This is a genomic window from Pyramidobacter sp. YE332 (genome assembly GCF_033060595.1).
Classification (GTDB): domain Bacteria; phylum Synergistota; class Synergistia; order Synergistales; family Dethiosulfovibrionaceae; genus Pyramidobacter.
This window is the reverse complement of sequence record NZ_CP133038.1, coordinates 57,672-288,357: the sequence shown is the minus strand read 5'-3', so window position 1 is coordinate 288,357 and position 230,686 is coordinate 57,672. Positions and strand designations below refer to the sequence as shown.

Annotated in this window: 204 protein-coding genes, 1 tRNA gene, 4 rRNA genes, 4 pseudogenes and 2 riboswitches (2 of these 215 only partly in view); of the genes and pseudogenes, 120 read left to right on the top strand and 93 right to left on the bottom strand. The window is 60.8% G+C overall.

Translation table 11 applies throughout. The annotated features are described in order from the left end of the window. Both RAH42_RS01360 and RAH42_RS01355 read left to right on the top strand, forming a co-directional pair. Positions 1–594 carry the 3' portion of an iron ABC transporter permease gene (locus RAH42_RS01360; RefSeq protein ID WP_078015455.1) on the top strand. It extends 414 nt beyond the left edge of the window, so 594 of the gene's 1,008 nt are visible here — the last part of the coding sequence; the start codon falls outside the window, past its left edge; it ends in the stop codon at positions 592–594. Continuing rightward, complete coding sequence (locus RAH42_RS01355) at positions 591–1,385, top strand: ABC transporter ATP-binding protein (protein ID WP_078015454.1); 795 nt, start codon at positions 591–593, stop codon at positions 1,383–1,385. Before RAH42_RS01360 ends, RAH42_RS01355 begins: the two co-directional genes overlap by 4 nt. A 307-nt stretch (positions 1,386–1,692) precedes the next feature. Here the strand turns inward: RAH42_RS01355 and RAH42_RS01350 are convergent, their stop codons facing one another. From RAH42_RS01350 to RAH42_RS01340, 3 genes are all read right to left on the bottom strand, one after another. Then, positions 1,693–2,223: an OmpH family outer membrane protein gene (locus tag RAH42_RS01350; protein ID WP_317539784.1), complete on the bottom strand. Its 531-nt coding sequence runs from the start codon at positions 2,221–2,223 to the stop codon at positions 1,693–1,695. 200 nt (positions 2,224–2,423) lie between these two features. Then, positions 2,424–3,260 carry a YadA-like family protein gene (locus RAH42_RS01345; RefSeq protein WP_317539783.1) on the bottom strand — a complete coding sequence of 279 codons (837 nt, stop codon included), beginning with the start codon at positions 3,258–3,260 and terminating at the stop codon, positions 2,424–2,426. Then, complete coding sequence (locus RAH42_RS01340; protein WP_317539782.1) at positions 3,257–5,476, bottom strand: hypothetical protein; 2,220 nt, start codon at positions 5,474–5,476, stop codon at positions 3,257–3,259. The genes RAH42_RS01345 and RAH42_RS01340 overlap by 4 nt, the downstream gene beginning before the upstream one ends. 183 nt (positions 5,477–5,659) lie before the next feature. Here RAH42_RS01340 and RAH42_RS01335 point away from each other — a divergent pair. Further along, positions 5,660–6,450, top strand: a protein-coding gene (locus RAH42_RS01335) for an IS5 family transposase (RefSeq protein ID WP_317539161.1) whose coding sequence is annotated in 2 segments (ribosomal slippage) — positions 5,660–6,028 and positions 6,031–6,450 — 789 coding nt in all. Because the reading frame shifts where the segments join, the coding sequence is not laid out codon by codon here. Here the strand turns inward: RAH42_RS01335 and RAH42_RS01330 are convergent. Beyond that, on the bottom strand, positions 6,434–9,847 hold the full coding sequence (locus tag RAH42_RS01330) for a hypothetical protein (protein WP_317539781.1): 3,414 nt from the start codon (positions 9,845–9,847) through the stop codon (positions 6,434–6,436). The genes RAH42_RS01335 and RAH42_RS01330 overlap by 17 nt on opposite strands. Before the next feature lie 885 nt (positions 9,848–10,732). Here RAH42_RS01330 and RAH42_RS01325 point away from each other — a divergent pair. Continuing rightward, on the top strand, positions 10,733–11,236 hold the full coding sequence (locus RAH42_RS01325) for a QueT transporter family protein (protein WP_078015309.1): 504 nt from the start codon (positions 10,733–10,735) through the stop codon (positions 11,234–11,236). Beyond that, positions 11,233–11,724: a preQ(1) synthase gene (queF, locus tag RAH42_RS01320; protein ID WP_078015308.1), complete on the top strand. Its 492-nt coding sequence runs from the start codon at positions 11,233–11,235 to the stop codon at positions 11,722–11,724. The genes RAH42_RS01325 and queF overlap by 4 nt, the downstream gene beginning before the upstream one ends. 230 nt (positions 11,725–11,954) lie before the next feature. Here the strand turns inward: queF and RAH42_RS01315 are convergent, their stop codons facing one another. After that, positions 11,955–12,317, bottom strand: coding sequence for a cupin domain-containing protein (locus RAH42_RS01315; protein WP_078015307.1), 363 nt, complete (start codon positions 12,315–12,317; stop codon positions 11,955–11,957). Positions 12,318–12,341: 24 nt separating this feature from the next. Beyond that, a complete protein-coding gene (locus tag RAH42_RS01310; RefSeq protein ID WP_078015306.1) occupies positions 12,342–12,848 on the bottom strand; it encodes a C-GCAxxG-C-C family protein in 507 nt (168 codons plus the stop codon). 95 nt (positions 12,849–12,943) lie between these two features. Here RAH42_RS01310 and RAH42_RS01305 point away from each other — a divergent pair, with 95 nt between their 5' ends. The 5 genes from RAH42_RS01305 (at position 12,944) to RAH42_RS01285 (ending at position 17,821) form a co-directional block, all read left to right on the top strand. Then, on the top strand, positions 12,944–13,858 hold the full coding sequence (locus tag RAH42_RS01305) for a deoxyribonuclease IV (RefSeq protein WP_240496088.1): 915 nt from the start codon (positions 12,944–12,946) through the stop codon (positions 13,856–13,858). Positions 13,859–13,961: 103 nt separating this feature from the next. Beyond that, a complete protein-coding gene (locus tag RAH42_RS01300; protein WP_078015305.1) occupies positions 13,962–15,167 on the top strand; it encodes an NRAMP family divalent metal transporter in 1,206 nt (401 codons plus the stop codon). 70 nt (positions 15,168–15,237) lie between these two features. Continuing rightward, positions 15,238–15,969, top strand: coding sequence for a 5-oxoprolinase subunit PxpB (gene pxpB / locus RAH42_RS01295; protein WP_078015304.1), 732 nt, complete (start codon positions 15,238–15,240; stop codon positions 15,967–15,969). Then, positions 15,966–17,027: a biotin-dependent carboxyltransferase family protein gene (locus tag RAH42_RS01290; protein WP_317539780.1), complete on the top strand. Its 1,062-nt coding sequence runs from the start codon at positions 15,966–15,968 to the stop codon at positions 17,025–17,027. Before pxpB ends, RAH42_RS01290 begins: the two co-directional genes overlap by 4 nt. Positions 17,028–17,053: 26 nt before the next feature. After that, positions 17,054–17,821 carry a 5-oxoprolinase subunit PxpA gene (locus RAH42_RS01285; RefSeq protein ID WP_078015302.1) on the top strand — a complete coding sequence of 256 codons (768 nt, stop codon included), beginning with the start codon at positions 17,054–17,056 and terminating at the stop codon, positions 17,819–17,821. A gap of 430 nt (positions 17,822–18,251) precedes the next feature. Here RAH42_RS01285 and RAH42_RS01280 read toward each other — a convergent pair whose 3' ends face one another. The 3 genes from RAH42_RS01280 to RAH42_RS01270 form a co-directional block, all read right to left on the bottom strand. Continuing rightward, the gene (locus RAH42_RS01280) at positions 18,252–20,384 is read right to left on the bottom strand and encodes a YadA-like family protein (RefSeq protein ID WP_317540235.1); all 2,133 of its coding nucleotides are present in this window, start codon (positions 20,382–20,384) and stop codon (positions 18,252–18,254) included. A 503-nt stretch (positions 20,385–20,887) separates the two neighbouring features. Beyond that, positions 20,888–22,315 (bottom strand): dipeptidase PepV, encoded by a 1,428-nt coding sequence (gene pepV / locus RAH42_RS01275; RefSeq protein ID WP_317539779.1) that lies wholly within the window; start codon positions 22,313–22,315, stop codon positions 20,888–20,890. Between the two features lie 131 nt (positions 22,316–22,446). Continuing rightward, entirely contained in the window at positions 22,447–23,724 is a 1,278-nt protein-coding gene (locus RAH42_RS01270) for a CapA family protein (RefSeq protein ID WP_168169959.1), read from the bottom strand. Between the two features lie 225 nt (positions 23,725–23,949). Here RAH42_RS01270 and RAH42_RS01265 point away from each other — a divergent pair, with 225 nt between their 5' ends. The 5 genes from RAH42_RS01265 to RAH42_RS01245 all read left to right on the top strand — a co-directional run bounded on the left by RAH42_RS01265 (position 23,950) and on the right by RAH42_RS01245 (position 29,221). Then, a complete protein-coding gene (locus tag RAH42_RS01265) occupies positions 23,950–24,600 on the top strand; it encodes a PHP domain-containing protein (RefSeq protein WP_168169958.1) in 651 nt (216 codons plus the stop codon). 55 nt (positions 24,601–24,655) lie between these two features. Further along, complete coding sequence (locus RAH42_RS01260) at positions 24,656–25,648, top strand: ABC transporter substrate-binding protein (protein ID WP_317539778.1); 993 nt, start codon at positions 24,656–24,658, stop codon at positions 25,646–25,648. Positions 25,649–25,750: 102 nt separating this feature from the next. After that, positions 25,751–27,256 carry an iron ABC transporter permease gene (locus RAH42_RS01255; protein WP_317539777.1) on the top strand — a complete coding sequence of 502 codons (1,506 nt, stop codon included), beginning with the start codon at positions 25,751–25,753 and terminating at the stop codon, positions 27,254–27,256. Next, positions 27,257–28,204, top strand: coding sequence for an ABC transporter ATP-binding protein (locus tag RAH42_RS01250; RefSeq protein ID WP_078015296.1), 948 nt, complete (start codon positions 27,257–27,259; stop codon positions 28,202–28,204). Between the two features lie 276 nt (positions 28,205–28,480). After that, complete coding sequence (locus RAH42_RS01245; RefSeq protein ID WP_078015295.1) at positions 28,481–29,221, top strand: IclR family transcriptional regulator; 741 nt, start codon at positions 28,481–28,483, stop codon at positions 29,219–29,221. Positions 29,222–29,295: 74 nt separating this feature from the next. On the opposite strand, the gene RAH42_RS01240 is transcribed toward RAH42_RS01245, so the two are convergent. The 6 genes from RAH42_RS01240 to RAH42_RS01215 form a co-directional block, all read right to left on the bottom strand. Then, positions 29,296–30,216: an alpha/beta hydrolase gene (locus tag RAH42_RS01240; protein WP_078015294.1), complete on the bottom strand. Its 921-nt coding sequence runs from the start codon at positions 30,214–30,216 to the stop codon at positions 29,296–29,298. A 748-nt stretch (positions 30,217–30,964) separates the two neighbouring features. Beyond that, a complete protein-coding gene (locus RAH42_RS01235; RefSeq protein WP_078015293.1) occupies positions 30,965–31,759 on the bottom strand; it encodes a MetQ/NlpA family ABC transporter substrate-binding protein in 795 nt (264 codons plus the stop codon). A 26-nt stretch (positions 31,760–31,785) separates the two neighbouring features. Further along, positions 31,786–32,439 carry a methionine ABC transporter permease gene (locus RAH42_RS01230; protein WP_078015292.1) on the bottom strand — a complete coding sequence of 218 codons (654 nt, stop codon included), beginning with the start codon at positions 32,437–32,439 and terminating at the stop codon, positions 31,786–31,788. After that, positions 32,432–33,451 (bottom strand): ATP-binding cassette domain-containing protein, encoded by a 1,020-nt coding sequence (locus tag RAH42_RS01225; RefSeq protein WP_317539776.1) that lies wholly within the window; start codon positions 33,449–33,451, stop codon positions 32,432–32,434. The genes RAH42_RS01230 and RAH42_RS01225 overlap by 8 nt, the downstream gene beginning before the upstream one ends. A 94-nt stretch (positions 33,452–33,545) precedes the next feature. Further along, positions 33,546–33,638, bottom strand: a riboswitch (SAM riboswitch). A gap of 96 nt (positions 33,639–33,734) precedes the next feature. Further along, positions 33,735–34,391 carry a metal-dependent hydrolase gene (locus tag RAH42_RS01220; RefSeq protein WP_078015291.1) on the bottom strand — a complete coding sequence of 219 codons (657 nt, stop codon included), beginning with the start codon at positions 34,389–34,391 and terminating at the stop codon, positions 33,735–33,737. A 218-nt stretch (positions 34,392–34,609) separates the two neighbouring features. Next, entirely contained in the window at positions 34,610–35,284 is a 675-nt protein-coding gene (locus RAH42_RS01215) for a GntR family transcriptional regulator (protein WP_078015290.1), read from the bottom strand. 374 nt (positions 35,285–35,658) lie between these two features. Between RAH42_RS01215 and RAH42_RS01210 the strand changes: the two genes are divergently transcribed. Continuing rightward, a complete protein-coding gene (locus tag RAH42_RS01210) occupies positions 35,659–37,230 on the top strand; it encodes an amidohydrolase (RefSeq protein ID WP_317539775.1) in 1,572 nt (523 codons plus the stop codon). A gap of 151 nt (positions 37,231–37,381) precedes the next feature. After that, positions 37,382–38,935 carry a Na+/H+ antiporter NhaC gene (gene nhaC / locus RAH42_RS01205; protein WP_078015288.1) on the top strand — a complete coding sequence of 518 codons (1,554 nt, stop codon included), beginning with the start codon at positions 37,382–37,384 and terminating at the stop codon, positions 38,933–38,935. Between the two features lie 200 nt (positions 38,936–39,135). On the opposite strand, the gene RAH42_RS01200 is transcribed toward nhaC, so the two are convergent. The 5 genes from RAH42_RS01200 to dapF all read right to left on the bottom strand — a co-directional run bounded on the left by RAH42_RS01200 (position 39,136) and on the right by dapF (position 43,458). After that, positions 39,136–40,779, bottom strand: coding sequence for a Na/Pi cotransporter family protein (locus RAH42_RS01200; protein ID WP_078015287.1), 1,644 nt, complete (start codon positions 40,777–40,779; stop codon positions 39,136–39,138). A 93-nt stretch (positions 40,780–40,872) separates the two neighbouring features. Then, positions 40,873–41,925, bottom strand: a complete 1,053-nt coding sequence (locus tag RAH42_RS01195) for a BMP family ABC transporter substrate-binding protein (RefSeq protein WP_317539774.1) — start codon at positions 41,923–41,925, stop codon at positions 40,873–40,875. Positions 41,926–42,013: 88 nt separating this feature from the next. Beyond that, positions 42,014–42,346: a diacylglycerol kinase gene (locus RAH42_RS01190; protein ID WP_078015285.1), complete on the bottom strand. Its 333-nt coding sequence runs from the start codon at positions 42,344–42,346 to the stop codon at positions 42,014–42,016. Between the two features lie 61 nt (positions 42,347–42,407). Then, positions 42,408–42,614: a flagellar assembly protein FliH gene (locus tag RAH42_RS01185; RefSeq protein WP_078015284.1), complete on the bottom strand. Its 207-nt coding sequence runs from the start codon at positions 42,612–42,614 to the stop codon at positions 42,408–42,410. Between the two features lie 28 nt (positions 42,615–42,642). Continuing rightward, on the bottom strand, positions 42,643–43,458 hold the full coding sequence (gene dapF, locus RAH42_RS01180) for a diaminopimelate epimerase (protein ID WP_078015283.1): 816 nt from the start codon (positions 43,456–43,458) through the stop codon (positions 42,643–42,645). A gap of 195 nt (positions 43,459–43,653) precedes the next feature. Here dapF and RAH42_RS01175 point away from each other — a divergent pair, with 195 nt between their 5' ends. After that, a complete protein-coding gene (locus tag RAH42_RS01175; protein WP_078015282.1) occupies positions 43,654–44,592 on the top strand; it encodes a DnaJ C-terminal domain-containing protein in 939 nt (312 codons plus the stop codon). 168 nt (positions 44,593–44,760) lie between these two features. Then, the gene (locus tag RAH42_RS01170) at positions 44,761–45,126 is read left to right on the top strand and encodes a class II SORL domain-containing protein (protein WP_078015281.1); all 366 of its coding nucleotides are present in this window, start codon (positions 44,761–44,763) and stop codon (positions 45,124–45,126) included. A gap of 93 nt (positions 45,127–45,219) precedes the next feature. Here the strand turns inward: RAH42_RS01170 and RAH42_RS01165 are convergent, their stop codons facing one another. Further along, a complete protein-coding gene (locus RAH42_RS01165) occupies positions 45,220–45,417 on the bottom strand; it encodes a hypothetical protein (RefSeq protein ID WP_078015280.1) in 198 nt (65 codons plus the stop codon). Between the two features lie 226 nt (positions 45,418–45,643). On the opposite strand from RAH42_RS01165, the pseudogene RAH42_RS01160 reads away from it, so the two are divergent. From RAH42_RS01160 to recA, 12 genes and pseudogenes are all read left to right on the top strand, one after another. After that, positions 45,644–46,776 (top strand): annotated as a pseudogene (locus tag RAH42_RS01160) (DegT/DnrJ/EryC1/StrS family aminotransferase). Positions 46,777–46,869: 93 nt separating this feature from the next. After that, positions 46,870–47,565 (top strand): zinc metallopeptidase, encoded by a 696-nt coding sequence (locus RAH42_RS01155; RefSeq protein ID WP_078015278.1) that lies wholly within the window; start codon positions 46,870–46,872, stop codon positions 47,563–47,565. A gap of 78 nt (positions 47,566–47,643) precedes the next feature. Beyond that, complete coding sequence (locus RAH42_RS01150) at positions 47,644–48,345, top strand: DUF6391 domain-containing protein (protein ID WP_143521673.1); 702 nt, start codon at positions 47,644–47,646, stop codon at positions 48,343–48,345. Positions 48,346–48,376: 31 nt separating this feature from the next. Beyond that, positions 48,377–49,672 (top strand): RsmB/NOP family class I SAM-dependent RNA methyltransferase, encoded by a 1,296-nt coding sequence (locus tag RAH42_RS01145; protein ID WP_078015276.1) that lies wholly within the window; start codon positions 48,377–48,379, stop codon positions 49,670–49,672. Positions 49,673–49,697: 25 nt separating this feature from the next. Further along, complete coding sequence (locus RAH42_RS01140; protein WP_078015275.1) at positions 49,698–50,783, top strand: PASTA domain-containing protein; 1,086 nt, start codon at positions 49,698–49,700, stop codon at positions 50,781–50,783. Next, entirely contained in the window at positions 50,762–51,445 is a 684-nt protein-coding gene (gene rpe / locus RAH42_RS01135; protein WP_143521671.1) for a ribulose-phosphate 3-epimerase, read from the top strand. The genes RAH42_RS01140 and rpe overlap by 22 nt, the downstream gene beginning before the upstream one ends. Positions 51,446–51,500: 55 nt before the next feature. Continuing rightward, positions 51,501–52,499 carry a RodZ domain-containing protein gene (locus tag RAH42_RS01130; protein WP_078015273.1) on the top strand — a complete coding sequence of 333 codons (999 nt, stop codon included), beginning with the start codon at positions 51,501–51,503 and terminating at the stop codon, positions 52,497–52,499. A gap of 4 nt (positions 52,500–52,503) precedes the next feature. Beyond that, positions 52,504–53,808, top strand: coding sequence for a 30S ribosomal protein S12 methylthiotransferase RimO (gene rimO / locus RAH42_RS01125; RefSeq protein WP_078015272.1), 1,305 nt, complete (start codon positions 52,504–52,506; stop codon positions 53,806–53,808). Next, a complete protein-coding gene (locus RAH42_RS01120; RefSeq protein WP_078015271.1) occupies positions 53,801–54,298 on the top strand; it encodes a phosphatidylglycerophosphatase A in 498 nt (165 codons plus the stop codon). Before rimO ends, RAH42_RS01120 begins: the two co-directional genes overlap by 8 nt. A gap of 31 nt (positions 54,299–54,329) precedes the next feature. Continuing rightward, positions 54,330–54,827: a nicotinamide-nucleotide amidohydrolase family protein gene (locus tag RAH42_RS01115; RefSeq protein ID WP_078015270.1), complete on the top strand. Its 498-nt coding sequence runs from the start codon at positions 54,330–54,332 to the stop codon at positions 54,825–54,827. Next, positions 54,827–55,411, top strand: coding sequence for an RNA 2',3'-cyclic phosphodiesterase (gene thpR, locus RAH42_RS01110; RefSeq protein WP_078015269.1), 585 nt, complete (start codon positions 54,827–54,829; stop codon positions 55,409–55,411). The genes RAH42_RS01115 and thpR overlap by 1 nt, the downstream gene beginning before the upstream one ends. Positions 55,412–55,447: 36 nt before the next feature. Then, entirely contained in the window at positions 55,448–56,608 is a 1,161-nt protein-coding gene (gene recA, locus RAH42_RS01105; protein ID WP_078015268.1) for a recombinase RecA, read from the top strand. Positions 56,609–56,724: 116 nt separating this feature from the next. Here the strand turns inward: recA and RAH42_RS01100 are convergent, their stop codons facing one another. Beyond that, on the bottom strand, positions 56,725–59,757 hold the full coding sequence (locus RAH42_RS01100) for a YadA-like family protein (RefSeq protein ID WP_317539773.1): 3,033 nt from the start codon (positions 59,755–59,757) through the stop codon (positions 56,725–56,727). 953 nt (positions 59,758–60,710) lie between these two features. Here RAH42_RS01100 and RAH42_RS01095 point away from each other — a divergent pair. Both RAH42_RS01095 and RAH42_RS01090 read left to right on the top strand, forming a co-directional pair. Next, positions 60,711–62,090: a radical SAM protein gene (locus RAH42_RS01095; protein ID WP_317539772.1), complete on the top strand. Its 1,380-nt coding sequence runs from the start codon at positions 60,711–60,713 to the stop codon at positions 62,088–62,090. 413 nt (positions 62,091–62,503) lie between these two features. After that, positions 62,504–63,757, top strand: a complete 1,254-nt coding sequence (locus RAH42_RS01090) for an ATP-binding protein (protein WP_078015265.1) — start codon at positions 62,504–62,506, stop codon at positions 63,755–63,757. A gap of 99 nt (positions 63,758–63,856) precedes the next feature. Here the strand turns inward: RAH42_RS01090 and RAH42_RS01085 are convergent, their stop codons facing one another. Then, positions 63,857–65,272: an amidophosphoribosyltransferase gene (locus tag RAH42_RS01085; RefSeq protein ID WP_296427606.1), complete on the bottom strand. Its 1,416-nt coding sequence runs from the start codon at positions 65,270–65,272 to the stop codon at positions 63,857–63,859. Between the two features lie 457 nt (positions 65,273–65,729). Between RAH42_RS01085 and RAH42_RS01080 the strand changes: the two genes are divergently transcribed. Beyond that, positions 65,730–65,972 carry a hypothetical protein gene (locus tag RAH42_RS01080; RefSeq protein ID WP_317539771.1) on the top strand — a complete coding sequence of 81 codons (243 nt, stop codon included), beginning with the start codon at positions 65,730–65,732 and terminating at the stop codon, positions 65,970–65,972. A gap of 31 nt (positions 65,973–66,003) precedes the next feature. Continuing rightward, positions 66,004–66,273, top strand: coding sequence for a hypothetical protein (locus tag RAH42_RS01075; RefSeq protein WP_317539770.1), 270 nt, complete (start codon positions 66,004–66,006; stop codon positions 66,271–66,273). A gap of 118 nt (positions 66,274–66,391) precedes the next feature. Here the strand turns inward: RAH42_RS01075 and RAH42_RS01070 are convergent, their stop codons facing one another. Continuing rightward, the gene (locus RAH42_RS01070) at positions 66,392–66,967 is read right to left on the bottom strand and encodes a nitroreductase family protein (RefSeq protein WP_317539769.1); all 576 of its coding nucleotides are present in this window, start codon (positions 66,965–66,967) and stop codon (positions 66,392–66,394) included. A gap of 211 nt (positions 66,968–67,178) precedes the next feature. On the opposite strand from RAH42_RS01070, the gene RAH42_RS01065 reads away from it, so the two are divergent. After that, the gene (locus RAH42_RS01065) at positions 67,179–67,964 is read left to right on the top strand and encodes a transporter substrate-binding domain-containing protein (RefSeq protein ID WP_296427613.1); all 786 of its coding nucleotides are present in this window, start codon (positions 67,179–67,181) and stop codon (positions 67,962–67,964) included. A 421-nt stretch (positions 67,965–68,385) separates the two neighbouring features. Continuing rightward, on the top strand, positions 68,386–69,045 hold the full coding sequence (locus RAH42_RS01060) for an aquaporin (RefSeq protein WP_317539768.1): 660 nt from the start codon (positions 68,386–68,388) through the stop codon (positions 69,043–69,045). Between the two features lie 280 nt (positions 69,046–69,325). On the opposite strand, the gene RAH42_RS01055 is transcribed toward RAH42_RS01060, so the two are convergent. The 3 genes from RAH42_RS01055 to RAH42_RS01045 form a co-directional block, all read right to left on the bottom strand. After that, positions 69,326–70,720 (bottom strand): MATE family efflux transporter, encoded by a 1,395-nt coding sequence (locus RAH42_RS01055; protein WP_317539767.1) that lies wholly within the window; start codon positions 70,718–70,720, stop codon positions 69,326–69,328. A gap of 373 nt (positions 70,721–71,093) precedes the next feature. Next, the gene (locus RAH42_RS01050) at positions 71,094–71,516 is read right to left on the bottom strand and encodes a helix-turn-helix domain-containing protein (protein ID WP_317539766.1); all 423 of its coding nucleotides are present in this window, start codon (positions 71,514–71,516) and stop codon (positions 71,094–71,096) included. 22 nt (positions 71,517–71,538) lie between these two features. Continuing rightward, on the bottom strand, positions 71,539–73,329 hold the full coding sequence (locus RAH42_RS01045) for a ParA family protein (RefSeq protein WP_317539765.1): 1,791 nt from the start codon (positions 73,327–73,329) through the stop codon (positions 71,539–71,541). A gap of 262 nt (positions 73,330–73,591) precedes the next feature. Here RAH42_RS01045 and RAH42_RS01040 point away from each other — a divergent pair. The 5 genes and pseudogenes from RAH42_RS01040 (at position 73,592) to RAH42_RS01020 (ending at position 78,115) form a co-directional block, all read left to right on the top strand. Next, positions 73,592–74,383, top strand: a pseudogene (locus tag RAH42_RS01040) (IS5 family transposase). Positions 74,384–74,462: 79 nt separating this feature from the next. After that, positions 74,463–74,849, top strand: a complete 387-nt coding sequence (locus tag RAH42_RS01035; RefSeq protein WP_158606306.1) for an ASCH domain-containing protein — start codon at positions 74,463–74,465, stop codon at positions 74,847–74,849. 53 nt (positions 74,850–74,902) lie between these two features. Further along, entirely contained in the window at positions 74,903–76,393 is a 1,491-nt protein-coding gene (locus tag RAH42_RS01030) for a cobyric acid synthase (RefSeq protein WP_317539764.1), read from the top strand. A gap of 172 nt (positions 76,394–76,565) precedes the next feature. Further along, positions 76,566–77,054 carry a flavin reductase gene (locus tag RAH42_RS01025; protein ID WP_317539763.1) on the top strand — a complete coding sequence of 163 codons (489 nt, stop codon included), beginning with the start codon at positions 76,566–76,568 and terminating at the stop codon, positions 77,052–77,054. A 242-nt stretch (positions 77,055–77,296) separates the two neighbouring features. Next, complete coding sequence (locus tag RAH42_RS01020) at positions 77,297–78,115, top strand: formate/nitrite transporter family protein (RefSeq protein WP_078015243.1); 819 nt, start codon at positions 77,297–77,299, stop codon at positions 78,113–78,115. A gap of 73 nt (positions 78,116–78,188) precedes the next feature. Here the strand turns inward: RAH42_RS01020 and gyrB are convergent, their stop codons facing one another. Together gyrB and RAH42_RS01010 are read right to left on the bottom strand one after the other, a co-directional pair. Continuing rightward, positions 78,189–80,087: a DNA topoisomerase (ATP-hydrolyzing) subunit B gene (gene gyrB, locus RAH42_RS01015; RefSeq protein ID WP_317539762.1), complete on the bottom strand. Its 1,899-nt coding sequence runs from the start codon at positions 80,085–80,087 to the stop codon at positions 78,189–78,191. Further along, a complete protein-coding gene (locus tag RAH42_RS01010; RefSeq protein ID WP_078015241.1) occupies positions 80,084–80,296 on the bottom strand; it encodes a hypothetical protein in 213 nt (70 codons plus the stop codon). Before RAH42_RS01010 ends, gyrB begins: the two co-directional genes overlap by 4 nt. Before the next feature lie 253 nt (positions 80,297–80,549). Between RAH42_RS01010 and RAH42_RS01005 the strand changes: the two genes are divergently transcribed. Together RAH42_RS01005 and RAH42_RS01000 are read left to right on the top strand one after the other, a co-directional pair. Further along, a complete protein-coding gene (locus RAH42_RS01005; RefSeq protein ID WP_317539761.1) occupies positions 80,550–81,593 on the top strand; it encodes an aldo/keto reductase in 1,044 nt (347 codons plus the stop codon). A 203-nt stretch (positions 81,594–81,796) separates the two neighbouring features. Next, on the top strand, positions 81,797–83,176 hold the full coding sequence (locus RAH42_RS01000; protein ID WP_317539760.1) for an MATE family efflux transporter: 1,380 nt from the start codon (positions 81,797–81,799) through the stop codon (positions 83,174–83,176). Between the two features lie 86 nt (positions 83,177–83,262). Here the strand turns inward: RAH42_RS01000 and RAH42_RS00995 are convergent, their stop codons facing one another. Next, positions 83,263–83,901: a flavodoxin family protein gene (locus RAH42_RS00995; RefSeq protein WP_078015238.1), complete on the bottom strand. Its 639-nt coding sequence runs from the start codon at positions 83,899–83,901 to the stop codon at positions 83,263–83,265. Positions 83,902–84,123: 222 nt separating this feature from the next. On the opposite strand from RAH42_RS00995, the gene RAH42_RS00990 reads away from it, so the two are divergent. Continuing rightward, positions 84,124–84,405, top strand: a complete 282-nt coding sequence (locus RAH42_RS00990; protein ID WP_317539759.1) for a helix-turn-helix domain-containing protein — start codon at positions 84,124–84,126, stop codon at positions 84,403–84,405. 176 nt (positions 84,406–84,581) lie between these two features. On the opposite strand, the gene RAH42_RS00985 is transcribed toward RAH42_RS00990, so the two are convergent. From RAH42_RS00985 to RAH42_RS00970, 4 genes are all read right to left on the bottom strand, one after another. After that, positions 84,582–84,980 (bottom strand): transcriptional repressor, encoded by a 399-nt coding sequence (locus RAH42_RS00985; protein ID WP_078015237.1) that lies wholly within the window; start codon positions 84,978–84,980, stop codon positions 84,582–84,584. A gap of 19 nt (positions 84,981–84,999) precedes the next feature. Continuing rightward, positions 85,000–85,440 (bottom strand): DNA starvation/stationary phase protection protein, encoded by a 441-nt coding sequence (locus RAH42_RS00980; protein WP_078015236.1) that lies wholly within the window; start codon positions 85,438–85,440, stop codon positions 85,000–85,002. Between the two features lie 310 nt (positions 85,441–85,750). Further along, on the bottom strand, positions 85,751–86,425 hold the full coding sequence (locus tag RAH42_RS00975) for an HAD family phosphatase (RefSeq protein ID WP_078015235.1): 675 nt from the start codon (positions 86,423–86,425) through the stop codon (positions 85,751–85,753). Next, positions 86,418–86,903, bottom strand: a complete 486-nt coding sequence (locus RAH42_RS00970) for an 8-oxo-dGTP diphosphatase (RefSeq protein WP_078015234.1) — start codon at positions 86,901–86,903, stop codon at positions 86,418–86,420. Before RAH42_RS00970 ends, RAH42_RS00975 begins: the two co-directional genes overlap by 8 nt. A 96-nt stretch (positions 86,904–86,999) precedes the next feature. On the opposite strand from RAH42_RS00970, the gene RAH42_RS00965 reads away from it, so the two are divergent. Continuing rightward, on the top strand, positions 87,000–87,377 hold the full coding sequence (locus RAH42_RS00965; RefSeq protein WP_078015233.1) for a DUF488 family protein: 378 nt from the start codon (positions 87,000–87,002) through the stop codon (positions 87,375–87,377). A gap of 478 nt (positions 87,378–87,855) precedes the next feature. On the opposite strand, the gene RAH42_RS00960 is transcribed toward RAH42_RS00965, so the two are convergent. Beyond that, positions 87,856–88,998, bottom strand: coding sequence for a double-cubane-cluster-containing anaerobic reductase (locus tag RAH42_RS00960; protein WP_078015231.1), 1,143 nt, complete (start codon positions 88,996–88,998; stop codon positions 87,856–87,858). Further along, on the bottom strand, positions 88,995–89,765 hold the full coding sequence (locus tag RAH42_RS00955; RefSeq protein ID WP_078015230.1) for an acyl-CoA dehydratase activase: 771 nt from the start codon (positions 89,763–89,765) through the stop codon (positions 88,995–88,997). Before RAH42_RS00955 ends, RAH42_RS00960 begins: the two co-directional genes overlap by 4 nt. A gap of 385 nt (positions 89,766–90,150) precedes the next feature. Between RAH42_RS00955 and RAH42_RS00950 the strand changes: the two genes are divergently transcribed. The 4 genes from RAH42_RS00950 to RAH42_RS00935 all read left to right on the top strand — a co-directional run bounded on the left by RAH42_RS00950 (position 90,151) and on the right by RAH42_RS00935 (position 95,136). Beyond that, positions 90,151–91,128, top strand: a complete 978-nt coding sequence (locus RAH42_RS00950) for an ABC transporter substrate-binding protein (protein ID WP_078015229.1) — start codon at positions 90,151–90,153, stop codon at positions 91,126–91,128. A 90-nt stretch (positions 91,129–91,218) separates the two neighbouring features. Continuing rightward, complete coding sequence (locus RAH42_RS00945) at positions 91,219–92,307, top strand: ABC transporter ATP-binding protein (RefSeq protein ID WP_078015228.1); 1,089 nt, start codon at positions 91,219–91,221, stop codon at positions 92,305–92,307. Then, positions 92,304–94,025 (top strand): iron ABC transporter permease, encoded by a 1,722-nt coding sequence (locus RAH42_RS00940; protein WP_078015227.1) that lies wholly within the window; start codon positions 92,304–92,306, stop codon positions 94,023–94,025. Before RAH42_RS00945 ends, RAH42_RS00940 begins: the two co-directional genes overlap by 4 nt. A 4-nt stretch (positions 94,026–94,029) precedes the next feature. Then, positions 94,030–95,136 carry an ABC transporter ATP-binding protein gene (locus RAH42_RS00935; protein ID WP_078015226.1) on the top strand — a complete coding sequence of 369 codons (1,107 nt, stop codon included), beginning with the start codon at positions 94,030–94,032 and terminating at the stop codon, positions 95,134–95,136. 324 nt (positions 95,137–95,460) lie between these two features. Here the strand turns inward: RAH42_RS00935 and RAH42_RS00930 are convergent, their stop codons facing one another. Together RAH42_RS00930 and RAH42_RS00925 are read right to left on the bottom strand one after the other, a co-directional pair. Further along, positions 95,461–96,021, bottom strand: a complete 561-nt coding sequence (locus RAH42_RS00930; RefSeq protein WP_205948241.1) for a DUF4368 domain-containing protein — start codon at positions 96,019–96,021, stop codon at positions 95,461–95,463. Continuing rightward, on the bottom strand, positions 95,969–97,051 hold the full coding sequence (locus RAH42_RS00925) for a recombinase family protein (RefSeq protein ID WP_317540234.1): 1,083 nt from the start codon (positions 97,049–97,051) through the stop codon (positions 95,969–95,971). The genes RAH42_RS00930 and RAH42_RS00925 overlap by 53 nt, the downstream gene beginning before the upstream one ends. A gap of 45 nt (positions 97,052–97,096) precedes the next feature. Here RAH42_RS00925 and RAH42_RS00920 point away from each other — a divergent pair, with 45 nt between their 5' ends. The 5 genes from RAH42_RS00920 to RAH42_RS00900 all read left to right on the top strand — a co-directional run bounded on the left by RAH42_RS00920 (position 97,097) and on the right by RAH42_RS00900 (position 99,331). After that, positions 97,097–97,600 carry a PadR family transcriptional regulator gene (locus RAH42_RS00920; protein WP_317540233.1) on the top strand — a complete coding sequence of 168 codons (504 nt, stop codon included), beginning with the start codon at positions 97,097–97,099 and terminating at the stop codon, positions 97,598–97,600. Beyond that, positions 97,597–98,019, top strand: a complete 423-nt coding sequence (locus RAH42_RS00915; protein WP_078015225.1) for a YjdF family protein — start codon at positions 97,597–97,599, stop codon at positions 98,017–98,019. The genes RAH42_RS00920 and RAH42_RS00915 overlap by 4 nt, the downstream gene beginning before the upstream one ends. A gap of 1 nt (position 98,020) precedes the next feature. Beyond that, positions 98,021–98,206 carry a cysteine-rich KTR domain-containing protein gene (locus RAH42_RS00910; protein WP_078015224.1) on the top strand — a complete coding sequence of 62 codons (186 nt, stop codon included), beginning with the start codon at positions 98,021–98,023 and terminating at the stop codon, positions 98,204–98,206. A gap of 458 nt (positions 98,207–98,664) precedes the next feature. Then, a complete protein-coding gene (locus tag RAH42_RS00905; protein WP_078015223.1) occupies positions 98,665–99,093 on the top strand; it encodes a sigma-70 family RNA polymerase sigma factor in 429 nt (142 codons plus the stop codon). 1 nt (position 99,094) lies between these two features. After that, positions 99,095–99,331 (top strand): helix-turn-helix domain-containing protein, encoded by a 237-nt coding sequence (locus RAH42_RS00900; protein WP_078015222.1) that lies wholly within the window; start codon positions 99,095–99,097, stop codon positions 99,329–99,331. A gap of 280 nt (positions 99,332–99,611) precedes the next feature. On the opposite strand, the gene RAH42_RS00895 is transcribed toward RAH42_RS00900, so the two are convergent. After that, the gene (locus RAH42_RS00895; protein ID WP_078015311.1) at positions 99,612–102,332 is read right to left on the bottom strand and encodes an ATP-dependent RecD-like DNA helicase; all 2,721 of its coding nucleotides are present in this window, start codon (positions 102,330–102,332) and stop codon (positions 99,612–99,614) included. Between the two features lie 407 nt (positions 102,333–102,739). Here RAH42_RS00895 and RAH42_RS00890 point away from each other — a divergent pair, with 407 nt between their 5' ends. Further along, entirely contained in the window at positions 102,740–103,957 is a 1,218-nt protein-coding gene (locus RAH42_RS00890) for an iron-containing alcohol dehydrogenase (protein ID WP_078015221.1), read from the top strand. Positions 103,958–104,158: 201 nt separating this feature from the next. On the opposite strand, the gene RAH42_RS00885 is transcribed toward RAH42_RS00890, so the two are convergent. The 10 genes from RAH42_RS00885 to dnaA form a co-directional block, all read right to left on the bottom strand. Further along, positions 104,159–106,057, bottom strand: a complete 1,899-nt coding sequence (locus RAH42_RS00885) for a phosphoethanolamine transferase (protein WP_078015220.1) — start codon at positions 106,055–106,057, stop codon at positions 104,159–104,161. 180 nt (positions 106,058–106,237) lie between these two features. Continuing rightward, on the bottom strand, positions 106,238–107,752 hold the full coding sequence (locus RAH42_RS00880) for a sodium:solute symporter family protein (protein WP_317539757.1): 1,515 nt from the start codon (positions 107,750–107,752) through the stop codon (positions 106,238–106,240). A 144-nt stretch (positions 107,753–107,896) separates the two neighbouring features. Further along, positions 107,897–108,439, bottom strand: coding sequence for a rubrerythrin (gene rbr, locus RAH42_RS00875; protein WP_078015218.1), 543 nt, complete (start codon positions 108,437–108,439; stop codon positions 107,897–107,899). A gap of 125 nt (positions 108,440–108,564) precedes the next feature. Then, entirely contained in the window at positions 108,565–109,305 is a 741-nt protein-coding gene (locus tag RAH42_RS00870; protein WP_240496085.1) for a pseudouridine synthase, read from the bottom strand. Between the two features lie 127 nt (positions 109,306–109,432). Further along, positions 109,433–109,918, bottom strand: a complete 486-nt coding sequence (locus RAH42_RS00865) for a DUF721 domain-containing protein (RefSeq protein ID WP_078015216.1) — start codon at positions 109,916–109,918, stop codon at positions 109,433–109,435. Between the two features lie 130 nt (positions 109,919–110,048). Continuing rightward, positions 110,049–111,926: a tRNA uridine-5-carboxymethylaminomethyl(34) synthesis enzyme MnmG gene (gene mnmG / locus RAH42_RS00860; protein ID WP_078015215.1), complete on the bottom strand. Its 1,878-nt coding sequence runs from the start codon at positions 111,924–111,926 to the stop codon at positions 110,049–110,051. A 16-nt stretch (positions 111,927–111,942) separates the two neighbouring features. Next, positions 111,943–112,515 (bottom strand): hypothetical protein, encoded by a 573-nt coding sequence (locus RAH42_RS00855; RefSeq protein WP_078015214.1) that lies wholly within the window; start codon positions 112,513–112,515, stop codon positions 111,943–111,945. Between the two features lie 88 nt (positions 112,516–112,603). Next, positions 112,604–113,662: a DNA replication and repair protein RecF gene (recF, locus tag RAH42_RS00850; RefSeq protein WP_317539756.1), complete on the bottom strand. Its 1,059-nt coding sequence runs from the start codon at positions 113,660–113,662 to the stop codon at positions 112,604–112,606. 6 nt (positions 113,663–113,668) lie between these two features. After that, positions 113,669–114,826, bottom strand: coding sequence for a DNA polymerase III subunit beta (gene dnaN, locus RAH42_RS00845; protein WP_078015212.1), 1,158 nt, complete (start codon positions 114,824–114,826; stop codon positions 113,669–113,671). A gap of 248 nt (positions 114,827–115,074) precedes the next feature. Next, on the bottom strand, positions 115,075–116,358 hold the full coding sequence (dnaA, locus tag RAH42_RS00840; protein ID WP_317539755.1) for a chromosomal replication initiator protein DnaA: 1,284 nt from the start codon (positions 116,356–116,358) through the stop codon (positions 115,075–115,077). 348 nt (positions 116,359–116,706) lie between these two features. Here dnaA and RAH42_RS00835 point away from each other — a divergent pair, with 348 nt between their 5' ends. Together RAH42_RS00835 and RAH42_RS00830 are read left to right on the top strand one after the other, a co-directional pair. Then, positions 116,707–118,113 carry an aminotransferase class V-fold PLP-dependent enzyme gene (locus RAH42_RS00835; protein ID WP_317539754.1) on the top strand — a complete coding sequence of 469 codons (1,407 nt, stop codon included), beginning with the start codon at positions 116,707–116,709 and terminating at the stop codon, positions 118,111–118,113. Positions 118,114–118,280: 167 nt separating this feature from the next. Next, positions 118,281–118,661: a nitroreductase family protein gene (locus tag RAH42_RS00830; protein WP_317539753.1), complete on the top strand. Its 381-nt coding sequence runs from the start codon at positions 118,281–118,283 to the stop codon at positions 118,659–118,661. Positions 118,662–118,783: 122 nt separating this feature from the next. On the opposite strand, the gene RAH42_RS00825 is transcribed toward RAH42_RS00830, so the two are convergent. Next, complete coding sequence (locus RAH42_RS00825) at positions 118,784–120,010, bottom strand: PocR ligand-binding domain-containing protein (protein WP_120372518.1); 1,227 nt, start codon at positions 120,008–120,010, stop codon at positions 118,784–118,786. Then, a complete protein-coding gene (locus RAH42_RS00820; RefSeq protein WP_158606293.1) occupies positions 120,003–121,067 on the bottom strand; it encodes a response regulator in 1,065 nt (354 codons plus the stop codon). The genes RAH42_RS00825 and RAH42_RS00820 overlap by 8 nt, the downstream gene beginning before the upstream one ends. Positions 121,068–121,228: 161 nt before the next feature. Between RAH42_RS00820 and RAH42_RS00815 the strand changes: the two genes are divergently transcribed. The 3 genes from RAH42_RS00815 to RAH42_RS00805 are packed head-to-tail and all read left to right on the top strand — an operon-like array spanning position 121,229 to position 123,306. Then, a complete protein-coding gene (locus tag RAH42_RS00815; protein ID WP_078015206.1) occupies positions 121,229–121,918 on the top strand; it encodes a cysteine hydrolase in 690 nt (229 codons plus the stop codon). Between the two features lie 27 nt (positions 121,919–121,945). Further along, the gene (locus RAH42_RS00810) at positions 121,946–122,548 is read left to right on the top strand and encodes an amino acid permease (protein WP_317539752.1); all 603 of its coding nucleotides are present in this window, start codon (positions 121,946–121,948) and stop codon (positions 122,546–122,548) included. After that, complete coding sequence (locus RAH42_RS00805; protein ID WP_317539751.1) at positions 122,530–123,306, top strand: APC family permease; 777 nt, start codon at positions 122,530–122,532, stop codon at positions 123,304–123,306. The genes RAH42_RS00810 and RAH42_RS00805 overlap by 19 nt, the downstream gene beginning before the upstream one ends. Before the next feature lie 163 nt (positions 123,307–123,469). Here the strand turns inward: RAH42_RS00805 and RAH42_RS00800 are convergent, their stop codons facing one another. Next, entirely contained in the window at positions 123,470–124,141 is a 672-nt protein-coding gene (locus tag RAH42_RS00800; protein WP_317539750.1) for a YigZ family protein, read from the bottom strand. Continuing rightward, entirely contained in the window at positions 124,129–124,614 is a 486-nt protein-coding gene (locus RAH42_RS00795) for an HIT domain-containing protein (RefSeq protein WP_317539749.1), read from the bottom strand. Before RAH42_RS00795 ends, RAH42_RS00800 begins: the two co-directional genes overlap by 13 nt. Before the next feature lie 212 nt (positions 124,615–124,826). On the opposite strand from RAH42_RS00795, the gene RAH42_RS00790 reads away from it, so the two are divergent. Next, positions 124,827–125,060 (top strand): hypothetical protein, encoded by a 234-nt coding sequence (locus tag RAH42_RS00790; protein ID WP_317539748.1) that lies wholly within the window; start codon positions 124,827–124,829, stop codon positions 125,058–125,060. Between the two features lie 31 nt (positions 125,061–125,091). On the opposite strand, the gene RAH42_RS00785 is transcribed toward RAH42_RS00790, so the two are convergent. The 4 genes from RAH42_RS00785 to rsmG are packed head-to-tail and all read right to left on the bottom strand — an operon-like array spanning position 125,092 to position 127,734. Beyond that, a complete protein-coding gene (locus RAH42_RS00785; protein ID WP_078015202.1) occupies positions 125,092–125,331 on the bottom strand; it encodes a hypothetical protein in 240 nt (79 codons plus the stop codon). Next, positions 125,332–126,291, bottom strand: coding sequence for a ParB/RepB/Spo0J family partition protein (locus RAH42_RS00780; RefSeq protein ID WP_317539747.1), 960 nt, complete (start codon positions 126,289–126,291; stop codon positions 125,332–125,334). It abuts the gene before it with no gap. Further along, positions 126,282–127,043, bottom strand: a complete 762-nt coding sequence (locus tag RAH42_RS00775; RefSeq protein WP_078015200.1) for an AAA family ATPase — start codon at positions 127,041–127,043, stop codon at positions 126,282–126,284. The genes RAH42_RS00780 and RAH42_RS00775 overlap by 10 nt, the downstream gene beginning before the upstream one ends. A 4-nt stretch (positions 127,044–127,047) precedes the next feature. Continuing rightward, positions 127,048–127,734 carry a 16S rRNA (guanine(527)-N(7))-methyltransferase RsmG gene (rsmG, locus tag RAH42_RS00770; RefSeq protein WP_078015199.1) on the bottom strand — a complete coding sequence of 229 codons (687 nt, stop codon included), beginning with the start codon at positions 127,732–127,734 and terminating at the stop codon, positions 127,048–127,050. 342 nt (positions 127,735–128,076) lie between these two features. Between rsmG and RAH42_RS00765 the strand changes: the two genes are divergently transcribed. Next, positions 128,077–128,394, top strand: coding sequence for a gamma-glutamyltransferase (locus RAH42_RS00765; protein ID WP_078015198.1), 318 nt, complete (start codon positions 128,077–128,079; stop codon positions 128,392–128,394). Between the two features lie 229 nt (positions 128,395–128,623). Here the strand turns inward: RAH42_RS00765 and RAH42_RS00760 are convergent, their stop codons facing one another. Beyond that, the gene (locus tag RAH42_RS00760) at positions 128,624–129,958 is read right to left on the bottom strand and encodes a TRAP transporter large permease subunit (protein WP_078015197.1); all 1,335 of its coding nucleotides are present in this window, start codon (positions 129,956–129,958) and stop codon (positions 128,624–128,626) included. 23 nt (positions 129,959–129,981) lie between these two features. Beyond that, positions 129,982–131,559 carry a D-aminoacylase gene (locus RAH42_RS00755; protein ID WP_317540232.1) on the bottom strand — a complete coding sequence of 526 codons (1,578 nt, stop codon included), beginning with the start codon at positions 131,557–131,559 and terminating at the stop codon, positions 129,982–129,984. A gap of 385 nt (positions 131,560–131,944) precedes the next feature. Between RAH42_RS00755 and RAH42_RS00750 the strand changes: the two genes are divergently transcribed. The 5 genes from RAH42_RS00750 to RAH42_RS00730 all read left to right on the top strand — a co-directional run bounded on the left by RAH42_RS00750 (position 131,945) and on the right by RAH42_RS00730 (position 136,534). Beyond that, the gene (locus tag RAH42_RS00750; protein WP_009164408.1) at positions 131,945–132,385 is read left to right on the top strand and encodes a hypothetical protein; all 441 of its coding nucleotides are present in this window, start codon (positions 131,945–131,947) and stop codon (positions 132,383–132,385) included. Positions 132,386–132,660: 275 nt separating this feature from the next. Next, entirely contained in the window at positions 132,661–133,212 is a 552-nt protein-coding gene (locus RAH42_RS00745) for a zinc ribbon domain-containing protein (RefSeq protein ID WP_078015195.1), read from the top strand. 431 nt (positions 133,213–133,643) lie between these two features. Beyond that, positions 133,644–134,153: a peptide-methionine (S)-S-oxide reductase MsrA gene (msrA, locus tag RAH42_RS00740; protein ID WP_078015194.1), complete on the top strand. Its 510-nt coding sequence runs from the start codon at positions 133,644–133,646 to the stop codon at positions 134,151–134,153. Between the two features lie 47 nt (positions 134,154–134,200). Next, positions 134,201–135,328, top strand: a complete 1,128-nt coding sequence (locus tag RAH42_RS00735) for a sodium ion-translocating decarboxylase subunit beta (protein WP_078015193.1) — start codon at positions 134,201–134,203, stop codon at positions 135,326–135,328. Positions 135,329–135,466: 138 nt separating this feature from the next. Next, a complete protein-coding gene (locus tag RAH42_RS00730; RefSeq protein ID WP_317539746.1) occupies positions 135,467–136,534 on the top strand; it encodes a P1 family peptidase in 1,068 nt (355 codons plus the stop codon). A gap of 375 nt (positions 136,535–136,909) precedes the next feature. On the opposite strand, the gene RAH42_RS00725 is transcribed toward RAH42_RS00730, so the two are convergent. Continuing rightward, a complete protein-coding gene (locus tag RAH42_RS00725; protein ID WP_317539426.1) occupies positions 136,910–138,097 on the bottom strand; it encodes an IS110 family transposase in 1,188 nt (395 codons plus the stop codon). A 289-nt stretch (positions 138,098–138,386) separates the two neighbouring features. Between RAH42_RS00725 and RAH42_RS00720 the strand changes: the two genes are divergently transcribed. Together RAH42_RS00720 and RAH42_RS00715 are read left to right on the top strand one after the other, a co-directional pair. Next, positions 138,387–139,769 (top strand): amidohydrolase, encoded by a 1,383-nt coding sequence (locus tag RAH42_RS00720; RefSeq protein WP_078017112.1) that lies wholly within the window; start codon positions 138,387–138,389, stop codon positions 139,767–139,769. Positions 139,770–140,048: 279 nt separating this feature from the next. Continuing rightward, positions 140,049–140,990 (top strand): AEC family transporter, encoded by a 942-nt coding sequence (locus tag RAH42_RS00715; protein WP_078017111.1) that lies wholly within the window; start codon positions 140,049–140,051, stop codon positions 140,988–140,990. Between the two features lies 1 nt (position 140,991). Here RAH42_RS00715 and RAH42_RS00710 read toward each other — a convergent pair. Both RAH42_RS00710 and RAH42_RS00705 read right to left on the bottom strand, forming a co-directional pair. Beyond that, positions 140,992–141,630 (bottom strand): annotated as a pseudogene (locus RAH42_RS00710) (SprT family zinc-dependent metalloprotease). 365 nt (positions 141,631–141,995) lie between these two features. Further along, positions 141,996–143,135: a M20/M25/M40 family metallo-hydrolase gene (locus RAH42_RS00705; protein WP_078017108.1), complete on the bottom strand. Its 1,140-nt coding sequence runs from the start codon at positions 143,133–143,135 to the stop codon at positions 141,996–141,998. A 403-nt stretch (positions 143,136–143,538) separates the two neighbouring features. Here RAH42_RS00705 and RAH42_RS00700 point away from each other — a divergent pair, with 403 nt between their 5' ends. The 19 genes from RAH42_RS00700 (at position 143,539) to RAH42_RS00610 (ending at position 166,526) form a co-directional block, all read left to right on the top strand. After that, positions 143,539–144,540, top strand: coding sequence for an ABC transporter substrate-binding protein (locus RAH42_RS00700; protein WP_078017107.1), 1,002 nt, complete (start codon positions 143,539–143,541; stop codon positions 144,538–144,540). 52 nt (positions 144,541–144,592) lie between these two features. Further along, the gene (locus tag RAH42_RS00695) at positions 144,593–145,012 is read left to right on the top strand and encodes a carboxymuconolactone decarboxylase family protein (RefSeq protein ID WP_233543568.1); all 420 of its coding nucleotides are present in this window, start codon (positions 144,593–144,595) and stop codon (positions 145,010–145,012) included. A gap of 77 nt (positions 145,013–145,089) precedes the next feature. Beyond that, positions 145,090–146,094, top strand: a complete 1,005-nt coding sequence (locus RAH42_RS00690) for an ABC transporter substrate-binding protein (RefSeq protein WP_078017106.1) — start codon at positions 145,090–145,092, stop codon at positions 146,092–146,094. Positions 146,095–146,191: 97 nt separating this feature from the next. Next, entirely contained in the window at positions 146,192–146,728 is a 537-nt protein-coding gene (locus RAH42_RS00685) for a C-GCAxxG-C-C family protein (RefSeq protein WP_078017105.1), read from the top strand. Positions 146,729–146,747: 19 nt separating this feature from the next. Beyond that, positions 146,748–147,659 (top strand): TDT family transporter, encoded by a 912-nt coding sequence (locus RAH42_RS00680; RefSeq protein ID WP_317539745.1) that lies wholly within the window; start codon positions 146,748–146,750, stop codon positions 147,657–147,659. A 188-nt stretch (positions 147,660–147,847) separates the two neighbouring features. Continuing rightward, positions 147,848–148,885 carry an ABC transporter permease subunit gene (locus tag RAH42_RS00675; RefSeq protein ID WP_078017103.1) on the top strand — a complete coding sequence of 346 codons (1,038 nt, stop codon included), beginning with the start codon at positions 147,848–147,850 and terminating at the stop codon, positions 148,883–148,885. A gap of 9 nt (positions 148,886–148,894) precedes the next feature. After that, positions 148,895–149,659, top strand: a complete 765-nt coding sequence (locus RAH42_RS00670; RefSeq protein ID WP_317539744.1) for an ABC transporter ATP-binding protein — start codon at positions 148,895–148,897, stop codon at positions 149,657–149,659. A 431-nt stretch (positions 149,660–150,090) separates the two neighbouring features. After that, positions 150,091–151,615 (top strand): 16S ribosomal RNA (locus tag RAH42_RS00665). Between the two features lie 304 nt (positions 151,616–151,919). Then, positions 151,920–154,893: ribosomal RNA gene (locus RAH42_RS00660) — 23S ribosomal RNA — on the top strand. 131 nt (positions 154,894–155,024) lie between these two features. After that, positions 155,025–155,139 (top strand): 5S ribosomal RNA (gene rrf, locus RAH42_RS00655). A 162-nt stretch (positions 155,140–155,301) separates the two neighbouring features. Then, positions 155,302–155,416: ribosomal RNA gene (gene rrf, locus RAH42_RS00650) — 5S ribosomal RNA — on the top strand. Together the 16S, 23S and 5S rRNA genes form the textbook arrangement of a ribosomal RNA operon. A 281-nt stretch (positions 155,417–155,697) precedes the next feature. Then, complete coding sequence (gene argF, locus RAH42_RS00645) at positions 155,698–156,690, top strand: ornithine carbamoyltransferase (RefSeq protein WP_078016622.1); 993 nt, start codon at positions 155,698–155,700, stop codon at positions 156,688–156,690. An 84-nt stretch (positions 156,691–156,774) separates the two neighbouring features. Next, positions 156,775–158,154 (top strand): amino acid carrier protein, encoded by a 1,380-nt coding sequence (locus tag RAH42_RS00640; protein WP_317539743.1) that lies wholly within the window; start codon positions 156,775–156,777, stop codon positions 158,152–158,154. A gap of 97 nt (positions 158,155–158,251) precedes the next feature. Further along, positions 158,252–159,409 (top strand): hypothetical protein, encoded by a 1,158-nt coding sequence (locus RAH42_RS00635; protein WP_078016623.1) that lies wholly within the window; start codon positions 158,252–158,254, stop codon positions 159,407–159,409. Between the two features lie 17 nt (positions 159,410–159,426). Next, on the top strand, positions 159,427–161,916 hold the full coding sequence (locus tag RAH42_RS00630; protein ID WP_078016624.1) for an AAA family ATPase: 2,490 nt from the start codon (positions 159,427–159,429) through the stop codon (positions 161,914–161,916). Positions 161,917–161,951: 35 nt separating this feature from the next. Beyond that, the gene (arcC, locus tag RAH42_RS00625; protein WP_317539742.1) at positions 161,952–162,881 is read left to right on the top strand and encodes a carbamate kinase; all 930 of its coding nucleotides are present in this window, start codon (positions 161,952–161,954) and stop codon (positions 162,879–162,881) included. 50 nt (positions 162,882–162,931) lie between these two features. Then, positions 162,932–164,263 (top strand): AraC family transcriptional regulator, encoded by a 1,332-nt coding sequence (locus RAH42_RS00620; RefSeq protein ID WP_078016626.1) that lies wholly within the window; start codon positions 162,932–162,934, stop codon positions 164,261–164,263. Continuing rightward, a complete protein-coding gene (locus tag RAH42_RS00615) occupies positions 164,260–165,426 on the top strand; it encodes a hypothetical protein (protein WP_078016627.1) in 1,167 nt (388 codons plus the stop codon). The genes RAH42_RS00620 and RAH42_RS00615 overlap by 4 nt, the downstream gene beginning before the upstream one ends. Further along, positions 165,423–166,526 carry a hypothetical protein gene (locus RAH42_RS00610; RefSeq protein ID WP_078016628.1) on the top strand — a complete coding sequence of 368 codons (1,104 nt, stop codon included), beginning with the start codon at positions 165,423–165,425 and terminating at the stop codon, positions 166,524–166,526. Before RAH42_RS00615 ends, RAH42_RS00610 begins: the two co-directional genes overlap by 4 nt. A 113-nt stretch (positions 166,527–166,639) precedes the next feature. Here the strand turns inward: RAH42_RS00610 and RAH42_RS00605 are convergent, their stop codons facing one another. Continuing rightward, complete coding sequence (locus RAH42_RS00605; RefSeq protein ID WP_168170076.1) at positions 166,640–167,302, bottom strand: L,D-transpeptidase family protein; 663 nt, start codon at positions 167,300–167,302, stop codon at positions 166,640–166,642. 104 nt (positions 167,303–167,406) lie between these two features. Beyond that, a riboswitch (cobalamin riboswitch) is annotated at positions 167,407–167,613 on the top strand. A 150-nt stretch (positions 167,614–167,763) separates the two neighbouring features. On the opposite strand from RAH42_RS00605, the gene RAH42_RS00600 reads away from it, so the two are divergent. The 4 genes from RAH42_RS00600 to RAH42_RS00585 all read left to right on the top strand — a co-directional run bounded on the left by RAH42_RS00600 (position 167,764) and on the right by RAH42_RS00585 (position 171,811). Beyond that, complete coding sequence (locus RAH42_RS00600; protein ID WP_078016630.1) at positions 167,764–168,771, top strand: ABC transporter substrate-binding protein; 1,008 nt, start codon at positions 167,764–167,766, stop codon at positions 168,769–168,771. Positions 168,772–168,962: 191 nt separating this feature from the next. Beyond that, positions 168,963–169,967, top strand: a complete 1,005-nt coding sequence (locus tag RAH42_RS00595; RefSeq protein WP_078016631.1) for an ABC transporter substrate-binding protein — start codon at positions 168,963–168,965, stop codon at positions 169,965–169,967. Next, a complete protein-coding gene (locus RAH42_RS00590) occupies positions 169,968–171,029 on the top strand; it encodes an iron ABC transporter permease (protein ID WP_078016632.1) in 1,062 nt (353 codons plus the stop codon). Continuing rightward, a complete protein-coding gene (locus RAH42_RS00585) occupies positions 171,026–171,811 on the top strand; it encodes an ABC transporter ATP-binding protein (protein WP_078016633.1) in 786 nt (261 codons plus the stop codon). Before RAH42_RS00590 ends, RAH42_RS00585 begins: the two co-directional genes overlap by 4 nt. Positions 171,812–171,882: 71 nt before the next feature. Here the strand turns inward: RAH42_RS00585 and RAH42_RS00580 are convergent, their stop codons facing one another. Beyond that, the gene (locus RAH42_RS00580; RefSeq protein ID WP_078016634.1) at positions 171,883–172,767 is read right to left on the bottom strand and encodes a MurR/RpiR family transcriptional regulator; all 885 of its coding nucleotides are present in this window, start codon (positions 172,765–172,767) and stop codon (positions 171,883–171,885) included. After that, a complete protein-coding gene (locus tag RAH42_RS00575) occupies positions 172,767–173,081 on the bottom strand; it encodes a helix-turn-helix domain-containing protein (RefSeq protein WP_078016635.1) in 315 nt (104 codons plus the stop codon). The genes RAH42_RS00580 and RAH42_RS00575 overlap by 1 nt, the downstream gene beginning before the upstream one ends. A gap of 328 nt (positions 173,082–173,409) precedes the next feature. Between RAH42_RS00575 and RAH42_RS00570 the strand changes: the two genes are divergently transcribed. The 5 genes from RAH42_RS00570 to RAH42_RS00550 all read left to right on the top strand — a co-directional run bounded on the left by RAH42_RS00570 (position 173,410) and on the right by RAH42_RS00550 (position 178,402). Beyond that, positions 173,410–174,861: an amidase gene (locus RAH42_RS00570; protein ID WP_317539741.1), complete on the top strand. Its 1,452-nt coding sequence runs from the start codon at positions 173,410–173,412 to the stop codon at positions 174,859–174,861. An 86-nt stretch (positions 174,862–174,947) separates the two neighbouring features. Beyond that, positions 174,948–175,643 (top strand): DUF5058 family protein, encoded by a 696-nt coding sequence (locus RAH42_RS00565; RefSeq protein ID WP_078016637.1) that lies wholly within the window; start codon positions 174,948–174,950, stop codon positions 175,641–175,643. Between the two features lie 13 nt (positions 175,644–175,656). Continuing rightward, positions 175,657–176,322 (top strand): hypothetical protein, encoded by a 666-nt coding sequence (locus RAH42_RS00560; RefSeq protein ID WP_317539740.1) that lies wholly within the window; start codon positions 175,657–175,659, stop codon positions 176,320–176,322. Between the two features lie 90 nt (positions 176,323–176,412). Next, positions 176,413–176,928: a pyridoxamine 5'-phosphate oxidase family protein gene (locus RAH42_RS00555; protein WP_078016639.1), complete on the top strand. Its 516-nt coding sequence runs from the start codon at positions 176,413–176,415 to the stop codon at positions 176,926–176,928. Positions 176,929–177,052: 124 nt separating this feature from the next. Beyond that, positions 177,053–178,402 carry a branched-chain amino acid transport system II carrier protein gene (locus RAH42_RS00550; RefSeq protein ID WP_317539739.1) on the top strand — a complete coding sequence of 450 codons (1,350 nt, stop codon included), beginning with the start codon at positions 177,053–177,055 and terminating at the stop codon, positions 178,400–178,402. A gap of 71 nt (positions 178,403–178,473) precedes the next feature. Here the strand turns inward: RAH42_RS00550 and RAH42_RS00545 are convergent, their stop codons facing one another. After that, positions 178,474–179,442, bottom strand: a complete 969-nt coding sequence (locus tag RAH42_RS00545; RefSeq protein ID WP_317539738.1) for a LysR family transcriptional regulator — start codon at positions 179,440–179,442, stop codon at positions 178,474–178,476. A gap of 161 nt (positions 179,443–179,603) precedes the next feature. Here RAH42_RS00545 and RAH42_RS00540 point away from each other — a divergent pair, with 161 nt between their 5' ends. From RAH42_RS00540 to RAH42_RS00520, 5 genes are all read left to right on the top strand, one after another. Then, the gene (locus RAH42_RS00540; RefSeq protein WP_078016642.1) at positions 179,604–180,329 is read left to right on the top strand and encodes a methyltransferase; all 726 of its coding nucleotides are present in this window, start codon (positions 179,604–179,606) and stop codon (positions 180,327–180,329) included. Between the two features lie 30 nt (positions 180,330–180,359). Beyond that, on the top strand, positions 180,360–181,355 hold the full coding sequence (locus tag RAH42_RS00535) for a 2-hydroxyacid dehydrogenase (protein WP_078016643.1): 996 nt from the start codon (positions 180,360–180,362) through the stop codon (positions 181,353–181,355). A 50-nt stretch (positions 181,356–181,405) separates the two neighbouring features. Beyond that, on the top strand, positions 181,406–182,368 hold the full coding sequence (locus RAH42_RS00530; protein ID WP_168170077.1) for a tripartite tricarboxylate transporter substrate binding protein: 963 nt from the start codon (positions 181,406–181,408) through the stop codon (positions 182,366–182,368). 79 nt (positions 182,369–182,447) lie between these two features. Continuing rightward, complete coding sequence (locus tag RAH42_RS00525; RefSeq protein WP_078016645.1) at positions 182,448–182,927, top strand: tripartite tricarboxylate transporter TctB family protein; 480 nt, start codon at positions 182,448–182,450, stop codon at positions 182,925–182,927. Between the two features lie 49 nt (positions 182,928–182,976). After that, positions 182,977–184,449, top strand: a complete 1,473-nt coding sequence (locus tag RAH42_RS00520) for a tripartite tricarboxylate transporter permease (protein ID WP_317539737.1) — start codon at positions 182,977–182,979, stop codon at positions 184,447–184,449. Positions 184,450–184,549: 100 nt separating this feature from the next. On the opposite strand, the gene RAH42_RS00515 is transcribed toward RAH42_RS00520, so the two are convergent. From RAH42_RS00515 to RAH42_RS00485, 7 genes are all read right to left on the bottom strand, one after another. Then, a complete protein-coding gene (locus RAH42_RS00515) occupies positions 184,550–185,383 on the bottom strand; it encodes a M55 family metallopeptidase (protein WP_078016647.1) in 834 nt (277 codons plus the stop codon). 142 nt (positions 185,384–185,525) lie between these two features. Next, entirely contained in the window at positions 185,526–187,103 is a 1,578-nt protein-coding gene (locus tag RAH42_RS00510) for an ABC transporter substrate-binding protein (RefSeq protein WP_317539736.1), read from the bottom strand. Between the two features lie 75 nt (positions 187,104–187,178). Further along, positions 187,179–188,147 (bottom strand): oligopeptide/dipeptide ABC transporter ATP-binding protein, encoded by a 969-nt coding sequence (locus tag RAH42_RS00505; RefSeq protein WP_078016649.1) that lies wholly within the window; start codon positions 188,145–188,147, stop codon positions 187,179–187,181. Then, positions 188,134–189,111 carry an ABC transporter ATP-binding protein gene (locus tag RAH42_RS00500; RefSeq protein WP_317539735.1) on the bottom strand — a complete coding sequence of 326 codons (978 nt, stop codon included), beginning with the start codon at positions 189,109–189,111 and terminating at the stop codon, positions 188,134–188,136. The genes RAH42_RS00505 and RAH42_RS00500 overlap by 14 nt, the downstream gene beginning before the upstream one ends. 6 nt (positions 189,112–189,117) lie before the next feature. Then, complete coding sequence (gene opp1C, locus RAH42_RS00495) at positions 189,118–189,978, bottom strand: nickel/cobalt ABC transporter permease (protein ID WP_078016651.1); 861 nt, start codon at positions 189,976–189,978, stop codon at positions 189,118–189,120. Then, a complete protein-coding gene (locus RAH42_RS00490; RefSeq protein WP_078016652.1) occupies positions 189,971–190,888 on the bottom strand; it encodes an ABC transporter permease in 918 nt (305 codons plus the stop codon). The genes opp1C and RAH42_RS00490 overlap by 8 nt, the downstream gene beginning before the upstream one ends. 239 nt (positions 190,889–191,127) lie before the next feature. Continuing rightward, on the bottom strand, positions 191,128–192,078 hold the full coding sequence (locus tag RAH42_RS00485; RefSeq protein WP_317539734.1) for a LysR family transcriptional regulator: 951 nt from the start codon (positions 192,076–192,078) through the stop codon (positions 191,128–191,130). Between the two features lie 152 nt (positions 192,079–192,230). Here RAH42_RS00485 and RAH42_RS00480 point away from each other — a divergent pair, with 152 nt between their 5' ends. Continuing rightward, a complete protein-coding gene (locus RAH42_RS00480) occupies positions 192,231–193,268 on the top strand; it encodes a threonine aldolase family protein (protein ID WP_078016654.1) in 1,038 nt (345 codons plus the stop codon). Positions 193,269–193,293: 25 nt separating this feature from the next. Beyond that, a complete protein-coding gene (locus RAH42_RS00475; protein ID WP_078016655.1) occupies positions 193,294–194,529 on the top strand; it encodes a dicarboxylate/amino acid:cation symporter in 1,236 nt (411 codons plus the stop codon). Between the two features lie 111 nt (positions 194,530–194,640). On the opposite strand, the gene RAH42_RS00470 is transcribed toward RAH42_RS00475, so the two are convergent. The 4 genes and pseudogenes from RAH42_RS00470 to RAH42_RS00455 all read right to left on the bottom strand — a co-directional run bounded on the left by RAH42_RS00470 (position 194,641) and on the right by RAH42_RS00455 (position 196,867). Next, positions 194,641–194,726 (bottom strand) — tRNA-Ser (locus tag RAH42_RS00470). 64 nt (positions 194,727–194,790) lie between these two features. Further along, positions 194,791–195,369, bottom strand: a complete 579-nt coding sequence (locus tag RAH42_RS00465) for a LysE family transporter (RefSeq protein ID WP_317539733.1) — start codon at positions 195,367–195,369, stop codon at positions 194,791–194,793. Positions 195,370–195,458: 89 nt separating this feature from the next. Further along, positions 195,459–196,696: pseudogene (locus tag RAH42_RS00460) on the bottom strand (outer membrane protein transport protein). Between the two features lie 30 nt (positions 196,697–196,726). After that, positions 196,727–196,867 carry a hypothetical protein gene (locus RAH42_RS00455; protein WP_158606347.1) on the bottom strand — a complete coding sequence of 47 codons (141 nt, stop codon included), beginning with the start codon at positions 196,865–196,867 and terminating at the stop codon, positions 196,727–196,729. A gap of 178 nt (positions 196,868–197,045) precedes the next feature. Between RAH42_RS00455 and RAH42_RS00450 the strand changes: the two genes are divergently transcribed. After that, complete coding sequence (locus RAH42_RS00450) at positions 197,046–197,174, top strand: hypothetical protein (protein ID WP_255415987.1); 129 nt, start codon at positions 197,046–197,048, stop codon at positions 197,172–197,174. 86 nt (positions 197,175–197,260) lie between these two features. Here the strand turns inward: RAH42_RS00450 and RAH42_RS00445 are convergent, their stop codons facing one another. Continuing rightward, positions 197,261–199,189 (bottom strand): ankyrin repeat domain-containing protein, encoded by a 1,929-nt coding sequence (locus RAH42_RS00445; RefSeq protein ID WP_317539732.1) that lies wholly within the window; start codon positions 199,187–199,189, stop codon positions 197,261–197,263. A gap of 200 nt (positions 199,190–199,389) precedes the next feature. Here RAH42_RS00445 and RAH42_RS00440 point away from each other — a divergent pair, with 200 nt between their 5' ends. Next, positions 199,390–200,595, top strand: a complete 1,206-nt coding sequence (locus RAH42_RS00440) for a glycerate kinase (RefSeq protein ID WP_078016857.1) — start codon at positions 199,390–199,392, stop codon at positions 200,593–200,595. A gap of 101 nt (positions 200,596–200,696) precedes the next feature. Further along, positions 200,697–201,890 carry a pyridoxal phosphate-dependent aminotransferase gene (locus RAH42_RS00435; protein ID WP_078016856.1) on the top strand — a complete coding sequence of 398 codons (1,194 nt, stop codon included), beginning with the start codon at positions 200,697–200,699 and terminating at the stop codon, positions 201,888–201,890. Between the two features lie 231 nt (positions 201,891–202,121). Here RAH42_RS00435 and RAH42_RS00430 read toward each other — a convergent pair whose 3' ends face one another. The 3 genes from RAH42_RS00430 to RAH42_RS00420 form a co-directional block, all read right to left on the bottom strand. Beyond that, positions 202,122–203,291: an amidohydrolase gene (locus RAH42_RS00430; RefSeq protein WP_078016855.1), complete on the bottom strand. Its 1,170-nt coding sequence runs from the start codon at positions 203,289–203,291 to the stop codon at positions 202,122–202,124. Between the two features lie 108 nt (positions 203,292–203,399). Then, positions 203,400–204,809: a YfcC family protein gene (locus tag RAH42_RS00425; protein WP_078016854.1), complete on the bottom strand. Its 1,410-nt coding sequence runs from the start codon at positions 204,807–204,809 to the stop codon at positions 203,400–203,402. A 63-nt stretch (positions 204,810–204,872) separates the two neighbouring features. Next, entirely contained in the window at positions 204,873–206,063 is a 1,191-nt protein-coding gene (locus RAH42_RS00420; protein WP_317539731.1) for a M20 family metallopeptidase, read from the bottom strand. A 198-nt stretch (positions 206,064–206,261) separates the two neighbouring features. Between RAH42_RS00420 and RAH42_RS00415 the strand changes: the two genes are divergently transcribed. Next, positions 206,262–207,080, top strand: a complete 819-nt coding sequence (locus RAH42_RS00415; RefSeq protein ID WP_120372587.1) for an IclR family transcriptional regulator — start codon at positions 206,262–206,264, stop codon at positions 207,078–207,080. A 318-nt stretch (positions 207,081–207,398) separates the two neighbouring features. On the opposite strand, the gene RAH42_RS00410 is transcribed toward RAH42_RS00415, so the two are convergent. From RAH42_RS00410 to RAH42_RS00385, 6 genes are all read right to left on the bottom strand, one after another. Next, entirely contained in the window at positions 207,399–207,761 is a 363-nt protein-coding gene (locus RAH42_RS00410) for a VOC family protein (protein ID WP_078016852.1), read from the bottom strand. A 99-nt stretch (positions 207,762–207,860) separates the two neighbouring features. Further along, complete coding sequence (locus RAH42_RS00405; RefSeq protein WP_317539730.1) at positions 207,861–209,363, bottom strand: LTA synthase family protein; 1,503 nt, start codon at positions 209,361–209,363, stop codon at positions 207,861–207,863. Positions 209,364–209,538: 175 nt separating this feature from the next. Continuing rightward, entirely contained in the window at positions 209,539–210,924 is a 1,386-nt protein-coding gene (locus RAH42_RS00400) for a sodium-dependent transporter (RefSeq protein ID WP_078016850.1), read from the bottom strand. Between the two features lie 85 nt (positions 210,925–211,009). Next, positions 211,010–211,366 (bottom strand): GrdX family protein, encoded by a 357-nt coding sequence (locus tag RAH42_RS00395; RefSeq protein WP_078016849.1) that lies wholly within the window; start codon positions 211,364–211,366, stop codon positions 211,010–211,012. Between the two features lie 195 nt (positions 211,367–211,561). Continuing rightward, positions 211,562–212,875 carry a glycine/betaine/sarcosine/D-proline family reductase selenoprotein B gene (locus RAH42_RS00390; RefSeq protein ID WP_078016848.1) on the bottom strand — a complete coding sequence of 438 codons (1,314 nt, stop codon included), beginning with the start codon at positions 212,873–212,875 and terminating at the stop codon, positions 211,562–211,564. A 14-nt stretch (positions 212,876–212,889) separates the two neighbouring features. Further along, positions 212,890–214,176 (bottom strand): glycine/sarcosine/betaine reductase component B subunit, encoded by a 1,287-nt coding sequence (locus tag RAH42_RS00385; RefSeq protein WP_078016847.1) that lies wholly within the window; start codon positions 214,174–214,176, stop codon positions 212,890–212,892. 184 nt (positions 214,177–214,360) lie between these two features. Here RAH42_RS00385 and RAH42_RS00380 point away from each other — a divergent pair, with 184 nt between their 5' ends. Then, positions 214,361–215,623, top strand: a complete 1,263-nt coding sequence (locus tag RAH42_RS00380; RefSeq protein WP_317539729.1) for a sugar diacid recognition domain-containing protein — start codon at positions 214,361–214,363, stop codon at positions 215,621–215,623. A 93-nt stretch (positions 215,624–215,716) separates the two neighbouring features. Here RAH42_RS00380 and RAH42_RS00375 read toward each other — a convergent pair whose 3' ends face one another. Both RAH42_RS00375 and RAH42_RS00370 read right to left on the bottom strand, forming a co-directional pair. Then, the gene (locus RAH42_RS00375; protein ID WP_078016845.1) at positions 215,717–216,199 is read right to left on the bottom strand and encodes a prolyl-tRNA synthetase associated domain-containing protein; all 483 of its coding nucleotides are present in this window, start codon (positions 216,197–216,199) and stop codon (positions 215,717–215,719) included. Between the two features lie 213 nt (positions 216,200–216,412). Then, positions 216,413–217,033: a response regulator gene (locus RAH42_RS00370; RefSeq protein ID WP_078016844.1), complete on the bottom strand. Its 621-nt coding sequence runs from the start codon at positions 217,031–217,033 to the stop codon at positions 216,413–216,415. Between the two features lie 220 nt (positions 217,034–217,253). Here RAH42_RS00370 and RAH42_RS00365 point away from each other — a divergent pair, with 220 nt between their 5' ends. From RAH42_RS00365 to RAH42_RS00345, 5 genes are all read left to right on the top strand, one after another. After that, positions 217,254–217,697 carry a hypothetical protein gene (locus RAH42_RS00365; RefSeq protein ID WP_078016843.1) on the top strand — a complete coding sequence of 148 codons (444 nt, stop codon included), beginning with the start codon at positions 217,254–217,256 and terminating at the stop codon, positions 217,695–217,697. Between the two features lie 294 nt (positions 217,698–217,991). Beyond that, on the top strand, positions 217,992–218,240 hold the full coding sequence (locus RAH42_RS00360; protein WP_168170098.1) for a hypothetical protein: 249 nt from the start codon (positions 217,992–217,994) through the stop codon (positions 218,238–218,240). A 540-nt stretch (positions 218,241–218,780) separates the two neighbouring features. Next, positions 218,781–219,602 carry an ABC transporter ATP-binding protein gene (locus RAH42_RS00355; RefSeq protein ID WP_317539728.1) on the top strand — a complete coding sequence of 274 codons (822 nt, stop codon included), beginning with the start codon at positions 218,781–218,783 and terminating at the stop codon, positions 219,600–219,602. A 42-nt stretch (positions 219,603–219,644) separates the two neighbouring features. Then, positions 219,645–220,694 (top strand): ABC transporter substrate-binding protein, encoded by a 1,050-nt coding sequence (locus RAH42_RS00350; protein WP_296426121.1) that lies wholly within the window; start codon positions 219,645–219,647, stop codon positions 220,692–220,694. A 21-nt stretch (positions 220,695–220,715) separates the two neighbouring features. Further along, on the top strand, positions 220,716–221,489 hold the full coding sequence (locus RAH42_RS00345; protein ID WP_078016840.1) for an ABC transporter permease subunit: 774 nt from the start codon (positions 220,716–220,718) through the stop codon (positions 221,487–221,489). Positions 221,490–221,711: 222 nt separating this feature from the next. Here the strand turns inward: RAH42_RS00345 and RAH42_RS00340 are convergent, their stop codons facing one another. Together RAH42_RS00340 and coaBC are read right to left on the bottom strand one after the other, a co-directional pair. Beyond that, positions 221,712–223,046, bottom strand: a complete 1,335-nt coding sequence (locus tag RAH42_RS00340; RefSeq protein ID WP_078016839.1) for a C1 family peptidase — start codon at positions 223,044–223,046, stop codon at positions 221,712–221,714. A gap of 107 nt (positions 223,047–223,153) precedes the next feature. Continuing rightward, positions 223,154–224,347, bottom strand: coding sequence for a bifunctional phosphopantothenoylcysteine decarboxylase/phosphopantothenate--cysteine ligase CoaBC (coaBC, locus tag RAH42_RS00335; protein ID WP_317539727.1), 1,194 nt, complete (start codon positions 224,345–224,347; stop codon positions 223,154–223,156). A gap of 186 nt (positions 224,348–224,533) precedes the next feature. Here coaBC and RAH42_RS00330 point away from each other — a divergent pair, with 186 nt between their 5' ends. Beyond that, the gene (locus RAH42_RS00330) at positions 224,534–225,313 is read left to right on the top strand and encodes a type III pantothenate kinase (protein ID WP_168170097.1); all 780 of its coding nucleotides are present in this window, start codon (positions 224,534–224,536) and stop codon (positions 225,311–225,313) included. Between the two features lie 6 nt (positions 225,314–225,319). Further along, on the top strand, positions 225,320–225,790 hold the full coding sequence (locus RAH42_RS00325) for an ATPase P (protein WP_317539726.1): 471 nt from the start codon (positions 225,320–225,322) through the stop codon (positions 225,788–225,790). 89 nt (positions 225,791–225,879) lie between these two features. Here the strand turns inward: RAH42_RS00325 and RAH42_RS00320 are convergent, their stop codons facing one another. Both RAH42_RS00320 and RAH42_RS00315 read right to left on the bottom strand, forming a co-directional pair. Further along, the gene (locus RAH42_RS00320) at positions 225,880–226,779 is read right to left on the bottom strand and encodes a permease (protein ID WP_317539725.1); all 900 of its coding nucleotides are present in this window, start codon (positions 226,777–226,779) and stop codon (positions 225,880–225,882) included. Continuing rightward, positions 226,772–227,713, bottom strand: coding sequence for a DUF362 domain-containing protein (locus tag RAH42_RS00315; RefSeq protein ID WP_317539724.1), 942 nt, complete (start codon positions 227,711–227,713; stop codon positions 226,772–226,774). The genes RAH42_RS00320 and RAH42_RS00315 overlap by 8 nt, the downstream gene beginning before the upstream one ends. Before the next feature lie 217 nt (positions 227,714–227,930). Here RAH42_RS00315 and RAH42_RS00310 point away from each other — a divergent pair, with 217 nt between their 5' ends. From RAH42_RS00310 to RAH42_RS00300, 3 genes are all read left to right on the top strand, one after another. Beyond that, positions 227,931–228,602: an ankyrin repeat domain-containing protein gene (locus RAH42_RS00310; protein ID WP_296426144.1), complete on the top strand. Its 672-nt coding sequence runs from the start codon at positions 227,931–227,933 to the stop codon at positions 228,600–228,602. A gap of 196 nt (positions 228,603–228,798) precedes the next feature. Beyond that, on the top strand, positions 228,799–229,413 hold the full coding sequence (locus RAH42_RS00305; protein WP_168170095.1) for a TetR/AcrR family transcriptional regulator: 615 nt from the start codon (positions 228,799–228,801) through the stop codon (positions 229,411–229,413). Positions 229,414–229,483: 70 nt separating this feature from the next. Beyond that, positions 229,484–230,686, top strand: the 5' portion of a protein-coding gene (locus RAH42_RS00300; RefSeq protein ID WP_317539723.1) for an ABC transporter ATP-binding protein. It continues 564 nt past the right edge of the window; 1,203 of the gene's 1,767 nt are visible here — the first part of the coding sequence; its start codon is at positions 229,484–229,486; its stop codon lies beyond the right edge, outside the window.

Here is a 230,686-nt window from a genome sequence, read left to right as displayed (position 1 = left end):
TCCAAGGTGCGCGGCAAGAACTCGATCATCATGATCGTGCTGTCGGGCCTGGTCATCGGCGCGCTGTTCGAGGCGGCCGTGTCGCTGCTCAAGTACGTGGCCGACCCGGAAGAAGTGCTGCCGACGATCACCTACTGGCTGATGGGCAGCCTTTCGGCCGCCAATTACTCGACGCTGCTGGTCGGCCTGCCGATGATCGCCGCGGGCGCGCTCACGATCTACCTGCTGCGCTGGCGGCTCAACATCCTCGCCCTCAGCGAGGACGAGGCCCGCTCCATGGGCGTCAACCTGCGCGCCATGCGCCTGGCGGTGATTCTGGCGGCCACGGCGATGACGGCGTCCTGCGTATCGATGTGCGGCAAGATCGGCTGGATCGGCCTGCTGATCCCCCACATCGCGCGCATGCTCCGCGGCGGCAACAACCAGCGCATCGTCCCCGCCTGCGTCTCGCTCGGCGCGGTCTTCACGCTCGTCATCGACACCTGCTCGCGCAGCCTCACCGCCGCCGAGATCCCCGTGTCGATCCTCACAGCGCTCGTGGGCGCGCCGGTGTTCATCTCGCTGCTGCGCAGGACGAGGGGGACGGCGCAATGATCTTTTCCGTCGAAAAAGGCTGCTTCGATTACGGCGGGCGCGCGATCCTGCGCGACCTGTCCTTCTCCGTGCGCCCCGGCGAGATCCTGGCGATCCTCGGCCCCAACGGCGTCGGCAAGACCACGCTGCTGCGCTGCATGATGGGATTTCTGCCGTGGAAGAGCGGGCGCACCGTCATCGACGGCCGACCGCTGGCGGACTATGCGGCGCGCGAGCTGTGGAGCCGCGTTTCCTACGTGCCGCAGGCCAAGGGAAGCCTGTTCCCCTACACCGCCCGCGAGATGGTGCTGCTGGGGCGCAGCGCCCATCTCGGCGTGACGCGCCAGCCGGGACCGAAGGACGAGGCGATCGCCACGGCAGCCATGGAAGAAGCGGGCATCGTCAAACTGGCGGACAAGCGCTGCGACCGCATGAGCGGCGGCGAGCTGCAGCTCGTGCTCACCGCCCGCGCCCTGGCGGCGCAGCCGCGGCTGCTGGTCATGGACGAGCCGGAATCCAACCTCGACTTCCGCAACCAGCTGGTGATCCTCGACATCATCCGCCATCTGGCGCACGAACACGGCATGTCGGTGATCGTCAACACGCATTTTCCCGCGCACGCCCTCAAGCTGTCGGACAAGGCGCTGCTGCTCGGGCGCGGCGAGACGGATCTGTACGGCGCGGCGCCGGACGTCATCACCGAAGACAACATGCGCCGCGCCTTCGGCGTGAACGTCTCGATCCACGATTTCCAGCGCGGCGGCGTCACCTACAACACCGTCGTGCCGCTGTCCATCGCCGCGCAGGCGTGAGGGCAAAGAGCGGCGGAAAATCGAAATCAACCAAGCGCCCGGATTTTCGAGCCCGGTGTGCCGTTCGGGAACGGCACACTGGGCTTGAAAATCCGGGGCGCTTTTTTGTCCTTATTCTTCCCAATCAAAGACATGATGCTGGTCGGCGAAAGCTCGGCCGAAGTGCTCACGTACCGGACGCCGCATTATCTCGATTCCGAGCGGCGCTGACGGGACACCCGAGACGAAACGATGCCCGCGCGGGGGACGCGTTTTTTGCGCCTCCCCCGCTCGGGGATCCTTCGTTCCGTTTTTCCCGTTTCGGCCGTTACTTCGCTTCCGCAGGCGCCTGTTCCGCCTTGGCGGGGACTTCCGGCTTCTTCACCGTCACCGTGGGAAGGGCGGCGAACTTCGGCCTGCGCCTGTTCATCTCCTTCAGCACGGCGTCGGTGACGTCCAGTTTGGGCGCCGCGTCGAGCAGCAGCTGACGCGCCATCACCGCGTGGAACTTCGGATTCTTCTTCCGCCACGCTTCCACGGACGCCATCAGCTCCGACTGCAGCACCGACGTCACCGCCGCGCGTTCCACTTCCATCTGCCGTTCCAGCGCCGCCTGCCCCTGCGCGACCGCGTTCTGCGCCTCGGCCGTGTTCTCCTGCCCGCGGTACAGCGCGAGCAGGTCGTTATACCCTTTCTGGAGCACTTTCTGCACTGCCTCCAGATGGGCCCGTCCCAGCTTGCCGGGTTCGGACTGGACCAGGAGCTTTTCCGTGTCCACCACGGCGATCTCCGTGGCGGACGCCGCCGCGGACATAGCGAATGTCAGAAATAAAACTGCCGCCTGCATCAAACGTTTCACTGATAAAACCTCCTCGAATAAATGGCAAATTGATAGAAAATAAATAGAAACAGATAAAAAACGAACAAAGAAGAAGGGCGGAGCGAATAAGACTCCGCCCTTTTTCTCTGCATTGCCGGTCCTTTCCTTTGCAGTCCTTTCTCTTTACATTACATTGCCGATACGTGCCGATCCAAGGATCGGAACGTTAGGCTGAAACGTTATCTCCGTTTCGAAGCCCGCAGCAGACGCTTCATCTCTTCCATGTCGGCTTTCAGTTCCGCCATCTCGCGGACCTGAGAAGCCTTCAGTTCGGCAATCTCGTGCGCCTGGGAAGCCTTCAGCTCCGCGATCTCGTGTGCATGCGACGCCACCTGCGCCTGCAGCTGGGCGTTCTCCTTCTGCATCACGTAGACGCTGCTCATCGGGCCTTTGCGGTAACGTTCGGGGATCTGTTCCTTGTCTGCTTTCCTGCCGATCTTCCACGTCAGGCCGGCGTTGGCCATCGACTCGCCGTGGTGGGTGACGGACACTCCGGCGTGGACCATGAAGTCTTCTTTCACGTAGTGCGCCCAGCCGAGGGCCAGGGCGTATTCGCCTTTGTACGTTCCGAAGCCGGCCATGAGCTGGCTGGGTTCGAGCGGGTCGTACTGCATCGGTTTCAAGGCACTCAGGGCGGAGCCGAGCGCGCCGACGTTCTTGAGGTCGCGCCGCAGTTCGCCCATCTGGTTGTAGACGTTGCCGAAGTTGTTGTAGACTTTGCCGAACTGTTTGTCTACGGCGCTCAAGGCGTCGCCGACGGTGTTGTAGCTGCCGCCGTCCACGTACTTGAACTTGTAGGTGGGGGCGGAGACGGTGCCGTCGGGGTTGACGGAGGAGCCGCCGCCGAGGTGGGTGGCGAGGCTGCTCGAAGCCTTCCACAGCTGCGCTCCGTTGATGGCGTCGGTACTGGCCGCGCTCACGTCTCCGGCTTTGACGTTCTCGATTTTGTGGTGGGTTGCGTCGAAGCCTTGGGCGCTCACTTTGCCGGCAAAAACGGGCGCGTCGACGACGCTCACGGTGACGTCTTTGCCGTTATGGGGCGGGTGACGGTGACGTTCCTGCCGTTTTTGAACTGGACGGTGTCGCCGTTGCCGATGGGGGTGGCGGTGTCTCCGTTGGTCTGGAGGTTCCAGGCGCCGCTGCCGCCGCTGCCATTGGCGATGGCGTCGAGGATGTCCTGGTGCAGGCCGATGGTGACGACGCCGCCGGCGGGGGTGGTGGTGACGTTGGTGACGATCTGGTTGGAGGCGCCGACGAACTGGATGTTGGGGGTCTGGTTCTGGGCAAGGGTGACGGTGTGGCTGTGGGGGGTGCTCGCTCCGTCGCTGACGCTGAACTTTGCGGAGATGTTGGTGATGGGCGCGGTGGTGGTGTTGATCAGGGTCTGGAGTTTGGCGGGGTCGAGGCCGACTCTGAGGGTGCGTCCGCTGACGGCGGTGGTGATGACGTCGCCTGTGGGGATGATGTCGAGGCGTTTGTGCGCGCTGTCGAGGAGGATGCCGGGGGCGCTTCCGTGGGGGTCGGCGCCGATGGTGTAGGTGGCGTTCTGTCCCGCGGCGAGGGCGGCGGCTTTCAGCTGGCCTTCGGTGGCGGCCTGTCCGGCGCGGGCGTTTTCGCCCCAGCCGGCGTCGAGGGTGGTGTTGCTCAAACCGGCGATGGTGCCTGTCGCGCCGTTGAGTTTGATTTCGTTCGCGCCACTTTTGACTGTGACGCTGGCGAACTCGGGGGTCTCGCTCATGACGAGGTCGAAGCCGTCGCCGGCGGCGTTCTTTTTCACGCCGAGGTTCTTGCCGGATGCGCCACTCGTCACGCTTGCCAGGCCGCCTTTGAGGTTCAGGGTCTGGCCGAGGGTGCGGTTGACGGCGCCGTCGTTGCCGGCGAAGTTCAATCCGCCGGACAGGGTGCCGGTGATGGTGGTGATGGCGGAGTTGTTGCTGATGTCGATGTTTTGACCGAGGTTGGGGTTGGCCGACACAGTCACTTTCGCGCCGTCGCTTCCGTCGGCCGCTACGGTCACGTCGATCTTGCCGGTTTCGCCTGCGAACTTGATGTTCTTCTTGGTTGCGCCGCCGAGGGTGATGTCCTGTTTCGTTCCGGCTTCGTTGCTGACGGTGAAGCCGGCTTTCAGTTTCGAGATGTCGGCGGTGTGGCCGGTCACGGTGGTGTTGTTGGCGATCTGGTTGTTGATGGCGGTGTTCAGGTTGGCGGCGTTGACTTTGTACTTCACGCCGCTCGTGCCGACTTCGGATTCGATAATGTTGCCGTCGCCGGCGAACGTGATGATTTCCGTTCCGGTCTTGTCCGCGGTGATGGTTTTCGTTCCGGTCCCGGCGTCGGCGATCTTGAATTTCGCTTCGACGTTATTAATCACGGTGGAGCTGTTGTTGATGGTATTGCTCAGGTTCGCGCCGTTCAGGCCGATGGTGAGGCCGCCCGCGTCGACTTTCGTGGTGACGCCGTTTTCGCCTTTGACGACGAGCGGAGTGGTGCTGTTGATTTCTTTCTCGCCCGCCGGCGTCTCTCCGTCTTTGATGGTCCATTTGGACGCGTTGTTGATGGTGGTGCTGAGGTTGTCGATCTTGTTCTTGGTGGCGTCGTCGAGGCCGATGGTCATTTTCTTGGCCGTGCTGTCATACTCGGCTTCCACGTAGTTTTTGCCGGCGAATTCGAGGGTGTTACCGGCCTGGATCGCTCCGGTGTTCGCTCCCGCTTTCACGTTGAAGCCGCCGGCGAGGTTCTGCACGGTGGTGTTGTTGGCGATCTGGTTGTTGATGGCGGTGTTCAGGTTGGCGGTGTTGACTTTGTGCTTCACGCCAGCCGTGCCGACTTCGGATTCGATCAGGTTGCCGTCGCCGGCGAACGTGATGATTTCCGTTCCCGTTTTGTCGGCGGTGATGGTTTTCGTTCCGGTCCCGGCGTCGGCGATCTTGAACTTGGCTTCGACGTTATTAATCACGGTGGAGCTGTTGTTGATGGTGCTGCTCAGCGTCGAACCGTCCAGGCCGATAGACAGGCCGCCGGCGGTAACTGTGGTGGTCACTCCATCAGTGCCGGTGACGATGAGCGGAGTGGTGCTGTTGATTTCTTTCTCGCCCGCCGGCGTCTCTCCGTCTTTGATGGTCCACTTGGCTGCGGCGCCGATCGTTGTGCCAATGGTGTCGATCTTGTTCTTGGTGGCGTCGTCGAGGCCGATGGTCATTTTCTTGGCGGCGCTGTCGTACTCGGCTTCCACGTAGTTCTTACCGGCGAATTCGAGGGTGTTACCGGCCTGGATCGCTCCGGTGTTCGCCCCCGCTTTTACGTTGAAGCCGGCCGACAGGGTGGTGATGGCGTTGTTGTTGCTGATGTCGATATTAGGGCTTGTTTAAAAAACGTCAAAGTTGCCTAAATCGATCCAATCGCTTAAACTTTTCTCATGGAAGAGAGAAGATATGAACTGACCTCCAGCGAGTGGAATCGAATCAAGAGAATGCTGCCGCCCGAACACCCGAAATCAGGTCAACGTGGACGCCCGGCAAAATACGATAACCGCAGGATCATCAATGGGATTCTGTGGCTTGCCAGAAGTGGAGCGCCATGGAGAGATCTTCCGGAGCGTTACGGCAAATGGCAGGCAGTTTACGCACGTTTCAGGCTGTGGAAACAGCGGGGAATATTCGAGGCGATCTTTGCCGCCCTAAGCGCTGATGCCGACATGGAAAATCTCTCTATCGACTCCACGTCCTGCAAAGTACATCAAAGTGCCAACGGGAGAGGGAAAACCCCGGAAGGGGGAAAAAAGGGGCTCAAGCGATTGGCATGTCCAGAGGCGGCAAGAATACGAAAATTCATGCGATAGTAGATGGTTTAGGCAATCCGCTGGCGCTCCTGCTCAGTCCCGGCAATGACCACGATTCCCGCCATGCCGTGTCCTTGCTCGGGCAAGCGGAAATCAGAGGGAGCAACGTCATCGGCGATAAGGCTTACGGTTCGCAAGCCATCAGAGAGTACATTACTTCTCGGGAGGGAAGTTACACTATCCCGCCGAAGAGCGATAATCCCGAACCGTGGTTTATAGATGAGCATGTTTACAAGGAACGACACTTGGTTGAATGTTTCTTTCAGAAAATCAAATGGTTCCGTAGAATTTTCACCCGCTATGACAAACTTGACGCTTCGTTTTTCGCTTTTGTTCTTGTCGCTGCCAGTGTTATTTTATTGAAATAATACAAGCTGAAATGTTTTTTAAACAAGCCCTAGTTCCGAGATTCGGGTCGGCTTTGACGGTGACGGTGGCGCCATCGGAGGCGTTGGCAACTTCGACGAGGATCTTGTTTGTCTCGCCCTTGAACTGGATGTTCTTCTTGGTCGCACCACCGAGGGTGATGTCCTGTTTCGTTCCGGCTTCGTTGCTGACGGTGAAGCCGCCGGCGAGGTTCTGCACGGTGGTATTGCTGGCGATCTGGTTGTTGATGGCGGTGTTCAGGTTGGCGGTGTTGACTTTGTACTTCACGCCAGCCGTGCCGACTTCGGATTCGATCAGGTTGCCGTCGCCTTCGAACTTGATGGTTTCCGTTCCGGTCTTGTCCGCGGTGATCGTCTTCGTTCCCGTCCCGGTGTCGGCGATCTTGAACTTGGCTTCGACGTTATTAATCACGGTGGAGCTGTTGTTGATGGTGCTGCCCAGCGTCGAACCGTCCAGGCCAATGGTGAGGCCGCCCGCGTCGACTTTGGTAGTGACGCCGTTTTCGCCTTTGACGACGAGCGGAGTGGCGCTGTTGATCAACTTGCTGCCCGGTACGGCTTCCGCGTCCTTGATCGTCCAGTTCGCCGTTCCGCCGATGGCGCCGGTCAGGGCCGCGGTGTCGAGGCTGTATTTGACGCCGTCGGCGGTCATCGCGGATTTGATGTAGGCGCCGTCGCCTTCGAATTTCACCGTCGGTTCGGTATCTTTGGCCAGGGTCACGGTCTTCTTCGCGCCGGTTTCCGCGGTCACGCCGAACTTGGCGCTGATGTTGGTGATCGGGGTCGCGGTCGCGTTGTTGATGTTGGTGATGACGTCGCCGGCGATGTTCTGGGCGAGTTTGCTCGCGTCGATGCCGTAGGTGACTTTGGTGCCGGTCAGGCCGACGGTCATGGTGTCGTCGGTCGTCGCGAATTCCACGGTCGGAACCGAAGTTCCGCCCAGCTGCACGTTGTTCGTCGTGCTGCCGGCTTTGAGGTCGAAGCCGCCTTTGAGCGCGGTGATGTCGCTGGTGTGGCTGTTCACGGCGCTGTTCAGGCTGGTGATGGCCGAATTGCTGGCGATGTTGAGGCTGGTCCCGAGGTTTGGGTCGGCCGACACAGTCACTTTCGCGCCGTCGCTCCCGTCGGCGGTCACGGTCACGGCGATCTTGCCCGCTTCGCCGGCGAACTTGACGTTCTTCTTCGTCGCGCCGCCGAGGGTGATGGCCTGTTTCGTTCCCGCTTCGTTGCTGACGGTGAAGCCGCCTTGCAGTTTCGAGATGTCGGCGGTGTACCCGTTCACCGTGCCGGTCAGGCCGGCGATGGCGACGGCGTTCTGTTCGGCTTTGCCGTCCACGATCTTCAATTGCGCTTCGGTCGCCGCCTGTCCGGCGCGGGCGCTTTCGCCCCAGCCGGCATCGAGCGCGGTGTTGCTCAGACCCTTGACGGTGTTGCTTGCGGCGGCGTCGTTGACGGAGATGCCGCCGAAGGCCGCCCAGCCGTCGTAGAGGCGGGTCCTGGCCGTGCCCGCGGCCGCGCCCACGGTCGCTCCGGCGAAGTGGGGCGTGAGGCTGGTGGAGATCTTGATGGCGCCCGAGTCATCCGTGAGGACGATGTTGTCGCCGGTCTTGAAGTTGAGGACGGGGTCGGTCTTGTCGACGACCTTCACGTCGGCGCCGTCGACCTGGGCCGTCCAGCTCCGCAGCGCTTCGGCGGAGAGCACGTCGAGCTCCCCTTTCACGACTTTGAGCTGGGCCACGTTGACGGCGTCGGTGTCCTCCGTGCCGCCGGCCACGCCGGTGATCTGGCGGGTGACGACGGGAAGGTCGATCGTAACCTCATCGCCGTTCAGATCTGTGTAGGTATAGGTATACGGCGCGCCGTTGCCCACGGCGACGGCGTTGCGCGTGGATTTCCACTCCGGGGTCTCTCTGCCGTCCGCCAGATAGGCGGCTTTTTGGGCGGCGGTGTTGGCCGTGGCGCCGTCGCCGAGGGCGGCGCTGCCCGACAACGCCGCCACGGCGTCCTTTCCCGCGGCAAAGGCGTTGGCCGCGCCGGCGGCGGTCCTTCCGCCCGACGCCGCTAGGGAGTTCTTCCCCTGCGCCCACGAAAGATTCCCCAGCGCGGTGGACTCGTCGCCGGTAGCGATCGAAGAATGTCCCATCGCCACGGAATCGTGGCCGCGGGTTTTTGCGGAGCGCCCCAGCGCCATGGAACTGTGCCCTGCGGCCTCCGCACCGACTCCGAAGGAAAAGGCCCCCTCGCCGCTGGCTTCCGACCGGAATCCCAGCGCGACGGAGCGGTGACCGCTGGCGCGCGTCTCCATCCCGGCGGCAAAAGATTGAGCGCCGCTGGCCGTGGCGCTGCTTCCCAAGGCGATGGCACTTGAGTCGCTGGCCGTGGCGCTCAATCCTATTGCGACGGCTCCGACGCCGTTCGCCTTCGCGTCTTTTCCAATCGCAAGAGCCGCCGCCGTGACAGTGGGACCTCCGTCGGCTTTCGCCCCGCTGCCTATGGCGATGGAGTCTCTGCCGCTGCTCGTCGCCGCGACTCCGAATGCAATGGTCCCATAACTCTCGGTTTTTGCGCCGCTTCCCACGGCGAGAGAACCATCGCCGCCGGAGACCGCGCCGGGACCAATTGCGGCACTCCCGTCTCCTTTGGTTGTCGCTCCGCCACCCATCGCGAAGGAATGATTGCCTTCGGCTTTCGCACCGACGCCTAAGGCAACGGCGGTGCTGTAGATGGCCGTCGCTTTATACCCGATCGCGACGCTTTCATGGCCCAGAGCTTTCGCGCTGGTGCCGATCGCGGCGGACTGGTTGCCGAGGGCTTCCGAACCGCTCCCGAACGCGAGGGAACGTACTGCGCCGGTCGTCGCTCCTTTTCCTATCGCGAGAGTCTCGCCCGCGCTGGCGTTCGCGCCCCTGCCGATCGCCATAGAGTCCTCGGCGGCCGCCGCATTCCCTCCTATCGCAAGGGAATATCGCCCGCCGGCGTTCGCGCCCTCGCCGATCGCGAGGGCATACTGCTGGCCGGTCGTCGCGTTTCTGCCGATCGCCAGGGAATAACTGAAGGCGTTCGCGCCGCTGCCGAGCGCGAACGCATGGTGATCGGCCGTCGCGCCCTGCCCTACGGCGACGGCATGGTCGCCGCTGGCGACCGCGCCCGTTCCCATGGCGATGGCCTGGCGTCCCGTCGCCTTGGCGTCTTTGCCGATCACGGCGTAGGCTTCCGCGCCGAGCGTGTTGTTTTCGCCGACGTTCAGCTGGTCGCCGGTCACGACGACGGCGCGGCCGACGTCCGCCCCGGCCGCGCCCGCCGCCAGCGCCAGAAGCAGCGCCGACCGCCTGCCGAGGCGGCGGCGCCGCAGTTCCTTCACGCGCACTGTGTCATTCATCTTCCGTGAACCTCCTTCAAGTTTTCACGCACGTTCCCGCTTTCCGCGCGCCGGCGTGTCAGCGCCGGCATACTGTAGGTCATTGAACACGTTAGACAACACTAACACGCCCCCCGCGTAAAGATTACTTACTGTATGTATCGGTCTCCCCTCCGCCGCGGTCAGCGCCGCCGCGGCTTCCGCGGCGGTCGTCGGCTGCTGCGCCGGAGCCGGCGGATGCCGACGGAAACGGTCAAAATCAACAATCATTTTCAGAATTTATTTACCGAAAAGCATCGTTAAAAACAGAAAACTTCATGAAAAACATCGGAACTCCGTCCGGCCCGCGCCGCGGATCTTCTCCCGAAATTTGCCGCGCGATATTTCAGCGAGGAAACAAGAGGGGCCGCCCCCGCCGCCGTCGGCAGGGCGCACGCGCCTTTTCGAAGGGCCGGCGGCAAACGTCGCGCCCCCGGACCGATCGAACGGTTCGGGGGCGCGACGTTTGCCGCCGGCCTGTCTTTTGTCGCAACGATGTCTCCGACATCCTCCGATCGAGCGGCAGATGCCGTAATTTATTGTGTAAAGTCCCGCTATCTCATCTTTTCCCGAGTCACTTCAGACACCGGACTTATCGTATCATACACGATACATTTCTCCGACCGGAGCGTTTGTGCGGCGGGAAGTTCTGTGCTACAATGTTTTCCGCAACCGAACAAGACAGTTCGAGACCATCCTGTCTTTAAACAAAACTACGGGCTGCGTTCGCGGCGTCCGGGGCGGAATTTTCCGCCCCGGGCGGCGGGCGCGACGCGCCGTTACGGCGCGGCGGATGGGGAGCTGGGAGGCTCTCCTTTTTTTTTGCGGCCTTTTCGCGGCGCGGGAAGGCGCGGAGGATCTTTTTCGATGAAGGAACTGACGGTGACGCGCAAGCTGACGGTCTCGGCGCTGGTCGTGGCGCTGTATGTGGTGGTGATGACGACGACGCGGAGCTTCGCCTTCGGGCAGTATCAGGTGCGCGTCGCCACGTCGCTGTACGCGCTGAGCGGCGTTTTCCCGTTTCTGGTGCTGCCGCTGGGGTTCGCCAATTTTCTCAGCAACGCGCTGATGGGGGGGCTGGGGCCGCTGGACATGGTCGGCGGCATTCTCGTCGGTCTGCTGACCAGCGGCGCGGTCGCGGCGTTTCGCCGTTCGCCGCGCGCGCCGTGGATCGCCGCCGCGGCGATCACGCTGATCCCGGGGCTGGGGGTGCCGCTGTGGCTGAGTTATCTGCTGCATCTGCCCTACTCCGTTCTGGCGGCGAGTCTGCTGATCGGGCAGGCGGTCGCCGGCGTTTTCGGGGGGCTGCTGCTGGCGGCGCTGAAAAAGCGCCTCGGCCTGACGGAACGCACAAAGGAGCCGAGAAGATGACGCGCACGCCCGAAGAGATGAAGGATCTGTCGCTGCTGGGGCATAAAACGGCTTACAGGAGCGATTACGCGCCGGAGGTGCTGGAATCGTTTCCCAACAAGCATCCGGGGCGCGACTATTTCGTCAAGTTCAACTGCCCGGAGTTCACGAGCCTGTGCCCGATGACGGGGCAGCCGGACTTCGCCAACATCACGATCAGTTACGTTCCCGACGAGCGGCTGGTGGAGAGCAAGTCGCTCAAGCTGTATCTGTTCAGCTTCCGCAACCACGGCGACTTTCACGAGGACTGCGTGAACGTCATCCTGGAGGATCTGGTGCGGCTGATGTCGCCCAAGTACATCGAGGTCTGGGGGCGCTTCACGCCGCGCGGCGGGCTGAGCATCGACCCGTACGCGAACTGGGGCAAGCCGGGCACGGTCTGGGAGAAGACGGCCGAGGAGCGCCTGCGCCTCCACGACCTGTCGCCGGAGCTGGTGAACTACCGCTGAGCGCGGCGGCGCCGGCCGCGCGCGACGGAGCGCGAAAGCGCAACAAAAAGAAGAAATCCGTCTTGGCGCATGTCGTTCGATCGCAGTTGCCGAGGCCGTTTATAAAAAATGTTCCACGTGGAACGCGGGACTTTTCGCGGGAAACGTCTTTTGCAAAGCGTGGCGGCAAAAAAACAAGGGCGTCCGCAGGAGAAATTTTCCTGCGGACGCCCTTGCTGCGCCTGGACGGGTCACTGCTTTTTCGTTTCGGTGTAGAGGATCAGGGCGACGAACTGCAGCGGGCCGTCGCCGCTGTTGGCGATGCCGTGAGATTCGCCGTCGGGGCAGTGCATCATGTCGCCTTCTGCGACGTCGACCCACGTGCCGTTGTCGTTGTAGCGCGCCGAGCCTTTGAGGATATAATAGGTCTCGGAATCGCCCGCGTGGGCGTGCGTGCCGATCGACGCGCCGGGTTCGAGCGTGGTCAGCCCGAACTTGCGGCCGTGCCCGCCCATCTCGCCGGGAGCGAGGATCTCGCACGAAAGCAGCGCGCCCGTACCGCCCTTGAAATTCTCGACTCTGGATGACGCGATTTCCGTTCCTCTGCGGATCATTGTCCCACTCTCCTTCGCACCGTTTTATTGCCGCGGCATGCGGTCGATCTTGCGCCGGTCGAGGTCGAGCCCGTGCTCGCCGAGGATGCTCCAGACCATCTCCACGGCGCCGGCGATGACGTTCGGGCAGATGCGCCTGCGCAGTTCGGCGTCGCCGTGGACGATGCTTTCGCAGGTCGTGCCCTTCCAGTAGGCGCGGAACGTCTCCGTCAGTTCTCTGACGTACTGCCTGATCGTTTCGCTGCGCGGCTCGCGCGCCGTGCCCTTGCCGAGGTACAGCCCCATCAGCGCGGCGCCCCCCGCCAGCGCGCCGCAGGTCCCGCCGCAGGCTCCGCCGCAGAATCCCTCCATGGCGCGGAGCAGATCGGGATCGTCGATCCCCAGCCGCCTCATGCCGATGGCCAGCACCGTCTGGGAACAGCAGAAACGCTGATCCGCATTGAGTTCCCCGACGAGCGCGTCAAGATTTTCCAGCCATCGGTCCGCGCCGGCTCGCGCGCCGCACTGACACTCCTTGGAACCGTCGTGCATTTTCCTCTTCCCCCTTAAAATCGTGCCAAAGATTTCAGTTTATTATACAACAAACGGCCCCGTTTCCCCGGGGCGTCATTTGAGGAGGTCTTTCCATGCCTTTTTTCGGCTGTCATCTTTCCGTCGCCGGCGGATTCAGAAAGATGGGCGAAAACGCCCTGTCCATCGGCGCCGACACGTTCCAGTTCTTCACGCGCAATCCCCGCGGCGGCGCGGTGCGGGCCGCCGATCCCGACGACGCCGCGGCGCTGAAAAGCATCATGGCCGCGCATCGCTTCGGCCCGCTGATCGCCCACGGCCCCTACACGCTCAATCCCTGCTCGGCCGACGCGAAGGTGCGCGAGTTCGCGCTGCTGGCGATGGCCGACGACCTGAAACGTCTGGACGAACAGCTGCCGGGCAATCTGTACAACTTCCACCCCGGCAGCCACGTCGGCCAGGGCTGCGAAAAGGGCATCGACCTGATCGTGGCGGCGCTGAACGAGATTTTGCCCGCGGTGAAGCGCACCGCCGTGCTGCTGGAGACCATGTCGGGCAAAGGCAGCGAGGTGGGCGGTGATTTCGAACAACTGGCGGAGATCCTGAGCCGCGTCAGCTGTCCCGAGAAGATGGGCGTGTGCCTCGACACCTGTCACGTCTATTCGGCCGGCTACGACATCGCCGGCGATCTCGACGGCGTGCTCGGCCGTTTCGACCGCATCGTGGGGCTAAAGCGCCTGCGCGCCCTGCACCTCAACGACAGCATGACGCCGTTCGGCAGCCGCAAGGACCGCCACGAGAAGCTCGGCAAGGGCAGCCTCGGCCTGGCCGCTTTCGCGGCGCTGGTCGTCCATCCGGCCCTGGCGGAACTGCCCATGTGCCTGGAAACGCCGCAGGATTCCCTCTCCGGCTGGGCGGCCGAGATCGCGCGGCTGCGGGCGTTCGCGGCGAACAAGGAAACGGGGCGGGGAAACGATCGTTTTTTCGAAGCGGCCAAGAGAGCACGGCCGATGGGAGAGGGTTCTTTTTAAAAAATGTATTTTAAATACATGAATGCGCCTGATTGACAACGCTCGGCCGATCATGAAATAATGAAAACGTATCCGAACGCAAATAAAAAAAGGAGGCGTATTCATGGATCAGAACAAAGGAAAAAGCACCTTGCAGGTCCTTCTCGGCGCGGCGTTTCTGATGGCGACGTCGGCCATCGGGCCGGGATTTTTGACGCAGACGACGGTCTTCACGCAGCAGCTTTTGGCTTCGGCGGCTTTCGCCATCGCCGTGACGATCGTGGTGACGGCGGTGGTGCAGCTCAACATCTGGCGCATCATCTGCGTCTCGAAGCTGCGCGCGCAGGACGTGGCCAACCGGGTCATTCCCGGCCTGGGTTATCTGCTCGCCTTCGCCGTAGCGCTCGGCGGCCTGGCGTTCAACGTCGGCAACGTCGGCGGCGCGGCGCTGGGGCTGAACACGATGGTCGGGCTCGACGTGCAGGTCGGCGCGGCCGTCAGCGCGGCGATCGCCGTTTTCATCTTCCTCAACAGGGATCTCGGCAAGGCGATGGACCGCTTCACGCAGCTGCTCGGCTTCCTGATGATCGCGCTGATGCTCTACGTGGCGTTCAAGGCCGCGCCGCCGGTAGCGCTGGCGGCGAAAGAGACGGTGATGCCGAGCACGGTCAACTGGATGATCATCCTGACGCTGATCGGCGGCACGGTGGGCGGCTACATCTCCTTCTCGGGCGCGCATCGCCTCATCGACGCGGGCGTGCACGACGTGCGCGACGCGACGAAGAGCGCCGTGAACGGCATCGTCGTCACGTCGATCATGCGCATCCTGCTGTTCCTCGCCGTGCTCGGCGTGGTTTACGTGGCGGCCGGCCAGCCGGCGGTGGTGCTCGACGCGGCCAATCCCGCCGCCGACGCCTTCCGCAAGGGAGCCGGTGAGGTCGGCTACCGCATGTTCGGCGTGGTGCTGTGGGCCGCGGGCGTGACCTCGGTGATCGGCGCCTCCTACACCTCCGTGTCGTTCCTGCGTTCGCTGTTCGCCGCGGTGGACCGCAACTACCGCTGGTGGATGATCGGTTTTATCTGCGCCTCGACGGCGATCAACATTTTCATCGCCCGGCCGGTGGCGCTGCTGATCGTGGCCGGCTCGATCAACGGCCTGATCCTGCCGCTGGCGCTGGCTTCGATCCTGCTCGGCGCGTACAAGAAAGACGTGGTCGGCCCGGCGTACCGTCATCCGACGTGGCTGACGGGAGCCGGCTGGGTCGTGGTCGCTTTCACGCTGTGGATGGGCGTGAAGGCGCTGCCCAACATCATGAAGATCTTCTCGTAGCGGCGCAGGGCGAAAGAACTCCGGAGCGCGCTCCGGCCCGTGGAGATTTTTTCAGCAAGGAGGCGATCCCATGGAAGCGAAGATCCTGCCGGCCGGCGAGACGTGTCTGTTCGTCGATTTCGGCGAGGTGATCGACCTGGCCGTGAACGGCCGCGTGCAGTCGCTGGCACGGGCGCTTGACGAAAACCCATTTCGCGGCATGAGGGAGCTGGTGCCGACGTACCGCTCGCTGTCGATCTACTTCGACCCGCTGACGGTCGATCTGCCGGCGCTGCGCGAGCGGCTCGAAAGCGAGCTGGCCAAGCCCTTCGCCGCGGAGCGGGCGGGCGGCCGCGAGGTGCGCGTGCCCGTCCTTTTCGGCGGCGAGTCCGGCCCCGACCTGGGCGAGGTCGCCGCGCACACCGGCCTGACGGAAAAGGAAGTGGTGAAGCGCTACTGCGATTCGCCGCTCTACTGTTACATGAACGGCTTCACGCCGGGATTCCCCTATCTGGGCGGCATGGATCCGGCGCTGACGACGCCGCGCCTGAAAACGCCGCGCGAGCTGATCCCCGCCAACAGCGTCGCCATCGGCGGCGCGCAGGCCGGCGCGTATTCGATCGCCAGCCCCGGCGGCTGGCGCATCATCGGCCGCGTCCCCTACGACCTTTACGATCCGCGGCGCGATCCGGCCGTGGCGATCACGTCGGGGCTGTGGGTGAAGTTCTATCCGGTGACGGCCGCGCGCTACGCGGAGATCCAGGAGCAGATCAAGAGCGGCGAGTACCGCATCGAATACGCTGAAAGGGAGGCGAGCGCATGAAGCTGATCGTCGAACGCGCCGGCGCCCTGACCACCGTGCAGGATCTGGGACGCTGGGGCCATCAGGCGCTGGGCATGCCCGTCAGCGGCGCGATGGACGCGCCGGCGCTGACGCGCGGCAATCTGCTGCTCGGCAATCCCCCCGGCGCGGCGGCGCTGGAAGTGACGGTGATGGGGCCGCTGATCCGCTTCGCCGGCGAAGGCTGCGTCGCCGTCGCCGGCGGCGATCTGAGCCCGCAGCTGAACGGCGCGCCCCTGCCGATGTGGACGGCCGTCGCCGTGAAAGACGGCGACCGGCTCGGCTTCGGCGCCCCGCACGGACGCGGCTGCCGCGCCTACGTCTGCGTCGGCGGCGGCATCGACGTGCCGCCGGTGATGGGCAGCCGCAGCACCTACATGAAAGCGAAGATCGGCGGCCTCGAGGGCCGCAAGCTGAAAGACGGCGACGAACTGTCCGCCGGCGCGCCGTGGTCGCTGTGGCGCAACATCGTCGGCACGGCCTGCCCGGCCGAGCTGCTGCCGGACTACGGGGATGCGCCGCTGCGCGCCGTGCCGGGGCCGCAGGACTCCTACGTCACGCCCGCAGGGCTGAAAACGTTTTTCGAGACCGAATACGCCGTTTCCACCTCGGCCGACCGCATGGGCTGCCGTCTGGAAAGCGACCGCGCCATCGAGCACGCGAAGGGCCCCGATATCGTCTCCGACGGCATCCCCATGGGAGCCGTGCAGGCGCCCGGTTCCGGCCTGCCGATCGTGATGATGGCCGACCGCCAGACCACCGGCGGCTACGTGAAGATCGCCGTCGTGCACGCGCTCGACGTGGCGCGCCTGGCGCAGAAAATGCCCGACGAAACGGTGCGCTTCGCGCCGCTCAGCCAGGACGAAGGCGTCGAGCTGTCGCGCGCCGAAGCGGCGAAAGTCGAGCGGCTGCGGCTGTTCGTGCAGCACGCCGCCGCGCAGCCGCAGACCGCGCCGTCAATGCAGCCGGCGCGGTCGGGGGCGATGAAACTGAACGTCGAAGGCAAAGATTACGCCGTGACGTGGGAACGTCTGGATTGATCCGAAATCTGGGGGAGGAATGAACGATGAACTATCGAGTGGATCTGAACAGCGATCTGGGGGAAAGTTTCGGCGCCTGGAAGATGGGACGCGACGGCGACGTGCTCACCTTCGTCTCGTCGGCGAACGTGGCCTGCGGCTTCCACGCCGGCGACGCCTGCGTGATGCGCGCCACCGTAGCGGCGGCGAAAGCGGCGGGCGTAGCCGTGGGGGCCCATCCCGCCTATCCCGATCTGGTCGGCTTCGGACGGCGCAGCATGGCCTGCACGCCCGACGAGCTTTACGCCTATACGCTCTATCAGATCGGCGCGCTACGCGCCTTCTGCGAGGCGGCGGGCACGAAACTCCAGCACGTCAAGCCCCACGGCGCCATGTACAACAGCGCCGCCAAGAAGATCGAGGAAGCCGAAGCCCTCGCGCAGGCCGTGAAAGACGCCGGCGGACTGATCCTGATGGGGCTGGCCGGCTCGAAGTTCGACGAAGCGGCCGCGAAGATCGGCCTGCCCTACGCCGCCGAAGCCTTCGCCGACCGCGGCTACATGCCCGACGGCACGCTCGTGCCCCGCAGCAGGGAAGGCGCCTTCGTGCGCGACGCGGAAATCGCCGCCGCGCGCGTGATCCGCATGGTCAAAGAAGGCGTCGTCGAAGCGATCGACGGCACGATCGTGAAGCTGCGTCCCCACTCCATCTGCCTGCACGGCGACTCGCCCACGGCCGTGCAGATGGCCCAGACCCTGAGAGCACGCCTCGTCGAGGCCGGCATCGAGATCGCCCCGCTGGCGCAGATCGTCTAGCGCCGGCATAGAAAACAAGCGCTCCCGCAGGGCGCGCGAGAATTCCGACGCGCCTTCGACGCTCTAAAAAGGGCACAAGCCCTTTGTCCTTTTCGACGAAAAACCGTATGAAAAATATTTCCTGGGAATGGGGCCACGACAAGAGGCGCGGCAGCCGATAAACTGGCTGCCGCGCCTCTTGTGCTGTAGATCTCGTTCCTTCTTCGCTCTGAAGCGTCGGTGTAATACTATTTCTTGATAAAAAGCACTCGTATATTTTGCAGAACGCTGCGTGGGAGTTCAGTCGCTCAGAAGGAGCTCGACTGCTGCGCAGCTCGCTTTGTGAATCTCCCCCGCAGCGCCTCTGTGTTCGTCGTTTTAATTGAGAAATAGTATAAGCTGCGTTTTTTGCCCTCGCTCCGCGTCTTTGCGGCGGATTCTGTTCCCGCTTTTACCGGAACTTGACCGAAGCGCGCAGCAGGCGCTCCAGTTCCGCCATGCGTTCTTTCATCTCCGCGATCTCGTGCGCCTGCGAGGCCACCCGGGCCTGCAATTCGGCGTTCTCCTTCTGCATCACGTAGACGCTGCCGATCGGGCCTTTGCGGTAGCGCGCCGGGATCGCTTCCGCGTCTTCCCTGCTTCCGATCCTCCAGGTCAGGCCGGCGTTGGCCATCGATTCGCCGTGGTTGGAGACGGACACGCCGGCGTGGACCATGAAGTCTTCCCTGACGTAATGCGCCACGCCCAGCGCCAGCGCCCACTTGTCGCGGTAATTGCCGAATCCGGCCATGATCTGGCTGGGTTTGACGGGATCGTACTGTATCGGTTTCAAAGCGGAGAGCGCGGAGCTCAGCGCGCCGACGTTCTTGACGTCGCTTCTCAGCTCGCCCATCTGTTCGTAGACGCTGCCGAAGTTGCCGTAGAGTTTGCCGAGTTCGCTGTCCACGGCGCTCAGCGCGTCGCCGACGCTGTGATAGCCGCTGCCGCGGATTTTGTAAGTCGGCTGGAGAAGAGTTCCGTCAGCACCGGCTTTCGCTCCGCCGCCGAGGTATCCGGCGATCCTGTCGGTCAGGCCCCAAAGCTGCGAGCCGTTGACGGCGTCGGCGCTGGCCTGGCTGACTTCTCCCGCCCCGACGCGTTCGACCTTGTGGCCTGCGGCGTCGAAGCCTTCTTTCGCCGTCACTTTGCCTTTGAAGGTCGGATTCTTGGCGACGGCGACGGTCACTTCCCTATCGGTGCGGGTGATCTCGATGTTGTCGCCGTTCTTGAACTTGACGGTGTTTCCCGTGCCGACGGGGACGGACGCGCCGCCGTCGGTTTGCAGATTCCACGTGCCGGGCTGTCCGAGCGAGGCCGGATCGATCCCGATCGTGACGACCCCGCCGGCGACCGCAGCGGTGATGCCGCCCGTGCCGACGAACTTGATGTCCGGTGGCGTCGTGTTCTGCCCGAGCGTGACCGTGTGCGCGGAGGGAGTTGCGGAATCGCTGAGGGTAAATCTGTAAGTGGCGGCTCCGCTCGCGGCTGCGATCTGCCTGAGCTGCGCGACGTTGACGGCGTCGGTGTCGGCGCTGCCGGCCGCGACGCCCGTGATCTGACGGGTGACGGAGGCGGCTCCCCGAACGGGTGCGCCGACGGAGACGGCGGAAGCCGTGGCTTTCCATACGCCGTCCGTGTCGTTGCTGTGATCCGCGCCGGAGGCGTCATAGCCGACGGTTCCCTTGCCGCGGTCAGCGACGGACTTTTCTCCCAGCGCCACGCCGCCCTGCACGGCGACGCCCGCTTCGTTGCCGAGCGCCACCGCGCCGGAAACGTCGCTCTCCCCGTCGAACGTGTTTTGCGAGGAACTGTATCTCGTAGCGCCGATTTTGACGTTATTCCCCAGGATCAGCACGTTCTTCGAGGTGCTCCCAACGATGTTCCCTTCGCCGAAGGCATGGCTGCTCTCGCCCCCTACCTTGTTGTTGGAGCCGAAAGCGCTGCTGTGCCTGCCCACCGCCGCGTTAAAGGCTCCGAAGGCGTTGCTCATGTCACCGAGTGCATTGTTGCTGGAGCCGAAAGCACTGCTCATGATTTTGGATGCTTTATTGTCGGAGCCGAACGCATTGCTCGAATTTTCGGTGGCCTCGTTATAATAGCCTACGGCGCTGCTCGACTTGCCCAAAACCTTGTTTCGATAGCCTACGGCGTTGGCATACGTGCCGGAGACCGTATTCGAGATTCCAATGGCGGTGCCGCTTTCGATATCTTCAGTGATTGCGTTCCCTCGGCCGATGGCGTTGCTGAGCTTGCCGTGGATCTCGTTTCGAGAACCGATAGCGTTGCTGCTTTCGCCATGATCAAAGACTTTGTTCTCTCGCCCCAAAGCGACGCCGTATTTACCGGAAACTTCGTTCCCATAGCCTACGGCGCTGCTGGCTCTGCCGGCTGCTTTGCTCTTGACGCCGACGGCTAAAGAGTCGTCTCCCGTGGCGCCGTCGTTGTCGTGGTTGCTCCCCGCTCCGGTCTTGTCGCTCTTCACGCTGTAATAATGGATCGTGTCTGCGAACGTCGTCGCGGGCTGCATAAGCGCCAGCCCCAGCATCACGGCCACCAGCGCGCCTCCTTTGAAAAAGGGCGCGGCGTGTTTTTCCCGGCGGAGTTTCCGTTTTTCAAACGTTTCACATACAGTTCCGCGTCTTCCATGCCCTGTTGCCCGGTATCCCATTGAAGAAATCCTCCTCAGACAAAAATCGGAGCCGTGGTTGCGCGCCAAAGACACGCACAAAACCGCTCCTACCTAGCATGAAGATATGAATAACATATATATGCTTAAACATCAATGGTATAAATCAAATTATATAATAATTTGCATATTGTTGGCCTGCTTGGTCTAAGTGCTTGCGCTGTAAAGACTCGAGCGGTTTCGGATGTATCTTTTTTCGAAGGTTTTGCCGTTTTTCAAAAAACTCAAATTAACAAACTAACTATGCACTGCATATAAAAAAACGTCCGACGAGTCAGTGATCGTCGGACGTGCGTTCTCTTGTTCCGATAAAAACGCAAGAGGCGAAAGAAAAAACTTCCGCCTCTTGTGTGAGGTTCTTGCTATTCTTCGACGCCGGCCAGCGCGGCGATGGCGGCGGCCATGATTTTGGTGTTCTTCATGATGTGTTCGATGCTCCACCGCTCGTCGACTTCGTGGATGTGAGTGTTCTCGCCGGGGAACTGGTTGCCGAAAGCGAGCATGTTGGGCATTTCCTTGGCGTAGGTGCCGCCGCCGATGGACATGGGCTTCGACTCGCAGTCGCCGGTCTCGTCCCGGTAGACTTTCATCAGCTTTTTGACGAGGTCGCTGTCTTCGGGCATGTAGAGGGGATGGCTGCCGCTGCCGGCCTCGACTTCGAAGCCGTGGCCGCGCAGAACTTCGACGAACTTGGCGCAGACGGGGTCGCGCCCGAAGGTGACGGGGAAGCGGTAGTTGAGCGTGAACATGATCTTGTCGCCTTCGCTCCTGAGCAGGCCCCAGCAGAGGGAGGTGAAGCCGGATACGTCGTCGTAGAGCATGACGCCGAGGTTTTCGCCGCGGGTCTGCGTGCCCACGAGCGCGTCGATCTTTTCGAGGAAGGCGCCCTGTTCGCCGCCGACGCCGAGCAGACGCAGCACTTTGACGAGGTTGGCGGCGGCGTTGGAGCCGTACTGCGGGCGCGAGCCGTGAAAGGCCAGGCCGTCCATGGTCAGCGTGTATTCGCCGGACGCGCTCTTTTCGCAGGTCAGCTTGGCGTCGCGGGGGGCGGCGAACTCTTCGACGACGCGGCTGAGGCGCGCTTCGGCCGCGGGCGCGACTTTGAGCACGGCCACGGCCTTGGAGGGCACGGCGTTGGAGGCGACGCCGGCGTCGATCGAGAGCACCTGCACGTCGCCGCCGTCGGGCGCGAAGGGGGCGCGGCATTTGGGCGTGATGCTGCCCTTTTCGCCGTTGATGAGCGGGTACTCGGCGTCGGGGGTGAAGCCGGCCACGGGCAGTTCCTGGCCGGATGTGACGTAGCGGTCGATGGCGCGGCTGCCCAGTTCCTCGTTGGTGCCGACGATCAGGCGCACGCGGCGTTTCAGCCGCACGCCGGCCTCGCGCAGGGCTTTCATGGCGAACATGGCGCTGATGGCGGGGCCTTTGTCGTCGGCGACGCCGCGGCCGTAGAGCAGGCCGTCCTTGATCATGCCCCGCCAGGGGTCGCAGCTCCAGCCGTCGCCGGCGGGAACGACGTCGACGTGGGCGAGCACGGCGATCATTTCGGGCAGGGATTCGTCGCCGAGTTCGGCGATGCCGACCTGATCTTCGAAAGCCCAAGTGCGGAAGCCATGGCGCGCGCCGATCTCGACGAACTTGTCGAGGGCGGCTTTCGGCCCGGGGCCGAAGGGGGCGCCGGGCTGCGGCGCTTCGCCGCCTACGCTGGGTACGGCGACGAGCTCGCGGATCGTGCCGATCAGGCTGTCCCGGTCTTTGTCGATGATGGCGCGGATCTTGTCCATGTTCATGTCGGGTATTCCTCCTCGAATAAAGTTTTTTCTTCTGAACCGATTGTACTCTGGCGTTTTTGTTTCCGCTTGCGTGAAATGCCGGAAATTCGTCGTTTTAAAGGCGGATATGAAAAAAATATGAACGAAAATCACGGTTTTACCGCGTTTTTCTTCCGCGCGCCGCGTTTTTTTGCAGCGGCGCGGCGGGCGATTTCGTCGAATGCGGCCGTCGAAAAACGATCCTGCGAGGACGGTTCCAGTTCGTAGGCCAGCTGGGCTTCTGCCAGCGGGACGGCGCGCCCCAGCACGCGCCCGGTGAAATCGGCGTGCGCGCCGCGCAGGCGCTTGAGGTCGCCCGCGGAGATCTGCAGCGTTTCGGCGTTTGCGAGTGCGTCCAGCAGCGGCAGCACGCGCGAGACGCGGGCGCCTTTTTTCGTGCGCGTCTGCACCCAGGTGGGGATGGCGTCGGCGCTGACGAGACGCGTGACGCCGTTTTCTTTTTCCAGCGTCAGGCGCGCGATCACGCCCATGTCGCGCGGCCTGGCGCGCTGGTTGGAAATGAAGTTGCCCATCGACCAGGCGATCAGCGCCGGCGCGCGGTCGCCCGAAGCGGCGCGCAGTTCCAGCGGCTGCACGACGTGCGGGTGCGAGGCGATCACCGCGCCGACGCCGGCTTCCAGCAGCTTTTCGGCGAAGGCGACGACGAAGCGCGGCGGCGTCAGCGCGTATTCGACGCCGATGTGCGGCATGGCGACGATGAAGTCGGGCCTGAGCGCTTTGGCGCGGGCGACGTCGCCGCTGACTTCTTCCCACGAAGCGCCGCGCGCCACCGCCCAGTCCTGCGAGGCCGGCACGGGGATGCCGTTGGTGCCGTAGGTCCACGACAGGAAGGCGACTGTGATGCCGTTCACGTTCTCGACGGCGACGGTCTCGCGGTCGGCGGAGGCGGCGTACGTGCCGAAGGTCGTGAAGCCGCGGCCGCGCAGCTCTTTCAGCGTGCGGAACAGCCCGGCGGCGCGGCGGTCCAGGCAGTGGTTGTTGGCCGTGGTCAGAGCGTCGAAACCGGCGTCTTTGAGGGCGTCGGCGTACTCGTCGGGCGTGTTGAAGCACGGGTAGCCCGTGTAGCCGCGCTTGGCGCCGCCGAGCGTGGTCTCGAGGTTGCCGACGGCCAGGTCGGCGGCGGAAAGCAGCGGTTTGACGCGCGCGAACGACGGCGCGAAGTCGTAGCCTTTTTTGCGCCGCGCCGTCGTCAGCTGCGGGGCGTGGGCCATCAGGTCGCCGACGAAAAGCAGCGCGGCGCGCCGGGGACGCAGGGCGTCGGCGTCGGCGCTGAACAGCGACGCCGAATCGTCGGGAAGCGGCGCTCCCGCGCGCGCCGTCCCGCAGAGAAACGCGGCCAGCAGCGCCGCGAGCAGCGGTCTTCTCATGAAAAAAGTCCTCTCCCGAAAAAATCCGATTGAAATCCGCTCCATTGTCGCATCTTTGCCGCGGCGGCGAAAGGGGGAAATCGCCCGCGTCCCGCGGCCGTTTTGCCGCCCCTTGTCCGTTTCGGCGCGTCTTGACCTTTGCCCTTCTTTGGGGGATAATCGTCTTTCAAGAAGGTTAACTATATTATGATTTTCAGTTATCGACAAACGAAAGGTGTATTCCCGATGATTCTGGATACGCACATGCACACGGCGGAGTACTCGCCGGACAGCTTTCTGCCCATCGCCGAAGCGGTCGCCCGCGCCCGGGAGATGGGCATCGACGGGCTTTGCGTCACCGATCACGACACGCTGGGCGCGCGAGAGGTCGCCGCCGAATGGCGGAGGAATTTCGATTTTCCGCTTTTTCTCGGCGTCGAGGTGCTGACGACGAAAGGCGACGTGGTCTGTTTCGGCCTCGACGAAGCGCCGCCGCCCGCTTCGCTCACGCCGGAAGAACTGATGGCGCGCGTGGCGGCCTGCGGCGGCTGCGCGACGGCGGCTCATCCGTTCCGCGACAACAACCGCGGTCTCGAAGATCTGATCGGCACGCTGCCGGGGCTGCACGGCGTGGAATGTTTCAACGGCAGCACCGACCCGGCCGCCAACCTGCGCGCGCTGGAACTGGCGCGCGCCTCCGGCCGCGCTTTGCTGGGAGCGGCCGACGCGCATTGGCGCGAGCGGGTCGGGCTGTTCGTGACGGAATTCGCCGACGAGCTGCGCGACGAGCGCGACCTGATCCGCGCCGTGCGGGCCGGGCGCTGCCGTCCGCTGGCCTGGGACGGCGCGAAGTTCACCGACGCGGAGGCGTTCTGCCGCGCGCACCTGGCGGGATAAAACGGTTTTTCCGCGCCGCGGCAAGCGGCGCGTATCAGTTTAAGGAGGTCTCTGCATGTCGAAAAAGTTTGGAGCGTTGGCGGCGGCTGTGATGATGCTGGCGGTCCCGGCCGTCGGCGCCGAGGAGAAGAAACTCAGCATCTTCATCGCCTACACGGGCGTTGACGGCATCCTTCAGGAGTTCACGAAGGACACGGGCATCGAAGTGGAGTATCTGGCCATGTCGTCGGGAGAGGTCCTGACCCGCCTGCGCGCGGCCAAGGGCAAGGCGCAGGCCGACGTGTGGTTCGGCGGCGGTCTGGACAGCTACGTGGCGGCGGCCGGCGAGGGGTTCCTCGAACCGTACGCGTCGCCCGAACGCGCCGCGTACGACCCGATGTTCTATAACGCCGATGGCTATTGGAGCGGCATTTCTTTGGGCGCGGTCGACTTCGTCGTCAACAGCGAGATCATGGCCAAGAAGAACCTGCCCATGCCGCGCAGCTGGCAGGATCTGACGGACCCCGTCTACAAGGGCGAAGTGCTGATGGCCACGCCGGCCGTGAGCGGCACGTTTTACGCCATGGTCTGGGCGATCCTCTCCGCGAAGGGAGAGGAAGAGGGCTGGAAGCTGCTCGAGGGCATCGACGCCAACGTGCCCTACTACTCCAAACGCGGCGCCGAGCCGGCCAACAAGGTCAGTACGGGCGAAGCGGCGATCGCCGTGGCTCCGTTCGACACCGGCGAAAAGCTGAAGGGCGAGGGCTACACGATCGAGACGGCGTTCCCGGCCGACGGCGTGCCGTGGTACATCGCGCCCGTGGCGCTGTTCAAGGGCGCGCGCAATCCCGAGGCCGGCAAGGCGCTGATCGACTGGGTGCTGTCGGCGAAGGGGCAGGAGACGCTGGCCAAGTACACCACGCAGGCTCCGATCCGTCCCGGCGTGAAGCTGGCTCCCGCGGTGCAGGCGATGCGCGATTCCAACCTGGTCAAGGCCGACGTGGTCGAGGGCGGGGCGCAGCGCAAGCGCGTGCTCGCCGCCTGGCAGGAGCGCTTTGGCTCCAAATAATCCGGCGCAAAGAAGAGGACGCGCGCTCTCCGGCGCGGAGCTGGCACTCTGGCTCCTGGCGGGGGCGGCGTCCTCCTTTTTGCGCTGTGGCCCGTGGCGGCGGTGCTGCGCGAAAGTTTGCTGGCGGACGGGCAGTGGTCGCTTTCGGCGTGGCGCGGGCTTTTGGGAAAAAACTGGCCGCTGGTGCTGAACAGCTTCGGCGTGGCCGCCGCCGTGACGGCGGTCACGCTGCCGCTGGCGTCGCTGCTGGCCGTGAAGCTGCTGTACGGCGCGGCGGCGGGACGCAAACTGCTGACGGCGGTGCTGGTGCTGTCGACGATCTCGCCGCCGTTCGTCGGTTCGATGTCGTATCTGATGCTCTTCGGACGCCGCGGGCTGATCACCTGGCGGCTGCTGGGGCTGGAATGGAATCCCTACGGCTTTCACGGCGTGGTGATGATGGAAGCGCTGTCGCAGCTGGGCGTCGCCACGCTGCTGGCGGCGGCGTCGTTCCATCAGGTGGACGGCGCTTTGGAGCGGGGCTCGCTCGATCTGGGCGCTTCGCCGCTGCGCACGCTGCTGGGCGTCAGCCTGCCGCTGGCGCGTCCCGGGCTGGCCGCCGCGGCGCTGATGGTCTTCGTGCGCTCGCTCTCCGATTTCGGCACGCCGCTGTTCGTGGGCGGGAGGTTTCAGGTGCTGGCGTCGAAGGCGTACAACACGCTGATCGGCGTCGGCGATTTCCCGCTGGCCTGCGCCATGAACGCGCTGCTGGTGCTGCCGTCGCTGCTGCTGTTGGCGGTGCGGCGCGAGGCGCGCGGGCGGAACTTTTCGCTGCGGCTGGCGGGAACGCGCTCGCTGCGCCTGCGCGGCCCGTCCGGCTGGCTGCCGGAAGCGGCGGCGTGGGGGTTCGTCGCTCTGGAAACGGCGGTCTACGGCCTGATCTTCGCCGGCAGCGTCACAAAGACGTGGGGAGCCGACTTCACGCTGACGACGGCGCATCTGCGCAGCCTGTGGAACTTCAGCGGCAACGGTTTCGCGCGCAGCCTGGCCTGTTCCGTTGCGGCGGGGCTGGGCGGCGCGGTGCTGGGAGCGGCGCTGGCGCGGCTGCTGGACCGCGCCCCCGAGGCGCTGCGGCGCGGCGCGCGCGTGCTGATCGAACTGCCCTACCTCGTGCCGGGAACGTTTTTCGGCGTGGGTTATCTGCTGGTGTCGTCGTCGCTACCGTGGGAGGTTCCCGCCGGCTTTTTGATCGCCATGAACTGCCTGTTCCGCCAGCTTTCGCCGTCGACGTGGTCGGCGCAGGCGGGATTGGCTCAAATCAATCCCGAGCTGGAACTGGCCGTGCGCGACCTCGGCGGCGGCCAGGGGCGCGTGCTGCGCGACATGCTACTGCCGCTGCTGCGTCCGTTTATGCTGGTGTCGTTCATCAACGCTTTCAGCGCCGCCATGACCAGTACGGGGCCGATCATCTTCCTGGTCAGCCCCTACGCGCGCGTGGCGGCGGTGGAGCTGTTCGAGTCGATCAACAGCGGCAAGTACGGCGACGCCTCGGCGATGGCCTCGCTGCTGATCGCGGCGATTTTGGCGGTCAACGCGCTGGCCTGGAAAATCAGCGAAAGGAGAGGTTGAATGCTTTCATTCGAGAACGTGTCGTTCAGTTACGGCGAAGCGAAAGCTCTCGACGGTTTGACGCTGGCGCTGGAAAAAAGCGAACTGCTGACGCTGCTGGGACCTTCGGGCTGCGGCAAGACGACGACGCTGCAGATCGCCGGCGGATTCCTGTTTCCCGATTCGGGGCGCGTCATGCTCGACGGGCGCGACGTTTCGGCGCTGCCGCCGGAGAAACGTCCTACGGCGACCGTGTTTCAGAGTCACGCGCTGTTTCCGCACCTGAGCGTGGAGGAAAACGTCGCCTACGGCCTGCGCGTGCGCGGAACGCCCCGCGCGGAGCGGCTGCGGCGCGCGGCGGAAATGTTGGAGCGCGTCGGTCTGGACGGCTATCAAAGGGCGCGCGTGCAGGAACTGTCGGGCGGCCAGCAGCAGCGCGTGGCTCTCGCCCGGGCGCTGATCCTCAGCCCGCGGGTGCTGCTGCTCGACGAACCGCTCTCGAGTCTCGACGCGCGGCTGCGCGTGCGCATGCGCGCCGAGATCCGTTCGCTGCAAAAGGCGTTCGGCATCACGGCGCTGTACGTCACGCACGACCAGGAGGAAGCGCTGTCGATCTCCGACCGCGTGGCGCTGATGCAGGGAGGGCGGCTCATGCAGGTGGGCACGCCCGAAGAAGTCTATTTTTCGCCGCGCAGCGATTTCGCCGCCGATTTTATCGGCGACGCGTTCCCCGTGATCCTGGAAGGGAAGCGCGAGCTGCTCCGCCCCGACCAGATCGCCATCGCGGAAGACGGTCCGCTGGTCGGAACGCTGGTCTCGCGCGCGTTCCTCGGCGCCTCGACGGACTGGATCATCGACTGGCAGGGGCAGACGCTGCGCGCCTCCATGCCCAGCGCCGCCGAACCGGCGCGCGAGATCGGCGGCGAAGTGCGCTTCGCGATCCTGCCGCCACGGAATCACGACGAATAAAAACCGCTTCAACCGTCGCTCCTTTTAAACGGATTTTTCATTTTTATATTTTCGTAAGATGCGCATAATGTTGAAAAAGGGACAGAAATTGATATATCTTATGGAAATCGCTCCCAAAAGTTCTATAATGTAAAAATCTTTGCCGCACGTCGGCTGCCCGACGCTGAAAAGCTCCTGCGGCGCGCTTGACAGTTATGTCTGCGAAATGCTATATTTTGATCATAGAAATCATAGAATGTTCACAGCAATTTTCAGAGCGAGAGAGGAGCAGGTTCCATGAATTCTACGCGCAACATCATGGCGCTCATCGAGACGCTGCTCGCCGACGGCGGCGAGCTCGGCGTCCGCGAGCTGGGGATGCGGACGGGTATTCCCAAGAGCACGGTCCAGCGTTTTCTGTCAGGAATGGAAGAGAACGGCTGGGTCGCGCAGGACAAGAGGACGCAGGGCTATCGGATCGGTTACAAGCTGCTCGGCCAGTCGAACGGCTGGGCGCTTCGTCTGGCGTTGGTCAACCAGTCCCAGGATCTGCTGAAGGCGTTGTGCAATCAGACCGGGCAAAGCGTGTCTCTGTGCACGCTCGACGGGTTCAGCGGTCTCAGCGTCGCCGCGTCTTTGCCCGAAGACGCGCCCGCGCTCGCGGGCCGTCGCGCGAAGCTGTTCGACCTGCACGCCGGCGCGGCGGGCAAGGCGCTGTTGGCTTTCGCGCCCGAGCCGCTGCAGAAGTACATCGTCTATTCCGAGCCGAAAAGCTACACGTCCGCGACGATCACCGGCTCCAAAGAGCTGCTGGCGGAGATCGAGAAGATCAGAGAGAAGCGTTATGCCGTCAGCGTCGAAGAGTTGGTGCCGGAAACCGCCGAAGCGGCGGCGCCGATCCTGAACCCCGATGGGACGGTCATGGCGGTGTTGGCCATCGGCGGCGCGAAAAATTCCGTGGTGCCGCAGTTCGAGGCGTTTCGCGGCGTCCTTCAGAAAGCCGCCGCCCGACTGCGAAAAAGTATCCTCGATTCGTGAACCGAAGAAATTTCCGGCGACAAAAAAATCCGGCGCTCCCGCACGACAGGAGCGCCGGATTTTTTTGTCGCCGATCAGACGGCCGCGGCTTCGAAGCGGCTGAGCACGCGCAGCATCCGCCGGGGCAGATGGCGCTTCCAGAACGCGGCGGCGCTGGCGATCCAGCCCTCGGCTTCCGTGCCGATGCCGAGGCCGAAGCCGTGTCCGAGATGCGGGTACTTGTGGAATTCCGTGTCGATGCCGCAGGCCGCCAGCGCGTCGAGACGCTTTTTCATCACCCGCCAGTCGCAGACGGGATCGTTTTCGCCCACGCAGACGTAGGTGGGCGGTTCCCGGCGGGTGTGATTGGTGTGCCCGGTGTACTGCAGCACCAGCGTGCCGGGGCGCGGCAGCTGCGCGCCGCCGAAACCGTGCGGCCCGTACGAGGCCAGATAGGCGGCGATATGGGCGCCGACCGAGCTGCCCCAGAGCGAATAACACTCCGTGCCGACGTTGAGCTCTTCCGCATGGGCGAAGATCTGCGTGATCGCCGCCGCCAGATCTTCGCAGGCGGCTTCGAGACTTTCGGTCCGATAGTGGAGCGTAAAGGCGTTGAATCCCATGCGGCTCAGCTCCAGCGCGTGCGGCAGGCTCTCGTGGAGCGACGCGACATATTGGAAGCTGCCTCCCGCGCAGATAACGGCAAACGGCGCTTTTTTGACGCCGCGGAAAGAGAACAGCCCCGTCTCCGCCTTGGCCGGATCCCTGCCTTTCTCTTCGTCGGAATAAAGGTCGTAGAAGATCTTCTCGCCGTTCTTTTCCCGCGCGAGCATGGAGTTGAGGACGTTCAACGTGACGTCGACGCTCAAATGCCTATGATAGGGGAACAGCGGCGCGATCTGCGCCAGCGTGCGTTTTTTGTCGGATTCGCTCAGACGCCCGGGAAAAAGGAGATGGCCATATCCCTTGAAATTTTCGTTTGCGATGACATCTGTGATTTTCGTTTCAGCGTTCATTTCCGCCCGACCTCCTTTGCCCGTGATCGGAGAATCCTTCCAAAAGAGAAAAACCGATCTTTTGAAAATGAAGAAGACAGCCTTGAAAGTATTTCTTTGTGATTAACTAATTTAATTCTATCATGGAGCGATCAGATTACCAAGCGGCGCGCAAGGAAAAATTGCTATAAAAAATAATAAAATTAAGAAATGATAGTTTTGAGCCAAAATGCCTCATTCCATGAGACGGGAAAACGCTCCGTGCATACAGAATAAATTATAGTTGCGGCGTGACGCGATGAAAACTGAATTTGAGACTTTTATTTCTGACGAATCAGATCCCCATTCCCTTCTTCTCCGAGAGAAACATGATGTGCTTTGTCTTATTTGATTCAAGTGACGTGATGAAGGGTCAGAGGCAAGATTTTATTTTAAACTCTTAAAATAAAAGTTGTGGATGGAGAAGATCTCCATAACTTCCCATGCCGGACGCGTTTTGTCCCCCCCATAAAAGGAGACGCGCCGCACTCGGCGCGTCTCTCTTTAATACTGCCGCTCGATTCTGTGATACCGATTTTCAATGAAAAGGCGTCATTGAAAACGCCGCGCCTCGTATTCCATCATCAGCGCAGTACGGCAGACTGTCGCGGGCGCTTTTTCAAAAATGTTCCACGTGGAACATTTTTGCGCTGAGGCGGCGGAAAACAAGCAGCCATGCCGATCTGCAAGATGCGGAACAGCATGGCCGAAAAAACAGTTTGCCTTTTTTCTACTTGGCGGGGCCGCCGAACGCGGGCAGTACGCCGCCGGCGTAGGCGCCGAGGATGTACTTGGAAACTTTGTCGCTCTGCAGGGCTTTGATCAGCGCCTGCACGTCGGCGTTGTTCTCGTTGCCGGCCTTGACGGCGATGACGTTGGCGTAGGGCGAATCGGCGCCTTCGACGAGCAGGGCGTCCTTGGCGGGGTTGAAACCGGCGGGCAGTGCGTAGTTGCCGTTGATCACGGCCGCGTCCACGTCGTCGAGCGAGCGCGGCAGCTGGGCCGCCTCGAGCGAACGGAACTTGAAGCCGTGTTTGTTCTCTTCGACGTCCAGCTCGGTGGCGGTGAGACCGCTGTCCGCCGCCAGCCTGATCAGTCCGGCGGACTGGAGCAGCAGCAGGGCGCGCCCGCAGTTGGTGGGATCGTTGGGGACGGCGATGAGCGCGCCGTCTTTGAGCCCTTCGAGCGTGGCGAACTTCTTCGAGAACAGCCCCATGGGTTCTACGTGGATGGTGGCGGCGGAGGCCAGATCGAGGCCGCGGTCTTTGCAGAAGCTCTGCAGGTAGGGCAGGTGCTGGAAGTAGTTGGCGTCGAGTTCGCCGTCGCTGAGCGCCAGGTTGGGCGTGACGTAGTCGGTGAACTCCACGATCTGCAGGTCGACGCCCTGGGCTTTGAGGTCGTCCCTGACCTGGGCGAGGATCTCGGCGTGAGGCGTGGGCGTGGCGCCGACGCGCAGCGTGCCGGCGAAGGACGCGCCGGCGAAGCACAGAGAAACGGTAAGAGCGAGAACACAGATTTTTTTCATTGCAGCAAAACCTCCCGAAAAATAAATTATCGATTCCGGCTCAGATTCCGGACGATTTTATTACCGAGCCATTGGATCCCTTGAACAATGGCGATAATAACGACGACGGCGGCGATCAGCACGTCGCTGCGGAAGCGGTGGAAGCCGTAGCGGATGGCCACGTCGCCCAGCCCGCCGCCGCCGATGGCCCCGGCCATGGCGGAGCTGCCGACGATGGCGATGACCGTCAGCGTCGCGCCCGCGGCCAGCGAGGGCAGCGCTTCGGGAATCATCACTTTCAGGACGATGGTCCTGACGTCGGCGCCCATGGCCTGCGCGGCTTCGATCACGCCGCGGTCCACTTCCTTGAGGGCGCTCTGCACGACGCGCCCCACGAACGGCGCGGCCGAGATCGACAGCGGCACGATGGCGGCCGTGGTGCCGATGGTGGTGCCCACGATCAGCCGCGAGAGCGGGAAGAGGATGATCATGAGGATGATGAACGGGAAGGAGCGAAAGACGTTGACGAAGACGTCGAGCGCTTTGCCGGCAAAGCGGCTTTCGCACAGGCCGCCCTTTTCGGTCAGCGTGAGGGCGATGCCCAGCGGCAGCCCCAGCAGGATCGCGAACAGACTCGACAGGCCGACCATGTAGAGCGTCTGCAGCGTCGGTCCGGCCAATAGGTCGAAGATTTTAGCCATTCCAGACCACCTCCACCTGCACGTTATGGGCGCGGATCATGTCCATCGCCGCGGCGATCACCTGCGGCGCGCCGCCGAACTGCACCGTGAGGGTGCCGACGCGCGACACGTAGAGGCTGTCGATAGCGCCGGCGAGAATGTTGACGTCGGCCCCCGTGGCCTTGATCGTCTGCGAGATCAGGGGCGCTTCCGCCGCCGAGCCGTCGAAGGTCAGCACCGCCACCGGCTTGCCGCTCTCGCGGGGCAGTCCCGCGCCTTCGTCGTAGCCGGTGCGCGGCAGTTTGGCGAGGAACTCGCGCGCCGTTTTCGAGCGCGGGTTCAGGAATATTTCTTTCACCGTTCCCTGCTCGACGATGCGCCCCGACTCGATGATGGCCACGCGCGAGCAGATCTCGCGGATGACGTTCATCTCGTGGGTGACGACGACGATCGTCAGCCCCATGAGACGGTTGATGCCGGCCAGCAGGCCGAGGATCGATTTGGTGGTGCGGGGATCGAGAGCGCTGGTGGCCTCGTCGGAGAGCAGCACGTGCGGCCGGTTCGCCAGCGCGCGGGCGATGGCGACGCGCTGCTTCTGCCCGCCAGAAAGCTGCGACGGGTAACTGCCGGCCTTGTCGGAAAGCTCGACGACGTCGAGCATTTCGGCGACGCGGTCTTTGATGTCTTTCGGCTTCCAGCCTTCCAGTTCCAGCGGAAAGGCGATGTTGCCCGCCACCGTTCGCGAGGCCAGCAGGTTGAAGTGCTGAAAGATCATGCCGATCTTGCGCCGCGCCAGCCGCAGTCCGCCCGCGTCGAGCGCCGTGATCTCCTGCCCGTCGATGGCGACCTGTCCGCCGCTGGGTTCTTCGAGGCGGTTGATCGTGCGCAGCAGCGTCGATTTGCCCGCGCCCGAGAGGCCGATGATGCCGAAGATCTCGCCGTCGGCGATGTCCAGGTCGATGCCCGACAGCGCCTCGACGGAACGGCCGTCGGGCGCGCGATAGATTTTTTTGATGCCGCGGAGCTGGATCATGATTTCACCTTCCTGAAAAGCGCGCGTCGTGCCGGGAAGAACGAAAAAGCCGCCCTGCGATGGCAAGGCGGCTCAAATCCCTCTTTGAGGCTTCCCCTCATCGCTGTCAGCAGGACCACCTTTCCCCGTGCGGGCAGGTTGGTGCAGGATCATCGAGCTGACTCTCTCCCCTGACTCTTGATAAAAGTTGCGCTGTTTGATTGACGGGTATGATAACACAATCTTCCGCGAAGCGCAAGAGAGCGCCGCGGATCCGGCCGACAGAACGTTTTCGCGGAAGAGTTTACAGCTCGAGAGATTCGCCGGGCCGCAGCACCGCGACCCTGCTGGCCGGCTCGCAGAGCGCCTTGAACGCCTGCGGATCCTGCCTGATGGCCGGGAACGTGTCGTAATGCATGGGCACGGTGATCTTCGCGCCGATGGCGCGGGCCGCGCGGGCCGCGTCGTCCGGCCCCATCGTGTAGAAATCGCCGATCGGCAGCAGCGCCGCGTCCAGTTTTTCCTCGGCCAGCAGCGCCATGTCGCCGTAAAAAGCCGTGTCGCCGGCGAAATAAACTTTTTTGCCGCCCATCTCGATCAGAAAGCCGCAGGCCAGCGCTCCCGGCAGGCCGCTGCCGTGGATCGCCTGAAGCAGCTTGACGCGCCCGAACGGCATCGGCCCCCAGCCGCCGATGTTGCCGAGACAGTTTTTCAGCCCCGCCTCCGTCAGCATGCCGCGCAGCTCGGCCACGCCGACCACCGTCGCCCCCGTGCGCCGGGCGATGTCCAGCGTGTCGCCGAGATGGTCGCCGTGACAGTGGCTGACGAGGATGAAGTCGGCGGGAACTTCGCCGGCTCTCGCGGCGGCAAGGTCGTTGCCACTCAGATAGGGATCGGTGAGCACGTGGTATTTTCCGTCGCACAGATCAAAACAGGCATGTCCCAAAAACGTCAGTCTCATGAAAATCGCTCCCTTCCATTTGGATCAGGCGTCGCATCCTGAACGAGCATTTCTACGGCTCTTCTCCTTGCGGCTCCAGCTGCGTACGTTCAGCATAGCATATTTTCGACGGAACTGTATCTTTGATGTTTAGATAACGGTAACTCTGTTAACGGAGACGATAAAACCGGTTGAGCGATCCTTCCAAGGTAGCGCGTCCTCTTCATGGCGGTCTACGTTTATTCGCTGCGAACGCGCAGTCCTTCGTTGCTTTTCAGCGACGTGGCCGACAGCATCAAATGGACTTTCATGAGCTGCTCCGCCTTGTCGGAGTCGTGCGCCAGCAGCGCCTTGAGCAGGGCGCGGTGCTCGTCGAGACTGGGGTTGGTGCTCATGTCGAAGAACGAATCGTAAAAGATCATGTACACGCAGGTGCGCGCCAGCAGATTGCCGACGAACTCCGCCAGCACGGCGTTGCCGGAACACTCCGCCAGCGTGCGGTGAAAACGGTTGTTCACGTCGAGATAGGCCTCGAAATTGCGGGCGGCGAAAATCTGCTCTTCTTCGTCGATCGTCTGCTGAAGCGTGTTCGCCTGCGCGCCCGTGATGTTGAGAGCCGCCTTGCGCGCCGCCAGACACTCCAAATATTCGCGCAGCTCGTAGGTATCCATGATTTCTTTCTTGGTCGGATTGGCCAGACGGGCGCCGGCGTTGGGGATCAGCGTCGCCAATCCCTCGGCGGTGAGGCGGCGGATCGCCTCGCGCACGGGCGTGCGGCTGACGTCGAGCTCCTGGGCGATCGCCTCCTCGGTGAGCCGGTCGCCGGGCTGGCGCTTTTTGGCGAAGATCTGGGCGCGCAGATGTCGGTAGACGAAATCCGCGGCAGTCGGGGCGTAAGCTTCCGGTTCTTTCATTTTCAGAGCCTCCTGCAAGCTGGGCTGAATGGACGGTCGGCCGTTGACTCCCGTCGCTGTCGGAACGATCTTCACAATTATACACCACATCGCCGCGAGCCGTTTCTGTGCGGATTTTTCGAGATATATCGCAGCTAAATTTTTGCAAAATACGATTTTTGCATTTTATTGCTGTAATTTTGTCTCATCGGATGGGAACAAATGAGTGATTTTGGGCAGATGAAAAAACGCAAAGACGTATACAATACTGAATTATAATAAATATCCGACGAGACAGAATTTTGCGTCGATTGCTTATGTGATGTCGGCTGAAATTCGTATGCGTTTTCTGCAGGACCAAAACAGAAAATCGAAGGAAAGGCGGGGCGCAGAATATGAAAAGCCTTGTGATTCGCGGCAAGATCTGGACGGGATGCAAAGACCGCCCTTGGGCCGAGGCGACGGCAGTCGAGAACGGTCGTTTCGTTTACGTGGGCGATTGGGCCAGCGCTCGCGCTGCCTGTCCCGGCGCAGACGTGGAGGATTATGGCGCCAACATGGTCATGCCCGGCATGAGCGACGGGCATCTGCATCTGACCGCTTTTGCCCGTCAACGTCTCTACGTCGACCTGCTGTCGGTCAAATCTCTTGCGGAAGCCGGCGAGATGCTTCGCAAAAAAGCGGCGCAGCTCAAGCCCGGCGCATGGATCCGCGCCATTAACTTCAACGAGATGGCCTGGGCCGACACGACGCCGCCGACGCGGGAATGGCTTGACTCTTTCAACTTCGACCATCCCGTCGTGATGAGCCGTTACTGCGGCCATCGCCACATCGCCAACACCCGCGCCATGAAGGAAAGCGGCCTGTGGAACAGCGCCGATCCTTACGTGCTGAGCGACGAAAGGGGCGAAGTCACCGGCGTCATGACCGAAGGCGGCGCAGCTCCCATCATCGAAGCGGTGGCAGCGGAATACGAGACGCCGCAAAAGCTTACGGACGCGATGGAGGAAGCCGCGCTGTGCATGGCCTCTCGGGGCGTCACGTGCGGGCATGCCTGCGACGCGCCCAAATACGCTCTCGGCGAGGAAATCTTCACCTGGCAGAATCTGTACGAGCGGGGCAAACTGCCCGTGCGCGTGATCTGCTATCACGACCGGCTGCCGGAGTTCACCTTCCGCTCCGGCATCGGCAACGATCAGATCATGTACGGCGGCCTGAAGATCTTCATGGACGGCACGCTGGGCGGACACACCTGCGCCATGCGCGAGCCCTTCGACGACATGCCCGGGAGCCGCGGCGTACCCAATCACACCGACGAAGAGCTTGATCGGCTGATCCGCGCGGCTCACCGCCGCGGCATTCAGGTGCAGGCGCACATGATCGGCGACGCGGCCGTCGAACAGGCCGCCGGCGCCGTGGAACGCGTCATCGGGGAAGAGGGACGGCCGCGACTGCCGTATCGCTTCGTGCACGTGATCTGCTGTCCCAAAGACCTGCGCGAACGACTCGCCCGCCTTGGCGTCGTGCTCGACCTGCAGCCTTGTCAATGCTACACCGATCGCGTCATGGCGCCGTTGCGCCTCGGCGCGCAGCGCGCCCTCGACGCGTATCCCTTCCGCGCGCTCTGGGACACGGGGTTGCTTGTCGTGGGCAGCACCGACGCGCCGATGGAACTGGAGAACATGTGGATCGGCATCTGGAATGCAGTGTGCCGCTGCGACGACGACGGCTCGCCGCTCAAGTACGATCCCTCGCAGACGCTGACGCTGGACGAAGCCCTGACGGCCTATACGATCAATCCGTGGCGCGCCGTCGGCAGAGGAAACGAGTTCGGTCGCATCCATCCCGGCTATCGCACCGACTTCACCGTGACCGACGGCAATCCTTTTGAAAAGCCTGCCATGGAACTGCGCCGCACGACGCATCTGGCCACGTATCTGGAGGGAAGAAAGGTTTGGTCGCGCTGAAAATTTTTGCGCCGGAGCGGATGTTCCACGTGGAACATCCGCTCCGGCGCAGAGGCTGAAAGCCGCGCTACGGCTCGGTTAACGGGGTGTTTTACCGGGCATCCGCGAGACGCTCGTATGCGAATTTGAAATCGTGAAGGAGGAAACAACGATGTTGGAAGAAGAAAAGAGAGTTCCGCACGAAACAAAACGCGAAGCGACGCTGGGAGCGGCGCTTCTGCTGATCGCCCTGATCACGGCCGTCGTCTCGCTGGCAACGCTGAAATACGGCGTCGACGTGCACGTGCCCATCGCCATGCTGGCCATGGTAGTGGCTCTGGTCGACTGCTGGTGGCTGAAGCTGAAATACGACGACGTCATGCAGGCGGCGCTGAACAGCATTATGGCCTCGCTGCCCTCGTGCATGATCTTGATGCTCGTCGGCATTCTCATTGGCATCTGGATGCGTGCCGGCATCATCCCCGGCCTGATCTATCACGGTCTGGACATCCTCAGCCCCGCGTACTTCCCGCTGGCCACCATGGTGATCTGTTCGATCATCGCTCTCTGCACCGGTTCTTCGTGGTCCACCGAGGCAACGATCGGCGTCGCGCTGATGGGCATCGGCAACGGGTTGGGCGTCCCCGCCGCCATGACCGCCGGCTGCGTGGTCTCGGGAGCCTACTTCGGCGACAAAATGTCGCCCCTTTCGGATACCACGAATCTGGCTCCGGCCGTGGCCGGAAACGACCTGTTCGATCACATCCGCGCCATGCTCTGGACCACTCTGCCGACACTGCTGATCTGCTTCGCCGTGTACATCTTCTGGGGGCGCGGTTTTGCCGGTCAGACGCTGGATGCCGAGCGCATCAAGGCCATCCAGACCATGATCGCCGCCGAGTTCAACGTGAGCTGGCTCTGCGTCGTGCCGCCGCTTGTGGTTATCGTCGCTTCGGCGCTGAGAGTCCCCGCCATGCCCGGCATCTGCCTCGGTATTCTCGTGTCCGTCATCATGGCCTTTACCCAGGGCGTTTCCATCGGCGAGATCTGGTCCCTTGGGCAGAGCGGCTACAAACCTCAGCTGACGGCTCAGGTCGCCGGCGCCGCTGACATGACGGCCGTTGCCGGGCTCCTGGCCGAAAGGGGGATCACGCTTGCGCCCGAACTGGCCAAGGACGTGTCCGCCATGATCTCTCGTCTTGTGGGGCGCGGCGGCATGTTCCCGATGATGTGGTCCGTCGAGCTGGCTATCGCCGCGATGGCCATGGGAGGTTTTCTTGAAGCGGGCGGTTTCCTGCGCGTTCTGCTCAGCGCCATCACTCGCGGCGTGCGCCGTGCCGGCGGCCTGATCGCCACGACGATCGCCTCCTGTTTTATCGGCAATCTGCTGACAGGCAGCCAGTATCTTTCCATCATCATCCCCGGGCGCATGTTCAAGGAAAAATTCGCGGAGAGCGGGCTCGCACCCCGCATGCTTTCCCGTTCGCTGGAAGACTGCGGCACGCTGACTTCCGTGCTGATCCCATGGAACGTCTGCGCCGGTTACGCGGCGGGCGTCCTCGGCGTCGCCACGCTCGATTACGCTCCTTATGCCCTCTTGAATTGGCTCTGCCCGTTCGTCGCGATCGCCATCATCTACCTCGGTATCGGCGTATTCTGGCGCCAGCCCGACGGCTCCATCAAACGCGAACGCCGTACGCTGATCAACGCCAGAGCAGCCGAATAATATCCTGCATTGAAAGTTTGACTTTGTTACATTCCGAGGGCAATTTCACACTAACTCCCGATAAAAAACGACGAACGAGTTGGAAGGCAACTCGTTCGTCGTTTGAGTCAAAAAGCTACACCACGAAGCGGCGCGGTAGACGTTCAGCCGGTTGCTTTTTGGGACGTCCTCGCGGCGACGCGCGCGTCTCCCCGCGCTCGTCACAGCTCGAACTTTTTGCCCGTTTCCCGGCGTGCCTGCAGACCGGACGTTTCCAGAATGATTTCCGCGACGTTGGTGGCGTGGTCGCCGATGCGCTCCATGTTGCTGACCAGGTCGATGAAGAGTACGCCGGACGAGGGCGTACAGGTCCCGTCGTTGAGGCGCTGCATGTGCATGTGCCGCAGTTGCTTCTCCATGGCGTCGACCCGGTCTTCCATCGTCACCGACACCTCGCGGGCCAGTTCGACGTTCTCCGCGCGCAGGGCTTCGAGCGCCTTCTGCACCATCTCGCGGACCAGAGCCATCATGGCGGAAAACTCCTGGACGGCCGACGGCGAAAATTCGAGATTGTGGTCCTGAAGGTATTCGTAAAGCTCCATCATGTTCTGGGCATGGTCGCCGATGCGCTCGATGTCGCTGGAGCCGTTGACGAGAGATTCGAGCAGCGAGGAAAGATGATCGGAGATGTGGCGCTGCCAGAGCTTAGCGGCGAAAGAGGCGACGCGCCGCGTCAGGTCGTTGAGGCCGTCCTCCACTTGGTTCAGCTTGGCTGCGGCGGACGGGTCCTTAGCGGCGAAGGCCTGCTTTACCAGGTCGAGCATTTCCAGCGCCATGCCGCCCATGTTCAGCAGTTCATTGCGCACCGCCGTAAGCGCGGCGGCCGGCGACGTGTTCAGCAGGCTCTCGTTCAGATAACGGGCGCCGGTGTAAACTTTTTCATCCCTGACCGGAAGCAGTTTCTGGATTAGCCGGGCGAGCAGGCTCACAAAGGGCAGCTGGAACATGGTGTTGACGACGTTGAAGAGCGTATGGGCGTTGGCCAGCTGACGGGCGATATTCCCGGACGTGTGCGAGATCAGCGCCGAGTAAGGGACAAGCAGCGGCAGGAAGATGGCCACGCCGAGCAGATTGAAGAGCACGTGTCCCGCCGCCGCCTGCTTGGCCGAGCGGCTCGATCCCAGTGCGGCGATGACGGCGGTGATCGTCGTGCCAAGATTGTCGCCCAGCAGGATGGCGATGGCCGACTGGAGCGGCAGCAGTCCCTGCACGGCCATGGCGATCGTCAGGCCGACGGTGGCCGAACTTGACTGCACGGCCATGGTCAGCAGCGTACCGGCAGCCACGCAGAGCAGCGGCCGAGAGGCGAAGCTGAGGAAAAACTGTTTGTTGGCGGCGAGAAAGCCGAGCGCGTGCTCCATCGTGTTCATGCCGATGAAAAGCAGGCCGAAGCCGAAGATGCCGTTGCCGACGTAGCGGCGCTTTTTGGAATGGCCGAACACCGCCAACAGCATGCCGATGCCCAGCAGCGGCAGCGCCAGCTCTTTCATGTTGAAAGCGACCAGCTGCGCCGTGACGGTGGTGCCGATGTTGGCTCCCATGATCACGCCGAGCGCCTGTTTCAGCGTCATCATCCCCGCCTGCACGAAGCTCACCGACATGATCGTCGTGGCGGCGCTCGACTGGATCACCATCGTCACCAGCGTGCCGACCAGCGCGCCTTTCAGCGGCGTACTCGTCAGCGACGCGATGAGCGTGCGCATGCGGTCGCCCGTCAAGTCCTGCAGGGCGTCGCCCATCAGTTTGATGCCGTACAGAAACAGCCCGACGCCGCCCATGATCTGGAACAAAGTGCTCAGATTCATTCGTTCCCCCCGTTTCTCATGAAAAGCCGTCCCTTCGATGAAGCAGACGTTTCTTCGCTTCAAGGTGCCGATGGGAACCCCGTGGCGAAAACGTTATTTTTTCCCCGATCCCGAGGCGGAAAACTCCGGCGGCAGCGGTTTCAGCGTCGCCTTGAAGGTGCCGTCGTCGTTATAACAGCTGGCGACGCGGATCGCGCGGTCAACGATGCGGTAGGAGAGCCCTTCGAGCTCGCGGCGCAGTTCGTCGGGGATCAGCGCGTTGGAAGTCCACGAAAGTTCGACGCCGCGGTTCCACAGCCGATAATGAAGCGTGGCGCCGCGCCGGAGATGACCGCCCACGCGGGCGCTGATCACGTCGAAGAGGGCCAGGTCGAAGCGCTTCAACACCGCCGTGAGCACGACGCCGGGAGCAAGGCGCTCCTGCGGTTCGTCCACGCCGATCACGTAGAAACCCTCTTCGATGGCGGCTTCGACGACGCCGTTCCCCGACAACCCCGCCGCCTGGAAGATCACCTGTGCGCCCTCGTCATGCATGGCGCGGGCAATGGCCTTCGCTTTTTGAGGGGAGTTCCAGGACTGGACGCTCCGTTTCAGCAGCGTCGTCCGTCCGTCGGCGTCCTTGGCCCCCTGCTCAAAGCCGAGCAGAAAATCCAGCATCGCCGGCGTTTTTTCGCCGCGCTCGCCGAGGATGATGCCGATCTTCCGGGAATTTCGGCGCGCCGCCAGACGGACGGCCAGCACGCCGGCCAGATAACTGGCTTCGCTCTGGTGGAACAGCACCGACGAGACCCCGGGATTGACGGATTTCGCGTCGAACAGCACGAAATCGGCGCTTTCGTGCGCGCGGGCCGCCCTGTCGACCGCTTCGGCGAGAGGACTGCCGACGGCGAGCACCAGCCGGTTCCGCCGGGCGGCCTCCGCGACAGTCGACTCGTATTCGGCGCTGTTGTAGTTGCAGAGATAGCTGGTGATCTTAACGTCCAGTTCCGATCGGGCGCGCTTGATACCGCTCAACGACGAACGGAACATCGAGTCCTCGGGACCGCAGGAAAAAACGACTCCGATCGGCAGAGGGCGGCGCGCCTGAAGCGGCGCGGCGCTCACTGACCATACGGCCAGCAGCAGTAAAACGCGAAGGAAACGCATCACATCCCGCCTTTCAAAAAAATGCCGGAAGCTCTCGGACTTCCGGCATTTTGCGGCCGGAAGACAACGGCCTCCCGACCGAAACGATCTAAAGGAAAAGTTCCCGCGCGCAGACCAGCGCGAACGCCAGGATCGCCGTGCCGCAGGCGAAACTGGCCGCGTCCTTGGCGGCTTTGGCCAACGGATGCCGTTCCGGCGTGCAGAGATCCACCGTCTTTTCGATGCCGGTGTTGAGCGCTTCCGCGACCAGCACCAGCAGCCCCCAGGGCAGCGCGGCGCCGAGGGCGGAAAGGCCGCGCCGCCAGCACACGACCGACAGCGCGGCAAGCAGCATGACCAGCTCCTGACGGAACGCGGCTTCCTTGAGCAGCACGAGAAAGCCGCTCCAGGAATACGCCAGCGCTTTGAAAAAATGTCTCATCACACCACGTCCTGAAAGATTCTGCCGCGGAGCGGAACGCCGTTCCGCGTTTTTTTATTCCCTATTCGGGAGTGAAAATACTCTCGATGTATTTCTGTTCCTGATCGAGCTGAAGCTGAATCAGAGCCCACTTCTGCTCTTCGGGGCTCATCTTGCGGAACTCCGCCCAATCGTCGTCCTCGATGATCTCTTCGTCTTCCGCCGGAGGCAGCGCTTCGTCGCGGAGCAGCTCCAGCTCGTCCTTGGAAAGCTCTCGTTTGTCCTTCATGAACTCTTCTCCCCCTTCACTGGTATGATCAGGCATCGGGGCCAAGTTCCCCCTTGGCGACAACGGCGGTGTTCCCGCCCAGAGCGGCGCGGAAGCGCGTCTCGTCAAGCCGTTCGAAAGCGACGCGGTTCGTGCCGCCGGGATTGTGCACCTCGATCGGGCCGTCCATGCCGAACAGCAGACTGGCCGACAGCGCCGCCGCCACGCCGCCCGTGCCGCAGGAATCGGTGAGGTCCTCGACGCCGCGCTCGTAGGTGACGGCCGTCAGCTCGCCGCGTCCGACGGGGCGCGCGAAGTTCACGTTGCAGCCCTGCGGGAACAGCGACGCGTCCGCACGAAACGCGCGGCCGATACGCCGGCAGTCCTCGCGGCTCAGCTCCTCCGATGCGAACAGCACGAGATGGGGCACGCCCACCCACAGAAAACAGCTGCGGAACGTCGCACCGTCCATCGTCAGCGGCCGGTCGATCCAGCCCGGCGCGAACGACTGCTCGCCCAGGTCGATCTCGGCGAAGCTGCCCTCGACGCGCGCGCGCATCACGCCCGCCAGCGTCTCGAACGTCATTTCGGCCGGCGCGACGCCGCGCTCGCAGGCGAAGCGCGCGATACAGCGCGCGCCGTTGCCGCACATTTCGGCCTCCGATCCGTCGGCGTTGAACAGCCTCATGCGGAAATGCGCGTTCGCGGACGGCTCCACGATCAGCAGCCCGTCGGCGCCGATGGAGGCGCGGCGGCGGCAGAGGCGTCGCGCCAGTTTCGCCAGCTCGGCCGACGATTTCTGCGCGGCCAGCATGTCGAGCGTGATGAAATCGTTGCCGTTGCCGTTGATCTTCCAAAACTCCATGCTCATTCCTCCGCGAGGCGCTTTATTTTTCCATTCTCATTTTACCTCAAGCGGCGCGCTCTGTCCAAAACTTTCCGTTTCGCTCCGCGACGTCTCGTTTTCCTCCTCTGGACAAAGGAAATCCAGTAATATATAATATGGTCAGCTTTGGTTAGACGATAAAAGAATCGCTCTGACCAGTGGAGGTGTCCGGCTATGAGCGTAGCCTACAAAGACTATTACGAAATTCTCGGCGTGTCCAAGACCGCCACGGAACAGGAAATAAAGAGCGCGTACCGCAAGCTGGCGAAGAAGTACCATCCCGACGTGAACAAGACCCCCGGCGCGGAGCGGAAGTACAAGGACGTGAACGAAGCGTACGAAGTGCTGCACGATCCGGAAAAGCGCCAGAAGTACGACGCCCTCGGCCCCAACTGGGAAGCCGCGCAGCAGTTCGGCGGACAGGGCGGCGGTTTCCAGGGCTTCGGCGGATTCCCCGGCGGCGGCGTGCACATGGAGTTCGGCGACGGCGGCGGCTTCAGCGAGTTCTTCCAGACCATCTTCGGCAACATGGGTGGCCCCGCGCGGGGCTTCAGCGCCAGCGACCTCTTCGGCGGCCGCGGCCGCGCGGCCCGCGGCGAAGACAGCGAAGTGCGGATCACGCTTTCGCTGGCCGACGTGATGGCCGCGCCGCTGAAACGGAACATGACCCTCAGCGGCGCAGCGGGGCCCCGTACCATCGAGGTGAACCTGCCCCGCGGCATCCGCGAAGGCTCGCGCCTGAAACTGCGCGGCCAGGGCGCGCCCGGCCGGGGCGGAGGCGAGAACGGCGATCTCTACGTCGTCGTTCACATCGAGACGGACAGCCGCTTCGAGATCAGCGGCTACGACCTCGTCACCGCCGTGACCGTGGCGCCGTGGGACGCCGTGCTCGGCGGGACCGTAAGCGTGCCGTCTCCCGAAGGCGCGCTGAAAGTGAAAGTTCCCGCCGGCTCCCAGTCGGGAACCCGCCTGCGGCTGCACGGCAAGGGACTGCCCATGCGCGGCGGCAGCCTGCGCGGCGACCTTTACGCCGTGATCGGGATCAGCGTGCCGCAGAACGTCTCTTCCCGCGAACGGGAACTGTGGGAACAGATCAGGGCGCTGCACGCCTGACGCTCGCTTTTCTGCGGCGAAGGGAGTCGGGCGAACGACATCTGCCGGAGGCGCGGGGGATTTTATACGTTCTTTGAGCGGAGCGGGCGATAATTTTTGCCCTTCCGGGAGATACATGATATAATTGGTCGGAGTACAAGAACCAAATCTATCCATGGGGGTAATACGATGAAAATTGGTGAATTGATTCAAAGCGGCGACTGGAAAGGCGAAAAGCACGTTCCCGTGATCGAAGCGCCGGCGTCCGTCAAGGCGGGGGAGACGGCCCACGTGATGCTTTCGGTGGGCAAGGAGATCGCCCATCCCAACACGATGGAGCATTACATCGCCTGGATCAAGCTCTACTTCAAGGGCGCGTCCAGCAAGTTCGCGGTCGAACTCGGCGAGCTGACCTTCGACGTCCACGGCGACAACGCCACGGCGCCTCAGGGATGCCTGCACGTCAAACTCAAGGAGAGCGGCACGCTCATCGCCGTTTCCTACTGCAACATCCACGGCCTCTGGGAATCCAGCGCCGAGATCGCGGTGGAGTAATCCGCCTGCGGAACACAAAATCTTCAAAGATAAAAAAGCCGGTGATCGCTTGATCATCGGCTTTTTTCATGAAATCATGCCCTGCCCGCCGGATCAGTCGTCGACGTAGAATTCGCGGGCGTGTTTGCGCCACAGGAAGAGCGCGGCGACGGCGCTGAGCGTGCCGAGCAGCAGTCCCCAGACGATGTAGCTCAGGTGCCCTTTGCCGATCAGATAGCCGCCCAGGCCGGCCAGCGCGTAACCGTAAGCGATCAGTGTGCCGACGGAAAGAAACGTGACGATCAATCTCATGGGAAAAGGCTCCTTTGTCTGAATTATAGAAAGAACTTCCTGCTACGTATTGTACCAGTTTCTTCACTCTCTGTGTCACGATGCTGCGGCTCGTGATACAATAAACTGACCTGAGAGAAAACGGAGCCGCCGAGGGATAATATTTTATCGATAAGGCCCGTTTTTGAACGAATAATCCAGGCGGCCTCCTTTCACGCCGCCGTCCCAGCTCAGAGGAGATGCATCCATGGAAAAGAGAACCCTTCCGACGCTCGATTTGAAGAGGCATTACGCGCAGATCAAGGAAGAAATCGACGAAGCGATCCGCGGCGTGGTGGAGAACCAATATTTCGTGCTCGGCCCCGAAGTGAAAAGCTTCGAGACGGAGGCGGCCAATTATCTCGAAGTCAAACACGCCGTCGGCTGCGCTTCCGGTTCCGACGCGCTGCTGCTCGATCTGATGGCGCTCGACGTGGGGCCCGGCGACGAGGTGATCACCACGCCGTTCACGTTCTTCGCGACGGTGAGCGCGATCACGCGCCTCGGCGCTATGCCGGTTTTTGCCGACATCGACCCGAAAAGCTACAACCTCGATCCCGCCAAGGTGCTGGAAAAGATCACGCCGCGCACGAAGGTTTTCATGCCCGTGCACCTGTTCGGCCAGATGGTGGAGATGGAGAAGATCGCGCCCGAGCTGAAACGCCGCGGCATCCATATCGTCGAAGACTGCGCCCAGGCTTTTGGCACGTGGCGCAAGGCGGACGGCAAAATCGTCCGCTGCGGCGGCTGGGGGATCTGGGCGCCTTTTCGTTTTTCCCCACCAAGAACCTCGGCGCTTACGGCGACGGCGGCATGGTGACCACGAACGACGACGCCCGGGCGGAACGTTTGAGCCGTCTGCGCGTACACGGCGCCGGGACCACCTACTTCCACGACGAAGTGGGGCTCAACAGCCGTCTCGACGCGCTGCAGGCCGCGATCCTGCGCGTGCACCTGCGCCATCTCGACGAGTGCCTCGAGGAGCGCCGCCGCATCGCCGACCGCTACCGGATGCTGTTCGCCGAGCGAGAACTGGGCGAATTCATGACGGCGCCTTACGAACTTCCCGGCAACTACCACACCTATCATCAGTACGTGGTCCGCGCCCGAAAGCGCGACGAGCTGATGGACTTCCTCGGCGCCGAAGGGATCGCTTCGAGAGTTTATTACCCGCTGCCGCTGCATCTGCAGAAGTGCTTCGCATTCCTCGGCGGCACACGGGGCGATTATCCCGAGAGCGAAAAGCTCGCCGAAGAGTGTCTGGCGCTGCCGGTTTTCCCCGGGCTGACCATGGAGGAGCAGCAGCGGGTGGCCGACGCGATCGCGAAATTCTACAAGTAGACAGGCGGTAAAATCGTAGTTTTTACCAATATTGACCAAATCGTCTGTTCATGATTCAATAGGGCTAACCTAAAACACGGGAGGTCTTTGAAAATGATGCCTATGCTGGGTCTTGACTGGACCATGATCATTCTGTTTCCCGCGATCCTGTTGGCGATGTGGGCGCAGGCGCGCGTGAAAAACGCCTTCGCCACTTACTCGCGGGTCCATTCGCGCAGCGGCCTGACGGCCCGCGAAGCGGCGCGGCAGATTCTCGACAGCTACGGTCTGTCGGGCGTGCCCATCCGGCAGGTGGGCGGACAGCTGACCGACCACTACGATCCGCGCGACCGCAGCCTGTCCCTTTCGGAGCCCGTTTACGACAGCACGTCCATCGCCGCGATCGGCGTCGCCGCTCACGAAGTGGGGCACGCCGTGCAGCACGCCACGGGCTACGCGCCGCTGCAGATCCGCAACGCCGTGGTGCCGCTGCTGTCGCTGTCGTCGAGCGCGGCCATGCCGTTGTTCTTCATCGGTCTGCTGAGCGCTTCGAACATGCTGATGAACATCGGCATCCTGCTGTTCGTCGGCGTGCTGGCGTTTCATCTGATCACGCTGCCCGTGGAATTCGACGCCTCCAACCGGGCGCTCAAGGTGCTTTCCACGAACGGCATGATGACTCGGGACGAAGTCGGCGGCGCGCGCAAAGTCCTCAACGCCGCGGCCATGACGTATGTGTCGGCCACACTGATGGCAGCGCTCCAGCTCGTGCGTCTCCTGGCGCTTCGCAACTCGCGCAGCCGCGACTGACGATGGTCGAAAAATCGGGTGGTCCCGAGAAAGGGGAGGCCACCCGTTTTTTGACTGTCTGCCTTCGGGAGGATGACGATGAGATTTAATCCCTTATGGCTGATGTTGTTGTTCCTGTTTCTGTTTTCCGGAGGCTGGATCCTGCTGATGCCGCTTTTTTTGATGATGATCGTGTTCTGCGGCGGGATCTTTCTTGCCGGCGCGTCGGCGCGCGGGCTGACGAAAGCGCCGCGGCAGATCTGGGACATGTTGTTCGACGCCCGCGTACGCGCCAATCTGACGCTCTGCCACGCAGCCTGTAACGTGCTCCGCCGGAACGGCTGGCCGGGACTGACCGGCAGCGCTTCGGCGGCGGGATTTTTCATCGACGGCATCGACGACGAAAACGCCGTCTACGAGGCTTCGGTACAGGCGCTGGCGCGTCTGAAAAACGGCGAGAAATCGCTGCGGATCCTTCCGGAAAGCCCGCTGTTCCGCGTCATCGCCATGGGGCTGTCGGCCCTGTCCCTGGTCGTTCTGCTGGCGGCCGCGGGGAGCGCGAACGCGGTCAGCGTGGTCGCGGCTGTCGTCCTGTCGTGGTTCGTCGCCCCTTACGTCGCTCCATTTGCGCAGGGGATCGCGCTGAGCGGCAGCGACGTGACGGGGCTGCAGGTGCAGGGCGCCGCGTTCCGCGTGCTCACGGCAACGGCGCTGGGCGGACGTTTCAGCAGCGTCGAACGCGGCGTGGAGGTGTCCACAGCGGCGGAAAATGTCATCGAGGCCGAAATTGTCGAAGATTAAGCCCCCAGCGGCGGAAAGGACGTCGGCGCCCATGCGCGGAGTGGAAGCGGCCATGTACCTTTGGCGCCAAGTGAGCAAAGGCGGCATCGTCAGCGAGTCGCTGCGGGCGCTGGGCGACCGCGTTTCGCCGCCGGACCGCACGTTGGCGGCGTCGCTGGCGTATGCGCTCGTGCGACGGCTTTCGCTGTGGGAACATCTGCGCGAAAGATTCCTGCTGCCGCGTCCGGAAAAGTTTTCCAAGCCGGTGCGGGCGGCGGTCTTGACGGGCGCGGCCGGGCTGACGGAGCTGGAAAAGTTCGCGCCCGCCGTGCTGATCTCGTCGCTGATCGAGTGGACGAAGGCGCGCGATCCGCGCGGCGCCCGCGTGGTGAACGCCGTGCTGCGCCGCGTGCTGGAGGAAGGCCCGGCGGAGCTGGCGCGCCTGCGGAACGACGGCCGTCTGGATTCGCTGTGCCTGCTCAGCGGCGTGCCGCTCTGGGTGGGCGAACGCTGGCGCCGCGACTACGGCGCGGACGAAGGGCGCCGGCTCGTCGAACAGAACGCCGGCGGCAGCTCGCTGTCGCTGCGTCTGTCGCCGGGTGCGCCGCGGGATCTGCCCCAACGGCTTGAAGAAGCGGGACAGATCGTGGCGGAATCGCCGCTGCCCGAGGGGCTGCGTCTGGCGGACACCGCGCTGCCCAGCGCGCTGCCGGGGTACGGAGAAGGCTGGTTCACCCCTCAAAGCGAGTCCTCGATCCTCGTCGGCACGGAAGCCGCCGATTTCGAGGGAACGCGCCTGCTCGACATGTGCGCCGGCCGCGGCGTCAAGACCGGCCAGATCGCCCAGCTCCGCCCCGACATCGCCGTCGAAGGCTGGGATCTCTCCAAAGGCCGCGTCGCCGCCGGCGTCCGCGAGATGGAACGCCTGAAACTGAGCGGCCGCGTCGTCATGCGGACGGGAAGCGCCCTCGAGCTGGAGCCGCTGGCCGCCCCCGACGCGATCCTCGTCGACGCGCCCTGTTCCGGCAGCGGCACCTGGCGCCGCCACCCCGAAGGCAAATGGCGGCTCTCGCCGGAAAGTCTGACGGAACTGGCGGAGCTCCAATATCGGTTGCTGTGCCGCGCTTTTTCGCTGGTCAAAAAGGGCGGTAAAGTGGTATATTCCACGTGTAGCCTTCTCGCTGCGGAAAATGAAGAAGTGGTGGAGAAAGCGCTGCGCGCCTTCCCGGAAATCTCCGAACGCCCCCTTTCCGCGGATTTCGGGGGGATCGATCGCGGGAGAGGCCGCGTGCTGACGCCGGAAAATCCTTGGACCGACGGCTTTTATCTCGCCGCGTTCTCGAAATAAATTTTTTCTATCGGAGGCAAACATCATGGGCAGAACCTTTCGAGCGGCATTGTTGGTGGTGCTGCTGTGCATCATCGGCAGCGCGGCCTTTATCAGTTATAAAGTCTTCTTCTCCAATCCCGCCCGTTCGATCCCGCTGCTGAAAGGCAGTTCGGTCATCGAGGCCGTACAGACGCTGGAGCGCATGGGCATCAAAGCCCGCGTCGAGGAAGAGGACTCGGCGCTTCCCCGCGGCACCGTCATCGGCCAGTGGCCGGAGATGGGCGTCAAGCTCCGCGCCGACAAAGTGGCGATCCTCAAAGTCAGCCGCGGTTCCGAAAAGCTCCCGCTGCCCGATCTGCGCGGTCTGACGGAGAAACAGGCCGTGGCGCGTCTCGAAGAGGCGGGTTTCGTCCTCGGCGAAGTGCAGAAGATCAATCACGAGCGTCCCGCCGGCGTCGTCATCGCCCAAAATCCCGCGGCGCCCGTCTCCATTTCCCAGAGCCGCGAAGTCGGCCTGCTGATCAGCCTCGGGCCGGCCGCCGCTTCCGGCATGGTGATCGTTCCCGATCTCGTCCAGCGCGACGAGAAGACGGCCGAGGCTCTGGCGCGCGAAAGCTCGCTGCGTCCCCGCGTGGAGTACGTTTACAGCAACAGCTCGCCGCAGGGCATGGTCGTCTCCATGAATCCCGCTGCCGGCCAGCGCGTGGCCCGCGGCGCCGACGTTCATCTGCGCGTCGCCAGCTGGGACCGCAAACTGGCGCCGCAGCAGGACGGCGGTGAAAAGAGCGGCGGCGGCGCGAAAGTGATCGTCGTAGAGCCCGGCATCGATCCAGACACGGCAGCCGTTCAGAACCGGCAGGGCGACGGCGCCGCGCAGACGTCGCCGGACGACAAGAAGCAGCCGCCTGCCGAAACGAAGAAAAAAGTCGCTTCGATCCGTTATCAGGCGCCGCCCGTGAGCAATCAGACGCTGGTCATCGAGCTGATCGACAAAGAAGGCGAGCACACGCTCGTGAACCGCAAGGCCAAGGCCGGCGAGTACATCAAGATCAACGCCCCCTACGTGGGCGAAGCCGTCGTCACCATCTATCTGGGAGGCAATTTCGTATGGCAGGATCGTTACAATTGAAACCGTTTCTGATCGCGCCCTCGATCCTTTCCGCCGATCCTCTGGCGGTCGGCGCCTCCGTCGACGCGTTGAAAGGCGATTTCGACTGGCTGCACGTGGACGTCATGGACGGTCATTTCGTCCCCAACCTCTCCTACGGTCCGGCGATCGTCAAGGCGCTGCGCCGCCGCTATCCCGACGCCGTCATCGACGTTCACCTGATGGTCGAGCCCGGCGAGGATTTTCTCGACATGTTCCTCGAATCCCGCCCCGATTACCTTGTCGTTCATCAGGAAGCGTGCCGCCACCTGCACCGAGCCCTTTCGAAGATCCGCGCCGCCGGCGTCCGTTCCGGCGTGGCGCTCAATCCCGCCACGCCCGTGGAACTGATCAAGCCCGTGCTGAACATCGCCGACGTGGTGCTGCTGATGTCGGTCGATCCCGGTTTCGGCGGCCAGTCCTTCATCCCCGAGGTGACGGAGAAGGCCGTGACGCTGTGTCAGCTGCGCGAAGCCCGCGGCCTGAAGTTCCTGATCGAGATGGACGGCGGCGTCGGCGCGCCCAACGTCGCGCAGGTGCGCCGCTGCGGCGTCGACGTGGCCGTGATGGGCAGCGCCGTTTTCGGCACGCCCGACCCGGCGGCGACCGTCGCGAAAATGCGTGCGTTGGCGGATGGAGAATAGCGGAAGCGCCCGCGTGCGCGAGCGGTGTTTCATGTATTTTTAAGGAGGAACCACGATGAAAGACGCGAACACCCCTACGAGCGAGCGCAGGAAGGATGAACCCCGTTCGCTTCAGGAACTGGGAGCCGAGCTGCAGCGCCTGCGCGAAAGCAAAAATCTGACGCTCGACGACATCTCGGCGGCGACCTGCATCCGGAAGAACTTTCTCGAGGACATCGAGGCGGGGAATTTCGCCCGCTTCAAAGCGCTGGTGTACGCCCGCGGTTTCGTGCGCACCTGCACGACGCTGCTCGGCGCTCCCGAGCTGTGGAACGAATACCGCCAGCAGTTGACGATCGACACTTTCGGGCCGGCCCAGGGCGCGTCGGAATCCGCCGACCGGTCAGAAAGCGCGGGGAGACGGCATTCCATGATGCCGCCTTCCTCGGTGCGGGCCGGCGCCGCGAACATGGGGCTGCCGGCCCGCGGCTTCCGGCACAGCTCGACGCGCCGCAACGGCGTGATTCTGTTGGTTCTGCTCATCGTAGGAGCGCTTGGCGGACTGTGGTTCAACTGGGACCGCCTCCGCGGCGAAGTTTCCAAGCTGCAGCGGGAACAGGCCTATGACGAGATGAAGAGCCGCGAAGCGGAACAGGCGCGCCACGACGAAATGCGGAAAGCCGAAGAAGCGGCGGTGCAACGCGAAATGCAGGCTCGCCGACAGGCAGAAAACGCCGGCGCGGAGCCGGACGCCGAGCCTCCCCTCGTCCCTGCGGAGAAACCGGCCGTCATGCCGGAGAAAACGGGCGAAGCCGCCGCCAAGGCCGCGCTGACGATCCGCGCCAGCGGCGACTGCTGGCTGCGCGTCAGAGAGGGAGACAAAGACCTGCTTGTGACCACGGTGCGCGAAGGTTTTGAACAGACCTTCCCGCTGGACAGGACGCTGTCCGTCCGTTTCGGCGCCGGACAGAACGTGCAGGTCTCCACGAACGGGACGGATTTCAGTTCTCCCGGCGGCGGCGTGCAGCGCCTCGAATACCGTCCCGACGGCTCGAGCCTGAAAGTGAGAAGATAACCCTGTGAAGAACCTCTACATCGTCAGCCTCGGCTGCCCGAAGAACGCCGTCGACAGCGAACACCTCGGCGGCGTTCTCGAGGCGGCGGGATTCCGCCTCGTCAGCCGCGCCGAGGAAGCCGACGTCGCGCTCGTCAACACCTGCGGCTTTCTGCAGGCGGCCGTGGAAGAGGGCATTCAGGTCATCCTCGATCTGGAACGGCTGAAAAAAGAGGGCGTCGTCAGCCGGATCGCCGTCGTCGGCTGCATGCTGAACCGTTACGGCGACGAACTCAAGGCCGAGTTCCCGACGGTCGACTTCTGGGCGAAGTCCGAGGACTGGGGCGCGCTGCTCCGCGAGATGGGGCGCGACGTTCCGGCCGCGGCGGCGTCCGGCTGCCTGCGCGCCGATCTGTCGGGCACGCCCTGGACGCGCTATCTGAAAATCAGCGAAGGCTGCAACAGCCATTGTTCCTACTGCGCCATCCCCGGCATCCGCGGCCGCCTGCGCAGCGTGCCGGTAGCGCAGATCGTCGGCGAAGCGCGCCGCCTCGTCGATGAAGGCGCGAAGGAGCTGTGCCTCGTCGGCCAGGAGCTGAGCATCTACGGCGCCGACCTGTTCGGCCGTCCCTCGCTGCCGTTCCTGCTCGACGAGCTGGAGAAGGAGCTGCCGCGCGGCGTCTGGCTGCGTCTGTTCTATCTGCATCCCTCTCTGGTCGACACGGCCTTTCTCGAACGCGTCGCCGCCAGCCCCGTGATTTTGCCGTGGCTCGACATCCCCATCCAGCACGTCGACGACGGCGTGCTGCGGCGCATGAACCGCCCGCCGGTGGAGCGCCACATCCGCGAGCTGTTCCGGCGCGGGCGCGAGATCGATCCCGATTTCGCCTTCCGCACCACGCTGATGGTGGGATTCCCCGGCGAGACGCGGGCGCAGTTCGACAAGCTGCTCGACTTCGTCGAGGAGATCGGCTTCGACCGCCTTGGCGCGTTCGTCTATTCGCCCGAGGACGGCACGCCGGCGGCGGCGTTTCCCGACCAGATCCCCGAGGCGGAGAAGACGGCGCGCTACAACGAACTGATGGAACTGCAGCAGCAGGTCTCGCTGACGCGGCAGGCGCATTTCGTCGGGCATGAGCTGAACGTGCTGATCGACGAGGTCGACGAGGAGACGGGCGAGCGCGTCGGCCGCTCCTTCCGCGACGCGCCCGAGATCGACGGCGTCGTCACGGTGACGGGAGCGGAGCGCGCCCGGCCGGGCGACGTGATCGCGGTGAAGATCACCGCTTCGTCGGAATATGATTTGTCGGGAGTGGCGATCCATGAATAACGATCCTGTGGTGACGCCGGCGGGGCTGATCGCCACCGTCGGCGGGTTGGGGAAAATCGTCAAGAAAGCGCCGGGCACGGCGGGAAGCGTCGCGGCCTGCGTGTTGGCGGTGTTTCTGCCCGAGCCGGTCCGTCTGGCGGCGATCGCCGCGCTGGCAGCATTAGGCGTCTGGGCGGCAGGGGCATATGAAAAGGCCTGCGGCCGAGCCGACCCCGGCGAAGTGATCATCGACGAGGTGGTCGGCCAGCTGATCGCCACGATCGGGCATGCGGCCGTGGTTGGGCAGGGCGGCGGCGCGGTGAATTTTCTCATCCCCAGCTTCCTGCTGTTCCGCTTCTTCGACATCCTCAAGCCGTGGCCGGTCAACGCCTGCGAGAAGGCTCCCGGCGGTTTGGGAATCATGCTCGACGACGTGGCCGGCGGCCTTTTGGCCAATCTGGTACTGCGGGGCTTGAGAAAGGTTTTCATCGAGGGCTGGTGGCCTTTTTAGGAAACGCGGCGATTTTCGAAGGAGGTCCGTCATGACGCAGGAAGAAAACATCGCGGCGCTGGCGCTGAAACTCAAAGAACTGGCGCTGGCGCGGCGCGTCACCGTCGGCACGGCGGAATCCTGCACGGGCGGCCTGATCGCCGGCGCGATCACAGCGGTGCCGGGCAGCAGCGAGTACTTTCTCGGTGGCGTCGTCAGTTACGCCAACGCGGTGAAAACGAAGCTGCTGGGCGTGCCGGAGGAGATCCTGAGCACGGCCGGGGCGGTGAGCGGCGAGTGCGCGCGTTTCATGGCGCGGGGCGCGGCGAAAGCGCTCGGCGCCGACTGGACCGTGTCCGTGACCGGAGTGGCCGGCCCCGACGGCGGCAGCGCGGAAAAGCCCATCGGCACCGTGTGGTTCGGCCTGTATGGCCCCGGCGGAGTCGAAGCCCACGTGCGCCATTTCGCCGGCGGCCGCGCCGCGGTGCGCGCGCAGACGGCGGTTCACGCCCTCTCGATGCTGATCGAGGCGCTGACGGAGGCGGAGTGATGGAGCGCGTGCGCTGCTTCTTTTGCCTGCCGCTCGCGCCCGAGCTGAAAAAAGAGATCGCTGCCTGGATCGCCGCAAATCGCGCCGCAGTTTCGGGCGTCCGCTGGGCGGCGGAGGCCGGTCTGCACGTGACGCTGCGTTTCTGCGGCGAAATTCCGCAAGCCGCGGCACGGGCTCTTGGCGAGTGCGTGAAAGATCTGCTGTCGGAACGTCGGGCCGCACCGCCGACGCTGACTTTGCGGGAAACGGGCACCTTCGGCCGGCCGCCGCGCGTGCTTTGGGCCGGGCTGGGCGGCGACACGGCAACGCTCGAACGGCTGAACGCTCTGATCGAAGGCGCCTGCCGCGAAGCCGGGCTGCCGCCCGACGGCAGAAAGTTTTCGCCCCATCTGACGCTGGCCCGTATGGACGCTTCGCGCAGGTTCGACCCGGCGGCGCTGGACGCTCTGCGTCCATGGAAGCTTGCCGGGCGCGGTTGGACGGCCGATCGCGCGATCTTCATGCGCAGCCGCCTGACGTCCGCGGGGCCGCGCTACGAACCGTTGACGGTCTGCCGTTTGGGAACGGCGGCGGACGGAGCATAGATTTCGACAAAACCACAGAGACTGGAGGAGTTTCCCTTGGCTGAAACAAAAAAGGGCAAAAAACTGACGCGCGAGGACATTCTCGAGCAGGCGCTCGACGACATCCGCAGCAAGTTCGGCGACGGTTCGATCATGCGCCTCGGCGAGCGCAACACGGCGAACGTGGAAGTGATCCCCACGGGCATCCTGCCGCTGGACGTGGCGCTCGGCATCGGCGGCCTTCCCCGCGGCCGCATCGTCGAGATCTTCGGACCGGAGGGCAGCGGCAAGACCACGCTGGCGCTGCACGCCATCGCCGAAGCGCAGAAGGCCGGCGGCGTAGCGGCCTTCATCGACGCCGAACACGCGCTCGACCCGCGCCTCGCGGCGGCGCTGGGCGTGCAGATCGAATCGCTCTACCTGTCGCAGCCTGACAGCGGCGAACAGGCGCTTTTCATCCTCGAGACGCTCGTGCGCAGCGGCGCCGTGGATATCGTCGTCGTCGACTCGGTGGCGGCGCTGACGCCGCAGGCGGAGATCGACGGCACGATCGGCGAGAGCCAGGTGGGCCTGCAGGCGCGCCTGATGTCCTACGGACTGCGCCGGCTCACCGCCTCGATCGCCCGCAGCAACTGCGTCGTCGTGTTCATCAACCAGCTGCGCGCCACGATCCCCACGGGCTACTCCAAAGGCCCTACGGAGACGACGACGGGCGGCCGCGCCCTCAAGTTCTACACTTCGGTACGCATCGAAGTGCGCCGCGGCAAGCAGATCTCCAAGGGCGACGACGTGATCGGCCACGAACTCTACATCAAGGTGGTCAAGAACAAGCAGGCGCCGCCGTTCCGCAGCGCCCACTGCTCGCTGATCTACGGCAAGGGCATCCCCCTCACCATGTCCATCGTCGATATGGCCATCGACGCCAACGTGGTCAAGCGTAAGGGCTCGTGGCTCACCTACAAGGGCGAGACGCTCGCCCAGGGCAAGGACCGCCTGGCCGAGTTCCTCGACAAAAATCCCGAGATGCTGGCCGAGATCCGCAAGACGGTGCTCGATCAGGCCGCCGAAGGGCTTGGCTTCTACACGGCGCCGGAAAAAAGCGACGACGAAGATTCCGTGGACAGCGGCCACGGCGTGGACATCGACGAAGAAGTGATCGATCTGGACATCTCCGACGAGTCCATGCAGGCCGAAGCGGAGAAGGAGAGCAAAAAGTAACGCGGCGTTTTCTCCGAAAGCGCGGCGAAGAAACGCGAAGGGCCCCCGATCGTACGATCTACGATCGGGGGCCCTTCGCGTTTCTTCGCCGTTTTCCGTCCCGTCGAAAACCGGCGTTACTTGAGCTTGCCGGAGGCGCGCAGCAGGCGTCTCATGTCTTCCATATCCGCCTTCAGTTCGGCGATCTCGCGCGCCTGGTCGGCCTGGCTCTCGGCGAGCTTGTGCTTGAGCGAGGCCACCTGGACCTGCAGCTCGGCGTTCTCCTTCTGCATCACGTAGACGCTGCTGATCGGGCCGGAGCGGTAGCGTTCGGGGATCTGGTCTTTGTCTTCCTTGCGACCGATCTTCCACGTCAGGCCGGCGTTGGCCATCGACTCGCCGTGGTGCGTGACGGACACTCCGGCGTGGACCATGAAGTCTTCTTTCAGATAGTGCGCGAAGCCGAGGGCCAGCGCGTACTCGCCTCTGTACGCTCCGAAGCCGGCCATGATCTGGCTGGGTTCGACGGGGTCGTACTGCATCGGTTTCAACCCGGCGAGGGCAGATCCGAGCGCTCCGGTGCTCTTGATTTCGCTTCTCAGTTCGCCCATCTGGTTATAGACGCTGCCAAAGTTGTTGTAGATGTTGTTGAACTGTGTGTCTACGGCGCTGAGGGCGTCGCCGACGTTATGGTACGTGCCGCCGCGGATGACGTAGGTGGGGGCGGAGACGGAACCGTCGTTGTTGACGGTGGAGCCGCCGCCGAAGTGATTGGAGACGCTCGACGAGACGCCCCAGAGCTGCGAGCCGTTGACCGCGTCGGCGCTGGTCTGAGTGACGTCTCCCTTGGCGACGTTGACGATCTTGCTGCCGGTCGCGTCGAAGCCTTTGGCGGTGACTTTGCCGGCGAAGGTGGGCGCGTCGACGACGCGCACGGTCACGTCTCTTTCGTCGCGGGTGATTTCAATGTTGCTGCCGTTCTTGAACTGGACGGTATCGTTCTTGGCGACGACGATCGATGGTCCTCCATTGGTCTGAAGGTTCCATTTGCCGCCCTGCCCCGCGTCGGGATCGAGGCCGATCGTGACGACGCCGCCCGCGACGGTGGTAATGACGCCGTTGGCGCCGACGAACTTGATTTCGGGATTTTTGTTCTTGCCGAGTTCGACGGTATGCGTTCCCGGTGTCGCCGCGTTGTCGCTGATAGTGAATCTGGAAGAGAAATCCAGCTGTCCGGAAAGTTGATCCATATCCACGCCGATCTTGACGGTGCGTCCGACCACGGCGGTGGTGATGATGCTGCCGTCGGGAACGATGTCGAGGCGTTTGTTCGAGCTGTCGAGCACGATGCCCGCAGCCGCGCCGGCCGGGTCGGCGCCGATGGTGTAGGTGGAGCCGGCTGCCGCGCCGGTTGCCACTTTCTTCAGTTGCGCGACGTTGACGGCGTCGGTGTCGTCCGTACCGGCGGCGACGTTGACGATCTGGCGGGTGACCGCTCCCGCCGTACCGGCGGCAGAACCTATGGAGACGGCGGCTGCCGTGGATTTCCAGGTTGCCGACGTATCCGTGGAAGCCGCGCCGGTCGACGGATCGTAGCCGACGGCGCCCTTGTCGACAGAGGCTACGGAGCCGCTGCCGAGGGCCACGCCGCCCGACACCGTCAGGCTGCCACCACGGCCGATCAGCACGCCGTCGGTGACGCCAGCTGCCACCGTGCCGCCGCTGGAGAGGATCTGGCTGCCGGCAATGTCCGCGCCCAGCGTGTTGCCGAAGCCGGCGACGAAGTTCTGCGTGCTGGTCCCGGAGAGAGTGTTCCCGGAGCCGATGACGCTGTTCTGCTCTGACGCGTTCAGAATGCCGTTGTCGACGCCGATCACGTTGTTCTGCACGTATCTGCTGGGCGCGCCCGTGAAGAAGTTCGTCGTCGGCGCGACGTCCATGGATATGACGTTTCTGATGCCGATGATGTTCGACGCGCTGCTGTTTATCAGTTTGTTCTGAACGCCGTTGACCGAGGACCAGTAGCTGCTTGAGGCTTCGTTGAGGCCGCCCATAACGCCGACTACGCGGGTGTCGATCGCGGAGTTGCTCTCGCCGATGACGATGGTGTCCGACAGAGTCGACCGCGTTCTGAACAGGACACTTTCGGTCCCGGTCCCCCTCACGGTATTGCGGTTGCCCAGGATGATCGAATTTTCCGGATTTTCGACGTTCTTGTTCTCCGTGCCGATCAGCGTGGTATGCTTGAAGTACTGGATCGTGTTACCGGCGTTCTGGTTGACCTGGTTGTCCGCGCCGATGAGCACGCTCTTGTTGGCCTCGTTCTTCGCCGCGTTGCCGGTCAATTTGTTCTGGCTGCCCAGCATGACGACGCGGGAGGCGTCCTTCAGTATGTTCTGATAGCCCATCATGGCGACGCTGCCGGCGCCGGAGAGAGTCCCAGTCGCCGAAGAGTTGCTGCCGACGATCGTCGTCGTTCCAAAGCTCGTGGTGTTGTTAGTTCCTACGGCGACGGAGTTGCTCCCGTTGACCGTCGCCTTGTAGCCCACGGCTACGGAGTTTGCCGCCGTTTTGGCTGTCGTGGCGTTGGCGCCCGCCGCCAGAGAATTTTGACCTCCGGCTCCCGCCGTGGCCGTCATGGGGCCCTTGTTGGTGGTGACGGGATCGACCGCCGCGCCGGGGTTGACGTGGAAGTACATGTCCGCGTTGGCTATCTCTCTGAGCTGTCCCTCGGTGGCGGCCTGGAAGCGCCTGTTGCCCTCGCCCCAGCCGGGGTCGAGTGTGATGTTGATCAGGCCGTTCACGGTGCCCAAGCTGACTTCGGGGTTATTGATGCTGACGTTGCCGATAATCGCCCCGCCGTTTTCGAGGACCGTTCCCGTGCCGATGCCGACTCTGTTGAACTGCACGTTACGGCTGGTGGCGATATCGATGGCGCCTCCCTTGTTCGTCAAAACGATGTTGGATATCTCGCCCGCCTTGAAGTTCAAGACGTTATCGGTTTCATCGACAGTCTTCACCGTGACCCCGCCGATCTGAGCGTCCCAGCTCTGCAGGGCAGCGAGGGCCGTACCCGGGAACGTCGTCAGCCCCAAGCACGCAGCCGCCAGTAGCGACGCGCCGGCAACCGATGCGCCGCGTTTCCAATAGAACCTTCTTTGCTCTTCCATGTGATATTCTCCTTTCGAATATTTACGAATCAAGAACGCCGCACCCAAGAGGCGTCCCCCGACGGGGGAAAACGGGAATGTCTGTTTTCCTTCCGACGACGCGCCTCGAATACCTGAAGTTCCTGTCGTCGCAGGGATAAATAAAAGATTTCATCCACACTGCGATGGAATGGATCAATTCAACCAATGTATTCGAATTGTAATTGGACAATTAATGTGAGCTTATCATACCCCCCCCCCGCGTAAAGATATCTAATTGTTTTCATTACATCTTCCCTTACCTATCGCTCAAAACCGCGCGCAAAATCCGTTCCGTACTGTACAGCTCTTATTTCAGGGCGGGCTTTTCCGCCATCGGCACGATGAAACGATCATTATGCAAGCATGTCTTTTTGTTTTTTCCGAACGGACATGCCCGCAAAACGGCCGGCGTGTTTCCCTTGTCCGCGCCCAGTCGGTACGGCAAAATGGCGGCAGCCCCCTTCCCATCGCGGGAAAGGGGCTGCCGCCGTCGTGTTTTTCATTCTCTTCCATTCCAGCAATAAATGCAGAGTCTAGAGCGTTCAGCTGCCGTCATGCGATACCTTCGCTGCGATTTTATACTTTTATTATTCGGCTCGCCGTTTTTCAGCCACAGATATACGCACTTATGATATAATTATCTTATAGAAAATGACACCGCGTGTTTGGGAACGCTCAAACGCTCCCGTTCGGGCAGGGAGAGCGTGTCGGCCCGAGGGCTCGTTTGAGGGCGCCGGTCGAGGCCTCTTTAAGAAAACGGCTTTGTCTGCATGATCAAGAGCATCCGCACCGGCGAAGTTCGTCACACTTCGCGGAAACGGGTGCTTTTATCTTTTCCGAAAAGCGCGGCGCGCGGCCGTTCCCGGCCGAGGGACCGCGGCATTCCCGCAAGATTCACGGCATTTCGAAAAGGAACGAAAGGGGCGTTTTTCATGGATTTTTCGACGACGATCAAGAAGTTGGGCATCGAACAGGCTCTCAAGTACGTGTTCAGGGAACCCGAGAAGAATCTCAGAAAGCTGATCGACTGGGCCGACCGGTTCGACCGCGGAGAGTTCGCGCCGCAGCGTCAGGCGGTCAGGGAGGCGATCACCAACCCGCGGGATCCTTATTATCCGCTCGTCCGCCGGCTCCTGACGGACGTGGATGCCGACGTCCTGAAGACGCTGGCGGTGAATTTCTTCGTCAACGCCAACCTGAGCGGATGGCCCGTTCAGGAACGGTGCCGCCGGAAGTACGGCTGCAATGTTCCCTGGGCGATCCTGATGGATCCGACGTCGGCCTGCAACCTCCACTGTACGGGCTGTTGGGCGGCGGAATACGGCAACAGGCTGAACCTGAGTCTCGACGAGATCGACGGCATCATCCGGCAGGGCAAGGAACTGGGAGTTTACATGTATATCTACACGGGCGGCGAACCGCTGATGCGCAAAGACGATCTTGTCCGCCTCTGCGAGCGGCACCCGGACTGCGTGTTCCTCTGCTTCACCAACGCCACGCTGATCGACGAGGCTTTCGCCGACGAGATGCGGCGCGTGAAGAATTTCGTCCCCGCCATCTCCCTGGAAGGCGGCGAGGAAGCGACCGACGGCCGGCGCGGCCGCGGCGTCTACCAAAAGGCGATGCGGGCGGTCGATCTTCTGCGCCGCAAGAAGCTGTTCTACGGGATCTCCACCTGTTACACGCGCGCCAACTACGAATCGGTCACCTCGGAAGCGTTTTACGACCGCCTGATCGACATGGGCGCCTTCTTCGTCTGGTATTTCCATTACATGCCGGTCGGCAACGACGCCGTGCCGGAGCTGCTGCCAACGGCCGCGCAGCGCCGGGGGATCTACGAGCGCATCCGCCGCTACCGCCGCGCCAAGCCGCTGTTCTCGATCGACTTCCAGAACGACGCCGAGTACGTGGGCGGCTGCATCGCCGGCGGACGCCGCTACCTGCACATCAACGCCAACGGCGACATCGACCCGTGCGTGTTCGTTCATTATTCCGACTCCAACATCCGCGAGAAGACGCTGCTGGAAGCGCTGCAGTCGCCGCTGCTGATGGCCTACCACAAGGGGCAGCCGTTCAACGAGAACATGCTGCTGCCCTGCCCGATGCTGGAAAATCCGCAGAAACTCCGCGCCATGGTCTCGGCGACGGGAGCGCGCTCCACGGATCTGCAGTCGCCCGAGTCGGCGGAACACCTGTGCGCCAAGTGCGACGAATACGCCCGTCTTTGGGCGCCCGTGGCGGACGATTTATGGCAGCGCCGCCGCGCGGAAGAGAAAGAAAAGGTCGCCATCAGCGTCGAGAGCGGTTCGTAATGCCGAACGCAGAGGCGCTGCGAGGGAGATTCACAAAGCGAGCCGCGCAGACTGCGCAGCCGTCGGGGAAGTTCTGAGCGACCGCCCCCTCGCAGCGCTCGGCAAACTATGTGAGTGCTTTTTATCAAGAAATAGTATGACGATAAGAGCCCGTCTCTCGTCTCGCGGGGCACGAGTCGAGAGACGGGCTCTTTTTCGCGAAAGGATTTCGCCGCGCGGACCGCACATTCATTCCCTGCTGTTCCAGCAGTACGTGCAGAGTTTGCAGGGTTCGACGCCGACGGCGGCGAGCATGTCGTCGAGGCGGTTGAACTTGAGCGAGGAAAATCCCATCTGGCGGCGGATGCTTTTTGAGGCTATAATATTGAATAATAAGCGCACTTGTGCGTAAAATTATCAACGAGGTCGCGACCATGGAATTTAAACGAGAACAGTACCTAAAAACGTTGATCGATTGCATGCACAACGGGTTGATCAAGGTGATCACGGGGATGCGGCGGAGCGGCAAGTCGTACCTGCTGTTCAATCTTTTCACGCGGTATCTGCGGCAGTCGGGCGTGCCGGGATCACATATCGTCCCGATCGAGCTGGATGTCTGGGAAAACAGGCAATATCGGAATCCCGGCGCGATCCTGGATTATATCGAGTCGCGGATCGAGGACAGCGCGAATTATTATATCCTTCTCGACGAGGTGCAGATGCTCGACGGGTTCGAAGAGGCGCTCAATTCGCTGCTTCATGTCAAAAACGTCGACATTTACGTGACGGGGAGCAATTCAAAATTTTTGTCGAAGGACGTAATTACGGAATTCAGGGGCAGAGGGTACGAAATTCACGTTTATCCGCTGACGTTCAAAGAGTTTATGGAATCATACGAGGGCGATATTTACCGGGGCTGGGCGGACTACGTCGTTTACGGCGGGCTGCCTCTGGTCGCTTCGATGAAGACGGAAGCACAGAAGGTTAAGTATCTGACAGACCTTTTTGTGGAAACGTATTTGAAAGACATCATCGAGCGCAACCGCATCGAAAAAACGCAGGAGTTGGAAGACGTCGTCAATATTCTGGCGTCCTCGGTCGGCTCTCTGACCAATCCGAGCAAAATCCTGGCGACGTTTCGAAGCGAGCTGCATTCGCAGATCAGTCTGAACACGGTCCGGCGGTACGTCGAATATTTGGAAGACGCGTTTGTGATCAGCGCGGCGCAGCGCTACGACGTGAAGGGACGGAAATACGTCGGCTCGCCGCTAAAGTATTATTTCGAGGACGTAGGGCTGCGCAACGCCCGGCTGGACTTCCGGCAGACGGAAGAAAACCACATTATGGAAAACGTAATCTATAACGAACTGAGAAGCCGGGGCTTCGCCGTCGACGTGGGAATGGTTCGGAAGAGGGAGCGCGACGCCGGAGGGAAGCAGCTGGCCCGCCAGCTGGAAATCGATTTCGTCGCCAATTTGGGGAGTCGGCGTTATTACGTTCAGTCGGCGTTCAGTCTGGCCGGCGTCGAAAAAACCGCGCAAGAAAAAGCGCCGCTGAACTGTCTCGGCGATTCTTTCAAAAAGATCATCGTCGTCAAGGACGTCGTCAACGTGACGAGAGACGCAAACGGCATCACGACGATGAACGTTTTCGATTTTCTGACGAAGGAAAACAGCCTCGAACTGTAACGTTCCCGCGCGCTTTTGCGGTTCATACAACAGAGCCGTCCTTCCGTCCACGCGGTGCGGACGGAAGGACGGCTCTGTTGTTCACGGCGGAGTGACGGTCTATTCCCTGCCGTTCCAGCAGTACGTGCAGAGTTTGCAGGGTTCGACGCCGACGGCGGCGAGCATGTCGTCGAGGCGGTTGAACTTGAGCGAGGAAAATCCCATCTGGCGGCGGATGCCTTCCAGCATGGCGGCGTAGCGCTCCGACTCGGGGTCGCAGTATTCGTCGAGGACAGCGCGCTCGGGTTCGTGCCCTTCGAGTTTGCTGACGATGCGGCGGGCGATCAGCTCCATGTCGGAGTTGGAGCGCGAGAAGTTGATGTACTTGCAGCCGAACATGATCGGCGGGCAGGCGGGGCGGGCGTGGACTTCTCGCGCGCCGGTGCGGAACAGGAACTCGGTAGTCTTGCGCAGCTGCGTGCCGCGCACGATGGAATCGTCGATGAGGAGCATGCGCTGCTTTTCGATCAGTTCGTGAACGGGGATCAGCTTCATCTTGGCGATCATGTCGCGCTTGGACTGGATGGTGGGCATGAAGCTGCGCGGCCAGGTCGGCGTGTACTTGATCAGCGGGCGCGAGAAGGGCACGCCGGATTCGTTGGCGTAACCGATGGCGTGGGCGATGCCGGAGTCGGGCACGCCGGCCACCGTGTCGATCCGTTCGCGGCTCATGCCGTCGCGCCGGGCCAGCATGCGGCCGCAGTTGTAGCGCATCTGCTCGACGGAGACGCCCTCGTAGTGCGAGGACGGATAGCCGTAGTAGACCCACAGGAAGGTGCAGATACGCATTTTTTCTTCCGGCGGCACGAGGGTGGTCACGCCCTCGGGAGTCATCAGGTCGATCTCGCCGGGGCCGAGCTCCTTGTAGTCGCGATAGCCGAGATTGAGGTAGGCAAAGGGCTCGAAGGAAGCGCAGAAGCCCTCGTCCTTCAGGCCGATGGTCAGCGGCGTGCGGCCGAAGCGGTCGCGGGCGCAGTAAACGCCGTCGGTGGTCAGCACGAGCAGGGTCATGGAGCCGTCGATCATCTCCTGCGCGGAACGGATGCCCTCGACGAGGCTGTCCTTCTGGTTGATGAGGGCGGCGACGAGCTCGGTGGAGTTGATGTCGCCGGAGGTCATCTCGAAGAAATGGATGCCGGTGTTCTTCATGATCACGTCGAGCAGACGGTCTTTGTTGTTGACCCTGCCGACGGTCGTGATCGCGTAGGTGCCGTGATGCGAACGCACCACCAGCGGCTGGGGATCGTAGTCGGAGATGCAGCCGATGCCCATGGTGCCCTGCATGGCGTTGGCTTCTTTCTCGAACTTGGTGCGGAAGGGAGAGTTTTCGATGTTATGGATGGCGCGGTCGAACCCTTTTTTGCCGTAAACCGCCAGACCGGCGCGCCGCGTTCCCAGATGGGAATGGTAGTCCGTGCCGAAAAACAGATCGAAAACGCAGTCTTCCCTCAGCGCCGCCGCAAAAAAACCGCCCATGATGTCTTCCCCCTGATCGCTTCGCGCTGTCCGCGAAAAAAATTCGACGCGGCTTTCCCCGGAAAACCGCGCTCCGCCGTGCAAAAAATCTTACCAGAACATTTTAGCATAAAACCGGATATATTTCAGGGATATTGTGTCGCAGACCGGCAATGATAGTAAAAAATTCCGGCACGCTTCTCTCAAAAACGGGCGCCGTCAGGCACGGGCATCGCGTTCCGGTCCTTTTCCCTGACGTGTCTCCCCCTCCGCGCAGCAACGGCGCTGATTCTCCGGGCGGCGACGGACGGGAAACGCTTCGTCCCATAGCGACGATTGACGGACGCCGCCCGATCCCCCTATAATGAGAATAAAAAAGAGCGTCCTCGCCGGAGCCCGCGCTTCGCTCGCCGAAACGCAGGGCAGCCCCTTTCCGCGATCCGGCGCCCGCTCTTTGCCGTCGAAGGAGCGATGTCCCGTGAGCAACGAGATGGCTTTCTGCAAAACTTTTCCCGACGGTTCGCACGTCACCGTGCTGTGGAGCGAGCGGGAAGGGATGCGCCTGAAAACGCCGAAAGACCTCTGGTCCCTGCCGCACGATCTGGCCTCGGAATTCCTGCGCCGCGTCGCCGAAGGGCGTCCTTCCGCCGCCGACCGCCAGATCCTCGAAGACTGCGCCGATACCGTCGAAGCCGCGCGGGGCGGCGCGAAAGCTCCCTGACGAATCCCGCCGGCCGAAAGGAGCGATTTTCATGATCGTGATCATGTCCGAACACGGCGTGTCCTTCACGCTCGACCAGTTCAACCGTCTGTCCCGTCCCATCGTCTCCGTGACGAGCGACCGGAGCGGAAACATCTGCACGTTCGTCGGCGAGGAGGAGCGCCTGCTCGTCCGCCATGCCGACGGCTACTACGCCGACGAGTGGGGCTTCAAGTACGACGCGCTCCATTACGTCGAACTCGATGCGCAGGGGCGCGAGACAAGCCGCCTTGCCGTGAACCGGGTCATCCCGGTGCGATGAAGCGCTCCTGACGAAGAACGCGAAAGAGCCTCGTAAAGCCCAGGGCAGGGCTTTACGAGGCTCTTTCGCGTTCTTTTGGAAACACTCGGCGCCGCGGACCGCGACGGACGCGCCGGCCTTAAACGATCTTCGCCACGTCGTCAAAGGCGCGCTTGGGCACGAAGTAGTCGCGGTTTTCGTCCACGAAGTATTTGACGCTGCCGTCGGCGCCGACGGGAACAAGCGTGCTTTTGTGCGCCGGATAGCCCAGCGCGACGACGAGAAACACAGTGTCTTCCGCGGGCACGCCGAGCAGCGCGGCGATTTCGGCGCGGTTGACGGAGGCCATCAGGCAGCTGCCGACGCCCGCCTCCCATGCCGTCGTGGCGATCGTGTTGGCGGCGATGCCCACGTCCACGTCGGCGAACGCGCCCGAACCGGCTTTTTTGACGATGACGACAAAGGCTACGGGACGTTCGCCCTCGGCCGGCGTGCCGATCTCTTTGGGCAGATAGGCGGCCCATCTGACGAGCGGCTGCATTTGAGCCACCAGCGCGGAGCTCTGCACCGCAATGAAGCGCAGCGTCTGGGCGTTGGCGCCCGCACTGGCGATGCGGGCGTTTTCCAGCATGGCACGAAGCAGCCCGTCCGGCAGCGGCCTCTGTTCGAAGCGACGGTACGTGCGGCAGCCCACATAAAGTTCGGAAAGTGTCATTCGTCATTCGTCATTCCTCCTTCGGGAATCGAAATTGCGTGCGCCTTTATTTTAACAGTTTCGGGATAAAAGTGGAGCAAGAAACGAAACTGTTATTCATTTAATTTCGTTCTTGACAAACATAATGAACCAGAGTATCATTCACGGCATCAAACAGAAGTTTACCATTACTTCACTATCAACAAATAAGTTTATTCAGGAGGGATTTATCATGACAAAATGGCATATCGGCGCGATCGGACTGGCGGCTTCTTTGGCTTTTGCCGCGGCGGCCGAGGCGGCGCCCGGCGCGATGACGAAGGAGACTCTGACGGTGGGCACGGAGAGCACGTTTCCGCCGTTCGAGTTCCGCGCGCCCGACGGTTCGTTGCAGGGCTACGACATCGACCTGATCGAAAGCATCGGCACGAAGCTGGGCAAAAAGATCGAGTGGGTGGACATGTCTTTCGACGGCTTGCTGCCCGCGGTGATGACGCACAAGATCGACCTGATCGCCGCCTGCATGTCGGCCACGCCCGCCCGCCAGAAGAAGATCGCCTTCACCGGCGTGACCAACCATTCCGACTCGGCGTTTTTCGTCCTGCCCGGGCACGAAAAGGCCGCGGCGGCGGACTTTGCCGGCCTGACCATCGCCACGCAGCTGGGCACGATCCAGGACGCTTACGCGCACACGATCCCGAACGCCGTCGTCAAGAACTACCAAAAGAGCGACGACTGCTTGCGCGAGGTGCTTTTCGGCCGCGCCGACGCCGCGCTGCTGGACGGCCCCGTGGGCTACAAGTACTGTCAGGCCAAGGATTTCGCCGGCAAGATCGCCATCTGCGCGGTGACCAATGTGGCCACGGAATCGAAAGGATCGGCCTTCGGCGCCGCCAAGGACGATCCGGAACTGCTGGCCGCCGTGGACAAGGCGCTGGAAGAGATGAAGCAAAGCGGCGAGTTCCAGGCCCTGCGCGACAAGTGGGGACTCGACGACTGGAAGAAGAACGTCAAGTAACGCCGGCTCCATCCGACGCGAAGAAGAGCGCGCGATCTACGCCCGTCGTCAATGTTCCACGTGGAACATTCCGCACGCCTCCCCGAGACCGAGCGGTCAGCGGGGGGCGTGCGGCGCTTTTTCCCGCGAGGCGAAGCCCTTCCTTCGGAACGGCATCGCTCTCTTTACGGTTTTCTCCGCGGCCGGCTTCGTTTCCCCCGCGACCGCGAACGGCTCCTCGCCTACCTGACGGCCGCCGCGGCCAAGCTCGGCGGGGACATTTTGGACAAGCCCGTCCGGCGCCGGAACGGCGCTTTGAAAAATCCTTCGCGTTTCCCCGATTACATAAATAGAAAAACTTATGCGGATTTGCCGAGACCGGGAAACTCGGATATAATACGGGCGCTGTAAATTTCTTCTCTATTGAAAGGAAGTCAAAAGAATGAAGAAGTATCTCGCTGAATTTGTCGGCACCTTCGTGCTCGTGCTCTTCGGCTGCGGCACGGCCGTCGTGCTCGGCTGCAACGGCGCGCAGGTCAACGCCGCCTATCTGGGCACAGCGCTGGCGTTCGGCCTGGCGATCGTCGCCATGGCCTACTCCATCGGCAACGTTTCCGGCTGCCACGTCAATCCCGCCGTCTCGCTGGGCGTGCTGCTGACCGGCGGCATGAGCTTCGGCGACTTTGTCGGCTACGTGATCGCCCAGTTCGCCGGCGCCACGGCCGGCGCGGCCCTGCTCGGCTACCTCTGCGGCTGGGACAGCGGCTTCGGCGCCAACGCGCTGTACGGCGGCGACGTGGTGAAGAGTTTCGCCGTCGAGGCCGTGCTCACCGCCACGTTCGTGCTGACGATCCTCGGCGTCACCTCCAAGTCCGGCCACAACAAGTTCGCCGGCCTCGCCATCGGTCTGACGCTGACGCTGATCCACATCTTCGGCATCCACTTCACGGGCACCAGCGTCAACCCCGCCCGCAGCTTCGGCCCCGCCTTCTTCGCCAAGGGAGCCGCCATGGCCGACCTCTGGGTCTTCATCGCCGCGCCTCTGGCCGGCGCGGTCGTCGCCGCGATCGTGTGGAAGGCGATCGAGCCCGAGACCAAATAGCTCTGCTCCGCCCCAAAGAAAGGCCGCTTCCCGCTGAGGGAGGCGGCTTTTTTGATGCGCGCGTTGTCTTGATGCCGTTACAGCGGTTCCTGCGCGGAAGATCGTACTGGTTCTCAATAAAAAGGCATCATTGAAAAACGGGATCAAGACGCGGGAACCGGCAGAAACGATCCATGCTCCGCGCCGACGCTCCCGACGAAAAAGGCGCGACGCCCGGACGAGCGTCGCGCCTTTTGTATGAACCGTTTTATACCTGCGACAACCGGGACGGCCCTGCGCGCTACTTATTGAACGCGATTTCGAGCTGGGTGCCAAGAAGGGCGCGGTCGCCGCCGTTGAAGCTCTCCCAGAAATACCACAGCAGAATGGCGCCGATCAGTCCGCCGCCGGCATCGACGACGATGAAGCAGCTCCACGCGCCGTCAAGGCCCATCAGCTGCGGCAGAACCAGCAGCGCCGGCAGGAAAAGGAACCCCTGGCGGCAGAAGTTGAGGAACAGGCTCACGCCCGAACGTCCCACGGCGAGAAACGCGTTCGAGGCGACGATGCCCGCCGCCGCAAAAGGCATGCCAAGATAGCCGATGCGCATGGCCCGCACCGTGAGGCGGATCAAAGCCTCGTCGTCGGCCGCGAAGAGCGTGACCATGGCGCGCGTGAGAGACTCGGCGCCGATGAATGAAATCGCGAAATAGACGGAGCTGACGGCGAGCGCGCATAAGATCGTGCGTTTGACTCGGTCCGACCGCTGGGCGCCGTAATTGTAGCCGACAATGGGCTGAAGCCCTTCGCCGACGCCGAACACGGGCAGATAGATCAGGTTGTCCAAACAAAAGAAAATGCCCACGGCCGAAATGGCCAGATCGCCGCCGAGATCGTTGACGATGTTGTTGAAGAGCATCATGCTGACCGTGTAAAAGAGCTCCATTAAAAAGGGAGAAGCGCCTACAAGGAGCATCTCCCTGATGATGTCCCCATTGGGTTTCAGCGACGCGGCGCCGATTCGCAGCGACCCTGCGCCCCTGAGATAAAACAGCGCCACCCAGACGAACGAGGCGATCTGGGCCAGCGACGTTCCCAGCGCGGCCCCGGCGACGCCCATGTGCATGCGCGCAATGAAGAGCCAATCCAGGAACACGTTCATGCCCGAGCCGACGCACAGCGTCCACATGGCGTAACGGGGATGCCCCTCGGCGCGGATCAGGTAATTCAACGAGAAGCCCAACAGGTTGAAGGGCATTCCCCAGAACAAGATCTCCGTGTAAACGCGAGTCTGCGGCGCCAGATGGGGCGAGGCGCCGAACGCTTTCACCAGCCCGTCGAGGCAGAACAGCCCCGCGGCCGTGAAAAGCGCGGCGAACAGCGTCATGACCGCCGCGGCGTTACCGAGGACCGTTTCGGCATCTCGACGCCGTCCCTCGCCGAGCAGGCGCGACATCTGCGATGCGGCGCCGACGCCGACGAGCGAGCCGACGGCGATCACGAAAACCGTCAGCGGAAACGTCAGTCCGACGGCGCCAAGACCGTCGGCGCCGGTGAAACGGCCGATGAAGAGACGGTCGACGATGTTGTAAAAGGCGTTGGCCACAAGGCCAAGCGTGGCAGGCGCAGAAAACCGGAAGAGCAAACGGGCGACGGAGCCCTGACTCATGCTGGTCAACGTGGAAGTCTGAGTCATGATAAATCAACCTCATTTCGAATTCAGACACGAACGCGGGACAAAATTTTTGTCTACATTCACTTTTTCCTTCTCGAGTGGAGTGTGGAAATTCCTCATGGAATTCCTCATGCGCATGATTACATTATATATGAAAATCGAATAGATTCAAATGCGATAGGACACGATAGCCTTGAATAGGAAAGGATAGGGACGATTCAATCGCAAAAATCGGGGTGGAAAGCAAATTTGCCGTTGGGTCCTTGTCGGTCTGAAAAAACACGAGGGGAGCTGCAGTAAGCGCTTGCAAAAAAAGAGAGGCTCTGTACACAAACAGGAAAGCTCACGAAATCTCGCGTTTTCGCCATTCAACGCTCGTGCAAAAACGCGTGATTCACGAGAGCTCCTGCCGCGACGTCTTGACGGCGACGGTGCGGCTGATGATGCGCCGCCGCGGTCCCGTTTCCGTAGCCGTGATCTCGATCCAGCCGAGCTTGCTCAGGTCGCGCAGCGCTTGGGCGATCTTCTCCTTCTTCACTCCAAGCAGCGCCGCGAATTCTTCGAAATGGATCCGTCCGCCGCTGCGCCGCGCCTGCCATTGCAGCAGCACCATCCACAGCAGTTTGCACATCGTGCGCGGCTTCATGGCGCGGTACCATACGAGCAACGGCTCGTCGTCGGCCGCGGCAGGAACGGGGGCAGGCGTCGGCTCGGGAGGGTGCGGCGCGTCGGGAGCGCCTTGGACGATTTTTCCCAAAAGATTCAGAGCGTCAGTGATCTCAGCGCCCAAAAAATTTTCATCCGTGCTTTTTGCCATTAAAAATCGCTCCTCCTCTGCCTCAGGCGATCAGGACCTGAAGCGCCAGATCGCGGAAAAAGTCGTAAGCGTCCTTGTCTTTAGCGGGATCGAGTCCTTCGAAGCCGAGATAGCTGTTATAGCAGTTTGAGATCGCCGAGCGGTTAGGCGCCTCGCGGCAGCGGATGCCGCTCTGACCGAGCTGTTTGGAAACGGCGTCGCGGATATCGCGGTCGAGCGCGCGGCGCCTGTCGTAGCGCGAGAAGATGACGCCGTAAAGTTTCAGTTGCGCGTTGTACTGGCTGTAACGGCTAAATGTGCTGATAAACTGGGGCAGCGTCGCGATGGCCTGACGGCTGGGATCGATGGGGACGAAAACGCCCGATCCGGCCATCAGCGCGTTTCTCAACGCCAGCGTATCGGAAGGCGGCGTGTCGATCAGGATCAGCGAATAATCGTCGGCCGCCGCGGCCAGATACTGCGCCAAACGGGCCTCCCGATCGCCCTCGGGCGAAGGAATGACGTCGGAAACGGATATGTGCGCCGGCAGCAGGTCGATATGGCGGTAGCGTGTCGGGTGGAACAGCGTTTTCGCCGCGCCCGGAAAAGGATACGGTTCGAAAAGCGCGCGCAGCGTTCGCGCTTCCTCCGGCTTCTTGTCGCGCAGGAAGAAATCGGTACTCGACCCCTGCGGGTCGGTGTCGACGACCAGCAGACGACGCTCGGAACCGTATTCATCCCAGATTTTCTCGATCGCGGTGCCCAGAAAGCAGGTGATCGTCGTCTTGCCGACGCCCCCTTTGAGCAGCGAAACGACGATACGCTTCTGACGGAAGGGCGTTGATGCCGCCGGCTCGGACAACTGCGGGCGAATGTCGGCGGGCTGCGGCTCCAGAGGCGTGTCAGCCTCTTCCGCCGCCTCGGCAGCCCAGAGGCCATCGCTTGCCCCACGCACTTCGGCGCTGGAAGCGGAAATATTCGCGGGTATGCCCTCTTCTTCGCCTTGCGGCGCGACTCCGGGGACGATGCACGCCGAATCGCTGACGGCGACCTGACCGCACGGTGTCTCGCCAATACCTGTCAGAATGCCGTCATGAGCGGTTTCTTCGTTCATCGTTTCCTCGCCGTCAAGCTGCCCGAGCGGCGACATATGGCGCCCACGGGTCTCCTGTAACGTTTCGTCCTTGCCGGCGGTGGCAAAAAGCTCCTCCCCTTCCGCGCCCCGCGCGTCGGGTTTCGAAAAGCCGGCGCCGTCCCGCGGGAGATCATCCGCTGCGGACTGGAAAAGAAGCGGCTCGTCGACGGAGAGAACGCCGCCTTCCTCTTCCTTGGTCGCGACGGAAGCTTTGGTTCGCGGCGCGGCTGCCGCCGTCTCGAGATCCTCGTCGGTACCTTCTTGTCCCGGAACTCCCGCGGCGATATTTTCCGCCACCGCGGGCAGCATGACCGTCGCTTGAACCGCTTCATCACCTCTTTTACGCACGGCTGGCGCCGCGAAGCCGTCAAGGTCGTCCGGCAGCTCTTCAGGCAAAGTCGGCAGGCCATCCGCCGCTCCTTCCCCGGAGAGCGCGCGGCGCGGTCTCTCCAGTTCTGCCGCCGCGTTCAGCGCGGCGAAAAACGTATCGTCGCTTGCGGGGCGCTCGTTTCTTTTCGCCTCCGCAGCTGCGACCAGCGCGGCGAAAAGCGTTTCGTCTCCTGCTGGCAGCGTGGCATTCTGCGCTTCCGCCGCCGCCACGAGCGCGGCAAAGAGCGTATCGTCGCCAACCGGCATCGCGTCTTCGCCGCCATTCTCCGGCTCCAGAAGCCCGGCGTCGTCCAGAAACCAACGCCACAAACCGCGCAATGTGTCCGACAAAGCCATTCCATTCACCGTCCGTCTCTAAAAATTCCAGCTTTCGCCGCGGCCGCCTCCAATAGAAAAAGCCGCTGCGTTTCAGCCGCTGAACGACAGTTTATCATATTGCCGCCGACTCTGAATCCATATTTCAACGAAGTTACGGAACCGCTGATTAAATCGTCAAAGAGAGAGTATAATTAAGCTGTTCTAACCCAACGTCAAAAGAGAATAGAAGATGACCTAACTCAGCTTCGGTGATATGGGATACGCCAACCTCAGAAGAAAAACCCGGAGAGAAGCGTTCCTCGAGCAAATGGACAAGATGATCCCGTGGGCTGATCGGGCCGCCCTGACAGCGTCGCATTGCCCGTCCGGCAAACGCGGACGCCGGCCTCTTGGTGTCGAGACGACGCTGCGCATGTACCTTATGCAGAACTGGTTCGACTTGTCCGATGAAGGCATCGAAGACGCCATCTACGACAGCCATGCCATGCGCGCGTTCCTGAGGATCGATTTCCTCCAGCAGCAGGTACCGGACGCAACGACACTGCTGCACTTCCGTCATCTCCTTGAGAAGCATGAGCTTGGCAAAGTCCTGTTCGACGATATTCGGAACAGACGTGACACGGCCGGTTTGATCATGCACGGAGGCAGCGTCGTCGACGCAACGCTCGTCAGCGTACCGAGCTCAACGAAGAACCAAAACGGCGAACGGGATCCGGAAATGCATTCGACGGAAAAAGGCGGCCAGTGGTATTTCGGCATGAAAGTCCATGCCGGCGCCGACGCCGGAAGCGGATATGTCCATACCATCACCGGGGACCTCCGCCAACGTCCATGATGTGACGCAAGCGCACAAGCTGATGAGAGACGGCGTGAAGTTGCCTCCGGAGATTCAGGCTGTCTTGGCATCGTGAAGAGATACTGTGCCTGCCGCAAGACATCGTATCGGGGCATAGCGAAAAACATGAACAAATTCTTTGTTCTGTTTGGTTGTGCCAACCTTAATATCCGTAATGAATGCGCGTTTATTGGTTATGTATTATTATAGACGCAAAATCGACCGCCGCAAGCGTAAAATCGGGATAATCGCAACGGCGGCAAAAATGGGAAACGAAAGGAGTCTCGCCATGAAAGCTCTGTCCGTTCGCCAGCCGTACGCGTGGTTTATCGAGAGCGGGGAAAAGGAGGTGGAATATCGCACGTGGAAGACAGATTACCGAGGCGATCTGCTGATCTGCGCTTCGACGAACCGCGAGCCGGGGATCGTCGAGGAGTTCGGGGTCGAAGGCATGAAACAGTGTCCTGCCGGCGTGGCCGTCTGTGTGGCAACGCTGGCGGACATCCAGCCGACGGAGGGGATCTGGGGCTGGATTTTGAAAAATCCGCGGCCGGTTGAATATTTTCCCGTCAAGGGGAAGCTGCACCTGTTCGAGGTCGATGACGGGCTGATCCGTTTTTCGGCGCGGCGCTGCAAAACGCCGACGGAACTGGAGCAGGAACCGGAGTTTGACTAGCCGCGCGGCGCGCCGTCGCGCGCGAGTTTCGAGCGGGGAAAGGATTTTCGCAAATGGCCAAATCGCTGATGATTCAGGGCACCATGTCGGGCGTGGGCAAGAGTCTGCTCGTCGCCGGGCTGTGCCGCGTCTTCCGGCAGGACGGGCTGCGCGTGGCGCCGTTCAAGTCGCAGAACATGGCGCTTAACTCGTTCATCACCCGCGAGGGACTGGAGATCGGCCGTGCCCAGGCCGTGCAGGCCGAGGCCTGCGGCCTCGAACCCAGTTACGCGATGAACCCGGTGCTGCTCAAACCCACCAGCGACAAGGGCTCGCAGGTGATCGTCAACGGCGAGGTCTACGGCAACTACACGGCCGAAGGGTATTACGCCATGAAGCACGCGCTCTGGCCCTGCGTGCTCGACGCGTACCGAAAGCTGGACGCCGAGTACGACCTGATCGTCGTGGAGGGGGCCGGCAGCCCCGCGGAGATCAACCTGAAAGCCGACGACTTCGTCAACATGGGGCTGGCGAAGCGCCTCGGCATCCCCGTGCTGCTGGCCGGCGACATCGACCGCGGCGGCGTCTTCGCCCAGCTCGTGGGCACGCTGGCGCTGCTGGAACCGGAAGAGTGCGCGCTCGTCAAGGCGACGATCGTCAACAAGTTCCGCGGCGACCTGAAGCTGCTTCTGCCCGGTCTGAAGCAGCTGGAAGAACTGACGGGCCGTCCCGTGGCGGGCGTGGTGCCCTGGATGCCGCTCGACATCGACGACGAAGACAGCCTCAGCGACCGGCTCGGCCAGCGCCGCGCCGCATCTCCGCTCGACGTGGCCGTGATCCGCCTGCCGCGCCTCTCCAACTTTTCCGACTTTTCGGCGCTTGACGCAGCCGACGGCGTGGGCGTGCGCTACGTGGAAAACGTTCGCGCCCTCGGCGCCCCCGACCTCGTCATTCTCCCCGGCACGAAGAACACCATCGGCGACATGAAATGGCTGCGCGCCTCCGGCCTGGAAGCCGCCGTGAAGAAGCTGGCCGCGTCCGGCGCGCCCGTGATCGGCATCTGCGGCGGCTACCAGATGCTGGGGCGCGAGATCGTCGACGAAGAGGGCGTGGAAGGCGGCGGTTCGATCGCCGGCATGGGATTGTTGCCGGTCGTCACGCGCTTTCGGCCCGAAAAGCGCCGCACGCGCACGACAGCCCGCGCGGGCTCCGTAAAAGGCGTTTTCGCCGCGCTGAGCGGTGCCAAACTCGAAGGCTACGAGATCCACTGCGGCACGACCTGCCGCGACGACGGCGCGGAGCCGCTGCTCCGGCTTGAAGACGGCGCGCCCGACGGCTGCCAGCGCGGCAGCGTGTACGGCTGTTACCTGCACGGCTTTTTCGACAGCGAAGCCTGCCGCCGCGCCGTACTCGGCGCGCTGGCCCGTCGCAAGGGGGTGACGCTCGACGCGCGTCCGTTCGACTGGAAGGCGTACAAGGAGCGGCAGTACGACACGCTGGCTCAGACCCTGCGCGAGCATCTCGACATGGCCCTGATCCGCCGCCTCGTCGACCGCGAGGCGTAGCGCGCCGGCGAAACGGACGCCTTCGAAAATGTTCCACGTGGAACATTTTTCACCGAACATGGCATGAGTCGTTGCAAAAACACGATTCAATCGATCTGCCGCGCCGCGCTCGAAAAAGCGGATTCCGCGCCGGAGCGACTGTGCCCGGCGTCATTTATGGGAGGTCACGATCGTGAAAAACATCGACGAACTGAACGTGAACGTTTTCGAACTTTTCAACAAGGACTGGGCGTTGCTGGCGGCCGGATCGATCGGCAATTACAACGCCATGACCATCGGCTGGGGGCAGCTGGGCACGCTGTGGAACAAGAACGTCGTCACGGTCTTCGTCAAGCCCGTGCGCTGCACGCACGGCTTCATGGACGCAAACGAATATTTCACCGTCGGCTTCTATCCCCAAGAATACCGCCGCGACCTGACGATCCTCGGCTCCAAATCGGGGCGCGACGGCGATAAAATCGCGCTGACCCGCCTGACGCCGCGGGCGGTCGTACACGGCGTCACCTTCGCCCAGGCCGAACTGACGCTGATCTGCAAAAAAATCTACCGCCACGACATGGAACTGGCGAACATCCCCGCCGACGCGGCCAAAGCTTATTACGCCGAAGAAGCTCCCCACACGATTTACATCGGCGAAGTCGTCGGTTTCGTCGAGAGTTAAACGATCGTCTGCCGACGGTGCGGTGGGAAACTGAAAAATAGAGACGTTCGCGAAAGCCGCGTCCGGATTTTCACCGCGCGTTCTGAAGGGCTTGCCGCAGTGCGATCGCCCCTTCAGGACGCGCCGGGGCACGCCGCCGCGGAAGATTTTGAAGCGACGGCGATTATTTCGGAAAAGAAACGGAGTGTGTATGACGTGACACATATCTTCAAAGACCGCACGGCGACGCCTGAGGTGGAACGATGAACCTGTTTTCCCCGGCGGAAGTCGTCGCCAATTACGCCGCGGCGGGAGCTGCGAAAACGCGTCTGCCTGTCTGGAAGATCTTGCTGCTGGGCATGCTGGCGGGGTTCTGCATCGCCATAGCGGCTGCGGCGGCAAACGTAATTTCGCACGGCGCCGGCGCAGCCGCATCGGTTCGCCTGTTGTCGGGACTGGTCTTCCCTTTTGGCCTGATCATGGTGGTCCTGCTGGGCGCGGAGTTGTTCACAGGCAACTGCCTGATCTCCATCGCCGTGCTTGACGGCACGGCGACCGTCGGCAGCATGGTGCGCAACTGGGGCTGCGCCTACGTCGGGAACTTCGTCGGCGCGGCGCTGACCGCCGCCGCGGGCGTTTATGCAGGACAGCTGCATTACTCCGACGGCGGACTGGCGCTGTTCACGATGAAACTCGCGACCGCGAAGTGCGCGCTGGATTTTGTCCCGGCCGTGCTGCTGGGAGCGCTGTGCAATATCCTTGTCTGTGCGGCCGTGCTGTTGGCCCTTTCCGGCAAAGACCTGTGCGGGCGCGCCGCGGGCGCGTACTTTCCCATAGCGTTTTTCGTCATGTGCGGTTTCGAACACAGCGTGGCGAACATGTTCTACGTCCCCGCCGCTCTGTTCGCAAAGAACGTGCCGCTGTACGCGCAGAAGGCGGCGGAGGCCGGCCTTGACCTGAGCGGACTGACGTGGAAAAATTTCCTCGCCGGCAATCTCCTGCCCGTGACGCTGGGCAACATCGTCGGCGGCGTGCTGTTCGGCGCGCTGATGTGGGGCTGCTTCGCGAAAAAGAAAGCGTGAACCGAATCGGGGAAATGAAAAAAGCTTCAACCGAACGCGAACGTTCGGTTGAAGCTTTTTGTTGTCGCGGGAATCACACGTCCAGATTGTGCACTTCATGGGCGTGCTCTTCGATGAACTGGCGGCGCGGCTCGACGCGGTCGCCCATGAGGATGTCGAAGTACTGGTCGGCGCCGGCCAGGTCGTCCAGCTCGATCTGCTTGAGCAGGCGCGTGGCGGGGTCCATCGTCGTCTCCCAGAGCTGGCCGGGATTCATCTCGCCCAGGCCCTTGTAGCGCTGCACGGCGGCTTTTTTGCCGTCGGCCGCAAGTCCGTCCATGACTTTGCGCAGCTCCTTGTCGCTGTAGAGGTAGTCGACTTTCTTGCCGACCTGCACGCGATAGAGCGGCGGCACGGCCAGATAGATATGGCCTTTTTCGATCAGCTCGCGCATGTGGCGGAAGAAGAACGTCAGCAGCAGCGTGCTGATGTGGGCGCCGTCGACGTCGGCGTCGGTCATGATGATGATCTTGTTGTAGCGCAGCTTGCCGATGTCGAAGTCCTCGCCGATGCCGCAGCCGAGCGCCTGGATGATGACGCGGATCTCCTTGCTGCCGAGCATCTTGTCCATGCGCGCCTTCTCGACGTTGAGGATCTTGCCGCGCAGGGGCAGGATGGCCTGGAACTTGCGGTCGCGCCCCTGCTTGGCGCTGCCGCCGGCCGAGTCTCCCTCGACGATGTAGACCTCGCAGTTCTCGGCGGTGCGGCTGGAACAGTCGGCCAGCTTGCCCGGCAGCGAAAGGCCGCTCATCGCCGATTTGCGCACGAGCTCGCGGGCCTTCTTGGCGGCTTCGCGGGCCTGGCGGGCCTTGATGGCTTTTTCGATGATCGGCTTGATCACCGACGGATCCTCTTCGAGCTCCTGCAGGATGCCGTCGTAGAGAATCGAATCGACGATGCCCTTGACGTTGCCGTTGCCCAGCTTGGTCTTGGTCTGTCCTTCGAACTGGGGATTGCCCAGCTTGACGGAAAGCACGCAGGTCAGCCCCTCGCGCAGGTCGTCGCCGGAGAGGTTTTCGTCCTTTTCCTTGAGCACGCCGGCGCGGCGGGCCCCCTCGTTGATGCCGCGCGTGATGGCGCTGCGCAGGCCGGCCACGTGAGTTCCGCCCTCGATCGTGTTGATCAGGTTGGCGAACGAGTAAAGCCGCTCGATGTACTCGTCGGTGTACTGAAAGCCGACTTCCACCGCCACGCCGTCCTTTTCGCCGCGGATGACGATCGGTTTGGGCGTCAGCGTCTGCTTGCCCTGATTGAGGTAGGCGACGAACTCCGAGACGCCGCCTTCGTAATGATACGTCCAGGTCTTGCCTTCGGCCTCGTCGACGAAGACGAACTTGAGCCCGGGGATCAGGAAGGCCATTTCGCGGAAGCGGTTGCCCAGCGTTTCGGCCGAAAAGGTCACCTCGTCGAAAATCTCCGCGTCGGGCCTGAACGTCACCGTCGTGCCGCGCTTCGCCGTCGGGGTGCCGCCGGTCAGGCCGGAAACGGGCGTGCCGCGCTCGAAACGTTCGTGCCATTCCCTGCCGTCGCGGTAGACCGTGACCTCCAGCCACTCGGAAAGCGCGTTCACGACCGAGACGCCGACGCCGTGCAGCCCGCCGGAAATCTTGTAATTGTGGTTGTCGAACTTGCCGCCCGCGTGCAGCACCGTCAGCACCACCTCGAGGGCGGGACGCCCGTTGGAAGGATGCGGATCCACGGGGATGCCGCGGCCGTTGTCGGACACGCTGACGCTCTGGTCGGCGTGCAGCGTCACCGCGATCTCCGAGCAGAAGCCGGCCAGCGCTTCGTCGACCGCGTTGTCGACCACCTCGTACACGCAGTGGTGAAGGCCCCTCGTCGTCGTGTCGCCGATGTACATGCCCGGCCGCTTGCGGACGGGGTCGAGACCTTCCAGAATCTGTATGTCTTCGGCTGTGTACTGAGTGCTCATGAACCATTGACCTCCTGTGAACGGGGAAGCTCCACATGCCGCGCTCCCCTCATCAATTCCCGATAGCGCCGCCTCAGCGTCACCGGACGGAATCCCGTCACGCCGGTGTGCCCGTCGCCGTAATAAACCGTGGTGCGCCCTTCGTCGTGGACCAGCGCGACGACGTTCTCGAGGAAAATGCAGTCCTCGCCTTCGATGGGAATGAACATGCCGGGCCTCCTTCCAACGCCGCGCGGGCAGATTTATGGAACCAGAACCAATCTATTATAGCAGAAAAAACGACGAAGCTTCGGCCTCGGCGCACCTTTTGAGCAAACTTGGGAGGGGAAATGCCGGCGCCGGAGGCCGCTTTTTGGGATCTTCATTCCCTTGCGAAAACCAGGATACATGTTTTGATTTTGCAGCGCGGCGTGATATAGTAAGCTCACGGTCATCCGTTCAACATGAAGAGGGGGTCATGTCATGGATAAGATCAGACTGGGGAGAACAGGGCTGATGGTCAGCGCCTGCGGATTCGGCGCGCTGCCGATTCAGCGCATCCCGTTGAAGGACGCGGCCTATCTGCTGCGCAAGGCGTACGATCACGGCATCAACTATTTCGACACCGCCAACGCTTACAGCGACAGCGAGGAGAAGATCGGCGCCGCCCTGGCGGACGTGCGCGGTAAGATCGTCATCTCCACCAAGAGCGGCGGCAAAGATTACCAGACCGTGCTGGAGCATATCCAGCTCAGCCTGAAGCGCATGAAGACCGATTATATCGATCTCATTCAGCTGCACAATCCCTCGACGCTGCCCGATCCCGACGATCCGAACGGCGCCTACGCCGCCTGCGTGGAGGCGAAGAAACGCGGCTACGTGCGCTTTATCGGCATCACCAATCACGGCCGCGAGCGCGCCCGTGCCGCCGTGCTGTCGGGACGGTACGACACGCTCCAGTTCCCGCTCACCTGCATCGCGCCGCAGGAAGACATCGACCTGGCCTGCCTGGCGCACGAGCGTGACATGGGCTTCATCGCCATGAAGGGGATGGCCGGCGGCCTGATCGCGCACGTCGAGGCGGCTTTCGTGTTCATGAAGAAACATCCGTTCGTGGTGCCCATCTGGGGCGTACAGCGCGAGAGCGAGCTCGATCAATTTCTGGAGCTGGAGAAAAATCCGCCGCGCTTCGAGGACTGGGCGGACGAGATCGAAAAAGAGCGCCGCGAGCTGTCCGGCAATTTCTGCCACGGGTGCGGCTACTGTCAGCCCTGCGCCGCCGGCATCGAGATCCAGACTGCCGCGCGCATGAGCCTGCTCCTGCGCCGGTCGCCGGTGCCGCCGCTGATGTCCGAAAAGACCGACGCCATGATGATGCGCATCGAACAGTGCCTGCACTGCAACGCCTGCAAGAGCCGCTGCCCTTACGGCCTCGACACGCCCACGCTGCTGGCGGAAAACCTGGCCGACTACAAAAGCTTCCGCGCCGGCTGGCTGGCCGCCAAAGCGGAGGGGGCGAAAGCCTGAACTCCCGCGGCGCACGCCGAGGGGACGCGCTCCCGCGCTGCACGGCTGACGCTATTTCTTAATGAGCGAGGGAGATCCGCGAAGCGAGCCGCGCTGTGCGCTGTGTGGATTTTCCTCGGAGGTTTGGAGAACGTTCGCCGCTCGAGTCAGGAACAAGTATTATCAATTCGGCGGCGCGGCTTTGAGCGGAGCGGTGAGACGAAATGGACGGGGAAAACAGACAAATCATCGAGGGCGTGATCTGGAAGCAGCTGCTGGTCTTTTTCTTCCCGATCCTGCTGGGGACGTTCTTTCAGCAGCTGTACAACACCGTCGACGCCATCATCGTCGGCCGCTTCCTGGGCAAGGAGGCGCTGGCCGCCGTGGGCGGCCCTTCGGGCTATCTGGTCAACCTGCTGCTGGGGTTCTTCATCGGCCTCTGTTCGGGGGGCACGGTGGTGATCGCACAGTTTTTCGGCGCCGGCGACGCCGAGCACGCCTCACGGGCCGTACACACGTCGATGGCGCTGTCGATCGCGGCGGGCGCGGCGATGTCGCTGGTCGGCGCCTTCCTGGCGGAGCCGGCGCTGACGGCGATGGACACGCCGCCGGAGGTGCTGCCTCATGCCGTGAGCTATCTGCGGATCTATTTCGGCGGGATCCTGTTCATGTTCGTCTACAACATGGGAGCCGCCGTGCTGCGCGCCAAAGGCGATTCCAAGCGTCCCTTTTACCTGCTCGTGCTGGCCACGATCGTCAACATCGCGGGCGATATCGTCTTCGTCGTTCATTGGGGCTGGGGCGTGGCGGGCGCGGCGTACGCCACGGTCCTGTCGCAGCTGGCCAGCGCCGCGGGCGTATGGATCTTTTTGGCGCGCGAAGCGGGGTCTTTCCGGCTTCGTTTGCGCGGATTCCTCCGTCCCGACCGGGTGATCCTCGGCAGCGTCGTCCGCATCGGGTTGCCTTCGGGGCTCCAGTCGACGATGTATTCGCTCTCCAATATCGTCATCCAGTCGACGGTCAACGGCTTCGGCGTCGACACCGTGGCGGCCTGGACGGTGTGCGGCAAGGTCGACCGGATGTATTGGCTGATCATCAACGCGCTCGGCGTGGCCGTGTCGACGTTTTCCGGACAGAATTTCGGCGCCCGCAAATATGACCGCGTCCTGCGCAGCATCGGCGTGAGCGCGGCACTGGGGACGGCGCTCTCGCTGTTTTTCGGCGCGGTTTTCGTGACCTGGGGCGCGCCGCTGTACGGGATCTTTACCGACGATCCCGCCGTGATCTCCATCGGCATGGAGATCATCTGGCTCATCGCGCCCTGGTACTTTGCCTACGTGCCCGTGGGCACGCTGGCGAGCGGCATGCGCGGTACCGGCGATGCCATCGTGCCCACGGCGATGACGGCGCTGGGCATCTGCGGCTTCCGCCTGCTCTGGATCTGGTTTGTGGTGCCGTTCAGCCACAGCGTCCGCACCGTTTTCATCGGCTATCCGGTCAGCTGGGCGCTGACGTCCGTCTTCTTCCTGCTCTACCACCGGAAAGGGAACTGGATGCAGCGCAGCATTCTCCGCGCCGGGCACAAGACGGCGCAAAATACGTAAAAATCCGTCCGCTTTTCCCGAGAGGAATCGCGGACGGATTTTTTTGCGGGACCAAGGCTGTCTCCGCGAGAGACGATGAAAGAGGCTCAGCGAGCTGCCAGACGCTTTCCGATTTCATATGCGGCCTGCAGGTCTTTGGGAAACTGTTTTTCATGGACGCGCTTTTTATGGACCGGATCGAAAAGGCTGAGTTCGTACTTCGAGTAGTCGCCGACCTGTAGCGTGTCGCAGCAGGCGTAAGTTTCGAGGCTGCCGTTCAGCCCTTTCAGGGCGACCACGTCCGTCTCGAGCCCGGCTTTCATATTCTGCCGGTAATAGTCCCGCGGCATGTTCATGGTGAAGAAGCAGGCCGAATCGACGCGCCCCGTGAACAGCGATTTCGTCATGTCGTTGTAAGAGAAGAGGATGTAATGCAGCCGCTCTAGGAACGCGTGCGTCTGGGCCGTGACGGTGCCGAGGTAGACGGGCGAGCCGAGGAAGAGGACATCGGCCTGCAGAACTTTCTCCAGCACCGGGGACAGGTCGTCTTTCCAGTAGCATCGGCACGGAACCGCTCCTTTTCTCTTGCAGGCCATGCAGCTGCGGCAGCCTGTGTATTTGAGGTCGTAGAGACGGATCATCTCTGTTTCCGTTCCCGCTTCCTGCGCTCCCCGCAGCGCTTCCAGAAGCAGCGTGTCCGTGTTCCAGCCGCGTCGCGGCCCGCCGTTGATCGCGAGTGCTTTCATCGAAGATCCCCCATGAAAATACAACAGCGCCAATGAGACGCCGCGCTGAAAAATTATACGCTTTTATTTTAGACGAAACATCAAAAAATGAAAGTACGATGATAAAATATATATACTACTTAAAATGATACTATTGTATAACGGCGAGGAGATCTATCCATGAAAACGGGAAATGAGAAAGAAATATGCATGAGCGGCGCAGAAGAAAAAAGCGAATGCGGAATGAAGAAGATCCAGAAGATCTTCGCGGGAAAGTGGAAAATCGTCATTCTCTGGTCGCTGCACGAGCGCACGAAGCGCTTCGGCGAGCTGAACCGGGAGTTCCCGGAGATCACTCAGTCGGCGCTCACCCGCCAGCTGCGCGATCTGGAAGCCGGCGGTTTCGTACGGCGCCGCGTGTACCGCGAGGTGCCGCCGCGGGTAGAATATTCGCTGACGGCGACGGGGAAGAAGTTCGTCCCTCTACTAGAGCGGATCAACGCCTGGAGCTTGGAAAATCTGTAAAAGATTGTGAAGACCTGTGTGCTTACGTTCCTTGGACGTCTGATTTGAGAAATGTCGGTCCGAACGTCATGATCACGAGCAATAACAGCGAGCCTGCCTCGAGATGATCCAAGGCAGGCTCGCTGTTTTATTTGCCGAATTCAATCCGAAAGATCTTGCACCTCGCTCGCATGCTCTCAAGCGTTTTTTCGGCATTCGGCGCAGACGCCGCTGATCGTCAGCGACACGCCCAGGGGCACGTCGCCGTCTTCCAGCGTGAACGCGCCGGCGGCCTCGCGGGCGTCGATCGGCTCGAGATCCCTGACTTTGCCGCATTTGGTGCAGACGAAATGGGCGTGATCGCAGCAGATGCAGTCGTAGCGTTCGGCGTTCTGCAGCGCGGAGATCCGGCGGATCTTGCCGCTTTCCTCGAGCAGCTTGAGATTGCGGTAGACGGTGCCAAGGCTGAGATTGGGCATCTTCGCCTTGAGCTCCGTGTAGATGGCCTCTGCCGAAGGATGCTCGTGAGTGGAGCGCAGATAGTCGTAGATCATGTCTCGCTGCTGCGAATGGCGCGTTTTTTTCTCCTCGGGCATCCGGCCGCTCCCTTTCCCGCTACTTCGTCATCGACTCGACGAACCAGATCTTTTTGCTGAACTCTTTGATGTGGTCTTCCATCATATTCGCGGCGTCAAAAGCGTCTTCCGCGTCGGCTGCCTTGCGGATGTCCGCGGCCTGGTCCCTGAGGAGCTTCATGTCGGCGAGGAGAACGCCGAGCGCGTCGCCGATCGAGACCTCCTTGGACTCGAGCTCCTTGACGCTGGCCAGTTCGAGATACTGCTTCAGGCTCGCCGCGGGGAGTTCGCCGTTCATGCGCAGCAGTTCCGCCGCTTCGTCGAGAATGTCCGCGTAGTCGTCGTAGACGGACTCGAGATACTCGTGGACGGCCTTGAACTGAGAACCGACGACGTTCCAATGCAGATTGTGCATCTTGACGAACGACACGCCGATGTTCGCGATATAACCGTTGACCTTGTTGACGAGATTCTTGTTCATGAAAAATTCCTCCGTTTGACTTTTGAGTTGGAGACGAAAGCGTCTCTTTTTTGAATCTGACCGTATTATAGCGGCGGATTTTTCATTTGTCAATAACAGGAATCATTATCTTTTACGTTTTTTATTCCGCTCAGCGACAGAAAAGCGCAGGGAAGGAGAATCATGATGAAGAACGCTCGCGTCTTCAATATTACAGGATAAACCGGCCCGGCGGGGAAGGCGCTGCGGAGGCGGTTTTACGCCCTGTGGAAACAAGGCCGATAAATGATAAGGCGAGGTGAGCCGCCAAGGTTCGCCTCGCCTCAACATTTCATATGGGATCGGAGCCGCGCTGTTCAGCGGCCGCTTTGCTCCAGTCGACGACGCACTCGTCGGCCAAAGCCCGCAGCGCCGGCCAGTCGGCCGCGCTGGCGGCGTCGTAGACGGCAACGGCGTAAAAGCCGGCGTTCTTCGCCGTCGTCAGCGCGGAAAGCGAATCCTCGAACACGGCCGTTTCCGCCGGGGCGGAACCGAGGCGGCGGGCGGCTTCGAGGTACACGTCGGGACGGTTCTTGCTGGCGCCGACTTCTTCGCAGCTGAGCAGAAAGCGGAATTCGCAGTCGACGCCGAGGCGGCGCAGGCATAATTTCACGAGCGGCACGCTGGTGGCCGAAGCGGTGCAAAGCGCTGCGCCGCGGCGGTTGAGCCGCCGCAGGTACTCCGCCGCGCCGGGCTTGAGCGAAACGTCGCGCTCGTAATGCCGGCGCATGACGCCGTTCATCCCAGCGACGACGCTCTCGGGCGTGTCCGAAAATCCCAGCTCGGCGACGACGGTCCGCGCCGCGTCGTACAGCGTCATCGGCTTGAGGCGGGCGATCAGCGCCTCGAGCGCCGGCCCGGAGGGAGCGCCGCGCCCGGCCAGATACTCGCGCTCCATGCGCTGCCAATAGCCCATGGAGTCGACGAGCGTGCCGTCCATGTCGAAGATGGCGAATCTTTTATTCATCGCGTTTCTCCTTCGCAGCGCCGCGGCCGTTCAAAACCCACTCGGCCAGACGCTCGCCTTCGTAGCGCAGCTTGAGCGAAAAAAACGGCGCGTCCTCGGCGAGCAAGCGCAAAAATATTTTGTCGCCTTCCCAGAGGTTGAGCGACTCGACTTCGTCCTTCGGCACCCATTCGAGCGCGCCTTCGTCGCAGCCGTGCGGGCGCCCCGTAAAGCCGGAGGCGGTGTAAAGGCACATGTACTCCGTGCCCCAGCGGTCGGACACGAACGTGACCAGACCGCGGAAGCGAAATTCCGTCAGCTCGCAGCCCGTTTCTTCGCGCACCTCGCGGCGCAGGCAGTCTTCCGGGCTCTCCCCTTCTTCCAGCTTGCCGCCGACGCCGATCCACTTGTCGCGGTTCTCGTCGTTTTCCTTGACGGTGCGGTGCAGCATCAGCCAGCGGCCGCCGCGTTCCATGTAACAGAGCGTGGTGATCTTCATGAGCCCAACTCCTTGTGCGTGACGGAATGATCTCTTGAATAAAAACCTCAAGAGATTCATAATGGAGCATCGGCGTTCGATGAGGAGGGATGTGCGATGCTTCACGTGGTGAAAACAAAGCGGGTGTATCTTCCGGCGGAGGCGGACGACGGCTTCCGAGCGCTCGTGGACCGGCTGTGGCCGCGCGGTCTTTCCAAAGAAAAGGCCGCCCTCGATCTGTGGAACAAGGAGGTCGCTCCCAGCGCGGCGCTGCGGACGTGGTTCGCCCACGATCCGGCGCGCTTCGCCAAGTTCCGCGCCGACTATCTGGCCGAACTGGCGGGCAGCCCCGCCGCAGCGGCATTCGCGGAACTTTGCCGCGAGCGCCTGAAGGAAGGGGACGTGACGCTGCTGTTCGGCGCCAAAGACGCTGACCGCAACCAGGCGGTCGTGCTCAAAGAATGGCTGCTGTCGGAGCTCGGCGCACGCCGCTGAGCCCCGCCTCGACAGGCCGGGGCGACACACGGGGCGGAGGCTTCGGCACGGCCCTGTTTTTGAAAAAACGATGTTCCACGAGGAACATTTCCATCTCGATACAGTTGCCAGGCTGGTTCAATACGCTGAGTCGAAATCACATATCCCAGCGCAGGGGAAACGAGCCGTTCAAACTGCGCTGATGCCGCCCGAGGCGCCGGTCGGAACCGGCCACACGACCGGAACCGTGCAGCGTGATGTCCGGCATTCCCGGACGGCTGTCGAGACCGCCGGCGCCAAAAGCAGCGGCGCGAGAACGGGCGCCAGCAGAAAGCGCGCCAAACGCGCCCCCGGCGAAGAACTTTTTCCATGGGAAAAGCCCTCCTGTCGGGGCTGATTATAATACGGAAAGCGCGAAAACCACAACGCCGCGCAAAAAAACGGAGCGGAGGACCGCAAAAAAACGGTTCTCCGCTCCGCCACATTTCCAGCGTCGGTATCAGAGCATCTCGATGAACGCGCCGATGCGCGTGGCCAGCTGTTCCTTGTCGTTCTCGGAGAAGTCGGTCTCCACGGCCAGATAGCTTTTGCCGAGGCCGTGCACGAACTCGCGCACGCGGTACGTTTCGACGGCGTACGTGTGGCACGACGTCAGCGTCATGTCGAGCACGCCGTCGACGCGGTAGAGGCCGGCCAGATAGCCGATCGCGTTCAGACGCGCCTCGTTGGGGCTCATGATCGAACAGCCGATGCCGAGGTACTTTTCGGCCAGCGCCTCGAGCGGATCCTTGTCTTCGTCGACGAGGTAGCGAAGTTCTTTCTCGCCGCCGCAGTTCTCGTAGCAGGCCACCAGTCCGCCGGCCGCCTCGACGGCGTCGATCACCTTGGTGGCGCCGCTGATCGGGCAGCCGGTAACCATCACGCGCGGCTTTTTGCCGAGGCCGCGGTCTTCGCCCGCGGCGACGGCGGCGCGCAGGTCGGCGACCTGCCGTTCGAGCCAGGCGACGGCGGCTTCCTTGTCGAAATGGAAGCTCATGTACTCGCCGAATTCCCACATTTCGTGTCCGGTCAGCGGCGGATTCTCCAGCTCGGCCAGCGACCACAGCCCACGCAGGGCCGTGCGCTCGCGGTTGCGCAGGCGGATGGCGGCGCGCAAATCGTCGTCGGCGATCTTGTGGCCGGTGAAACGCTCCATCTCTTCCACGAAGAGCCGGAACTCCTTCTTCATGATCTCCAGGTCTTCGGGACGGTCGCCGCGTTGCGGCAGCTGGATCGTGTAGACCGGCCTGATGTCGTTGAGCAGTTCGAACATCTTCTTCTTGCCGTCGCAGGTCGTCTCGGCGACGACCAGGCCGCAGAAGTGGAAGTACGGGCAGGTGTCGGTCATGGCGTGGCCGTAACTGGCCTTGATCAGCGGGCAGAGGTTGCGCGGCAGGCGCTCCTCGGCGGCGGCGATGGGCTTCTGGCTGCGCGAACACAGCGTCGCCGACACGGCGCCGGCGGCGTGGATGATCTCCCACGGCACGAACGTGCAGTAGGTGCCGACGATGGGCACGCCCTTTTCGCTCAGTTCCTTGATGAGCACCGGACCGTCCTTGGCGTGCTCCCTCATCCCCTCGACAATCTCTTCGATCGTTCTCATTCGATGGCCCCCCAGCCAATCAGCGCGGCGCCGAGCGCGCCGGCGAATTGCGATTTTTCGTGGACCTGCACGGGGCAGTCCAGCTCCTTTTCCAAAAACGTCCGCAGCGACGGGCTGCGCGACAGGCCGCCGGAGAAAAACAGCGGCGGCTTCATCCCCACTTTGGCGAGCATCCCCGCCGACCGCGAGGCGATGCTCTTCAGCAGACCGCGCACGATGTTTTCGCGCGGCACGCCGCGGGCCAGGTTGCCGATCACTTCGCTCTCGGCGAAGACGGTGCACATGCTCGACAGCGGCTCCACCGGCCCGTCGGCCGGAACGGCGCCGAAGCTCTCGACGTCGTAGTCCAGCGCGTGGCTGAGCACCTGAAAAAAGCGCCCCGTTCCCGCGGCGCACTTGTCGTTCATCGCGAAATCCACCACGCCGCCCCGCTCGTCGAGCAGGATCACCTTGCTGTCCTGCCCGCCGATGTCGAGCACCGTGCGCGCCTGCGGGCACAGCTCGTGCGCGCCGCGGGCGTGGCAGGTGATCTCCGTGACCTGCTTCGTGGCGGCCGTCAGCGCGCGGCGGCCGTACCCCGTCGAGATCAGCGCGGCCAGATCCCCTTCGCTCAGTTCGCGCCGCCGCAGCAGCTCCGCGATCATGGCCTCGCCCGCGTCGCGCGGGCTCCAGCCCGTCGGCGCGAGCCCCCACTGCAGCGCCTCGCCGGCGTACAGGACCCCCTTGACGGCGGTGGAGCCGATGTCGATTCCCAGCACGAACTTCATGGTGGCCTCCCGAAATTTACAGTCTGCATAATGATTATAACTGAACAACGATATTTTTCAACGTCACCCATGGACGGAAATCAATTGATACTCTTTCTCAATCAAAAATCCGCACACGAGGGACTGCGAGCGACTGAATTTCCTCGCAACGCCCGGCAAACATCAAGGATCAGCATGATTTTCCCGTCTGACGGGGCCGTTTCGGACAAAAAGTTTTTCCGAAACGGGATGACCGACGAAATTTCGACGCTTTACGCGAACGAACGGAGCCGCAATTTTTTGTTTTAAAATCGCTCCGATATGCTATAATCGAGCCATTCGCCGGAGCCCGCCCGCCGCGTTCCGGCAATTCGCCAAAAACGATCCCAAGGAGGAAAACGTCATCATGAAAAAGTACATCGCTGCGTTCGCGTTCAGCCTGGCCTTCGCGGCCTGCGCCGCCGCCGAGCCTTCCGGAACGGTCATGCTCTACTCCTCGATGCAGGAAGACCAGCTGATCGCCATCAAACAGGGCTTCGAAAAGAAGTATCCCGGCGTCACCATGGAGTATTACTTCGCCGGCACCGGCAAGGTCATGACCAAGATCGCCACCGAAGCTCAGGCCGGCCGCGTCGACGCCGACATCATCTGGGTCGGCGACCCGACCAACTACGTGTCGTTCAAGGCGCAGGGCATCCTGCAGAAGTACAGTTCGCCCGAAGCGGAAAAGATCGACAAGGCGTTCATCGACGCCGAGGGCTATTACACCGGCGCGCGCATGATGAACATGGGCATCGCCTACAACACGCTCAACGTCGAAGCCGCCGACGCGCCCAAGACGTGGAACGACCTCTGCGACCCAAAGTGGAACGACCAGGTCGTGATGACCGACCCCAACACCGCCGGCACCACCAAGTACTGGCGCAACGCGATCATGGCCAACGCCAAGTACGGCGCGCCGTTCATGGAAAAGCTCAAGGCCAACAAGTGCTACTTCGAAAGCGGCACCACCGCCACGCACAATCAGGTCGCGGCCGGCGCCTACAAGCTGGGCGTGTGCCTCGACTACGTCACCGCCAACCTGATCAAGGAAGGCTCGCCGATCGCCTTCGTCTATCCCGAGGACACGGTTTCCATCTTCAGCCCCATCGGACTGGTCAAGGACTGCAAGAACGAAGCCAACGGCAAGCTGCTCTACGATTTCATCCTTTCCAAGGAAGGGCAGGAGATCCTCGTCGCCAACAATCTGCTCTCCGTGCGCAGCGACGTGGAGCAGAGCGCCGACGTGGCCGCCATCGCCGCCAAGGCCATGGACAGCGACATGGCCGAAGTGGTCGCCAAGCAGAAGGAGAACGCCGCGGCGTTCGACAAGATCTTCCGCTAAACGCCGCTCCGTTCCAAACGAAAAAACGATCCATGGGGGCAGCGTCAGTTGCCCCCATTTTTGTACAATCTTTCAACCAGGAGGAGTTTTATGGGCAAAGTCATCTTCAGAAACGTCTCCTTCCGTTACGGCGAGCGCGACATCTTCAAAAATTTCAGCCTCGAAGTGGAAGACGGACAGATCCTCTGCCTCGTCGGCCCCTCGGGCTGCGGCAAGACCACGCTGGCCCGCTGCCTTCTGGGGCTGAACAAGCCGCGGACGGGAGAGATCTACGTGGGGGACGAGTGCCTCTTCAGCGCCGAAAAGCGGATCAACGTTCCCGTGGAACGGCGCAACATCGGCATCGTCTTTCAGGATTACGCCGTGTGGCCGCACATGACCGTGAAGGAAAACGTGCTTTATCCGCTCAGGAAACGCCGCGTCCCCAGAGACGAGGCGGAAAAACGGGCCACGCACGCCCTCTCGCAGGTCAACATGACGGAATACGCCGCCCACCTGCCCAGCCAGCTTTCGGGCGGCCAGCAGCAGCGCGTCGCCATCGCCCGCGCGCTGGTGTGCGACGGCGGCCTGATCGTCATGGACGAGCCGATCACCAACCTCGACGCCAAGCTGCGCGAGCAGATGCTGATCGAGATCCGCGAGATCCAGCGCAATCTGGGCACGACGATCCTTTACATCACCCACGATCAGCAGTCGGCGCTGCAGCTCTGCGACAGGATGGCCGTCATGCAGCAGGACGGCTCGCTGTGCCAGGTCGGCACGGACGAGGACATCATCCTGCGCCCGGCCAACCGTTTCGCGTTCGAGTTCATCGGCGTGTCGAACTTCATTCCCGTCGTCGCGCTGGGCGGCGGCCTGGGACTGGACACCGGCGCGGGCGTCGCGCCGTGGGAAGGGGAGCTTCCCGCGGGGCTCGATCCAAGCCGCGGCGTCGATCTGGGGGTGCGTCCCAACGACGTCGTTTTCGACGCCGCCTCGCCGCTGCGCGCCCGCGTGGAGCGGCGCACGTTCCTCGGCAGCGAGTACGATTACCGCGTCGCGCTGGGCGCGCGCGAACTGCGCGTGCAACAGAGCACGCTCGACGCGGTTCGGCACGGCGTCGCAAAGGCGGGGGACGAAGTGGGGCTGCGTCTGCTCAATCCCCGTTACTACGAAGCGAAAAAGGAGGCGTCGGCATGAGACTCGGCCTGCGCAGAAACAGAGATCTGGCGGCGCTCGACGGCCGCCGCTTCAGCCTCGACGGGGCGATGACGCTGCTCAGCTTCGCGCTGCTGCTGGTGATCGTCGTCATCCCCATCTTCATGATCGTGTACCACGCCTTTTTCTATCAGGGGCGCTTCGACCCTTCGCTGTTCGCAAGCCAGCTGCTCGACCCGAAGACGCTCGGTTCGATGTGGAATACGGTCAAGATCGCCTTCTGGGTGACGCTGTTCGGCACGGTCATGGGCGTGTTCTACGCCTGGCTGCTGGGGCGCAGCGACATTCCCGCCAAGGGGCTGATGCGCGCGCTGTTCAGCATCCCCTACATGTTCCCGCCGTTTTTGGGGGCCATGGCCTGGGACTTGCTGCTCAACGGCCGTTCGGGCTACCTGAACCGCTGGCTGGTGCGCGCGTTCGGCCTCGCCGGCGCGCCGTTCAACATCAACTCGGTGTGGGGCATCGTCTTCGTGGAAATTTCCTATTATTTCCCGTTCGTCTTCATGCAGGTGGTCAGCGCGCTCGAGCGCATGGATCCGACGCTGGAGGAATGCGCCCGCATCGCCGGCGCGCGGCAGATGACCGTGATCCGCAAGATCACGCTGCCGCTGGTGCTGCCGGCCATCTCCGCCGGAGCGCTGCTGATCCTGATCTCGTCGCTGGCGCATTTCGGCGTGCCGTCGATCCTCGGCTTCTCGCAGGGGATATTCACGCTGCCGACGCAGATCTTCGACACGATCCAGCGCGCCGAAGGCAGTTTCGAAGGCATCCGCCAGGGCGCGGCGCTGTCGATCCTGCTGGTGGTCGTCGTGTCCGCCGCCCTGATCGTGCAGAAAAAGGTGCTCAGCGCCGGCAGTTACGACATCATCAAGGGCAAGTCGATGCGCCCGACGCTGATCAAGCTGCGCGGCTCCAGGATCCCGCTGCTGATCCTCGCCGTCGCGACGCTGGTCATGATCGTCGTCGTGCCGCTGGTGATGATCTTCCTGGTCGGCCTGGTCAAGGCCTACGGCCTGCCGCTAATTCCCAAGAACTTCACGCTCAACAACTACGTTAAAGTTTTTTCGGCCTCGGGAACCTTCGCCTCGATCAAGAACTCGCTGTTCGCCTCGTCCACGGCCGGCGTTGTCTGCATGTTCCTGGGCACGCTGATCGCCTACGTGGTGCAGAAGATCCGCCCGCGCGGGCGCGGCGTCCTCGAGGTGCTTTCGGTGCTGCCGTATTCGATCCCCGGCACGGTGCTGGCCGTCGGCGTCATCCTCGCCTGGTCGGGCAGCCTCGGCGGCATCAGCTTGTACAACACGATCTGGATCATCCTCGTCGCCTATCTGGCGCGCTATCTGTCCTTCTCGATGAAGAGTTCCTCGGCGGCGCTGCTGCAGGTCCATCCCTCGCTCGAGGAAGCGGCGCGCGCGTGCGGCGCCTCGCACACCGAGAGCCTCAAGGACGTGACGCTGCCGCTGATCCGCCCCGCCATGGTGGCCGGGTTCTTCCTGATCTTTTTGCCCGCCATGCGCGAAGTCACCACCTCGGTGCTGCTCTACGGCCCTTACACGCGCACGCTGGGCGTGCAGATCTATTCGCTGCGCGACGCCGGCATGATGCCGCAGGCGGCCGCGCTCGGCTCGGTGGCGATCCTGCTGATCATCGTCTGCAACGCCGTCGTCACCTATCTTACCCGCGACCGGAAGGGGGTCTAGGCCTATGGATCAGGTCGTACTGCGCGGCGTCACCAAACGCTTCGCCACCAAAACGCTCGGCGACATCGTCGCCGTGGACGATTTCACCTTCAGCGTCCGCGAGGGCGAGTGCTTCTCGTTCCTCGGGCCGTCCGGCTGCGGCAAATCGACGACGCTGCGCATGATCGCCGGTTTCGAAGACCTCAGCGAGGGCGAGATCGAACTCTGCGGCCGCCCCGTCTCGGTGAAGAGCAAGAACCTCTACGTGCCGCCCGAAGAGCGCGGCCTCGGCATGGTCTTCCAGGCCTTCGCCGTCTGGCCGCACATGAACGTCTTCGAGAACGTTGCCTTCCCGCTGCGCATCCAGAAGATGAACCGGACGGACGTCGACCGCAAAGTCGCCGACGCCTTGGCGCACACCAGCCTGACCGGTCTGGAGAACTCCTATCCGTCCGACCTCTCCGGCGGCCAGCAGCAGCGCATCGCCCTGGCCCGCGCCATCGTCACCCGCCCCAAAGTGATGCTGCTCGACGAGCCGCTGTCGAACCTCGACCCCAAACTGCGTGAGTCCATGCGTTTCGAGATCAAGGAGCTGCAGCGCAAGTTCAACTTCACGATCATCTTCGTCACCCACGACCAGTCGGAAGCCATGGCCATCTCCGACCGCATGATGGTCTGCGACATGGGCAGGATCATGCAGATCGACACGCCCGAAAACCTCTACACCAATCCCGTCAACCGCTTCGTGCACAGCTTCCTCGGCGAGAGCACCTTCCTCAACGTCGTCGTCAAAGACGGCCAGGCTTACGCCGAAGGCGACCTCGACCATCCGCTCGGCCTCCCCGTCCCCGCGGACGCCGCCGGACGCATGGTCGTTGCCACGCGCCCCAACGCCATCGAGCTGAGCGGCGGCAACGACGGCTATCAGACCCACGTGGAAAAGCGCATCTTCCTCACCGACCGCACCGAGTACCTGATCCCCGTCGGCAATCAAACGCTGAAAGTGCAGACGCCGCACCGCGTCTCCTTCAGCCAGGGCGAAAAGTGCGCCGTCCGCCTCGCCGCCCCCGTCTGGTACCCCGCCGACGACGAAGCGGCCGAAAAGGAACGTTTGAGACGGCAGCTGGTATAGCATCAAAAGCTGCATGAAATCGCGTGTCGCATGTTTTTTGCGGCACGACTGGCGCGACTGCGCGAGGTACGATACCTTCAATGATGTTCCAAATTGAAAACCAGTGTCAATATTTTGGTCAAGAGACAGTATCTCAACAGTATGAGACTGATTCTTGATAGAAAGTATCACCAGAGTTTGCTGGGCGCTGCGAAGGAGTTCAGTTGCTCAGAACTCTCTCGACCGTTGCTCTGAAGTGCTTTCAAAAAGAGGCCGTCTCAAAAGTCAAAGGTGTCGGCCCATAAGGAAGTAATTAAATTGTCGCAGGACGGTATGGCTGAAAAGTCATGCCGTCCTGCCTTTTCTTTGCAGTTCCACAGTCTGATCGTCACCCGGCAGGTTGACTTCTCCGATAAAGTTCCAGACCAGTTCAATCTTCTGCCTGCGGTGGCCGCTGGACTTATCCGGCGCATGGACGATAATCTTTTTTACAAACTCATTGACGATGGTGGGCGTAAGGTCTCGGATGCCTACATACTTCCGCACAATGGCTGCAAAGCTAGCGAAATCGGCTTGATCTTGTTCAAAGGTTTCTACCGCTTGCCGCCATGTCTTGACCTGTTCTGTTAGTTCTTTTTGCTCTGCTTCATAGTCGGCAGAGAGTTTCAAGAACCGTTCATGGCTGACCGTACCGCTGATGCTGATGTCGTCCTCATAGATGCGCTTGAAAATCCGGTCAAGTTCGGCAATGCGCTTTTCCGCTTGGGCGATTTCACGCCTGCGCTTCTTGGCCTCCTTCTCCGCTTCTTGGAAACGCTGCTTTCTCGCCGCTTCCTCAAATGCCATGGCATCGTCAAAGAACAGCGCCGTCACATCGAAAATCCGCTGCAACACGAACAGCTTCAACGTTTCTTCCCGGATAAAGTGCATGACTCTTATACCGGGAACACCGATAGCAGTCTTGCTGCGGTGTCATGTTTTTGCCTGTGGCAAAATGCAGTTTGCTTCCACAGTCGGCGCAGTACAGCAGCCTAGAAAACAGCCCTTGCCGTTCGGCTTGCTTGGCCGGACGGCGCTTGTTCCCCCGCAACTCCTGTACCCGTGCAAAGACTTGTTCTTCGATAATGGCGGGCTGGGTATTGGGGAAAATCCGCTGGTTCTCTGGGGCATTGTGCAGTCGCTTTTTCAGCTTGTGGGACTTGGAATAGGTCTTGAAGTTCACCGTGCAGCCGGTGTACTCTGGCCGCTCCAATATCCCAGCAACAGACTTCGGGCTCCACTTGTAAGGCTTCTCCGGCAGCGGCTTTCCGTCCCGCTGGGCGTAGTGGGCCTTGACGGTCAGGACGTGTTGGGCGGTCAACAACTTAGCAATCTGCATGGGGCCTTTCCCCGCAATGCACAGGACGAAGATCCGCTTCACGATCTCGGCGGCTTCCTCGTCCACAATCCATTTCTTTTTATCGATCGGGTCTTTCTGATACCCATAGGGCGGATTGGTGCAGAGGTGTTCCCCGGCGTTTCCTTTGGCTCGCATAACAGCCCGAATCTTCTTGCTGGTATCGCGGGCGTAGAAGTCGTTGAACAGGTTACGGAAAGGGGTGAAATCATTGTCCCCTTTGTCGCTGTCCACGCCGTCATTGATAGCGATATACCGAATATCACGCTCAGCAAAGAAGCTCTCGGTATAGTAGCCCACTTTTAGATAGTCGCGACCCATGCGGGACATATCCTTGACAATGACGGTTTTAACCTTTCCTGCTTCGACCAGCCGGATCATCTCATTCCATCTCGGACGGTCAAACGTCACCCCGGAAACGCCGTCGTCGATGAAAAACGTGGGATTTGGGAAACCGTTGTCGGTTGCGTACTTCAAAAGGATTTTCTTTTGATTGGCTATGCTATTTCTCTCGCCGTCCAGCGCGTCCTCTTGGGACAGACGGGCGTATAAAGAGGTATCATTATGTCGTCAATCGATTGAGTCATACTTGGTATTGTATTGGAGAAACCGCAAAGCGCCTATGACATTCAAAAGGATGTGGAGTACCACCATTTTTCTCGCTGGACGAAAATAAGCGTGCCTTCTATTTATCGAAAAGTACTCCAGTTGAGCGAGAAGGGGTATCTCCAAAGCGATATTGTCAAGGGCGATAAGTTTGCGGATAAGGCCATTTATTCTATTACTGATCAGGGCAGAGCGTATTTCAAGGAGCTGATGGCCTCTTGCGCCGCTAGCACGGTACCCCTGTTATTCGATTTCAATGTGGTCATTACCAATCTGAATAAGATGGACAAGGCCGAAGCGTTGGAGCTGGTTTCGGTGTTGCGCCAGAGCATACAGTCCTCGGCTGAATCGAACGAGGGCTATGCGCGGGAATTTACAGACATTCCCTTGGTTGGGAGAACGATTTTTGAGCAGCAGCAGCTTCTCTATCGCACTCTTTTGGAATGGCTGGATCACTTTGAAGGGCAGTTCTTAGAAGAATGAGTACAGGCCCCCAAAGCAGTTTGACCATCCTGTTCGAGGCTCCGTTTTGGATCGGTCTATACGAAAGAACGGATAACGGTAAGTACGAGGTATGCAAAATCACTTTTGGCTCAGAACCCAAAGATTATGAGGTCTATGAGTTTCTGTTGAAGAATTGGCACAAGCTGAAATTCAGTCCTCCAATCCAGACCGAGATAGCCATAGAGCGAAAAATCAATCCCAAACGTATGCAGCGCGAAATTCAAAGCCAACTGCAGGATAAAGGCATTGGAACAAAGGCGCAGCAGGCGTTGAAATTCCAGCATGAGCAATGTAAGCTGGAACGGAAAACCAAGAGCCGTGAGCAGAAAGAGGCGGAGAAAGACCGCCAGTTTGCCATACGGCAGGAAAAGAAGAAAGCCAAGCACAGAGGAAGATAACATGAAAATAGAATGGATTTTATGTCCCTTTTGCGACAGCAAAACGCGATTGAAAATCCGCGATGATACAGTGCTAGAAAACTTCCCACTGTATTGCCCGAAATGCAAACATGAAACCTTGATAGCGGTAAGACAACTGAATCTATCCATCATCCAAGAGCCAGACGCTAAGACGCAGAGCCGATAACTTGCAAGAGTATTTCTTCTTGTAGTTATCGGCTTTTTCTGTTCCTTAATACATGATACAATTTGCCCCGCCCGACGGGGGAAGAAAAAAACCGTTGTTGGGCAGGTTGATTTTGTGCGCTCTATTTCATATCCCAGCGGTGGTTTTGAGAAATCAAGACTGCCGCTTTTGCTTTGTTTACTCTATGCAGAATCGACGGCTTACGGAGGAAACCACCATGCTGATACAGTCTGTTTTCCAACCCCATAGCTTCTCAAAAAAAGCCTGTTCTCAGCGTGGGAGCGGTTTGGGTTAAAAGATGTACTATACGATGTAAGTTACCGACATATTACATTTACTTTTACGGATCTGTTATTGCGGTCTTTCGGTGCGGGCCGAAACTGCCGTATCAACATAGACACAAGGGGTGGTGGCACCAACTCTAACTTTTCACTCTCCCGCAGATCGGGGGTGAGAAGATGAAATATATCCCTAATGATTATGGAAAACGCTGCCGGTTTGACGCTTTCTGCAAAACTGTCCTCCGCAACGAGGCCAGAAACCACCTGCGGGATTTGGCTTGCCAGCGGAACCGGGAAACCGAGTTCAGCGCCTTGTCCCAACATGAAATGGACAAGCTCTGCACGGTGGACAAATACCCAAGTGACAGCATCCTGTTCACGGCATACGGCTACGCTCTGCATATCCGGGACGAGCTGGTGGCTGATGCCTTTGCAAGCCTGCCGGAACAGGAGCAAAGAATTTTGATCCTGTATTGTGTGTTGGAGCTGGCAGACGGTGAGATCGGCGGTCTTGTGGGAATGTCCCGCAGCGCCGTCCAGCGGCATAGAACAAAGACACTGAACGAACTGCGAAGAAATTTGAAATCCAAAGGAGTGAAGAACTAATATGAAACAACCAACTTTTAACGGCAGAGTGCTTTTGCCCATGGACGTGATCGAAGCGGCCCGCGCCGGTAGCCCGTTGGCATTGGAGCGTATTTTGCTGTATTACGACCGCTATATCAACAAGATTTGCACGCGAACACTCTATGACAAAGACGGTTTGCCGTATGTCGGCATCGACGAGTATATGAAGCACCGCTTACAGGCGAAATTGGCGCAAGCCATTGTAGTCAAGAAATAGCAAAGTCAAAGGAAGCCGTCAAGGGTCGAGATGAACACTCCGCGCCCTTGAAGGCTTCCTCCGTCTTTGCTGTATGGTAACCAAGCGGGTGTAAGCAGAAATCCGCTTGCGCCCGCTGCTATTATGACGTTTGTGCCTACGCATTTAGCAGGTAAAATAGCCCGATACTACTAGGTTTTTCGGCTTATTTGGACTGCTGAAAGCATCATACCACTCTTCTCCCTGTAAATGCAGTTTGAAACGCGTAGAAACTTGCTGTGCGTTACTGGTAGCTAAATTTTTAATTAGTCATTGCGATTGAAAATAGTTGCGCTAACAAATGAGCATCTTTATTCGAGTTTTTAACTTCAAGATGCTCAAGGACAGATTTCTCTGTCTCTGGGCTCCAATATATTTTCAATTTATTCTTTGCGCGGGTGATTGCCGTATAAAAGATATTATGGGTGATGCGTTCTTCTACTTCATTTGTGATAACGATTTTTACAGAGTCGTACTCTAAACCTTGAGCCTTGTGAATAGATACAGCATACGCTACTTGAAATGGTACAACTGTAGAGTTATTATTGTCATCGTCTTCGTCAGTACTTCGAAACTTATTAACGCTGAATGAGATAATAGAATTTCCAGATTCAGACTCTCCAATGAGTTCAAAGTCGTAGTCCCACGCATCTATCTCGTTTATTGATTCCTCAAGCTCAATATCAAACCAGATTTGTTGTTTTTCTGGATGAATCCCAGCAATTCTACCTTTTGTGTTGTTATGAATCAATGGGGAAAAAATATTTGATTCATTAAACAGGACGGGATCGCCAATCTTATATGTGTTGATTCCCCATACAATTCCTTCGTTGGGATTGCTGTTCTGTAAAAAGCGGTTAATATTATTAATTCCATAGAGTCCATCGTAATTTAAACAGAGAATAATTTCATCATCATTGCTATGTTCAAAAATGGATTCATCAAGTCTAGCGACGTAGCCGTTTTTCACTAATGGTTCTAAAATCGCATCATCAAGTTTGCGTACGCGATCCCACACGGTTAGCAAATCTTGATTAGTGGTTCTGTAGGGATACGTTAATTCAAACACAGAAGTTGCAGGTACAAACTTTCGCGCAATGCTAAACCAATTTCCAAAGTAAATTGATTCTATCTGATACACATCACCTACTAAGACTAGGAGCTTGAAGTTGGCCTTTTCAAGTACTTGTCTCATGTCGTTGTTGCTTACGGTGCTACACTCATCGATAAATAGTATATCACACTCGGTATTGAGATTTCTCTTTGATAAAAACTTGGCAATGGTATTATATTCGCTGTTACCCGCAGTTACTTTTCTCCTCATATTATCCACAGCGGGATGAGTGTTCGCCAAAAAGAGCTTATCCTTTTCTCCCCAAAAATTAGCTATATGATTAATTAGGGTAGATTTGCCTGTCCCAGCAGAACCATAAACTAATGCAACATGTGATTTTTCAAACATTTGGCGAAGTGCATGTTTTTTGCCATCGTCATCAATACTGTATGACTCTCGAGAGAGCCATGAGTCAATAGATGCCATATATTGAGTAACACCAGAAGAAGAGAGTTGTTGCAGTTTTTTAATTATTTCAGCACTATCCTCAGCATATTCTTTAATATAAATATGGCCTTTGTATTCTTCTAGTCTACGTCCGGTATGCTTATAGTAAAGGGCTGCATTATATTGCCTAATCAAATCATCGATGTTCTCAAACCTTTCAATCTCGGTTTTAGGAGTGAATAGTTTTCCTTCTATCTCTGTATTATTCTTAATATATCGAGCAAATAGTTCGTGCTCATGGCCAGAAACGGGAATTGAGTTAAATAGATCATATATTCTCGGGTTATGCTGACGAAGAGAAGTGCAATAAGGCATACGATCAAAAGGCATACAACCATAATTTAGATAAAGATTTGATAAGCCTCCGCACTGCTTATTCCAGTACTGCCATTTGATAACACGATTATTCATTTTATATAACAAATAACGCAATACGTTTGAGCCAGCTTTGCCGTTCACAATCACTTCTCGACACTGATCTAGAAGTTCATATATTTTGATCGACTTAGCTTGTGAAGTGATATGACTTTTTATAAAATTGTAATAATCTTGGTCGCTACTTACAAGCTCTGTCAGAGGCATTTTAACAGTTGAGAGAAATCTCATCAGCTCTCTATATTCAATAGAGTTGGTGCTATGTTCCACGCGTGGCCCAAAGATTTCAGAAAGGTTATCCCATTCACACGGGCGAATAGATACTTCATACTCATCTATTATTAGGATAGACATATCCTTGTCCAGAATATGAATTGTATCATTATGAATTGAAAACTTTATAGCATAGTTGTCCATGATTTCGTGACTAGTAAAAGCAATTACTCGATCAAACTTACTGGTATTAGCCGTTGCTGCAGTAAATGTAACCTCATAGTATATTCTTTGATTTATAAAGAAAGGTTTAATTTTCTGAACATAATAGCGATCGTTGTATGTTACAGCATAACTAAATCTGCTTGGTGTCTCAATTCTCTCTGCGATTTTCGTGTAATAATCGGATAGTTCGGTATCAGTGTCCAAAGGAAAATCTTCTATATTCTCTAGCACGTCAAGATTGTATGCCTGTTTAAGATAGAGTTTTGTTTTAAGTAGATGTTCATAATATTTGAGCATAAGCCGCTCGGAGCCATCTTTGTCTACAGTGTAGTGCGACACAGACTTCTGGAGTAGCTCATGAAATCTATATAAAAAACGCAAATTTCCATGACGTTGCATATCTTTTAGGGCGGCAACATTGAGATTATAATCATTAGGATTAACATCAGCGCCATTAGAAAATGCCTTGATAGCTACATATTCTACAAAATTGCGAATATGACCCAGTATGTTTTGACTCAAAAGACCCCGCTCGGTTGCGCCAAAACGTGCAATGTTGTCACAAATCACGCCACTTGTGTCCAAAATAGCTTTGTCAATTCTTAGCAATATTACCATCTCCTTTTTGCAGAAAATCAAAGTTATAGTCACTATTATTTTACACCTTTATACTCGAGTCGTAAATCCGCCAAATTTCGAGTGGTTGTGTTTTAAAATAAATTCTTTGAGCAGACTAAAAAGAAAAGGAACCGGTGTGCCATTTCATTGCGAAATAACACGCCGGTTCTTTTAGCAACCCTGTTTGTCAGCCGTTAAGTTAGTATGATTTTGATACTTCCTTATTGGTGTTCACCAAATCGAGATAGCCTCTTTTTTTTCGCGCCTTCGCCGCGGGAAATGCATCGGGAAAACAAAACTTCGCCATATTTCCTGTTGACAAATTCTCGTTCGCGATGTATTGTGATTTTAGTCACAAAATATGTGAATTTTATCACATTAATAAGGGGGAAAATGTCATGTGGGAAAAGAACATCAACATCAACGAAGTGAAGACGATCATCTCGCGGACGACGTGCTATCTGGGCGTCGGCGCGATCGCCAGGGTGGACGACATCTGCAAGGCGCTGGCCGACAAGGGCGTCAAGAACGTGCTCGTGGTCACCGGGCACGGTTCCTACAAGGCCACCGGCGCGTGGGACCACGTGGTCAAGGCGTTTGCCGCGCACAAGATCAACTACGTCCTCTACGACAAGGTCACGCCCAATCCGACCGTGGACGGCATCGACGAAGCGGTCGCGCTCGGCAGGGGCATCGGCGCCACGGCGGTATTCGGTATCGGCGGCGGCAGCCCCATCGACACGGCCAAGAGCGCGGCCATCCTGCTGGAATACGCCGACAAAAACGCCCGCGACCTGTACGAATACCGCTTCACGCCCGACAAAGCCAAGCCGATCGTGGCCGTCAACCTGACCCACGGCACGGGCACCGAGGTGGACCGTTTCGCCGTGGCCTCGATCCTCGAAAAGGACTTCAAGCCCGCCATTGCCTACGACTGCATCTATCCCACTTACGCCATCGACGATCCGGCGCTGATGACGGGGCTGGGAGCCAACCAGACGCGCTACGTCTCCATCGATGCCGTCAATCACGTCGTCGAAGCCGCGACCACAAAGCTGTTCGCCTCGCCCTACACGATCCTGCTGGCGGAGGAGACGGTGCGTCTCGTGGATACGTACCTGCCCCGCGCCGTCGCCAACCCGAACGACCTCGAAGCCCGCTACTTCCTGCTTTACGCCTCGATGATCGCGGGCGTCTCGTTCGACAACGGCATGCTGCACCTCACCCACGGGCTGGAGCACCCGCTCTCGGCCATCAAGCCTGCGCTCACTCACGGCCTGGGACTGGCGATGATCCTGCCCTCCGTCGTCGAGGCCTGCTGGCCGGCCGCCGCGGAGACGCTGATCGACGTGCTGCGCCCGATGCTGCCCGGCAGCATCACCGCCGACCCGGCCAACGCCGCCGCGGCCGCCGACGCCGTGGAGCAGTGGATCTTCAAGATGGGCGTCACGGAGAAGCTGGCCGACATGGGCTACACCGAAGCCGACGTGGACAAGCTCGTGCGCCTCACGCGCGAGACGCCGTCGCTGGGCGGCCTGCTCGACCTCGCCCCTGTCGCCGCCACAAGCGAAGTGGTCGCCAAAATCTACCGCGACTCGCTCAAACCGCGCCGTTAGGCCAAAAACGATCGAACGCAAAAGGACAGCCTTTTCCTCTTATTCGAGGAAGCGGCTGTCCGTTTGTCTTGCGGCTCGTTTTCGTTACAGGCAGACCTGCACGCAGGGAACGATGCGACATTTTCATCAAAAGCGGCGTTCAAATTTTTTCGCCCGATATTCCATGCAGAGCAAAGAAATTCCGAAGCAGGCGTCAAAAAACTAAAGATCCGGCACGAGCGATCTGAGCAGGCGGCCTTCCCAGAAGCGGGCGTTCTGTTCGTTGACGGCGTATTTCTCCGAGGTGAGCTGACGCTCCGGCACGGCGTTGGCGTGCTGGACGTGCATCAGCCCCAGCACCAGCGGGCAGATCAGGTCGCTGGTGAAGATGCGGCCGGAATTCGCGCGCAGCTGCGCCGTCGTCGCCGCGTAACGGCGGCGATATTCAGGCGAAAGCCACAGCACCACGGGGATCTCGGCCATGACGGGTTTGAAGGCGTCGAAGTTGTGACCGACGCCGGTCACGTCCTCGCCGTGGTCGGAAAAATAGACCATGCTGCTGACGGCAAACTTCGATTGGGCGAGGATTTCAGTGATTTGCCGCAGCAGGTCGTCCGTATAGGTGAGGCTGCGGTCGTACGCGTCGATGCGCTCGCGCAGCTCGCGCGAAAGGAGTTTGCTGCCCTTGACGCGGGGCAGCCACGGCCAGTTTTCGGGCGCGCTGTTGCGGTAGCTCCAGTGGCTGCCGCGCAGGTGCAGGAAGATCGCGTGGCTCTCGCCGTCTTTGGCGCGCTGCAGCGCCCGGCGCAGCAGCGGCAGAAGCTCTTCGTCCTGATGGCCGTTTTTGCGGTCGAGCAGCGGCAGGTCTTCGATGAACTCCTGTTCTCCGGCGTCGCGCGACAGCGCGCTGACTAGATTGTTGTACGCGCCGATCTTCTCCTGGTTGCTGAACCAGTGCGTCCTGACGCCGGCGCCGGCAAGGATCTCAAGCAGCGAAAAGGCTTTCATGATGCCGGTGAACATGAAAGAGCTGTCGCGATGGTCGAAATGCAGCAGCACGCGCGGGTCGTAATTGCTGAACTGGCTCAGCGCCAGCGTCACGGCCGATTCGGTGTGAACCATGCAGGAATAGGCGCGCTCCAGCACGATCAGCGCTTCCTGGACCGCCGCGTCGCTGGAACAGAGCCAGGGCGTGGTGGGGCGCCGGTAGCCCCAGCGCTGCATGTGCCTGGGGCTGGCCGACTCGCCGACGACGACCACGCAGACTTCGCCGCGTCCCGTTCTGGAGATCTTCAGGTCCTCGATGCGGCGCTGCGGGTCGGAACGGGCTTTTTCCAAACTGTCGAGCGCCGTTTGATACTGACGATAGCCTTTTTGAAAGTCAAAAAAAAGATTGCTGTAACTGGTCGCCTTCGCGCGGCAGGACAGGGCCAACGCCACGCAAAAGCAGAGCGTCGCGGCGGCGCACCACAAGCTTTTCACGGGACGACAGCGCCGGATCAGCGAGCGCAGCACCGCCGCCAGCAGCACGAACAGCCCCAGACTGGCCGCCGTCGGCAGCAAACCGAATTGATCCAACAGAAAAGATCTCGCTTCGACAAGATTTGTGCCGAGAACGGTCATCAGCGTGTTGGAACCCAGCCGCCGCCCATAGCGTACGATATAGACGAAATAGACGATGTACTGCGCGACGCCAGCCGCCAGCAGCGCCGTCAGCAGCGCTCCGAACAGGCGCTTCGCGCCCGCGAATCGCTGCGAAAGCATACACGCCAGCAGCGTCCAGCAGGCCGGAAAAAGGCACAGGCAGGCATATTCGTACAGCCCGCTGGGCGCGTGGCAGAGAAAGGCCGGCGCAAACTCGAAAAACAGAAAGAACGCGTAGATCTTCGCGCCGGCGCCGCCGCGCCAGTACAAGATCGCCGACCACAGCGCCCAACTGCCGGCAAACTCGATAAACAGCTGCGTCGTCCGCAGACGTTCCGACATCACGAAGGTCAGGAAATTCGCCGAAATCCAGGAGCGGTACAGAGGCCAGGCCAGAAACAGCGTCATCAGCGCCGCCAGCAGCGCGCCCTGAAAGAGCGAGGCCACCGCGCGGTGGCGGCGAAAATATCCAAGCAAAGAATCTCACCTCTTTTGTCGTTCCCCAAATCGGCTGAATTTTTGACGATACCGGAAACTCACGACTTCATAAGTATAAGCGAAAGAATCGTAGAATTCCAGAAAGACGCCCCGCAAAAAAAACGGCGGGTTCCCCGTGCGCAGAACCAGGGGAAACTCGCTGCTTTCGGGGACCTCTCTTTATCGCTTGTGCGGCGGGAACAGCAGCCCCAGCAGACAGCCGCCGACCGAGACTCCCATGCCCGTCAACAGCGGATCGCCGGGCAGTTCGAAAAAATGCCCCGCCGCCACCGCTGCAGGAGCGAAAACGATCGCCGCGAGGATGAACCCGGAACGGATGCGTCCCTTGAGCGCCAGCGCGCAGGTCATCGGCGCGAAGACCACGGCGCCGCGCAGCGCCATGGAGAGAAAACCGAAATCGTTCAGCGTCTTATTGGGAATGACGATCGACAGCACCGCCGCCACGATCAGCACAACGGCGATCGTCAAACGCGTGGCCAGCAGTTCCCCCGCGGGCGTGCACAAACGCGGCCAGAAGCGTTTGTAAATGTCCTTGACGAGGATCGTCGCCATCCCCAGCGACAGCCCGGCGCCGCCGCCGATCACCGTGATCAGCAGCGTTCCGAGCACCACGCCGGCCAGAATCGGCGGCAGATGATCCATCGCAAAGGCCGGCATCACGTGCAGCGTGCTGGCCAGCACCGGCAGGTCGGGCACGGCCTGCCCGACGGCGGCCAGCGCCGCCGCTTCGGCCGCCGTCAGATAATGGGCGCGCATGGACAACCCCATCAGCACGCCGGCGATACCCAGCGGCGGGATCAAAAAGGCGCTCAGCAACACGCCCTTGCGGGCGTCCGAGTCGGTGCGGCCGCTCCATACCGCCTGAGCGTACGTCTGCGTGGAGAGCACCCCGAGCAGCAGCGACACACAGGAACCGAGGTCCTTCATCGTTCCGCGCGCCGTCAAATTCATGAAACGACGGGAAATATCAGCCGCGCCCGTCAAATTCGGCACGTTGTTCGCCGCCTGCTGCACCAAACCCAGCGGCGTCCCCCCAGAAGCCGCTCCAGCGACGCCGTCAAGCCGCCGAGCCCGCCTTCGAAACGAAGGATCAGCACCATCCCCCATCAGCGAGAGATAGAGCAGCGTCACCTTGACCACCCCGCCCATGCCGGCTCCCCAAGCGCCGCCGAAAATCACGTAACAGCACATAACCAGCACCGCCAGCATCGCCGCCGTTGTCACCGACATGGACGGGAACATCAGCGTGAACAGACCGATGCAGCCCATCACCTGCGACAGCACGGTGATGAAGATCCCCGTCGCGCTCAGCACGGAACCGACGCTCTCCACCGTGCCGCCGTATTCACCCGAGATAATCTGCAGTTCCGTGACGCAGCCGCTGTTCCGCAGCGCCTTCGCGTATCCCAGCGCCATCAGCAGGCAGCCGAGGCCGGAACCGAGCGTGAACCACCAGGCCGCCAGGCCGTAATGGAAGGCCAGCTGCACAGAACCCAGCGTCGACTGGCTGCTGACCAGGCTGCCCATCAGCGCGCCGCAGACCAGCCCCGGACCTGCCTTGCCGCCTCCGGTGAGAAAGTCTTTGGCGTTCCTCACCCTTCTTCCCGAGTACAGCCCGACGCCGATGATCAGCGCCAGAACCAAAACGATCCCGGCGACCGTCAGACCCGTCATGAAAACCCGCTCCTTTTCTTCGCTGAATATGACACGGGAATTTTATTATACCGCCGTATTCGTTCTCGTAAAACCCAGTTGAAGCGCGTAAAAAAACGACCCATTCCTTTACGGGAATGAGCCGCTTTTTTGTATTCGCAGATTTTAATAATTGTTCGCCTTGATCTGGAAATACGCCTGCGGATGAGCGCAGACGGGACACACCTGCGGCGCTTTCTTGCCGACGACGATGTGACCGCAGTTGGCGCACTGCCAGACCATGTCGCCGTCGCGGGAGAAGACCAGACCGTTCTCGACGTTGGCAAGAAGCTTGCGGTAACGCTCTTCGTGTTCCTTCTCGATGGCGCCGACCATCTCGAAAAGCTTGGCGATGCGGGTGAAGCCCTCTTCGTGGGCGGTTTTAGCGAAACCGGCGTACATGTCGGTCCATTCGTAGTTCTCGCCGGCCGCGGCGTCCTCGAGATTCACCGCCGTAGTGGGGACGTCGCCCTCGTGAAGCAGCTTGAACCAGATCTTGGCGTGCTCTTTCTCGTTGCCCGCGGTCTCTTCGAAGATCCTGGCGATCTGCTCGTAGCCTTCTTTTTTGGCTTTGCTGGCGTAATAGGTGTACTTGTTGCGCGCCTGCGATTCGCCGGCGAAGGCGGCCTGAAGATTCTTTTCGGTCTGAGTGCCCTTGATGTTTTCCATGGTAAAAGTCCCCCTTCAAATTCAACGTGCGGATTTTCCGCGAAAATCTCTGCCTGTTCCCCCCGGAACCCGTTCAATATAAGTTATTCCGATAAAATTTGTCAAGACTAACAGTTTGCTCTCCCCTAAAAAGCCTCTTCGGGAAGCAGATAGCGCCACTGGCCTGACGGCAGCGCTCCCAAGCGCACCGAACCGACGCGCACGCGTTTGAGCGCCAGCACTTCGAGGCCGACAAGGGCGCACATGCGGCGGATCTGGCGCTTTTTTCCCTGATGGAGGACGAAGCGCAGCTGATCGTCGTTCTGCCACCGTACCTGCGCCGGCAAAAGCTCTTCGCCGTCGAGTCTGAGGCCGTGGTTGAGCAGCGCCAGGCCGCGTTCGCTCAGGCTTCCGGCCACGCGCACGAGATATTCCTTTTCCACAAAGCTGTCTTCGCCGATGAGGCGCCGCGCCACGCGCCCGTCCTGAGTGAGCACAAGCAATCCAGTGGAATTGACGTCGAGCCGCCCGGCCGGAACGAGGTTCTGCAGCTGACGGAAGTCGAAACGCCGCGGCGACGAATCGCGGCTCCAGCGGTTTTCCGAGCGGATCAGCACGCGGGCGGGACGGTAGCCGTCTTCGGCCTGGCCGGAAACATATCCCAACGGCTTGTGCAGCAGGACCGTGACGCGGCGGCTCTGATTCCGTTCGGCGGCGCGGTCCATTTCGATACGATCGCGCTCCGTCACTTTCTGCCCGAGCACGGCGGGAACTCCGTTGACTCTGACGAATCCGCGCGAAATATATTCGTCGGCTTCGCGCCGGGAACAAAGGCCAAGTTGGGCCATGCGCTTCGAGAGGCGCATTTCCGCGTGCAAGTTATTCACAAATTATGCACCTCCGTTTGTGGATAAGCGAGAAGTTTTACCGCACGAAACGCCCCATATCATTTCTTCATTACAAAGATCGAACCTTGCGGCACTTTGAGAGAGCATGAATCAAAAATATCAGAATTCAAACTTCGTTCTTGCGCCCATCGCCCCAGCGCGCCCGCGCCGCAGCCTCCACACGGGCCAGAGACAATGCCGTATCGGGATCCTTGACGGTCGCTTTTACCCGGTTCAAGGCCTCCTCGACCATTTCCGGCGAAACCTGAAGCCGGCGCGGCGGCGCGGACGCCCTTTTGCGAGGGCGCTCAAGGCGCGACACGACGGCGCGGACGCCCGGCAGTTCGAGGCCGGTCAACTTTTTCACGCGGCGCAACAGCGTGCCGGCGCTCAATTTAATCATCTGCGCCGCGGCCGGCGACTCGCAGGCGACGATCAGTTCGCCGCGTTCGAGGCGGTCCGGACGGGTCGAAGCGAAGAGCTGCGGGCCAACGATCGTGAGCCACTGGCGTTCCATGTCGGCCAGCTTAAAAGCGACCTGAAAAGCCGACGGCAGGTTATGGGCGATCACGGAACCGACTGCCCTTGGGCCGAATGCCCGATCCTTCGCCATAGTCTCACTCCCTTTCACAATAAACGGAGAAAAATGACATGTTTCACAAAACCTGTCTCCACAAGTGTTTTTGAAAAATGTTCCACGTGGAACATTGATCCGCCGTGGAACATTCCGGAATTTTCAGCCGTTATTCGCGACGACGAGCGCGCTCGCTCAGATAGAGGGCCAGATGCTGAAGATCGGTGGGAGTGACGCCGGAAATGCGGCTGGCTTGCCCCAGCGTCATCGGACGGATGCGTTCGAGCTTTTCGCGGCTTTCGGCCAAGAGTCCCCGAAGCTCACCGTAGTCGAAACCGACGGGGATCTTCATGCTTTCAAGGTGGAGCATCTTATCCACCGCTGCCTGTTGGCGGGCAATATAGCCCAGATATTTGACCGCGGTCTCGACGTTGGTGGCTTCTTCGCCTTGGAGGCCCCCATCGGGAACGATACGGCGCAGCAGCTCGTAGTTCACCTCGGGATGGCGCAGCAGCTCGGCGGCGGTCATGCCGCGCTCCAACGGCCGCAGTTTTTCTTCCGCCAGCACTGCATTGGCCGGCGCCGGAGCGACGTGAACGCGTCCCAGAGTTTCGACCTCGCGATCCTCGCGTTCCCAGCGCTCGCAAAGCAGGCGCCACTTTTCGTCGCTCAGAAGGCCGAGACGGCGCCCGATCGGGGCGAGACGGCGGTCGGCGTTGTCGTGACGCAACAGCAGACGATGTTCGCACCGACTTGTGAGCATGCGGTACGGTTCGCGGGTGCCTTTGGTGACCAGGTCGTCCACGAGCACGCCGAGATAGGCCTGATGGCGCCTCAACACCAGCGGTTCTTCGCCGCGCAGCGACAGCACGGCGTTGACGCCCGCCAACAGCCCCTGCGAAGCCGCCTCTTCGTAACCGGAGGTGCCGTTGATCTGGCCGGCGCAGAACAGGCCGGGGAGACACTTCATCTCAAGCGACAGCGAAAGCTGCTGCGGATCGATGGCGTCGTACTCGATCGCGTAGCCGGGGCGCAGGATCACGGCGCGTTCGCAGCCTGGCAGCGTACGGGTCATGGCGATCTGCACGTCGAAGGGCAGGCTGGTGGAGAAGTTCTGCACGTAGATCTCGACGCTGCCGCGCGCCACCGGCTCGAGAAAAATGGGATGGCTGTCCTTCTCGGGAAAAGCCATCACCTTCGACTCGATCGAAGGGCAGTAACGCGGCCCCACGCCGGTGATCTCGCCGTGGACGATCGGCGAACGGTCGAGATTGTCCTTGATGATGCGGTGCGTGCAGGCGTTGGTGCGGATCATGCCGCAGCTGATCTCGCGGCGGACTTTCTTTTCGTCCCAGAAGTCGAATCCGACGGGACACGTCTCGCCTTCCTGAAGCTCGATATGGCTCCAGTCGATGCTGTCGCGGTACAGGCGCGGCGTCGTGCCTGTCTTGAGGCGCTGCATGGCGATACCCAACTCCGCCATCGATTGGGAAAGCCCGACGGCAGGCTGCTGCCCCATCGGCCCCGAGGCGAAATTTACCAGGCCGACGTGGACGCGACCGCCCAGATGCGTGCCAGTCGTCAGGATCACGCGCGGCGCCTCGAAGCTCAGCTGAAAGCGCGTCTTCACGCCCTTGAGCCGGTCGTTTTCAACCCACAGCGCGTCGACCTGGTCCTGGAAGACGCGCAGATTCGGGCAATTCACCAACTCCCGCAGATAATAATCGTGGTAATCGTGCAGGTCGCACTGCGCGCGCAAAGCGCGCACAGCCGGCCCCTTCGAGGTGTTGAGCCAGCGCATCATCATCGCGGCGGCGTCGGCGGCTCGGGCCTGAACGCCGCCCAGCGCCGAAATTTCGCGCACCAGATGGCCTTTGGCCGGACCGCCGATGGAAGGATTGCAGGGCATATGGGCGACGTGATCCACATCCTGCACGATCATCAAAGTCTGCGCGCCCATGCGCGCCGCGGCGAGGGCCGCTTCACAGCCGGCATGGCCGCCGCCGACGACGATAACGTCAAACTTGCTTTCGGGAAAAATCTGCACGGAGGCACCGAAATCCTTACTTGCGGCTGGCGTCCTCGTAGCTGAGCACGGTGTCGTTGCGGGACAGCGAACGATTCTCGAAAAGAACGACGGACTGGCGCCCGAATGTGCCGGTGCTCCACTGGTAGCCCGAAACCGCGCCGTCAACGGTGTATTCCGTTTTGGCAGCGCCGTATTTACGGGTCAGCATGGCATTGAGCTCCATAAAATTGCGGCTGAAGGCGAGATACTTCTTTTCTTTTTTCTTGTTTTCGGCGGAAGAACCCTGAGGCGCGGCGGCCGGCAGCTGCTCCGCTCGAATAAAGGCGAAGCGAGCCAAAAAGAGTCCCCGTTTTGAAAAGCGCAGCAGCAGATGGCCTTCGCGGCCGAAGAAGTTGACCTTGTAAAAAGCCTCGTGGTAGTTGGGAACGTAGCTGTACTCGCACAGCAGCGCGGCGTTGTTCTGCTCGGTCATGATGCGGGCGGCCTCCGCGACCGGCGTGCCGAACTTCATGCCCCAGACGCCGTCGATCGTGTCGTCGATTTCGGCAGCGTCGGCTCCCGCGGCCATGACCGCGGCAAACAAAAGCGCCAAAAGAATTTTCTTCATAATGAAATTCCTCCTCAAATAACGGAAACGAAATTTCCAGCGCAAGCCGGTTTTATTCATCAGGATTCATCAATATCTTTAAACCCGTTCAATCAAAGCGTTGGATCTTTCCTACCGACACCAGCCAGCGCGCCCCTCCAGACCACGGCAACGTTGTTTCCGCCGTGGCGGCGAAAACCTGCCAGTTGCTGCGCCGCAAACATTCCATCAGCACGGTACGCCCGGCCTCGTCGAGCTCGGAGGCGACTTCGTCAAACAGCAGCACAGGCGACGCGCGATTGCGCCGCTCCACCGCCGAGGCCGCGGCCATTATCAGCGCCAACGCGGTGCGGCGGCGCTGGCCGCGGCTGAGAACCTCCGGCGCCGGACGGCCCTCGCAGGCGAGGATCAGGTCGTCGCGGTGCGGGCCGACCAAGGGGAGCCCGGAAGCCCGTTCCCGTTCCGCGAGGATCGCGCAGGAACGGTGAAAGTCTTCCAAAAGGTCATCGGCATTGCCGCCCCCGCCTCTTTTTAAGTTCAGGCCGATGGTGCGTGGCAAAAGATCGCGCCATTTTTCCAGATGAACTCGCAGCGCCGCGATCACTTCGAGACGACATTCCCAGAGCCACGCGGATAAATTGGCCATGGTCTCCTCGGTGACGCGCGTCGAATGCCCGAGACCGAGCAGATGGCGGCGATGCTGCATGATCTTGCGGTACTCGGAAAGCTTGTAGGCGTACAGCGGGAAATAAAGCGCGCAGAGCAGGTCGAGAAAGCGTCGGCGCACGGACGGCGCGCCCTCGATCAGCGCCATGTCCGACGGCAGAAACGTCAGCGACGGCACGCAGCTTCTCAGATCGCCCCAGCGGCAGGATCTGCCGTCGAGACGCAGCGAAGCTCGGATCGTGATCACAGCTTCGATCATGACTTCCCGCTCGCCCGTCGCCTGCGCCGCCAGAGAAGCGCCGCCTTCCGAATCCCACTTCACGGTGTCGGCGCATTTCGAACCGCTGAAGGCTCCCCAGCCGGTGACGACGTGGAGAGCCTCGAGAACGTTGGTTTTGCCTGCGCCGTTGGCTCCATTAAGCAGATTCAGCCCCGGATCCCAGGCGATGAGCGCGTTTTCCAGATTGCGAAAATTGCGGAAGCGCGTCTGTGCGATCCGCATGCCGCCTTAAGACTCCCCGGCCGTCTCAGAGGCATCCATGGACTTGAGCTTGATGGGCATGAGCATGTAAATGAAATCCGTGCCGCCCGGGCGCGTGATCATCATCTGCCCTTCGGCGCCGTTGAAAGCCAGTGTCACATCGCTGCCGTGGAACGCCTTGATACCGGCCATCAAATAGCCGACGTTGAACGCCACCTTGAGCGGCTCGCCGCTGATGGAAGCGTCAACGCTTTCGTTGGCTTCGCCGATCTCGGGGGCGCGGCCGCTCAGCTCCATGCCCGCTCCGGGCGACAGCGTCAGAATGACGACGCGGCTGTTGTCGCCGACGACAATGTTGATGCGGTCCAGCGCCTGCATGAAGCCGACCCGCTCCGCCTGCATCTGCGTGGTGCTGGTGTCGCTGAGGATGCGCTCGTAGTTGGGGAATTTGGAGTCGATGCAGCGCACGGAATACTGTACGCCCGGCATGTTGAAGTAGGTTACGGCGCCGTCCTGAAGCACTTCGACCTCTTGATCGGGCGCAAAGCTGGTCAGGATACGCTGATATTCTTCAAGCGATTTCAGCGGCAGCAGCATCTCCCGAGCGGAAGATGCCGCATCGGCGTTTTCGATCACGGTCTTCGACAGCGAAAGGCGGCGCCCATCGGTAGCGACGACGCGCAGTTCGCCGCCGGCAATCTGCATCAGACCGCCGGAAAGGTACTTGGGAAAATCTTCGTTCGGCGCCCCGGCAATGCCTCCTTCCGCCAGCACACGCGAGAGTTCGCCGGCGGAAACGCGGGTAAACTCCTCGGCGGCGCGAGGCGACGGCAGATCGGGAAAATCGCCGACGTTGTAAGTAGTAAAGGAATAATGGCTGCGTCCGGCGCTGATCGTCCCTTTTTCGTTGTCGACTTCGACGGTAAAAGGGCTGACGGCGATCTTCTTGAAAAGTTCGCCGACGACTTTCAAAGGCAGAATCGCCTTGCCGGGCTCAAGGACGGTCACGCCTTCGGCCTTGACGCGGATCGTCGTCTTCAGATCCGTGGAGTTCAGCATCACGCCCGTCTCGTCGGCGACGCAAAGCACGCTGGCCAACGTTGCCATCGTGCTCTTCGTTCCGGTGACTCTTTCGGCCATGGACCAATATTTCATGAATTCATTCTGGACGATTTCGAGTTTCATCTGTGGAAAATCCTCTCTTTCATTTGACGTGTTCTTCGATTTATGAGTCATAAAAACCGTAAAAGCCGTAGTAGGTCCCGTGAATAGTGTGGATAAACAGGAGATTCATAGAAAAAAACTGAGGTAACGCTGTGGAAGGTTTTTCGGACAAGCTGTGGAAATTTATCCACACTATGCACATTTTTTTGTGATTCTGGAGAATCAAGACGGTTATCCACTGTTGAACCTCCGGAAAATCCTCCTCTTAATCACAGCTTTTTGTTGATGTTGTCCACAATCTTTTTCACACGGGCGTCTTCCTTCATGAGCATCTCGATTTTCTTCAGCGCGTGCAGCACCGTGGTATGGTCCTTTTTGCCGAAATCCTTGGCGATTTGCTGCAAACTGGATTCCGTGTGAGTCCGGCACATGTACATGGCCACCTGACGGGCCAGCGCCACTTCCGCCGTGCGGCGCTTGCCGCAGATGTCCTCGGGAGAGAAGCCGAACTCGCTGGAAACCACGTCCATGATACTCTGAAAAGTGAGGGGGCCGCGGCGGCCGTTGCCGATCACGTCTTTGAGCCACTCCTGCGTGTTTTCGATGGTGATCGGTTCCTGCGAAAAATTGGCGCTGGCGATGACGCGATTCAAAGCGCCCTCGAGCTCACGAATGTTGCTGGGGATGTTCTCGGCGAGGAAACCGATGACGTCGTCATTGACGGGAATGCGGCGCTGCTCGGCCTTTTTCTTGAGGATGGCGATGCGCGTCTCGTAATCAGGCTGCTGGATGTCGGTCACCAAACCCCATTCAAAGCGGCTGATAATGCGATCCTCGATGTCGCCAAGCTCTTTGGGCGGTCGGTCGGAGCTGAGCACGATCTGCTTGTGTTCGGTATGAAGGTCGTTGAAGGTGTGAAAGAACTCGTCCTGCGTGCTTTCCTTGCCGGCCAGAAACTGGATGTCGTCGATCAAAAGGATGTCCACGTGGCGGTATTTGGCGCGAAATTCCGCGGTGCGGGCGTTTTTGATCGCCGTGATCAGCTCGTTGGTGAACTTCTCCGAGGAAAGGTAGGTGACTTTTGCGTTCCCGTTTTTCCCCTGTGCATAATTGCCGATGGCGTGCATCAGGTGAGTCTTGCCCAGCCCGACGCCGCCCCAGATGAACAGAGGGTTGTACGCTTCCCCCGGGCTTTCGGCGACGGCCAGGCTGGCGGCGTGGGCGAGACGATTCGACTTGCCGACGACGAACGAGGTGAAATCGTACTGTCGGTTGAGACCATTGGGGCTGATCGGAGGGTGCGGCTCGGGATGCGGAAGCGTCTCTTCCGCACCGGCGGTCTTGCTGTCGTAGACCAGATCGATGCCGCTGCCTTTTCCTTGACGTTGCATCACGCTTTCCAGTGTCGCCAGGAAGCTGTCCTTGACTTTTTTGGCGACGAAGGAGTTTCCTGCGTCCAGCACCAGCCGGTCATCTTCCATACGGAGGGCGGAGCAGGATTTGAGCCAGATGTCGACCGTCTGGTTCGGCAGGAGCGGGGCGGCTCCTTCCATGATTTGCTCCCATATTTCTTCTGCGTTTTTCATCGTCACAAACTCCTACTTTGTGTTTTACCGTTCCTGAACTCAAGAATAATCCAGTCTTATTATCCACAATTGGACGAGAGTTGCAAGAGTTGTTCACAAGAACTCGACAATCGAGATTTTTTATGGGGAAAGCATCGAGAGAGAAGGAAAAAATCTGGTGTATAATTCAGATTGATCTTGCGAGAACTTTTTATTATGATAAGTAAAACTTTTTCGATCTGATTCGATCTGATTTGAAGAAGCGAAAAATTCCGACGGACAGTTGTTTTATCTTCGCTTCCGTTTATCGATCATTCGCTGGAAGGGGTAATAATCATGTCGATCTATTTCAACAACGCGGCCACCACGTGGCCAAAACCGGACTGCGTCGCCCGCGCCATGAGCGACTTTCTCGGTTCCGGCGGCGCCAACCTGGGGCGGGGAACCGCTTCGGCCCGCGACCTCGGCACCATGGATCTGGTTCTGGAGTGCCGTGAACGCGTGGCGCGGCTGCTGGGCGGCTACGAAAACGCGTCGCCGGTTTACGTGACCTTCACGGCCAATGTCACCGAGTCGCTCAACATAGTGCTGAAGGGCTTTCTCAAGCCCGGCATGCGTGCCGTCACCACTTCCATGGAGCACAATGCCGTGACGCGCCCATTGCGCCATCTGGAAAAGAACGGCGTCGAACTGAAGATATTGCCCTGCGACCGGCAGGGATATCTCGATCCCGAAAAACTGGCGGCCGCGCTTGACGCGAAAAAAGCCGATCTGGTTGTGCTCAGCCATTGCAGCAACGTCTGCGGTTCCGTTCAGGACCTCGAAGCTTTCGCCGCCGTCTGCCGGGAGCGGAGCGTGCGCCTTGTCGTCGACACGGCGCAGACGGCCGGACTGATACCGCTGAACGCCGCGGCGCTCGGTCTGGCGGCGCTATGCTTTACGGGTCACAAGGGGTTGATGGGGCCGCAGGGCATGGGCGGCATCGTCTGGCAGCCCGAGTTTGCGCGCCTCTGCGAGCCGCTCGTCGAAGGCGGCACCGGCAGCTTCTCGCACGTGGAAACGCAGCCGGAAGCCATGCCCGATCGTTTCGAGAGCGGCACGGGAAACTTACCGGGCATCGCCGGTCTGAACGCGGCGCTGAAATGGATCGAAGAGCGCGGCGTCGACGCCATCCGCGCCCACGAGAACGAGCTGGGTTCCCGATTCCTTGCCGGATTGAAAAAGCTGGACGGTTTGATTCTTTACGGTCTGCCGGAAATGGTCGACAAAAAACGATTGTCCGTCTTTGCCGTCAACTTCGAAGGCGTGGACAACGGCATTCTCGCCGCCGAGCTCAGCAGCCGCGGTCTGGAAACGCGTCCCGGCCTGCAGTGCAGCCCGTGGGGCATCGGACGCTGGGCTGTTTTCCACAGGGGGCGCTGCGCCTCAGTTTGGGCTGTTTCAACACCTCCGCTCAGGTCGACGAAGCGCTGCAGATCTTGGCCGATTCACTGGCGGCCGTACGCGCCCCAAAGCTGCCGGCGCAATGAACGTGCCGGAAAGCTGATCGTTCCGATCCCTGCAGACACTGTTTGCAGGGATTTTTTCGTAAGGAATGTTCCACGTGGAACATCGGCGACAAACGTTTTTCGACGCCGGAGCGGCTTCGGTCAGGTCTTTTGTCGGAATTTTTGCGCAGTGTATACTCCGTTTTTGCTGTATTCTCCTCATCCCTGTGCTATAATACGCTTACGTATAAAATAATACGTAATTGCTATGGTATTGGAGGGTGTCATCATGAATGAGACTTTGACGAACATTATGGCTCGCCGCAGCGTCCGCAGATACACCGACGAATCGGTCTGCGAATCGACGATGAAACTTGTCCTCGCGGCCGCCTGCGCCGCTCCCAGCGCCAAGGGGAACGGCCGGTGCGTTTTGTCGTGCTGGATAAAAAACAGATGGGTTCTCTGGCCGAAAAAGTTCAGCAGAAAGATCCCTTCCGCGAAGGGCAGTGGGGCATTGCCGTCCTCGCCGATCTGCGCGGTTACGACAGCGGCCTGGCCTGGATCGAAGACGGAGCCGCCGCTATGGAGAACATGCAGATCGCCTGCAGGTCGTTGGGGCTCGGCTCGCTCTGGTACGGCGTCTACCGCCGCGCTGCCAAGGAGCCGGCGGTCCGCGAGTTTTTGCAGCTACCTGACGGCGTAGAAGTTCTCGGCATCACCGTGATGGGCTATGCCGCCGAGCATAAAGAAGCCTACAGCGGCGTGGACGAAAGCAAAGTGCGCTACGGCGTCTGGAGCGAATAGACGGCGATAGCGATTCTTTGTCTCAGCAGCGGAGTTTTTTGGAAACAGTTTTCCTGATTTTTTGATGGTAAAAACAAGGGATGCGGCGAGCGCAATTCACTCGCCGCATCCCTTGTTTTTGTTCAACGCTTATTTTTTATGGTGATCGCGATAGTTGTCCCGCAGCCGAGGCTGCTTTTGACGGCGATCGTGCAGCGCGCGCCGAAAAACATTCGCAGCCTTTCAAAACAGTTGTTCATGCCGATATGGATTTTGCCGCCGCGCGGAAGTTTTTTCGAGGCCAGTTCTTCCAGGATGGCGCCGAGCGTGTTTTCGTCCATGCCCGCTCCGCTGTCGCGGATTTCGATCGTGTATGCCGAAATACCGGCGCGGCAGACGATATCCAACTCGCCTCCATATTTGTGCGTCGGGTTCAGGATCCCGTGTTCAAGCGCGTTTTCGACAAAGGGCTGAAGGCTGAAAAACGGGATCGTCAAGGACTCCGATTTTTTATCGCAATCAATATGATATGCCAGATTTTCACCGAATCGGTATCTCTGGATCCGCAGGTAATGGCGTATGTAGTCGAGTTCCTGTTTGAGCGTCACTTTGGCCGCCGGCCGGGACAGAGCGTAGCGGAGCATCGACGAAAACGACTCCAGCATTTCTTGGGCCTGATCGTTTTTTTTCATGCTCATGAGTCTGGAAATCGAGTTGAGGACGTTAAACGTGAAATGCGGCATGATCTGCTTCTGCAAAGCCTCGAAGCGGGCCAGGGCCAGCTGGTTTTTAAGGTTGATCAATTTTTTCTGGTTTTTCAGCAGCTCGTCCGTCAGATGCCCGACGTGCTCCTGAATCTGCGTGTAGGACTTTTGCTGAAGGATATAGTTGGAAAAATTTTGCAGGGCGCGCGCCGTTTCCTGGATCTGCTTCAGGCTGAGAATGGGGATCTCGCGGTAATACGACGCATACAGCTCGTTTTCGCGCCACAGTTGGCGGGTCGCCTGCTCGTCTTGAGGAAAAGGATGGTTCCCTTCGCAAATGACCTGTCCGGCGGTGATCGCGCCGATCAGTTCGCCGTCCAGCGTCAGTGGGATCTCGATGTTGACCAGGCCGGCGTGGCAGATGTAGATGCCGGGGCGCCCCTCTTTCAGCGCGATCCGGATGGCGTTCTTGTTCGAACACTGGCAGCGCGCCCCGTCTTTCGGATCGGCGTTGATGGCGCGGCAGAAACGGGAGAAGTTGCTTCCCTCGCCGATGTGCCGCCCTTCCTTGTCTACGAAAACGACGCCGAAGCCCGTCGCATAGGCGAAAGACTCCTGCAGTTCCCGCTGCAGTTTTTCCGGGATAAGATCGGCAAGTTCACTCACGGTATTTTTCCTTTCTGTACCGGGCGGGCGTCAGGCCGTATTTCTTTTTGAAATTCCGAAAGAATGTCGATACGTTTTGAAATCCTGAGCGTTCCGAAATCTCCTGCATTGTCATCCTGCTTTGTAGCAGAAGCCGTTCGGCTTCTGCAAGACGTTTTCCGTTGACGTACTGCTGGATCGAAACGCGCTGAGTCCTGCGAAACAGCCTCTCGACGTAGTCTTCGCTCAAAAAGACGAGTCCTTTCAAATCGCCGGCGCCGACGTCTTCCCGGAAATGTTCGTCCAGGAACTCCACAATGCGCCGTATCGGCGCGGCTGAATCGCGAAAAGAACTTCTGACGGCGGAAAGGATATTGTCAAGGCAAGAATTGGCGAGATCGGCGATCTCCGGCATGGTGGGCGTCTGCGAAATGCGCGTCAGGATCCGGTCGCACAGGCGTTCATCAGCAGCGCTCATGGAAACTGAGCCAAGACGGCACGCTTTCATGACGTCGAACAGAACGTTGAGGACGTGCAGCCGATAAACGTTTAAACTCAGGTTCTTTCCAAGCGAAGCGCGGATCTCGCTCAGCACGCTCTCGCACAGCGCGCCGTCCTTTGTTTCCAAAGCTCGGGCGAAGTTTTCGGCGGCTTCCGTCGGAAAAGCGTCCAGAAGAGAGCGGAACGTCTCCTGACCGTCGCGTTCAAGAGGCCGCGGCGTAAAACGGGAACGCAGCAGGGAAAATATCTCGCTTTCCGACGAGGGCTTCAGCAGATAGGCGTCGACGCCGCAGTCGATGCCTTGCTGCGCGTACTTGAATTCGGCAAACGCCGAATTCAGCACGATAAACGTTTGAGGCAAAGCTTTTTTGATCTTTCCCGCCGCGGCCAGGCCGTCCAGCAGCGGCATGCGGATATCGAGAAACGCGACGTCGGGACGATGCAGAAAGGCCAATTCGACGGCGGTCCGCCCGTCCCCGGCCTCCGCGACGACGTGAAAATCTTCGAGGCGGTTCAATAAATTTACGAGAAATTCCCGCTCGATCATCTCATCTTCAGCAATCAGTACGGTATGCATCTCTTCTTGCCTTTCTGTCGCAAATTTGTGGATTTTTATTGCAAAATAGTGAGCATATAACTTTTTTTGACGATGGAAAGTCGCTTTCATGAATTGTCAGAAACGAGGTATTTGCTGATAATGGTGCTATCTTAACATATCTTTTTATTGGAGGGATTCTTATGAAGGTGAACGATCGGTACTGTTCTTTCTACTATGAGCTGGACGACGACTACTGCGGTATCGAGATCGACCGGGACAGGACGGCGCTGCTCATCGTCGATATGCAGTATCATTTCCTCACTCGTCCGAAGTTGGACGAGAACTCGTCCGAGCGTGAAAAAGCCTACTATGCCAAATGGGGCTGCTTTTACGACCGGGTCGAAAGAGAAGTCGTCCCGAACAATCAAAAACTGCTGGCCGCTTTCAGGGAAAGGAACATGTTTGTTTCCCACGCGCGCATCACCGGTCAGCTCGAGAGCGGGCGCGAACGTTCTCTCGATCAAAAAGCGACCGGGTACAACGAACTGCTTCTGCTTCCCGGCATGCCTTCCGCCGAAATCGTCGAGCCTCTGAAGCCCGCCAAAAACGAGCTGGTCGTCATGAAGACGACCGACAGCGCCCTGACGGGGACTTCTCTGCGTCTGATGCTTCATAACTGCGGCATCGATACGGTGGTCGTCACCGGCGTTTTGACGGATCAGTGCGTTTCCGGAACGGTGCGCAGCCTTGCCGACGAGAGCTTCAAGGTTTGGCTGATCGAAGACGCTTGCGCCGCGTCGACCAGGGAGATCCAGGAACACGAACTTTCCGTACTGAACAACATTTACTGCCACGTCGTCACTACGGAAGAGCTTATCGGCGCTCTTTAAATTCTGTTGAAGCGGGAGGAAGAAAAAATGAAAGACAACGGGCTGAAAAGGGGTTTAAGTTTTGTCCAGGTCGTCGCGATTTCCTCTGGAGCCGTGATCGGCGGCTGGTTGGCGGAAGCGCCCTACTGGTTCCAGACGACGGGGGCCGGCGCGGCGTTCCTGTTCCCGCTGCTGGCGCTGCTGCTCGTTCCCGTGGGGCTGGCGTTCGGCGAGCTGTCGGCGATGCTGCCTTTCGCGGCCAGCACCGACGTGTGGACGTGCAACGCTTACAATAACAAAGCCGGCTTCGCCACGCAGTGGATGATGTTTCTGATCCAGGTCGTCGAGCCGCCGATGATGGCGTTCATTTTCGGCACGGCGATCAATCACTTCTATCCGCTGACGAACGATCAGATGATGATCATCGCCATGCTGTCCGTCACGCTGTGGTTCGTGCTTTCCAACTTCAACATCAGCCTGACCGGGCGGCTTTCCAACATCTTTTTCTTCGCGATGATCGTCATCTCGCTTGGCGTCTCGACGTCGTTCTTCCTGAGCGGGCACTGGAGCTTCGACAATATCCGCCTGCACCAGGGGTTCTTCCCCAAAGGGGCTACGGGATCTTCATCGCCATGGCCGTGTTCTCGCTGAAGTTCATCGGTTTCGAAATGACGCCGACGCTGGTCGAGGAAGCCAACTTCCCCGCTTCCAAGCTGTGGAAGGTCATTTTATCCGCCCTTTTCATTCCCGCGCTGCTGTACAGCTTTGTCGTCCTCGCCATGGGCGGCATGGCGCCCTGGAAGGAAATCGCGGCCATGAACATGCCCGAACCCGAGCTGATCGCCCGTTTCGGCCTGCCCGGCATCCTTGCCGTTCTGGCCATTGTGTCCGGGCTGATGCACGCCTTTACGACGTTGATGGGGTTCTGGACTTCCAGCGCGCGCGTGCTGTACGGCGCTTCCCAGCTGAATCAGCTGCCGAAAGTGTTCATGAAGGTGAACCGCTACGGGCAGCCGTTTTGGGCCAACGTCGTCGTGTATCTGTTTTCGCTGTTCTTCTGCTACTTCAGCGGCGACAACTGGGTGCAGTATATCTACGCGATCTCCAGCATCGCCGCGGGCATCGTCTACTTTATTTCCTGCCTTGACGTGATACGTCTCAGGAAGCTGCACCCCGAATGGAAGCGTCCGTTCAGGGCCCCGGGCGGGAACTTCGTCTTCGGCGTCGGTATGCTCATTTCCGTCTGGCTGATCATCGGCGCGTGCATGGAGCTGGACCGCGGCGGATACGTCTCGTTGGGGCTTTTCTTCGCCCTTGGAGCGGTCGTCTACGCTCTCGCCGCCGCGCACCGGCGCGTCTGCGGCTATCAGATGCGCGTCCTTACGCCGGATGATATCGGCAAAGAATAAAACGGTTCTCGTCTTTTGTCTGTAATTTCAGAGAAGATTTTTCGTTGTCCGGGCTTTCGCGTGAAAGCCCGGATTTTTGTGTTCGTCGTCCCCAAGACAGACGTTTGGGCAGGATAGACGGTCGTCGCTTATCCTGCCCAAACGTTTTTTCTGTCGAGTTTTTTCATGATCCGCCGGCTTGGTTTTCCGCCGCGAGCACGTAGCTTTTTCCCCAGAGCGGCGGCGCGGCGAGCAGTTGGCGCCCTTCGTAGCTGTCGAGCAGGGAGCGCAGGCGTTCTTCGAGCGCGGGAGCGACGAGCAGGGTGAGGGTGATGTCCGTTCCGTAGGCGGTACGCAGGCGGTTTTCGGCGACGCCGGCGCTTTTGACGGCGCGGCTGAGGGCGGCCAGATGTTCGTAGCCGCAGCGCAGTTCCAGCTCTTTGAAGGGCAGGGCCGTTTCGACGCCGGCGCGCTCGATGACGCCGGCCGCAGCGGCGCCGTAGGCGTCGATGAGGCCGCGCACGCCGAGCTTGACGCCGCCGAAATAGCGGGTGACGACGAGGACTGCGTTGAACAATCCGGCTTTCTGCAAGGCACCAAGGATCGGCCGTCCGGCGGTGCCGCCCGGTTCGCCGTCGTCGGAGCAGAACTCTTCCACGTCGGGATAGCCGGCGCGCCATGCCGGGCAGTTGTGCGCGGCGCCGTGATGTTCCTTGCGCACGGATTCCAGCGTGGCACGGGCTTCGTCGCCCGCGGCGGCGGGGAAGAGGGCGGCGATGAACTCGCTGCGCTTTTCCTTGAAGCTGTAAACGGCGGGGGCCGCGGGACGACGGCAGGGCCGATCTAGCGCCAGCACGAGCAGCAGCGTTCCCAGGTCTCTTCAAGGGAGATGGGGACGACTTTGACGTCGCCGATCGCGCCCATGAAGTTGCTGTCGCCGTTCCAGCGCGGCACGACGTGACAGTGGATATGGGTGTCGATGCCGGCGCCGGCCGCCGCGCCGATGTTGATGCCGACGTTGAAACCGTCGGGATGAAACGCGCCTTTAAGAGATTCGATGGCGCGGGCGATCAGATCGTGGAACTCGAGGGATTCTTCGGGGGTGAAAGAGCTCAGGTCGGTCGTGTGGCGGTAGGGGATGACCATCAGATGCCCCGAGCTGTAAGGGTAGGCGTTGAGAATCACAAAGCAGTGTGTGCCGCGAAAGACGATGAAGTGCTTTCTGTCGTCGCTGCCGTCGGTGGGGAAATCGCAGAAGATACAGCTCTTGCCGTCGCTTTTGGCGGAGTTGAGGTACGTGTACCTCCATGGGGCCATGAGTGTTTCCATGTTCTTTCCTCTTTTCTATGAGCAAAAAGGTGGGAGTTATTCACCGCTGTGGACAACATTGGTGGATAACTTGTGAGCGAGATCGGGATTCGCAAAAATTTGCAGCCGGATCGGCGCGGAAAATGATTTTTTAAGCTCGTTTCGAGGGGATCTGAAAAAAAGCGGAGCGTTTCTGTGGAAACTGTGAATCAAAGCGTCAAGGGGAAAATTGAATGGTCAAAAAACTCTTCCCATGTGAACTTTTTGGCATCGCGATTTCTGTTGAAAGCGAATTTTTGCGTTCGTTTTTCGTGATGGAGTTTTCAAAAGTCCTCGCAGGTAGGCGTCTCTCGATAGCGTTCTCTTCAAAATATTTTTTGAAAGAGCTCCCTTTCTCCCGGAGATTTTTGTCAAGTGCCGGAAAGTATGCTTTTGTTCTTGTGGAGAAGTGGATAAAATGTGGATAACTTGGGACATTCCACGCGTCACGCCGAAACTTCACTGATTCTGGCGGTCGCGACGGATCATCGCGAGAATGCTTTTCAACTCGCGAACTCCCGAGAGCAACGCGCCGATGAGGCCGGCGATCAGGCACAAGGGGAGGGTCCATTGCGGGTAACCGCGGTCCAGAAAATAACGGCCGATGAACAGCCCTGCCAGGAGGTAGCCGCAAACGAGCAGGGCTGCTCCGACGATGCGGCTGAAGACGATAACGTCTTTGACGTTGGGAGTTTTCATTTATTTACTGTCCGGATCTCCGCTCATAAAATCGGCTTCGCGGTCCAGCAGGGCGAAAAGACGCTCCACTTGCTCACGGCGCATGCCGTTGATGACGACGCGGTTTTCTCTCTCGTTGCCGAGAACGCTGAAAGACAGGCCAAGACGGCGTGCCACTTTCAGCGCTCCTTTGGGGCGCCAGGGGTCAAGCTGGGGAGCCTTGTAAAGGACGGTAACACGGCGGCTGTTGAGGGAGTCGATGCGTTTTTGCAGGTTGTGAACGGACCAATGGTGCGCGATGCAGTCTGCTACAAGCTCTTCAAGAAATTTCTGCGGTTCCTTCAGAGACAGCAGGGCTTTGGCGTGCCCTTCGCTGAGGTTGCCGGCGGCGATCTGATCCAGCGCGCCCTGGGGCAGCGAGAGGATGCGGAGCTTGTTGGCCACGACACTGCGGCTCCAACCGATGCGCTCGGCCAGTTGGTTCTGGGTGAGCCGATGCTTCTCCATCAAGACCTTGAGAGCGTTGGCGGTCTCGAGCACGGTCAGATCTTCGCGCTGAAGGTTCTCTACAAGGGCGATCTCGCTGAGGAGTTGTTCGTCGCCCCGGACGATGCGCACGGGCACTTCCGAGAGTTCGGCCAGCTCGCAGGCGTGAAAGCGGCGTTCGCCGGCGACGATGCGGTATTTCTTTGCGCTCTTGGCAGGCGCGGGGGTGACGATCAGCGGTTGGAGCAGCCCGTGAACTTTGATGGATGCGGCCAGTTCGCGCAGCGTCGCGCTGTCGAAAAGCTTGCGGGGCTGATTGGGATTGGGCTCGATATCGGCCAGCGGGGCCATTTCGCTGTTCTGGGGGACGCGGCTCACGTTTTGCTTGGCCAGCAGCGCGCCGAGGCCGCGGCCAGACTGGATGATGGACTTCGCGGAAGCGGCGGATTTCTTCGCGGCCTGGGCCGCGGCGGTATTTTTGCGATTTACAGCCATAGTCTTTTGACCTCCAATGCCAGATCGTGATAGGCTTGGCCGCCGCGGCTGGAACGGACGTAGTCGCGGATAGCCAGTCCCTGCGCGGGGGCTGCCGCCAGGTCGATGTTGCGGGGGATCACGGTCTTCAGCACGTGCTCGCCGAAGACGTCGCGGATTTGCGTCTCGATCTCGCGCGTGAGGCGCAGATTTGGGTTGTACATGGTGAGCAGAATCGCGTCGATCTGCGCGCCCTGGTTGATGCCCTGCTCGCGGACCATCTGCACGGTGCGCGCGAGCAGGCTGAGTCCCTGCATGGAGTAATATTCGCACTGTACGGGCACCAACAGGCGGTTGGCGGCGGCCAGCGCGTTGACGGTAAGCAGCCCCAGCGACGGCGGGCAGTCGACGAGGACGACGTCGAAGTCGTTTTCGAGCTTGCGTAGCGCTTCGCGCAGGCGGAACTCCCTTCCTTGAAGGCTGCCCATTTCCAGATCGGCGCCGACCAGATTGATGTTCGAGGCGATCAGCGAGACGTTTTTGGCGCTGGTCGAATGCAGCGCCCACTTGGGATCTTCATTGCCGACGACAAGGTCATAAAGCGACACGGAGTCGTCGAACTGAAAGCCGAGACCGCTGGACGCGTTGCCTTGAGGGTCCGCGTCGACGACGAGCACCTTTTTGCGCATGGCGCCGAGTTCGGAAGCGAGATTGACGCAGGTCGTCGTCTTGCCGACGCCGCCTTTCTGATTGATGACCGCGATAGTCTTCATCGTCTCACCTCCACCACGGTTTTTTTTCGGCCCGCCCGGGCTTGCGCGGATAAACCGCGGGGCAGGGCGCGCTTTTCTTCCAGAGAAGCATGTAGCTCTTGTGATCTTTGATGTCGTATTCGTAAAGTTTCGGCTCGTTGAGGCCAAGCACGTTCCAGCGGCCTTCCAGCGGCGCCAGCTCTTCGCCGACGGAACTGCCCTTCATGGCGATTAGCACGCCGCCTTCGCGCACCAACGGCGCTAGATATTCGGCGATGACGCCGGCTTCGCTGACGGCCCGCACCACGGCGGCGTCGTACTGCTCGCGACGCGCGGCGGCGAAATCCTCCGAGCGCGCGCAGACCACTTCCGCGTTGGAAAGGTTCAGCCCAGCGACAATTTCTGCAAGGGCCTTGCTCTTGCGCGAAAGACTGTCCAGCAGCGTGAATTCCAGATCGGGGCGGCAAACGGCCAGGACGGCGCCGGGCAGACCGCCGCCGGTACCGACGTCGACGACCGTACCTGAGGACGGCAATAGCGGCAGCATGTGCAGACAGTCTTCGATGTGGTCGCGCCACAGCGTTTCCTCGTCGTGAGGTCCCGTCAGCCGCACTCGCTCGTTGGCGACAGACAACAGCGAAGCGTAGCGGCGCAGCCGCGTCAGCGTTTCCGCGGACAGTTCGGGGAGCGGCGGCAACGGTTGAATCTCCATGGGGTTCACCTCCATGCTTCATTTTCGGTTCAATCATACCGCAAAAATGTTCCACGTGGAACAGCGAGCCCCCTTTTCTTGAAGGTCTGTTTGGTGAGAAACAACGCGTGAAACGGCATTGGATCGTTGGCGCTGAACGTTCGCCCCCATCGCCGGAAAAGCGATGTTCCACGTGGAACATCAGGCGGTTGGAAGGACGCCCAGCAGATGTTTTGCCGATGGAAAAATTTCTCTTCGTGAAATAAAAGAGATATAAGAGATTGATTAATACTGACTATTATTGGATCATATTCGTGGAGCACCGAATGAAGCGTCGGAGGGAATCGCTTTTTTGTTTTTGGGATGGACGGATCTTCGCTTGCGGCAGCCCCCGGAGGCACCCGCATCATCACCACCGTCCTGCAGGTGATCTCCAATGTGATCGACCATAAAATGCCCATCAACAAGGCGGTCAGCGCTCCCCGGGTGCATATGCAGTGGCTGCCCGACGAGCTGCGCGTGGAACCGATGAACGGCCTCAGCGGCGGAACCGTCGACAGTCTGCTCTCCATGGGCTACTCGCTGCCGCTCAAATCCTACATGGGCGACGTCAACGCCATCCTGATCGATCCCGAGAGCGGAGAAATGACGGGGAGCCATGATTCGCGTCACGAGTTTTGATTGATCCGGTAAGGAGCTTTTGAAAATCCGCGCTGTTATAAATAAAGAAGCCGTCTCAAAAGTCAATTGAGGCGGCTTCTTTGTTCTTTTTTTGATGAATCTCTTCGTACTCATGCTGTTTGTTGACTAAAACGTTGAATAGCAGGAGCGTCCCAAGGGAATTTAGTCGCTCAGGATGTTCTCGATTTGGAGATCTCCTTCGGAGCTCTCGTATCGTTCAGTTGTCTGGTTATATCGGGAAGAAAATCGGCATCGCAAACCATGACCACACGATGATGAACGCGATTGACGTCATAGATACTGACCAGCCGCCGAACAGCATGGCTTTCAGACTTTCGCTGCGCGCCAGTCCCATTGGAGCGATCATGTTCGATCCGGGATAGATCGACGTTGTGACGCGGGAACCGCAAATCAACGCCAGAGCCCAGAACTCCATGGGGACGGAGGCTGTTTTCACGGCGCTGGCGAACAAATCGTGCGTAACTTGCAGCTGCGCGACGGCGCCGCCATTGACGCCGAAAGAGCCGACCAATGTGCCCATAATGACAACCATCATGCGGCTTCCCTCGCCTGCAAACGAAACAAGGATTTTGCCAAGAGCTTCAAAGCCATGACCATAATTGATGTATTCGAGCATCATGTTCAACAAGATAAAGAGAAGAAATGTGCCGGCCATGGAGCCCATGCCTTTGGCAAACGCCCGGAACATGACTGACATATCGAGGGACTTGAAAAGGCAGATCACGAGAGCCAGAGCCAGCATGACGAACACCGTGAACGCCGTTTTTTGATGGGTGATCATCGAAAACGTCAGAAGTCCGACAAAGCCAATTAGGAACGCCAGTGTCACGCGCTTTTCCTGAGCGGTGATGCCGAGCGTCGTCTGTTCGGCGGTGTCGAGCTCGTATCTTTCGTCGTAACTTGGGTCGTGTTGAATTCGCAGACCGCAGAAGTAGATGACCGTGAGCCAAATGAGACCATAAGGAAGCGCGGCCCACAGCATCATACGACCGTAGCTCAGATGCGTAATCGCAAGGAGAGCGACAGTCGGTCCCGTGAATGGTCCCCAGATCAGACCCGTTTCGCCGGATGATTGGAAAAGACAGGCCACCGTGGCAGGTTTCAATCCTGCCGCCGCTACAATAGGAATGAGGATGGGGGCGACGATAGCACAACCGCCCGCCAAGGTTCCCAGCAGACCGCAGACAAGCGTTGTTGTGACGATCACACAGAGAATGGCACGTTTTTCAGTCGTCACGCCGATATATTTGACGATCCAATACACGATCGTATGGCTTACACGCGCCTCGCTCATGACACTGCCGAGCCCGGCGCCGCACATGATGATGAAGCCGATCAGACCGAGCGTCGATCCCAGCGATTTCACAACGAGAGCTCCCGTCATGGCGGGGGTTTGTCCCGTCAGAATATAACCAAACAGACAGGCGATCATCGCGATCGTCAGCGCGTGAACTTTCGGACGGAACGAAACAAGAATGTATACTGCAAGCGGAATCAATGCCCATAACGATTCTTCAGGAATCAACGCATAAGGCCCCAACATGGAAATCCCTCTCCCCATGGTCGTTATTTATGGACAACAAGGTGTCCGATGTTATCGCCAGTCTGTTCGCCATTTTTGAACGCGACACGGCCGTCGATCACAACCGCGCAAATGCCTGCCGGTTTCTGCGGGGAATCGGTGTACGTGGCGCGGTCGCTAATTTCGGCCGCATCGAAAACGGTTATATCCGCGATCTTATCGACGGCAATCACGCCGCGGTCCTTCAGGCCGAGGATTTGCGCCGGAAGCATTGTAGCCTTGTAAACAGCGTCTTCGAGGCTCATCAGCCGATGTTCCCTGATCGTCTGGAAATAACGGGGAAAGGTGCCGAAACTGCGCGGGTGCGGGTTCGTCCCAAGAAAATGGCGGTCATAGGTCATCGCGTAACCGTCCGATCCGATACAGACGAACTGCTCGCGCATAATGTGCAGCATATCGTCTTCCGAAAGGCTGAAATAACAGCACGGAACGCCCCCATCGCTCGCACGCAGCAGGCGAACGACGGCCTGAGCCGGAGGCAGCTCCATGTCCGCGGCGATCTCGTCAAGGCGTTTCCCTTCATACTGCGGGAGTCTGCCGTGCGTGGAAACGACCAGAACCGCATGGGCGCCGCCGCGGCGTTCGATTTCCGATTCCGTTTCAGAGAGCAATTCTTCCGTCGGAGACGCAAGGCGTTTGCACATTTCATCCGAACCGCCATCATGGGCCCAGGCAGGAACCAAGGCCGACATGCCTGTCGACGTTGCGGTATATGGATACTGGTCGCACGTGATATTCAATCCTTCTTCGCGGGCCGCTCTGATTTTTGCAAGGAGCTCTTTGGAACGGCCCCATTGCGGTTTGCCGATCAACTTGAGATGGGAAATCTCGACGTGGACGCCGGAATGGCGCGCCACTTCGAGCATTTCATCGACCGCTTCAAAGATTTTCGTGCTCTCGCTGCGCATATGAACAGTAAGGATCGCATCGTGCCTTTTAAGCACTTTGCCCAACGCGACGAACTCGTCAATCGCGCCGTACGAACTGGGCGGATAAATCAGGCCGAGCGACATGCCAAATGCGCCTTCGCTAAGTTCCCGCTCAAGCACGCGCTCCATATGTTTCTGTTCCTCGAAAGTCGGTTTTCGCATGCCAAATCCCATGACCATGCCGCGAAGTGTGCCGTGACCGACAAGGACGCCGATATTTGTCGCGGCTGGGCAACGTTTCAGGTGTTCGGCATAATCCGACAGAGAATCGTCCTCGACGGTCCTGCCATCCATCGGCAGTTCGAGACCTGAAGAGATGAGGCGAGTGATCGCCTCGCGTGAAGCGTCGTCGGTCGGCAGACACGAGATGCCGCAGTTTCCGACAATCTCGAGCGTGATGCCTTGATAGAGTTTACTCTGCATTTTCTGATTGGTGAAAAAGGGACTCATGTCGGAGTGGGAATGGATATCGATGAATCCAGGAGCGACGATTTTTCCAGAGGCGTCGATCGTCTCCTTTGCTTCTTCTTCGATCTGCGGGGCGACCGCGACGATCTTTCCATGGCGGACGCCAACGTCTGATTTCCGCCGCGTCGTTCGTGTTCCGTCAATGACGGTACCGTTTCGAATCAAAAGATCTAGCAACGCATTTTCCCCCTTAAAAGTTCTCCATTTTTTGAATAACGCTCAATCGCCCATAAAGACAATAGAATTTACGGACCGCCTTCTTCTTTGCCTTCACGAGGGAGGTCTCCATCTTTCGGAGAGCTTCCGATGATATCTTATTCGTGAAAAATTATAACATTAATAAATGAATAATGCCATGTATACTCTAATTTTTAGTATGGAACGGATATTTATGAAAAGGATGCTGGAAGCCCATGAAATTTGCTTTTCATGTCATATGGACAAGTGATGGCGCTTTTTGACATTCGTAGAATCAGATGGGAGATCGGGGACTGGTATATAATAAGAAAAAACGGCGTCTTACAGAGCGCTGATCGAGGAGGATTTTCCGATGGGAGTGTTAAGGGAAGAACTGCGCCGCAACTTGATGAACGCCGGCGCGGTACTGGTCGGATATGCTTCGTTGGCGGGAAACGAAAAGCTGCCTTATCCGGCGCTGACGCAGGCCGTGTCCTACGCTGTGCGCCTCGAACCGGCCGACGGCAGCGTCTGGGCTTACGCGCGCGCCTACTTCGAAGCGGGAGACAAGGTGGAGCTGCTGGCCGAACACGTCAAAGCGTGTCTGCGCCGCTACGGCTTTGCCGGCGAGGTCATGCCCAAGGCGTATATGGACGGCGAAACGCCGGTCACCGAGTTCCCCGACCAGACCGCGGCGGCCGCCGCCGGACTGGCGGAACGCAACGGCGACGGCCTGATGACGGCGCCGGAATTCGGCGTCAACGTGCGTTTCGGCACGGTGTTCACCGACGCCACCTGGAAGAAAACGGAATAACGAGCACAGGAGATCCCGCGGACGAAAAGCGTTCGCGGGATCTCCTGCGTCGGCGCAGACGGAGCGGGGAAAATTTATAGTCAGGTTTAATCAATTTCTTCTCTCGCAGAATTTGCCGCGAGAGTTCGCGTTTTTTCAGTCCGTCGCAGCCGCTTCGTCCGCGGCTGTGCGATGGAAAAAGTTTCGCGCGCTTCTTTTTTGGCGGCCGCTGTGATATTATTCGAAAATAAAAACGTGATTTCGGGTTTTTATCCCGACGAACGGAGGAATCACCAATGAAGAAGTGTGCATACTGCGGCTCCGAATTCGACGGAGCCCTGCACGAATGTCCCTATTGCGGCGGGCGCGCGGCGGATCACATCTGCAAAAACTGCGGCGCCGAGTACGACGGCGCGGCCTGTCCGCAGTGCGGCGTGCGGGCCGACGACGAAGGGCAGAGGTGCCCCCGCTGCGGCGCGCGCATGTTCAAAGGCGAGTGCTCGTCCTGCGGTTATATCGCCGACCGTTCCAGGGCGGCGGTCGCCGAGGTGAAAAAGGTGGGCAGTACGGTAGCCTCCATGGCGGGAACGTTTTTTCTCTGTCTTGTGGGCTTTGTGTTGCCGTTCGTCAGCAACCTGGCGTTTTTCTATGGCAAAAAGCGCGGCTCCTTGGTCAAATGGCTGTCTTTTGGATACAGCCTCTTTTATATTGCCGCCATGCTGAACTCGGAGCAGTCCCCGGAGAAAGACGCTTCTCTCGGGCCGATACTGGCCGGTCTGACCGCGCTCTCGCTGGTTGCCGTGGTTTTCCGCGTCTGGAAGCAGCGGGGATCGGAGAAAAACGATTAAGCGAAAGAAAGCGAAAGAGCCGTCAGGCGTCGTTTCCGGCGCTTGACGGCCCGTATTTTATAGTATCCTGTCTGGAAATTCGGATCGCCGTATTTCGCCGCCGCGAAGGCGTTTGTCGTCGTGTCCGCCCGCCGGGGAACACTGTCTATTCGTCAAACAATGTATCAAGGCTTCGGATCCACGCGCCGGGCGACGCCGCTTTGTCCCTGGGACGCAAAGCCGCGTTGCGTTTGCTTTTCGCTACGGCGCAGAATATAATTTCGATATGAAACAGCCGGAGCCGTCGCCCGCTGTTTTGACGCAAGCCCGCGGCGCCCCGTGATCGAGTCGATGTGGAACGGGGAACGTGCCATCTGGGGCTGGAGGTGGCGGCGATCCCCGAGCGTATGCCCGTTCCCGCCGAGCCGCGGGAATAATAAGGAGGAAGACCGATGTCGAGGAGGATCGTTTTGGCCGGAGGCTGTTTTTGGGGCCTCGAGGCCTACATGAGGGAATTGCCCGGCGTATTGGATACGGAAGTGGGATTCGCCAACGGGCGCATGCCGCACCCGACGTACGAACAGGTCAAAGCCGGCGGCACAGGGTACGCCGAGGCCTGCAAGGTCGAATACGACCCGCAGATCATCAGCCTGCGCACGCTGCTGCGCCACTATCTGCGCATCATCGACCCGACGACGCTGAATCGGCAGGGGCCGGATATCGGCGCGCAGTACCGTACGTCCATCTACTACAACGACGACGAGGAGCGCCGTCTGGCCGAGGAGCTTCTCGCCAAAGAACAGAAGAACTGGGACGAGCCCGTCGTCACGACGGTGGAGCCTCTGGTCAACTTTTATGCGGCCGAGGAATACCATCAGGATTATCTGAAAAAGAAGCCGTGCGGCTACTGCCACGTCAACCTCGCCTTGCTCGACGAGCCGCTGCCGCCCGAGGAAGACTGAGCCGCGCTCTGCCGCGGCATCGCTGGAATTTTGAGAGGAGAATCGTTTTGGAAGCGTTGTTTCAGGGTTTTTTGAGCCTGACCTGGCAGCAGGCGGTGATGATCGGCATCGGCCTGACGCTGGTCTGGCTGGCGGTGGCCAAGGAATACGAGCCTTCGCTGCTGCTGCCGATGGGATTCGGCACCGTGCTGGTGAACATTCCCATGACGGCGGCGCTGACGCAGGCCATGGACGGCACGGTGGTGCCGGGGGCGATCAGCGTGCTGTTCGACGCCGGTATCGCCAACGAGATGTTCCCGCTGCTGATCTTCATCGGCATCGGCGCGATGATGGACTTTTCGCCCGTGATGGAACGCCCCGTCTACGCGCTCTTCGGCCTGACGGCGCAGGCGGGCATCTTCCTCACCATGGGGCTGGCCTATTACGTTTTCGGCTTCAGCGTCAGGGAAGCGGCTTCGATCGGCATCATCGGCGCCGCCGACGGCCCCACCTCGATCTTCGTCTCCAGCCGCTTCGCGCCGCAGCTGCTGGGACCGATCTCCGTGGCGGCGTATTCCTACATGTCGATGGTGCCGGTCATCCAGCCGCCGGTGGTCCGCGCGCTGACGACCAAAGAGGAGCGGCGCATGAACATGACGCTCCGCGCCGGGCGCACGGTGAGCAAGCGTGCCAGGATCCTCTTCCCGATCGTCGTCACGATCGTGGTCGGCATCTTCGCGCCCTCGTCGTCAACGCTGATCGGCTTTCTGATGTTCGGCAACCTGCTGCGCGAGAGCGGCGTAGTCGCGCGCCTTTCCAACAGCGCCCAGAACGAGCTGGCCAACATCGTCACGATCATGCTGGGGCTAGGCATCTCCTGCACGATGACGGGCGACCGCTTCCTGCGCGCCGACACGCTGATGATCCTCGGCATGGGGCTGGTGGCCTTCGTCTTCGATACGGCCGGCGGCGTGCTCAGCGCCAAGTTGCTGAATCTGTTCATGAAGGAAAAGATCAACCCGATGATCGGCGCGGCGGGCATTTCCGCCTTCCCGATGTCGTCGCGCACGATCCAGCAGATGGCGGCCAGGGAAAAACCCGGCACGTTCGTGCTCATGCAGGCTTCCGCGGCCAACGTGGCCGGACAGATCGGCTCCGTCGTCGCTGGCGGGCTGCTGTTGGCGCTGTTGAGCTGATTTTTTCCCCGATCGTAAAAATCGAGCCGCGCCGTTTTTTTCGGATGGAAGAGACGGAGCGGCTCGATTTTTATGGCCCGGCGGCTATAATATGAACGGGATTCTTTCATCTTGCGCTGTGAAAGGGACGTGTGAAACGTGAAAAACAACGACTGGCTCGAGCGTTTCGGACTGAGCGCCGGCCGCCTGCCCAAAGGCCCCCGCAACACGATCGCCGACGTGGCGGGCGTGATCGTGGGACACGCGACGCTGGCGGAAGGGAAAACGCAGACGGGCGTGACGGCGGTGATTCCCGCGCCGGGCAGTTTGTTCCGGAACAAACTGATCGCCGCCTCGCACGTGATCAACGGCTTCGGCAAGACGGCGGGGCTGGTGCAGATCGACGAGCTGGGCACGCTGGAAACGCCGATTTTGCTGACGAATACTCTCAGCGTCGGCGACGTCTGGCGCGCGTTGTCCCAGGCGATGATCGAGAGCGAACCGTCGATCGGCGGCGCGGCGGGCACGGTCAATCCACTGGTGTGCGAGTGCAACGACGGTTTTCTAAACGACATCCGCGTCCAGGCGGTGACGCCGGAGCTGGCGCGTCAGGCGCTGGCGGCCGCCGCGCCCGATTTCGCTCTCGGCGCCGTGGGCGCGGGACGGGGCATGAGCTGCTACCAGTTCAAGGGCGGCGTCGGTTCGGCTTCGCGGCTGGTGACTGCCGGCGCACGGACCTATACGCTGGGCGCGCTGGTTCTGAGCAACTTCGGCGAGATGGAGGACTTTACGCTGGACGGTCAGCCGACGGGGGCCGAAGCGAAAAAGATCCTCGCCGCGGAACAGCTGCGCGAGCAGGGATCCTGCATCGTGCTGATCGCCACCGACGCGCCCATGACCGCGCGCCAGCTGAAGAGGCTCTGTAAACGCGCCAGCGCCGGCATCACGCACACCGGCTCGATCATCGGCAACGGCAGCGGCGAGATCGCCGTGGCTTTTTCCACCGCGCAGCGGGTTCCCTTCGACGCGGCGGGGGAACTGGCGTTTCGTTCGGTCAGCGACGCGCACGCCAACCTGTTCTTCCGCGCCGTGATCGAGTCGGTACACGAGGCGATCCTCTCGTCGATGCTGGCCGCCGAGACGGTGACAGGCTTTCAGGGGCACCGGCGCGTTTCTCTGGCCGAGCTGGCCGGGCGCGTGCCGGGACTGAGCGCGCCGCGCCGTTAAGTCCCGAGGCAAAGAGGCATGTCAACGCGAAAAAAGCGTTGCGTTCATTTTCGGGCAGAATGTTCCACGTGGAACATTCTCTGTTGGAACATATGAACGCTGATGTCGTTCGATATGTGCTCGGACAATTTTCTTGATTCCCGCGGCAATCCCCGTTTTTTGCCGCGCGTGAATTCGAGAAATTCAGAAGGAGACCAGCTATTAAAAGTCAAGTAGGAAATTCGAGCTCATGCCCGAAGTATTTCTAGCCGGTTGCCCGCGTGAAAAAGCCAAAGCGCCCCTGAAAACGGCATATTGGACAGAACTCAGACAAAACAAGCACGCGAACGAGCTCACACGGAAGCGATACGAGCAGGGAACCCCGCGGGAACAGAATCATTCTATGCCCTGGCGGCGTACCTCGTAAGGTTTGTTGGCTTTCAGAACAGCGTAAATCGTATAAAGCAGTTTTCTCGACACAGCCCCCAATGCAGTCCCATGCGCTTTCCCCTCACCGCGCTTCTTTTCGTAGAACGCTTTGAAGACAGGATCGCATCTGACTGCTATCAGCGCCGACATCCAGACAGCTCGTCTCAGGTAGGGGGATCCTTTCTTGGACAAGCGGTTGTGCTGGCCGACATAGTTCCCCGATTGAAACGAAGTCGGATCGATCCCGGCAAAGGCGACGAGTTTCTTGGGATTGGAGAAACGACTGATATCGCCGATCTCACCGAGGATCACGGCGCCCGTCGCCGGCCCCACGCCGGGGACAGTGAGGATGACAGAGCTAAACTTCCTCAGCTGCCGGGCGATCTTCTTGTCGATCTCATCGATCTGCTTCTCCGTGAATTCGATCTGTTCGATGAGAATCCTGATTTGAAAGGCAAAGGCATCCGAACACAGAGTCAGGCCGACCGAACGCGCCGCCAGAGACTTGAGCTCACGGGCTTTGTCAGTACCGTGCCGGCCCCGGCTGGTTTTTCTGAGCAAAGCGGCCAGCGATTTCGTGTTCACGTCGACCACCTGTTCCGGAGTGCCGTACGTCTTGAGAAATGCCTTTGAACTCTCGCCAAAGACGTTGGAGAACAAGGCGGCATACTCCGGAAACACCTGATCCAGAACGGTGACGACCTGTCGCTTGTAGTCGGCGCAGGAGTCCTTGAGCGACTCTCTGAAACGGGCCAGATTGCGCAGCGCCATGATATCTTCATCAGCCAGATGAGTTGCGCTGAACGAGCCGAAACGGATCACCTCAGCCACCAGAAAGCAGTCGACCGCATCCGTTTTCTGCTTCCGGATGTGGAAGTTCCTCAGACTGTCGGATTGGATCGGGTTGATCACATGCAGAGCAAAACCCTGCTCCCGCAGAAAGGAGTAGAGCGCGAGCCAGTAATGACCGGTCGCCTCCATGCCGATACAGAAGGCCTCCCGCTCGGGAAGACTCTGTTCGAGAAAGAGCAGAAGCTGCTGAAAGCCCTCCTGCGCATTGGCGAAACGCAGCGACTTGCCGACGTGGCTGCCGTCCTCCCTGATAAGCCCTGCTTCGTGATTGTTCTTCCCGATGTCAATACCAAGATAGTACATGAGTCACCTCACCACAACGTATTTGCAGGTGAATTCTCACGCTTCCTGCGGCTCACAACCTCCTTGGACAGACGGAGAAGACCTTCGGTCTCAACATCCAGCTCATTCGTGAACTGCCGCAAGAGGTGAGGCGCACTCTCCTTTACGAGGAAATGTCCCCAAGGAAACAAACGGCGACGCTCACACTGCATGCTGACATTATCGCAGATTGTTCCGTTCAATAATCTGTCAACAAGTGCGACTACATTATTCTAGGAAGTGCGACTACATTATTCTAGGAGGAATTTTTATGGTCGGAGAAGCGGCGTTAAAAGCTCTTCAAGCGAAAGAGGAACAGTTTGTCGCCCACGCTAAAAAAATCTGGGAGCATCCCGAGACCGCCTACAACGAAGTGAGCACGTGCGCGGTCACTGCCGAGCTGCTGCGCGAGCTGGGCTTTGTCGTGGAAACGGGGATGTACGGGATGCCCACGGCCCTGCGTGCCAGTTGGGGCAGCGGCGAACCGACGATCGGTTTTCTGGGCGAGTTCGACGCTCTGCCCGGTCTGAGCCAGAAGGTCGGCACCCGCCAGGAACCCGTACGGGACGGCGCGCCGGGGGAGGGCTGCGGGCACAACCTGCTCTGCGTGGCGCCGCTGGCGGCGGCGTACGGCTTGAAAGAAGAGCTGCGGGCTTCCGGCTGTCCCGGTACCGTAGTTTACTATGGCTGTCCCGCCGAAGAGGCCCTTACCGGCAAGGTCTTCATGGCCCGCGGCGGCGCGTTCCGTGAGCTGGATCTCGCTTTTTCCTGGCACGGAGCCGCGAAAAACTGCGTCATGCGCGGCGTCATGACGGGCCTGAACAGCGCCAAGTTCCATTTCACGGGGCGCACCTCTCACGCCGGCGGCGCGCCGGAGAACGGCCGCTCAGCCCTCGACGCCGTCGAGCTCATGAACGTCGGCGCCAACTACCTGCGCGAGCACGTCACCATGGACAACCGCATCCATTACGTCGTCACCGACGGCGGGATGGCTCCCAACATCGTCCCCGACAAAGCCTGCGTCTGGTACTTCGTGCGCGCCCTGACCCGCGAGGCCGTGGAAGACACGTATCGCCGCCTCGTGCTGGTCGCCGAGGGGGCGGCGCACATGACCGAGACGAAAGTGGAGATCGAGTTCCTCGGCGGCTGTTATCCGACGCTGGAAAACCGCGTCCTCAGCGACGTAATCTATCAAAGCCTGCAGGAAGTGGAAAGGCCCGTCTGGACCGAGGAAGAGCTGGAATTCGCCGAGGCTATCAACGTACAGAATCCGAACTACGATCAGATCAAACGGCGCCCCGATTACGACGGCCCGCTCGGCGTCAGCGTCGGGATCCGCGAGGAGAATGGCTTTGGCTCCACCGACGTGGGCGACGTGCAGCACATCGTCCCCTGTGCGGAAGTGAACACCGCTTCGTGGAACTGCGCCGCTCCCGGCCACAGCTGGCAGGTCACATCCTGCGCCGGCTCGTCCATCGGCATGAAAGGCATGCTTTACGGCGCCCGCGCCCTGGCTCTGACGGCCGCCAAGGTCGCCGCCGACCCGCAGCTTGTCGCCGCCGCCAAGGCGGAGTTTCTCGAAGCCACCCACGGCGAACCCTACCGCTGCCCCATCCCCGCCGACGTTCCCGTGCCCATGCCGGTCCAGAAATAAGAGCGAGACGCGAATAATGCCGCCAGACCGTCGGAAATCTTCCGACGGTCTGGCGGCATTATCATTATGAGGATGGGACTGATACGGTCTCTTTATTAAAAAACAGTAAAATGCTGTGGCTGGCGACGAGTGTTCCGTCTCGCGTAGCGGCTTTCAGGTGAGCGTGGTAAACTTGTCGAAAAGTGACGAGACGGCGACGGCAGGGATTGTTCCACGTGGAACATTTCCCGTCTCGAGAGCCGCCGATCCTGATCGGATGCGGACGGAGGGGCTGAAACGATGCAGGGCTTTCTAACGAATCTGGTGATTTTCATCGTCATGGGCTGCGGCTGGTTTCTGAAAAGACGGGGGCGGCTGACTGAAACCGGACTGAAGGAACTGAACGGGCTGCTTTTCTCGTTGCTGATGCCCGTCAGCTTTTTCAAGGCCGGACTTGGCTTCAACGCGTCCATGATCCATGGCTGGCGCTTTGCTGCCGTGCTCATTGGCGGTTATGCGGCGGCGACGGCAGTGTTCTGGGTGATGTCGGGACTGCGCAAGATCGCGCCCGAACGGCGCGCCGTGTCCATGCTCACGTCGGTGCGTCCCAACGCGATCTTTATCGGCCTGCCGGTGATGACGCTTTGGCTCGGACAGGCGGGCACGGAAGCGCAGCTGCTCTTCGTGGCGGTGGGAACGCCGTATTTCAACCTCGTACCGCTGCTGATGTCGCAAATTGCCATGAGCGGTCAGAGCGACGGCCGGTCACTGGCGAACGCGTTGGTGCGGACGGTCAGAAATCCGATCCTGCTGGCGGGCATCTGCGGCATCCTGATCGGCGCTTTGGGCTGGACGCCTTATATCCCGCAATGGTTTGCGCGCGTCCTCGAGGTGCTGGGCGACTGCGGCAACGGCATGGCGCTGCTGGTCATCGGCGCGGCGCTGGCGCCGGAGCGTCTGTGGAGCGACGTCAAATCGGCCTGGCCCGACATGCTCATGAAGCTGTTCCTTCACCCGGCGATCGTCATGGCTGCGTTCATGCTTTTTCCCGTGGAAAATCCCGTTGTCATGCAGGTGGCGGTGGTCGGATCCGCGGTGGCGCCGGCCTTCAATTGTTACGTTTTGGCCCGCGGCTTCGGCATGGACGCCGACTACGCGGCCATGCTGGTAGCGTCGTCGACGCTGCTGTGCATGGTGACGTTGCTGTTCTGGATGGCAGTGACGCCCTGCATTTTCGTGTAGGCTATTCTGCGGACGGTTCTTTCATTGTCTGGTTGGTCAACGCGCGCCGCTGCCGCCAGTCGGGCAGACAGCGGGCTACGCAGTTCCAGAAGGCGGCCGAATGGCTGGCGACGATCAGATGGCTGAGTTCGTGCACGACGACCTACTCGAGGCAGCACGGGTCTTTGGCGGCGAGGCGAAGATTGAAGCACAGCCGCCCCGTGCGCGTATTGCAGCTGCCCCAGCGCGTCGTCATGTCGCGCACATGCCACCCCGAGGCTCGCACGCCCAGCACGGGCTGCCAATGGGCCAGCAGCGGCGGGATGGCGAGCCCGAGGCGGGCGCGCAGAAAGCTGTGGATCAGTTTGCCCCGTTCATCGGCGGTGCCGTTTTCCGGCAGGTTCAGGAGAATGGTTTCGCCGCGCAGGCTGGCGCCGTACGGCCGTCCGTGTGCGACGGCCAGCGGCAGAGAACGGCCCCATAACAGCACGGTGTCGCCGGCGTCGTGTTTCGTCCGCTCGTCCAGCATCTGCAAAACGGCGGCGCGGCGCTTGTGCAGCCAGCGCGACTGCGAAGCGACGAAGCGTTCGATCTCCGCATCGGGCGTGCCCGTCGGGCAGGAGACGCGCAGCATGCCGTCGGGACGCACGCTCAGGTACATGTTCTTTTGCGGGCGGCGCACGATCAGCGCCGGCGCGCCGAGGATCTCGCGCACATTGCCGCCGTTTCTGCTTTCCATCGCGCTTCCCTCCTTTTTTGCGTTCAGTTTATCATGTTTTTTGAAACGACCGCCGTCGCGAAGAAGCGGCGGCAATAATATTAATTATATACGATGTGTTCTTATCCATTGCAAATTCATGAACGATAGAAAAAAGTTCTACGTGGAACATCGAAAAAAAACGTCCTATAAAAGCGCTCCGGTACGACCGATGAATCTCTTTCGTCGCGTCGTGTCGGGGCGCTTTCGCTTCTTCCGGCGTTTTTGTTCTTTTTCCGTTTCGCCGCTTTTTCGCGGCTGATTTTATTCTAGGGGGCCTGCGCGGCGAGCATCAGGCTGAGGGCGATTTTCAGCCCCGTTTCCAGACTACCCAGGTCTACCCACTCTTCGCGGGTGTGCGCGCCCATGCCGACGACGGTGCCGAGCGTATTGGCCATGATGCCCAGGGACAGGGGCACGTTGCTGTCGGTGGACGAGGGGGTGACGGTCAGTTCGCCGTCGTAATAGCTGCGGATCACGTCCAACGTGCGGGCGGTAAAGGCTTGCAGCGCTTCGCGGTTCAGCATGCCGTCGCCGGGGCGGACTCCCAACAGTTCGACCGCGAATTCGCCGCCGCGGTTGCGGTTGGCGTTGAGGATCGCGTCGAACTGGACCTTCATGTAATCCAGGCATTCCTGGGAAGGAGAGCGGAATTCGTACAGCATCGCGGCATACTGGGCGATGGAGTTGACGGTGGAGCCGCCCTCGATGCGCCCGACGTTGAAGGTCGTGCGCGCGCTTTCGGGCAGCGTGACGGCGTAGAGATCCTCGATCAGGTGCGCCAGGCATTCGATGGCGTTGGCGTTGCCGAAGTTGGCGTAGGAATGGCCGCCCGTGGTCCGGCACGTGACGCGGTAACGATAGGATCCGACGGCGCCGCTGCAGCAATGGCCGAGCTTGCCGTCGAGCGAGTAAAAGGCCGTGACGCGCGGCCCGTAGGCGGCGAACAGCGCCTTCGTACCGTCGAGGTTGCCCAGCCCTTCTTCGCAGGCGTTGGCGACGATCAGCACGCCCTGCGTCAGTTCCTCTTCGCGCCACGCCAGATGACGGGCGGCGATCATCAGGTTGACGAGGTTGGCGGTGTCGTCGCCGATGCCGGGCGCGTAGAGCCGGCCGTCTTCCTCGCGCATGGGCAGCGGCGCCGTGTCGGGAAAGACGATGTCGGTGTGCGCTGCGAAGACGATCAGATCGCTGTCCTGTGGCCCCAACTTACAGATCACGTTTTGGGCGGCGTCGATCTGCACGTCCTTGAATCCCTGCGATTTGAACCACTCGCTGACGAAGGCCGCGCGCCGGCCTTCGTCGTGCGACGGCGCCGGGATCTTCCCCAGCGTGCGCAGCAGGTCCTGAGCCTCTTTTACGTTCTCGCGGGCGAACTGTTCGGCCGCGGCCTTGATCATGTCGTTCATGACGGACTCCTCCTTTATAAAGTTCATCGAACGGGCGCTCTTTTCGAAAACCGTGTTTCATCATAAACGACGGGTCCGTCCCCGTCCAGTGCGAAATGGACAAAAAAAGGGCGACGCGTTGTGATTTTTGGCGTATGATTCTTGGTTTTGCCGGAAATTTTTAAGCGTACTTACGTGATCGTAAAAGAATAAGGCAGGAACGCCCCTTTGCAAACGATTCTTTCGGACAGAACTGATGATTTGCGGCGAAGCAGAATTTCCGAACAACCAAGACGATGCAAAATGTTTTCTTGAGAGTAATACTGTTCATAAATTCGAATTGACTTTTCAAAAGCCGAATGATATGTTGATTAAGCATAAAAACTATAACTGTTACTAACGGTTGAGAAGGAGCGATCGTTTTATGAACAGAAAGCTGGTTGCGGTTCTGGCAGGTGCGGCGACGCTTGTTTCTGCCGCGGCCTTCGCGATGACGAAGGAAGAGGAAGACGCGGCCTGGAAGAAGGAGCCTGCTTACGGGCGCGTGATCAATGTGGGCTACAATGGCGGTCTGTGTCTCGGCACTTTTGGCATTGCCGACATCAAGGGTTTCTACGCCGAAGAGGGCTTGAAAGTCAAGATCACGCGCATGACCAAGGACGTGGACGCCATCGGCACCGGCAAAGTCGATGTGGTGGGCGGCCATATCGCTAAGTTCATCATTCCTACGGTTAACGGCGTGCGCATGAAATTCACGACGGGCATCCACACTGGTTGTAAATCGCTGTACGTGCTCGCCAAGGGCGACATCAAGAACACAAAAGATCTGGTCGGCAAGACGGTAGCTGTGCCGAACGGCATTGGCGATTCGGATCAGAACATCGCCATGCGCTTTTTCAGCCGCGACGGTATCAGTCCCTTCCGTGACATCAAATGGAAGGTCGTGGAAGCGGGGGTCAGTATCATGGCCATGCAGAACGGAGAGATTGAGGCCGCGCTGCTTGAAGATCAGTTCGCGCGCCGTTTCCTCGACGATGGTACCCTGCGCATCGTACGTTCGCTGACCTACGACGATGACTTCAAGAAAGAAGCCTGCTGCGTTCATGCCGTCAATCTGGACTTCTACAACGAGAACCCGATCACCGTGAAGAAACTGACCCGCGCCCATGAAAAGGCCAGTCAGTGGATTCTCGACAATATCGACGAGAGCGTCCGCCTCCTCCTTGACCACAAGTACGTCACCGGCAACTTCGACCTCGTGCAGTCCATCCAGAAAACTCTGGATTATGGCATCAGCGATCAGGCGACGGAGGAGACGCTGCGCCTTATCATCCGCGATTATCAGAGCTTCGGCATTCTCGACCCCCGCCTCGATCCCGACAAGATCCTGAAAAAGATCTGGGATCCGGTCCTGCAGCACGATTAGTTTCGGAACGGTCTTTCAAGATCGAACACATGATCGAGAGGAGAAATTTATCATGAAAATTCTAGTGTTGGCAGCCGCCATGATAATGGTTTTGAGCAGCGTGGCTTTTGCAGCGGAGAAACCTCAAAAACAGGTGGACTACAAAAACGCGGCGCGTCAGGCCGGCCTGCGCGGCAAAAAACTGCGCGAAGCGGCCCCCGAAACGATGCAGGCCTTCGGCGGCCTGGCCGGCGCCGTGCTGAAAGAGGGCGCGCTTTCCCTGAAGACCAAGGAACTGATCGCGTTGATGCTCGGCCTGCAGGCCCACTGCGAAATGTGCATCAACTCGCACGTCCAGAACGCCATCAAGGCCGGCGTCACGCGCGAAGAGCTGGCCGAAGCGCTTGGCGTCGCCGTCCTTATGGGCGGCGGCCCCAGCTCGGCTTATGCCGGGATCGTGCTGGAAGCGTACGATCAGTTCAGCGCCAAGTAACGGAAGCCTGGATCTCAGCGACTTTTCGTGTTCTTGATTTGACCTCTACGAAAAAACATTATGAAGGAGAGCTGTTGATGAAAAAGTTTCTTGTCGTTCTGTTCTGCGCCGCGCTGATGGCTGCGCCTGCCGCCGCCATGACGAAGGAAGAGGAAGACGCCGCCTGGAGGAAGGAACCCGCCTACGGCCGCGTCATCAAGATCGGTTACAACGGCGGCCTCTGCCTCGGCACGTTCGGCATCGCCCAGCTGAAAGGTTTTTACGAAGCGGAAGGGCTGAAGACCGAAGTGATCCGTATGGCCGGCGGCAGTAGCGGTCAGATCGACGCCATCGGCACCGGCAAGGTGGACGTGACGGGCGATCATATCGCCACGATGCTCGTTCCCACCGTCAATGGCGTGCGCGTCAAGTTCACCACGGGCATCCATTCGGGCTGTAAATCGCTGTATGTGCCCGTGGACAGTCCGATCAAGACTACGGCCGATCTGGTCGGCAAATACGTCGCCATTCCCGACGGCATCGGCGGTTCCGATCAGAACATTTCCATGCGCTTTTTCAACCACGACAAGGTCGATCCGCGCCAGATCAAATGGAAAGTCGCCGAAGCGGGCGTCGCCGTGATGGCCATGAAGAAAGGCGAAGTGCAGGCGGCGCTGCTCGGCGACCAGTTCGCCAAGAAATTCCTCGACAGCGGCGAACTGCGCATCATCCGCTCGTTGACGTTCGACGAGGATTTCAAGCAGGAGCCCTGCTGCATCCACGCCGTCAACCTCGATTTCTACAACGAGAACCCGCTCACGGTGAAAAAACTGACTCGCGCTCACGAGGCCGCCAGCGCCTGGGTCATGGAGCACCCCGAAGAGGCCGTCGCCGTGCTTCAGGCGAACAAATGGGCGGCCGGCGATCCCAAGCTCGTGCTCGAGATCTTCAAGACCTACGACTACAGCATCAGCGACGAAGCTACGGAAGCCGCGCTGCGCAACATCATCGACGACTACAAGACTTTCGGCCTCATCGACGCCAAAAAGGATACCGATGCGCTGATGAAGCAGGTCTGGGATCCGGTTCTCGGGAACGATTGAGATCGACCGCGCCAAATCGTTCGTTTTTAAGATGTTTTTGCCGCGAGGGGGCTCCCGGCGAAAAAACATCCAATCATATCTCAAGGGGAGTTTTTCAATGGTAAAGTACTCAGTCGAACAGGTCAGCCCGAAGGCCGTCCAGAAGCACGCGGAAGATCTTTACAGAAACGGCTTCTTCTGCTGCGAGGCGGTGATGTCGGCGATCAGAAGCGATTTCAACGTGGACGTTCCCGAAGAAGTCATCGCTCTGTCGTCGGGCATGGCGATCGGCGCCGGGCGCTCCGGCTGCATGTGCGGGGCGCTGAACGGCGGCATCATGGCGCTGAGTTTGTTTTTCGGCCGCACGACGCAGGACGGCCCCAAGGATCCGAAGGTCAATTACTGCATGAAGCTCACGCACGAGCTGCACGACTGGTTCAGAGACGCGAACGCCAAACACGCGAACTGCTGCCGCGTGCTCACCAGAGGCTTTGAGATGGCCGAAGGGGAACACAAGGCTCAGTGCATCGCCTTCACCGGTCTCTGCGCGGGCAAGGTCGCCGAGATCCTGTGCCGCGAGCTGAACATCAAAAACGTTGACGACGGACCGATCGAAGGTCTGAAAGCGCCGTATTTGCCGCCTGCGAAGAACTGATTTGAACGGAGGTTGACGGATGCAGTTCATCAAGAAAGTGCCGATTCCCGCGGCGGGCGTGATGGTGGGCGCCGCTGCGCTGGGCAATCTGCTGCAGAGCTGCGGCGAAGGGATCCGCGCCGTCTGCGGGGTGCTGGCGGCGTTTTTGCTGGTTTTGCTGCTTCTGAAGCTGTTTTGCTTCCCCGCCGCGGTCAGAGAGGACATGCAAAATCCGATCACGGCGGGCGTCTCCGCCACGTTCCCGATGGCGCTGATGCTGCTGAGCACTTATATCCTGCCTTTTGCGGGAGCGGCGGCGCGCCTCGTGTGGTGGTTCGCCGTGGCGCTGCACGTGGTGCTGATCGTCTGGTTCACTCTCAAGTTTGTGCTCCGCTTTGATCTGAAAAAGGTCACCACGGTGTTCTTCATCCTCTACGTCGGCATTGTCGTCGCTTCGGTGACGGCGCCCGCTTATGGGCGCGGCGCCGATGTCGGCACCGTCGCTTTCTGGTTTGGGTTTGCGGCGCTTCTGATCCTGCTGTTCGTGGTGACGAAGCGGTATCAAACGCTGCCCGTGCCGGAGCCGGCGATGCCGCTGATCTGCGTCTATGCGGCGCCCACGAGCCTTTGCGTGGCCGGTTATGTGCAGTCGGTCATGCCCAAGTCCTTCGCGATGCTGGCCTTCCTGCTGGCGCTGGCGCTGTTGACGTACGTCTTTGCGCTGGTCAGGAGTTTCTCGATGCTGAAACTGCCGTTCTATCCCAGCTACGCGGCCTTCACCTTCCCGTTCGTGATCTCGGCGATCGCCTTCAAGCAGGGCGCATCCTGCGCCGCCAAGCTTGGGCGCGCCCTGCCGCTCGCACCGTACCTGGTGCCGGCGGCGACGCTGATCGCTGTCGTGTTCGTGGTTTATACCTATTTCCGTTTCATGAAATTCATCTTTTCGAAATGACCTGCTCCGGACGGAGTTTCCGTCCGGCGTGAACAAGATCTGCCGGCGGTATGGCGCAGAAGGGGGAGGGCTCGCTGCGGCTCCCCCTCTTTTTGCGTTTCCGCCCGGCGCGAAACGGGAACAGAAAATGTGACAGGCAGCCAGCGCTGCGCAGTGCTTGCCGAAGAGAAGAAAGGAGATTTTTCTTTATGCCCGGTCATGAAAACGGCCGCGCTTCCGGGATGCCGCCCCGCCGTCTGACGCGGGACGAACTGGCGATTCTCGAGAGCCGCCCGAGAACGAAATTTCAGAAATTTCTCGATTACGTCGTCTGTTTTCTTCCCGTCGTCGCCGGCGTCGTCGCCCTGTGGGAGTACAACTGCCTTCCCGATCTGCAGGGAAACACTCACGGCAACGACTACAACTGGTTCATCCTCGCCCTGACGGGGCTGGCGCTGATCGGTTTCCTCGCCTCGTTTTGCGGGCGCCGCGCCTTCCGCTGGATGCGCTACAAAGCCCCCTTCTATACGTTCGTCTTTCTGGCGCTGGCCGGCTACGACTGGCTGACGCTCAAGACAGGCGGCCTGCCGCTGCCGTACTTTCCGTGGCTCGATCAGATGCTGGAAGCGGCCATCGCCGACTGGGCCTACTTGATGGACTGCGCCAAAAACTCGCTGATCCTGCTGTTCACCGGCTACTTCATCGGCGTCGGCGTCGGGCTGGTGACCGGCATCGCCTGCGGCTACAACCGCAACGTCAACTATTGGATCGAGCCGTTTACGCGCCTGCTGGGCGCCATCCCCTCCACGACCTGGCTTCCCGTCGTCATGGTGCTGGCCGCCACGCTCTTCCGCGGCAGCGTGTTCATCATCGCCCTCGGCGTGTGGTACTCCGTCACGATCGCTACCAAGACCGGCATCACCAACATCGACCCCGCCTATTTCGAGGCGGCGCGCACGCTGGGCGTCAAAGGCATGCGCCTCGTCGGAACCATCGCCGTGCCCTCGGCGCTGCCGAACATCCTGCAGGGCATGACTCAAGGCATGAGCACGGCTTGCGTCGCTTTGATGGTGGCCGAGATGATCGGCGTCGAGTCGGGGCTTGGCTGGTATATCACCTGGCAGAAAAGCTGGGCCCGCTACGGCAACATGTACGCCGCCGTCGTCGCCATCTGCGTTATCTTCGTGCTTGTCAACGCGCTGCTGGGCGCGGTCCGCCGCTACATGCTGCGCTGGCAGGAAAGGTAGGCCGCCGTCATGTGCGAAAATATCCTCAAGCTCGACCACGTCAGCAAAAGCTTTGCCAACGCCGGCAGTTCCGTCACCAACGCCCTCGAAGACATCGAACTGGAAATTCGCTCCGGCGAGTTCATCAGCGTCATCGGCCCCTCCGGCTGCGGCAAATCGACCATCCTGCGCCTGATCGCCGGGCTGATCGTGCCGACGACCGGGAAGGTGACCCTCAACGGCGAGGTCATCGACGGCCCCGCCCCCGTGCGCGGCATGGTCTTTCAAAAACCGACGCTTTTTCCGTGGTTGACTGTGGAACAGAACGTCGCCTTCAGCCTGAGAATGCGCGGCCAGCTGCGCGGCCATGAGGCCGAAGTCGAGGAACTGATGAGAACCGCCGGGCTGTGGGAATTCCGCAAGAACTGGCCGCACCAGCTGTCCGGCGGTATGGCCCAGCGCGCCGCGCTGCTGCGCACCATGGTCAACAACCCGCAGGTCTTTCTGCTCGACGAGCCGCTCGGCGCGCTCGACGCCTTCACCCGCATGACCATGCAAGACGTGATCCTCTCCATGTGGTCGCGCCACCGCCCCATGGTCGTCATGGTGACGCACGATGTGGACGAAGCCCTCTACATGGGCTCCCGCGTCGTCGTCATGGCGCCGCGCCCCGGCCGCGTCCACAACGACATCAAAGTCGACCTGCCCTATCCGCGCCGCCGCACCAGCCGAGAATTCATGGATTATCGCAGGTTCGCCATGGAGCAGCTGAACTTCGACGACCGCGGAGCGTAAACAAAGAGACTTTTCTCTTCCAACGCGAGGAAGAGAAAAGTCTCTTTTTTTTGAACCGCGATCTCGCCGGTAAATGTTTTCGCGAAATTTTAAAGATGAAATATTCTGTTAAATGGTTTATTTAAAGACATTTCATGATGCCTGAAGAAATAAGTCAATAAATATTTGTGACTTATAATCAGTGTATCAATTAAATCTCAATAAAAGAAAACAAATAGATTTTTATTTGTGATAAAAGAATCTGAATGAAATCGTAGACAGAAAAGGATAGTCGCGTTAATATACGCCGTGTTGCGCGCGGGAAAGCCGTTTTTGGAAGAGAGAGAGCGGCTGGAGAGCGTGCGACGCCGTTTCTTGACAACCGAAGAGGACGAGGAAGAGAAGCCAAGCGGGAACGATCCGAGAAGATGGAACAGGTAAGGATAAAGGATTCAACGGAGAGTTTGATCCTGGCTCAGGACGAACGCTGGCGGCGTGCTTAACACATGCAAGTTGAGCGAGGATGGTTTGAGGAGACATATGTTGAATTGAATCATTCGAGCAGCGGACGGGTGAGTAAAGCACAAGGACTTGTCCGAAAGAGAGGGACACCTTCGGGAAACCGGAGCTAATACCTCATAAGCCGGAAGGTGAAAAGCAGAGATGCGCTTTTGGAGAGACTTGTGTCCTATCAGGCAGTTGGTGAGGTGAAAGCTCACCAAACCGAAGACGGGTAGCCGGACTGAGAGGTCGACCGGCCACATTGGAACTGAGAGACGGTCCAGACTCCTACGGGAGGCAGCAGTGGGGAATATTGGGCAATGGGCGGAAGCCTGACCCAGCGACGCCGCGTGAGGGAAGACAGCCTTCGGGTTGTAAACCTCTGTTGCAGGGGAAGAAGGAAGTGACGGTACCCTGCGAGGAAGCTCCGGCTAACTACGTGCCAGCAGCCGCGGTAATACGTAGGGAGCGAGCGTTGTCCGGAATTACTGGGCGTAAAGGGCGCGTAGGCGGCGCTTCAAGTCGTCTGTCAAATGGAAGGGCTTAACCCTTTTTCGCAGACGAAACTGGAGAGCTTGAGAAGCAGAGAGGCAAACAGAATTCCTGGTGTAGCGGTGAAATGCGTAGATATCAGGAAGAATACCAGTGGCGAAGGCGGTTTGCTGGCTGCATACTGACGCTGAAGCGCGAAAGCCAGGGGAGCGAACGGGATTAGATACCCCGGTAGTCCTGGCAGTAAACGATGTATGCTGGGTGTGAGACTAGCGATAGTTTCGTGCCGAAGTTAACGCGATAAGCATACCGCCTGGGGAGTACGGTCGCAAGATTGAAACTCAAAGGAATTGACGGGGGCCCGCACAAGCGGTGGAGCACGTGGTTTAATTCGATGCAAACCGAAGAACCTTACCTGGACTTGACATACACGCGGTAGAGAAGCGAAAGCGGATCGACCCCTCCGCAAGGAAGGGAACGTGAACAGGTGCTGCATGGCTGTCGTCAGCTCGTGTCGTGAGATGTTGGGTTAAGTCCCGCAACGAGCGCAACCCCTATTGCCAGTTGCTACCAGGTAAAGCTGAGCACTCCGGCGAGACTGCCATCGACAAGATGGAGGAAGGTGGGGACGACGTCAAGTCATCATGGCCCATATGTCCAGGGCGACACACATGCTACAATGGATGGTACAGAGAGAAGCGAGACCGGAAGGTGAAGCAGATCCCAGAAAGCCATCCCCAGTTCGGATTGCAGTCTGCAACTCGACTGCATGAAGTTGGAATCGCTAGTAATCGCGGATCAGCCAAGCCGCGGTGAATACGTTCCCGGGCCTTGTACACACCGCCCGTCACACCATCCGAGTCGGGTGCTCTCCAAGCCGGAGGCCTAACCGCAAGGAAGGATCCGCCTAAAGAGTGTCCGGTGAGGAGGGTGAAGTCGTAACAAGGTAGCCGTACGGGAACGTGCGGCTGGATCACCTCCTTTCTAAGGAGCACCATCAGCGAACGAGAACTCAAGCTGAACGAAACAAGCTGCACGTTTGCACGACAGAAATACCAAAACATCTTCCCCCGCTTCACGCCGCTTCTCTCCCCCTCTTCGAGTCAAGGAACCCAACCGGGCGTTTTATGCCTGGATTAAGAAAGCGCCGAGCGCCAAACGCAAAACGCCAAAGAGCAAGCGCCGAAAGAGCGCGCGGCATCCAGCGTTGGAGAAAGATCCTCGGGAAACCGGATCCCCCTCCCGCGCGCCCAGCCATTTGACAATCGAACAGGACGAAACTGAAACAGGTTAAGGTAGAAAGGGCATACGACGGATGCCTAGGCACTTACAGCCGACGAAAGACGCAGCAAGCGGCGAAACGCCGCGGGGAGCCGCAAGCAGGCCTCGATCCGCGGATATCTGAATGGGGCAACCCCACGGGTGCAGACCCGTGACTCCGTAAAGGAGAGGAACCCGGTGAAGTGAAACATCTCAGTAGCCGGAGGAAAAGAAATCGAAGAGATCCCCCAGTAGTGGTGAGCGAACAGGGGCCAGCCTAAACCCCCGCAGTGCAAGGCAGCAGCCGTTGCTGCGGAGGGAGTTGCGGGACAGTCGGGGAAGCGCTGCTGAGCTTCCGCAGAGTAAGAAAAGCTCGGGTTAGTCGAATCGTGTTGGAAAAGCGAGCCGCAGAACGTGAAAGCCGCGTAGACGAAAACCCGATCCCTCTGAAGACCGAATCCCAAGTAGAGCGGAGCACGAGAAATTCCGTTTGAATCCGGGCCGCCCATGGTCCAAGGCTAAATACTGTAAGTGACCGATAGCGCATAGTACCGAGAGGGAAAGGTGAAAAGCACCCCGGGAGGGGAGTGAAAGAGACCTGAAATCGTATGCCTACAAGCAGTTGGAGCTGGAAATACAGCGATGTATGGAAAGTGACAGCGTGCCTATTGAAAAATGAGCCGGCGAGATATTGCATGCAGCGAGGTTAAGGGATGAAGTTCCGGAGCCGAAGCGAAAGCGAGTTCGAAGAGAGCGCGAAGTTGCCTGCAATAAACCCGAAGCCTGACGATCTAGCCATGGGCAGGTTGAAGTGGGGGTGAAACCCCATGGAGGACCGCACCAGTGCCTGTTGAAAAAGTCTTGGATGACCTGTGGTTAGGAGTGAAAAGCTAATCGAGTTAGGTAATAGCTGGTTCTCCCCGAAATGCATTGAGGTGCAGCCTTGATGGATTCGTGACGGAGGTAGAGCGACTGACAGCTCAAGCGGTCCTGGGGGATTTGCGCGAGCCATCAAACTCCGAATGCCGCCACGTAGAAATCAGGAGTGAGACCGCGGGTGATAAGGTTCGTGGTCGAAAGGGAAACAGCCCAGATCATCAGCTAAGGCCCCGAAGAGCATGCTAAGTGTGACAAGGATGTAGGGACCCCGAAACAGCCAGGAGGTTGGCTCAGAAGCAGCCATCCTTTAAAGAGTGCGTAACAGCTCACTGGTCGAGGACCCCCGCGCCGAAAATGTAGGGGGCTAAGCATGCCGCCGAAGCTATGGGATAGAGCAATCTATCGGTAGGGGAGCGTAGTCAGCGGGACGAAGCGAAATTGTAAAGTTTCGTGGACAGCTGAGTAGTGAGAATGCCGGCATGAGTAACGACATATTTGCGAGAATCAAATACACCGGAAGACCAAGGATTCCTGGGGAAGGTTGATCCGCCCAGGGTAAGGCGGGGCCTAAGTCAAGGCTGAAAAGCGTAGATGATGGACAGCAGGTTGAAATTCCTGCCCCGCGATAAGTTCGCTACGACCGAAGCAGCGACGCAGAAAGCTAGACAGGCCGGCTGATGGAAGAGCCAGTCCAAGGAAGCAGGCTGGGGCGACAGTCAAGCACATCGCCCCGTCAAGGCCGAGATCCGAGAGGGAGCCTCATTTCGAGGCGAAGCTGTTGAAGCTCCGCTGCCAGGAAAACCTGCTAGGGAGAACTTATGGCGCCCGTACCCGAAACCGACACAGGTGGTCAAGCTGAGCAAGCTAAGGTGAGTGGAATAACTCTCGTTAAGGAACTCTGCAAGTTAACTCCGTAACTTAGGGAGAAGGAGTGCTGCCCCCGTCAATCGTAAGGTGAAGCGGGGAGCAGCCACAGAAACCAGGCTCAAGCGACTGTTTACCAAAAACACAGGACTCTGCATAAGACGCAAGTCGAAGTATAGAGTCTGACGCCTGCCCGGTGCTGGAAGGTTAAATGGAAGAGTGAGCCGCAAGGCGCAGCTTGGAAATGAAGCCCCAGTAAACGGCGGCCGTAACTATAACGGTCCTAAGGTAGCGAAATTCCTTGTCGGGTAAGTTCCGACCTGCACGAATGGCGTAACGATTTGAGCGCTGTCTCAACGAGAGATCCAGTGAAATTGTGGTACCGGTCAAGACGCCGGTTCCCCGTGGTAGGACGGAAAGACCCCATGGAGCTTTACTGTAGCCTGATACTGATATTTGAAATCACATGCACAGGATAGGTGGGAGGCGGAGAAGAGAGAGCTTTGGCTTTCTTGGAGCCATCGTTGGGATACCACCCTTGTGATTTCGAATGTCTAACTTTAGCGTCTGAATCGACGAAGAGGACACAGTCAGGCGGGCAGTTTGACTGGGGCGGTCGCCTCCCAAAGAGTAACGGAGGCGCGCAAAGGTCAACTCATGGCGAATGGAAACCGCCAAGAGAGCGCAAGGGTATAAGTTGGCTTAACTGCGAGAGAGACATTTCGAGCAGAGACGAAAGTCGGTCCTAGTGATCCGGCGGTGCTGAATGGAAAGGCCGTCGCTCATCGGATAAAAGCTACCCTGGGGATAACAGGCTGATCTCCCCGAGAGTTCCCATCGACGGGGAGGTTTGGCACCTCGATGTCGGCTCGTCGCATCCTGGGGCTGTAGCAGGTCCCAAGGGTTGGTCTGTTCGCCCATTAAAGCGGTACGCGAGCTGGGTTCAAAACGTCGTGAGACAGTTTGGTCCCTATCCACCACGGGCGCAAGATATTTGAGGGGAGCTGCTCCTAGTACGAGAGGACCGGAGTGGACGTACCACTGGTGTATCTGTTGTGGCGCCAGCCGCATCAGCAGAGTAGCCAAGTACGGCCCGGATAACCGCTGAAGGCATCTAAGCGGGAAACCGCCCCCAAGATGAGATATCTCATACCAGAAGGTAGTAAGGTGTCCCCGAGACGAGGGGTTCGATAGGCCGGGAATGGAAGCGTTGCGAGACGTTGAGTTAACCGGTACTAATACACCGAGGCCTTAACCTGTTTCAGTTTCGTGCTGTTCGAGAGAAGAGAAACGAAAAAGAGAAACGAAAAAAGAACAACGAAAAGGTTTCGCTTTCGCACTGACTGTGGACGCGTCCATGGCAGTTGCGGAAGTCGAATTGAACAGAGATACTGGTGATAAATGCGGAGGGGGTCCACCCGGTCCCATGCCGAACCCGGCAGTTAAGCCCTCACGCGCCGATGGTACTGCGATTCGCTTCGCGGGAGAGTAGGTCGTCGCCCGTGTCTCTGTTTTTTTCTTTGTTCCTGCGCTTGCGGAACTGGCCGACGCGCAAAGAACGAAAACGAAAGTCCGAAAATAAACGAATACGTTCGCCTGAAAAAATTTAGCTTTCGCACCGTTGCGGCTAGGCCATGACGGCGGCGGGAGTCTGATGGAACAGAGGAGCTGGTGAGAATTGCGGAGGAGGTCCATCCGGTCCCATGCCGAACCCGGAAGTTAAGTCCTCCAGCGCCGATGGTACTGCGATTCGCTTCGCGGGAGAGCAGGTCGTCGCAAGTTTCCCTTTGAACCCTTTCGTGTTACGCTTTAAAAATATCATGTCATTGGACGAGAATTGCAAACAATTTTTAAGGCGGCAGCGCTCAAAGGCTGTTGCCGTCAGGATTGCACTTTAAGGGAGCTCGGATGTCCGGGCTCCCTGTTTTCTATTCTGCAAAAAAAGTCAAATAAATGAAAGAGAAATGTCTCACAAGTGTTTCGTATTTTTTGTAGAATAAATAAGTCAATTAGTTTTAAGCGTAAATCGTAACACACATTCTCATACTTTCAGGAGGCGCCACATGGCTAAGAATTTGCGGGGAAAGAATTTTTTGAAGCTGCTGGATTTTTCGTCCCAGGACATCCGTTATCTGCTTGAGCTCTCGAAGAACTTCAAGTCGATGAAGCGCGCGGGCGTGCCGCACCGTTACCTCGAGGGCAAGAACATCGTGCTGCTCTTCGAGAAGACCTCGACGAGAACGCGCTGCTCGTTCGAAGTCGCCGGCGCCGATCTGGGCATGGGCGTCACCTATCTCGATCCCGCCGGTTCGCAGATGGGGCACAAGGAGAGCATCAAGGACACGGCGCGCGTGCTGGGACGCATGTTCGACGGCATCGAATACCGCGGTTTCTCGCAGAAGACGGTCGAGGAGCTGGGGGCTTACGCCGGCGTGCCGGTGTGGAACGGCCTGACCGACGAATGGCATCCTACGCAGATGCTGGCCGACCTTCTGACGATCGAAGAACACTTCGGCCACCTCAAGGGGCTGAAATTCGTCTACATGGGCGACGCCCGCAACAATGTGGCCAACTCGCTGATGATCGCCTGCGCCAAGATGGGCGTCAACTACGTCGCCTGCGCTCCCAGGGAGCTTTTCCCCGATCCCAAGCTGGTCGAGACGGCCAAGGAAATTGCCAAAGAGAATTACTGCACTGTGACGCTGACGAGCGACGTCGACGAGGGCACGAAGAACGCCGACGTTCTCTACACGGACATCTGGGTTTCCATGGGCGAGCCCGCGGAGATCTGGGAGCAGCGCATCAAGCAGCTGAGCCCCTATCAGATCAACGCCAAGGCGATGAAGAACGCGAACGAACAGGCGATTTTCCTGCACTGCCTGCCCTCTTTCCACGACACCGAGACCAAGGTCGGCAAGGAGATCGCCGACAAGTTCGGCATCACCGAGATGGAGGTCACCAACGAGGTTTTCGAGTCGAAGCAGTCCTACGTTTTCGATCAGGCCGAGAACCGCATGCACACCATCAAGGCGGTCATGTACGCGACGCTCTGCTAAGCTGAAAAACGGCGACCGGCGCGTGTCCGCCGCCCGAAGCGGCGGCACGCGCTGCCATGTATAAACACAGAGGGAGGAATCGTTATGGATTCACCGTTCATGCAATCCGTTATCGACAATATCGTTGCGCTGACCGACTTTTTCTGGGGCTGGCCGATCCTGATCCTGCTCATGGGCGGCGGGCTTCTGATCATGTTCCAGCTGCGTTTCGTGCAGTTCAGGTACTTCACCACGATCATGAAGGAAACGTTCGGCAAGATGTTCAACTCGCACGTCGGCGGCGAAGGCACGGTCTCGCCGTTCCAGGCGGCTTCGACGGCTCTGGCCTCGTCGATCGGCGCGGCGAACATCGTCGTCGCTCCGGCGATCATTTTCATGGCCGGCCCCGGCGCCGTGTTCTGGATGTGGGTGGCGGGCATCATCGGCTGCAGCACGAAATTCGCCGAGGTGGCGCTGAGCATCAAGTATCGTGAAACCAACGTCGACGGCGAGTATGTCGGCGGCGCTTCCTATACGTTCAGGAACGGCATCGGCGGCGTGCTGGGCAAGATCATGGGCTGGACGGTCGCGTTCTTCTTCATGCTCGAAATTCTGCCTTCGATCACGCTGCAGACGCTTTCCGCAGCCGGCCCGATCGAGCAGCTCGGCGTCAACCCGAAGGTCTCCGTCGTTATCATTTTCATCCTTGTTTCGCTCGTCGTCTTCGGCGGCGTCAAGCGGATCGGCCAGGTCACCGAGAGAATGGTTCCGTTCATGGCCGGCCTTTACATTATCTTCGGATTCGTGATCATCGTCATGAACGGCGCGAAGGTTCCTGGCGCGCTGCTGTCCATCTTCCAAGGCGCGTTCAATCCTCAGTCCGTCGCCGGCGGCATCGTCGGCGCCACGCTGGCCAAGGCCATGCAGAAAGGGATCGCCCGAGGCTGCTACTCGAACGAGGCCGGCATGGGCTCCGCCGGATACGGCCACGCGGCCGCCGTCACGGATCACCCCGCCCGTCAGGGCATGTGGGGCATCTTCGAGGTCGTGGCCGACACTCTGATCGTCTGCTCGATCTCCGCGCTGGTCGTCCTCGTCTCCGACGTCTGGAAGAATCCCGCCAATCAGAACATCGCCATCCATCAGGCGTTCACGGGTGCTTTCGGCGCGTTCGGCTCAGTGTTGATCTCCGTCTGCCTTTTCCTGTTCGTGCTTTCGACGATCATCGTCATTGTTTTCTACGCTGAAAAGCAGGCCGAGTTCTGCTTCGGCACCGCGATCGGCAAGATCATCCGCGTCGTGGCCAGCCTGATGATCCTGCTGGGGGCGTTCATCTCCTTCGAGCACGCCGGCGTGTTCCTCGACTTCACGCTCGGGCTGGTGGTCTTTGTCAACATGCTGGGCATGGTGATGATGAGCGGCAAGGTCAGGGCGATCGTCGACGATTTCTTCGGCAATCCCAAGTATTTTCCCGGCAAAAAGTAAGCGTCGTCCGGGAATATAGATAAGCATCCAATCGGCGGGCAGTGCGGTTTATCGCGTGGCGTTAAACCGCACTCCCTGCTCTCTTACAGGAGGAACCATGAAGGCGAACGGGGAAACGGTCAAACTCAAGAAGGAGATCGGAAAAGAGGCTTTCGTTTTTCTCTTTTTCTTTCTTGCCTTTTTCGTGGGTATCGGCAGCGTCATGGGCTGTACCAACATGTTCAAAACAATGATGCTGACAGGGTATCAGCTGCTGACGTCCGTCTGCTTCTATCTGATGGCGGTGTCGGTGCTGGCCGGCGGCGCGGCCGGGCTTTTGTCGGAGTTCGGCGTGATCTCTCTGATCAACCGGGCGCTGCGCCCCGTTATTTATCCGCTGTACGGCCTTCCCGGCTCAAGCGCCCTGGGCATTATGAACTGCTATCTGTCGGACAACCCGGCGATCCTGGCCTTCGCCCAGGACGACAACTTCAAGCGCTATTTCAGGAAGTATCAGATGGCGGCGCTGACCAATCTGGGCACGGCGTTTGGCATGGGGTTGATCATCACGACAACGATGATGAGTCTGTCGGTCGAGGGAGCCATGAAGGCGGCCCTGATCGGCAATATAGGCGCGATAATCGGTTCCGTCGTTTCGGTGCGTCTGATGCTGCGCAAAACCAGGGCCTATTACGGTATCGAAACGATGATGCCGGTCTCCGGCGGCGAGACGATCCCCGCGGACATGCGCGTCGTGCGGGAAGGTTCGGCCGGCTCGCGCTTCATCCAGTCAATGCTGCACGGCGGCAAGAGCGGCGTCGATATGGGCATTTCCATCATTCCCGGCGTGCTGCTGATCTGCACGATCGTGCTGATGCTGACGAACGGCCCGGGAGCGGACGGCGTCTACACCGGAGCGGCCGACGAAGGGGTGGCGCTGCTGCCGCTGATCGGTTCAAAGCTCCGTTTCCTGCTCGATCCGCTGTTCGGCTTCCAGTCGCCGCAGGCCATTGCCGTGCCGATCACGGCGTTGGGCAGCAGCGGCGCGGCGATCGGCATGGTGGGCGATCTTGTCAAAAAGGGCGCGGCCACGGGCAACGATCTGGCGGTCTTCACGGCGATCTGCATGTGCTGGAGCGGCTATTTCTCCACGCATATCGCCATGATGGACGCGCTTGACATGAAGGAAATGACCGGGAACGCGATCCTTTCGCACACGATCGGCGGCCTCTGCGCCGGCATCGCGGCGCATCTGATCTGGATGCTGATCGGCTAGCGGCGGCAGAGGAGCCCATGGACTCTTCGAAATTTTCGCAAGAGGTCCTGCGCGTCTTCGCGGAGGCGAAAAACATCGCTATCCGCTGCGATCATGCGGAGATAACGGACCTGCACCTCTCTCTGGCCATCCTGCGCCAAAAAGAAAGCGAGATCAAGTATCGGCTCCTGGAAGCGGGCGTCGATCTTCTGTCGTACGAACGGAAGCTGACGGAGGCGCTGCAGAATCGCCGCGCCGCGCCCGGCGTTAGCAAGCTGTATTACAGCCGCCAGTATCACAAGATCGTCCTGGTCAGCGGCGAGATCGCGCGCGCGTCGTTTGACGCCTATGTGCGCACGCCGCATCTGTATCTGGCCATTCTGCGCGACCGCGAGGCACCGTCGACGGTCATCGCCGCCGAGTTCGGCGTCACCGTCGAGTCCGTGCAGTCGATGCTGACGGCCCGTCTGACCGCCTCCGACGAACTGGGTATCAGCCCCGAGCAGATGGAGCTTCTGAACTGCTTCGGCCGCAACTTCTCGAAGGAAGCCCGCGAAGGTCTGATGGATCCGGTGCTGGGACGCGACGAGGAGATCAACGAATGTTTCCGCGTCCTCTCGCGCCGTCTCAAGAACAATCCCGTTTTGATCGGCGAAGCGGGAGTCGGCAAGACGGCCATCGCCGAGGGAATCGCCCAGCGTATCGCCAAACAGGACGCGCCGGCGCTGCTGCGCGGGCGCATCGTCTTTTCGCTGGACATGGCGTCGCTGGTGGCGGGGACTAAGTACCGCGGCGACTTCGAGGAACGCCTCAAGGAGATCCTAGAGATCGTCAAGGCCTCCAAGGGGCGCATCATTCTTTTCGTCGACGAGCTGCACACCATCATCGGCGCGGGAAACAGCTCCGGCTCAATGGACACGTCCAACATCCTCAAGCCCTTTCTGGCCCGCGGCGAGATCCTCATGATCGGCGCCACGACGGTCGAGGAATACCGGCGCTACATCGAGCCGGACCGGGCGCTGGAACGGCGCTTCCAGAAGATCCTCATCGAGGAACCTTCCGAAGAGGCGGCGCTGTCCATGCTGCGCGGCGTCGTCTCGAAATACGAAACGCATCACCGCGTCCGTATCGCCGACGGCGCGCTCATTGCCGCGATTCAGCTTTCGAAGCGTTACATCACCGACCGTTCCCTGCCGGACAAGGCCATCGACCTGATCGACGAGGCCGGCGCGATGGTGCGCATGAGCATGGACTCCATGCCGCAGGAGCTAGACGAGTGGAACCGCCGCATCATCCAGTGGGAGATGGAACACATCCTGCTGCTGGACGAGGCGGATCCCGCGGCGCAGCGGCGGCGGCAGACGCTGGAAAAACAGCTCGAGGGCGAACGCGTCCGCTACGGGGAACGTTTTGCCGCCTGGCAGAAGGAAGTGGAGCGTCTCGACGAGCTGTCGCGCCTCAAGGAGCTTCGCGACGAAGTGCGCCGCAGCCTGGAAGACGCCCAGGAAGCTCACCGCGTCGACGACGTGAAACGCTTCGTCGCGGAACGGCAGGCTTTCGACGCCAAGATCGCGGAGATCGAACGGATCGGACCGCACTACCCCGTTTCGCGGGAAGTGACGGAAGAGGAGATCAAGCGCATCGTCGCTGTCCGCGCCGGCATCCCGCTGTCGAGCATCGGCCGCAGCGAAAGCGAAAAGCTGGAGCAGGCCGGAAAGAGCCTGCTTGCCGAGTTCGTCGGCCATCGCGACGCGGTTTCCGCCGTTCGGCAGAGCATCCTGCGGGCACGCAGCGGCCTTATGAAGCGCCGCCGTCCGGTGGGCAGCTTCCTGCTGGTCGGTCCCTCCGGCACCGGCAAGAGCTATCTGGCGGAACTGTTCGCGAAGCATTATTACGAAGACGAACGTTCGCCATTGTCCTTCAACATGCGCGAGTTCACCGACAAAGCTTCTGTCAATAAACTGATCGGCGCGCCGCCCGGCTATGTCGGACACGACGCGGCCGGCGCTCTGACGGAAGCGGTGCGCCTGCGCCCTCACAGCGTGATCGTCTTCGAATCGGTTGATCATGCCGGCGCGGAAGTGCTGAGTTTGGTCGCGCGCCTCGCCGCCGACGGCGAGATCGCCGACAACAGGGGGCGGACCGTCAACTTCCGTAACGCCCTGCTCTTTTTCACCGTCACCGGCACGGACCGCGATCCGCCGGTGCGCGAACTGCTGCGGGACGGACTCGACGGCGTCTATTACTTCGAGGACTTTTCGCTGCGGGAGCGCCGGGAACTGCTGACACTCCGCCTGCGGGAACTGCAAAGAGAGCTTGAGGAAGAGCAGATCGAACTGTCGTGGGACGAAGCGACGCTCGACGCCGTCACGGCCGGTTTCGACCGCGCCGAGAGCGGCGCTCATCCTGTTGCCGGGTATATGGAGCGGACCGTCCTCGCCGATCTGGCTGCGAAAAAACTACTCGGCCGGTTGCGTCCCGGCGCGCGCGTCGTCATAAGGACCGGCGGCGCGGATGTCGTTTCCTGAAAAAGGGTTTCCATTTAAGAGGATAGGAGATTATAATGAAAAAAGTAGTCATTGCGCTGGGCGGCAACGCCCTTGGAAACACGCCTGAGGAGCAGAAGGAACGCGTCAAGCACTCCGCGCGTTCCATCGTCGATTTCGTTCAGTCCGGCGTTCAGGTGCTGGTGTGTCACGGCAACGGCCCGCAGGTCGGCATGATCAAGAAGTCGATGGATATCGCCGCCAAATCGGGCGAGAAGCTGCCCTACGTGCCGTTCCCGGAGTGCGGATCCATGAGCGAAGGCTACATCGGCTTCCACCTGCAGAATGCCATTGGCAACGAGTTCCGCGCCAGGAAGATGAACGACAGCGTCGCCACTCTCGTGACGCAGGTCCAGGTCGACGCTTGCGACCCGTCTTTCCAGCGCCCGACCAAGCCGATCGGCACCTTCATGAGCAAGGAAGACGCCGACAAACTGGCAGCTGCGGGCGTGGCCGTGGCCGAAGACGCCGGCCGCGGCTACCGTCAGGTCGTCGCCTCTCCGGCGCCTGTCCGCATCGTCGAGGAAGAGGCCGTCCGCAAGCTGCTCGACCAGGGCGTGACCGTCATCGCGGGCGGCGGCGGAGGAGTGCCCGTCGTGGAGAAAGACGGCGTGCTGAAGGGCGTCGACGCGGTGATCGACAAGGACTTCACGTCGGTGAAGCTGGCCGAGACGATCGACGCCGACGTGGTGGTGATCCTCACCGCCGTAGAAAAAGTGGCGATCCGCTTTGGCACGCCGGATCAGCTGTGGCTCGATAAGCTGACGGTGGCCGAAGCCAAGAAGTACATCGAGGACAAGGAGTTCGCCGAAGGTTCCATGCTGCCGAAGATCAGAGCGGCCATCAAGTTCGCCGAGTCGAAACCGGGCCGCAAGGCGCTGATCACGTCGCTGGAGAAGGCGAAGGAAGGTCTGGAAGGCTCGACCGGCACCTGGATCCAGGCGTAGCGCCGCGGGCCTTCGGGACGCCGGAGGCACCGGCAAAAGGGGGAGGACAGATGACTTCCCGGAAAAATCCCGGACAGAGGAAGCGCGTGGAAATTCAGGAATTTTACCGCACGGCGTCCCGCGAGGGCGTCGCGACTTATTTCGAAGTGCAGTCGGACAGCGCGCCGACCAAGCCGCTGCTGCACAAAAACAGCCGTTTCCTCTACGTCCTTTCGGGAAAAGGCACGATCAGGATCTACGACAAAGACTATGCGATGGAGCCGGGCGCGGTCATCGCCCTACTGCCATGGGAAATTTCCGAAATCGTCGAAGTGAAGGAACCGCTGTGCTATTACCTGCTGATCTATCCGTTCGAGTTTCTGAATTTCATCGTCAAAAACCAGTTCAACATCGAAAACGAGAAATTCGACATGGTCACGCTTCTGTATCGCTACGGCGGCGTGCGCGTCCCGGAGCAGGAGCGTCCGCGCGTCAGGGCCCTCTTCGACGAGATCCGCCGCGAGATCGAACCGGTTTCCATCGCAACGTCCGCCGTCCGCCAGTCGTGGTCCGAGCTGTACCTGACGGCGAAGCTGGTGGAACTGGTCGTCCTCTACCTGCGCTTGGCGCAGGACCAGGAAGAACGTTCCGACGGACAGGCCCGTCTTGAAAAAGAGGAAGAAAGCTGTTCCCCCCACATTTTTCAGTACATGTACCTGAATCTGCACCGCAAGCTGACGCTTCAGGACCTGAGCCGGATCTATTTTGTCAGCGAAGCGTCGCTTTCCCGCTACATCTTCAAGGTGACCGGGCTCGGTTTTTACGAGCTGCTTCAGGAAATGAAGCTGTCGAAGGTCACGTTTCTGCTGCTGCACACGAATATTTCCCTGGCGGAGATCGCCGACATCCTCGATTACTCCGACATATCGCATCTGTCCCGCGTCTTTTCCGACCAGCAAGGGATCGGAGCGCAGCAGTTCCGCCGCTGCTACCGGAACAATCCCGGCGTCTCCATGGTTTTGCCCGCGCCGAAAGCCGGCAAGATCATCGAATACATATATCGGAATTTTGCGAGCGATCTTACCGTTTTGGACGTGGCGGAACAGTTCAATGCCTCTCCCAGGATGGTCAACGAATCCCTGGTCTACATCGTCGAGATGAACTTTACGAATTTCCTGAATTACCTGCGCATCCACGAGGCGGCGAACCTGCTGCTTCGCACCGATCAGTCGGTGACGGATATCGCGTTTCAGGTCGGCTACAATTCACTGCGGAGTTTCAACCGTAACTTCCTGAAATGGCTGAAAGTTACGGCCAGCGAGTTTCGAGAGCGAGTGACGGAACAGAAAGACACGGTGGACATCGGCCACCTGTTTCGTTCGTCCAGAGAGGAGCAATCATGAAGTTTGAAATGCCTGTCTTTGCGTGCCCCGACTTCGCCGACGCGAAGTATCGGGAAGCGGGCGAAGTGAAATGCGCGAAAGTCGAGAAGAAAGGCGTGGCGCCGCGCGGTTTTTATCTGACCACCCATCTGCCAACCTTTTATCGCTGCAACGGAACGTGGCAGCTGCCGGAGCACAATTCGCTGAACTGCGTGGCCGTGCTCAAAGAGGGGAAAATCGCCGTCACGGAGATCCGCGACCTCGAAGTGGGGGACGAGGTCGTTCTGGGGCGCGCGACCGACGGCTCCGAGGGCGTCCTCGTGTACAAGGAAGGCTTCCCCGAAAGCGTTTACGCCACGCCCGGCCGCGCCGTGGAGACCGCCTACACGACCGATTACGAACAGCTGTTCGCGCAGCTCGAATACGAGCGCGACAACGGAGGCTACATCGTTTGGGTGCTGGGGCCGAGCGTCGTCTTCGACTACGACACGCGCGTCGCCCTCAACCACCTGGCCGAGAACGGCTACATCAGCTGCATGATGGGCGGCAACGCCATGGCTACGCACGACCTCGAGGGCGGTTTCCTCGGCACCGCGCTGGGACAGAACATCTACACGCAGGAAAACCAGCCGATGGGGCACTACAACCACCTCGACCTGCTCAACGAAGTGCGCACGGCCGGCTCCACGAAAAAATTCATCAACGAAGGCCACGTCAAAGACGGCATCATCAAGACGCTCGTCTCGATGAACGTGCCCTTGGTCCTCGCCGGCTCGATCCGCGACGACGGCCCGCTGCCCGAAGTGATCGGCGACACCGACAAGGCGCTGACGGAGATGAAAAAGCACCTCGACAAGGCCACGCTGATCATCGGCATCGCCACGATGCTGCACAGCCTTTCCGTCGCCAACATGGCGTCGAGCTATCACGTGCGAAAAGACGGCGCCATCACGCCGGTCTACATGTACACCATCGACATCACCGAGAACGTCACCAACAAGGTAGTCGCGGCCCGCGAGCGCATCGCCGTCGTGCCGATGAACACCAACGTCCAGGACTTCGTCGTCAACTGCGAACGCGCGCTGATCGGCGCCGTCGCCCGGGAGCAGGTGGAGGCGATGGAAGTCCCCGCCGAGGAATTCGTCGTCGTCAAAAACGCGCAGCGTGAGGAGGCGGGCAAATGAATTTCGAAATGCCGAAATATCGCCACCCCGATTTTGAGCAGGAGTTCCTGAAAAACGCGCCCAACTGCCGTCTCGAAACCGTCGAGCGCGACGGGATCAGCCCCCGTCGTTACCACGCCCTGTCGGTCTACCCCGAGTATTTCAAGATCAACGACAAATGGGTACTGGCGACGCAGAGCCGCATGGACACCGTCTGCGTGGCCCGCGACACGCCCGGCCGGGAGCGCGTCGAGATCGTCGAGTTCCGTAACCTGAAAAAAGGCGACAAAGTCGTGATCGGCCGTACCGAAGACGCCAGCGAAGGCATCTACGTGTGGACGCAGGGCTTCCTCGCCGAAACCGCGACCTCCGACACCTTCGCTTTCCGCGAAGGCCGTTCGCGCGAGACCGCCTACTCGCTCGACTACGACACGCTCTACGAAGTGCTGCGGCACGAGCGCGAACACCGCGGCTACGTGACGCTCGTCATCGGTACGGCGCTGGCCCTCGACCAGAACTCGCGTCTTGGCCTGGAGCGCCTGATCCGCAACGGCTACGTGCAGGCCGTCTTCTGCGGTTCCGAAACCGCCGCTTTCGATCTCGAGCGCGGCGTCTTCGACACGTCGTGGGGACAGAAAATCTTCGAACACGAGCAGAACAGCACCTACAACCTCTACGACACCATCAACCTCGCCAACTCCTACGGTTCGCTGGAAGCGCTCGTCGCCTCCGGCAAGGTCAAAGACGGCTTCGTCAAGGCCTGCGTCGAATGCGGCACAGCTCTGGTCATGGCCGGCACCATCCGCGACCGCCTGGCCCTGCCCGGCGCCTGCAACAACGTCTACGCCGCTCAGAACGCCATGCGCGTCCACGCCCGCAAGACCTCGACCATGATCATGATGTCAGCGATCCTTTACACCATCGCCACCGGCAACATGACCCCCTCGTACAACGAGTTCGACGGCGTCGTCCGTCCCGTCTACATGTATACCGTCGACGTGCAGGAATTCGCCGTCAACAAGCTGTCCGACCGCGGCACCGTCACGGCCGTCAGCATGGTCACCAACACGCAGGATTTCGTGCGCAACCTCGACCGCGCGCTGAACAGGCCTCAGGATTGATCCGCGGCGATAAAAACTGCCCCGCCTTTCTCGCTTGCCGAGAAAGGCGGGGCAGTTTTTATCGCCGCGGCGAATGATGAAAGAAATGGCTTTTGTATTCGGTATGGCTCCGTCTAAAAACGGGCGAGACGCTCCGCTTTCGGGACGATGACGATCCAGGCGCCGTCGTGGCACTGGCGCAGCAGCTCGATCATGTCCCGGCGTTCGAGCGAGAGGCAGCCGGCGGTGGTCCAGTGGCGGCGGGATTTGACGTGGACGAAGATGGCCGACCCTCGTCCCGGCACGGTGGGGTCGGAGTTGTAGCCGACGGCCATGGCGTAATCGTACTGATAGTAGTCGGCCAGGTGTTCGCCGTGGATTTTTTTCGCGCTCTCCACCCAGGTGTTGTAGATTTTCGGCTGGTTTACGTCGTCGGCCCAGTAGGAGGAGGGCGTCACTGGGCGCCATTTCATGGCCGTGCCGGGGTTGGGCTTGTTGCCGAAGGCGTGCAGGATCGGGAAGGCGCCGACGGGCGTCTTTTTGTCGCCCTCGCGCTTGTTTTCCGTCAGCCCCAGCTTGCCGTAGCCGCACGGCGCTTCCAGCGTCTTTTGCCAGGCGCCGGCATCGCTTTTCTTCCACAGGGTCAGGGTGCGGTCGACGACGAGGATGATCTCGCCGGTTTTCTGCGCCGTCCGCGTGGCCGCGAGCAGCTCGCGCAGATCGGCGCCCATGGCGGGCGCAGCCAACGCCGCGGCGGCGAAAAGCGCCGGGAAAATTTTTGCAAGAATACGTTTCATAACGAGCGACCTCCCCTTCGGAATGATCCCATTTGGTGAGCCAAGCATAGCACAAAAACGCCGCGCTGTCTGCGCGGGTCCCGCTTCAGTCCCGTCCTGCCTCAGGATTTGACAGGGGGCCTGGAGGCGCTTAAAATATGTGAAAATGGAACGTCGCCGGGCGTCGGAAGCAGGTGAAAATCCTGCGCGGCCCCGCCACTGTAACCCCTGACGAAGCGGTATCACGCTCACTGAAGGCTTTCGGCCTTTGGGAAGGGCGCCGCGGAGGACGATGGGGAGTCAGGATACGCGCCGGGCGACGCGAAGGAAGGCTTTTGCGCGGGCGAAATCTTTTCAGGGCAGCAGATATCACTGTCTCTAAAGGCACGGCCGCGGACCGTGTCTTTTTTTATGCCCGCGTTTTCTATAGAGGCGAGCCGGCGGGGGCCGGGTCACGTTTTTTTGCGCAGGAGGTTCACAGCATGAAAAAGATTCTTCGCAGCTTTTTTGCGGCAGCCGGTTTACTGGCCATAACCGCGGCGTCCTTCGCGGCGGAGACCGTTTATCCCGTAACCGTCGAGAACGGCGACCGCAAGATCGTCTTCGAAAAAGCGCCCGAGCGCGTCGTCACCAACGGCGACAGCAACATCATTGAACTGATGTTCGCCCTCGGCCTCGAAAGCCGCATGGCGGGCTACGCGGGATTCCCCGAGTACGGCGGTCAAGTCTCGCCGGAATACCGGGAGAAGCTCAAGGCGATCCCCGTTGCCGCGCCCGGCTACATCACGCTGGAAGCGCTGCTTGGCACCGATCCCGACTTTTTCCTGTCGGGTTACAACTACGGACTTGACATCCCCGGCAGCACGGCCGGCGGTGCCATCACGCCCGAAGAGCTGGAAAAGCACGGCGTCAAGAGCTACGCCATCACCGAGTCGCTGATCCACGTGATGAAAAAGCCCATCGTCAGCCTCGAGGACACCTACGCCGACCTGACCAAGCTGGGCGTGATCTTCGACGCGCAGGACAAGGCGCGGCAGGTGATCGACGGCATGAAAGCGCGCGCCGCGGCGGTGGAAGCCAAGCTGTCGCAGCTCGACTTGGCCAAGCCCTTGAACGTGTTCATCCATCCCACCTGGAGCGCCCCCGATCAGCCTCCCCGTTCCAACGGCGCTCAGGCCATGCCCAGCGCTCTGGTGACGATGGCGAAGGCGCGCAACATCTTTGCCGACGTCGACGGCAGCTGGATCAAGGTGACGTGGGAAGAGGTCGTCGCGCGCAATCCCGACGTGATCCTGCTGCTGGAAGCCGGTACGACGAACGGCGAGGAACGTAAAAAGCTGCTGCTCGAGAATCCCGCGCTGCAGGGCGTGAACGCCGTGAAGGATGGGCGCGTTTACATCATTCGCATCGAAGACGCCTATCCCGGCCCCCGCGCCATCCGCGGCCTGGAACTGATTTCCAAAGCCTTTTATCCCGAACTGTTCAAGTAGCTGAAAGAAGCTTTTCAGGAGGCCTGCCGTTGCGTCCGTAAGGCGTGCGCGCAGAAGGACGGACGGCGCTCCGTCGTGCGTTGAAAAAATGCAGGCCCTGTTCTCGTGGAACGATCCGCGGAGCAGGGCTTTTTTCGCAGCCTTTCGGGGCCGCGTCGCTTTGTCATCTTATTTGAATCGGAGGTCCTATGATGAGGAAATCGCTTCACGTCATTTTTGCGGCGCTGCTGAGCGCCGTTTTTTTCGCCGCAGCCGCAGGCGCGGCAGAAACGGTTTATCCCGTAACCGTCGAGAACGGCGACCGCAAGATCGTCTTTGAAAAAGCGCCCGAGCGCGTCGTCACCAACGGCGACAGCAATATCATCGAGCTGATGTTCGCGCTTGGTCTTGAAGACCGGCTCGTAGGTTATGCGGGATTCCCCGGCTCGAAACACCAGGTTTCCCCCGAATACCGCGAGAAGCTGGCGAAGATCCCCGTGGCCCAGGAAGGTTACATTGCGCTGGAAACTTTGCTCGGCGCCAATCCCGACTTTTTCCTGTCGGGCTACAACTACGGCCTCGATATCCCCGGCAGCACGGCCGGCAACGCCGTCACGCCCGAAGAGCTGGAAAAGCATGGCGTCAAGAGCTACGCCATCACGGAATCGCTGATCCGCGTGATGGACAAGCCGCCTGTGACGCTGGAAGATACCTATAACGACCTTCGCACCCTGGGCGTGATTTTCAACGTGCAGGATAAGGCCGAGGCGGTGATCGCCGGCATGAAAGCGAGAGTCGCGACCGTAGGGGAAAAACTTGACGGCGTGAGAGAAAGTCCGCGCGTGTTCATCTTCCGCAGCTTCGGAACGCCCAACGAAGACGTGCCTCGCTCCTGCGGCGGACAGGCCATGCCCAGCGCTCTGCTCCGCTTGGCGCATGCCGCCAACGTCTTCGACGACGTGGAAAGCAGCTGGATCAAGGTGACGTGGGAAGAAGTCGTCGCCCGCGATCCCGACGTGATCCTGATCCTCGAATACCGCGCCACGCCGGAAAACGAAAGCAAGGCCATGCTGCTCGACCATCCCGCGCTGCAGGGCGTCAAAGCCGTCCGCGACAAAAAACTGATCTACATGTCGGTGGACGAAGTCTATCCGGGTCCGCGAGCCGTTCGCGGACTGGAACTGATCGCTCGCGGGCTGTATCCCGCGATATTTTAAGTGAACCGGTTCTTTGTCAAACGAGATCTGGCGCCGCTGCTGATCCTCTTGACGATCCTGCTGTTTTTCAGCGTAACTCTGGGAGTATCGATGGGGACGGCGCCGCTGCCGTTCCGGCATGTGTGGGGCATCATCCTCCATCAGATGTTTCCGGACTGGCAATGGTTCGGGGCGGAATGGCCGCGCAACGAAGTCGGTATCGTCTGGATGATCCGTTTCCCGCGCGTGCTGCTCGGCGCTGTCGTCGGCGCGGGCCTTGCCACCGCGGGGGCGGTGATCCAGTCGCTGGTCCGCAATTCGCTGGCCGATCCCTATCTGCTGGGGATTTCTTCGGGCGCATGTGCGGGGGCGGTGTTTGCCATGCTCTTCATGACGCGGGTTTTCGGCATCGCTCTGACCGGCATGTCCGGAGTCTCCGCGCTGGCCTTTGCCGGTGCGGCGTTGGCTTTCGTGCTGGTTTTCGCCATAGCGCGTCAGGGCAGCGGCCTGACGCCGGTGCGGATGGTCCTGTCGGGACTTGCCGTGTCGTACGTGTTTATGGCCGTGACCAATTTCATGGTCTATCTGGAACAGCGCAACGGCGCCGAATCGGCGATGTTCTGGATGCTCGGCGGGCTCGGCGGCGCAAGATGGGATCGTCTGCCGTTGCCTTTTTTCGTGCTGATCGGTTCTCTTGCCCTGTTCATCGCCCAGTCGCGCCCGCTCAACGCCTTGCTGCTGGGCGACGAGAACGCGGCGGCGCTCGGCGTGGACGTGACGAAATTCCGCCGTCTTCTGTTCACCGCCACTTCGGTGCTGACCGGGGTGATCGTAGCGGTCAGCGGTTCGATCGGTTTCGTCGGACTGATCGTTCCGCACGCCGTGCGGCTGCTGGTCGGTTCCGACCATCGCCGCCTCCTGCCGGTGGGGGCGCTCGCGGGAGCGAGCTTTCTGATCTGGACGGATGTGTTCGCGCGCACCGCTCTGGCTCCGCGGGAGCTTCCTCTGGGCATCGTCACGGGCTTTATCGGCGCGCCGTTTTTCATCTGGCTGCTCAAAAGCAGCGGGAGAACCCCGCGATGAAGCTGACAATCGAATCGCTGCGCTGGGGAGTCGGAACCGCGGATATCGTGAGCGGCGCCGACTTGAAAGTGGAACGCGGCGAGTTCGTCGGCGTGATCGGCCCCAACGGCAGCGGCAAATCCAGTTTGCTGCGCTGCGCATACCGCGTCAATAGGCCGCGCTTCGGTTCGATCCTGCTGGACGACGAAGAGGTTTGGGGTCTGCGCGCCCGGGAATTCGCGCGCCGCGCCGCGGCAGTGCCGCAGGAGATGCCGGGACAGTTCGACTTCACCGTGCGCGAGATCGCCGCGATGGGGCGTTATCCGCACAAAAAGGCGTTGCAGCGCGACGACGCGCATGATTTCGAGTTGGTGGAGCGCGCGTTGGAATACGTGGGAATGCGGGAACGGGGCGGACGCAGTTTTGCCTCGCTGTCCGGCGGCGAAAAACAGCGCGCTCTGATTGCCCGTGCCATTGCGCAGGAGACGGACTTTCTGATCCTCGACGAGCCCACCAACCACCTCGACATCTATTATCAGCTCGAGATCATGGACCTGCTGCGCAGTCTCGGCGTCACCTCGCTGGTCGTCATGCACGACCTGAACCTGGCGGCACAGTACTGCGACCGCATTTACGTGATGAAGGACGGTCAGGTCTTCGCCAGCGGTGCTCCGGCCGAGGTGCTCACGCCCGAACTGATCCGCGCCGTTTACCGTGTGGAGGCCAGCGTTGCTCCCAACCCCGAGACGGGACGGCCGCAGATCGTTTTTCTGCACCGCCTGAGCTCCGGCGGCGCTTTCTAAACAGAAAATCCTGTTGCGCAAAAAGCCTGTGATAACGCCGCGTCCGACGATGACTGGATCGTCGGACGTTTTTACGTGCGATGTTCCACGTGGAACATCGTTTGCCGCGTGTCCTTCGTGCGACGCCGCTCTTGCTTTTTGCCGCCGACTCGGCGGATCACCTCGCCCAGCAGCAGGTCGAAAAAATAGCCGACGGCGTACTTGCCGTAGATTTCGAGATAATTGTAGGCGTCGCTCCGCAGCGTCAGCGGGAACGTCAGATCATAGCTTCGCAGACAGTCGGTCGCCCCTTCGCGGGCCAACGCCCCCGGGCAGTAGAGAGCCGTCTTGAAGCCCGCGATTTTGTTCAGCTCGTCTTTGATAGCGGGAATCAGACAGCCGGCGGGTGATACAGTGATCAGGCACAGGTCGCTGCTCAATAGGCGCTCAATGATACTGCGATGAGTACAAATGTCATCTAAAATAAACAACGGTTTATTGAGAGCAATAGATTGGCTCTGGAATTCCTGCAGCACGAAAGAATAGGGACGCACGGCGAAAATGATGATACTGCGCGCGGCCGCCATCGCTTCGGCAAGACAGCGCAGGCGATTCCAATCCATTTTTTGGCCGACGCCCCAGACGTTCCTCAGGATCTCGTCGTAAAGCCGCCGCGGCTCATAGAGTCCGCGGCCGAAGTTGTCAAGCGCGATTTCGTATTGATTTTCTGGGATGTTCATTTTAGCTTTCCGTAGATCTGAGAAGTTATCAAATCCTAAGCTTCGACAGAAACGTTGTACAGTGGAGAATGAAGTATGGCATTGTACTACTAGGTCGCGCGTTTTCATGCGGTCGATCTCGTTGTAGTGGAGCAGCAGATACTGCGCCAGCTCCCAATTGGCTTCGTCGAGATCACTTCTGTGTTCGGCGTTGATGAGCTTCTGTTTGACCGAAAAGGATTTGCTGTCGTTATGCATCAGTCCGCCTCGTCGCCCCACGCGATCAACTGGCGCACCAGAGGCAGCGCGCTGCGTCCCAAGTCGGTCAGCGCGTATTCGGCGAAAAGCGCCGGCTCGCTGAGCTTGTGGCAACTGATAAAACCTTCCTGCTCCAGTTGGCGCAGGTAGCCGGTCAGCGTCACGCGCGACACTGCCGCGCAAAGCCGCCGCAGCTCGCCGAAACGGAGCGGCCGCTCGCCCAGCAGATAGACGACGTAGAACTTCCAGCGATGGGAAAGCAGATCCCAGGTGCGGTTGAACGTGATCTTTTCGGCAAAATCTTCCGGAATCATGAAATTCGCCTCATCTTCATAGGAATTCGTCTGCTGCGCCGGCCGTCAGAAAGTGACGCTTCCGCAGCCGTTTTCCGACGGACCGCCGGCGCTTTCTAAAGCGGCACGGTACGGATCCTCTTCCCTGAACGGCGGCGAAACGAAAAGTTTTTCCGCCTCTTTCCCGCGGCAGTACATCAGAATTCTAACATAGGCAAGATTTTTATCCCAGATTGATCGCAGCTGACGAAATTTATAAAATAACAGCCAGTTCAGTCCTTCATAAGTTCAGCAAAATTGTCTTATGGGAAGGAATTTTTCATGAAAACGCCAGAAAGGGGTAATTCTCGTGAGCAATACTGTTGTCGAAATGACGGCTGTGGATCTGTCCAAGGCCATCCACGCCAGGGAAGTTTCCTGCCGCGAGGTGATGGCTTCCTACCTTGATCACATCGACAAGACCAATCCCCGCGTCAACGCCATCGTCACCTGCGTCGACGGCGAGGCGCTGCTGGAACAGGCCGGTGAAAAGGACGCCGAGCTGGCATCCGGCAGGGACAACGGCTGGATGCAAGGCTTCCCGCAGGCCGTGAAGGATCTGGTTCCCACCAAGGGCATCCGCACCACCAAGGGATCGCTGCTTCTCAAGGACTGGATCCCCGACGCCGACGGCGCTGTCGTCACCGCGATGAAGCGCGACGGCGCCATCATCATCGGCAAAACCAACACGCCCGAGTTCGGCTACGGTTCCCAGTCCTACAACGAAGTGTTCGGCGCCACCGGCAATCCTTACGACGAGAACTGCAGCAGCGGCGGCTCGTCCGGCGGCGCAGCCTGCGCCGTCGCTTTGAGGATGCAGGCCGTGGCGGACGGCAGCGACTTCATGGGCTCGCTGCGCAATCCCGCCGGCTGGTGCAACATCGTCAGCCTGCGCCCATCCATCGGCGCCGTCCCCTCCGGCGGCACCGAACTGTTCACCAACTCCATGGCCACAAACGGGCCCATGGGGCGCACCGTGGCCGACGTGGCCCTGCTGTTCGCCACCATGGCCGGCTACGACGCCAAGTTCCCGCTGACCCGCGAGGCCGATCCGCGCGTAAAAGCGCTGACGCCGGCGAACGTGCGCGAGGCGCTGAAAAAGGATCAGAAGGGCGTTCGCGTGGCTTGGATCGGCGACTGGGGCGGCGCGCTGCCCACCGAGCCCGGCGTCTTGGAAACTTGCCGCGCGGCTGTGGAACGCATGAAGGACTTCGGCGCGGCGGTCGAGGACATCGAGCCCTTTTACAATATGAACGAGTTCTGGGAGACCATCTGGCTGCCCATCCGCCATTACTGCGCGTCCTCGCTGAAGCCGTGGTACGACAAATGCCGTCAGGACCTGATGAAGCCGGAGAGCCGCTGGGAGTACGAGGGTTCGCTGACCATGAGCGCCCAGGAGGTGTACCGCGCCTTCGAGAAGCGCACCGAGTTCTATCACGCCATGCTCAAGGTTTACGACGATTACGACTACATCGTCTCGCCCACCGCCTGCTGCTTCCCTTTCGACAAGAACGTTCACTGGCCTGAGACGATCGACGGCACGCCGATGCGCACCTATCACAATTGGATGGAGATCGTCACGCCGTGGACCATGGGCGGCAACGCCGTCTGCACGGTGCCGGCCGGATTCGGCGGCGCGAATCGCCTTTCCATCGGCCTGCAGCTGGTCGCCGCGCCGCACCGGGAGTTCGAGGTGCTGCAGTTCGCTTCGGCCTACGAAGCGGTTACCGGCTTCGTCGAGAAATTCCCGCCGAAATTCTAGTTTTTTTTCGCAGAAAGCGTTCCGGAACCGTTCGGCTCGTCCCGCGCTCTCAAAATTTTCGTTCCCGCCCAAGGAGGAGCTCTTTTATGGAAGAATTGTTGAAGATCGGCAACGCGGCGCCTTTCTGGGGGTGCGCCGCCATCAGCGTCAGCATCGTCGCGTTGCTGGCGCTCCGCTACGTGAAGCTGGGCTACAAGTTCGCCGGCAGCGTCGGCCTCGACAGGGCCGCCTGTAACCGCGCCTTCAAGAGCGGCATGATCTCCGCCACGGGCCCCGCTATCGCCCAGGTCATCGTCATTCTGGCCATGATTTCGGTCGTTGGCGGCCCCATCTCCTGGATCCGCCTGTCCATGATCGGCTCGGCCGCCACCGAGCTGACCGCTGCCCGCACCGGCGCCGCAGCCTGCGGCGTGGAACTGGGCGGCGCCGGCTACGGCCTGAATCAGATGGCCGTTTCCTGGTTCACGATGAGCGTGAACGGCTGCGGCTGGCTGCTGATGGTGTGGCTGTTCACCCACAGGATGGACAAAGTCAGCGACAAGATCGGCGGCACCGACAAGGCATGGCGCGCCATTCTTACCGCCACGGCGAGCATCGGCCTTTACAGTCACATGACCAGCCCTTATCTGGTCACGTTCAGCGGCCGCACCGTCGCCGCGATCATCGGCGCTGTCTCCATGTTCGTGCTGATTCAGCTCGGCAAAAAACATCCCTGGATCAAGGACTATTCGCTGGGCTTCGCCATCATCGCCGGCCTGATCTGCGGTTACTTCTTTATGTGAGGAGGCCGTTCACATGGATTTCAGAACGGAATGGAACAAATCGGTCGTTCGCGTCGGCCGCGTCACCATGCTCCTGGCAATCTGCTGCAGCTTCCTGCCCAATATCGTCCTCTCGCTGGCCTACGGCGCCGCGCCGAGCATCGGCGACCTGCTGGCCGGCTGGGGACAGATCGCCGCGGCCTATGGCGCGTTCTACGTCATCGAGCCGATCACTTACTACACCGTGCTTGGCACGGCCGGTTCCTACATGGGGATCCTCGCCGGTTCCATGGGACAGATGCGCGTCCCCGCCGCCGCCACCGCGCTTGACGTTACCAACAACGAGGCCGGTTCCGACAAGGGCGAGATCATCTCCACGATGGGCATCGCCGGTTCGATCGTCACCAACATCACGATCCTGACGATCTTCGTCGTCTTCGGCTACCAGATCCTGGGCGTCCTGCCTCAGACCGTCAAGAACGCGATCTCCAACCTGATTCTGCCGGCGCTGTTCGGCGCCGTGCTGATGCAGTTCGTGGTCAAGAAGCCCCGCATCGCCCTGTACGCGCTGCCGCTGGTGCTGCTGGTGCTGCTGGTGCGCAAGTTCGTTCCGCTGCCCAGCTGGGGGTACATCCTCATCGCCGTGTTCGGCAACATGGTCATCTCCAAGTTCGCCTACAAGGCCAAGTTCGTCAAGTAGGACCCGCGCCCCGATTCTGTGCGGCCGGCTGCGGAACTGCCTGTCGCCGCCGGCGCCGTTTCGTCAATTGATTCGTCTGGGGGATCTTTATTGAGAAGAAAAGACCGCGAAGTGACGTCAGAAGCATGGATCCGCAAGGTCCTCGAAGAAGCCGAGATCCTTCATCTGGCGCTGATCGACCCGGCGGGGAAACCCTACTCGGTGCCGGTTCATTACGGCCTGGGCGACAACTGCCTTTACATCCACGGCGCCATGCAGGGGCGCACGGCGGAAACGATGCGGACGCACCCCGACGTGGCTTTTCACGTCGTCGCCGGCTACGAGCTGGTTCCCAGCCCCGTCAAGGCCGGCTATAAATGGGGCATCTACCGCAGCGTCATGGGCGAGGGAAAGGTGCGCGTCGTCACCGACTTGGGTGAAAAGCGCCGCGCCATCGACCTGCTCCACGCCCATTACGGTGACGTCAGGGAGAACTACTCCGTCGCCGACGCCAAACTGGAGAAAGTGGTCAACGTGCTGGCGATCGAGATCACGTCGCTGACGGGCAAGACCAAGGGTTATCCCAATCCCGACAATCCGCACGCCGTCGTCGTCAGGGAGGAATGAAGGGCGCGCGTCCGCGGGAATGAGATCTCTTTGCGCGGCGCTCCGAAAGGAGTTTTTCTCGGTCTGCTGCGGCTGCGTAAAAATTTTCGCCGGTATCTTCCATTGGAGCTGAATAAAGAGAATCATGAGAAAGAATCTCTCGCCGAAAGAGCTGCTGATCATGGGCGGCGGCCTGTTTTCCATGCATTTTGGGGCCATTTGCCTGCTCTATCCCGTCACCTGGGGGAACGACGCCGGTTCGGCCGTGTGGAGCGCATACCTGGGGATTTTCCTCTCCGGGATCGTCCTGCCCTTTTTGGGCTATGTGGCGATGGTCAAAGGGCGCGGCAATTTCCTCGACATCGCGCGCCGCGCTTCGCCGGTGTTCGGGCTGTTCTTCGTCGCCGCGACGATCCTCGTGCTGGGGCCGTTCTTCGTTGTCCCCCGCGTCACTGCCGCGCTGTGGGCGGCCGTCCTGCAGCTGACGGGCTGGCGCCCCGTGGGAAAAACCGCTATCTTGCTGTTCAACGGCGCGTTCTACGCGGTGATCTACGTCTTCGTGGCCAGCAGCGGCAAAGTGGTCGAGCGCATCGGCCGCATTCTCTTCCCCGTGCTGATGGCGATCGTCGTCAGCGTCATCGTTCAAAGTATCGTTGCGCCGCTCTCGCCGTCGTGGGTCAAACCGAGTTTTGACGAAAATCCCGTCGTTCATGGGTTCCTTGCCGGCTATGCCGCCGGCGACCTGCAGTGCGCGCTCCTGTACGGGCTGGTGGTCGTCCGCGGCATCCATGACGCCGGCATCGCCGGCGAGGACGTCAACAGAAATTTGATCAAGATCGGCGTCATCGGTCTGGGACTGTTGGCGCTGGTGCACCTCGGCCACATGATCGCCGGCGCCAACATCGGCGGTACGATTCGTCTCAACCTTGCGGCCCTGTACGTGCAGATGGTCGTCGAACTGTGGGGGCCGGCGGGCGGCAGGGTCTTCCTGGTGGCGCTGGCCACGGCCTCGCTGACGGCCACGATCGGCATCACTTCGTCCACGGCCGGCATCTGGGAGAAAATTCTCGGCGGACGCGCGTCCTACCGCCAAATCTGTGCCGCCTCGTGCGTGATCAGCGGCCTGGTGTCTTCGACCGGTATCGACGCGATCGTCACCGTCGTCGGCCCTGTCCTCGACGCCTGTTATCCCGGCGCTATCGTCATCACGTTCTTTTACTGCTTCTGCCGGCACAACAACAGCCGCCGTAACCTCTTTGCGCTCAAGTGCGCCATGATCGCGGCCGCCGTCATGGGCGGCGCGGCGCTGCTGAACGTTTACGCCGGCCTGTTCCATCTCGACCTGCCTCGCTTTGCCAGTTTTTACGCCGCGCTGCCGCTGTCGGCCAGTTCGCTGGCGTGGATTCCCGCCTCGATCGCAGCCTACGCCGTCGCCTGGCTCGGCGCGGCTCACCGCAGCGGCGAGGTGAACGTCGACGGGCTGGAGATCGAGTGAAGCGTCTAAAAAAACGAGTCTGTCTCCGCCGCCGCGAGGGGGCGAGACAGACTCGTTTTTTTATGGACCGGTCATTTTTGCGCGCGGCGAATCACGGCGCCGACGGTCTGTGAGTACTCTTCGAAAACGGCCCGAGCGATCTGAATAAAGCCTTGCAGATAGCGGGGACGGAAGCTCTCCAGGCGGTAGGCCAGCTCGGTGTTTTTCTGCGGCAGTTCGGCGCGGACGGGCACGGCGTAAAGCTCGCCGGCGACGTTGGGGCGTCTCAAGGCGTCGTAGAGGATCATTTCGTAGACGAGGCCGATGCCGTGTTCCTGACGACACAGGTTCAGCGCCAGATCGTGCCGGCTCGTCTCGAAAATGATGTTGGGATGGATGTCCTGCTTCTCGAAAAAGCGTTCCAGCGTGTAGCGCAGTCCGTTGCTGTGAGTGAACGTGATCAGCGGCATGCTGTCGATCTTCGTCAGATCGAAGCCGTGCGGATCGAGCAGCGCTTCGTGCCAGGCCGGCGGGGCTTTCGCCAGGAAGCGGCGGCTGAAGACGCAGAAGATGCGGTCCCGCATGAAGGTCAGCACCTGCATGTTGCTGTGCCGCGGCACGTTGACGCCGATATAGAGATCGATCTTTCCGTCCCGAAGCAGCTCGTCCAGTTCCGCGGTTGAAGCTTCCACGGTGGTGACGACGATGTTGGGAAATTGCCTGTGATACACGTCCCAGATGCGCGGCATGAACACGGCGCCGCGCGTGCCCGTCACGCCGACGCGCAGCGACCCCGTGCTGGCGCGCGAGGTGTCCGCCAGGGCAGCGACAAGCTGCTGCTCGGTGTGCAGGACTTTGCGCACGTACTCGACCATGCTGCGCCCCGCCGGCGTCAGGATCAGCCGCGGCTTGCGCTCGAAGAACGCGACGCCGTACTGGCGTTCCAATTTCTGGATGCTGGAGCTGAGCGACTGCTGCGTGATGTAGAGCCGCTCGGCTGCTTTGCGGAAATTCATCTCCTCGGCGGCGACCAGAAAATATTTCAAACTTCGCAAAGGCATCTCCCTTCCCTCCTTCTGACAGTCAAAAGCTGTGAGCCTCTCCCGCTTTTTTCTGTTTGATAAAAAAGTCGGAACCGTTTATCGTGATAAGCAAGATAAAAAGCATTTTCCTCAACAGTCCGGCCGGTTAATTTCCCGGCAATTTCAAAGGAGCGATTTTCATGAGCACAATCGGCAATCGGATCTTCAGCGAAGTCAGACGCCCGGGGCGCGATCTCGTCGAAGCCTTCAAGGGTATTCCTTCCAGCAATATCAACGACGAAATGAACCGCCTCTTTTGCATGCACGACTCCATGCGCCTCGTCAATCCCGATCACGCCGTGCAGCTGCTCGGTACGGCCGTCACGGTCAAGGTCCCCTCGGGCGACAACCTGTTCTTTCATCAGGCGCTCGACATGGCGCTCCCCGGCGACATTATCGTCGTGGACGGCGGTCACTGCAACAACCGTTCGCTGGCCGGAGAGATCATGCTCAAATTCGCCCAGTACAAGGGTCTTGCCGGCGTCGTCGTCGACGGCTGCCTGCGCGATCTCGACGCGCTGCGCGGGTTGTCCATGCCGGTCTACTGCGCCGGCATCACGCCGCAGGGGCCTTTCAAGAACGGCCCGGGCGAGATCAACGCGCCGATCGCCTGCGGCGGGCAGGTCGTATTCCCCGGCGACATCCTGGTCGGCGACATGGACGGCATCGTCGTGATCCACAAAGAGGACGCCGCGGAAATGGCGGCTGCCGCGCAGAAGAAAAAAGCTTCGGAGGACAAGACGTTCGCGCTGATGGACGGCGACTGGAAAGCGTACGCCGAAAAGCACGCCGCCACCACCAAAAAGCGCATGGAAGGCCATACTCCTGAAATTCTCGGCAGCTTCGCCGACAAATACGGCCTGTAAAGCGTCCGCTCCCGAAAGGAGCGCGATGTTATGAGTAAGGTCGTCATCGCCGGCAGAGTGCCGGATGCGGGCAGAAAAATCCTGTACGAACGCTGCGCCGGCCGCTACGACGTGGCAGAAGTCCTGAGCGGCGAGGATCTGGCGAGGCATCTGGACGGTACCTATTATATCCTGCGCGGCTTCCCGATGGGAGCGTCGGAAATCGAAAAACTCGGCGGCGACGCCCGACTGATCCACCGCTGGGGAGTCGGTTTCGACGCGGTCGATATCGAGGCGGCGGGGAAAAAAGGCATCACCGTCTCGATCTGCGCCGGCGTCAACTCGCAGCCCGTCGCCGAGCTGACCGTCATGCTGATGCTCGCCTCGCTGCGCCATCTGCCCGAGCTGATGAGCCGCGCTAAAGCGGGGCGCAAGGACAAGGAAGACATCATCGCGCGCTCGTGGCTGATCAGCGGCAAACGCGTCGGCCTCGTCGGCCTTGGCAGCATCGGCCGGCGTGTGGCCGCAGCCGTCGGCGGCATGGGCGCGGAAGTGACCTATTACGACCCTTGCCGCGCCGCGCCGGAGACCGAAAAGGAACTGGGCGTCGAATTTCTGCCGCTCGACGAACTTCTGAAGAGCAGCGACATCGTCAGCCTGCACATGCCTCTGCTCGATTCGACCCGGCACCTGATCGACGCAGCCGCCCTCGCCAAAATGAAACCATCGGCCCTGCTGGTCAACACCGCCCGCGGCGGCATCGTCGACACCGAAGCGCTGCTGAAGGCGCTGGCGGAAAAACGCCTTTTCGGCGCCGCGCTCGACACGATCGAGAACGAGCCGCTCCCCGCCGATCATCCGGCCTTCAGACTCGACAACCTGATCATCACCCCCCACGCCGGCGGCAACACGGAAGACAACAACCGCAACATGGCAGTCTACATCATGGACAACATCGACGCCATGGAAAGCGGCCGCGGACCGAACCCGCGCAGCGTCGTCAACCGGCAGTTCCTTGGCAGGCAGCGGATTTCCGATCCGCTCTGAAATGTTCACACCGCACCGGATCCTCAAAATTTTTTAGGAGGCGAATCATGATGAAAAAAAGTTCACGCATCGCAGGTATTGTGACGGCGCTGACCGTTCTGTTCTGCAGCGCCGCCGCGGCGGAAAACGGCTGGCCGACTAAACCGATCACGCTGGTATGCGGGTACAGCGCCGGCGGCAGTTCTGATCTCGGCTGCCGCTATCTGGCGGCGGCGCTTGAAAAGCAGCTGGGCGTGCCCGTCGTCGTCGAAAACCGTCCCGGCAGCGGCAGCTGGGTGGCGTGGAACCGTTTTCTCCACAACACGCCCGCCGACGGCAACACGTTCGCCCTCGTCAACCTGAGCGCCGTGTTCGGGCACTACGACGACAAGACGCCCCGCAAAGAGACCATCGACGACTTTGAGCTTCTTGCCAACCAGGCCATCGACTATCAGGTCATCGCCATCCGCCCCGACGAAAAGCGTTTCACGGATTATAAAAGCCTGCTCGAATACGCCAAGAGCAACGAACTCCTGACGGCAGCTTCCAGCACCGGCATCACCAGCGGCGAAGCGAGCGTGGCCCGCATGCTCGAAAAATTCCACGGCGCCAAAGTCAGCGTCGTGCCTGTCGGCGGAGCCGGCGACGCGAACACCATGTTCATCTCCGGCAACATCGATTTCCTGATCGGCAATGTCGGCGACGTCACGCTCAATCCAGAAAACTACAAGGTCATCGTCCTCTTTGCCAACGAGCGCGACGAGCAGCTGCCCGACGTGCCTACCGAAAAGGAACTGGGGCTGGGCGATTACGTCTCCTTCTCCGCGCGCGGCTACGCCTACATGAAGGGCGTCGATCCCGAGATCGTCGCGAAGATGACCCAGGCCGTCAGCGCCGCTATTCAAGACCCCGAGTGTCTCGAGAACATGCGCAAGATGGGCGTCAACGTCGAGCTCTATTCCGGCGACGCTTACAAGAAGCTGCTGAACGATCAGCTCGAGTGGAGATGCAGGATTTGGGACGTGAAGCGTTAATCCCGGTCTGATGAATTTTTTCGCGCCGCTGCCTTTTGCCGGTCAGCGGCGCTTTGAGTAAAACAAGGGGAGGTTTCTCATGAAACGACATCAGGACGTGATCATTGGCATCGTCATCCTGCTGTTCTGCGCCTTTTTCACGTGTTGTGCCCTGAGGATGGACATGGGACCGGCTCTGATGCCGCTCATTCTGCTCGCCTTTATGGCGGTATTGGGCCTCATCATCTTAGCCGACGGCATTCGAAAAACGCGCCGAGCAACGGCGGAGAACCCCGTCAGGCCTTTCGTGACCTGCGCTACGTTGAAAACGCCGCTGACCATGTTCGCTTTGATCGTTGTCTATGTTCTGCTGTTCCTCGCCGTTGGTTACTATGCCGCAACGATACTCTTTCTGATGGCGGCGATGCGTTTTCTCAAGCAGAAGAGTTGGCTGTTCATCGCGGTCACCACCGCCGGATTCGTGGCCTTCGCTTATTTCTTCCTCGTTCGTCAGCTGAACGTCTCCATCGACGAATTGGGCTGGCTCGGCAACTGGCTGCGGATGCGCGGCGGATTTTAGGAGGCGATCTCATGGAACTGGTAAGACAGGTCCTCGGTATGACCTTCGAGTGGGGGCGCTGACGGGGCTGATCGTCGGCACCGTCGGCGGCATCGTCATCGGCGCTCTGCCCGGCTTCAGCGCATCCATGGGCGTGGCGCTGCTGATTCCCATCACCTACGGAATGTCGCCCGTCGCCGGGCTGATCATGCTGACGGCCGTCTATACGTCGGCCATTTACGGCGGCTCGATCACCGCCACGCTGTGCCACACGCCCGGCACGCCGGCTTCCGCCGCGACGGCGATCGATGGATACAAGCTGACCCAGCAGGGACGCGGCATGGAAGCCGTCGGCGTCTGCACGGTCGCTTCCATGATCGGCGGCGTCGTCGGCGCGCTGGCGCTGTTGTTCCTTTCGCCGCCGTTGGGGAAATTCTCCCTGCAATTTTCGGCGCTTGAGTACTGCATGCTGGCCATCTTCGGCGTCACGATCATCGCCTCCCTGGCTGGAGAATCGCTGTACAAGGGGCTGTTTTCGGGCATTCTCGGCCTGTTCCTCGGCACCGTCGGTCTGGATGCCATCACCGGCACGCCGCGTTTCACCTTCGGTTCCATCCAGCTCGAAGACGGCATCCAGTTCGTTCCCGCGCTGATCGGCATGTTCTCGATCTCGCAGGTCATGATCATCGCCGACGATGTCTTCAAGGGCAAGCATGCCATCGTCGACGAAAAGAGCATGACGGGGCGTATCCTGCCGCCCTGGAGCGAGTTCAAAGGGCTGATTCCGACCATCGCCCGTTCATCCGTCATCGGCACGATCATCGGTATCATTCCGACGGCCGGCGCCGGCGTTTCTTCATGGGTCTGTTACAGCCTCGGCAAAAAATTCTCCAAACATCCCGATAAATTCGGCAACGGCTCTCTCGAAGGGGTGGCCTCGTCCGAAGCCGGCAATAACGCCGCCACCGGCGGCGCGCTCGTTCCCCTGATCACGCTGGCTCTGCCCGGCAGCGCGGTGGCGGCCATCCTTCTCGGCGGCATGCTCATGCACGGACTCGTCCCGGGAGCTTCCATGTTCACCGAAAAGGCTCCCGTTACCTACACGATCATATTCGGTTATCTGCTTTCCAACGTTCTCATGGGGCTCATCGGTCTGGCTGTCGCCAAATACGTGGCCCGGGTCAGCACCATCCCGATGGGCGTGCTCGGTCCGCTTGTCGTCGCGCTCTCCGCCATCGGCACCTACGCGATCCGCAACAACATGTTCGACGTGTTCGTGATGCTTGCTTTCGGTCTGCTGGGGTATTTGCTGCGGCGGACGGGCTTCGCCACCGCGCCCCTCGTGCTGGGCATGGTGCTGGGCGAAATCGTCGAGAGCAATTGGCGCCGCGCGCTGATCATGTCCCGCGGCAATATGTTCAAATATTTCCTGAGCCGTCCTATCAGCCTTGCGCTGCTGGTCCTCATCGCGCTCTCCATGTTCACGCCGGTCCTGATGAATTACGTGAATAAAAAGTCGCGAGTTCAGGAAAAATCTGCCTGACCCCGTTGCGCATCCAAAAAAATTTCTGCCCGACCGTTGCGGCCGGGCAGAAATTTTTTGTGTCGAAGCTTGCAGACCAGTTTGCAGACGCCGAATCGAATCAGCTGTTGGCCGTGCTTGCCAGCCCGACGATCGCGCCGGTCCAGCGGCGCATTTCCGCCATGCCGCGGCCGCGGACGCGCACGGTGCGGCCGCCGAGGCGTTCGAGTGCGGGGATCTGAGTGGCCGCGTCGCACTGGGCCGTGGTGTGGAAAGTGACGCGCAGGTCGTAGCTGCCGTCGCCGATGTCGAAAAGCGGGATTTGGCGCGCTTTCAGGCGCTCGACGGCTTCCTTCGCCTTCGCCTTGATATAGCCGTAGGAGTCCTCCGGCGACAGGCAGTCCGCCGCCAGACGGCCCTTGGCGATTTTCACCCGCGCGTAGACGGGGGCCGCGCCGAGCTGCGCGCGGACTTCGCGCTCCAATGCGTCGTCGCCCTCGACCAGCGCCACCGGCAGACCGAAGGAGGAGGCGACGGCGGCGTTCAGCCCCAGTTCGCCCATCTCCACGCCGTTCAGTTCGATCGAATAGACCGTTCCGCCGGAGATGGTGTGGTCGAGCACGGCGACGGGGGTCCCGGCCATGGCGTGGTAGCCGATGAAGAAGACGCCGTCGCTTCCCGAGCAGCCTTCCATCATGCCCAGGGGCTTGGGCGTGCCGCTGAGCAGGCGCACGCGGCTGCCGAGGCCGTCGATGTCGACGTTGATCTTGCGCCCGTGCGCGTCGTTGACCAGCACTTCGTCGGCGCCGGCTTCCAGCGCGCCTTCGGCGGCGGCGCGCACGTCGTGCAGTTCCATCTTGCAGCCGAAAGCGTATTCGGGACGTCCGTTCATGGTCTGATGAACGTCGGTCACGCCGGTGCAGCCTTCCATATCGGCGCTGATGTAAATTTTCATGGGGCGATCAGATTCCTTTCACGGGATTTTTGTTCGTCACGAGGGGCGCGGCGGCGACAACAAAGGGACTGAGGGCGGAAAAGGCCGGCCTCAGTCCCGCTTTCGCGCCTGGATCCGCGCGCTTCCGTTTTTTGCGAGCCGTTTATTCCACGTAGGTCAAGTGATTCACCATGACGAAGTTGATCGGATAAATGTCGAGGTTCTTCACTTCCCTGCGGACGGCGTACAGGTTCTTGATGGAATAGATCGGGATGCGGGGCTGATCGGCGACCAGCTGTTCTTCGATCTTTTCGTAAGCGGCCTTGCGCAGGGCGTTGTCGGATTCGCGCATGCCGTCTTTGATGCCCTGATCGACGATCTCGTTGCGATAGAAGCTCTGGTTCTGTCCCGTCGGAGGCACCAGCCAGGAAGCCAGCAGCGGACGGTACACCCAGTCGGCGTCGCCGGTGGAGGGGCTCCAGCCCATCATGAAGATCTGCGCCTTGTTTTTCTCTTCGGGCAATTCGATGCGGGAGTTCAACGTCGCCCAGTCCATGGCCTGGAGCTTGATCTCCATGCCCACGGCACGGGCGAAACCGATGTAAGCCTCGGGGATGATGGCGCTTTTGCTGGAGGTCCACAGTTCGACGCTCAGGCGCTTGCCCTCGGCGTTCGTGCGGATGCCGTCTTCGCCGATCTTGTCCCAGCCGGCTTCCGAGAGCAGCTTTTTGGACAGTTCGGGATCGTAGGCGATCATGTTGTTTTGGCCGGCAGCGCAGTTGATCATCGGGGAGATGATGCTGTAAGCGGGAACGGCGTTGCCGTGCAGGATCTTGTCGCAGATGCCCTGGCGGTCGACGCTGTGGCTCAGGCCCCGGCGCACGCGCACGTCGCCGAGGATCGCGTCGCTGGTGTTGACGACGAGCGTGTAAACGGTGATGTTGGGGAAGATGCGCATCTCCACGTCGTCGCGGGTTTTCAGCCGCTCCACGTCGTTGGTATCGACGGCCTGGGCCACGTGGGCCTCGCCGGTCTCGACGAGCATGGCGCGCGTCGAAGCCTCGGGCGCGAACTTGTAGATCAGGCCGCTCAGCTTGGGCTTGCCCTGCCAGTAATCCTCGAACGCGGACATCTTCACGTAGTCGCCGGGTTCCCACTCCTCGAACTTGAAGGGGCCGGTGCCGGAGGGCTGGCGCTTGATCCTGGCGTTTTTGGCGGGATCCTTGACGTAGCTGGGGTCGAGGATCAGGCCGGCGGTGTGGGCCAGATTGTTGAGGAAGGGGCCGAAGGGCTGCTTGAGGTCGAACGCCACGGTGTATTCGTCGACGACGCGCACTTCCTTGATGATGGGCTGGTAGAGGGACGTTCTCTTGTAGCGCCCGTTCAGGATGCGGTCGAAGTTGACTTTGACCGCATCGGCGTTGAAGGGCGCGCCGCTGTGGAAGATGACGCCTTCGCGGAGTTTGAACGTCCAGGTCAGCCGGTCTTCGGAAATTTCCCAACTCTTGGCCAGCTTGGGCACGACGTCCAGCGACATATTGAAATCGACGAGCCCTTCGTAGATCTTGCGGTTCAGGTCTTCGGACGGCGTGTCGGTGATGTCCTGCGGGTCGAGGGAAATGATTTCCGCCGACTTGACGATCGTCAGGACGTCCTTGTCCAGAGCCAGAACCGGTCCGGCGGCGAGCAGAGCCGCCCCGCGAGCGCGAGCAGCGCGGTACGGTAAAACTTCATACGGCATTCCTCCTTAAAAAATTCATCCCTTGCGGGGATTCCCTTCCGCCGCAAAAACGGCGGAAAACATCGAAACGGCTCGCTAAACCTGATGGCACGCGAGCCAGTGTCCGGCGTTCACTTCTCTCCATTGCGGCCGCACCCGGCGGCATTCGTCGGTCGCCTGCGGACAGCGCGTGTTGAAGCGGCATCCGGCCGGCGGGTCGATCGGGCTGGGGATGTCTCCTTTGATGATCTTGTCGGAAATGTCCTCGCCGGTGACGTAGGGTTTGGGAATGCTGCGCAGCAGCGCCTGCGTGTACGGATGCAGCGGGTTGCGGAACATTTCCTGCCGGTCGCAGAATTCCATCAGGCTGCCGAGATACATCACGGCGATGCGGTGGCTGATGTGACGGATCACCGAGAGATTGTGGCTGATGAACAGATACGAAAGATGTCTCTTCTTCTGTATATCCTTGAACAGGTTGAGGATCTGCGCCTGCACGGAGACGTCGAGCGCCGAAGTCGGCTCGTCGAGGACGATGAACTTGGGAGACGAGATCAGCGCCCGGGCGATGGCGATGCGCTGGCGCTGGCCGCCGGAGAATTCGTGCGGATAGCGCGTCATGTGCTCGACCTTGAGCCCCACTTCCTGCATGCCGTTCAGAACCAGATCGCGCACTTCGTCTTTTTTCAGCTCGGGACGCTGCACTTTCAGCACGCGGCCGATGATGTCGCCGACGATCATGCGCGGGTTCAGCGAAGCGAAGGGATTTTGGAAGACCATCTGCGCCCGGCTGCGGAACTCGCGTTCTTCCCGCGGCGAAAGGCCAAGGATCGACCGTCCCCGGTACAGGATCTCGCCCGACGTCGGCGCAAGCAAACGCAGCAGCATGTTGCCCACGGTGGATTTGCCGCTGCCCGACTCGCCGACCAGTCCCAGCGTCTCGCCCTCGGGAATGGAGAAGGAAACGCCGTCCACGGCCTTGACGTGTCCTGCGACCGAATGGAAGAGCACGCCCTTCAGAATCGGGAAGTACATGTGAAGATCTTTGACTTCAACGATATTCATAGCAGGCCACCTCATGTCCTTCCTCCGCTTCCACGGCCGCCGGCCGCGCCAGAGCGCAGCGCTTCGTCGCGAGCGAGCAGCGGGCGCGGAACTTGCAGCCTTCCGGCAGATGCAGCAGATTGGGCAGCGCGCCGGGAATGACTTCCAGATATTCCTGCGCCTGATCGAGACGGGGAATAGCTCCCAGCAATCCCTGCGTGTAAGGGTGAAGCGGATGTTCGAAGATCTGGCGGACCGTGCCGTATTCGATGATGCTGCCGGCGTACATGACGGCTACCTTCTGCGCCATCGTGGCGATCACGCCGAGGTCGTGGGAGATCAGCATGATGCTGCTGCCGAAATCCTTCTGCAAATCTTTTATCAGCGACAGGATCTGAGCCTGAATGGAGACGTCGAGCGCCGTCGTCGGCTCGTCCGCGATCAGCATCCGAGGGTTGCACGACAGCGCCATGGCGATCATGACGCGCTGTTTCATGCCGCCCGAAAACTGGTGCGGATAGCGCTTCATCGACTTTTCGGGATCGGGGATATTGACTTTTTTGAACATCTCCGCCGCGCGAGCGTGGATCTGCGCCGCGCTCATATCGGGATTGTGGACGCGGATCGCCTCTTCCACCTGACGCCCTACCGTGAAGACGGGGTTCAGCGAGCTCATCGGATCCTGAAAGATCATGGCGATATCCTTGCCGCGGATCTGGCGCATCCGTTCCGGCGTCGCCTGCGCGAGGTCCTCGCCCTCGAACAGGATTTTGCCGCCGATGATCTTTCCCGGCGGCGACGGGATCAAACGCATGATGCAGGCCGAGGTCACCGACTTGCCGCAGCCCGTCTCGCCGACGAGGCCGAGGATCTCGCCGCGGCCGACGCTGAAACTGACGTTTTCCAGCGCCTTGACGATCCCTTCTTCCGTGTAGAACCACGCGTTCAGATTTTCGACGCGAAGCAGAGTTTTATCGTCAGTCATGGCGGATTACTCCTTCAAACGGGGATTCAACGCGTCCTGAAGCCCGTCTCCGAAGAAGTTGAAGCCGAGGACGACGATCATGATCGTCACGCCGGGAATGATCGCGACGTGAGGGGCGGAACGCAGGTACACCCGGGCGGCGGAAAGCATCGTTCCCCATTCGGGGGACGGCGGCTGTACCCCCAGCCCGAGAAAGCCCAGCCCTGCGGCCGTCAGCAGCACCGTCGCCATGCGCATCGTCGTCTGCACGATGATCGGCGAGATGGCGTTGGGCAGGACGTAGCGGAACAGGATCGACAGATCGTTCTCGCCGATCGCCCGCGCCGCCGTCACGTAATCGTTTTTCTTGACGCTGATCACCGCGCCGCGCGCTACGCGCGAAAATCCCGGCACCGAGTTGATGCCGATGGCGACGATCAGATTCGTCAGACTCGGCCCGAGGATGGCGACGATCGCCAGTGCCAGCAGAATGCCCGGAAAAGCCATCATGACGTCCATCAGGCGCATGACGATCTCGTCGACCTTGCCGCCGAAGTAGCCGCTGGCCGAACCGAGGAACGTCCCCACCGCCAGCGAAATCATCACCGCCCAGAACTGGATCACCAGCGAGACGCGGGCGCCGTAAAGCAGACGGCTGAGGATGTCGCGCCCGAACTCGTCGCAGCCCAGCCAGTGGGCCATACAGGGACGGAGATAGGAAAGGTTCAGATCCTGAAAGTAAGGATCGTACGGAGCCAGCCACGGGCCGCAGAGAGCCAGAAACAGATACACGCCGACGATGACCAGCCCCGCGACCGCCGTCTTGCTCCGGCGCAGACGGCGCCATACCAGCGCCGCGTGAGTTTGCGTTCTTCCCCGACTATTCATAGCGGATCCTCGGATCGAGAAAAGCGTAGAGGATGTCGACCAGAAGATTGGCCCCTACGTAGATAAAAGCCACCACCAGCAGCGTCGCCTGCACCACGGGATAGTCGCGCCCCAGAATCGAATCGACCAGCAGGCGCCCCACCCCCGGCCAGGCGAAGACCGATTCGGTGAGAACGGCCCCCGTCAGCAGCGAGCCGATCTGCATGCCGATCACGGTCACCGTGGGGATCATGGCGTTGCGCAGCGCGTGCAGATACACGACGACGCGCTCCGTCAGCCCCTTGGCGCGGGCCGTTGTGACGTAATCCTGGCGCAGCACGTCCATCATCGTCGAACGGGTCATGCGCGCGATGATCCCCGCCGAGCCCGTGCCCAGCACGACGGAAGGAAGGACAATGTGCCGCACGCCGCCCATGCCCGCGGCCGGCAGCCAGCCCAGCTCGACGGCGAACAGCATGACCAGCATGATCGCCAGCCAGAAGGCCGGCATCGAAACGCCGATCAGCGCCAGCGACGTGGAAAGATAATCGATCCACGAATACCGCCGCACCGCCGAGAGAATTCCCGCCAGCACCCCCAGAGCGACCGCGAGCAGCATCGCCGCCCCGGCGAGAACCGCCGTGTTCTTCAGCCGCGATGCGATCAGGCCGATCGCGGGAACCTCATATTTCATCGATTCAAGCGAACCGTCGAAAACTCCCTTGACAAACCGTACATACTGAACGGGCAGAGGATCGTCCAAACCGAATCGGTCACGGATCAGCTGCACGTCCTCGATCGTCGCGTCGGGACCGGCAAGCAGCAGTGCCGGATCGCCCGGAGTCAGGTGCATAATGAGAAACGCGACAATGGAGACGCCGATCATGACGGGGACGGACATCACAAGCCTGCGAAGAATATACTTCCCCATGGTGTTTCACTTTCCCCTTTCGTAAAGATTGGATCGCCGCGTGGTCCTTCCCCATCATCTCCTCGTCCGCTTTCATTGAAAAACGCTTTTGTACGGCGTCTTTTCCTGAATGATTTTATATTTCTTAGATCAAAGTATAGAGACTGTCATAATTTTTTTCAAGCATATCTTCAAAGCGGTCTTGAAAAATCGTATACATTTTTTCTGTCCCAAAAACGTCGCGCCGCACGCGGAAAAAACTATTTTTCGCTCCATTCCAGGTCCAGCAGCATCCGCTCGAAGCTCTTCATGGCCGAAGTGAAATAGGCGCCGCGGCGGCTGCTGAGGAAGGCGTCGCGTTCCGCATAGCGGCTGTCGAGCTTGTAAAAATACAGCGCCTCGCAATCGGGCCTCTGCACGAGCCAGTTGCTCAGGATCGTCGCGCCCAGTCCGAGGCGGGCGAAGTTGAAGGATTCAGCCGACTGTTCCACCTCGAGAACTATCGGCGGATCGACGCCGCGTTCGCGGAAGAGGATGTCGGTGTATTGGCGAAGGTAATTCTGATTGCTGAGAAGGAGAAACGGCACCCCGGTGAAAGAGTCCAGACGCACCGATCGCGCCGCGGGAACGGAGAAGACCGCGTCGCCCAGTTCGTCCGGCGCAAGCCGTTTGCCATAAAGCGTTTCATTGACGCCGAACGATTTCGGTACGGCGAGGATCAGGCACTCGCGATAGCACACTTTCTGCTCGTACTTTTTGCCGTCGTAAGGACGGTTGGTGATCACGAAGTCCAGTTCGCCGGAATCGAGCAGATGCTTGGCCTGCATTGTATTCAAATTGCGGACCTGCAGCTCGATCTGCGGATACCGGCGGTGGAAATCCGCCAGACGTTCCGTCACGAAATAGGAGATGCCGAGATTGCTGCCGCCGACCGCCAGCCGGCCGCTTTGCAGCGTCCCTTCTTTCTCGACGAACTCGCGCAGCCGTCGTTCCAGTCCGCGCAGCTGTTCCAGCGCCTGGATGTATTCCACCCCGAACGGCGTCAGCGTCACGGGCACGGTCTGGCGGTTGAAGATGGGCAGTCCCAGTTCGGCTTCCGCCTTTTTGACGGTGATCGAGAGCGACGGCTGGGTGATGAACAGTTTGTCCGCCGCTTTGCTGAAGCTTCGTTCGCGGTAAACGGCATAGATATAGTCGGCGTACTGAAACATGACGCGGCCTCCTTATTCTGAGGTAATGTCCATTTATCATTTATTTTTATCTATGATGATATTCTAACATTTATATTGGATTATATCAGACAGCTGACATTTAATAGCAGTGCAAGAACAAATTTTCACGATCGAAAAGAGGCTGGCGCACAATGATCGATTTAAGAAGCGATACGCTTACGCTCCCGGACCGCCCCATGCTGGAGACGATCCTGTCGGCGCCGTTGGGCGACGACGGACGGCTGGACGCGGAAGGACGCGGCGAAGACGCAACGGTCAACAAACTGGAGGACATGGCGGCCTCTCTCACGGGCAAGGAGGCCGCTCTGTTCTGCGCCTCCGGCACGATGGGCAACCAGGCCGCCCTGCTAACCTGGTGCCGTCCCGGCGACACCGTGCTGGTCGACGAGCTGCAGCACCTCGACCGCAGCGAAAAAACCGCCTTCGAGCCGCGCTTCGGGCAGATGGAAAAAGCTTTTTACAAATTCGACGCCGACGGCATGCCCGACCCGGCCGACATGGAGCGAACGCTCAGGGAAAAACCCGTCAAGCTGATCTGCGTCGAGAACTCCCACAATTACACCGGCGGGACCTGTATCACGCCGGAACGCATGGCCGCCGTCCGCCGCCTGGCCGATAAATACGGCGTGCCGGTCCACATGGACGGCGCGCGCGTTTTCAACGCCGCCGCGTATCTCGGCGTTTCCGTGAAGGAACTGGCCCAATACGCCGACACGCTCATGTTCTGCGTCTCCAAAGGGCTGGGAGCGCCCGTGGGATCCCTTCTCTGCGGGCCGAAAGACTTCATCGGGAAAGCCAAGGACACCCGCAAGCTGCTCGGCGGCGCCATGCGTCAGGCCGGCGTTGTCGCCGCGCCCGCCATCTACGCGCTGGAGCACAATATAGAGCGTCTGAGGGAAGACAACGAAAACGCCGCGTACTGCGCTTCGCTGCTGACCGGGCTGAAAAAGACGCTCGTGCAGAAAAACGTGCAGACCAACATCATGATGCTCGACGTCAAAGACGCCGGCGTCACGCCTCGGGAATTCTGCGAGCGCGCCAGGGAAAAGGGGCTGCTGATCCGCCCCATCATCAACACCTCGGTGCGGCTCGTCTTTTACAAGGGCATCACGCGCCGCGACGCGGAACGGGCCGCGGCTATCATCCGCGAAATCGACGCGGCGCTTTGACCATATTCGAAAGGGGCACAACACAGTGATTATCGGCGGCAAGAAGATCTCTTTGACGACACAGGTTTTCGTGGCTATGATCCTCGGTTCCGTCGCCGGACTCGTGGGCGGCAAGACCATGGTCCAGCTCGGCTTCATCGGCGACATCTGGCTCAACTGCATCAAGATGATCGTGGTCCCCATGGTGCTCTGCACGATCGTGACCGGCATCACCTCGCAGGACAGCCTCGCCTCGCTGCGCCGCGTCAGCGCGCGCATCATCGCCTATTACGTGGTCACCACCGTGCTGGCCTGCGCGGTCGGCCTGGCCGTGGCGACGCTGCTCCAGCCCGGAAAGTTCGCTAACTTCGCCGGCATGGCCTCGCAGCAGATCAAGGGCGGCGTCGACATCACCTTCGCCGGCTTCCTCAAAGGACTGTTTTCCACCAACATGATCAAGACGTTCGCCGACGGCAACATCGTGCAGACGCTGGTCATCGCCATCCTGCTCGGCGTCGCCATCCTGCGCATCAAAGATCCCGAACGCAAGGCGACGATGAAAAAGTGCTTCGACGGCTTCAGCAGCATGGTCTTCTCGCTGATCGGCATGGTCATGGACGTGTCGCCCGTCGGCGTGTTCTTCCTCATGGGCAACTCCTTCGGCAAGTACGGCGCCGGCATTTTCACCTCCATGGCCGTGCTCGTAGGGACCTACTACGCCGCCTGCTTCGCCCACGTCGTTTTCGTGTACGGCGGCTTCCTCCTGACCTTCAAGCCTCACATGAACCCCTTCCGGTTCATCAAGGAGAGCGCCGACGTGTGGATCTACACCATCTCCACGTGCAGCTCCATCGCCACGATCCCCGTCAACATCAAGACCGCCGAGGAAAAATTCGGCATTCCGGAGCGCGTTTCCGGCTTCACCATCCCCCTCGGCTCGCAGATGAACTCCGACGGCTCCGTGCTGCTCTACGCCTGCGTCATCCTCTTCATCAGCCAGATGATCGGCCAGCCCATGTCGATGCCGCAGCTGCTGAACGCCGTGTTCATCTCCACCATCCTCTCCATGGGCGGCGCGGGGATCCCCGGCAGCGGCATCGTCAAGCTGATGGTCGTCGTCCAGTCCGTGGGACTGCCCATCGAAGTCGTCGGCATCATCGCCGCGTTCTACCGCCTCTTCGACATGGGCACCACGACGAACAACTGTCTCGGCGACCTCGTCGGTACCATTATCGTCGGCACAGCCGAAAAAAAGTACAACGCGGAGAAACAGAGAGCCTAGAAGATTTTCACATAGAAAACGTCGAGAGACAGAGAGAAAAAATCGCGGCCGGTCATCGAAGAGCGTTGGCTCAACGACGACCGGCCGCGATTTTTTGCATGAAATTTCCGGTGGCGGAGGGGAAGAGATTCGAACTCCCGGAGCTTGCGCTCAACAGTTTTCAAGACTGCCGCCTTAGACCGCTCGGCCACCCCTCCGCGAAGTGACAGCGGCATTATAGCACGCGCCCCGGCGATTGGCAAAACGTGGAACGGCCTGTTTCTACAGATACAGCGACAGCGCGCAGTAGGCGAGGAGCAGGGCCATGACGGCGTTTGCGGCGCGTTCGTGGCGGCGCAGGGCGCGGCTGAACACGGCGCCGAAAGCGGCCCAGCAGTTGACCGAGACGAAGGCCGTGCCCGCCAGTCCGAGTGTGAAAAGGCCCAGCGTCAGTACGGAGCGGGTATAGGGCAGCACAAAAGTCGACATAGTGGTGACGGCAAAAATAATTACTTTGACGTTAACGAGCTGGAGCAGCACGCCCGACAGAAAAGCGTTGTCGGCGGCGGACGTTTCTTCACCGCCGGATCGGCTGGTCAGCGTCTTCCAGGCCATCCAGAGGATGTATGCGGCGCCGAGAGCCAGCATGTAAGGCTGAGCGGCGGGGATATAATCCAGCAGCGTGGCGCTGAACAAAGCCGCCAGCAGCTGCACGGTGAAGAAGCCGCAGAAGATCCCCAGGCGGTAGCGCAGCGAGGCGCCGAAGCCGTAGCGGCCGGCGTTGGACATCGAGGAGATGTTGTTCGGCCCGGGCGTGAAGGTGGAGACAAGGACATAACTGAGAAAGGGGAACCAGTTCATGGAGATCGCTCCTTCGGAAAGGGGATAAAGGGAAAGGGCAGAGGCTTTTCAGCTTCCGCCCTTGAATTATATCCGTTTGCAGACGAAAATCACAGATCGATGCGCGCGCCGATCGAAACGATGTGGGCGTCGCAGCCGCGCGTGAAGGCGTCTTCGTGATTTTCGCCGGCGTTGTTGATGCGTTTGTCGCCGACGTCCATGTAGCCGTAGCCGAGCGAATACTCGACGTTTTTGACGCGGCAGCTGGCGCCGACGGTATAGGTGCGGCGCGTGCCGGTGGGCACCATGAAATCGGCGTCGTCGGGATCGCAGGAAGAGCAGTCGTCGTAGACGAAGCCGGCGCGGATCGTCCACTTGTCGTTGATCTTGTGCTCGACGCCGAACTGGTAGCGCCATCCGTTACGCCAGTTTTTTTCTTCATAATAAGGATAGTTCGAGATCCCCCCAAGATAAGGGCGATACGGCGGCGGCACGGCGACGTTGATGGTCAGGTCTTCATAGGAGCTCCACATGGTTTTGACGGCGTTGAACTCGACGCGCGTGCGGTCGCTGAACTTGTAGCCGACGCCGAAAGTATAGCTTTCGGGCAGATGGATCGATCCCTGCCCCGCGTGGCGATCTGCCCCAGCCTGCTGTACAGGTTCACGTCGCCCTCGACCGTCTGCTTGACTTCGGAACGGTACAGCGCCGCCAGCGAGAGCCGGGGCGTCGCCTGCCAGCTCAGGCCGACGTTCCAGCCTGCGCTCCAGCTGTCTCCGTCGAGGTCGATCGGCGTCTCGCCGCCGAGGCGGGTCGACTTGTCAAGCTTCAGCCCGGCGTACATCAGTTCCGCGCCCACGGACATCGACAGGGACGGCGCGAGCTTCCAGGCCACGTTGGGGGCGAAGGAAACCGACAGGAACTCGATGCTGCGGTTGCTGAAACGGCCGTACCAGCCCGGATCGTAGGAGGCCTTCAGCCCGAAACGGGGATAAACGCCGACGCCGAACCAGGCGTTGGGCTGAATTTTACGCGCGTAAAAGAAGGCGGGCACGTAGGCCGGATTGTTCTTGTTGTGCTGCGTCTTGAAGACGTTATCGCCGCCGTCGAGAAAGTCGGCGGAGCCGCGCGGCGCGATGTAGGTGACGGCGCCGGAAAAGCTGCCCTTCTCGTCGAACTGCGTGATCGCCGCCGGATTGTAAGCGATCAGCGAAGCTTCGTCGCCGAACATCATCGCGCCGGCCATGCCCACGCCGCGGGCGCTCCACTCGTACACCGCAAAACCGTCCGCATAAGCGGGCGCCGCCAAAAGCGCCGCCGAAAGCGCCAGCGCAGCCGTTTTTCTCATACTCATACACTAACTCCTGCCCCTCGTCTCTTATGTCGTGCCCGCCGCGATCGCTTCGTCTCCGTCGGGATCGGCCAGCGAAAGGCCGATCCCGATCGAGGCCGCAACATCCCGGCGATCGTCCCGCGGCCTTTTGCGCGGGTCCTCTCTGGCGGCGTTTTCCCCCTGCACGCTTCAAAGTTGCCGCCGCCCGGTCCGATCGGGGAAACGACCCGTTCGAAAAAAGAAAAGCGGATCCGCTTTTGCACATGCGCATAATTTTATCTTTTCTTATCCTCGGCGACAAGCGCAAAAGAGAGGCATGGGCCCCGGATATCGCGTCGTTTTTTTATGAACTGTATCGCCGTTTATGAGAGGAAAAATCGTACTCGCCAAATTGAAGGCGCTGATCTTCGATCAGTTCCAGTCCGGCTCCTGCGTTTCGGGCGAAAAGGTCGGCCAGGCGTGGAACGCCGGCAAGGGATTCATGAAGAAATAACCGCCCTCCCGAACAACGTCAAGAGCCTGCGCCCGGATCGTCAGCAGCGATCCGGGCGCAGGCTCTTTTTTACTCAGCGCGGAGGGCTATTCCTTCGGCGCGCTTCCTGCGCGCCGAAGCAGGCCAAGGAGGCCGCCCAGAGGTTTTTTCGTTTCTTCGGCGGGGGAAAGCGGGGCATCCTTCGTCGCCTGGCGGCCCGCCTTTTCGGATTCGAGCTGCCGGGTCAGCGCGGCGATTTGGGCTTGGGCGGCGGCAAGCTCTTTGTCGGACTCGGCCGCGGCGGCTTTCGCGGCTTCGTCGGCCTTCGCGGCCGCGGCCTTTTCGGCTTCGATCCGTCCGTTCAGTTCGGCCACGGAGGCTTTTGCCGCTGCGAGCGCCGTAGCGGCTTCGGCCAATTCGGCTTTCGCCGTTTCGTCGGCCTTCGCGGCCGCGTCTTTCGCCGCCTGGTGGGCCGCCTTTTCGGATTCGAGCTGCCGGGTCAGCGCGGCGATTTGGGCTTGGGCGGCGGCAAGCTCTTTGTCGGACTCGGCCGCGGCGGCTTTCGCGGCTTCGTCGGCCGCAGCCTTTTCAGCTTCGATCCGTCCGTTCAGTTCGGCCACGGAGGCTTTTGCCGCTGCGAGCGCCGTAGCGGCTTCGGCCAATTCGGCTTTCGCCGTTTCGGCGGCCTTCGCGGCCGCGTCTTTCGTCGCCTGGTGGGCCGCCTTTTCGGATTCGAGCTGCCGGGTCAGCGCGGCGATTTGGGCTTGGGCCGTCTCAATTTGTTTGGCCAGTTCGGCCTTCTCGGCGGCGGCGTGTTCGGCGGCGGCTTGGGCTTCCTCTTCGGCCTGGCGGGCGGCGTCCTTCGTCACCTGATGGACGGTCCGTTCTTTCTCGAGCTGTCGGGTCAGCTCGGCGATTTTTTTCTCGGATTCGGCCTTCTGGGCGCCGAGTCTGTTTTCGTAGTCCGCCCGGGCGCGGTGGTTCTCGACCGCGGCTTTCAGTCCGCCCAGCTCGTCGATTTTGACGCCGGCTTCCCCGGCGTATTCGAGGGCGCTGCGGCCGTTTTTGTCGAACAAATCGGCACGCGCGCCGGCGTTCATCAGAGTTTGAACGGCGGCGGGATTCTTCACGGCGTACATCAGGGCCGTGCGCCCTTCCGGATCCTGGACGTTGACGTCGGCGCCGGCGTCGATCAGGGTGCTCAGCACGTTTTTATCGCGGTTGTCCCGGGCGCCCCACATCAGCGGCGTCAGGCCGTCGACGGCGGCGTTGGGATCGCTGCCGGCCTTTAACGCGGAGCGCAGGCGTTGGGCGCTGCCGAAGCGGCACAGCTGGACGAGGCGCGCAGGCTCAAGGGGTTTCTGACCGGCGGCGTCCTGAAGGCGGGCGGCGATATCGGCATCGCCCTTGAAGCGGCTCGCTTTGAAATAGTCGTTCAGAGCGCGCCCTGGCAGATCTTTCGCCTTGCGGTCGGCGCCCGAATCGAGCAGCGAGATCACGGCCCCGCGGTTGGCGCCGCCGCGCAGGGCCAGCAGCAGCGGCGTGGCGCCGTCGCGGGCGCGGGCGTCGATATCGGCCCCGGCGTCGACGAGGGCGTTCACCATTTCGACGGAGCTGTTCTTGGCCGCCGCAAAGGCGAGCGGCGTCCAGCCGCGGCGGTCTTGGGCCTCGCGGTTGGCGCCGGCCGAAAGCAGGAAACGGATCGCGTCGGGGCTGTCGCCGAACTGGGCGGCGTACATCAGCGGGGTCATGCCGTTGCCGTCGGCGACGTTGACCTTGGCGCCGGCGTCGATCAGCAGCCGCAGTTTTTCCACCGAGGCGGCCGCGCCGCGGGCGGAAGCCGCTCCCATCAGAGGCGTCACGCCGCTGGCGGCCTTGACGGGCGACAGCTTTTCATCGCGGAGGGCCAGCGTGATCTCGGCCGGGCTGCCGTCGCGGCACAGATCGACGAATTCTCTCTGGGTCATCGCCGCCGCGCCGCCGGCGGACAGGCAGAGGACGGCCAGCGAAGCGACGAACATTTTTGCTTTGTTCATTTTCCACACACCTCGACTTCATCTGAGGATATTTTTCGCTGAAACAGCGAAAGGAAACGGTGTATCACGAAAATTATACTCTGAATGCGAGTTTTTGTCAGACTTCTGTCCGGAAACGTCTGCGCAAACCTCCCTTTTCGCCGGCAGATACGCTAAAATGAGCGCAGGCTGCTTTTTTTCTCGGCCGGGAGGTGAAATCGATGAGAGTTTTGATCGCCATGGATTCGTTCAAGGGGAATATCAGCGGGCTCGAAGCTTCTGAAGCCGTGGCCCGCGGCGTGCGGCGCGGCTGCCCGTGGGCGGATCTGAAGATCCTGCCCATCGCCGACGGCGGCGAAGGCACCGTCGAAGCTTTCGTGCGCTCGATGCGCGGACGGACGGTACGCGGTCCCTTCACGGGGCCGCTGGGGCAGCCTGTTGAAGCGGGCTGGGGGCTTTTGCCGGACCGCGGCGCGGTCGTGGAGATCGCGGCGGCCTCAGGGCTGCCGCTGATCCCTCTCGGTCAGCGCGATCCGCTCCGCACCACTTCGCTGGGAGCGGGCGAACAGATCCGCGCCGCGCTCGACGCGGGCTGCCGTTTCATCGTTCTGGGGCTGGGCGGCAGCGCCACCAACGACGGCGGCATGGGCATCCTCGCCGCGCTGGGAGCCCGTTTTCTCGACGCCGCCGACGGCGAGCTGACGCCCTGCGGCGGATCGCTGGAAAAGGTCGAGCGCATCGACGTGTCGCGCCTCGACCCGCGTCTTGCGGAGACGGAGCTGCTGCTCGCCTGCGACGTGCAGAACCCGCTCTGCGGCCCCAGCGGCGCCGCGGCGGTCTACGGGCCGCAGAAAGGCGCGACGGCGGAGACCGTGCAGCGCCTCGACGCTGGGCTGCGCCGATTTGCGGCCGCGATCGAACGAGCTTCCGGCCGCAGCGTGCTCGACCTGCCCGGCGGCGGCGCGGCTGGCGGCGCGGGCGCGGGATTGACCGGCCTGCTCGGCGCGAAGCTGGTCAGGGGCGTCGACCTGCTGGCCAAAGTCGTCCGCCTCGACAGCGAGATCAGGCGCGCCGACGTGATCTTCACCGGCGAGGGGCGCATCGACCACCAGACGGCGCAGGGCAAGGTGATTTCCGGCCTGGCGACGCGGGCGCGCGCCGCCGGCGTGCCGCTGGTCGCCCTGGTGGGCTGCGTGCGCGGACATATCGGGCCGCTCATGAGCATGGGGCTGACGGCGGTTTTTCCGATCACGGCGGGGCCATGCACCACTTCGCAGTCGTTCCAGCGTTCGCGCGAAGACCTGGAGCGCACGGCCTCGCAGGTGATCCGCATCGTCCGCGGCGTGCTGCGCCGCCAGTCGGGCCGCCGCCGGCCCAACAGGCCCGCGCCGAAAAACGACGGACGCGGCGACGCGGAACAACGATAAGCAGACGTCCCGTTTCGGCTTTTTCCCTTTTGTTCCTTTCGTCCTTTGGCGGCGAAAAGGTTCTTTCCCCCTTCATTTGATTTGGAAAAGAGATGACCGCAATGATTTCAGAGCGAGCGAAAAATATCGTCCCTTCGGCCACGATCGGGCTTTCGGCCCGCGTGGAAGAACTGGCCGCGCAGGGCGTCGACGTGATCAAGCTCAACATCGGCGAGCCTGACTTTCCGCCGCCGGAAAACGTCTGCGCCGCCGCCGTCGCGGCCGTGGAAGCGCGCTTTGCGAAGTACACCGCCGTACCCGGCATCGTCGAGCTGAGACGCGCCATCTGCGCTAAACTGGAACGCGACAACGGCGTGCGATACGCGCCCTCCGGGATCTGCGTCAGCACCGGCGCCAAGCAGGCGCTGCAGAACGCGCTCCTGGCGCTCTGCAATCCCGGCGACGAGGTGATCCTGCCCACGCCCGGCTGGGTCAGCTACAGCGAGATGATCAAGCTGGCCGGCGCGAGGCCGGTCTTTTTGCCCTGCCGTCCCGAAACCGGATTCGCCCTCGAACCCGAAGCCGTGCGCGAGGCGCTGACGCCGCGCACCAAAGCCGTGCTCATCTGCACGCCCCAAAACCCCACCGGCGCCGTTTACGCGGAAGATTCCCTGCGCGATCTGGCGGCGCTGGCGTGCGAGCGAGACTTTTACCTGATCGCCGACGAAATTTATGAAAAGCTGATCTACGACGACGCGCGGCATTTCTCCGTGGCTTCCGTCTCGGAAGAAGTCCGCCGCCGCACCGTCACGGTCAACGGCTTCTCCAAGGCCTTCGCCATGCCCGGCTGGCGCCTCGGCTACTCGGCCGCCGTCGGCGACGTGGCCAAGGCCATCGCCGACATCCAGGGGCACATGACTTCAGCCCCCAACGGCATCGCCCAGAAAGCCGCCCTCGCCGGACTGGCCGGCCCGCAGGACGCGGTCGAAGCGATGCGCGCCGAATACCAGCGCCGCCGCGATTTCGCCTGTGAAGCGCTGCGCGCCATGCCTGGCGTGGAGCTGGTCAAACCGCGCGGCGCCTTCTATCTGTTCCCGAAAGTGACGGCGTTCTACGGCGCGCGCCTCGGGAAATACCGCGTCGATTCTTCGCGGGATCTGGCCGACTACCTGCTCGAAGAAGCGAAAATCGCCGTCGTCTTCGGCGAAGCGTTCTTCGCCCCCGGCTATCTGCGCCTGTCCTACGCCACGTCCATGAGCCAGCTCCAGGAAGCCCTGCGCCGCATGGCCGACGCGCTGGCGCGGCTGCGCCGGTAAAACAAAAGCCGCTGCGGAGGTACGGAGAACTTACCGCCGCTTCGCGGCACAAATCAAAAGCGTTTTCGGCGTTCCCGCATGAAAAATATTTTCTGAAAACTTATTTATATTTCACGGCTGGGACGTTCGAGAGCGTCGCAAAAGAGAGCGGCCGCAGTTTTTTTGACTGCGGCCGCTCTCTTTTGCGACGCGATTTCGTCTTTTTTTGCTTTTCTCCGTGGCGGCCTTTGTTCAAGCCTCGCCCAGGAACTCCTGCGCGAACTGCACCGTCAGCGCGGCGCTGACCGCCAGGCAGTCCTCGTCGGCGTCGAACTGGTCGCTGTGCTGGGGCGCGCCGCAGCCCGTGTCGGGATTGGCGCAGCCCACGAAAGCCAACACTTCGGGACCAATCTCGCGGTAGCGCGCGAACGTTTCGGAAGCCATCCACGACTCGCCGGCGATCACTTCGGCGCCGATTTCTTCCGCCGCCCTGCGGGCGAGCGCCGCCAGCGCCACGTCGTTGACCGAGGGCGGACACCAGTTGCGCCAGTGCACCTCGGCCGTACAACCGTTGGCCGCGGCGGTCCCGGCCGCGGTCTGTTCGAGCAACGCGTGCAGGTCGCGCCCCACCTGTTCGCTGAAAAAGCGCAGGCTGCCTTCCATGCGGCACTCGTCGGGAATGCGGTTCCACGTCGAGCCGCCGTGAAAGTTGCACACCGTCAGCACCGCCGCCTCGCGGGCGTTGACGCGGCGCGAGATGATCGAATTGGCCCCGCAGAGGATCTGCGCGGCGCAGTTGATCGGGTCGAGCCCGAGGTGCGGCGTGGCGCCGTGCGCGCTTTTGCCCCGAACCTTAACGGCGAACGTCTCGCAGCCCGCCGTGCAGGATCCGTCGATCACAACCACGGCGCCGCAGGGGAAAGCGGCCTGCACGTGGACGCCGAAAATCGCGTCCACCGGCTTCAGCTCCGCCAGCAGGGCGCGCGCGTCGTCGCCCAGGCCCATCTCCTCGCCCGACTCGAAGCAGAAAATTACGCGCCCGGCCAGTTGTTCTTTGATTGCCGTCAGCCGCCGCGCCGCCGCCAGCATGCCCGCGGTGTGGAAGTCGTGCCCGCACATGTGCGCCGCGCCGTCGATTTCGGAGACGACCGCTTTTGCCCCTTTCAGGTTGCAGGCGTTCTCCTGCAGCGGCAGCGCGTCCATGTCGGCGCGCAGCGCCAGCGTCTTGCCGGCGCGTCCCGTGTCCAGCACGCCCAGCAGGCTGTTGCCCTTTTCTGGCGCGCGGATCACCGTCAGCCCCAGCCGTTCCAGTTCGGCGGCGACAAGCCCCGCCGTGCGCGTCTCCTGCCCGCTCAGCTCGGGATGACGGTGCAGATCGCGCCGCAGCGCCGCGATCTCGTCTTCTATCGGAATACGGTTCATCGTAAGTCACCTTCCTGTCGATTCCCATTATACTCCGTCGCCTGCCGTCGGCAAATACGTGAAGAGGACGCCCGCACGGCGCGGACGCTCTCTTTTTTTACGCCGGGGTCACGCCAGCTTGATCATGTGAGCGACGGAGACGAGCACGCAGCCCAGCGCCACCCACCAGAGGAAAACGCGCCAGCTGTACTTCATCCAGCGCTCGAAGGGCATGTTGACGATGCCCAGCACCGCCATCAGCGCCGAGCTGGTGGGGATGACCCAATTGCAGAAGCCGTCGCCGAAGTTGAAGGCGAGGATGGCCGTCTGCCGGGTCATGCCGATGATGTCGGCCAGCGGCAGCATGATCGGCATCACGGCCGCCGCTTGGCCGGAGCCGGAGGGGATCACCGTATTGATCAGCAGGTTGGCGATGAACATGGCCGGGGCCTGAAGCCACGCGGGAACAAGCTTGAGCGCTTCGCCGAGGGCGTAGACGATCGTGTCGAGCACTTTGCCGTCGGCGAGGATCGAAGAGATGGCTCGCGCCGCCGCGACGAGGAAGAAGACCATGACCATGGTCTTGGCGCCGTCCACGAAGGTTTTGGCGATCGCCGACGGCGACATGCGCGCGCACAGACCGGCGACGATGGCCAGGCCGATGAACGTGGCGGAAAGCTCCTGATATTTCCACTTCCACCGGATGCTGCCGTAGACCATCAGCGCCATTGCCGCCACGGTCGCCAGCGTCACCAGCCACTTGCTCGCGTCCATGGGGCCGTAGGCCTCGATCGCGTCGGAATCGCCGAGGTTCTCAGCCTTGTCCAGGTCGTACATGGGCGAAGCCGTAGGATCGTTGGAGATCTTCACCGTGTAGCGCCAGATCAAAAAGCCCGTGAGAACCATATACAGGCCGAAGCAGATGGCGCGGTACCACAGCCCCGAGAAGGGAGCCAGCCCCGCCAGCTCCTGGGCGATCAGCGTCGTGCTGGGCTGGAGCATGCCGGTGGCGAAGCCGACGGCCGTGCCGCCGGTCATGATGGCGACGGCGGTGACCGAATCGAGCCCCAGCGCCAGGCAGATCATCACCAGCACCGGCGCGAAGGCCACGAATTCGACGAGGCCGCGCGTGAGCATGATGAAGCAGAACAGCACGAACATCGAGAGCACGAACATCGATTTGCGCTCGCGATATTTCAGCGCCAGCGTGCCGATCGACGAGTGCATGGCCCCCGACTTGATGACGACGGCGAAGGCCGCGCCGGAACACAGCAGCATGAACAGCAGATCGACGGCGCTCTTGGCGCCCCTGGCGATGTGCAGTGGGATCAGCAGCGGATTGACGGGACTTTTCTCTACCCAGTGGAACGACGCCGCGTCGACGACGGAGCGCGAACCGACTTTGACGCGGTCGAACTCGCCGGCGGGAATGATCCACGTCGCCAGGCAGGCGGCCACGACGACGGCGAAAATGATCACCAGCGTGTTCATCGCCTTCTTTGGCTTTGCGGGAACAGCCGCCTTCACTTCTTCGGACATAACGAACCCCTCCTCATAAATTCGCTTCCAACGATAAAACCCAAAAGACCGCGACGCTTGTACCTACGCGCGCGACTCAGCCTCGAGCTGCGCCTTGCGCGTTGCGAACTCTTTTTTGATTTCGTCCAGCAGACCGGGGACGGAGATCATGTCGGCCGCCGTGGCGGCCAGCACCTTGGCGCCGGTGACGATGGCGCTGTGGGCCGTATCCGTCTTGCCGGCGTCGAGGTACGCCTGCGAGTGCGAGGGCGAACCCTCGGGCACGAAGGCCACGCGGATGCACGAACCCGGCATGAGCTGCATGACGTTGCCGAGATCGGTCGAGCCGGTCTTCTGGCGCGGCGGGCGGATCGCCGGCGCGTTCACGGCGCGCGCGTTTTCCATGATCACGTCGTTCAGCTTCAACGCCGGGATTTTGTTGTCCACGTCCTTGCGGCGCTCGATCTCCACTTCCGTTTCCGTCATCATGGCCGCGCCGCGCAGCACCTTGAGGAAGCGCGCGATCACGCTCTCCAGATAGGCGCGGTTGTAGGACCTCACGTAGAACTGCGCTTTGGTGAAAGACGGCACCGTGTTCGCGCCCGTGCCGCCGCCGTCCGTGATGTTGTAGTGGATGCGCGTGTCCTCCTTGACGTGCTCGCGCAGGCACTCCACGCCGTGGAACGCCAGCGACATCGCGTCCAGCGAGCTGCGCCCCAGTTCGGGCTTGATCGCCGCGTGCGCCGCCGTGCCGCGATAGGCGACGAAGAAGTTCGTCAGCGCCATCGATTTGATGTCGGTCGTCGTCTCGCCGCTGCCGTGCATCATCAGGGCCACGTCGATGTCGTGGAAGCAGTCGCCGTTTTTGATCATGAGGATCTTGCCGCCCTCCGTCTCCTCGGCGGGCGTGCCGTAGACGACCACCGAGAACGGGCCGGGCAGGTCGGAATCCTTCAGCGCCGCGGCGGCCGCGAGGATGCACGGCCCTTGCATCTGGTGGCCGCAGGCGTGCCCCAGCGCGGGCAGCGCGTCGTACTCGCAGAGCAGGCCGATGCGCGGGCCGCCTTCGCCGCGGCGGTACACGGCGCGGAAGGCCGTGGGCAGGCCGCCGACGCCGCGCTCCACCGCGAAGCCGCGCTTCTCCAGCCATCCCGTCAGCAGCGACGAGGCGTGGACCTCCGTCAGGCCGACCTCGGGATGATCGTAAATGTCGTCGGACATCGCCGACAGCTCCGGCTTCAACGCGTCGATCAGCGCAAACATTTTTTCCTTCATCGAGAATCCTCCGTTTCATGCGATTCACTTAAAATGACGCCCGCAAAAAATTCTATTTTTACGACACTTGATTCTATTTTTAAAAATTGCTATTATTTTAGCAAGCCAGCGAAGGTTGTCAAGCCTCCCGCCGAAATTCAACGCGCCGGCGGCGCGCCCGCTTTTGCGGCGAACGCCGTCCCGCAAGGAGGACTCCGCATGGAGCTGAAAAACCGCGTCAAAGAATCCGAACGGCTGAACGCCTCGGTCGTGTTCAGTCTCGAAGCGCTCGATTTTCTCGAAACGGAGGGCTCGGCTTCGCTGACGGAGCTGAGCGGCGCTCTGGGCATCCACAAATCCCGCGTCATGCGTCTGTGCGGCACGATGGAGCAGATGGGCTACGTGATCCGCCGCGGCGAAGACGCCCGCTACGTGCTCGGCCCCCGCGTGCTGTCGCTGGGCAAGGCGTTCGAGCGGCACAATCCGCTGCTCCACGTACTGCGCCCGCAGCTGGAACAACTGGCCCGCGAACTGGACGAGAACGTCTCGTTTCAGATCATCCGCAACGATCGGCGCCTCTGCATCTGTTCCGTCTGCCGCGCGCAGCTGATGCGCTACGTCACGCCCGAGGGCAGCGAGGCGAAGTTCCCCTACGGCGCCGCCTCCAAAGTGATGCTTGCCTGGGGGCCGGCGGAACTGCGCGCCAAAATCCTCGCCGCCGCGCCCTATCCCCGCTATACCGAACACACGCCGACGACCGCCGACGAAGTGCTGCGCGCCATTGAAAAGACGCTGGAACGCGGCTACGCCGTCTCGCGCGAAGAGCGCACCTACGGCACTGCGGCGCTGGACGTGCCAGTTTTCGGCGCCGGCTGCGAGCTGCTCGGCGCGCTCGGCCTCGCCAGCACCACGGAACGCCTCACGCCGGAACTGATCGAAAAAGCCGTGCCCGCGCTGCGGAAGGCGGCCGCCTACATCCAGTCGATGACCGCCGGCGCGGAAAAGTTCGTGCCCAAGATGCCGCGGCGGGACGAATGAACCGCCGCCAGTCGCAGCTTGCCTGCTCTCGACCGGCGGGCAGAAATGTTCCACGTGGAACATTAAAAGCGTCCGGAAGCCGATGGACCAGATGCCATCGACTTCCGGACGCTTTTTGCCTTTTACGGCGTTTCGCGCTTTTTATACTATTTCTCAATCAAAATGCCGAATACAGAGGCGCTGCGGGGGAGATTCACAAAGCGAGCTGCGCAGACCGCGCCGCGGTCGAGGGAGTCCCGAGCGACTGAACTCCTCCGCAGCGCCCGGGAAACTATGTTAATACTTTCTATCAAGAATTAGTATTAACGAAAACCGGCATTACTTCCGGCACAGGCAGAACGGGTGCCCGGCCGGATCGACCATGGTCACGAACTGCGCGCCGCCGAACTGCGCCGTGGCTTTGACCGCGCCCAACGCCTCGGCCCTTTTCACCGCCTCCGGCAGATCCTCCACCTGAAAGTCGAAGTGCATCTGCTTCTGCTGTTTCCCCTTTTCCTCCGGCCACACGGGCGGCACGTAATCTTCCTCCTGAATGAACAAGAAGACGATGCCGCCTGAACTCCTGATCGCCGGCCGCTCGAACAGCACGCACTTTTCCCAGCCCAGCAGTTCGGCGTAAAAATTTTGCAGTCCCGTTTCGTCGTTGCAGTCGACCATCACGTTGCCGAGAATCGCTTCCATGATATCTTGCTCCTTCCGTTATCCTCCGTCATCGTGCTTTCAACGGATCACGAATCATGTTGTTGAAATAACACCGATTTCTCGCTTTCGCGGCGTCTTTCATTCCGCCTCTGACGCCGCCTCATCCCGGCCGGTCAGGCGCAGGTTGAGGGCGGTCAGTTCGGCGCTGTGCGTTTCGATCGCGCGCGGCGAAAGGTTGGGCGCGAGATCGTCGAGGAACGGCGCGTTATGCTTGATTTCGGCCAGATCGAGAATCAGTCCGGGAATGTTGTAAAAGCCGATCTCGCCGTGCGGGTCTCTGCCCGCGGGGCGGCGGTTCGTCAACAGCGCCACCGTGCGCGCGCGTTTTTTCAGGCGTGTGAGGATCGGCGTGTTGTTCTCGCTGCCCATCATCAGGTGGTCGCCGAGGATGACCACCGCCGTTTCGCGTCCGCCCGGCTGTTTCCCGACGAAGTCGACGAAATCGCCGAGCAGATAATCCAGGCAGGCTACGCAGTACTCGTGGCTCATGGGCGGCACGGCGGGCGACACCTTGTCCTTCAGGCGGGCGTCGGGAAGCCCTTTCGTAAAGTGCGTGTCGACCGTCAGCAGCGTCAGGTTGAACGGCCGTCCGGCGGCGGCCAGACGCGCGTATTCGATCTTCGCCTGCTCGAACAGGTCGGCGTCGTGCGCGCCCCAGACCGTTTTTTCGCAGCCTTTTTCGAAGTCCTGGAACCCCTTGACGCGGTAGCCCAGCATTTTCATCAGGCCGCCCGTGCCGCCGAAGCCGAGCTCGCATCCCGCCAGAAACAGGCAGTCGTAGCCCGCCCGCCGCATCACCTTCGTACAGGACGGCAGGCGGCTGCTTTTCAGCCGGTCGAAAATATCGTCGCCGGCGCCGCCGAAAAAGGCGGGGAACGAAGTCTGCGTCGCGTACAGCGCGCCGATGGTCCAGGTCGCGCCGCTGACGCATTTGTAATCGTCCCAGAGCGTCCAGCCGGAATCGGCGAGGCGGTGCAGGCAGGGCAGCGAAGCGGGAAAGTCTTCCCGGTTCAAAAAATTGGTCTCCAGCGATTCGCAGTAGATGACGACGACGTTTCTTCCCGCTTCGGCCTCGAGGTCGGCTTCTTCGAGAGGTGGCCGCCGCGCTCCCAGCGCCGCGAAAAGTTCCGCCTCGGAACAGGCCGAGGCCCGCGCGAACTGCCGCCGGACGTTCAGCATCTCCCGATAGACCGAGGTCACGGGCGAAAAGGCGATCGCCAGCGCGCAAAGCGCCAGCAGGCAGCGGCGCGGCCAACGACGGTTCTCGAGCGAAGTGCGCCGCAGCCGCCCCGTCCAGTTCAGCCAGACGGCGGTCAGGACCAGCGCCGTGATCGCGATAAAGACGGCGCTCGTCGCCGCCATGACGACCGGCGCCATGCGCAGCATGTCCCAGTCGAGCCGCATGAAAATGAAGTAGTCGAGATTGCGGTTCAGCACCTTGCAGCAAACCGCCTGCGCCGCCGCCAGGACGTAGCCGAGCAGTACCGCCAGCGAGCCGAGCTTCCGGTTTTTTATGAGAAAAAAACCGGCGGCGGCGAAGGGCAGAAAAAACAACAACGCGTCTTGAACGCACTTTTCCATGCCGAAAGACCTTTCTTTCTCAGCTTCAAAATTGAAGAGAGAAGCGATATCCGCCACTTTATGCGATATTGTAGCACGTCTGCGGCGTAAAATAATCCGCCGCGCGGGTCGCGAAAGATCCGCGCGGCGGAAACGAAGGCATGGAAACGCGCGTGCGCGCCGCCGTTTTTTGTTTCTAGAACACGTTGCGGTACATGATCACGATCAGGACGACGGGCAGGCCGTAAGTGACCCAGGGCATCCACCAGTCCTTGACTCTCCAGGTGTGGCTTTCGCTCAGGCCCTTGTTCGCTTCTTCCATGTAGCCCTTGAACTTCAGCACGAAGGAGACGTAGAGCGAAACGAGCAGCGCGTCGACGGGCATCATCACGTTGCCCGACAGGTAATCGGCGAAGTCGAAGATGCTCTTGCCGAGGACCCGGTACGTGGACATCCAGCCGTGCCCTTCGCTCAGTGAATAGGCGCAGGGCAGGCTGAGCACGAACATGATGAAGACGACGATCCAGGTCATCTTGCTGCGCTTCACCTTGAAGAAATCGGCGAAGCAGGCCACGGGAGCTTCGAGGTATCCAAGGCCGGAGGTGTAGCCGGCGACGGCGACGAGGATGAAGAACAGCGAAGCCCAGAACGACCCCATGGGCATCTTGCCGAAGACGACGGGCATGACTTCCATGACCAGGCCGACGCCGCTGGAGTTGGGATCGGCGCCGTAGACGAGCAGCGCCGGGAAGATGACCACGCCGGCGATCAGCGCGAAAGAGGTATCCATGGTCACGACCATGGCGGCGTCCTTGGGCATGTTGTCGGTGTCGCTGCGGTAGGAACCGTACACGACGGCGGTGGCGATGCCGACGCCGATGGAGAAGAAGCTCTGCCCGAGGGCATACAGCCACACTTCGGGATTGCCCAGCTGGCTGAAATCGGGGCTGAGATACCATCTCAGGCCGTCCATGGCGGTCTTGCCGACGCCCTCGACGGGGCTCAGCGTCAGCGAACGGACGGCCAGCGTCACGATCATGACGCCGAGGATGGGCAGCAGCCACTTGCAGAGCTTTTCGACGCCTTCCTTGACGCCGCGCGAGATCGCCATGCCGAGCGCGGCGAAGACGACGACGGTGTAGGCGATCAGCTCGAAGGGGTTTTTCATGAAATCGTTGAACATCACTTTGGTCTGCTCAAAGGTTGAACCGGCGAAAACTCCGCTCAGGGCTTTGACGGCGTAGCGGACCATCCAGCCGATGATAACCGTGTAGTAAGCCATCAGCACGATGCAGGCAATGGCGCCGATCCAGCCGATCAGCGACCAGCCGATCTTCTTCTCGCGGACAAAACCGACGATGGGCGTCGCCTTCATGCGGCGGCCGATGCTCAGCTCGCCCAGGAACAGGGGCAGCCCGATGAAAACGCAGATCAGCACGTAAGCCAGCACGAAAGCGCCGCCGCCGAACTTGCTGGTCAAATAGGGAAAACGCCAGACGTTGCCAAGGCCGATGGAGAATCCGGCGGCCGAGAGAATAAAGCCGATGCGACTGCCAAAACCGTCTCGTTTCTGTTCTTCCATAATGATCCATTCCTTTCTCTTTCGATAATCCATGGCCGCGTTTCACGGCCGGCCGTTTCGCTCCCCGCCCACGGCGGAGGCTCGATCACAGGTGGAACTTCGCCGCTTCGAAAAGAGCCGTCTTCAGATGTTCAAGGTCGATCCAGCGGTAATCGGCGTCGGCGTCCCCGGGATCGTCAAATCCCTGCAGCGACAAATGGCTGATCGCCCGGTCGAGTATGTCCCGTTCGCTGCCCTCCCATGAGTTTTTTTCAGACAGGACGACGGAGCGATAGGGGCTTTTGTTGAGACGGTTGTTCGCCGACAGCGGATGCGTGACGAGATGCCAGCCTTTCTCCATGTAATCGGAAACGGCCTGCAGAACATCCAGCGGCGTCCCCCTCACCAAAAGCGTTTCGCCCAGCTGTGCCGACTGCACGTCGGGATTGTTTGTGATGATCATGAGTCGCTGACCTCCGAAAAATTGTCGCTGCATATCAAGGCATAAACAGCTTTAGCAAACCTCCAACGAATGATCCAAAGAAGCGCAGTTCGTGAAAAAATTCATTATTGCGGCGCGACAAAAAGGCCGGCAGAACCCGACGAGGTTCCGCCGGCCTGTTGTTTTGTACGGGATCGCCAGAGAAAATGCTTTCTCCTAGAACGCCTTGAAGATCGTCTGCGTGTCGATCGGCGTGACCATCGCCTCGAGCGCCTTTTCGAGCAGCTTGCGGCGGGCTTTTTTGTCTTCCGCGTCGCCCAGCTCGGGCTTGCCCACGGGGTGGGGGATGGCGACGCCGGGGACGATCCGGTTGGAGCCGACGGTCATCATGATCGGCACGATCGTGGCGATCTGCACGACGGGGATGCCGGCGGCCTTCTCGATTTCACGCGACATCGATGCACCGCATCGAGTGCAGGAGCCTCAGGTGGAGGTGAGAATGGCGGCGTCGACGCCCGCGGCTTTCAGCTCCGGGCCGATCTCCTGGCCGAACTTCTCGGCCCAGGCCACGGCCGTGCCGGTGCCGGTGGTGCAGTACACGTACTTGTAGATCTTGCCGATCTTGCCCTCTTTCTCCAGCTCGCGCATCTCGTCGAGCGGCAGCACCACATCGGGGTTGGCGTTGGCCCACTGCGTGTCGTAGCCGCCGTGGATGGACTCGTAGTTCTCGGGGGTGAGGTCGTTGAGGCCGGTGATGTCGTAGCGGCCGTAAGACTCCGCGGAAGAGACGCGGATCTTGTCGGGATTGCCCTTGGGAACGATACCGCCGGAGGTGATCAGGGCGATGGTGGCGTGCTTGAGATCCTTGACCGGAGCGCAGGGCTCGATCTTTTTGAAGGTCGGCATCTCGTACTCGGTCTGGAACGGCTCGCCGGCCATCTTCTTGAGCAGCATCTCAAGGCCGCGCTGAGCGCCGTTCTTCTCGTGGAAGAAGACGCGTCGGAAGCCGCGGCTGATGTAGTTCTCGTCGGCGGCGGGGCCGAGAGTTTCCTTCTTGAGCAGCTTGAGCGCCAGCGAGCTCATGGATTTGGCCGCGTCCTTGATGCCGCGGGCGCTGTTGGCGGTCTTGACGATGAAGACTTTCTTGGCGAAGGACTCGGCGCCGGGATTCTCGGGATACATGCCGGTGACGACGGGAATGCCCAGCGTGTCCTGCACGGCGGCGCAGATGTCGCCGCAGGCCATGCCGTAGCGTCCGGCGAAGAACGCCGGGCCGGCGATCAGCAGATCGGGCTTGTAGCTGCCGATCATCTCGAGCAGAATCTTTTTGGCTTCTTCGTTGTGTTCGTTGAAGTAGTTGTCGCCGCAGATCACCGTGCCGACGATCTCGGCTTCTTTGCCCAGCTCTGCCTGAAGGGCGGCGCCGGGGCCGACCTTGCCGTCGCGTTTTTCGGGCGGCACGTGGGCCATTTCTTCTCCGCCGATGCCGGCGTAGAACTGGTTGATGTAATGAACGATGCGGAACGTCATGACCGATCCCCTCCTTACACCCAGAGCGAGCCGGACTTGTTGAAGCCGGTCTCGCAGGTCGAGCCGATGATCGACTGCAGTTCGACGTACATGGAACCGTCGGGACGAAGGCTCTCGGCCGCGCCGCCGGAAACGTGGGCGATGGACTCGATGAAGCCGATCACTTTCTTCATGGCCGGCACTTCGAGCATCTCGTTGACGTTGCCGCAGGAGACGAAGGCCGTCATCTGCGGTGTGGCGTCGGCCAGCCCCTGCGAGGCGCCGTCGGTGCCGGAGGCTTCGTCGGCGATGACCACGGTGCTCATGCCCAGCGCTTCGCACTTGTTGACGTTCAGGCAGAGGTCGCTGTCGGGATTGCCGTAGCCCTCTTCGGTGATGATCACGCCCTTGGCGCCGAGCTCGCGGCAGAGGCGGGCGTTGAAGGACGAGGCGCGCTCCTTGCCGGCGAGGACGACCGACTCCTGCGTGGGGATCATGCCCAAGAAGTTGACGGTCTTGCCGTGCTGGGCGTACAGCTCGGAAACCACCGGGTCGTGCAGGTGGTGCCAGGTCGTGGTCTTGTCGCAGGCGGACACGCAGTTGCCGGAGACCATGGCGCCGTCGAGCACTTCGTTGGGGTGCAGCAGCGTGGGCAGGCAGGTCTTGACGTCGGCGCCGTACACGTACGTGTCGTGCAGCAGTCCCTGCGTGATGCACATGCAGAGGTGGACAACGGGCGGCAGGTCGGGATACTTTTTCAGCTCTTCGGCCACCGTGCCTTTTTCGAAAACTTCCGTGGCGTCGATCTTCGCATCCTTGCAGCAGTCGGCCAGCCAGACGGCGGCTTTCAGGCCGCCGATGCGGATCGCTTCCTCGTATTGATGCTTTTCCAGGTCCTTGACGGGCTGGGCGATCAGCACCACGTTGAACAGCCCCGCGAACGGGCTGAACTTGGCGGCGGGCCCGCTCATGTCGATAAAGCCTTCCTGGAATCCCATGATCGGGCCGACGGTGACCACGCCGGCGCCGTCGAGCACGAACGTCGCGCCTTCACCCGCCGTGTCGTTGGGGCCGATCACGGAAGCGAAATAGCTTTCGCCGCCTTCGAGCTTGACGCGCGGCTCGATCACGTCCTTGACGGGGATGATGCGCACCGATTCGCCGGGACGGGCCAGATCGACGTCCCATTTTTCGATACGGTCGTCGTCAGACAGCGCCGCGATCAAGCCCGCTTTGTCGACGTAGAGCACGCCGTTTTCCATGCGGGTTGGACTGCCCCACTCAAGCCCGGTCACGTGAGCTTTGCGAAGTTCCAGTCTCATAGAAGCATTCCTCCTCAGCTTGTTGAATATTATTTATGGTTCTTCGCCTTATTTGAAATGATAAAGAATGCTCTCACAAAAAAAACCGTTGCAAATTACCAGATTTCATGAGTTAATACGCCCGGAGATTCGTATTAATCATACAGGGTGAGGTGAAATGATGAAAAATAGCAAAATAGATGAGATGACATTAATACAAAAATGCGCTCAGGAGATCGCTTCTTCCACAGCGGCGATCATCGGCCATAACCTCATCATCACCGACGTGGACGGCAAGATTATCGGCGCCAGCCAGAGTGAGCGCATCGGCCAGCTGCACGAGGCTTCGCTCGAAGTGGTGCGCACCGGCACGGCCTCCGAGACGACGCGGGAGCAGGCGCGCCAATTCAGGGGCACGCTCCCCGGCGTCACGTTCCCGATCCAGAACCTGAACGGACGCACCGTCGGCACCATGGCGCTGACGGGCGTGCCGGACGAAGTGCGCCCGTTCGGGCTGATCGTCAAAAAGCAGATCGAGATCCTGCTGCGCGAGCGCGAGCTTTACGTTTACTCCAGCAGCCGCGAGAGCATTTTGCAGGACCTCATCCACGATCTGGAGACTTTCGTCCCCGGCGTCGGCAACGAGACCATGCTTCAGTCGCGGGCCATCGAGCTCGGGTACGATCCGAGCCTGTTCTACATCCCCATCGTCGTCGACCTCTATCAGTTCGGCCGCTACGCGCTGGAGGTCCGGCGCGAATGTCGGGACGGGGAGGTGGAGATGCGCATCCTCAACATCAAGAAGGCCGTCCTCGCGGAAATGCGCGGCATCTTCTCCCATCCTCGCACTGTCTCCAGCATCAGCGGCAACAACCGCTTCGTCACGCTCCATGCCGTCAAGGACGCCGACCACGCCGACCCGCAGCACGAAAAGGCGGCGCTTGCCCAAGTCGTCGGACTCTCGCAGAGTCTGTTGGACCGGCTCGAGGACTACGGGCTGAAAGCCGCCATCGGCATCGGCTCGCCGGCGCACAGCGTTGCGGCGCTGTCGTTCAGCTGTCAGGAGGCCCGCAAGGCGCTGATGCTGGGCAAAAAGTTCAAACAGCGTCCCGGCGTGTACTGCATCGCCGATTTCCGCATGGAAGACGTGATCTCCACCATCGACGCGCCCGTGCGCATCCGTTTCATCAAGGCCTTGACGGGCAATCTGCGCGGCAAATCCGACTGGCCGGAGCTGGAAAAGACGATCCGAGCCTGGTGCGAAAGCGGCTTCTCGCTGGTGGAGACGGCGCGGCGGCTCCACATCCACCGCAACACGCTGATCTACCGTCTCGAGAAGATCAAGCGCCTCACCGGCGAGGATATCCACAGCTTCCATGCCTGTTTCAACTTCTATTTCGCCCTGCTGCTCGGCCAGTATTCCGGCCCCGCGGCCAAAGAGAGCGCCGTTCCTCCCGCCGAAGGATGAAAGCGAAACGCCCGCCGAACCGAAAAAAGCGGCCGGAGGCTGATGAGTCGAATGTCATCAGTCTCCGGCCGCTTTCGACATTGAAAATCGGTATCAGAAGCGGGCGAAGTTCAGTTCGTTGCCGTGCGCCGTGATCAGGCGCGCCACGTCTTCGGTCTTCACGTAGACGGTGGCGGTGTTTTCGTTGGGGTGGATGCCCATCTTTCTGCCGCGGAAATCGTCGTCGAAATAAACCGTCACCTGGCGCCCTTCGTCGTTGAGGACGCCGAAGGGCGTGACCGAGCCCCTGGCGAGGCCGAGGATCCGGTTCAGCTCTTCTTCCGAGGCGAAACTGAGGCGGCGCGTGCCGAAGCGCGCCTTGAAGTCTTTCAGGTCGACGCGCTTTTCTTCCTTGACGGTGATCAGATAATAGCGCTGCTTCTTGTCGTCATGGACGAAAAGATTCTTGGCGATCGCCTCGACGTGAGGCAGGCCAAGCGCCAGCATTTCGTCGATGGTATAGACGGGATCGTGTTCCACCTTTTCGTAGGCGATCCCTTCGGCGTCCAACATCGCGATCACTTCTCGCTTGTTCACTGCTGTTCAGCTCCTTTGTCTCAAGATGTTTTGATCTTGCCGCGCCGGCCGTTCCGCTGTCAAAAACGGCGCCGTCCGTGCAGCGAAAGGGCGCGGCGGCGGGCCGGCGAGGTTCGTCGCCGTATGGCCGAGCGCTCCCTCGGGATCTGGACAAAACGGCGGCCCGTCGCTGCTTCTGCCCTCGACGGCGTTGTATGCGAAAACTCCCTGCGCTCACCGCGGCGCGAGGCAGCCGCGGGAGAGCATGTGGGAAAGGAGCTGCGAGATGCTGCCGTAACCGGTCTTGTTCAGGATCGACGACACGCAGCCTTTGATCGAGCTGGGGGAGAGAGCGAGCGCGGCGCCGATCTCTTCGCGGCTTTTGGATTCGCAGAGCATGCAGAGCAGTTTGATCTCGCGGCGCGTAAAGACGCCGGCGAACGGGTCGATCTGACGGAGCATCTCTTCGTTGGGATAGATCTGGTAGCCGCCCGTCGTGCCGCGGGCGCAGGTGACCAGCCCCTCCTGCATGCAGTTGTAGTAGAAGAGGAACGAATCGACGCCCCGCTCGCGCGCGTCGGCGATCAGCGACGAGTCGGACAGCCCCGTGAGGAACATGATCTTGGCGGAGGGCGAGCTCTTTTTTATCGCGGCGGAACTGCTGAGCGCGCCCCGCACGTTGTCGAGGGCGAGGTCGAACAGAAGCAGGTCGGGGCGCAGTTTTTCGCAGACGCCGGGCGCGTCTTCCGTGCGCTCCGGCTCAGCGGCGACCGCGAAATCTTTTTGCGCGGCAAGGCAGTCCGAGAGCAGGCGACGGATCAAGTTATGGCGGCTGATAACGACGATATGAACCATCTGTTCTTTTTTTGACCTTTCTGCGGGTAATTGAAGGTTTTTCAAGATGCTAACGTTTTATCGGGCCTCATGTCAAGGACTTTCGGCTAATTTTCTTGGCGCAATTTTAGCCGAAAGGGCCTTGCGGCGCGCGGCGGCTGTGAAATAAAATAAATAGAAACGCGGGGACATGCCCCGGCGATTGGCGGCACGGACCGCCATTTTTCAAGGAGGAAAAACGATGAAAAAGCTTCTTGCGCTCGTGTTTGTGCTGGCAATGGCCGCCATGGCCTGGGCCGCTCCGCTGGATTGCGGCTACTTTACGGCCGACGTGCCCGAGGGCTGGACGTTCGAGATGGTCCAGCAGGACGACAATTCCGTCACCGGCGTGCTCAAGGCTCCCGACAACACGCTGGCGTTCACCGTGTCGGCGCTCAAGGCTTCCGAACAGCTGACGGTCAAGACGGCTGCCGGGCAGTTCGCTCAGGCTCACGGCGCGACCGATCTCGCCAAAATGGACGGCGAGGGAGAAAGCTACGAATACACCGCGACGGTCAACAACGCGCCCGTGTACGCGCAGATTTTCGCCATCGACGACTCCGCCATCGGCTACATCGCCGTCGCCGGCGACCACGAGAGCGAGCTCGCCACGAACGTCTTCAACTCCATCGAGTTCAAGGAATAGCGCGCCTCTGGCTGAAGGGTCGGAACAAAAGCCGCGGTGGTGGCCTCCATCGAGATAAAGGATCACGACTTCCCTTCGAGATCGTCGGCGATTCCATCTATCTTGAGGAGGACGCCTATCTGTTTGCCAAGACGCAGCGCGGCGACGCGCTGTCTGTCAAAAACTAACCGCTCCATAATTTTAAGGAAGGATCTCTTCAAAGGCAATAGTGACCGCCCCGCCTCTCTCGGCACACGAGAAAGGCGGGGCGGTTTTTTGCGCGGCAGCGACGAAATGTCTTTTGTATGATACGTTGTGAAGGCTGTAACGGAGACCTTTCTCGCGAAAATGCTCCGTGTGGAGCAGAAGCGCGGGGATTTTCGTTTTGCCGCGATTGGAACGCAAATGAGTTTCGATTCAACTCGATTGGAACGAAAAATTATTTTCGTCCCAATAAGCTGGCGTTGCACGGAATATCGTATCGGCGCGACGCAAGACCGTAAAGAAAGCCGCGCGAAAGGCGTCAATATTAAATTAATACTAATTCTTGATAGAAAGTATTAACATAGTTTCCCGGGCGCTGCGGAGGAGTTCAGTCGCTCGGGACTCCCTCGACCGCTGCACGGTCTGCGCAGCTCGCTTTGTGAATCTCCTCCGCAGCGCCTCTGTATTCGGCATTTTAATTGAGAAATAGTATAAGAGGGAATTCTCAACGGCGCGGCTCGTTGGGAATTCCCTTTTATACCAATTCTTGACAGAAGTATTGGCATGGCTTTCGGGGGGCTGCGGGGCGTCTGGCCACGCGGGACCATCCCGATTGCCGCGCAGTCTGCGCAGCTCGCTTTGTGAATTTCCCCCTCAGCTCCTTTGCGTTCGGTCTTTTAATTAAGAAATAGTATTATCTTTCTTCACGGCGCAGCGGCGTCTGCGCGATCGAAAAGCGCGTCTGCCGGCGGTATCGTGGTTATGACGGACAAATACGTAGAAATAGCGTTAAAGTCCATGAAAATAATTAATGCATCGCTTGGGATGTAATGCTATTATTATTATAATTATTAAGAATGGATACGCAAAAACGCCACGTGCAGAGAGGACGCGCCCGCCGTGCAGAATATCGCCGTCAAGGACCTTTCCTTCGCGTATGTGAAGGACAAGCTGATACTGAAAGATATCGAGCTCTCCGTCGCGGCGGGGGAGTTCGTCTGCCTGCTGGGGCAGTCGGGCTGCGGCAAGAGCACGTTTCTGCGCCTGCTGGCGGGGCTGGAGCGTCCTACCTGCGGCGAGATCACGCTCGACGGCCAACCGATCGTGGGCGCGGGACTGGATCGCGGCGTGGTCTTTCAGGATTACGGCCTGTTCCCGTGGATGACGGCGGGCGAAAACATCATGCTGGCGCTGAGACAGCGTTTCCCCGGGCGCGGCGCGGACGAGCTGAAGGCGGTCGCGCTGGAAAAACTGCGCGAGGTCGGTTTCGACGGCGCGGTCTTCCGCAAGCTGCCGCGCGAGCTGTCCGGCGGCATGCAGCAGCGCGTGGCGATCGCGCAGGCGTTCGCCGTCGATCCGCCGGTGCTGCTGATGGACGAACCGTTCGGCGCGCTCGACGCGGTGACGCGCGCCATGCTTCAGGATCTGGTCTCGGAGCTGTGGGCGAAGCATGAGCCGAAAAAAACCGTCTTTTTCGTCACGCACGATGTGGACGAGGCGCTGCTGCTGGGCAGCCACGTCGTCGTGCTGGGGCAGTCGCCCAGCGGCGTAATCTTCGACTGCCGCGTTCCCGCGGCGGAGCGCGCCTCGCGCAGCTCCCGCTTCGAAAACGCGGAGTTCGTTCGCCTGCGCGAGACGCTGATCCGGCACATCAACCGCGACGTGGCGGAGCGCCTGTCGCGCAGCGGCTTGTTTGCGCATGGAAACGGCGTCGTCGATTAGGCTACAAGCACCATAATTTATCTCTATAGAGGAGCGTTCTTTATGTCTGTGAAGAAAAATGCTGTCCGTCTGTTTGCCGCGATGAGCCTGGCGCTTGTCGCCTCGGCCGTCGCTTCCGCCGCCCCCGAGCGAAACGTCGTGCGCTGGAACTACGGCACGAGCGGCAACGTGCTCGTGACGATCGCCGAGAACAAGGGATATTTCAAGGACGAGGGACTGACGATCGAGCCGGTCCTCGCCAACGCCAACGCCGACGCCATGACGCTGCTCGCCACCGGCAAGGTGGACGTGGTTTCCAACTCCGGCACGGCCGCGCCGCTGCAGCAGATCGCCGCCGGCATCGACCTGACCATCTTCGGCGGCCACATGGTGACCGGCTGTATGCCTGTGATCGCCCGTGCCGGCGCGGAATGGAACGGCGTGCAGTCGCTGATCGGCAAAAAGTTCGCCTGCAACCCTTCATACTTCGCCTTCACTGGCGCGGTCATGGATCTGGGCTACAAGGATCCGCTCAAGGCCGTCAACTGGGTGACCTACTCGGGCTACAACGAAGCGCTGGCCGCCGTCGTGCGCGGCGAGGTCGACTACGCGTTGATGGGCACGGGGCAGAACTTCAACGTCAAGAAAATGAACGACGTCAGAATCGTCACCTATCAGAGCGAAGTGATGCCCAACTACTCCTGCTGCCGCATGGAGGCCCAGACGGAGTACGTCAAGAAGAATCCCGAGACGATCAAAGCCGTCCTGCGCGCGCTGTTGCGGGCGCAGAGCTACTATGAGAGCCACCGCGACGAAGCCGTCTCCATGCTGGCCAAGAAGATCGGCGCTTCCGACGAATACGTAGCCGCCTACATGCTCGACGCCGCTCACTACGTCGTCAACGCCGACCCGCTCAGCAAGTCGGTCGTCCGCGCTTGGGGCATCCTCGACAAGACGGGTTTCCTGAGCGAAAACGCCCGCAACATCAAGATCGAAGACCATATCGACACTGAGCTGTATCGGCAGGCGCTTGCGGACGTCAGCGCCGCCCACGGCAGCGAGGATCCCGCTTTCTACGAGCGTCAGCGCGCCTTCTTCGCGGAAAACAACTAAGCGGCGGGAACGGACTTCGCGATGGGCAGGCTGAGATATTTTTTCGGCAAATACTGGCTGACTTTCTGCATCTGCGCCTCGCTCATCGCGCTGTACGTTTACATGACCGAGACGGGGCGCGCCAATCCTTATCTGTTCCCGCGCGTCGACGCCATCCGCAAAGTCTTCGCCGGCGAAGGGCGCACGATGTTCGTGAACCTGCTGGCGTCGATGAAGCTGATGATCCCGTCGATCGCCGTCTCCCTGGGCGTGGCGCTGTTCGTCGGCACGGTCCTGGGCATGAACGAGCGGCTGCGCGACGCGCTGTATCCGGTGATTTACATGTTCAGCGTCGTGCCGTCGATTTTGTTGTCGCCGTTCGCGCTGTTGCTGGCGCCGGATTTCTGGAGCGCCTCGGTGTTCCTGATCGTTTACGGCACGGTCTGGTCGACGCTGTTCGCGGCCATCACGGGCATCATGACTATCGATAAGCGCTATCTCGACAAGGCGGCGACGCTGGAACTGAAAGGTTTCAAGCGTCTCGTCAAGGTCATCCTGCCGGCGGCCAGCCCGTCGATTCTTGCCGGATTCGTCAACTCGCTGCGCAGCACGTTCGTGATGCTGGTCTATTCGGAGATGTACGGCGCGCAGTACGGCATGGGCTTTTTCGTGAAGAAGTACGCGGAGTTCGGTCTCTACGACTACACCTGGGCGGGATTTTTGTTCATGGTGCTGGTGCTGGTCGTGGTGATGCAGTTTTTCGAGCAGATCAAGAAACGTATGCTCCGCTGGACGATGAATGTCCGAGCGCAGTAAGGCTTTGAACAGAAGCCGTCGCGCAGAAGCGGAGAGAAAAAACAAAGGATTGAAGCAAGGGCCTCCATGGGACCAGCTCCGGACATGAACCGCCGCTAAGCGCCGGAGAATGAGCAAGAGGGAATCTCCGACGGCCATACGCCGTTGGGGGATTCCCTCTGCCATGTGCGATTTTTTACGTTTTTCTTCGTGTCTTTGCGGGTACTTTCGTTTTTTCCAAACTTACTCGGCCAGCGTGCCCATGGGGTCCCACGGGAAGAAGTGCAGCGGCTCGGTTTCCAGCGCGGCGAGCTGCTTCTCGCTGAGGTGCTTTTTGTTGATCACGGCCTGGTAGACGTACTCGTCGAACCAGCCGCCGTCCATCAGATAGTAGCCTTTATCGCCGTGCTCGTCGCCCCAGCTGTTTTCAATCTTCCAGCGGTTGGGCTGCCCGGCGGCGTCGAGGTTGACGCCGGTGATGACCATGGCGTGGTTCATGGCGCTGTCGCGCAGGTCGAGACGCTCGCCCTTGGTCATGGCGAAGTCCATCGCGAAGGTGCCTTCGTAGTCGAAGCAGGCGTCGCTCCAGATGCCCATGTCGCGCGCGCCTTTCTTGCCGACGTCGGAACCGAACCAGACGCACTCGCCGTCTTTGAGCTGGCGCACGATCAGGTCTTTCAGCTCGTCCATGGGCAGGTTGAGATAGCGCACGGGACGCCCCTCGGCGACGTTGCCCAGCCAGTCGATGGCGACGGCGCGGTAGAACGGCTTGTCGGCGGTGGGAGAGTTGATCAGGCTGACGTAATCGTTTTTCAGGTCGAGGCCGACGTACTTTTCGTAAAAGCTTTTCGGGGTCAGGTCGCGGTCGGCGTGGAAGTTCTTGTCCTTGTCGACGTACTCGAAGTCGAATGTCTGCGGCGGCTGGCCGAAGCACAGGCACAGCAGCGCGTGCACTTCGTCCATGATCCGCAGCCTCAGGGCGCGCGGGTCGCCGCCCGCGGCAACCTCGGCGCGCAGCAGGGCGGCGCCGCGGCGCAGCTTGGCGTTGAGCAGTTTGTTCATGTCGGCGGTGTTGCTGCTCTGGAACGTCTCTTCCATGGCCGACTTGGGGGCGACGCCGTACTTCTCGACCAGGTTGACGAACATGTCCCACTGGCCGCCGTCCTGCACCGCGGTGTCGAGCACATAGCTCAGCAGCCGGTCGTCGACGGGCCTGCCGGCCAGGGCGATGACGCTTTCGAGGAAGTAGTTGGCCTTTTCGAACTTGTCCCAGAAGGCCATGTAGTTCTGCGAAAACTCCAGCTCGGCGAGGTTCAGCTTCTTGGCGGTGAGCTCGCGCAGCACGTTGAGCGCGGCGAAGATCCAGCAGCGGCCGCTCTTTTTCTGATTGGCGGCGGGCAGCGTGGGCACGACGTGCGAAAAGCGGAACTGCGCGGCGTTGCGCCCTTTGGAACTGAACGCGACGTCGCCGATGCCGTGCTTCGACAGCGCGTTGCCCACCGCCCGGTACAGCGCGCTGCTCTCGTAACGCGCCCGGTACTCGGCATGCTGCCGTTCGGAAATCCCTTCAAATGACATGATTCTCTCTCCTTCGTCAGAATGTGCCGGCCGTATGTCCGGCGGCCGATGTCTCCGCCGCTATCATAATGCGGCCGCCCGCGCTTTACAAGCGGAAGTTTTGTGCCTTACCGCCCGCGCCGGCGCAGGATCTCGTCGAGCAGGCGGTGGGCGGCCTGGTCCTTGCTCATCAGCGGCAGTTCGGTCTCGGCGTCGGCGGTGATCAGCGTGAGGACGTTGGTGTCGGCGCCGAAGCCGGCGCCGGCGACTTTGAGGCTGTTGGCGGCGATCATCTGCACGCGTTTTTTGGCGAGCTTGGCGCGCGAGTTCTCGAGCAGGTTCTCCGTCTCCATGGAGAAGCCGCAGATGAACTGATCGGCGCGGTGCTCGCCCAGATATTTGAGGATGTCGGCGGTGCGTTCCAGCGGCAGGTTCATGTCCGAGTCCTGTTTCTTGATCTTGTTCTCGGAGGCCGCGGCGGGGCGGTAGTCGGCGACGGCGGCGGCCTTGACGACGATGGTGCTCCGGTCGAAGCGCGAGACGACGGCGTCGAACATGTCCTGCGCGCTGACGACGCTGACCAGATCGACGAAGAGCGGTTTTTTCAGCCCGACGGGGCCGGACACCAGCGTCACCTGCGCGCCACGCATGGCGGCGGCGCGGGCGACGGCGTAGCCCATGCGGCCCGTTGAGTGGTTGGTGAGGAAGCGCACGGGGTCGAGCGCCTCTTGCGTGGGGCCGGCGGTGACGAGCACGCGCTCGCCGGTCAGGTCTTTTTCGCAGGCGGCGAAATGCTCGATGAACTCGAGGATATCTTCCGGCTCGGGCATTTTGCCGCGCCCCGTGTCGCCGCAGGCCAGGCGCCCTTCGGCCGGCTCCATCACGCGCCAGCCGCGGCGGCGCAGCGTGGCCAGGTTTTCCTGCGTGGCGGCGTTGTCGAGCATGTGGGTGTTCATGGCGGGCACGACGATGCGGCAGCCTGTAAACGGCAGCACGGTGCTGGTGAGCATGTCGTCGGCGATGCCGTGGGCGATTTTGGCGATCACGTCGGCGGTGGCGGGCGCGATCACGAGCGCGTCGGCCCCGGCGGCCAGCGCGATGTGGCGGACGACGGACGGGTCGGCGCGGTCGAACACGTCGTCGAAGACGCGGCGGTGGGTCAGGGCCTCGAACGTGACGGGCGCGACGAACTGCTCCGCGGCCTTCGTCATCACCACCTGCACCGCGCAGCCGCGCTTCGTCAAGGCCGAAGCCAGCGACGCGATCTTATAGGCGGCGATGCCGCCGCTCACTCCCAGCAGAATGTTTTTCCCCTCGAGCATGAAAAGCGCCTCCTTCACAAGGCGAAGATGAGTTGCCGTTCCCGCGCCAAGTATACCAAAAAGCGGACGGCGCGCGAAAAAAATCCGCGCCCTCGCCCTTGCGAAAAATTGCTCGGCCGTTATACTGAAAGCGCACGATCGCCGCGAGGAATTCGCGGCACGACACATATTGCGGGAGGAAAAAACATGCTTCTTCTGTTCGACGTGGGCAACACCCACGTCACCATCGGCGGCTACGACGGCGACCGCCGCCTATTCACGGGGCGCGTGGCCAGCGACCGGCACAGGACCGAAGACGAGTACGCCATGATCGTCGAGAGCGTGCTGCGCATGCACGGTTATGCGCTCGGCGACGTGGAAGACGGCGTCATCAGCTCCGTCGTGCCCGTCGTCACGCAGGCGCTGGACCGCGCCTTTCAGCTGCTTTGGCACAAGCGCATGATGGCCGTGACCACGGCGCTCGACCTCGGCCTGACGATCATGACCGACGCGCCCGAACTACTCGGCAAGGATCTGATCGTCGACGCCGTGGCCGCGAAAGTCAAATATTCCTGTCCGATCCTCGTCTTCGACCTCGGCACCGCCACCACCTGCTCGGTCATCGACAAGGACGGCCGCTACCGCGGCGGCATGATCGCGCCGGGGCTCGGCATCTCCGTGGACGCGCTCGGTTCGCGCACGGCGCAGCTGCCCTACGTCAGCCTCGACGCGCCCGATCAGCTCATCGGCACCAACACGAAAAACTGCATCCGCTCCGGCGTCATGTACGGGCACGCCGGCATGATCGACGGCTTCATCGACCGCATGGAAGAACATCTCGGCCAAAAGTGCACCGCCGTCATCACCGGCGGGCTGGCCGCCAAAGTGGCGCCGCTGTGCCGCCGCCCCATCGTCCTCGACGAATATCTGCTCTTCGACGGCCTGCGCGCGCTCTACGCGAAGAACAAAGACAGGCCGCGCGGGTAGGCCGCCGTGATCCGCATCGAGATCCCCGGCCGTGCCGAGCCGCTGGAAATCGCCCACGTCGCGCTCGACTACAACGGCACCGTCGCCGTCGACGGACGAGTGCTTGAAAGCGTCAGATCGCGCCTGCCCGAACTGCTGGAACTCGTCGGCGTCCACGTGCTCACCGCCGACACATACGGTACCGTGCGCGCTCAGTGCGAACCGCTGGGCGTGGAGGTGCACGCCTTTCCGCGCGCGGGGGCGGGGGCCTGCAAGAAAGAGATCGTCGCCGGGCTGCGCGGCGGCGTCGCCTGCTTCGGCAACGGCTTCAACGATATTCCCATGTTCGACCTCGCCGCCCTCTCCGTCGCCGTGCTCGAAGGCGAAGGGCTCTGCGCCGCTCTGCTGCCTCACGCCGACGTGCTTGTCAGAACCGCCGCCGAAGGCCTCGACCTGCTCCTCAAACCCGACCGCCTCAGAGCGACGCTGCGGAATTGAAAATCACGATCGCCACACAAGACACAACGAGCCGCCAGCCTGCTGTAAAACAGGCTGGCGGCTCGTTGTGTCTTAACTGCGTCCAGGCTTTAAACCGCCAGATTCACCAGCAGCCCCGTCAGCAGCGAGAAGAGCATCACGAAGGCCAGGTAGAGCGAAAAACTGCGCGGTCCCAAGACGATCTTGAGCGCGCCGAGGTTGGTGATCTTCGTCGCCGGACCGGTGATCATGAAAGCAGCGGCGCTGCCGGCGCTCATGCCGTCGGCGAGCCAGTTCTGAAGCAGGGGGATGGTGCCGCCTCCGCAGGCGTAGAGCGGCACGCCGACCGTGGCAGCCATCAGCACGCCGAAGCCTTCATGTTTTCCGAAGAGTTTGGCGAAAGCGTCGGCCGGCACGTAGCGCTGAAAGAGCGCCGACAGCAAAATGCCGGTCAGGAACCAGCCGCCGGTGGCGCGCACGTTGCGGCCGAAGTTTTTGGCGAAGCGGAGCAGGACGCTGGGATCGGCGTCGCGGTTCTCCGGCGCGGAAAAGCCCGCGAAGTTGAAGACTCCCTTCCGGCAGAAAAAATGGACCAGCAATCCCGCGGCGACGCCGCAGAGAAAGCACGACAGCGCGCGCACGGCCAGCATCGTCGTCCCCAGCGCGGCGCTGTACGCGAGCAGCTGCGGGTTCAGCAGCGCCGAGGCCGTCATGAAGGCGGCCAGCCAGTCGTCGCGCATGCCCTGTGCGGAAAACGACGCGGCGACGGGGATCGTGCCGTACATGCACAGCGGTGAAGCGATCCCCAGCAGGCAGGCGGGAACGATGCCGAGCAGGCCGAGTTTTTGTCCTTGCAGCCGGCTGAAAGCGCCGTGGATCCTTTGTTTGCCGAAGACCGCCACGGCCGAACCGATCAGCATGCCCAGCAGCCAGTAACGGAAGATCTGCCGGAACTGAACGGTGAAATAGTAACTGACGTAGACGGACTCCCGCTGCAGGACGTCAATCAAGGGAGACCAGCCTGTACTTGCGGCGGCCGAGGCCGATCTTCTCGGCGTTTTCCAGCGTGTGGAGGCCATGGCGCGACTCGATGCGGTTTACCAGCGAGGCGCCCTCGCCGTCCTTTTGCGCGTAAACGAGGTCGACGCAGGCCTGGTCGAGCGCCACCGGGTCGCTTGAGGAAAGGATGCCGACGTCGTGCATGTCGGGTTCGTCGGGATGGCCGTCGCAGTCGCAGTCGACCGAGAGGCGGTTCATGACGTTGATGTAGGCGATGCGCGCTCCTTGTCCGAGCGCGTCGGAGACGGATTTGCCGGCTTCGCCCATGGACTCGAGGAAATGATCCTGCACGCCGCCCCAGGGATTGGTGCGGCTCTTTCCCGCGGAGTGGATCAGGCACTTGCCGGTGTGCGAGGCGAGGCCGATGGAAATGTTCTTGATCGCGCCGCCGAACCCGGCCATGGCGTGACCCTTGAAGTGCGTCAGCACCAGATAGGAATCGAAATCGGCGAAAGCTTTGCCGACAAGGTTTTCTTTCAAATGGACGCCCGCTGCGGGCAGAGAGGCGTCGCCTTTTTCGTCGAGGATCGTGAAAGGGGCGATGGCCGTGAAGCCGTGATCTTTCGCGACCTGATAGTGCATGGCCGACTCGGCGCGCGATCCTCCATACGCCGTGTTGCACTCCACAATGGTGCCGCCCGCGAGGCGGACCACGTCGGCGATCAGCTGCGGACGCAGATAGTTGCTTGCCGGCGGCTCGCCGGTGCTCAGTTTGACGGCGACCCGTCCCGACGGCTTCCAGTTCAGAGCTTGGTAGGCCCGCACCATTCCCTCCGGCGTGATGCTCTTCGTCATGTAGACGACGGGGATCTCCTTGGGTGCCGCGGCGAAAACGGACGAGACGAACGAGACCAGAACCACTAAACCCAACAGTGCGGAACGCATGAATTTCTTCATCCTGAATCACTTCTTTCATCATGAATTCACGTGCGTTGTGCCTGGCGGCCTGCGCTCCCTGCCCGGCCGTCCGTATAAAATGTTACAGCCTCGAGTGCCCTTCACGTCAAGCGCCGGTCGTGCGGTTGGCAAAATCACCGATGCGCCGGCGCGGAAAAATGAGATAATGGATTCGAAAAATCTTCCGGCAAAGGGAGCGTTTGTCATGAGCAGAAAATTGATCTTTGCGCTGGCCGCCGTACTGACGTTGGCCTGTGCCGCCGGGGCGGCGGCGCGCGGCGTGATGCCGCAGGACGAATTTCTCGCCTGCTGCGCCCGCGGCAAACTCTCGCAGGTCGGCAAGGGCGTGCGCCGCAACGCCGACGTGAACCGCCTCGAAGCCACGGGCCAGAGCCCGCTGATCTGCGCCGCCGGCGAGCAGGACGACCCGCGCGTGATCGAATATCTGGTGAAAAAGGGCGCCGAAGTGAACAAGGCCAACTTTCAGGGACTGACGCCGCTGATGGTGGCCGCCCTGCGCAACCCACGCGCCCGCATCGCGCGGGCGCTGTTGAAATGCGGCGCCGATCCGCGCCTGACCGACATGACCGGCAGCACCGCGCTGATCCTCGCCGCGCGCGGCAATCCCAGCGCCGCCGTGCTGGCCGCGCTGATCGAAGCCGCCCCCGACACGCTGAACCGGGCCAGCGCCTCGGGCGTCACGGCGCTGATGGCCGCGGCCGAAAGCGGCCGGGCGGAAATAATTGACCTGCTGCTGAAAAAGGGCGCCGATCTCCGGCCGAAAGACGCCTCCGGCCGCCGCGCCGCCGATTACGCCCGCGCCAATCCGGTCCTGCGCGGTTCGCTGTGGCCGGACCGCCTGGATCGATATCGCTGAATCCGTTCGCCGGCGCTCGAAAAACGGAAAGCGGGCGGAAGCCGATGGCATCGGGATCATCGGCTTCCGCCCGCTTCAATTGTTCCACGTGGAACAGCGCCGTTTCCCCCCATTTTGGGGACGGGGCTTGACAGGGAATTCGTTCCGCTCTAAGATAACATCGTTATATAACATTGTTATCCACGGGGGAAAGGGAATGGAACGGGAGTCGGAAACGCAGGCGAAGATCCTCGCGGCGGCGACGGCGGAGTTTTTGCGAAAGGGGTTTCGCGGCGCGTCGCTGCGGCAGATCGTCAAAAGCGTGGGCGTGACGACGGGCGCGTTTTACCGCTACTACGCGAGCAAGGAAGAATTGTTCGACGCGCTGGTTTTGCCGCACGCGCGGCGTCTCATGGAACTGTACGAAGCGGGCGCGGCGGATTTCAAAAGAATGGCGCCGGAAGAGCAGATCCACGCCATGGGCGAAGTGGGGCGCCGGTGCATGAAGGCCATGTACGAATACGCGCGCGCCCACCGCGACGCCTTCCGGCTGATCCTCGCGGCGCCGGAGTCGTCGAAATGCGGCGGCTTCGTCCATCGCTTGACGGAACGCGAGATCGCCGAAACGCACGGCTTCATGTCGGTCATGGCGGCGCGCGGGCGCGCCGTGAGAACGCCCAGTCCGTTCTTCGAGCACATCGTCGTCAGCGGGCTTTTCACGGCGCTGTCCGAGCTGGTCGTTCACGACGTGCCGCCCGAAGAAGCGCTGAAATGCATCGACCAACTCTGCGATTTTCACCGCGCCGGCTGGGCGAAGCTGATGGGGCTATAACAGCCCTTTTTTTATCGCCGTGTGAGTTAGTTATTTCTAATTAAATGAAGAAGCAAAAGGAGGTTTTATCGTGAGAGGAGAGCGAATATTGCCTCGGCTGATGGAGTATGCCGGAAGCTACCGCCGCCTGACGCGGGCTTCGTGGGTGTTGTCGGCGCTGTCGGCCCTGCTGGGGCTGGCGCCGTTCGTCTTCATCTGGAAGATCTGCGCCGCGGCGCTGGGCGGCGGCGCCTCGGCGGACATGGCCGCCTGGGGCTGGAAAGCCGTGGCCGCGGCGGCGCTGTCGCTGGTCGTCTTCGTCCTCGGGCTGATGTGTTCGCATCTGGCGGCGTTCCGCGTGGCGGTCAACATGCGTATCCGCCTCATGCGCCACATCGCCGGGCTGCCGCTGGGCAGCGCCGAAAACCTGGGTACCGGCAAGCTGCGCTCGATTGTCACCGACTGTTCGGCGGCGACGGAGAACTATCTGGCTCACCAGCTGCCCGACGCCAGCGCGACGCTTGCTTCCACGGCGGGGCTGGGGGCGCTGATCCTGTTTTTCGACTGGCGGCTGGGACTGCTCAGCCTGCTGCCGGCCTTTCTCGCGGCGCTGTCGATGCGCGCCATGGTGGGGCCCGACATGCAGCGGCAGATGGGCGATTATCAGAATGCCCTCAAGGACATGGAAAACGAGGCGGTCGAGTACATCCGCGGCATCCCCGTGGTGAAGACGTTCGGGCAGAGCGTGTTCTCCTTCAAGCGCTTCCGCGGCGCCATCGAACGCTACGAAAAGTGGGTCATCGGCTACACCAAAGCCATGCGCCCCCATATGATCCTCTTCACGGCGCTGGTGCAGTCGGCGTTCCTGTTCCTGATCGGCGGCGGCTTGTGGCTGGCGCGCGGCGGCGTCACGCCGGGGCTGCTGAGCGACCTGATCTTCTACGTCGTCGTCACGCCGGCCGTCGCCGTCAATTTTCAAAAGATCATGTACCTGGTCGAGAACCGCATGACCGTGACCGACGCGCTGCGCCGCGTGGACGGCGTGCTGGCCTTAAAACCCCTGTCTCAGCCGGAGCACGGCGAGCATCCGCACGACGCCTCGGTGACGCTGGAAAACGTGAGCTTCAGCTACGCTCCCGGCAAGAAGGCCGTCGACGGCCTGTCGCTGCGCATCGAAGCGGGGATGCGGGCGGCGCTGGTAGGACCGTCGGGCAGCGGCAAGAGCACGCTGGCGCAGTTGATCGCGCGTTTCTTCGACCCGCAGGAAGGTCGCGTGCTGATCGGCGGCGTCGAC

Coding starts and splice junctions, on each gene's coding strand:
- RAH42_RS01355 (WP_078015454.1), top strand. CDS start 591: ATGATCTTTTCCGTCGAAAAAGGCTGCTTCGATTACGGCGGGCGCGCG.
- RAH42_RS01330 (WP_317539781.1), bottom strand. CDS start 9,847: ATGAATGACACAGTGCGCGTGAAGGAACTGCGGCGCCGCCGCCTCGGC.
- RAH42_RS01325 (WP_078015309.1), top strand. CDS start 10,733: ATGAAGGAACTGACGGTGACGCGCAAGCTGACGGTCTCGGCGCTGGTC.
- queF (WP_078015308.1), top strand. CDS start 11,233: ATGACGCGCACGCCCGAAGAGATGAAGGATCTGTCGCTGCTGGGGCAT.
- RAH42_RS01315 (WP_078015307.1), bottom strand. CDS start 12,317: ATGATCCGCAGAGGAACGGAAATCGCGTCATCCAGAGTCGAGAATTTC.
- RAH42_RS01310 (WP_078015306.1), bottom strand. CDS start 12,848: ATGCACGACGGTTCCAAGGAGTGTCAGTGCGGCGCGCGAGCCGGCGCG.
- RAH42_RS01305 (WP_240496088.1), top strand. CDS start 12,944: ATGCCTTTTTTCGGCTGTCATCTTTCCGTCGCCGGCGGATTCAGAAAG.
- RAH42_RS01300 (WP_078015305.1), top strand. CDS start 13,962: ATGGATCAGAACAAAGGAAAAAGCACCTTGCAGGTCCTTCTCGGCGCG.
- pxpB (WP_078015304.1), top strand. CDS start 15,238: ATGGAAGCGAAGATCCTGCCGGCCGGCGAGACGTGTCTGTTCGTCGAT.
- RAH42_RS01290 (WP_317539780.1), top strand. CDS start 15,966: ATGAAGCTGATCGTCGAACGCGCCGGCGCCCTGACCACCGTGCAGGAT.
- RAH42_RS01285 (WP_078015302.1), top strand. CDS start 17,054: ATGAACTATCGAGTGGATCTGAACAGCGATCTGGGGGAAAGTTTCGGC.
- RAH42_RS01280 (WP_317540235.1), bottom strand. CDS start 20,384: ATGCTGGGGCTGGCGCTTATGCAGCCCGCGACGACGTTCGCAGACACG.
- pepV (WP_317539779.1), bottom strand. CDS start 22,315: ATGAACATGGACAAGATCCGCGCCATCATCGACAAAGACCGGGACAGC.
- RAH42_RS01270 (WP_168169959.1), bottom strand. CDS start 23,724: ATGAGAAGACCGCTGCTCGCGGCGCTGCTGGCCGCGTTTCTCTGCGGG.
- RAH42_RS01265 (WP_168169958.1), top strand. CDS start 23,950: ATGATTCTGGATACGCACATGCACACGGCGGAGTACTCGCCGGACAGC.
- RAH42_RS01260 (WP_317539778.1), top strand. CDS start 24,656: ATGTCGAAAAAGTTTGGAGCGTTGGCGGCGGCTGTGATGATGCTGGCG.
- RAH42_RS01250 (WP_078015296.1), top strand. CDS start 27,257: ATGCTTTCATTCGAGAACGTGTCGTTCAGTTACGGCGAAGCGAAAGCT.
- RAH42_RS01245 (WP_078015295.1), top strand. CDS start 28,481: ATGAATTCTACGCGCAACATCATGGCGCTCATCGAGACGCTGCTCGCC.
- RAH42_RS01240 (WP_078015294.1), bottom strand. CDS start 30,216: ATGAACGCTGAAACGAAAATCACAGATGTCATCGCAAACGAAAATTTC.
- RAH42_RS01235 (WP_078015293.1), bottom strand. CDS start 31,759: ATGAAAAAAATCTGTGTTCTCGCTCTTACCGTTTCTCTGTGCTTCGCC.
- RAH42_RS01230 (WP_078015292.1), bottom strand. CDS start 32,439: ATGGCTAAAATCTTCGACCTATTGGCCGGACCGACGCTGCAGACGCTC.
- RAH42_RS01225 (WP_317539776.1), bottom strand. CDS start 33,451: ATGATCCAGCTCCGCGGCATCAAAAAAATCTATCGCGCGCCCGACGGC.
- RAH42_RS01220 (WP_078015291.1), bottom strand. CDS start 34,391: ATGAGACTGACGTTTTTGGGACATGCCTGTTTTGATCTGTGCGACGGA.
- RAH42_RS01215 (WP_078015290.1), bottom strand. CDS start 35,284: ATGAAAGAACCGGAAGCTTACGCCCCGACTGCCGCGGATTTCGTCTAC.
- RAH42_RS01210 (WP_317539775.1), top strand. CDS start 35,659: ATGAAAAGCCTTGTGATTCGCGGCAAGATCTGGACGGGATGCAAAGAC.
- nhaC (WP_078015288.1), top strand. CDS start 37,382: ATGTTGGAAGAAGAAAAGAGAGTTCCGCACGAAACAAAACGCGAAGCG.
- RAH42_RS01200 (WP_078015287.1), bottom strand. CDS start 40,779: ATGAATCTGAGCACTTTGTTCCAGATCATGGGCGGCGTCGGGCTGTTT.
- RAH42_RS01195 (WP_317539774.1), bottom strand. CDS start 41,925: ATGCGTTTCCTTCGCGTTTTACTGCTGCTGGCCGTATGGTCAGTGAGC.
- RAH42_RS01190 (WP_078015285.1), bottom strand. CDS start 42,346: ATGAGACATTTTTTCAAAGCGCTGGCGTATTCCTGGAGCGGCTTTCTC.
- RAH42_RS01185 (WP_078015284.1), bottom strand. CDS start 42,614: ATGAAGGACAAACGAGAGCTTTCCAAGGACGAGCTGGAGCTGCTCCGC.
- dapF (WP_078015283.1), bottom strand. CDS start 43,458: ATGGAGTTTTGGAAGATCAACGGCAACGGCAACGATTTCATCACGCTC.
- RAH42_RS01175 (WP_078015282.1), top strand. CDS start 43,654: ATGAGCGTAGCCTACAAAGACTATTACGAAATTCTCGGCGTGTCCAAG.
- RAH42_RS01170 (WP_078015281.1), top strand. CDS start 44,761: ATGAAAATTGGTGAATTGATTCAAAGCGGCGACTGGAAAGGCGAAAAG.
- RAH42_RS01165 (WP_078015280.1), bottom strand. CDS start 45,417: ATGAGATTGATCGTCACGTTTCTTTCCGTCGGCACACTGATCGCTTAC.
- RAH42_RS01155 (WP_078015278.1), top strand. CDS start 46,870: ATGATGCCTATGCTGGGTCTTGACTGGACCATGATCATTCTGTTTCCC.
- RAH42_RS01150 (WP_143521673.1), top strand. CDS start 47,644: ATGAGATTTAATCCCTTATGGCTGATGTTGTTGTTCCTGTTTCTGTTT.
- RAH42_RS01145 (WP_078015276.1), top strand. CDS start 48,377: ATGCGCGGAGTGGAAGCGGCCATGTACCTTTGGCGCCAAGTGAGCAAA.
- RAH42_RS01140 (WP_078015275.1), top strand. CDS start 49,698: ATGGGCAGAACCTTTCGAGCGGCATTGTTGGTGGTGCTGCTGTGCATC.
- rpe (WP_143521671.1), top strand. CDS start 50,762: ATGGCAGGATCGTTACAATTGAAACCGTTTCTGATCGCGCCCTCGATC.
- RAH42_RS01130 (WP_078015273.1), top strand. CDS start 51,501: ATGAAAGACGCGAACACCCCTACGAGCGAGCGCAGGAAGGATGAACCC.
- RAH42_RS01120 (WP_078015271.1), top strand. CDS start 53,801: ATGAATAACGATCCTGTGGTGACGCCGGCGGGGCTGATCGCCACCGTC.
- RAH42_RS01115 (WP_078015270.1), top strand. CDS start 54,330: ATGACGCAGGAAGAAAACATCGCGGCGCTGGCGCTGAAACTCAAAGAA.
- thpR (WP_078015269.1), top strand. CDS start 54,827: ATGGAGCGCGTGCGCTGCTTCTTTTGCCTGCCGCTCGCGCCCGAGCTG.
- RAH42_RS01100 (WP_317539773.1), bottom strand. CDS start 59,757: ATGGAAGAGCAAAGAAGGTTCTATTGGAAACGCGGCGCATCGGTTGCC.
- RAH42_RS01095 (WP_317539772.1), top strand. CDS start 60,711: ATGGATTTTTCGACGACGATCAAGAAGTTGGGCATCGAACAGGCTCTC.
- RAH42_RS01090 (WP_078015265.1), top strand. CDS start 62,504: ATGGAATTTAAACGAGAACAGTACCTAAAAACGTTGATCGATTGCATG.
- RAH42_RS01085 (WP_296427606.1), bottom strand. CDS start 65,272: ATGGGCGGTTTTTTTGCGGCGGCGCTGAGGGAAGACTGCGTTTTCGAT.
- RAH42_RS01075 (WP_317539770.1), top strand. CDS start 66,004: ATGATCGTGATCATGTCCGAACACGGCGTGTCCTTCACGCTCGACCAG.
- RAH42_RS01070 (WP_317539769.1), bottom strand. CDS start 66,967: ATGACACTTTCCGAACTTTATGTGGGCTGCCGCACGTACCGTCGCTTC.
- RAH42_RS01065 (WP_296427613.1), top strand. CDS start 67,179: ATGACAAAATGGCATATCGGCGCGATCGGACTGGCGGCTTCTTTGGCT.
- RAH42_RS01060 (WP_317539768.1), top strand. CDS start 68,386: ATGAAGAAGTATCTCGCTGAATTTGTCGGCACCTTCGTGCTCGTGCTC.
- RAH42_RS01055 (WP_317539767.1), bottom strand. CDS start 70,720: ATGACTCAGACTTCCACGTTGACCAGCATGAGTCAGGGCTCCGTCGCC.
- RAH42_RS01050 (WP_317539766.1), bottom strand. CDS start 71,516: ATGGCAAAAAGCACGGATGAAAATTTTTTGGGCGCTGAGATCACTGAC.
- RAH42_RS01035 (WP_158606306.1), top strand. CDS start 74,463: ATGAAAGCTCTGTCCGTTCGCCAGCCGTACGCGTGGTTTATCGAGAGC.
- RAH42_RS01030 (WP_317539764.1), top strand. CDS start 74,903: ATGGCCAAATCGCTGATGATTCAGGGCACCATGTCGGGCGTGGGCAAG.
- RAH42_RS01020 (WP_078015243.1), top strand. CDS start 77,297: ATGAACCTGTTTTCCCCGGCGGAAGTCGTCGCCAATTACGCCGCGGCG.
- gyrB (WP_317539762.1), bottom strand. CDS start 80,087: ATGAGCACTCAGTACACAGCCGAAGACATACAGATTCTGGAAGGTCTC.
- RAH42_RS01010 (WP_078015241.1), bottom strand. CDS start 80,296: ATGTTCATTCCCATCGAAGGCGAGGACTGCATTTTCCTCGAGAACGTC.
- RAH42_RS01005 (WP_317539761.1), top strand. CDS start 80,550: ATGGATAAGATCAGACTGGGGAGAACAGGGCTGATGGTCAGCGCCTGC.
- RAH42_RS01000 (WP_317539760.1), top strand. CDS start 81,797: ATGGACGGGGAAAACAGACAAATCATCGAGGGCGTGATCTGGAAGCAG.
- RAH42_RS00995 (WP_078015238.1), bottom strand. CDS start 83,901: ATGAAAGCACTCGCGATCAACGGCGGGCCGCGACGCGGCTGGAACACG.
- RAH42_RS00990 (WP_317539759.1), top strand. CDS start 84,124: ATGAAGAAGATCCAGAAGATCTTCGCGGGAAAGTGGAAAATCGTCATT.
- RAH42_RS00985 (WP_078015237.1), bottom strand. CDS start 84,980: ATGCCCGAGGAGAAAAAAACGCGCCATTCGCAGCAGCGAGACATGATC.
- RAH42_RS00980 (WP_078015236.1), bottom strand. CDS start 85,440: ATGAACAAGAATCTCGTCAACAAGGTCAACGGTTATATCGCGAACATC.
- RAH42_RS00975 (WP_078015235.1), bottom strand. CDS start 86,425: ATGAATAAAAGATTCGCCATCTTCGACATGGACGGCACGCTCGTCGAC.
- RAH42_RS00970 (WP_078015234.1), bottom strand. CDS start 86,903: ATGAAGATCACCACGCTCTGTTACATGGAACGCGGCGGCCGCTGGCTG.
- RAH42_RS00965 (WP_078015233.1), top strand. CDS start 87,000: ATGCTTCACGTGGTGAAAACAAAGCGGGTGTATCTTCCGGCGGAGGCG.
- RAH42_RS00960 (WP_078015231.1), bottom strand. CDS start 88,998: ATGAGAACGATCGAAGAGATTGTCGAGGGGATGAGGGAGCACGCCAAG.
- RAH42_RS00955 (WP_078015230.1), bottom strand. CDS start 89,765: ATGAAGTTCGTGCTGGGAATCGACATCGGCTCCACCGCCGTCAAGGGG.
- RAH42_RS00950 (WP_078015229.1), top strand. CDS start 90,151: ATGAAAAAGTACATCGCTGCGTTCGCGTTCAGCCTGGCCTTCGCGGCC.
- RAH42_RS00945 (WP_078015228.1), top strand. CDS start 91,219: ATGGGCAAAGTCATCTTCAGAAACGTCTCCTTCCGTTACGGCGAGCGC.
- RAH42_RS00940 (WP_078015227.1), top strand. CDS start 92,304: ATGAGACTCGGCCTGCGCAGAAACAGAGATCTGGCGGCGCTCGACGGC.
- RAH42_RS00935 (WP_078015226.1), top strand. CDS start 94,030: ATGGATCAGGTCGTACTGCGCGGCGTCACCAAACGCTTCGCCACCAAA.
- RAH42_RS00915 (WP_078015225.1), top strand. CDS start 97,597: ATGAGTACAGGCCCCCAAAGCAGTTTGACCATCCTGTTCGAGGCTCCG.
- RAH42_RS00910 (WP_078015224.1), top strand. CDS start 98,021: ATGAAAATAGAATGGATTTTATGTCCCTTTTGCGACAGCAAAACGCGA.
- RAH42_RS00905 (WP_078015223.1), top strand. CDS start 98,665: ATGAAATATATCCCTAATGATTATGGAAAACGCTGCCGGTTTGACGCT.
- RAH42_RS00900 (WP_078015222.1), top strand. CDS start 99,095: ATGAAACAACCAACTTTTAACGGCAGAGTGCTTTTGCCCATGGACGTG.
- RAH42_RS00890 (WP_078015221.1), top strand. CDS start 102,740: ATGTGGGAAAAGAACATCAACATCAACGAAGTGAAGACGATCATCTCG.
- RAH42_RS00880 (WP_317539757.1), bottom strand. CDS start 107,752: ATGACGGGTCTGACGGTCGCCGGGATCGTTTTGGTTCTGGCGCTGATC.
- rbr (WP_078015218.1), bottom strand. CDS start 108,439: ATGGAAAACATCAAGGGCACTCAGACCGAAAAGAATCTTCAGGCCGCC.
- RAH42_RS00865 (WP_078015216.1), bottom strand. CDS start 109,918: ATGGCGAAGGATCGGGCATTCGGCCCAAGGGCAGTCGGTTCCGTGATC.
- RAH42_RS00855 (WP_078015214.1), bottom strand. CDS start 112,515: ATGAAGAAAATTCTTTTGGCGCTTTTGTTTGCCGCGGTCATGGCCGCG.
- recF (WP_317539756.1), bottom strand. CDS start 113,662: ATGCGGATCGCACAGACGCGCTTCCGCAATTTTCGCAATCTGGAAAAC.
- dnaN (WP_078015212.1), bottom strand. CDS start 114,826: ATGAAACTCGAAATCGTCCAGAATGAATTCATGAAATATTGGTCCATG.
- dnaA (WP_317539755.1), bottom strand. CDS start 116,358: ATGGAAGGAGCCGCCCCGCTCCTGCCGAACCAGACGGTCGACATCTGG.
- RAH42_RS00835 (WP_317539754.1), top strand. CDS start 116,707: ATGTCGATCTATTTCAACAACGCGGCCACCACGTGGCCAAAACCGGAC.
- RAH42_RS00820 (WP_158606293.1), bottom strand. CDS start 121,067: ATGCATACCGTACTGATTGCTGAAGATGAGATGATCGAGCGGGAATTT.
- RAH42_RS00815 (WP_078015206.1), top strand. CDS start 121,229: ATGAAGGTGAACGATCGGTACTGTTCTTTCTACTATGAGCTGGACGAC.
- RAH42_RS00810 (WP_317539752.1), top strand. CDS start 121,946: ATGAAAGACAACGGGCTGAAAAGGGGTTTAAGTTTTGTCCAGGTCGTC.
- RAH42_RS00805 (WP_317539751.1), top strand. CDS start 122,530: ATGGCCGTGTTCTCGCTGAAGTTCATCGGTTTCGAAATGACGCCGACG.
- RAH42_RS00795 (WP_317539749.1), bottom strand. CDS start 124,614: ATGGAAACACTCATGGCCCCATGGAGGTACACGTACCTCAACTCCGCC.
- RAH42_RS00790 (WP_317539748.1), top strand. CDS start 124,827: ATGGTCAAAAAACTCTTCCCATGTGAACTTTTTGGCATCGCGATTTCT.
- RAH42_RS00785 (WP_078015202.1), bottom strand. CDS start 125,331: ATGAAAACTCCCAACGTCAAAGACGTTATCGTCTTCAGCCGCATCGTC.
- RAH42_RS00780 (WP_317539747.1), bottom strand. CDS start 126,291: ATGGCTGTAAATCGCAAAAATACCGCCGCGGCCCAGGCCGCGAAGAAA.
- RAH42_RS00775 (WP_078015200.1), bottom strand. CDS start 127,043: ATGAAGACTATCGCGGTCATCAATCAGAAAGGCGGCGTCGGCAAGACG.
- rsmG (WP_078015199.1), bottom strand. CDS start 127,734: ATGGAGATTCAACCGTTGCCGCCGCTCCCCGAACTGTCCGCGGAAACG.
- RAH42_RS00765 (WP_078015198.1), top strand. CDS start 128,077: ATGGACGGATCTTCGCTTGCGGCAGCCCCCGGAGGCACCCGCATCATC.
- RAH42_RS00760 (WP_078015197.1), bottom strand. CDS start 129,958: ATGTTGGGGCCTTATGCGTTGATTCCTGAAGAATCGTTATGGGCATTG.
- RAH42_RS00750 (WP_009164408.1), top strand. CDS start 131,945: ATGGGAGTGTTAAGGGAAGAACTGCGCCGCAACTTGATGAACGCCGGC.
- RAH42_RS00745 (WP_078015195.1), top strand. CDS start 132,661: ATGAAGAAGTGTGCATACTGCGGCTCCGAATTCGACGGAGCCCTGCAC.
- msrA (WP_078015194.1), top strand. CDS start 133,644: ATGTCGAGGAGGATCGTTTTGGCCGGAGGCTGTTTTTGGGGCCTCGAG.
- RAH42_RS00725 (WP_317539426.1), bottom strand. CDS start 138,097: ATGTACTATCTTGGTATTGACATCGGGAAGAACAATCACGAAGCAGGG.
- RAH42_RS00720 (WP_078017112.1), top strand. CDS start 138,387: ATGGTCGGAGAAGCGGCGTTAAAAGCTCTTCAAGCGAAAGAGGAACAG.
- RAH42_RS00715 (WP_078017111.1), top strand. CDS start 140,049: ATGCAGGGCTTTCTAACGAATCTGGTGATTTTCATCGTCATGGGCTGC.
- RAH42_RS00705 (WP_078017108.1), bottom strand. CDS start 143,135: ATGAACGACATGATCAAGGCCGCGGCCGAACAGTTCGCCCGCGAGAAC.
- RAH42_RS00700 (WP_078017107.1), top strand. CDS start 143,539: ATGAACAGAAAGCTGGTTGCGGTTCTGGCAGGTGCGGCGACGCTTGTT.
- RAH42_RS00695 (WP_233543568.1), top strand. CDS start 144,593: ATGAAAATTCTAGTGTTGGCAGCCGCCATGATAATGGTTTTGAGCAGC.
- RAH42_RS00690 (WP_078017106.1), top strand. CDS start 145,090: ATGAAAAAGTTTCTTGTCGTTCTGTTCTGCGCCGCGCTGATGGCTGCG.
- RAH42_RS00685 (WP_078017105.1), top strand. CDS start 146,192: ATGGTAAAGTACTCAGTCGAACAGGTCAGCCCGAAGGCCGTCCAGAAG.
- RAH42_RS00680 (WP_317539745.1), top strand. CDS start 146,748: ATGCAGTTCATCAAGAAAGTGCCGATTCCCGCGGCGGGCGTGATGGTG.
- RAH42_RS00675 (WP_078017103.1), top strand. CDS start 147,848: ATGCCCGGTCATGAAAACGGCCGCGCTTCCGGGATGCCGCCCCGCCGT.
- RAH42_RS00670 (WP_317539744.1), top strand. CDS start 148,895: ATGTGCGAAAATATCCTCAAGCTCGACCACGTCAGCAAAAGCTTTGCC.
- argF (WP_078016622.1), top strand. CDS start 155,698: ATGGCTAAGAATTTGCGGGGAAAGAATTTTTTGAAGCTGCTGGATTTT.
- RAH42_RS00640 (WP_317539743.1), top strand. CDS start 156,775: ATGGATTCACCGTTCATGCAATCCGTTATCGACAATATCGTTGCGCTG.
- RAH42_RS00635 (WP_078016623.1), top strand. CDS start 158,252: ATGAAGGCGAACGGGGAAACGGTCAAACTCAAGAAGGAGATCGGAAAA.
- RAH42_RS00630 (WP_078016624.1), top strand. CDS start 159,427: ATGGACTCTTCGAAATTTTCGCAAGAGGTCCTGCGCGTCTTCGCGGAG.
- arcC (WP_317539742.1), top strand. CDS start 161,952: ATGAAAAAAGTAGTCATTGCGCTGGGCGGCAACGCCCTTGGAAACACG.
- RAH42_RS00620 (WP_078016626.1), top strand. CDS start 162,932: ATGACTTCCCGGAAAAATCCCGGACAGAGGAAGCGCGTGGAAATTCAG.
- RAH42_RS00615 (WP_078016627.1), top strand. CDS start 164,260: ATGAAGTTTGAAATGCCTGTCTTTGCGTGCCCCGACTTCGCCGACGCG.
- RAH42_RS00610 (WP_078016628.1), top strand. CDS start 165,423: ATGAATTTCGAAATGCCGAAATATCGCCACCCCGATTTTGAGCAGGAG.
- RAH42_RS00605 (WP_168170076.1), bottom strand. CDS start 167,302: ATGAAACGTATTCTTGCAAAAATTTTCCCGGCGCTTTTCGCCGCCGCG.
- RAH42_RS00600 (WP_078016630.1), top strand. CDS start 167,764: ATGAAAAAGATTCTTCGCAGCTTTTTTGCGGCAGCCGGTTTACTGGCC.
- RAH42_RS00595 (WP_078016631.1), top strand. CDS start 168,963: ATGAGGAAATCGCTTCACGTCATTTTTGCGGCGCTGCTGAGCGCCGTT.
- RAH42_RS00585 (WP_078016633.1), top strand. CDS start 171,026: ATGAAGCTGACAATCGAATCGCTGCGCTGGGGAGTCGGAACCGCGGAT.
- RAH42_RS00580 (WP_078016634.1), bottom strand. CDS start 172,767: ATGCATAACGACAGCAAATCCTTTTCGGTCAAACAGAAGCTCATCAAC.
- RAH42_RS00575 (WP_078016635.1), bottom strand. CDS start 173,081: ATGATTCCGGAAGATTTTGCCGAAAAGATCACGTTCAACCGCACCTGG.
- RAH42_RS00565 (WP_078016637.1), top strand. CDS start 174,948: ATGGAAGAATTGTTGAAGATCGGCAACGCGGCGCCTTTCTGGGGGTGC.
- RAH42_RS00560 (WP_317539740.1), top strand. CDS start 175,657: ATGGATTTCAGAACGGAATGGAACAAATCGGTCGTTCGCGTCGGCCGC.
- RAH42_RS00550 (WP_317539739.1), top strand. CDS start 177,053: ATGAGAAAGAATCTCTCGCCGAAAGAGCTGCTGATCATGGGCGGCGGC.
- RAH42_RS00545 (WP_317539738.1), bottom strand. CDS start 179,442: ATGCCTTTGCGAAGTTTGAAATATTTTCTGGTCGCCGCCGAGGAGATG.
- RAH42_RS00540 (WP_078016642.1), top strand. CDS start 179,604: ATGAGCACAATCGGCAATCGGATCTTCAGCGAAGTCAGACGCCCGGGG.
- RAH42_RS00535 (WP_078016643.1), top strand. CDS start 180,360: ATGAGTAAGGTCGTCATCGCCGGCAGAGTGCCGGATGCGGGCAGAAAA.
- RAH42_RS00530 (WP_168170077.1), top strand. CDS start 181,406: ATGAAAAAAAGTTCACGCATCGCAGGTATTGTGACGGCGCTGACCGTT.
- RAH42_RS00525 (WP_078016645.1), top strand. CDS start 182,448: ATGAAACGACATCAGGACGTGATCATTGGCATCGTCATCCTGCTGTTC.
- RAH42_RS00515 (WP_078016647.1), bottom strand. CDS start 185,383: ATGAAAATTTACATCAGCGCCGATATGGAAGGCTGCACCGGCGTGACC.
- RAH42_RS00510 (WP_317539736.1), bottom strand. CDS start 187,103: ATGCCGTATGAAGTTTTACCGTACCGCGCTGCTCGCGCTCGCGGGGCG.
- RAH42_RS00505 (WP_078016649.1), bottom strand. CDS start 188,147: ATGAATATCGTTGAAGTCAAAGATCTTCACATGTACTTCCCGATTCTG.
- RAH42_RS00500 (WP_317539735.1), bottom strand. CDS start 189,111: ATGACTGACGATAAAACTCTGCTTCGCGTCGAAAATCTGAACGCGTGG.
- opp1C (WP_078016651.1), bottom strand. CDS start 189,978: ATGAATAGTCGGGGAAGAACGCAAACTCACGCGGCGCTGGTATGGCGC.
- RAH42_RS00490 (WP_078016652.1), bottom strand. CDS start 190,888: ATGGGGAAGTATATTCTTCGCAGGCTTGTGATGTCCGTCCCCGTCATG.
- RAH42_RS00485 (WP_317539734.1), bottom strand. CDS start 192,078: ATGTTTCAGTACGCCGACTATATCTATGCCGTTTACCGCGAACGAAGC.
- RAH42_RS00480 (WP_078016654.1), top strand. CDS start 192,231: ATGATCGATTTAAGAAGCGATACGCTTACGCTCCCGGACCGCCCCATG.
- RAH42_RS00465 (WP_317539733.1), bottom strand. CDS start 195,369: ATGAACTGGTTCCCCTTTCTCAGTTATGTCCTTGTCTCCACCTTCACG.
- RAH42_RS00450 (WP_255415987.1), top strand. CDS start 197,046: ATGAGAGGAAAAATCGTACTCGCCAAATTGAAGGCGCTGATCTTCGAT.
- RAH42_RS00445 (WP_317539732.1), bottom strand. CDS start 199,189: ATGAACAAAGCAAAAATGTTCGTCGCTTCGCTGGCCGTCCTCTGCCTG.
- RAH42_RS00440 (WP_078016857.1), top strand. CDS start 199,390: ATGAGAGTTTTGATCGCCATGGATTCGTTCAAGGGGAATATCAGCGGG.
- RAH42_RS00435 (WP_078016856.1), top strand. CDS start 200,697: ATGATTTCAGAGCGAGCGAAAAATATCGTCCCTTCGGCCACGATCGGG.
- RAH42_RS00430 (WP_078016855.1), bottom strand. CDS start 203,291: ATGAACCGTATTCCGATAGAAGACGAGATCGCGGCGCTGCGGCGCGAT.
- RAH42_RS00425 (WP_078016854.1), bottom strand. CDS start 204,809: ATGTCCGAAGAAGTGAAGGCGGCTGTTCCCGCAAAGCCAAAGAAGGCG.
- RAH42_RS00420 (WP_317539731.1), bottom strand. CDS start 206,063: ATGAAGGAAAAAATGTTTGCGCTGATCGACGCGTTGAAGCCGGAGCTG.
- RAH42_RS00415 (WP_120372587.1), top strand. CDS start 206,262: ATGGAGCTGAAAAACCGCGTCAAAGAATCCGAACGGCTGAACGCCTCG.
- RAH42_RS00410 (WP_078016852.1), bottom strand. CDS start 207,761: ATGGAAGCGATTCTCGGCAACGTGATGGTCGACTGCAACGACGAAACG.
- RAH42_RS00405 (WP_317539730.1), bottom strand. CDS start 209,363: ATGGAAAAGTGCGTTCAAGACGCGTTGTTGTTTTTTCTGCCCTTCGCC.
- RAH42_RS00400 (WP_078016850.1), bottom strand. CDS start 210,924: ATGGAAGAACAGAAACGAGACGGTTTTGGCAGTCGCATCGGCTTTATT.
- RAH42_RS00395 (WP_078016849.1), bottom strand. CDS start 211,366: ATGATCATCACAAACAATCCCGACGTGCAGTCGGCACAGCTGGGCGAA.
- RAH42_RS00385 (WP_078016847.1), bottom strand. CDS start 214,176: ATGAGACTGGAACTTCGCAAAGCTCACGTGACCGGGCTTGAGTGGGGC.
- RAH42_RS00380 (WP_317539729.1), top strand. CDS start 214,361: ATGACATTAATACAAAAATGCGCTCAGGAGATCGCTTCTTCCACAGCG.
- RAH42_RS00370 (WP_078016844.1), bottom strand. CDS start 217,033: ATGGTTCATATCGTCGTTATCAGCCGCCATAACTTGATCCGTCGCCTG.
- RAH42_RS00365 (WP_078016843.1), top strand. CDS start 217,254: ATGAAAAAGCTTCTTGCGCTCGTGTTTGTGCTGGCAATGGCCGCCATG.
- RAH42_RS00350 (WP_296426121.1), top strand. CDS start 219,645: ATGTCTGTGAAGAAAAATGCTGTCCGTCTGTTTGCCGCGATGAGCCTG.
- RAH42_RS00345 (WP_078016840.1), top strand. CDS start 220,716: ATGGGCAGGCTGAGATATTTTTTCGGCAAATACTGGCTGACTTTCTGC.
- RAH42_RS00340 (WP_078016839.1), bottom strand. CDS start 223,046: ATGTCATTTGAAGGGATTTCCGAACGGCAGCATGCCGAGTACCGGGCG.
- coaBC (WP_317539727.1), bottom strand. CDS start 224,347: ATGCTCGAGGGGAAAAACATTCTGCTGGGAGTGAGCGGCGGCATCGCC.
- RAH42_RS00330 (WP_168170097.1), top strand. CDS start 224,534: ATGCTTCTTCTGTTCGACGTGGGCAACACCCACGTCACCATCGGCGGC.
- RAH42_RS00315 (WP_317539724.1), bottom strand. CDS start 227,713: ATGCGTTCCGCACTGTTGGGTTTAGTGGTTCTGGTCTCGTTCGTCTCG.
- RAH42_RS00310 (WP_296426144.1), top strand. CDS start 227,931: ATGAGCAGAAAATTGATCTTTGCGCTGGCCGCCGTACTGACGTTGGCC.
- RAH42_RS00305 (WP_168170095.1), top strand. CDS start 228,799: ATGGAACGGGAGTCGGAAACGCAGGCGAAGATCCTCGCGGCGGCGACG.